208 protein-coding genes and 3 pseudogenes (1 of these 211 running past the window's edge) are annotated in these 230,686 nt (G+C 59.6%); 52 read left to right on the forward strand and 159 right to left on the reverse strand.

Annotated elements, in window-relative coordinates:
- Both HRU82_00245 and HRU82_00250 read left to right on the forward strand, forming a co-directional pair.
- Nucleotides 1-1,030 carry the 3' portion of a hypothetical protein gene (locus HRU82_00245; GenBank protein QOJ33473.1) on the forward strand. The gene continues 287 nt to the left of window position 1, outside the view, so the window shows 1,030 of its 1,317 coding nt (coding positions 288-1,317); its start codon lies off the left edge, out of view; its stop codon occupies nucleotides 1,028-1,030.
- Nucleotides 1,031-1,043: 13 nt separating this feature from the next.
- The gene (locus HRU82_00250) at nucleotides 1,044-3,206 is read left to right on the forward strand and encodes a caspase family protein (protein QOJ33474.1); all 2,163 of its coding nucleotides are present in this window, start codon (nucleotides 1,044-1,046) and stop codon (nucleotides 3,204-3,206) included.
- Nucleotides 3,207-3,221: 15 nt separating this feature from the next.
- Here HRU82_00250 and HRU82_00255 read toward each other — a convergent pair whose 3' ends face one another.
- On the reverse strand, nucleotides 3,222-4,463 hold the full coding sequence (locus HRU82_00255) for a hypothetical protein (protein ID QOJ33475.1): 1,242 nt from the start codon (nucleotides 4,461-4,463) through the stop codon (nucleotides 3,222-3,224).
- Between the two features lie 4 nt (nucleotides 4,464-4,467).
- On the reverse strand, nucleotides 4,468-5,361 hold the full coding sequence (locus tag HRU82_00260) for an OmpA family protein (protein ID QOJ33476.1): 894 nt from the start codon (nucleotides 5,359-5,361) through the stop codon (nucleotides 4,468-4,470).
- Nucleotides 5,362-5,649: 288 nt separating this feature from the next.
- Here HRU82_00260 and purH point away from each other — a divergent pair, with 288 nt between their 5' ends.
- The 4 genes from purH to HRU82_00280 all read left to right on the forward strand — a co-directional run bounded on the left by purH (nucleotide 5,650) and on the right by HRU82_00280 (nucleotide 9,738).
- Nucleotides 5,650-7,203 carry a bifunctional phosphoribosylaminoimidazolecarboxamide formyltransferase/IMP cyclohydrolase gene (gene purH, locus HRU82_00265; protein QOJ33477.1) on the forward strand — a complete coding sequence of 518 codons (1,554 nt, stop codon included), beginning with the start codon at nucleotides 5,650-5,652 and terminating at the stop codon, nucleotides 7,201-7,203.
- 73 nt (nucleotides 7,204-7,276) lie between these two features.
- Nucleotides 7,277-8,554 (forward strand): phosphoribosylamine--glycine ligase, encoded by a 1,278-nt coding sequence (gene purD, locus HRU82_00270; protein QOJ33478.1) that lies wholly within the window; start codon nucleotides 7,277-7,279, stop codon nucleotides 8,552-8,554.
- Between the two features lie 20 nt (nucleotides 8,555-8,574).
- On the forward strand, nucleotides 8,575-9,222 hold the full coding sequence (locus tag HRU82_00275; GenBank protein QOJ33479.1) for a threonylcarbamoyl-AMP synthase: 648 nt from the start codon (nucleotides 8,575-8,577) through the stop codon (nucleotides 9,220-9,222).
- A 48-nt stretch (nucleotides 9,223-9,270) separates the two neighbouring features.
- A complete protein-coding gene (locus HRU82_00280; GenBank protein QOJ33480.1) occupies nucleotides 9,271-9,738 on the forward strand; it encodes a hypothetical protein in 468 nt (155 codons plus the stop codon).
- Here the strand turns inward: HRU82_00280 and HRU82_00285 are convergent.
- From HRU82_00285 to HRU82_00305, 5 genes are all read right to left on the reverse strand, one after another.
- On the reverse strand, nucleotides 9,731-10,129 hold the full coding sequence (locus HRU82_00285) for an FmdB family transcriptional regulator (protein ID QOJ33481.1): 399 nt from the start codon (nucleotides 10,127-10,129) through the stop codon (nucleotides 9,731-9,733). The genes HRU82_00280 and HRU82_00285 overlap by 8 nt on opposite strands.
- A gap of 142 nt (nucleotides 10,130-10,271) precedes the next feature.
- Entirely contained in the window at nucleotides 10,272-11,465 is a 1,194-nt protein-coding gene (locus tag HRU82_00290; protein ID QOJ33482.1) for a pyridoxal phosphate-dependent aminotransferase, read from the reverse strand.
- Nucleotides 11,462-11,950 carry a pantetheine-phosphate adenylyltransferase gene (coaD, locus tag HRU82_00295; GenBank protein ID QOJ33483.1) on the reverse strand — a complete coding sequence of 163 codons (489 nt, stop codon included), beginning with the start codon at nucleotides 11,948-11,950 and terminating at the stop codon, nucleotides 11,462-11,464. The genes HRU82_00290 and coaD overlap by 4 nt, the downstream gene beginning before the upstream one ends.
- A 6-nt stretch (nucleotides 11,951-11,956) precedes the next feature.
- On the reverse strand, nucleotides 11,957-12,520 hold the full coding sequence (gene rsmD / locus HRU82_00300; protein QOJ33484.1) for a 16S rRNA (guanine(966)-N(2))-methyltransferase RsmD: 564 nt from the start codon (nucleotides 12,518-12,520) through the stop codon (nucleotides 11,957-11,959).
- A 318-nt stretch (nucleotides 12,521-12,838) separates the two neighbouring features.
- Entirely contained in the window at nucleotides 12,839-13,012 is a 174-nt protein-coding gene (locus tag HRU82_00305) for a hypothetical protein (protein QOJ33485.1), read from the reverse strand.
- Between the two features lie 184 nt (nucleotides 13,013-13,196).
- Between HRU82_00305 and radC the strand changes: the two genes are divergently transcribed.
- Together radC and HRU82_00315 are read left to right on the forward strand one after the other, a co-directional pair.
- Complete coding sequence (gene radC / locus HRU82_00310) at nucleotides 13,197-13,910, forward strand: DNA repair protein RadC (GenBank protein ID QOJ33486.1); 714 nt, start codon at nucleotides 13,197-13,199, stop codon at nucleotides 13,908-13,910.
- 87 nt (nucleotides 13,911-13,997) lie between these two features.
- A complete protein-coding gene (locus HRU82_00315) occupies nucleotides 13,998-16,103 on the forward strand; it encodes an elongation factor G (protein QOJ33487.1) in 2,106 nt (701 codons plus the stop codon).
- Between the two features lie 40 nt (nucleotides 16,104-16,143).
- Here HRU82_00315 and HRU82_00320 read toward each other — a convergent pair.
- The 11 genes and pseudogenes from HRU82_00320 to lepA all read right to left on the reverse strand — a co-directional run bounded on the left by HRU82_00320 (nucleotide 16,144) and on the right by lepA (nucleotide 27,451).
- A pseudogene (locus HRU82_00320) lies at nucleotides 16,144-17,430 on the reverse strand (Do family serine endopeptidase).
- A gap of 193 nt (nucleotides 17,431-17,623) precedes the next feature.
- Complete coding sequence (locus tag HRU82_00325) at nucleotides 17,624-18,241, reverse strand: TrkA C-terminal domain-containing protein (GenBank protein ID QOJ33488.1); 618 nt, start codon at nucleotides 18,239-18,241, stop codon at nucleotides 17,624-17,626.
- A 29-nt stretch (nucleotides 18,242-18,270) separates the two neighbouring features.
- Entirely contained in the window at nucleotides 18,271-18,873 is a 603-nt protein-coding gene (gene plsY / locus HRU82_00330; protein QOJ33489.1) for a glycerol-3-phosphate 1-O-acyltransferase PlsY, read from the reverse strand.
- 20 nt (nucleotides 18,874-18,893) lie between these two features.
- On the reverse strand, nucleotides 18,894-19,445 hold the full coding sequence (gene pgsA / locus HRU82_00335; GenBank protein QOJ37060.1) for a CDP-diacylglycerol--glycerol-3-phosphate 3-phosphatidyltransferase: 552 nt from the start codon (nucleotides 19,443-19,445) through the stop codon (nucleotides 18,894-18,896).
- Nucleotides 19,446-19,542: 97 nt separating this feature from the next.
- Entirely contained in the window at nucleotides 19,543-20,580 is a 1,038-nt protein-coding gene (locus tag HRU82_00340) for a KpsF/GutQ family sugar-phosphate isomerase (protein QOJ33490.1), read from the reverse strand.
- Complete coding sequence (kdsA, locus tag HRU82_00345; GenBank protein ID QOJ33491.1) at nucleotides 20,547-21,380, reverse strand: 3-deoxy-8-phosphooctulonate synthase; 834 nt, start codon at nucleotides 21,378-21,380, stop codon at nucleotides 20,547-20,549. Before kdsA ends, HRU82_00340 begins: the two co-directional genes overlap by 34 nt.
- A gap of 44 nt (nucleotides 21,381-21,424) precedes the next feature.
- On the reverse strand, nucleotides 21,425-23,026 hold the full coding sequence (locus HRU82_00350; GenBank protein ID QOJ33492.1) for a CTP synthase: 1,602 nt from the start codon (nucleotides 23,024-23,026) through the stop codon (nucleotides 21,425-21,427).
- Between the two features lie 31 nt (nucleotides 23,027-23,057).
- On the reverse strand, nucleotides 23,058-23,849 hold the full coding sequence (gene kdsB, locus HRU82_00355) for a 3-deoxy-manno-octulosonate cytidylyltransferase (protein QOJ33493.1): 792 nt from the start codon (nucleotides 23,847-23,849) through the stop codon (nucleotides 23,058-23,060).
- Nucleotides 23,830-24,882 carry a D-glycero-beta-D-manno-heptose-7-phosphate kinase gene (gene rfaE1 / locus HRU82_00360; GenBank protein QOJ37061.1) on the reverse strand — a complete coding sequence of 351 codons (1,053 nt, stop codon included), beginning with the start codon at nucleotides 24,880-24,882 and terminating at the stop codon, nucleotides 23,830-23,832. Before rfaE1 ends, kdsB begins: the two co-directional genes overlap by 20 nt.
- Entirely contained in the window at nucleotides 24,852-25,643 is a 792-nt protein-coding gene (lepB, locus tag HRU82_00365) for a signal peptidase I (protein QOJ33494.1), read from the reverse strand. The genes rfaE1 and lepB overlap by 31 nt, the downstream gene beginning before the upstream one ends.
- Entirely contained in the window at nucleotides 25,640-27,451 is a 1,812-nt protein-coding gene (lepA, locus tag HRU82_00370; GenBank protein ID QOJ33495.1) for an elongation factor 4, read from the reverse strand. The genes lepB and lepA overlap by 4 nt, the downstream gene beginning before the upstream one ends.
- A gap of 141 nt (nucleotides 27,452-27,592) precedes the next feature.
- Here lepA and bioA point away from each other — a divergent pair, with 141 nt between their 5' ends.
- Both bioA and HRU82_00380 read left to right on the forward strand, forming a co-directional pair.
- A complete protein-coding gene (gene bioA, locus HRU82_00375) occupies nucleotides 27,593-28,975 on the forward strand; it encodes an adenosylmethionine--8-amino-7-oxononanoate transaminase (protein QOJ33496.1) in 1,383 nt (460 codons plus the stop codon).
- A 190-nt stretch (nucleotides 28,976-29,165) separates the two neighbouring features.
- Nucleotides 29,166-30,392: a hypothetical protein gene (locus HRU82_00380; GenBank protein QOJ33497.1), complete on the forward strand. Its 1,227-nt coding sequence runs from the start codon at nucleotides 29,166-29,168 to the stop codon at nucleotides 30,390-30,392.
- A gap of 21 nt (nucleotides 30,393-30,413) precedes the next feature.
- On the opposite strand, the gene HRU82_00385 is transcribed toward HRU82_00380, so the two are convergent.
- The 11 genes from HRU82_00385 to pyrR form a co-directional block, all read right to left on the reverse strand.
- A complete protein-coding gene (locus tag HRU82_00385; GenBank protein ID QOJ33498.1) occupies nucleotides 30,414-31,559 on the reverse strand; it encodes an efflux RND transporter periplasmic adaptor subunit in 1,146 nt (381 codons plus the stop codon).
- Between the two features lie 123 nt (nucleotides 31,560-31,682).
- A complete protein-coding gene (locus HRU82_00390; GenBank protein QOJ33499.1) occupies nucleotides 31,683-32,483 on the reverse strand; it encodes an SAM-dependent chlorinase/fluorinase in 801 nt (266 codons plus the stop codon).
- Between the two features lie 10 nt (nucleotides 32,484-32,493).
- Entirely contained in the window at nucleotides 32,494-32,970 is a 477-nt protein-coding gene (gene greA, locus HRU82_00395; GenBank protein ID QOJ33500.1) for a transcription elongation factor GreA, read from the reverse strand.
- Nucleotides 32,971-32,993: 23 nt separating this feature from the next.
- A complete protein-coding gene (gene carB, locus HRU82_00400; protein ID QOJ33501.1) occupies nucleotides 32,994-36,263 on the reverse strand; it encodes a carbamoyl-phosphate synthase large subunit in 3,270 nt (1,089 codons plus the stop codon).
- Nucleotides 36,264-36,286: 23 nt separating this feature from the next.
- Complete coding sequence (locus HRU82_00405) at nucleotides 36,287-37,219, reverse strand: M48 family metallopeptidase (GenBank protein QOJ37062.1); 933 nt, start codon at nucleotides 37,217-37,219, stop codon at nucleotides 36,287-36,289.
- A 98-nt stretch (nucleotides 37,220-37,317) separates the two neighbouring features.
- Nucleotides 37,318-38,286, reverse strand: coding sequence for a signal peptide peptidase SppA (gene sppA, locus HRU82_00410; GenBank protein ID QOJ33502.1), 969 nt, complete (start codon nucleotides 38,284-38,286; stop codon nucleotides 37,318-37,320).
- A complete protein-coding gene (carA, locus tag HRU82_00415) occupies nucleotides 38,279-39,466 on the reverse strand; it encodes a glutamine-hydrolyzing carbamoyl-phosphate synthase small subunit (GenBank protein ID QOJ33503.1) in 1,188 nt (395 codons plus the stop codon). The genes sppA and carA overlap by 8 nt, the downstream gene beginning before the upstream one ends.
- Nucleotides 39,466-39,996, reverse strand: coding sequence for a DUF4149 domain-containing protein (locus HRU82_00420; protein ID QOJ33504.1), 531 nt, complete (start codon nucleotides 39,994-39,996; stop codon nucleotides 39,466-39,468). The genes carA and HRU82_00420 overlap by 1 nt, the downstream gene beginning before the upstream one ends.
- Nucleotides 39,997-40,060: 64 nt before the next feature.
- Nucleotides 40,061-41,353 (reverse strand): dihydroorotase, encoded by a 1,293-nt coding sequence (locus HRU82_00425; protein QOJ33505.1) that lies wholly within the window; start codon nucleotides 41,351-41,353, stop codon nucleotides 40,061-40,063.
- A gap of 40 nt (nucleotides 41,354-41,393) precedes the next feature.
- Complete coding sequence (locus tag HRU82_00430; protein QOJ33506.1) at nucleotides 41,394-42,317, reverse strand: aspartate carbamoyltransferase catalytic subunit; 924 nt, start codon at nucleotides 42,315-42,317, stop codon at nucleotides 41,394-41,396.
- 14 nt (nucleotides 42,318-42,331) lie between these two features.
- The gene (gene pyrR, locus HRU82_00435) at nucleotides 42,332-42,916 is read right to left on the reverse strand and encodes a bifunctional pyr operon transcriptional regulator/uracil phosphoribosyltransferase PyrR (GenBank protein ID QOJ33507.1); all 585 of its coding nucleotides are present in this window, start codon (nucleotides 42,914-42,916) and stop codon (nucleotides 42,332-42,334) included.
- A gap of 297 nt (nucleotides 42,917-43,213) precedes the next feature.
- Here pyrR and HRU82_00440 point away from each other — a divergent pair, with 297 nt between their 5' ends.
- The 6 genes from HRU82_00440 to HRU82_00465 all read left to right on the forward strand — a co-directional run bounded on the left by HRU82_00440 (nucleotide 43,214) and on the right by HRU82_00465 (nucleotide 49,896).
- Nucleotides 43,214-45,085: a transketolase gene (locus HRU82_00440; GenBank protein ID QOJ33508.1), complete on the forward strand. Its 1,872-nt coding sequence runs from the start codon at nucleotides 43,214-43,216 to the stop codon at nucleotides 45,083-45,085.
- Nucleotides 45,054-45,782, forward strand: a complete 729-nt coding sequence (locus HRU82_00445; GenBank protein ID QOJ33509.1) for a Crp/Fnr family transcriptional regulator — start codon at nucleotides 45,054-45,056, stop codon at nucleotides 45,780-45,782. Before HRU82_00440 ends, HRU82_00445 begins: the two co-directional genes overlap by 32 nt.
- Nucleotides 45,783-45,948: 166 nt before the next feature.
- The gene (locus HRU82_00450; protein QOJ33510.1) at nucleotides 45,949-46,950 is read left to right on the forward strand and encodes a multicopper oxidase domain-containing protein; all 1,002 of its coding nucleotides are present in this window, start codon (nucleotides 45,949-45,951) and stop codon (nucleotides 46,948-46,950) included.
- A 512-nt stretch (nucleotides 46,951-47,462) separates the two neighbouring features.
- On the forward strand, nucleotides 47,463-48,092 hold the full coding sequence (locus tag HRU82_00455) for a hypothetical protein (protein ID QOJ33511.1): 630 nt from the start codon (nucleotides 47,463-47,465) through the stop codon (nucleotides 48,090-48,092).
- Nucleotides 48,062-49,120, forward strand: coding sequence for a transporter substrate-binding domain-containing protein (locus HRU82_00460; protein QOJ33512.1), 1,059 nt, complete (start codon nucleotides 48,062-48,064; stop codon nucleotides 49,118-49,120). Before HRU82_00455 ends, HRU82_00460 begins: the two co-directional genes overlap by 31 nt.
- A gap of 20 nt (nucleotides 49,121-49,140) precedes the next feature.
- Nucleotides 49,141-49,896 carry a DUF3365 domain-containing protein gene (locus tag HRU82_00465; GenBank protein QOJ33513.1) on the forward strand — a complete coding sequence of 252 codons (756 nt, stop codon included), beginning with the start codon at nucleotides 49,141-49,143 and terminating at the stop codon, nucleotides 49,894-49,896.
- A 21-nt stretch (nucleotides 49,897-49,917) separates the two neighbouring features.
- On the opposite strand, the gene HRU82_00470 is transcribed toward HRU82_00465, so the two are convergent.
- Genes HRU82_00470 through HRU82_00480 form a run of 3 tightly spaced genes read right to left on the reverse strand, consistent with a single transcriptional unit; the run spans nucleotide 49,918 to nucleotide 51,636 of the window.
- Complete coding sequence (locus HRU82_00470; GenBank protein ID QOJ33514.1) at nucleotides 49,918-50,238, reverse strand: cupin domain-containing protein; 321 nt, start codon at nucleotides 50,236-50,238, stop codon at nucleotides 49,918-49,920.
- Complete coding sequence (locus tag HRU82_00475) at nucleotides 50,235-51,158, reverse strand: CoB--CoM heterodisulfide reductase iron-sulfur subunit B family protein (protein QOJ33515.1); 924 nt, start codon at nucleotides 51,156-51,158, stop codon at nucleotides 50,235-50,237. The genes HRU82_00470 and HRU82_00475 overlap by 4 nt, the downstream gene beginning before the upstream one ends.
- A gap of 28 nt (nucleotides 51,159-51,186) precedes the next feature.
- Complete coding sequence (locus HRU82_00480; protein ID QOJ33516.1) at nucleotides 51,187-51,636, reverse strand: hypothetical protein; 450 nt, start codon at nucleotides 51,634-51,636, stop codon at nucleotides 51,187-51,189.
- Between the two features lie 304 nt (nucleotides 51,637-51,940).
- On the opposite strand from HRU82_00480, the gene HRU82_00485 reads away from it, so the two are divergent.
- The 4 genes from HRU82_00485 (at nucleotide 51,941) to HRU82_00500 (ending at nucleotide 57,070) form a co-directional block, all read left to right on the forward strand.
- Complete coding sequence (locus HRU82_00485) at nucleotides 51,941-52,897, forward strand: IS5 family transposase (protein QOJ33517.1); 957 nt, start codon at nucleotides 51,941-51,943, stop codon at nucleotides 52,895-52,897.
- Nucleotides 52,898-53,083: 186 nt separating this feature from the next.
- Complete coding sequence (locus tag HRU82_00490) at nucleotides 53,084-53,860, forward strand: HDOD domain-containing protein (GenBank protein QOJ33518.1); 777 nt, start codon at nucleotides 53,084-53,086, stop codon at nucleotides 53,858-53,860.
- Nucleotides 53,857-55,275 (forward strand): Si-specific NAD(P)(+) transhydrogenase, encoded by a 1,419-nt coding sequence (sthA, locus tag HRU82_00495; GenBank protein ID QOJ33519.1) that lies wholly within the window; start codon nucleotides 53,857-53,859, stop codon nucleotides 55,273-55,275. The genes HRU82_00490 and sthA overlap by 4 nt, the downstream gene beginning before the upstream one ends.
- A gap of 88 nt (nucleotides 55,276-55,363) precedes the next feature.
- Entirely contained in the window at nucleotides 55,364-57,070 is a 1,707-nt protein-coding gene (locus tag HRU82_00500; protein ID QOJ33520.1) for a tetratricopeptide repeat protein, read from the forward strand.
- Here the strand turns inward: HRU82_00500 and HRU82_00505 are convergent.
- From HRU82_00505 to HRU82_00540, 8 genes are all read right to left on the reverse strand, one after another.
- Nucleotides 57,036-59,183, reverse strand: coding sequence for an EAL domain-containing protein (locus HRU82_00505; protein QOJ33521.1), 2,148 nt, complete (start codon nucleotides 59,181-59,183; stop codon nucleotides 57,036-57,038). The genes HRU82_00500 and HRU82_00505 overlap by 35 nt on opposite strands.
- A gap of 96 nt (nucleotides 59,184-59,279) precedes the next feature.
- Complete coding sequence (locus tag HRU82_00510; GenBank protein QOJ33522.1) at nucleotides 59,280-59,981, reverse strand: hypothetical protein; 702 nt, start codon at nucleotides 59,979-59,981, stop codon at nucleotides 59,280-59,282.
- Between the two features lie 28 nt (nucleotides 59,982-60,009).
- On the reverse strand, nucleotides 60,010-60,366 hold the full coding sequence (locus tag HRU82_00515; GenBank protein ID QOJ33523.1) for a PilZ domain-containing protein: 357 nt from the start codon (nucleotides 60,364-60,366) through the stop codon (nucleotides 60,010-60,012).
- 24 nt (nucleotides 60,367-60,390) lie between these two features.
- Nucleotides 60,391-61,842 carry an RtcB family protein gene (locus tag HRU82_00520; GenBank protein ID QOJ33524.1) on the reverse strand — a complete coding sequence of 484 codons (1,452 nt, stop codon included), beginning with the start codon at nucleotides 61,840-61,842 and terminating at the stop codon, nucleotides 60,391-60,393.
- 19 nt (nucleotides 61,843-61,861) lie between these two features.
- Nucleotides 61,862-62,302, reverse strand: a complete 441-nt coding sequence (locus HRU82_00525) for an archease (GenBank protein ID QOJ33525.1) — start codon at nucleotides 62,300-62,302, stop codon at nucleotides 61,862-61,864.
- Between the two features lie 5 nt (nucleotides 62,303-62,307).
- Nucleotides 62,308-63,282 (reverse strand): succinate dehydrogenase/fumarate reductase iron-sulfur subunit, encoded by a 975-nt coding sequence (locus tag HRU82_00530; protein ID QOJ33526.1) that lies wholly within the window; start codon nucleotides 63,280-63,282, stop codon nucleotides 62,308-62,310.
- Nucleotides 63,283-63,306: 24 nt separating this feature from the next.
- A complete protein-coding gene (locus HRU82_00535; protein QOJ33527.1) occupies nucleotides 63,307-64,467 on the reverse strand; it encodes an aminopeptidase P family protein in 1,161 nt (386 codons plus the stop codon).
- A 47-nt stretch (nucleotides 64,468-64,514) separates the two neighbouring features.
- On the reverse strand, nucleotides 64,515-67,928 hold the full coding sequence (locus HRU82_00540) for an AsmA-like C-terminal domain-containing protein (protein ID QOJ33528.1): 3,414 nt from the start codon (nucleotides 67,926-67,928) through the stop codon (nucleotides 64,515-64,517).
- A 153-nt stretch (nucleotides 67,929-68,081) separates the two neighbouring features.
- Here HRU82_00540 and HRU82_00545 point away from each other — a divergent pair, with 153 nt between their 5' ends.
- A complete protein-coding gene (locus tag HRU82_00545; protein ID QOJ33529.1) occupies nucleotides 68,082-69,323 on the forward strand; it encodes an MFS transporter in 1,242 nt (413 codons plus the stop codon).
- A gap of 616 nt (nucleotides 69,324-69,939) precedes the next feature.
- Here the strand turns inward: HRU82_00545 and HRU82_00550 are convergent.
- The 4 genes and pseudogenes from HRU82_00550 to HRU82_00565 all read right to left on the reverse strand — a co-directional run bounded on the left by HRU82_00550 (nucleotide 69,940) and on the right by HRU82_00565 (nucleotide 76,908).
- Nucleotides 69,940-73,122, reverse strand: a pseudogene (locus HRU82_00550) (type I restriction endonuclease subunit R).
- Entirely contained in the window at nucleotides 73,119-74,063 is a 945-nt protein-coding gene (locus tag HRU82_00555) for a DUF4268 domain-containing protein (GenBank protein ID QOJ37063.1), read from the reverse strand. Before HRU82_00555 ends, HRU82_00550 begins: the two are co-directional and overlap by 4 nt.
- A 12-nt stretch (nucleotides 74,064-74,075) precedes the next feature.
- Entirely contained in the window at nucleotides 74,076-75,311 is a 1,236-nt protein-coding gene (locus HRU82_00560) for a restriction endonuclease subunit S (protein ID QOJ33530.1), read from the reverse strand.
- Nucleotides 75,308-76,908: pseudogene (locus HRU82_00565) on the reverse strand (SAM-dependent DNA methyltransferase). The gene HRU82_00560 and the pseudogene HRU82_00565 overlap by 4 nt, the downstream one beginning before the upstream one ends.
- 126 nt (nucleotides 76,909-77,034) lie before the next feature.
- On the opposite strand from HRU82_00565, the gene HRU82_00570 reads away from it, so the two are divergent.
- Genes HRU82_00570 through HRU82_00580 form a run of 3 tightly spaced genes read left to right on the forward strand, consistent with a single transcriptional unit; the run spans nucleotide 77,035 to nucleotide 79,067 of the window.
- Nucleotides 77,035-77,556 (forward strand): peptidylprolyl isomerase, encoded by a 522-nt coding sequence (locus tag HRU82_00570; protein QOJ33531.1) that lies wholly within the window; start codon nucleotides 77,035-77,037, stop codon nucleotides 77,554-77,556.
- A 28-nt stretch (nucleotides 77,557-77,584) separates the two neighbouring features.
- Nucleotides 77,585-78,625, forward strand: a complete 1,041-nt coding sequence (locus HRU82_00575; protein QOJ33532.1) for a TonB family protein — start codon at nucleotides 77,585-77,587, stop codon at nucleotides 78,623-78,625.
- A 58-nt stretch (nucleotides 78,626-78,683) separates the two neighbouring features.
- On the forward strand, nucleotides 78,684-79,067 hold the full coding sequence (locus tag HRU82_00580; protein ID QOJ33533.1) for a hypothetical protein: 384 nt from the start codon (nucleotides 78,684-78,686) through the stop codon (nucleotides 79,065-79,067).
- A gap of 8 nt (nucleotides 79,068-79,075) precedes the next feature.
- Here the strand turns inward: HRU82_00580 and amrB are convergent, their stop codons facing one another.
- The 14 genes from amrB to HRU82_00650 form a co-directional block, all read right to left on the reverse strand.
- Nucleotides 79,076-80,323, reverse strand: coding sequence for an AmmeMemoRadiSam system protein B (gene amrB / locus HRU82_00585; GenBank protein ID QOJ33534.1), 1,248 nt, complete (start codon nucleotides 80,321-80,323; stop codon nucleotides 79,076-79,078).
- A 63-nt stretch (nucleotides 80,324-80,386) separates the two neighbouring features.
- Nucleotides 80,387-81,142, reverse strand: a complete 756-nt coding sequence (locus HRU82_00590) for a hypothetical protein (GenBank protein ID QOJ33535.1) — start codon at nucleotides 81,140-81,142, stop codon at nucleotides 80,387-80,389.
- 5 nt (nucleotides 81,143-81,147) lie between these two features.
- The gene (locus tag HRU82_00595) at nucleotides 81,148-81,993 is read right to left on the reverse strand and encodes a hypothetical protein (GenBank protein ID QOJ33536.1); all 846 of its coding nucleotides are present in this window, start codon (nucleotides 81,991-81,993) and stop codon (nucleotides 81,148-81,150) included.
- Entirely contained in the window at nucleotides 81,990-82,640 is a 651-nt protein-coding gene (locus HRU82_00600; GenBank protein ID QOJ33537.1) for a hypothetical protein, read from the reverse strand. Before HRU82_00600 ends, HRU82_00595 begins: the two co-directional genes overlap by 4 nt.
- The gene (locus tag HRU82_00605) at nucleotides 82,637-83,884 is read right to left on the reverse strand and encodes a hypothetical protein (protein ID QOJ33538.1); all 1,248 of its coding nucleotides are present in this window, start codon (nucleotides 83,882-83,884) and stop codon (nucleotides 82,637-82,639) included. Before HRU82_00605 ends, HRU82_00600 begins: the two co-directional genes overlap by 4 nt.
- 5 nt (nucleotides 83,885-83,889) lie before the next feature.
- On the reverse strand, nucleotides 83,890-85,017 hold the full coding sequence (locus HRU82_00610) for a hypothetical protein (protein ID QOJ33539.1): 1,128 nt from the start codon (nucleotides 85,015-85,017) through the stop codon (nucleotides 83,890-83,892).
- A gap of 15 nt (nucleotides 85,018-85,032) precedes the next feature.
- Nucleotides 85,033-86,883 (reverse strand): glutamate mutase L, encoded by a 1,851-nt coding sequence (locus HRU82_00615; protein QOJ33540.1) that lies wholly within the window; start codon nucleotides 86,881-86,883, stop codon nucleotides 85,033-85,035.
- The gene (locus HRU82_00620) at nucleotides 86,880-87,254 is read right to left on the reverse strand and encodes a hypothetical protein (protein ID QOJ33541.1); all 375 of its coding nucleotides are present in this window, start codon (nucleotides 87,252-87,254) and stop codon (nucleotides 86,880-86,882) included. Before HRU82_00620 ends, HRU82_00615 begins: the two co-directional genes overlap by 4 nt.
- A gap of 86 nt (nucleotides 87,255-87,340) precedes the next feature.
- Nucleotides 87,341-87,817 carry a hypothetical protein gene (locus HRU82_00625; protein QOJ33542.1) on the reverse strand — a complete coding sequence of 159 codons (477 nt, stop codon included), beginning with the start codon at nucleotides 87,815-87,817 and terminating at the stop codon, nucleotides 87,341-87,343.
- Between the two features lie 69 nt (nucleotides 87,818-87,886).
- Nucleotides 87,887-88,237 carry a hypothetical protein gene (locus HRU82_00630; protein ID QOJ33543.1) on the reverse strand — a complete coding sequence of 117 codons (351 nt, stop codon included), beginning with the start codon at nucleotides 88,235-88,237 and terminating at the stop codon, nucleotides 87,887-87,889.
- A 6-nt stretch (nucleotides 88,238-88,243) separates the two neighbouring features.
- Entirely contained in the window at nucleotides 88,244-88,612 is a 369-nt protein-coding gene (locus HRU82_00635) for a hypothetical protein (protein ID QOJ33544.1), read from the reverse strand.
- An 11-nt stretch (nucleotides 88,613-88,623) separates the two neighbouring features.
- The gene (locus tag HRU82_00640; protein QOJ33545.1) at nucleotides 88,624-88,929 is read right to left on the reverse strand and encodes a non-heme iron oxygenase ferredoxin subunit; all 306 of its coding nucleotides are present in this window, start codon (nucleotides 88,927-88,929) and stop codon (nucleotides 88,624-88,626) included.
- A gap of 43 nt (nucleotides 88,930-88,972) precedes the next feature.
- On the reverse strand, nucleotides 88,973-89,860 hold the full coding sequence (locus HRU82_00645) for an Mrp/NBP35 family ATP-binding protein (protein ID QOJ33546.1): 888 nt from the start codon (nucleotides 89,858-89,860) through the stop codon (nucleotides 88,973-88,975).
- A gap of 142 nt (nucleotides 89,861-90,002) precedes the next feature.
- Nucleotides 90,003-90,836 carry a fatty acid desaturase gene (locus HRU82_00650; protein ID QOJ33547.1) on the reverse strand — a complete coding sequence of 278 codons (834 nt, stop codon included), beginning with the start codon at nucleotides 90,834-90,836 and terminating at the stop codon, nucleotides 90,003-90,005.
- 208 nt (nucleotides 90,837-91,044) lie between these two features.
- On the opposite strand from HRU82_00650, the gene HRU82_00655 reads away from it, so the two are divergent.
- Entirely contained in the window at nucleotides 91,045-94,026 is a 2,982-nt protein-coding gene (locus HRU82_00655) for a bifunctional proline dehydrogenase/L-glutamate gamma-semialdehyde dehydrogenase (GenBank protein QOJ33548.1), read from the forward strand.
- Here HRU82_00655 and HRU82_00660 read toward each other — a convergent pair.
- On the reverse strand, nucleotides 93,919-94,803 hold the full coding sequence (locus HRU82_00660) for a hypothetical protein (protein ID QOJ33549.1): 885 nt from the start codon (nucleotides 94,801-94,803) through the stop codon (nucleotides 93,919-93,921). The genes HRU82_00655 and HRU82_00660 overlap by 108 nt on opposite strands.
- A 162-nt stretch (nucleotides 94,804-94,965) precedes the next feature.
- Between HRU82_00660 and HRU82_00665 the strand changes: the two genes are divergently transcribed.
- A complete protein-coding gene (locus tag HRU82_00665) occupies nucleotides 94,966-95,733 on the forward strand; it encodes an SDR family oxidoreductase (GenBank protein ID QOJ33550.1) in 768 nt (255 codons plus the stop codon).
- The gene (gene bioD, locus HRU82_00670) at nucleotides 95,730-96,506 is read left to right on the forward strand and encodes a dethiobiotin synthase (protein ID QOJ33551.1); all 777 of its coding nucleotides are present in this window, start codon (nucleotides 95,730-95,732) and stop codon (nucleotides 96,504-96,506) included. Before HRU82_00665 ends, bioD begins: the two co-directional genes overlap by 4 nt.
- Here the strand turns inward: bioD and thiE are convergent.
- The 14 genes from thiE to HRU82_00740 form a co-directional block, all read right to left on the reverse strand.
- Nucleotides 96,430-97,044, reverse strand: coding sequence for a thiamine phosphate synthase (thiE, locus tag HRU82_00675; GenBank protein ID QOJ37064.1), 615 nt, complete (start codon nucleotides 97,042-97,044; stop codon nucleotides 96,430-96,432). The two genes, bioD and thiE, sit on opposite strands and share 77 nt — an antisense overlap.
- A 65-nt stretch (nucleotides 97,045-97,109) precedes the next feature.
- Nucleotides 97,110-98,459, reverse strand: a complete 1,350-nt coding sequence (gene accC, locus HRU82_00680) for an acetyl-CoA carboxylase biotin carboxylase subunit (GenBank protein ID QOJ33552.1) — start codon at nucleotides 98,457-98,459, stop codon at nucleotides 97,110-97,112.
- Nucleotides 98,460-98,550: 91 nt separating this feature from the next.
- On the reverse strand, nucleotides 98,551-99,000 hold the full coding sequence (gene accB / locus HRU82_00685; protein ID QOJ37065.1) for an acetyl-CoA carboxylase biotin carboxyl carrier protein: 450 nt from the start codon (nucleotides 98,998-99,000) through the stop codon (nucleotides 98,551-98,553).
- A gap of 125 nt (nucleotides 99,001-99,125) precedes the next feature.
- Nucleotides 99,126-99,686: an elongation factor P gene (efp, locus tag HRU82_00690; GenBank protein ID QOJ33553.1), complete on the reverse strand. Its 561-nt coding sequence runs from the start codon at nucleotides 99,684-99,686 to the stop codon at nucleotides 99,126-99,128.
- A gap of 25 nt (nucleotides 99,687-99,711) precedes the next feature.
- A complete protein-coding gene (gene aroQ / locus HRU82_00695; GenBank protein ID QOJ33554.1) occupies nucleotides 99,712-100,209 on the reverse strand; it encodes a type II 3-dehydroquinate dehydratase in 498 nt (165 codons plus the stop codon).
- Between the two features lie 151 nt (nucleotides 100,210-100,360).
- Complete coding sequence (locus tag HRU82_00700; GenBank protein ID QOJ33555.1) at nucleotides 100,361-101,026, reverse strand: tetratricopeptide repeat protein; 666 nt, start codon at nucleotides 101,024-101,026, stop codon at nucleotides 100,361-100,363.
- Nucleotides 101,027-101,029: 3 nt separating this feature from the next.
- Nucleotides 101,030-102,286 carry a bifunctional phosphopantothenoylcysteine decarboxylase/phosphopantothenate--cysteine ligase CoaBC gene (gene coaBC / locus HRU82_00705; GenBank protein ID QOJ33556.1) on the reverse strand — a complete coding sequence of 419 codons (1,257 nt, stop codon included), beginning with the start codon at nucleotides 102,284-102,286 and terminating at the stop codon, nucleotides 101,030-101,032.
- Between the two features lie 9 nt (nucleotides 102,287-102,295).
- Entirely contained in the window at nucleotides 102,296-102,646 is a 351-nt protein-coding gene (locus HRU82_00710; GenBank protein ID QOJ33557.1) for a DNA-directed RNA polymerase subunit omega, read from the reverse strand.
- 1 nt (nucleotide 102,647) lies between these two features.
- Complete coding sequence (gmk, locus tag HRU82_00715) at nucleotides 102,648-103,364, reverse strand: guanylate kinase (GenBank protein ID QOJ33558.1); 717 nt, start codon at nucleotides 103,362-103,364, stop codon at nucleotides 102,648-102,650.
- A 30-nt stretch (nucleotides 103,365-103,394) separates the two neighbouring features.
- Nucleotides 103,395-104,273 (reverse strand): YicC family protein, encoded by an 879-nt coding sequence (locus HRU82_00720; protein ID QOJ33559.1) that lies wholly within the window; start codon nucleotides 104,271-104,273, stop codon nucleotides 103,395-103,397.
- Entirely contained in the window at nucleotides 104,270-104,941 is a 672-nt protein-coding gene (nth, locus tag HRU82_00725) for an endonuclease III (GenBank protein ID QOJ33560.1), read from the reverse strand. The genes HRU82_00720 and nth overlap by 4 nt, the downstream gene beginning before the upstream one ends.
- 34 nt (nucleotides 104,942-104,975) lie before the next feature.
- Nucleotides 104,976-106,592 (reverse strand): GTPase HflX, encoded by a 1,617-nt coding sequence (gene hflX, locus HRU82_00730; GenBank protein ID QOJ33561.1) that lies wholly within the window; start codon nucleotides 106,590-106,592, stop codon nucleotides 104,976-104,978.
- Nucleotides 106,593-106,693: 101 nt separating this feature from the next.
- Nucleotides 106,694-107,764 (reverse strand): tRNA (adenosine(37)-N6)-threonylcarbamoyltransferase complex transferase subunit TsaD, encoded by a 1,071-nt coding sequence (gene tsaD, locus HRU82_00735; GenBank protein QOJ33562.1) that lies wholly within the window; start codon nucleotides 107,762-107,764, stop codon nucleotides 106,694-106,696.
- A gap of 141 nt (nucleotides 107,765-107,905) precedes the next feature.
- A complete protein-coding gene (locus HRU82_00740) occupies nucleotides 107,906-110,335 on the reverse strand; it encodes an ATP-dependent Clp protease ATP-binding subunit (protein ID QOJ33563.1) in 2,430 nt (809 codons plus the stop codon).
- Between the two features lie 283 nt (nucleotides 110,336-110,618).
- Here HRU82_00740 and HRU82_00745 point away from each other — a divergent pair, with 283 nt between their 5' ends.
- Nucleotides 110,619-111,479 (forward strand): NAD(+)/NADH kinase, encoded by an 861-nt coding sequence (locus tag HRU82_00745; protein ID QOJ33564.1) that lies wholly within the window; start codon nucleotides 110,619-110,621, stop codon nucleotides 111,477-111,479.
- A gap of 16 nt (nucleotides 111,480-111,495) precedes the next feature.
- Here the strand turns inward: HRU82_00745 and HRU82_00750 are convergent, their stop codons facing one another.
- From HRU82_00750 to HRU82_00765, 4 genes are all read right to left on the reverse strand, one after another.
- Entirely contained in the window at nucleotides 111,496-112,869 is a 1,374-nt protein-coding gene (locus tag HRU82_00750; protein ID QOJ33565.1) for an FAD-dependent oxidoreductase, read from the reverse strand.
- Between the two features lie 116 nt (nucleotides 112,870-112,985).
- Complete coding sequence (locus HRU82_00755) at nucleotides 112,986-114,395, reverse strand: class II fumarate hydratase (GenBank protein QOJ37066.1); 1,410 nt, start codon at nucleotides 114,393-114,395, stop codon at nucleotides 112,986-112,988.
- A gap of 293 nt (nucleotides 114,396-114,688) precedes the next feature.
- A complete protein-coding gene (locus HRU82_00760) occupies nucleotides 114,689-115,141 on the reverse strand; it encodes an Hsp20/alpha crystallin family protein (protein QOJ33566.1) in 453 nt (150 codons plus the stop codon).
- Nucleotides 115,142-115,437: 296 nt separating this feature from the next.
- A complete protein-coding gene (locus HRU82_00765) occupies nucleotides 115,438-116,571 on the reverse strand; it encodes a citrate synthase (protein QOJ33567.1) in 1,134 nt (377 codons plus the stop codon).
- A gap of 384 nt (nucleotides 116,572-116,955) precedes the next feature.
- Here HRU82_00765 and HRU82_00770 point away from each other — a divergent pair, with 384 nt between their 5' ends.
- Nucleotides 116,956-117,339 carry a hypothetical protein gene (locus HRU82_00770; GenBank protein ID QOJ33568.1) on the forward strand — a complete coding sequence of 128 codons (384 nt, stop codon included), beginning with the start codon at nucleotides 116,956-116,958 and terminating at the stop codon, nucleotides 117,337-117,339.
- Nucleotides 117,340-117,378: 39 nt separating this feature from the next.
- Here the strand turns inward: HRU82_00770 and HRU82_00775 are convergent, their stop codons facing one another.
- Nucleotides 117,379-117,756: a hypothetical protein gene (locus HRU82_00775; GenBank protein ID QOJ33569.1), complete on the reverse strand. Its 378-nt coding sequence runs from the start codon at nucleotides 117,754-117,756 to the stop codon at nucleotides 117,379-117,381.
- Nucleotides 117,757-117,853: 97 nt separating this feature from the next.
- Here HRU82_00775 and arsC point away from each other — a divergent pair, with 97 nt between their 5' ends.
- Together arsC and HRU82_00785 are read left to right on the forward strand one after the other, a co-directional pair.
- Nucleotides 117,854-118,204, forward strand: a complete 351-nt coding sequence (gene arsC, locus HRU82_00780) for an arsenate reductase (glutaredoxin) (protein ID QOJ33570.1) — start codon at nucleotides 117,854-117,856, stop codon at nucleotides 118,202-118,204.
- Between the two features lie 16 nt (nucleotides 118,205-118,220).
- On the forward strand, nucleotides 118,221-118,430 hold the full coding sequence (locus HRU82_00785; protein ID QOJ33425.1) for a hypothetical protein: 210 nt from the start codon (nucleotides 118,221-118,223) through the stop codon (nucleotides 118,428-118,430).
- Nucleotides 118,431-118,459: 29 nt separating this feature from the next.
- On the opposite strand, the gene rnd is transcribed toward HRU82_00785, so the two are convergent.
- The 4 genes from rnd to HRU82_00805 form a co-directional block, all read right to left on the reverse strand.
- Nucleotides 118,460-119,662 (reverse strand): ribonuclease D, encoded by a 1,203-nt coding sequence (gene rnd, locus HRU82_00790; GenBank protein QOJ33571.1) that lies wholly within the window; start codon nucleotides 119,660-119,662, stop codon nucleotides 118,460-118,462.
- 4 nt (nucleotides 119,663-119,666) lie between these two features.
- Nucleotides 119,667-120,296, reverse strand: a complete 630-nt coding sequence (locus tag HRU82_00795) for a J domain-containing protein (protein QOJ33572.1) — start codon at nucleotides 120,294-120,296, stop codon at nucleotides 119,667-119,669.
- 72 nt (nucleotides 120,297-120,368) lie between these two features.
- Complete coding sequence (locus HRU82_00800) at nucleotides 120,369-121,628, reverse strand: putative Na+/H+ antiporter (GenBank protein QOJ33573.1); 1,260 nt, start codon at nucleotides 121,626-121,628, stop codon at nucleotides 120,369-120,371.
- 12 nt (nucleotides 121,629-121,640) lie between these two features.
- On the reverse strand, nucleotides 121,641-123,083 hold the full coding sequence (locus tag HRU82_00805) for an NAD-dependent malic enzyme (GenBank protein QOJ33574.1): 1,443 nt from the start codon (nucleotides 123,081-123,083) through the stop codon (nucleotides 121,641-121,643).
- Between the two features lie 104 nt (nucleotides 123,084-123,187).
- Between HRU82_00805 and HRU82_00810 the strand changes: the two genes are divergently transcribed.
- The 3 genes from HRU82_00810 to HRU82_00820 all read left to right on the forward strand — a co-directional run bounded on the left by HRU82_00810 (nucleotide 123,188) and on the right by HRU82_00820 (nucleotide 128,088).
- A complete protein-coding gene (locus HRU82_00810; protein QOJ33575.1) occupies nucleotides 123,188-126,889 on the forward strand; it encodes a DUF255 domain-containing protein in 3,702 nt (1,233 codons plus the stop codon).
- A 72-nt stretch (nucleotides 126,890-126,961) separates the two neighbouring features.
- On the forward strand, nucleotides 126,962-127,531 hold the full coding sequence (locus tag HRU82_00815; protein QOJ33576.1) for an OmpA family protein: 570 nt from the start codon (nucleotides 126,962-126,964) through the stop codon (nucleotides 127,529-127,531).
- 173 nt (nucleotides 127,532-127,704) lie between these two features.
- Complete coding sequence (locus HRU82_00820) at nucleotides 127,705-128,088, forward strand: CBS domain-containing protein (GenBank protein QOJ33577.1); 384 nt, start codon at nucleotides 127,705-127,707, stop codon at nucleotides 128,086-128,088.
- Between the two features lie 131 nt (nucleotides 128,089-128,219).
- On the opposite strand, the gene HRU82_00825 is transcribed toward HRU82_00820, so the two are convergent.
- Nucleotides 128,220-128,909, reverse strand: coding sequence for a response regulator transcription factor (locus HRU82_00825; protein QOJ33578.1), 690 nt, complete (start codon nucleotides 128,907-128,909; stop codon nucleotides 128,220-128,222).
- A gap of 241 nt (nucleotides 128,910-129,150) precedes the next feature.
- Between HRU82_00825 and HRU82_00830 the strand changes: the two genes are divergently transcribed.
- Complete coding sequence (locus tag HRU82_00830) at nucleotides 129,151-130,638, forward strand: hypothetical protein (protein ID QOJ33579.1); 1,488 nt, start codon at nucleotides 129,151-129,153, stop codon at nucleotides 130,636-130,638.
- 195 nt (nucleotides 130,639-130,833) lie between these two features.
- On the opposite strand, the gene HRU82_00835 is transcribed toward HRU82_00830, so the two are convergent.
- Nucleotides 130,834-131,529, reverse strand: a complete 696-nt coding sequence (locus tag HRU82_00835; GenBank protein QOJ33580.1) for a hypothetical protein — start codon at nucleotides 131,527-131,529, stop codon at nucleotides 130,834-130,836.
- 174 nt (nucleotides 131,530-131,703) lie between these two features.
- Entirely contained in the window at nucleotides 131,704-132,855 is a 1,152-nt protein-coding gene (locus tag HRU82_00840; GenBank protein QOJ33581.1) for a PstS family phosphate ABC transporter substrate-binding protein, read from the reverse strand.
- A gap of 478 nt (nucleotides 132,856-133,333) precedes the next feature.
- Between HRU82_00840 and HRU82_00845 the strand changes: the two genes are divergently transcribed.
- From HRU82_00845 to HRU82_00855, 3 genes are all read left to right on the forward strand, one after another.
- Nucleotides 133,334-133,843, forward strand: coding sequence for a phosphate-starvation-inducible PsiE family protein (locus HRU82_00845; protein ID QOJ33582.1), 510 nt, complete (start codon nucleotides 133,334-133,336; stop codon nucleotides 133,841-133,843).
- A gap of 148 nt (nucleotides 133,844-133,991) precedes the next feature.
- Entirely contained in the window at nucleotides 133,992-134,231 is a 240-nt protein-coding gene (locus HRU82_00850) for a hypothetical protein (protein QOJ33583.1), read from the forward strand.
- A gap of 129 nt (nucleotides 134,232-134,360) precedes the next feature.
- Nucleotides 134,361-135,143, forward strand: coding sequence for a sulfite exporter TauE/SafE family protein (locus HRU82_00855; GenBank protein ID QOJ33584.1), 783 nt, complete (start codon nucleotides 134,361-134,363; stop codon nucleotides 135,141-135,143).
- Here HRU82_00855 and HRU82_00860 read toward each other — a convergent pair.
- Nucleotides 135,127-135,375: a hypothetical protein gene (locus tag HRU82_00860; protein ID QOJ33585.1), complete on the reverse strand. Its 249-nt coding sequence runs from the start codon at nucleotides 135,373-135,375 to the stop codon at nucleotides 135,127-135,129. The two genes, HRU82_00855 and HRU82_00860, sit on opposite strands and share 17 nt — an antisense overlap.
- On the opposite strand from HRU82_00860, the gene HRU82_00865 reads away from it, so the two are divergent.
- Nucleotides 135,374-135,694: a hypothetical protein gene (locus tag HRU82_00865; GenBank protein QOJ33586.1), complete on the forward strand. Its 321-nt coding sequence runs from the start codon at nucleotides 135,374-135,376 to the stop codon at nucleotides 135,692-135,694. The genes HRU82_00860 and HRU82_00865 overlap by 2 nt on opposite strands.
- Before the next feature lie 70 nt (nucleotides 135,695-135,764).
- On the forward strand, nucleotides 135,765-136,868 hold the full coding sequence (locus HRU82_00870; GenBank protein ID QOJ33587.1) for a PstS family phosphate ABC transporter substrate-binding protein: 1,104 nt from the start codon (nucleotides 135,765-135,767) through the stop codon (nucleotides 136,866-136,868).
- An 8-nt stretch (nucleotides 136,869-136,876) separates the two neighbouring features.
- Here the strand turns inward: HRU82_00870 and HRU82_00875 are convergent, their stop codons facing one another.
- The 4 genes from HRU82_00875 to HRU82_00890 form a co-directional block, all read right to left on the reverse strand.
- Nucleotides 136,877-137,767 carry a hypothetical protein gene (locus HRU82_00875; GenBank protein QOJ33588.1) on the reverse strand — a complete coding sequence of 297 codons (891 nt, stop codon included), beginning with the start codon at nucleotides 137,765-137,767 and terminating at the stop codon, nucleotides 136,877-136,879.
- Nucleotides 137,758-138,114, reverse strand: coding sequence for a hypothetical protein (locus tag HRU82_00880; GenBank protein QOJ33589.1), 357 nt, complete (start codon nucleotides 138,112-138,114; stop codon nucleotides 137,758-137,760). Before HRU82_00880 ends, HRU82_00875 begins: the two co-directional genes overlap by 10 nt.
- Nucleotides 138,111-138,650 (reverse strand): Slp family lipoprotein, encoded by a 540-nt coding sequence (locus HRU82_00885; protein QOJ33590.1) that lies wholly within the window; start codon nucleotides 138,648-138,650, stop codon nucleotides 138,111-138,113. The genes HRU82_00880 and HRU82_00885 overlap by 4 nt, the downstream gene beginning before the upstream one ends.
- A gap of 70 nt (nucleotides 138,651-138,720) precedes the next feature.
- Nucleotides 138,721-140,250 carry a hypothetical protein gene (locus HRU82_00890; protein QOJ33591.1) on the reverse strand — a complete coding sequence of 510 codons (1,530 nt, stop codon included), beginning with the start codon at nucleotides 140,248-140,250 and terminating at the stop codon, nucleotides 138,721-138,723.
- Between the two features lie 223 nt (nucleotides 140,251-140,473).
- Between HRU82_00890 and HRU82_00895 the strand changes: the two genes are divergently transcribed.
- The 6 genes from HRU82_00895 to HRU82_00920 are packed head-to-tail and all read left to right on the forward strand — an operon-like array spanning nucleotide 140,474 to nucleotide 148,423.
- Nucleotides 140,474-141,442, forward strand: a complete 969-nt coding sequence (locus HRU82_00895) for a phosphate ABC transporter substrate-binding protein (GenBank protein ID QOJ37067.1) — start codon at nucleotides 140,474-140,476, stop codon at nucleotides 141,440-141,442.
- Between the two features lie 24 nt (nucleotides 141,443-141,466).
- A complete protein-coding gene (locus HRU82_00900; GenBank protein QOJ33592.1) occupies nucleotides 141,467-143,671 on the forward strand; it encodes an ABC transporter permease subunit in 2,205 nt (734 codons plus the stop codon).
- A gap of 12 nt (nucleotides 143,672-143,683) precedes the next feature.
- Nucleotides 143,684-145,306: a phosphate ABC transporter permease PstA gene (gene pstA / locus HRU82_00905; protein QOJ37068.1), complete on the forward strand. Its 1,623-nt coding sequence runs from the start codon at nucleotides 143,684-143,686 to the stop codon at nucleotides 145,304-145,306.
- A 24-nt stretch (nucleotides 145,307-145,330) separates the two neighbouring features.
- Nucleotides 145,331-146,182: a phosphate ABC transporter ATP-binding protein gene (locus HRU82_00910; protein ID QOJ33593.1), complete on the forward strand. Its 852-nt coding sequence runs from the start codon at nucleotides 145,331-145,333 to the stop codon at nucleotides 146,180-146,182.
- 19 nt (nucleotides 146,183-146,201) lie between these two features.
- Nucleotides 146,202-146,870, forward strand: a complete 669-nt coding sequence (phoU, locus tag HRU82_00915; protein QOJ33594.1) for a phosphate signaling complex protein PhoU — start codon at nucleotides 146,202-146,204, stop codon at nucleotides 146,868-146,870.
- Nucleotides 146,870-148,423, forward strand: a complete 1,554-nt coding sequence (locus tag HRU82_00920; protein ID QOJ33595.1) for a Ppx/GppA family phosphatase — start codon at nucleotides 146,870-146,872, stop codon at nucleotides 148,421-148,423. The genes phoU and HRU82_00920 overlap by 1 nt, the downstream gene beginning before the upstream one ends.
- Before the next feature lie 17 nt (nucleotides 148,424-148,440).
- On the opposite strand, the gene HRU82_00925 is transcribed toward HRU82_00920, so the two are convergent.
- On the reverse strand, nucleotides 148,441-148,938 hold the full coding sequence (locus tag HRU82_00925) for a histidine phosphatase family protein (GenBank protein ID QOJ33596.1): 498 nt from the start codon (nucleotides 148,936-148,938) through the stop codon (nucleotides 148,441-148,443).
- Nucleotides 148,939-148,953: 15 nt separating this feature from the next.
- On the opposite strand from HRU82_00925, the gene HRU82_00930 reads away from it, so the two are divergent.
- The gene (locus HRU82_00930; GenBank protein ID QOJ33597.1) at nucleotides 148,954-149,760 is read left to right on the forward strand and encodes a CHAD domain-containing protein; all 807 of its coding nucleotides are present in this window, start codon (nucleotides 148,954-148,956) and stop codon (nucleotides 149,758-149,760) included.
- A 39-nt stretch (nucleotides 149,761-149,799) separates the two neighbouring features.
- On the opposite strand, the gene HRU82_00935 is transcribed toward HRU82_00930, so the two are convergent.
- From HRU82_00935 to HRU82_01030, 20 genes are all read right to left on the reverse strand, one after another.
- Entirely contained in the window at nucleotides 149,800-151,950 is a 2,151-nt protein-coding gene (locus HRU82_00935; GenBank protein ID QOJ33598.1) for a Gfo/Idh/MocA family oxidoreductase, read from the reverse strand.
- Nucleotides 151,950-153,341, reverse strand: coding sequence for an AAA family ATPase (locus tag HRU82_00940; GenBank protein QOJ33599.1), 1,392 nt, complete (start codon nucleotides 153,339-153,341; stop codon nucleotides 151,950-151,952). The genes HRU82_00935 and HRU82_00940 overlap by 1 nt, the downstream gene beginning before the upstream one ends.
- Nucleotides 153,334-154,179 carry a CpsD/CapB family tyrosine-protein kinase gene (locus HRU82_00945; GenBank protein ID QOJ33600.1) on the reverse strand — a complete coding sequence of 282 codons (846 nt, stop codon included), beginning with the start codon at nucleotides 154,177-154,179 and terminating at the stop codon, nucleotides 153,334-153,336. Before HRU82_00945 ends, HRU82_00940 begins: the two co-directional genes overlap by 8 nt.
- Nucleotides 154,180-154,205: 26 nt before the next feature.
- On the reverse strand, nucleotides 154,206-155,936 hold the full coding sequence (locus HRU82_00950; GenBank protein QOJ33601.1) for a lipopolysaccharide biosynthesis protein: 1,731 nt from the start codon (nucleotides 155,934-155,936) through the stop codon (nucleotides 154,206-154,208).
- Between the two features lie 63 nt (nucleotides 155,937-155,999).
- Nucleotides 156,000-157,106, reverse strand: coding sequence for a hypothetical protein (locus tag HRU82_00955; protein ID QOJ33602.1), 1,107 nt, complete (start codon nucleotides 157,104-157,106; stop codon nucleotides 156,000-156,002).
- 108 nt (nucleotides 157,107-157,214) lie between these two features.
- On the reverse strand, nucleotides 157,215-157,802 hold the full coding sequence (locus tag HRU82_00960; protein QOJ33603.1) for a polysaccharide biosynthesis/export family protein: 588 nt from the start codon (nucleotides 157,800-157,802) through the stop codon (nucleotides 157,215-157,217).
- 12 nt (nucleotides 157,803-157,814) lie between these two features.
- On the reverse strand, nucleotides 157,815-160,193 hold the full coding sequence (locus HRU82_00965; GenBank protein ID QOJ33604.1) for a tetratricopeptide repeat protein: 2,379 nt from the start codon (nucleotides 160,191-160,193) through the stop codon (nucleotides 157,815-157,817).
- A gap of 7 nt (nucleotides 160,194-160,200) precedes the next feature.
- The gene (locus HRU82_00970; protein QOJ33605.1) at nucleotides 160,201-161,829 is read right to left on the reverse strand and encodes an undecaprenyl/decaprenyl-phosphate alpha-N-acetylglucosaminyl 1-phosphate transferase; all 1,629 of its coding nucleotides are present in this window, start codon (nucleotides 161,827-161,829) and stop codon (nucleotides 160,201-160,203) included.
- Nucleotides 161,830-161,831: 2 nt separating this feature from the next.
- A complete protein-coding gene (xrtD, locus tag HRU82_00975) occupies nucleotides 161,832-163,385 on the reverse strand; it encodes a VPLPA-CTERM-specific exosortase XrtD (GenBank protein ID QOJ33606.1) in 1,554 nt (517 codons plus the stop codon).
- 108 nt (nucleotides 163,386-163,493) lie between these two features.
- Nucleotides 163,494-164,201: a hypothetical protein gene (locus tag HRU82_00980; GenBank protein ID QOJ33607.1), complete on the reverse strand. Its 708-nt coding sequence runs from the start codon at nucleotides 164,199-164,201 to the stop codon at nucleotides 163,494-163,496.
- Nucleotides 164,202-164,512: 311 nt separating this feature from the next.
- Nucleotides 164,513-165,730, reverse strand: coding sequence for a glycosyltransferase family 4 protein (locus HRU82_00985; protein ID QOJ37069.1), 1,218 nt, complete (start codon nucleotides 165,728-165,730; stop codon nucleotides 164,513-164,515).
- A 54-nt stretch (nucleotides 165,731-165,784) separates the two neighbouring features.
- A complete protein-coding gene (locus HRU82_00990; protein ID QOJ33608.1) occupies nucleotides 165,785-167,461 on the reverse strand; it encodes an alginate lyase family protein in 1,677 nt (558 codons plus the stop codon).
- Nucleotides 167,462-167,523: 62 nt separating this feature from the next.
- Entirely contained in the window at nucleotides 167,524-168,891 is a 1,368-nt protein-coding gene (locus HRU82_00995) for a phenylacetate--CoA ligase family protein (GenBank protein QOJ33609.1), read from the reverse strand.
- 8 nt (nucleotides 168,892-168,899) lie between these two features.
- Complete coding sequence (locus tag HRU82_01000; GenBank protein QOJ33610.1) at nucleotides 168,900-169,736, reverse strand: class I SAM-dependent methyltransferase; 837 nt, start codon at nucleotides 169,734-169,736, stop codon at nucleotides 168,900-168,902.
- Nucleotides 169,737-169,744: 8 nt separating this feature from the next.
- Entirely contained in the window at nucleotides 169,745-170,941 is a 1,197-nt protein-coding gene (locus HRU82_01005) for a glycosyltransferase family 4 protein (GenBank protein ID QOJ33611.1), read from the reverse strand.
- 75 nt (nucleotides 170,942-171,016) lie between these two features.
- Nucleotides 171,017-172,255: a glycosyltransferase family 4 protein gene (locus tag HRU82_01010; GenBank protein QOJ33612.1), complete on the reverse strand. Its 1,239-nt coding sequence runs from the start codon at nucleotides 172,253-172,255 to the stop codon at nucleotides 171,017-171,019.
- A gap of 9 nt (nucleotides 172,256-172,264) precedes the next feature.
- Complete coding sequence (locus HRU82_01015) at nucleotides 172,265-173,563, reverse strand: hypothetical protein (protein QOJ33613.1); 1,299 nt, start codon at nucleotides 173,561-173,563, stop codon at nucleotides 172,265-172,267.
- A gap of 226 nt (nucleotides 173,564-173,789) precedes the next feature.
- A complete protein-coding gene (locus HRU82_01020; GenBank protein ID QOJ33614.1) occupies nucleotides 173,790-174,746 on the reverse strand; it encodes an IS5 family transposase in 957 nt (318 codons plus the stop codon).
- Between the two features lie 75 nt (nucleotides 174,747-174,821).
- A complete protein-coding gene (locus HRU82_01025) occupies nucleotides 174,822-176,147 on the reverse strand; it encodes a right-handed parallel beta-helix repeat-containing protein (GenBank protein ID QOJ33615.1) in 1,326 nt (441 codons plus the stop codon).
- Nucleotides 176,148-176,161: 14 nt separating this feature from the next.
- Entirely contained in the window at nucleotides 176,162-177,415 is a 1,254-nt protein-coding gene (locus HRU82_01030) for a lipopolysaccharide biosynthesis protein (GenBank protein ID QOJ33616.1), read from the reverse strand.
- Nucleotides 177,416-177,888: 473 nt separating this feature from the next.
- Here HRU82_01030 and HRU82_01035 point away from each other — a divergent pair, with 473 nt between their 5' ends.
- A complete protein-coding gene (locus tag HRU82_01035) occupies nucleotides 177,889-179,781 on the forward strand; it encodes a heparinase II/III-family protein (GenBank protein ID QOJ33617.1) in 1,893 nt (630 codons plus the stop codon).
- A gap of 16 nt (nucleotides 179,782-179,797) precedes the next feature.
- Here HRU82_01035 and HRU82_01040 read toward each other — a convergent pair whose 3' ends face one another.
- The 8 genes from HRU82_01040 to HRU82_01075 form a co-directional block, all read right to left on the reverse strand.
- Entirely contained in the window at nucleotides 179,798-180,037 is a 240-nt protein-coding gene (locus HRU82_01040; GenBank protein ID QOJ33618.1) for a hypothetical protein, read from the reverse strand.
- Between the two features lie 132 nt (nucleotides 180,038-180,169).
- Nucleotides 180,170-180,532 (reverse strand): Hpt domain-containing protein, encoded by a 363-nt coding sequence (locus HRU82_01045; GenBank protein QOJ33619.1) that lies wholly within the window; start codon nucleotides 180,530-180,532, stop codon nucleotides 180,170-180,172.
- Nucleotides 180,532-181,743 carry a response regulator gene (locus HRU82_01050; protein QOJ33620.1) on the reverse strand — a complete coding sequence of 404 codons (1,212 nt, stop codon included), beginning with the start codon at nucleotides 181,741-181,743 and terminating at the stop codon, nucleotides 180,532-180,534. Before HRU82_01050 ends, HRU82_01045 begins: the two co-directional genes overlap by 1 nt.
- Nucleotides 181,744-181,803: 60 nt before the next feature.
- Nucleotides 181,804-182,142, reverse strand: coding sequence for an STAS domain-containing protein (locus HRU82_01055; protein ID QOJ33621.1), 339 nt, complete (start codon nucleotides 182,140-182,142; stop codon nucleotides 181,804-181,806).
- Nucleotides 182,143-182,216: 74 nt separating this feature from the next.
- Nucleotides 182,217-183,035: a protein-glutamate O-methyltransferase gene (locus HRU82_01060; GenBank protein QOJ33622.1), complete on the reverse strand. Its 819-nt coding sequence runs from the start codon at nucleotides 183,033-183,035 to the stop codon at nucleotides 182,217-182,219.
- Between the two features lie 4 nt (nucleotides 183,036-183,039).
- Nucleotides 183,040-183,501: a DUF420 domain-containing protein gene (locus tag HRU82_01065; protein QOJ33623.1), complete on the reverse strand. Its 462-nt coding sequence runs from the start codon at nucleotides 183,499-183,501 to the stop codon at nucleotides 183,040-183,042.
- A 290-nt stretch (nucleotides 183,502-183,791) separates the two neighbouring features.
- Nucleotides 183,792-184,565, reverse strand: a complete 774-nt coding sequence (locus tag HRU82_01070; GenBank protein QOJ37070.1) for an OmpA family protein — start codon at nucleotides 184,563-184,565, stop codon at nucleotides 183,792-183,794.
- Nucleotides 184,562-185,332, reverse strand: a complete 771-nt coding sequence (locus HRU82_01075) for a flagellar motor protein (protein ID QOJ33624.1) — start codon at nucleotides 185,330-185,332, stop codon at nucleotides 184,562-184,564. Before HRU82_01075 ends, HRU82_01070 begins: the two co-directional genes overlap by 4 nt.
- Nucleotides 185,333-185,468: 136 nt before the next feature.
- Here HRU82_01075 and HRU82_01080 point away from each other — a divergent pair, with 136 nt between their 5' ends.
- Nucleotides 185,469-185,714, forward strand: coding sequence for a hypothetical protein (locus HRU82_01080; GenBank protein ID QOJ33625.1), 246 nt, complete (start codon nucleotides 185,469-185,471; stop codon nucleotides 185,712-185,714).
- A 106-nt stretch (nucleotides 185,715-185,820) separates the two neighbouring features.
- On the opposite strand, the gene HRU82_01085 is transcribed toward HRU82_01080, so the two are convergent.
- The 10 genes from HRU82_01085 to HRU82_01130 form a co-directional block, all read right to left on the reverse strand.
- A complete protein-coding gene (locus HRU82_01085; GenBank protein ID QOJ33626.1) occupies nucleotides 185,821-186,339 on the reverse strand; it encodes a chemotaxis protein CheW in 519 nt (172 codons plus the stop codon).
- A gap of 26 nt (nucleotides 186,340-186,365) precedes the next feature.
- The gene (locus HRU82_01090; GenBank protein ID QOJ33627.1) at nucleotides 186,366-188,030 is read right to left on the reverse strand and encodes a methyl-accepting chemotaxis protein; all 1,665 of its coding nucleotides are present in this window, start codon (nucleotides 188,028-188,030) and stop codon (nucleotides 186,366-186,368) included.
- Between the two features lie 70 nt (nucleotides 188,031-188,100).
- Complete coding sequence (locus HRU82_01095) at nucleotides 188,101-189,192, reverse strand: chemotaxis response regulator protein-glutamate methylesterase (protein ID QOJ33628.1); 1,092 nt, start codon at nucleotides 189,190-189,192, stop codon at nucleotides 188,101-188,103.
- Nucleotides 189,193-189,228: 36 nt separating this feature from the next.
- A complete protein-coding gene (locus HRU82_01100; protein ID QOJ33629.1) occupies nucleotides 189,229-190,200 on the reverse strand; it encodes a chemotaxis protein CheV in 972 nt (323 codons plus the stop codon).
- Nucleotides 190,201-190,244: 44 nt separating this feature from the next.
- Nucleotides 190,245-192,158 (reverse strand): chemotaxis protein CheA, encoded by a 1,914-nt coding sequence (locus HRU82_01105; protein ID QOJ33630.1) that lies wholly within the window; start codon nucleotides 192,156-192,158, stop codon nucleotides 190,245-190,247.
- A gap of 8 nt (nucleotides 192,159-192,166) precedes the next feature.
- Nucleotides 192,167-192,820: a protein phosphatase CheZ gene (locus HRU82_01110; GenBank protein QOJ33631.1), complete on the reverse strand. Its 654-nt coding sequence runs from the start codon at nucleotides 192,818-192,820 to the stop codon at nucleotides 192,167-192,169.
- Nucleotides 192,821-192,839: 19 nt separating this feature from the next.
- Complete coding sequence (gene cheY / locus HRU82_01115) at nucleotides 192,840-193,220, reverse strand: chemotaxis protein CheY (protein QOJ33632.1); 381 nt, start codon at nucleotides 193,218-193,220, stop codon at nucleotides 192,840-192,842.
- Between the two features lie 12 nt (nucleotides 193,221-193,232).
- Complete coding sequence (locus HRU82_01120) at nucleotides 193,233-193,766, reverse strand: hypothetical protein (protein QOJ33633.1); 534 nt, start codon at nucleotides 193,764-193,766, stop codon at nucleotides 193,233-193,235.
- A 3-nt stretch (nucleotides 193,767-193,769) separates the two neighbouring features.
- A complete protein-coding gene (locus tag HRU82_01125; protein ID QOJ33634.1) occupies nucleotides 193,770-194,096 on the reverse strand; it encodes a hypothetical protein in 327 nt (108 codons plus the stop codon).
- A 108-nt stretch (nucleotides 194,097-194,204) separates the two neighbouring features.
- Nucleotides 194,205-194,435: a helix-turn-helix domain-containing protein gene (locus tag HRU82_01130; GenBank protein QOJ33635.1), complete on the reverse strand. Its 231-nt coding sequence runs from the start codon at nucleotides 194,433-194,435 to the stop codon at nucleotides 194,205-194,207.
- Between the two features lie 192 nt (nucleotides 194,436-194,627).
- On the opposite strand from HRU82_01130, the gene HRU82_01135 reads away from it, so the two are divergent.
- A complete protein-coding gene (locus tag HRU82_01135; protein ID QOJ33636.1) occupies nucleotides 194,628-195,590 on the forward strand; it encodes a P-loop NTPase in 963 nt (320 codons plus the stop codon).
- On the opposite strand, the gene HRU82_01140 is transcribed toward HRU82_01135, so the two are convergent.
- The 18 genes from HRU82_01140 to HRU82_01225 all read right to left on the reverse strand — a co-directional run bounded on the left by HRU82_01140 (nucleotide 195,567) and on the right by HRU82_01225 (nucleotide 217,072).
- Complete coding sequence (locus tag HRU82_01140) at nucleotides 195,567-196,175, reverse strand: PilZ domain-containing protein (GenBank protein QOJ33637.1); 609 nt, start codon at nucleotides 196,173-196,175, stop codon at nucleotides 195,567-195,569. The genes HRU82_01135 and HRU82_01140 overlap by 24 nt on opposite strands.
- A gap of 56 nt (nucleotides 196,176-196,231) precedes the next feature.
- Nucleotides 196,232-196,576 (reverse strand): hypothetical protein, encoded by a 345-nt coding sequence (locus HRU82_01145; GenBank protein ID QOJ33638.1) that lies wholly within the window; start codon nucleotides 196,574-196,576, stop codon nucleotides 196,232-196,234.
- Entirely contained in the window at nucleotides 196,554-196,955 is a 402-nt protein-coding gene (fliS, locus tag HRU82_01150; GenBank protein ID QOJ33639.1) for a flagellar export chaperone FliS, read from the reverse strand. The genes HRU82_01145 and fliS overlap by 23 nt, the downstream gene beginning before the upstream one ends.
- 14 nt (nucleotides 196,956-196,969) lie before the next feature.
- The gene (gene fliD, locus HRU82_01155) at nucleotides 196,970-198,352 is read right to left on the reverse strand and encodes a flagellar filament capping protein FliD (GenBank protein ID QOJ33640.1); all 1,383 of its coding nucleotides are present in this window, start codon (nucleotides 198,350-198,352) and stop codon (nucleotides 196,970-196,972) included.
- 27 nt (nucleotides 198,353-198,379) lie between these two features.
- Nucleotides 198,380-198,739, reverse strand: coding sequence for a flagellar protein FlaG (locus tag HRU82_01160; protein QOJ33641.1), 360 nt, complete (start codon nucleotides 198,737-198,739; stop codon nucleotides 198,380-198,382).
- A 66-nt stretch (nucleotides 198,740-198,805) separates the two neighbouring features.
- Nucleotides 198,806-199,633 (reverse strand): flagellin FliC, encoded by an 828-nt coding sequence (locus tag HRU82_01165; protein QOJ33642.1) that lies wholly within the window; start codon nucleotides 199,631-199,633, stop codon nucleotides 198,806-198,808.
- A gap of 232 nt (nucleotides 199,634-199,865) precedes the next feature.
- The gene (locus HRU82_01170) at nucleotides 199,866-200,408 is read right to left on the reverse strand and encodes a hypothetical protein (protein QOJ33643.1); all 543 of its coding nucleotides are present in this window, start codon (nucleotides 200,406-200,408) and stop codon (nucleotides 199,866-199,868) included.
- 42 nt (nucleotides 200,409-200,450) lie between these two features.
- Nucleotides 200,451-202,130 (reverse strand): glycosyltransferase family 9 protein, encoded by a 1,680-nt coding sequence (locus HRU82_01175; protein ID QOJ33644.1) that lies wholly within the window; start codon nucleotides 202,128-202,130, stop codon nucleotides 200,451-200,453.
- Nucleotides 202,127-203,944 (reverse strand): glycosyltransferase, encoded by a 1,818-nt coding sequence (locus HRU82_01180; protein QOJ33645.1) that lies wholly within the window; start codon nucleotides 203,942-203,944, stop codon nucleotides 202,127-202,129. Before HRU82_01180 ends, HRU82_01175 begins: the two co-directional genes overlap by 4 nt.
- Nucleotides 203,941-205,131: a glycosyltransferase family 9 protein gene (locus HRU82_01185; protein ID QOJ33646.1), complete on the reverse strand. Its 1,191-nt coding sequence runs from the start codon at nucleotides 205,129-205,131 to the stop codon at nucleotides 203,941-203,943. The genes HRU82_01180 and HRU82_01185 overlap by 4 nt, the downstream gene beginning before the upstream one ends.
- A complete protein-coding gene (locus HRU82_01190) occupies nucleotides 205,121-209,443 on the reverse strand; it encodes a glycosyltransferase (protein ID QOJ33647.1) in 4,323 nt (1,440 codons plus the stop codon). Before HRU82_01190 ends, HRU82_01185 begins: the two co-directional genes overlap by 11 nt.
- Before the next feature lie 65 nt (nucleotides 209,444-209,508).
- Complete coding sequence (locus HRU82_01195; protein ID QOJ33648.1) at nucleotides 209,509-211,047, reverse strand: cobalamin B12-binding domain-containing protein; 1,539 nt, start codon at nucleotides 211,045-211,047, stop codon at nucleotides 209,509-209,511.
- A gap of 11 nt (nucleotides 211,048-211,058) precedes the next feature.
- On the reverse strand, nucleotides 211,059-212,075 hold the full coding sequence (locus HRU82_01200) for a 1-deoxy-D-xylulose-5-phosphate synthase (protein ID QOJ33649.1): 1,017 nt from the start codon (nucleotides 212,073-212,075) through the stop codon (nucleotides 211,059-211,061).
- A gap of 70 nt (nucleotides 212,076-212,145) precedes the next feature.
- Nucleotides 212,146-213,033 (reverse strand): transketolase, encoded by an 888-nt coding sequence (locus HRU82_01205; protein ID QOJ33650.1) that lies wholly within the window; start codon nucleotides 213,031-213,033, stop codon nucleotides 212,146-212,148.
- 10 nt (nucleotides 213,034-213,043) lie between these two features.
- Nucleotides 213,044-213,778, reverse strand: coding sequence for an NTP transferase domain-containing protein (locus HRU82_01210; protein ID QOJ33651.1), 735 nt, complete (start codon nucleotides 213,776-213,778; stop codon nucleotides 213,044-213,046).
- A complete protein-coding gene (locus tag HRU82_01215) occupies nucleotides 213,775-214,845 on the reverse strand; it encodes a kinase (protein ID QOJ33652.1) in 1,071 nt (356 codons plus the stop codon). Before HRU82_01215 ends, HRU82_01210 begins: the two co-directional genes overlap by 4 nt.
- A gap of 30 nt (nucleotides 214,846-214,875) precedes the next feature.
- A complete protein-coding gene (locus HRU82_01220; GenBank protein ID QOJ37071.1) occupies nucleotides 214,876-215,823 on the reverse strand; it encodes an SDR family oxidoreductase in 948 nt (315 codons plus the stop codon).
- A gap of 55 nt (nucleotides 215,824-215,878) precedes the next feature.
- A complete protein-coding gene (locus HRU82_01225) occupies nucleotides 215,879-217,072 on the reverse strand; it encodes a DegT/DnrJ/EryC1/StrS family aminotransferase (GenBank protein ID QOJ33653.1) in 1,194 nt (397 codons plus the stop codon).
- Nucleotides 217,073-217,565: 493 nt separating this feature from the next.
- Here HRU82_01225 and HRU82_01230 point away from each other — a divergent pair, with 493 nt between their 5' ends.
- Entirely contained in the window at nucleotides 217,566-218,816 is a 1,251-nt protein-coding gene (locus HRU82_01230; protein ID QOJ33654.1) for a DUF3391 domain-containing protein, read from the forward strand.
- 9 nt (nucleotides 218,817-218,825) lie between these two features.
- Nucleotides 218,826-221,621, forward strand: coding sequence for a response regulator (locus tag HRU82_01235; protein QOJ33655.1), 2,796 nt, complete (start codon nucleotides 218,826-218,828; stop codon nucleotides 221,619-221,621).
- Between the two features lie 80 nt (nucleotides 221,622-221,701).
- On the opposite strand, the gene HRU82_01240 is transcribed toward HRU82_01235, so the two are convergent.
- From HRU82_01240 to flgF, 12 genes are all read right to left on the reverse strand, one after another.
- Complete coding sequence (locus HRU82_01240) at nucleotides 221,702-222,181, reverse strand: flagellar assembly protein FliW (protein QOJ33656.1); 480 nt, start codon at nucleotides 222,179-222,181, stop codon at nucleotides 221,702-221,704.
- Nucleotides 222,178-222,435 carry a carbon storage regulator CsrA gene (gene csrA / locus HRU82_01245; protein QOJ33657.1) on the reverse strand — a complete coding sequence of 86 codons (258 nt, stop codon included), beginning with the start codon at nucleotides 222,433-222,435 and terminating at the stop codon, nucleotides 222,178-222,180. Before csrA ends, HRU82_01240 begins: the two co-directional genes overlap by 4 nt.
- Nucleotides 222,436-222,505: 70 nt before the next feature.
- Nucleotides 222,506-223,396 carry a flagellar hook-associated protein FlgL gene (gene flgL, locus HRU82_01250; protein QOJ33658.1) on the reverse strand — a complete coding sequence of 297 codons (891 nt, stop codon included), beginning with the start codon at nucleotides 223,394-223,396 and terminating at the stop codon, nucleotides 222,506-222,508.
- Between the two features lie 26 nt (nucleotides 223,397-223,422).
- Nucleotides 223,423-224,817, reverse strand: a complete 1,395-nt coding sequence (gene flgK / locus HRU82_01255; protein ID QOJ33659.1) for a flagellar hook-associated protein FlgK — start codon at nucleotides 224,815-224,817, stop codon at nucleotides 223,423-223,425.
- A gap of 10 nt (nucleotides 224,818-224,827) precedes the next feature.
- Nucleotides 224,828-225,277: a flagellar protein FlgN gene (locus tag HRU82_01260; GenBank protein QOJ33660.1), complete on the reverse strand. Its 450-nt coding sequence runs from the start codon at nucleotides 225,275-225,277 to the stop codon at nucleotides 224,828-224,830.
- 70 nt (nucleotides 225,278-225,347) lie between these two features.
- Nucleotides 225,348-225,653: a flagellar biosynthesis anti-sigma factor FlgM gene (flgM, locus tag HRU82_01265; GenBank protein ID QOJ33661.1), complete on the reverse strand. Its 306-nt coding sequence runs from the start codon at nucleotides 225,651-225,653 to the stop codon at nucleotides 225,348-225,350.
- 105 nt (nucleotides 225,654-225,758) lie between these two features.
- On the reverse strand, nucleotides 225,759-226,091 hold the full coding sequence (locus tag HRU82_01270) for a rod-binding protein (GenBank protein ID QOJ33662.1): 333 nt from the start codon (nucleotides 226,089-226,091) through the stop codon (nucleotides 225,759-225,761).
- 18 nt (nucleotides 226,092-226,109) lie between these two features.
- Nucleotides 226,110-227,222: a flagellar basal body P-ring protein FlgI gene (locus HRU82_01275; GenBank protein ID QOJ37072.1), complete on the reverse strand. Its 1,113-nt coding sequence runs from the start codon at nucleotides 227,220-227,222 to the stop codon at nucleotides 226,110-226,112.
- Between the two features lie 238 nt (nucleotides 227,223-227,460).
- On the reverse strand, nucleotides 227,461-228,045 hold the full coding sequence (locus HRU82_01280) for a flagellar basal body L-ring protein FlgH (GenBank protein QOJ33663.1): 585 nt from the start codon (nucleotides 228,043-228,045) through the stop codon (nucleotides 227,461-227,463).
- 118 nt (nucleotides 228,046-228,163) lie between these two features.
- Nucleotides 228,164-228,961 (reverse strand): flagellar basal body P-ring formation protein FlgA, encoded by a 798-nt coding sequence (flgA, locus tag HRU82_01285; protein QOJ33664.1) that lies wholly within the window; start codon nucleotides 228,959-228,961, stop codon nucleotides 228,164-228,166.
- Nucleotides 228,962-228,992: 31 nt separating this feature from the next.
- Nucleotides 228,993-229,784, reverse strand: a complete 792-nt coding sequence (flgG, locus tag HRU82_01290; protein ID QOJ33665.1) for a flagellar basal-body rod protein FlgG — start codon at nucleotides 229,782-229,784, stop codon at nucleotides 228,993-228,995.
- Nucleotides 229,785-229,792: 8 nt separating this feature from the next.
- Nucleotides 229,793-230,563, reverse strand: a complete 771-nt coding sequence (gene flgF, locus HRU82_01295; protein QOJ33666.1) for a flagellar basal-body rod protein FlgF — start codon at nucleotides 230,561-230,563, stop codon at nucleotides 229,793-229,795.
- Nucleotides 230,564-230,686: the final 123 nt, after the last annotated feature.

Raw genomic sequence — 230,686 nt, forward strand, 5'->3', positions numbered from 1 at the left:
AGAGAAGGAACTCATTCCGAGCGGCGCCGCCGGGGCCGGTTCGGTGGTCGGAATGGCCGCCATGAAAGCGAAATTGGCGGACCTCAAGGGCGTGTTCGACGCGCCGCAAGCGGATGTGACGATCGAGGAGCTGCAAAAACTCCTGCCGAAGTTGGAAGACAGCACGACGGCGCAGAGAGAATTCATCGAAAAGGTCCGTTCGCTGGTTCCGAAGCGCTCCCTCGATGCGGAAGACGGCTCGGGGCTTTTCTTTCAGGAGCCGCCCGCAGAGGTGTTGCAGAAGTTGAGCAGGCCGGTCTCCTTCACGGTGGCCCGTCCGCCGGTCAATGCGGGGGGCGCTGCGGCGATCGGCGCGGGTGGAGCGGCGGGACTGGGAGAATTTTTCAGGGGCATCTGGTCGGGTGTGCGGAACGTCCTCAACTACACAACCTACTATCAGATGAAGGAGCGAGCCGGACTGGTCGGAGCGAACGGCGTCAACCCGATCCTCAGCGCCATCAAGGCTGAACAGTCCGAACTCAAGATGCATCTGATCGGGCACAGTTTCGGCGGACGATTGGTAGCCGCGACCGTCGCCGGCGTCAGCGACGCCGCGCTCCTGCATGTGACGACTCTTTCGTTGCTCCAAGCGGCCTTTTCCCATTACGGCTTTGCGGAGAAATGGGACGGGACGAACCACGGATTCTTCTACCGCGTGGTGGGGGGGAGGGCCGTCGCCGGTCCCACGATCATCACCTGTACGGAGAATGATAAGGCTGTGGGACTCGCCTATCCCATTGCGTCATTGTTGGCCGGGCAGGTGGCGTCCGGGGTCGGAGACAAGAACGACAAGTACGGCGGGATCGGCCGCAACGGGGCGCAGAAAACACCACGGACCGTGGATCTCTCGCTGCTCGACGTGACGGGTTCCTATCAGCTGACCAACGAAGGGGTACACAACCTGTCGACCGACCGCCTGATTACCGATCACGGAGATGTGGCCAATCAGGCGGTCGTGCACGCCGTCGCCTCGGCCATCGCGGCGACGTGACGGATATCGCGCGATGGCCGAACGAGCGCTTCATCCGGAGAGGCCTGCAATGGTCGAGCGGGCTCGACATCTACGACTCGGAGAACCCGAGCCGCATCTGTTGGACCTGAATGCGGCGGTGATGGAGATCCGTCAGGCTTGCGAGGAACTGGGCATGGAGGCGCACCGATCGCCCTTCTTTTTTGTGGTCGGTGCCGGTATTTCCTTTCCGCCGGTTCCCCTCGCGTCGAACATCATCGATGACTGCAGGAGTATCGCCGAGCGCTACCTGCGCCGGGGCTCTCCTGACAGCGAGCAGACGCTGGACGCCTATTCCCATTGGTTCAGCCGCGCCTACCCGGGAGCGCGTCAACGTCAGCACTACCTGCGGAAGCTGATTGAGCGAAAGCCGTTGTCGCTTGCCAGCCTGCGCCTGGCCCATCTGCTGTCGTCCCGCAAACTGACCAATCTCGTGGTGACGACCAACTTCGATGATTTCATTGCAAGGGCCCTCCGGCTCTTCGGCGAAGAACCGTCGGTCTGTGATCACCCCCGAACCGTGGGCCGCATCGACCGCGAACGCGCGGATATCCAGATCGTGCACGTCCACGGCAGTTATCTGTTTTACGACTGCGCCAATCTGCGCGGTGAAGTGACCGACCGCGCCCGCGCCGACGAGGAGACGAGCGTGACCATGGTGGGGTTGCTTGACAACCTTTTATGGACCCGCTCGCCCCTCGTGATCGGATATTCCGGTTGGGAGGGGGACGTGATCATGAGCGCGCTGAAGCGCCGGCTGCGCGGAGGCAACCCGCTGGCGCAAAGCCTGTACTGGTTTTGTTATCGGCGAGAGGATCTGGGACGTCTGCCGAGCTGGCTGCGCGACAGCGCGGATGTCCGTTTCGTCGTGCCGACGGAGCCTCCGCCCGAGACGTTGTCGCAGGGGGCTGTGACCGTGCGCGCCGGGAGTGAAGAGGGGATCGGCGCGTCGGATGGGAGGCATCGCGGGACGGTGCTGGCGGCGTTTGCCGTTTTCGACGAGTTGAACCGCGCGTTCGATATCGGTGCGCCGGCATTGTTTGAAAATCCGATTGAATACTTCGCCGACAGCCTCCAGGCGGCCCTGCCGGATCTGGAAGAGCCCGGAGGCGATCCCTATGGGTTCAAGCGATTGGTCGAGCGGCTCCATCAAGCCGCCCAGAGTTTCGGTCGGGTCGCCGGCGCTACGAGCGCGCTGACGGCGGACCTCGATCGGCTACGAGCGCTCATGCGGGAATCTCAATATGGCCAGGCCCTCACGCTGTTGGCCAAGCTCGTGCCGAGCCGGCTTATGAAGCTGGGTCCCGATGAGCGTCGTGAAGTCCTCCAGGCGGCGAATCTCGCAGGGTCCGCGCTCTTGGCGAAACCACAGAACGGAAAATTCGATGAGGCCTTGGCGCATGTGTTGGTGTATGACCCACGGTTGGAGAAGACATTGGGGCCGCTCCCTGCAGGCATGGTCTGGGCAATCGGATCGCGCTCGGGGCAGGTGGGCTACGAGATGCTGGCAGGCGCCAAACCGCACGGCGCGTTCACGGTCCAGCTGATTGAGACCTTGCGCGATCCTGCCGCTGATGCCGATGGTGACGGACGCATCTCGTTGCTGGAAGCCACGATGGCGGCCGGTCGCCGTGTGTTGCGGGAAGGGCATCCGCAGACCCCTGTCGTTGCGGGTGATGCCGCTACCGTCGCGCTGTTTGCTTCTCGAAAACAGAAACGGAAGATCAGCGGCGGGCCGCCCGGGACCCTCCATGCCCTGCTGGTGGGGGTGGGCCACTATCGTCTTCCCGGCGCGAAGCTGTCCGGTCCGGCAAACGACATTGAGGGATTCCGCGACCTGCTTCGCACCCGCGAACGACGGCTGTTCAGGCAGGTTGAAATCCACACGCTGCTTGACCGGCAGGCTACCAGGGCAGGGTTTGATCGGGCCTTGGCTCGTCTGGCCGACGTCGCAAACCCTCAGGATCTGGCGTTGCTGTATTTCAGCGGACACGGCTCCCGACGCGACCTCTCGAAGAAGGCCGATGGAGCGCAGGAATTGGTGATCGTCTTGTACGATTTCGATAACAAAGGGCGCGGCGAAATCAGCCATGCCGGGCTTGTGAAGGCTTTCGAGGCGGTGAAGGCCGAGCAGAAAGTCATAATCCTGGACTTCTAGGGAGCCAGTGTCTCGCTATATTTCCTCCCCGTATTTCAAGAAGTGTTGTTCCTTGGCGCCGGCGATCCAGTTGTCGTGGCGAATGCGATCGGGGAAGGTGTTGAGCTGGGAGGCCATCTGTTCGACGTCTTGGTCGTTCCACTGAGCGATCTGCCGGAAGGTGAACATACCCATGCGGTTGAGGACGCGCTCCATGACCGGGCCGATGCCGTGGATCTGTTTCAAGTCGTCTTTTTGCTGCGGCTGGTTGTCGGGGTCGGAATTCAAGGCGAGTTGGGAAACCGGACCTGGATCGGGATTTTGGCGGGCTTGGGTGCTGAAGCGTTGTGCGACTCGATATTCAACCAGCCGCTTGCGCAAGGCCGCAATTTCCTCTTCCCGTTCGCTCACGTCCATGACGCGGCGTTCTTCGGCCTCACGTAGCGCGATCTCCTTCTTTTCGACCTCGCCGCGGAACCGTTCGAGTTCTTCGACGCTGCCACGGAGACGCTGAATCTCGCCGTCTCGTTCCTTGAGGATGGCTTCGAAACGACCGAGGTCTTGTTGGCTCTGCGTGCGCAACTGTGAGGACTGCGCCTGCATCTCGCTGAGGCGCGCCATGGAGTCGGCCAATTCCTGCTCCTTCTGTCGGAGCGCGCGAGTAGCCTGGGTTCGTTCCGTCTCCTGCTCGGCTTCCAGGCGGCGGCTGCGCTCGGCGAAGGGTTCCAGGGTTTCGATGCGGCTGCGCAACCGGCCGATCTCCGCATCTTTCGGTGCGAGTTGCTCGACCCAGGATTTCAGGGTGGCAATCTCTTGGTCGCGGCTGATGAGGAGATCTTCCGCATTTTCCATCTGGGTCTTCATTTCGGCGAATCCTGCCGCCTTGGCGGCGAGCGCCGCTTCGGCCTCTTCCACTTCCCGTCGCAGGTGGTCACGTTCCCGCTCCACCGCATGCAGCTGGACGCCCTTGTCGGCCACTTCCGTCTGCAGGGCGGTGAGTTGTTCCGTCCTGGCTGCGAGGTCGGCCGTCAGGTCTTTGAGCGCCGCTTCCGACGCCATCATCTTGCCTTCCAGCATTTGCACGGCCGAGGTGCGGACCTTTAGTTCGTGATTGAGAGTGTCCAGTTCATGTTCACGACCGCGAAGGCGGGTGGCGATTTCGGAGAGCTGCTGACGTTTTTCCGAGGTGGCGAAGCTCCGGAGAAACCAGCCCATCAGTAATCCGATGATCGTCGCGATCAGGAGACAACCCACCATCTGTAGAATCAGTCCGGCCATACCTTCACCGTTCCTCTTTCACCCGCAATTCGATGCGCCGATTCTTTTTAGACGCCGCGCGCGTCCGCTCCTGGCTGAGTGGCCGCGTCGAGCCGTACCCGACGGCGGTGAGCGGGTTCGTCACGGCATGGTCGAGCAGGTACTGCCGGACGGTGTCGGCCCGTCGGCGGCTCAGCTGCAGGTTGTACTCCGGGTCGCCATAAGAATCCGTATGGCCCCCAATCTCCACGGTCGCCTCCGGCGTGCGCTTGAGGACCGCAACCAGCCTGTCGACCACGGCGCGTCCTCGCGGCGTCAAGACCGCGCTGTTGCTCTCAAACCCGATTTGCTCGCTCCGCAGAATGTCGTCCAACCCGGCCTGGGTTTGCTGGCGAGAAGGATGGGGCGCATGGGGCTGAGCCGGGGCGGCGACGGCGACCGACGATCCGGTTGCCACCGTGACCTGATCTTGTACGTTGACCGCCGATCCGACCAGCGATGCGACCTCGCGCAGGAGTCTTGATTTCGCCTCGCCGCTGGACGCAGTGCCCTTGAGAAGTACCGCGTGGTCGGAGAGCGAGAGCGTGGCCTGTTGATGCTGCAGAGTGGTCAATGGCGCGATCAGAGCCGGAAGCGCCTGTTCCCACTCGGCTGCGCCGCCCTCGTGGGCCACATCGATTTCATGACTCACGCGCAGCCCGGCCGTCTTGGCCGCCTCCTGCGCACGCGTGATGGCAGCCTGTTTCGCCTCCTCGCTGCCGACTGTTCCGGTGAGGGTGAGGCGTCCATGTTCGATGCTGACGTGAAATGCAGGGCGAGGAGCATCGGAGGCGGCCACCGGCAGATGGCGTGGAATGCAGATGAGAGCCAACAGGGTCAGGGCGATCAGCCCGACGCCCAGAATCAATCCGCGCGACATGCGCTCACTCCACGTACCTTCGTGCACATCTTGAAGTCTGAATCGAGTGGTCCGCCGGGCGGCGACGGCTGCCGATACTTCGAGTATTACTTAATCCATTTGCCTGGGCGCGGCCTACTCCGCCTGCCTGGCTGTCGGGAGGGTACCACATCGGTTCAGTGCATGCTAGCCCGGATTCGCCGGAATGCGCTCGGCTTGCAGTGGCCTCGGGGCATCTGTTATTCTTCCGACGCTTTTCATCTGACAATTTTCCCACCCACATGGTACCGATCGTTGGAGGAGTTCATCATGGCCAGCATTGCGCGGGCACTGATCAGTGTTTCTGACAAGACCGGAGCCGTGGACTTGGCCAAAGGTTTGGCCGCCCTCGGCGCCGAAATCCTTTCCACCGGTGGCACCGCCAAAGCCCTGCGGGAAGCGGGGGTGCCCGTCACCGACGTGGCCGCCTACACCGGATCTCCCGAGATTCTGGACGGGCGCGTGAAGACGCTGCACCCGAAAATTCATGGCGGGCTCCTGGGCCGTCGCCGCGTCGCCGACCACGTGGCGCAGATGCAGCAACATGGCATCGGCAACATCGACGTGGTCGTCGTGAATCTCTACCCCTTCGAGGCGACCATCGCGAAGCCGAATTGCCCGTTCGAAGAGGCGATCGAAAATATCGACATCGGCGGACCCTCCATGTTGCGGTCGGCGGCCAAGAATCATGAGGACGTACTGGTCCTGGTCGATCCCGGCGACTATGGTCGCGCGTTGGAGGCCCTGAAGGCCGGAAGCGTTACGCCCGAAATGCGGCGGGAACTGGCCATGAAGGTCTTCCAGCATACGGCCCGCTACGACAGCCTCATCGCGGCCTATTTGGAAAAGCAGGTGCAGGGAAACGAGGTGAAGTTCCCGGCGATCCTTTCGCTCCAGTTTGAGCGCGTGGAAACGTTGCGCTATGGCGAGAACCCGCATCAGCAGGGGGCGTTCTACCGTGAATTGACCGGTACGGAACCGGCGGTGTCGCGGGGGAAGATCCTGCACGGCAAGGCCATGTCCTATAACAACTTTCTGGATGCGAATTCAGCCTTGGAGTTGGTGAAAGAGTTCGACCAGACTGCCGTGGCCATCATCAAGCACAACAATCCCTGCGGTTGCGCCTTGGGCGCAAACCCGGTGGAGGCCTACGTCAAGGCGCGTGAGACGGATCCCGTCTCCGCATTCGGTGGTGTGATCGCCTTCAACCGGCCGGTCGATCTCGCTGCGGCCAAGGAGATCACCTCGACCTTCGTGGAGGTCGTCATCGCGCCGTCATTCGCCGAGGATGCCTTGGCCGAACTGCGACGGAAGAAGGATATCCGTTTGCTGGAGGTGGGAGCGCTCACGAAGGCGACCGCGGAAGGCTACGACCTCAAAAAGTTGGTCGGTGGGTTGATCGTTCAGGACCGTGACTTGGGCGTGCTCAAGGACATCAAGACGCTCGCGGTGCCGACGGCACGAAAACCGACCGAGGAGGAATACGCGGCTTGCGCCTTCGCTTGGGTGGTCTGCAAACATGTGAAGTCCAATGCCATCATCTATGGGCGTCCAGGGCAGATCGTGGGAATCGGCGCCGGACAGATGAGCCGGGTGGATTCCGTGAAGTTGGCCGCCATGAAGGCCCAGTCTCCCGTGAAGGGGTGCGTGATGGCGTCCGATGCGTTCTTCCCATTCCGCGACGGGATCGACGCGGCCGCCGAGGCCGGCATTACCTGCGTCATTCAGCCGGGCGGGTCCATCCGTGATGCCGAAGTGACCAAGGCCGTCGATGAGCACGGCATGGCCATGATCCTCACCGGCATGCGCCACTTCCGCCATTGAGGGCGGGAAGCGGCGCGTGGTTGGCGTCTTGAGTCGCCTCTCGTTGTTCTGTGTGTCATCTAAAGGTTGACCTGTGAAGATTTTGGTCGTCGGCAGCGGCGGGCGTGAACATGCGATGGTGTGGAAACTTGCGCAGAGCCCGCGTCAGCCGCGTATTTTCTGCGCGCCGGGCAACGCCGGCATCGAAAAATTGGCTACCTGCCTGCCCATCAAGGCCGATGACATTGCCGAGTTGAAGGAGTTCGCGCTCCGTGAACAGATTGACCTCACGGTCGTGGGACCGGAAGCGCCCTTGGCGTTGGGTATTGCCGATGAGTTCCGCAAAGCGAAGCTGAAGATCTTCGGGCCGACGAAAGCGGCGGCGCGGCTGGAATCGAGCAAGAGTTTTTCCAAAGACATCATGGCTGCGAACCGTATCCCGACCGCTGAGGCGCGCAGCTTCGATCGTATGGACCAGGCCTTGGCCTACTTGGAGACACGGCCCTTGCCGATCGTGGTGAAGGCCGACGGGCTGGCGCAGGGTAAGGGCGTGGTCGTGGCAATGACCCTGGCCGAGGCGCAGCAGGCTGTGCGGGATGCCATGGAAAAGTCGGTGTTCGGGCAGGCCGGGCATCGGGTCCTGATCGAGGCGTTTCTAGATGGGGAAGAAGTGACCATCATGGCCTTCACCGACGGGAAGACCGTCGTGCCGATGGTCCCGGCGCAGGATCATAAGCGCGTGGGTGATCAGGATACGGGGCCGAATACCGGAGGAATGGGGGCCTATGCTCCGGCGCCCATCGGGACGGCGGCATTGCGTGAGCAGGTGTTGCGCGAGGTGCTTCAACCGACGGTTGATGCCTTGACGCGACTTGGGTGTCCGTTCCAAGGCGTACTCTATGCCGGGCTGATGGTCGTCAAAGACACGCCCTATGTGCTGGAATTCAACGCGCGGATGGGAGATCCCGAGGCCGAAGTCGTGTTGCCTCTGTTGAAGACTGATTTGATCGACGTGATGGAGGCCGTCGTCGAGCACCGTCTCGATCAACTTGCGATCGAGTGGCACCAGGAGAACGCGGTCTGCGTGGTCATGACTTCATCCGGATATCCTGGTCCTTACCGGACCGGTGTACCGATCCAGGGACTGGGCACTCAGCCTCCAGACTGGCGTGGAGGAATCTTTCATGCTGGAACCAACCGCACGGCAGATGGCATCGTGACGGCAGGGGGACGAGTCCTGGCGGTCACCGCCTGCGCACCGACCTTGCGGGAAGCGGCGGATCGGGCCTATCAGATCGTGGATTCCATCTCCTTCGAGGGACGTCATTTTCGACGTGACATCGCGCATCGCGCGTTACCTCCGAATTCCTGATCCCCATTCACCTCGCAAGCATGGCCCTCATCCTTCCGTTCACTGCAGCAGGCTCAGGCGAGGGACTGTCGACCGTGCGGCGTGTGTTGGCGGCCCACGGTATCATCGCCGTGCCCACTGAAACCCACTACGGGTTGGCGGTCTCTCCAATGGACGATGAGGCGCTGTCCCGCCTGTTTGCGGTGAAGGGCCGGCCTTCGGGGAAACCCATTTTGCTCCTCATCGGAAACCGCTCACAGCTGACACCCCTCGTGGCATCAATCCCTTCGGCGGCGGCGCTGTTGATGGAGTGCTGCTGGCCCGGCCCCTTGACCCTTGTGTTTCCTGCCGCGGCGAGCCTGCCACCCATGCTGACCGGCGGGACTGGTACGATCGGCATTCGCCTTCCCCCTGTGCCAGACCTCTGTGCCTTGCTGGAATTTATCGGCCCACTGACCGGGACCAGCGCCAATCGATCGGCTGAACCGCCGCTGGATCGAGCGGAGGACGTGCAGCGCCTGCTGGGTGATGCCATTGATCTCATCCTCGACGGCGGCCATACGCCAGGCGGCTTATCTTCAACGGTTGTCGACGTGTGCGGGCAGCCGCGGTTGCTGCGCGCGGGCGTGCTCCCGACTGAGGAGATTCGTGCTGCATTGGCTCGGCAAGGCATCGAACTTTCATCATGATTTGACAAACGGTTGCCGTTATAATCCGCCCTCAGAGGAGGACTCGGTATGGTCATTCGTTCGCATGGTGTGTTGTTTGGACGGGCCCTGCTGTGGGGCGGAGCGCTGTTGCTCTTAGCCGGGTGTGATTTTTGGCCGCCGGCATTACAGGCTCAGATCGAACAGTTGCGTTCGGAGGCTCAACAGGCGGCTGCGGATAAGGCGCTGCTGCAGAATCAGTTGAATGCGGCGAACAAGGCGAAGGAAGAGCTGCAGATTCGAGTGGAAGACCTCACCCGTGTGAACAAAGAGAAATCGGCGATGATCGCCAGCCTGGAACATAATCTTGCGGCGGCCCGTGAGCGCGCGGCCAAGGCCGCCAAACCGGTTGCAACGAAGCCGACGGGGAAGACAGTGGCCAAGAAGCCGCTCAAGGCGGCTTCCAAAGCTACGCCCAAAACGTCGCATAAGGCGGCACCGGCCAAGAAGACGAAGCCGGTTCCCGCCAAGAAGACGATGTCGGAGCCGATCAGGTAGTGGATGCGGCAGAACTGCTGGAACTCGATGTCCCGGTGCTCGATGGTCCCGTGCTGCCGGTGGACGTAGATCCCGTCGATGCCGGCGCGTTCGTGGCGGTATTGGGTGATGCCGCAGGGCTTGCGGCGGTTTCCGTGGAGGCGGCTTTCTGTTTGTCGGTCTCGGATGAGGCAGGCTTCTCCGCCGAGTCGGTGCCGGACCCAGGCTTGAGCTTGTCGGAATAATCCGTGATGTACCAGCCGCTGCCTTTGAACATGATGGCGGGTGGGGAGATGAGCTTGTTGACAGCCTTCCCGCAACGCGCGCATTCCTTGATCGGGTCGTCTTTGATGCCCTGCTTCACTTCAAAACGGTAACCGCACTCCGTACATTGGTACTCATAAATCGGCACTGCTGATTCCTCCTCTTCTCACAGGCCCGGCATCCTTCTCGTTTCAGACCTTCCTCAGACCAACTGGCCGGCCTCGCGATTCCTTCTTGTTAGCCTCGATTTCGACAAAATCAAGCGGGGTGCGGCCTGAGTTTTTTAGTCGTTAGCCCAACCGTCCGATCGCCTCCTGAATCCGTGAAAGCCCTCGTTCGATGGCGTCCATGGCGGTGGCGTAGGAGAGGCGAATGTGGACATCGCTGCCGAAGGGTTCCCCCGGCACGACCGCGACTTGTGCTTCGTTCAGCAAGTAGGTCGCCAGCCCGGCGGCCGAACCGATCGGTTGTCCCTTCCACTGTTTCGACAAGAGTCCGCTGACGTTCGGAAAGGCATAGAAGGCTCCGGTCGGCATGCGACAGGTCACCCCCGGCATGGCATTCAAGCGTTCGACCATGACGCGCCTCCGTCGATCGAATTCCATGACCATGGTCTTCGTGAATGGCTCCCCATAACGCAAGGCAGCCACGGCGGCTTTTTGTGAAATGGAACAGGGATTCGACGTGCTCTGGCTCTGAATGTTGGCCATGGCCGTCAACAGGGGTTTTGGACCCGCGGCGTAGCCGATTCGCCAACCGGTCATGGCGTAGGCCTTCGAGACGCCGTTGATGACGACCGTCTTGGCGGCGACCTCAGGACTGATGGTGGCGATGCTGACGTGTCGGGCATCGCCGTACAGCACCTTTTCATAGATCTCGTCGGAAATGATGACCAGGTCGTGCCGCAAGGCGACGTCAGCGATGCCCTCTAGGGTCTTGCGATCATAGGTCGCGCCCGTTGGATTGCAGGGGCTGTTGACGATGATGGCCTTTGTGCGGGGGGTGACTACGGTTTCCAGGGCCTCGGGGCTGATCGTATAGCCGTCCTCTTCTCGCGTGCGGAGGAGGACCGGTGTGGCGTCGTTCAGCAGCGTTTGGTCCTGGTAGGACACCCAGAAGGGGACGGGGATGATCAATTCGTCTCCCGCTTCGAGCAACGCTTCCGCCAAGTTGTAGAGCGAGTGTTTTGCTCCGCACGACACCAGGATCTGCGATTTGTCATACCGCAGCCCCTGTTCGGTCTGGAGTTTGTCCGCAATGGCTCCGCGCAATTCGTCGATGCCGGACGAAGGCGTGTATTTGGTGAAGCCGGCGCGGATGGCCGCCTCTGCCGCCGCCTTGACCGGCTCGGGAGTATCGAAATCCGGCTCGCCGGAGGCGAAGTCGATCACGTCGATGCCTTGGGCGGCCATCGACTTTGCGGTCGCCGTAATGCTCAAGGTGGGGGAAGGGACGATTCTTCCGACACGGGCTGCAAGTTTCATCCTTTTAAACTCCGAATTCGTTCCTGGAGGCGCCGGGCCACTTCGGGGTGGACGAAATCACGAAGGGGCCCCCCATGGCTGGCGACATCCTTGATGATGGTGGAGGATAAGTACGAATATTCTTCACTGGGCATCAAAAATACCGTCTCGACCGTCTCGGCCAGTTTGCGATTGATCAGGGCCATCTGAAATTCATGCTCGAAATCCGAAATGGCCCGCAAGCCTCGTAAGACCGCATGGGCGCCGCTGCGACGTACGAAATCCACCAGCAATCCCTCAAACGTGGTGACTTCCAGATTCGGCAGGTCCTGCGTGACCAACCGAACCATCTCCAGCCGTTCCTTGAGATTGAAGAGGGGGTGTTTGCTCGGATTGGGCGCCACCGCCACGATCAGTTTTTCAAACATCCGGAATCCACGACGGATGATATCACTATGGCCATGCGTGATGGGGTCGAAGGTTCCTGGGTATACGGCGATTTTCACGGCAGATTACCGGCCTTTCTCCGCGAGTTGAAAGCGTGAGAGAGCCGTATCGCCGTAGTCGTAGCGTTTCACGAGACTTAGAGGGCCGAGCGTCGAGGGGAGGTCCGTGTGCTTTCCATGTTCGATCACCACGAGGGCGTCGTCTGTCAACCAATCGGCGCGCCAGCGTTGAATGATGGTGACGAGGTCCGGTACCGAAGCATAGGGCGGGTCGCAAAACACGATGTCATAGGGAATGAGCCGATCGGTCTCTCGGCGGAAAAAGTTTTGAACGGGAAATCCATACACGGTGGCTTGCTGTTGAAACCCGCACCGTTCCAGGTTGGCCTGCACCAGGCGGAGCGCAGCGCCATCGGATTCGACGAACGTTACGTGGGTGGCCCCCCGGCTGAGGGCTTCGATGCCGATCGACCCGGTTCCGGCAAACAGATCGAGTACGCGGGCCATGGTGACCCGAGTGCCGAGAATTGAAAAAAGGGCTTCCTTCACTCGGTCCGATGTCGGCCGAATGGCATTCCCCCTGGGGCCGAACAATCGGCGCCCCCGATGAACCCCTGCGATGACACGCATGATCGTAGCTGGGTGAGAGCCATTCGTTTGAGGCTAAGGAGCAAGAAACTCTAACACAGCGTTTTTGAAGGGGTCAAGGTGAGACGAGGGCGAACATTGATTGGAGGAGTTCGTGGAGGGAAAAGTATCTACTCCCCGCCCTAGGGCGGGGAGTGCCGTGAGCGTCGAACCGGAGGTGGAGTTTTGACGGGTCTGAGAGGGCTCGTTATAATGCGGAACGCATCGCTGTGCGGTTCACGCGGGCTGAAGAGGCGGCCGATGCTGCAGGGCCTTCATATCCTCCCGTTCCTCACGCAACCAAACAACGAAATTGTGTCCTTAACGAGTCGCGACAGGCTGCGCCTCGCGGGCGGCCAGGCTTTTCCGGCGGTTGGCCGAAATGGTTCGGTCGATGATGGCGCCGCAATTGATGCATTTCCATGCGTAAAAAATCAGAAAGAAATCGGAGAACCGCTCTAACATCATCATGCCTTTGCACTTCGGACATTCCATGTGTTCCTCCTGGGTGGTGACGTTCACAGCTGTGACCGCTTCCAAGCAAGAGCTGCACCAAAATGTCAAATTGTGATTTTTCAAATGGTTGCAATGGCTCCTCCGCATACACAGGATCGGAAACCCGTCAAGTGACCGGCACAAAAAGGTGCGAGACGACAGTTTTTTGTCGAGTGACCTGCCCATGACTAGGTCTCACTCGGAGCAAGGCATCAGAAAGTGGCCGGAAATGGAGCGCCCGCGTGAACGGTTGCTACGCGAAGGGGCAGAGACCCTGTCGGACGCGCAGCTCCTGGCGATCCTCTTACGGGTCGGACGCCAAGATGCCTCGGCGTTGAATGTGGGGATGGAAGTGCTGGAACGGGTCGGAGGTATCTATGGCTTGATTCACTGTGGGACGGAAGAATTGTGTGCGATTCCCGGCGTGGGGCCGGCGAAAGCGGCTCAATTGAAAGCGGCTGTGGAAGTAGGAAAACGCGCGTTGTCCTCACCCTTGACGACAGGAACCAGGATTCACTCCAGCGCCGACCTGTTCAAGCATTACCATGCGCGTCTGCGTGACCTCCGGCACGAAATCTTCGCGGTGGTGCTGTTGGATGCGAAACATCAGGTCATTCGGGATGTCACCATTTCCGAAGGTAGCCTGACCCTAAGTATTGTCCACCCTCGGGAAGTGTTCATTCCGGCCGTGCGGGCCTCCGCGGCGGCGGTCATTTTTCTACACAACCACCCCAGCGGAGACCCGACGCCCAGTCAGGAAGATCGAGTCCTGACGACCAGGCTGGCCTCGGCCGGGGCGCTCCTGGGAATCCAGGTTTTAGATCACCTCATTGTGGGGGACGGAACCTATGTCAGTTTCGCAGACCAAGGGTGGTTGAAGCGGGATGGTACGACGTGAGCATGCGGATGCAGAAAGGATGGTGTCGCGGGCAGCGATCTTTCTAACCAGGCCTACATGGCCGCCGACGTGGCGAAGGAGGTTACTATGCAAGGTCCCTCCCCTGAGTCCATTAGGAATGTAGCTGTGGTATCGAATGTGGGTACGGGCAAGACCACGCTCGTGGAAGCCCTAGCTTTCTGTACAGGAACCGTCTCCGTCCCCGGCTCAATCACAGCCGGCACGACCGTGTCGGATTTCGAGCCCGAAGAGCTTCACCGGCACAGCTCGCTCAGTACGAGCATCCTGCATTGCCCCTACCATGATCACCATCTCAATATTCTGGATACTCCAGGGGCGCCGAGTTTGGCGGGGGAAATGCAGTCGGCACTACGTGTGGCGGACGGGGTAGTGCTCGTCATCAATGCTGCCACGGGGCTGCGAAGCGAGATCCAGCGGTTATGGGGAATGATTCAGGAGGCGGCGCTTCCCTGTCTGGTCTTCGTGAACGGTCTGGACAAAGACGGAACGGTCTTCGAGCAGATTGTGGAAACGATTGCAAAGGACTTGGACGTCTTGGCCGTGCCCCTGATCGTGCCGAATGCCAGGGGGGCCCAATTGAGCGGTGTGATCGAACTCTTACAGGATCGTCTGATGACGGCACAGGCCGGTCGGCCTCACGCAACAGCTGGACCGGTGCCGCAGGACTATCAGGATGCGCTCGAGCGCGCCCGGCGAAGCCTGGTCGAACGGGTGGCCGAAGGCGACGATCAATTGCTGGAGCGTTATGTCACCGATGGGGATCTGGGGCGTGAGGCCCTGCTGGAGGGGGTACGGAGCCAAACCCACCAATGCCGCCTGCTTCCCGTCGTCGGTGGATCCGCGCTGAAGCAGATCGGGGTTTCGACTTTGCTGGACGCTATGGTGACACTGTTGCCCTCGCCGATCATGCGTGCTCGGTTCCATCCCATTCACGGTTTCGATCTTCAGCCTGAATCTGCCGCCATCAGCCGTGAGCCCCTGCCGACGGAACCGTTCTCTGCGCTGGTCTTTAAAACCCTCATCGATCCCTTTGTCGGTCGACTGTCGTATATCCGCCTCTATTCGGGGACGCTTCAGGCCGATAGCGGCTTCTACAACTCGACCCGCCAGGTGAAAGAGCGGGGCGGACATCTCTTCTCGATTTTGGGGAAGAAATACACTGTGATCCCTGCCGCTATTGCGGGTGACATCGTCGCAGTCGGCAAACTGAAGGACAGTTTGACCGGCGATACCCTCTGCGATGAGCACGCGCCCATTCGGTATCCCGGGATCTCCTTTGCGAAGCCGGTGGTGTCCTTTGCGATCACGCCGAAACAACAGGCGGAGATTGAAAAGGTGAGTTTGGGTCTGCATCGGTTGATTGAGGAGGACCCCAGCTTGGAGTTTCATCGCAACGGGGAAACGAAGGAGATGGTTCTGGGCGGAAGGGGGCAACTCCACATCGATGTGGCGCTGGAAAAACTCCACCGCAAGTACGGCGCCGAAGTGTCGTTGCACGCGCCCAGAATCTCCTACCGAGAAACCATTCGGAGTGTTGCGCAGGCGCAGGGAAAATATAAGAAGCAGACGGGGGGACATGGTCAGTACGGAGATTGCTGGCTGGAAGTCGGACCGGTTCCGCGCGGCCAAGGGTTCGAGTTCGAGAATAAGATCGTCGGTGGAGCTATTCCCAGAAACTTCATTCCGGCGGTGGAAAAAGGTGTGGTTGAATCCTTGCGGGAGGGGCCGTTGGCCGGCTGTCCCGTCGTCGATGTGCGAGTCACCGTGTATGACGGGTCCTATCATGTCGTGGATTCGTCCGAGCTGGCCTTCAAAATTGCCGCATCACTGGGTGTGAAAAAGGCTCTTGAGGCCGCCCATCCCGTATTGTTGGAGCCGCTGATGGCGGTGGAGGTGGATGTGCCGGCGGATTGTATCGGGGCGGTCATAGGAGATTTGAATGCCCGGCGTGGGAGAATCGTCACGGTAGCGGCGAACGGACATCTGGAAACCATCAAGGCGTTGGTACCGCAGGCCGAAATGCTGACCTACGCAACGGCGCTCAACTCTCTGACCGGGGGGCAGGGGAGTTACGTCATGGAACACGCACACTACGAGGAGGTTCCGCGAGAAGTGGCCGTCCGGATCGTGGAGGACCATAAAGCCGCTCACCACGCGGGCGTCGGGTCGTGATCGCGAGCGATCCACTCACGTCTGAGTCGCATGAGCGGGCTCAGTGATCGGCCGGCTTGAGAACGACGTAAAACGCACGCCCTTCGCGCAAGACGCGCAGCAGGACCGTATCGCCTCGTCTGACTTTGGAGACGGCCACGGTGAACTCGCCGACGGTGCCGACGTCGACTCGGTTGACTTCCTTCACCAGGTCGCCCTCGCGCAGGCCCTCTGCTTGGGCGAGGCTCCCGGGCTCCACCTTCGAGATCAGCACTCCTCTGCTTTCATTCAAATGAAACTTGTCGGCGAGTCCTGCGGTCAAGTCCTGGACGTCGATGCCGAGTTTCACTTCTGACCGGGATTGCGGCAGGGAGGCCGTCACGACCGAGTCTCGTCGCTCGCTCAATGCGACATTCAGGGTCAGGCGCTTACCGTCCCGTACGACCTGCACGTTCGTCGTCGAGCCAGGTTCCAATCCTGCGACCAAGCGCGAGAGTTTGTTCGGCGTATCCACCAGCGCGCCGTCGACTTTGGTGATGACATCGCCGGGCTTGATTCCGGCGATGGCGGCAGGATCGCGTTCGAACACCTCGTTGACCAGGACGCCTTCGTTTTCCTCCACGCCGAATTTCTTGGCTAAATCCGGAGTCAAGGGTTGCAGCCCGACGCCTAACCAGGCTCGGGTGACCCTGCCTTTCGTGATCAGTTGGTGCATGACCTGTTTGGCCATATTGGATGGAATGGCGAAGCCAATGCCCTGTGCGAAATTGATGATGGCGGTGTTGATCCCGATGATTTCGCCGCGCAGGTTGAAGAGGGGGCCGCCGGAGTTGCCTGGGTTGATGGAGGCGTCGGTCTGAATAAAGTTCTCGTAGCGGGACAAGTTGATGTTTTCTCGGCCGATCCCGCTCACCACGCCGAGCGTCACGGTTCGATCCAAGCCGAAGGGATTTCCGACGGCCAGTACCCATTGCCCCACCTTCACACCGCTGGAGTCGCCGAAGCGGGCGGAGGGGAGGGGGTGGTCGGCAGTCACTTTCAGAACCGCCAGATCAGTATCGGGGTCCTTTCCGATGACCTGGGCGAACAATTTGCTTTTGTCGGACAGGCGGACCTCGACCTCCGTCGCATCACCGACGACATGGTTGTTGGTGATAATGTGGCCGTTTGGGTCGACGATCACACCGGAGCCGGATCCGGTCGAATTGCGTTCACCGGCCACCTCGCGGGAGCGCCCTGGGACTTGCACCGGGAAAATGCTTACGACTGAGGGTTTCGCTTCCTCGGCCAGGTCCGTGATGACCGTCTGGAGGTCTTCCAGGAGTCGCAAACCAGGGGAGTCCTTACGGGCAGCGAGGCCCGGCTCAGGCCCGGCAAGAACGGTCGTTGCACTGCCGAGCCATCCGCACAGCAGAATCAGACTGAAAAAGAGCGTTGAGACAGTGGGACGAGGTCTGGTCATGGGGAGCATCTCCTGCAACGGTACCGGTACCAGTGCCGTTACAGAATACCAGATTCCTGTTTTACGACGGAAGCGTGGGTCAAGCGGACTTGGAGGCAGCGGCGGTCTGGAATAGGGGGAGGCATCGTGCGAGGTCTTGACGAAGCCCGACCAGGACGACGATGTCGTCGGCACGAAGCGTGAGGCTGTCTGACAGAAGGAGGAGGAAGGGCCCGCGAAAGACCGCTACCGGCCTCGTGGTGGGACCAAACTCGAATTCGCCCAGCGGGTGCCCAACGATGGGCGCGCCTTTTGCGACGGTCACTCGTTCAAAGGCTGCATCGCGGAGACCCAGGTCACGTTGGATCGCCAGCAGTTCTTCTTGGGCCAATTCAACCTTCAGCTCTCGAATGTGGTTCTCGATCTGCGTGAGAGCGGCTCGCTGTGCCGAGATGCGCTCGGCCGCGACCCGAAGGGTTTCGTTCGATGGAGAAGTTTCGGATCGGTTCGCCGGATCAACCGGCTCGGCGATGGACCGACCGACATCCCGGTGAATCAGGTGGATGTGATGCAGGATATTCGTGGCCTGGCCGTGGAGGCGCAGAACCTGGACCTTCCGATTCACACGCTCGGCGATGGCAACGACGATTTCATAGAACGCGGTACCGGTCAGCGAGAGTTCTTTTCGAAGGCGGGCAAGAAGCTCAAAGGCAGGCATGGGATAAATGTCTGATAAGATGTATTATGTTAACTTGTCTGTCCGATTCGGGATTCGGTTCCGCTCCACAAGCGGATCAGGTTGTCCCTGTGTCTGATCCAAATCAGGAGGCTTACCAAGCCCGCAAAGCCGATAAACAACCAGGATCGATGGGCAATCAACGCCACCAACGGAAACGCCGCGAACGCAAGCAGGGCTCCTCCTGAGGAGTACTTCCACAAAAACACGGCACCGATCCAGAGCAGCATAAGCGTGAGCCCGATCCACGGCGCCACGCCCAACACGGCTCCCAAGGCCGTGGCCACCCCCTTGCCTCCTTTGAAGCGCAAGAAAACCGAATGCAGATGACCGAGGATCGAAGCCAGCGCAACGAGCAGAATAGAGCTTTCCTCCGCAAGCCAGAGGGTGGCCGCCCAACCGGCCAACCAGCCCTTGCCGATATCCCCGATGAGAGTCAGGATGCCGGCCGTTTTGCCGCTGACGCGAAGGACGTTTGTGAAGCCGACATTGTGGCTCCCGGCCGTCCGTGGATCGGCCATGCCAAGCAGCCGCGACACCACCACACCGAACGGAACGGATCCCAAGGTATAGGCAAGTAGGACGAGGAACCAGACGAACCAGGAACTATCCATGATCGCCGATCGCTAAGCTCCTACAATCCCTTCGTCCCGATCTGCCGCCAAAAGCTCCACACATATTGAGCCCCTGAGACATAGCCGAGCATGAGGGAAAGGTAGAGGGTGACGATGCCGGCCAGATGGAGATTGCCGATCGCTTCGACGACGGTGCCTTCCAGGATGAGTAAGACGAGGGCAATGACCTGTAACGCCATCTTATACTTCCCAGTAGTTTCGGCGGAGATGATGACCCCTTCGGTCGCCGCGATGGCGCGAATCCCTGTCACCGCGACCTCTCGGGCGATGATCAAGATGGCCACCAATGCGCTGACTCGGTCGACCTGAACGAGCAGGATCAAGGCCGAGAGGACCAGCAGCTTATCTGCGATGGGATCCATCAAGCGTCCAAGTTTGGTGATTTGACCAGTCTTCCGCGCCACATATCCGTCAAGGAGGTCCGTTACAGCGGCCACTACGAAGATGAGGGCTGCTGAGAGCGCGCGATCCGGGGTCGGGTCCATCAGGAGGAGGACGAAGACAGGGATAAGCAGAATTCGAACAAAGGTGAGGACATTGGGCAGGTTGATGTTGCTTTCCTGGCCCGCAGCCCGCATCAGCAGGAGTCCGGCTTGTTTCCAGTTCTCGCCCATGGTCGTGTCTGGGTAAGTTTCTCGGGTGATACCGCTACACAATGCCGTTTTTTAGCAGGTCATGCAAGTGGATGACACCGGCCAACCGGTTGGGCGGCTCCATGACGACCAAGGACGTGATGGAGAACCGTTCCATCAATGCGACAGCCGCGGTCGCCAGTTCATCCGGACCGATGGTCTTGGGATTGCGGCTGGCCAGATCGCCGGCTGTCACCTTGCTGAAGTCTCCGCCCCGCTGAATGAATCGACGCAGGTCTCCGTCGGTGACGATGCCATAGAGTGCGCCCTCTCCGTCCAGCACCGTGGTCATCCCGAGCTTTTTGGACGTCATCTCCAGAATGGTGTCGGCGCCCGACACGTCGAAACGGACTCGAGGGAGGTGCGTTCCTTGCTGCATCAGGTCGCGGACCTTGACCAGCAGGCGCCGGCCGAGAGTCCCGCCCGGGTGGAATTGCGCGAAATCGTCTTGTTTGAATCCGCGTTTCTGGAGGAGGGCCACCGCCAGGGCATCTCCCATGGCCAGGGTGGCCGTCGTGCTGGCGGTCGGTGCCAAGCCCAATGGGCAAGCCTCCTCGTGGACGGAAATATCCAGGGTCACATCGCTGGTCTTGGCGAGCGAGGAGTTCATATTGCCCGTCATCGCCACCACCGGGACGTTCATCCGTTTGACGAACGGCAGGAGTTGCAGCACTTCCTGTGTTTCGCCGCTGTTTGAAATGGCGATCAAGGCATCTCGCTTGGCCAGCATGCCCAGATCCCCATGCACACCCTCCGCGGGATGCAGAAAGAACGAAGGCGTGCCGGTGCTGGCGAGCGTCGCGGCGATTTTCTGGCCGATGAGTCCCGACTTGCCCATGCCGGAGATGACGACCTTCCCTTGGCAGTCATACAGATATGTCACTGCCTGGGCGAATCGGCCGTCCAAGCGAGCCGTCAAATCCAGCACTGCCCGCGCCTCGATTTCCAAGACACGTCTCCCCTCCTTCACGCTGGGGTCGACCGTGGCGTCCTGGGCGGGCTGAGCGCCGACTGAAGCGGTTACCGGATCGGTTGTGCTGCGGCTGCGTCCCATATGCGCACCACCCGTTCGAGCAAGGCTTGAAGAGAACCAAGCGGCACCATGTTCGGTCCGTCCGAAAGGGCAGAATCCGGATCAGGGTGCACCTCCATGAAAAATCCGTCGCATCCGGCCCCGGCCGCGGCGCAGGCCAACGGTTCGACGAATTCGCGCTGTCCGCTGGACGTCGTGCCTCCACCGCCGGGGAGTTGCACGCTGTGGGTCGCATCGAACACCACCGGATAGCCGAACCGGCGCATGATCGGAAAGGAGCGCATGTCCACGACCAGGTTGTTATACCCGAACGATGAACCCCGTTCGGTGAGGATGATCCGACGATTGCCGCTGTCTTCCACTTTCTTGACGGCGTTGCCCATTTCCGCGGGCGAAAGGAATTGCCCTTTCTTGATGTTAACGACTTTGCCGGTTTGGGCCGCGGCGATCAGTAGATCCGTCTGGCGGCAGAGAAACGCGGGAATTTGGAGGACGTCAACCACCTCACCAGCGACGGCAGCCTGTTCTTCCGTGTGGACATCCGTCAAGACCGGCAGACCGAGCTCGTCTTTCACCTTCTTGAGCACGGCCAAGCCCTTCTCGATGCCTGGTCCGCGAAAAGACGTGATGGACGTTCGGTTGGCCTTGTCGAACGACGACTTGAACAGGTACGGCATCCCGATCGCTCTCGCGATGCCGGCAATCCGTGCCGCCGTCTCCATGACGAGTCGTTCGTCTTCGATCACACAGGGACCTGCGATCAAAAACGGCCGATTCCCCGCCCCGATTTTAAACGTTCCAAGTTCGACTTCGTACGCCATAGTCTCCGGCTTCACAGGGATCGCAGGATGTTCAGCACCTCAGCTCAGTGGCCGCACTTGCGGCGCAACGCCGCCCCTACGAATCCACTGAACAAGGGGTGCGGGTGATGCGGCCGTGATTTGTATTCCGGATGGAATTGTGTCGCCAGGAACCAGGGGTGGTTCTGCAACTCCACGATTTCCACCAGTCGACCGTCCGGCGATAAGCCGCTCAGGACGAGCCCCTTGGCAGTCAGCTGCTCCCGATAGGCGTTGTTGAATTCGTATCGATGCCGGTGCCGTTCGCGCACTTCGCTCACGCCGTACATCTTCTGGGCGAGCGTACCTTCCCCGAGCTGACAAGTGTAGGCGCCCAGCCGCATCGTGCCGCCCTTCTCGTTGACGGACTGTTGGTCCGACATCAGGTGGATGACGGGGTGCGGCGATCGCTCGTCGAACTCTGCGCTGTTGGCGCCGGCCAAACCGGCGACATGTCGCGCAAATTCGATGGTGGCGCACTGCATGCCCAAACAGAGGCCGAGGAAGGGAATCTGATGTTCGCGCGCATATCGGATCGTGATGATTTTCCCCTCGATCCCGCGCGCGCCGAAGCCGCCGGGAATGAGAATGCCGTCGCACTCCCGCAAAATGCGCTCGGTGCCCTGCCGTTCGACGTCTTCAGATTCGATCCAGGCGATATTCACACGCGTCTCATGATCGATGCCGCCATGGACGAGCGCTTCGGCCAGGCTCTTGTAACACTCCTTCAGTCCCGCATACTTGCCGACCAGCGCGATCGACACCTCGTGTTTGGGGTGCTTGATCTTCTGGACCATGGCATCCCACTCGCGCAGGTTCGGGGGCCCGGTTTCGAGCTTCAGCTGGCGCACGATCAACTCGTCCAGCCCTTCTTTCCGGAACACGATCGGAACTTCGTAGATCGTCTCGACATCCTTCGCCGTGATGACCGCATCTTTCTCGACGTTGCAGAACATGGCGATTTTGGCCTTGAGTTCCGGCGGCAGATACCGGTCGGTCCGGCACAGGAGGATGTTCGGCTGGATACCGATCTCGCGCAATTTGTTGACGGAATGTTGCGTCGGCTTGGTCTTCAGTTCTCCGGCTGCGCCGATGTAGGGCACCAATGTCAAGTGTACGTAGAGCACGTTGTCCCGCCCGACATCGTATGGAATCTGTCGAATCGCTTCGAGAAAGGGCAAACTTTCAATGTCGCCGACGGTGCCGCCGATCTCGACGATCGTGACGTCCATGCCCTGCGAAGTCCGCATGATGCATTGCTTGATTTCATCGGTGACGTGCGGCACCACTTGCACGGTGCCGCCCAGATAGTCGCCGCGCCGCTCCTTGGTAATGACGGAGTGGTAAATGCGGCCAGTCGTGTAATTGTTTTCGCGGGAGAGAGTCAGCGAAGTGTAACGCTCATAATGACCGAGGTCCAGGTCGGTCTCCGCCCCGTCTTCCGTGACATAGACCTCGCCGTGCTGGTAGGGGTTCATCGTGCCCGGATCGACATTGATGTAAGGGTCAAGCTTCAAGAACGTGATTTTCAGCCCGCGGCTTTCCAATAAATTACCGATGGAAGCCGAGGCCAAGCCCTTTCCGAGCGACGACACGACTCCTCCGGTAACAAAGATCAACTTGCTCATCGTGACACCTTCTTGTAAGTGCGTACCGTCTTCATTGCGGAACGACTCCCGCAACGCCGGCACGACTGCGAAGTTGTTCCAGCGCACCCGGGACATCGGACGGGCTGTCGATGCGCAGAGATGCGTGGCTGGTTTCCCACACGCGAATGCGAATCCCGTGCTCCAGCGCGCGCAATTGCTCAAGTTTCTCCGCGTCTTCCAGCACGCCGGTCGGGAGCGAAGCCAGGCGCAGCAACGTGTCTCTCGTATAGATGTAGAGGCCGAGGTGGATGAAGTGCAGCCCCGGCGCCGCCGCGTGCCGCGGATCATCCCGCACGAGCGGGATCGGGGCACGAGAAAAATACAGCGCATAGCCTTCCTGATCGGTGGTCACCTTGACCACACCGGGGTTGTGCAGGTCTTCGTCGGAGTCGATCCGCCGTTTCAGCGTACCCATCAAGGCCTCACTCGCCAGGAAGGGCTCGACCAAGTCGGTAATCAGATCGGGGTGGAGGAGAATCTCGTCGCCCTGTAGGTCGATGAAACAGTCGCCTCCCCTGGCGGCGGCGACCGCGGCGACGCGATCGGTCCCGGTACGGTAGGGTTCCGTCATCATGATGACACGACCGCCAAACCCCTCGACCGCTGTTTTGATCCGTTCGTCATCCGTGGCGACCAGGACGTCCGACACAGCCCGGCAGGCCTGAGCCTGCTCATAGACATGTTGAATCATCGGCTTGCCGAGCAAATCCACCAGGGGTTTGCCGGGAAAGCGGGAAGAGCCGTATCGTGCCGGGATTACCAGCGTGACGGAGCGGCCCATGTCAGGCCTGTCCCAAGGCATCGATCAATTGCGGGGCGGTCACTGTGGCGGTCCCGACCATGCCCACGACGACGCCAGCGGCTTGGTTGGCCAAGATGGCGGCATCGCGTATGGGGGCTCCCGTCGAGAGGGCGAGCGCCAGGGTCCCCACCACGGTGTCCCCCGCGCCGGTGACGTCAAACACCTGTCGCGCACGCGTCGGGATGTGCCACTGGTCGCCGTGCCCTTGGTAAAGACTCATGCCGCGCTCCCCGCGCGTCACCAGCACGGCGTCGCAGCCCAGCCGCTGATGCAGGATCGTCCCGGCTTGATTGATCGCCTGGTCGTCTTCGCCGTGCACGCCTGTGGCTTGGGTGGCTTCCAGATGATTCGGGGTGACCACCGTCACCCCCTTGTAAAAGCTGAAATGCTCGACCTTGGGGTCCACGACGATGGGAATTTTGCGCTGACGGGCCAACCGAGTCAACTCCGCCATCAGCGATGTGGTGACCACACCCTTGGCGTAGTCGGACACCACCAGGCAGGAGAGCTCTTTGAGTCGGGACTCGACATACCGAAGGATGCGTCGCTGAAGCGTCTTCGACAGTTCGTTGCGACGTTCGATATCATAGCGGACGATCTGTTGGTTGTGGGCCACGACGCGGGTTTTGCGGGTCGTCGGGCGATCCTGATCGATCACGACCCCGCCGCGATGTTGCCGGCGCCCGCCCAACTCCTTCAGCAGGAGCCGTCCGCTCTCATCAGCTCCGATCACTCCGCAGAGGTCAGCCTGTCCGCCGAGCGCGAGAATGTTGTTGAAGACATTGGCCGCTCCACCCAATTTGAGCGACTCGGATTCCACATGCACGACAGGAACCGGTGCTTCGGGAGAAATCCGGCTTACCCGGCCCCACACATAATGGTCGAGGATCAAGTCCCCGATTACGAGCACGCTGGCTCCTGGAAAGCGACGCACGCAGGCCGCCAACGCGTCCTGGTCGAACCCAGGCCTGCTCGGCTGGGCCGGACTCGGTGTCGCGCGCCCTACCGAATGGCTTTTCCGAATCGTTCCCATCGTACCCATTCGGTCCACGATCCCTGGCCGCTCCACGACCAATAGATGCGAAACGCCTTTCCCCGTACCTTTTCCGTCCGTACGTAGCCCCAGAATCTGCTGTCGAGGCTTTGGTCTCGATTGTCTCCCATCACGAAGTAGGCATCCTCCGGGACCGTCACGGGGCCGAAATTGTCGCGCGGATTGATGTGGCCGTCGATGACGCCCGGATCGATGCGCTGGGTGAAGCCGCGATCCTCGTAGGGTATGCCGTTGACGTGCACGACTTTGTTGCGGATCTGGATGGTGTCGCCGGGCAGTCCGATGACGCGTTTGATGAAGTCTTTATCCTCATCTTCGGGAAACCGAAACACGATGATGTCCCCGCGTTGGATCGAGCCGAAGGGAATCACCGTCCGCGACGAGTAACAGGTGATCGGAGGGAAGCCCGGTTGAAATTTGCAGTCCGTCGGCCACTGGAGTCCGTAGGAGAGTTTGCTGACCAAGATGTGGTCCCCGACCAGCAGGGTGGGGATCATCGAGCCGGACGGAATCTTGAACGCCTGCACGACGAACACGCGGATGGCAAAAGCCAACAACATGGCGATGATGATCGCTTCCGCATACTCCCGGACGACGGATTTGTGGGAGGAATGGGCCATGGAGGCGGCGCTTCCGATCGGCGCCTCGGGTACGGTCCGCTCTGCCGGAGCTGGTGGTGCGACCGGACCGCTCGTAGCGGGAGCATCATCGGGACGCGGCTGATTGGGCTCCACGTTCATTCTTCCGATACCTTGAGAATCGCGAGGAATGCCTCCTGCGGGACCTCGACCCTGCCTACCGCCTTCATGCGTTTTTTGCCTTCCTTCTGCTTCTCCCACAGCTTGCGTTTGCGGGAAATGTCGCCGCCGTAGCACTTGGCCGTCACGTTCTTCTTGATGGCGCCGATGGTTTCCCGCGCGATGATCTTGTTGCCGATGGCTGCCTGGATGGCGATTTCGAACATCTGCTTGGGAATCAGCTCTTTCATTTTTTCGGCCAGTTGGCGACCGCGTTGGTAGGCGCGATCCTTATGTGTGATGAATGACAGGGCATCGACCGGTTCCCCGTTCAGCAAGATATCGAGTCGTACGAGGTCCGATTCTCGATAACCCAGCAGTTCATAGTCGAGGGACGCATACCCTTGGGTCTTGGATTTGAGTTTGTCGTAGAAATCCAGGATGACTTCGTTGAGCGGAAGTTCATAGGTGATCATCACCCTGGTCGGATCCAAAAAATGGATGCTGCGCTGGATGCCGCGGCGTTCTTGGCACAATTGTAAGAGCGTGCCGACATACCGTTCCGGCGAGATCAGCGTGGCTACGATAAAAGGCTCTTCGAACGAGGCAATCGAACCGGGATCCGGCAACTCGGCGGGATTGTCGATCTCCAATACATCGCCCTTCGTCGTCAGGACCCGGTAAATGACCGTCGGTGCCGTCGTGATCAGGGTGAGCCCGTATTCCCGCTCCAGCCGCTCCTGAATAATTTCCATATGCAGGAGCCCGAGGAATCCGCAACGGAATCCGAACCCGAGGGCGAGCGAGGTCTCCGGTTCGTAGATGAAGGACGAATCGTTCAGGCGCAATTTCAGCAGGGCGTCGCGGAGGTCCTCGTACTTGGCCGTGTCGGTTGAATAGAGTCCGCAGAACACCAGGGGTTTGACTTCCTTGTACCCGGGAAACGGCTGGTCTGTCGGTCGCGCGGCATCGGTCAGGGTATCGCCGATCTTCACGTCGGCCACTTCCTTCATGTTGGCGCAGAGGTATCCGACCTCTCCGGTCAGGAGTTGCGTCCCCTTGGTGCGCTTCGGGGTGAACTGCCCGACCTCCGTCACCTCGAACAACCGGTCGTTCGACATCACTTTGATTTTCATGCCAGGCCTGACCGATCCATCGACGATCCGGGTCAATACGATCACACCCTGGTAGTTGTCGAACCAGGAATCGAAGATCAAGGCCTTCAGCGGCGCATTGGGATTGCCCGAGGGCGGAGGAATTCGTGTGACGATGGCCTCGAGGACCTCGGGCACCCCGCGTCCTTCCTTGGCGCTGACCAGCATGGCGTCGCTGGCATCCAGGGTGAGCACTTCGGAAATCTGGTGCTTCGTGCCTTCGACGTCCGCGCTGGCCAAATCGATCTTGTTGATGACCGGAATGATGGTGTGATGATTGCCCATGGCCAGATTGACGTTGGCGATGGTCTGGGCTTGCACGCCTTGGGTCGCATCGACGAGCAACAGCGAACCTTCGCACGCGGCGAGGCTCCGCGAGACTTCATAGGTGAAGTCGACGTGGCCGGGCGTATCGATCAGGTGCAACAGGTACGTCTTGCCGTCGCGCGCCTTGTACCGGATGGCCACGGCATGGGCCTTGATCGTGATGCCGCGCTCACGCTCGAGGTCCATCGCGTCGAGGATCTGTTCTTTGAACTCTCGGGCAGTGATGGCGCCCGTGGCTTCTAGGAACCGGTCAGCGAGGGTCGATTTGCCGTGATCGATATGGGCGATGATCGAGAAATTTCGGATGAGACTTTGCAAATCCTGGCTCATGTCCCCAAAAATCGGTTCATTATAGTGGCCGCTTCCGAGGTTGTCAAAGCAATCGCCCACCGATATAATCCGCGCGCCGCGCGGGATCTGGCCTCAACGGGCGCGGATGGACGCCGACCGGTCGATCTCTACGATTACCCCATGACACTTTCACGCAGGACGGCTCAACTCGCTGCCTGGGACCATACGTATCTCTGGCATCCCTTCACGCAGATGCAGGAATGGGAACGGGACCTGCCGGTCATCATCGAACGGGGACGCGGCTCCTACCTGATCGACACGGAGGGGCGAAAATATTTGGACGGCACGTCGTCGATTTGGGTCAATCTTCATGGTCATCGGCATCCCCGCCTCGATCGAGCGTTGACCGCGCAGCTGCGACAGATCGCCCATTCGACCCTGCTCGGTCTTTCCAACCCCCCCGCCATTCGACTTGCACGGGAGCTCATCCGCGTTGCGCCGAAGGGCCTTACGCGCGTCTTCTATTCCGACAACGGCTCCACGGCGGTCGAGGTGGCTCTCAAGATGGCGGTGCAATATTGGCAGCAACGAGACTCGCAGGCCGGCCCGAAGACGACCTTCCTCCATCTGAAGCTGGCCTACCACGGCGATACGGTGGGCGCCGTCAGCGTGGGCAACATCGAACTCTTCCATGCGCGATTCAAACCGCTGCTGTTCCCTACGTTGGAGGTCGATCCCCCCTACTGCTACCGTTGCCCGCTCGGCTTGACCCATCCCTCCTGCGGTATGGCCTGCGTCGATCCTTTGGAACAGATCCTCCAAACCAGACATCGCGAGATCGCCGCCGTGATCATCGAGCCGCTCGTGCAAGCGGCGGCGGGAATGATGACCGCACCTCGAGGGTACCTGAAGCGCGTGCGTGAACTCTGCACGCAATACGACGTACTCCTGATCGCCGATGAAGTCGCGACCGGATTCGGACGGACAGGGAAACTCTTCGCCTGTGAGCACGAACGCGTCACGCCGGACCTGATGGCCATCAGTAAGGGGCTGACGGGCGGCTATATGCCCTTGGCGGCCACCTTGGCGACGGAAGACATCTATCGCGCGTTTCTCGGTCGCTATGACGAATGGAAGACGTTTTTCCACGGCCACAGTTATACGGGCAATCCCCTGGGATGCGCGGTGGCGCTTGCGAATCTCGAAATCTTCCGCGAGGGGAAGACCCTCATGGGCGTGCGACGGAAGGCTGCGCTCCTCCGGCGGTTGCTGCGACCGTTTACTCACCTGAAGGCCGTGGGCGACATTCGCCAATGCGGACTGATGGTCGGCATCGAGCTGGTGGAGGATCGAGAGACTCGCAGGCCCTACCCGATTGAACTGCGCATCGGGCACCGCGTTGCCCTGGCTTGTCGCGCGCACGGATTACTGCTGCGGCCGCTCGGCAACGTCCTCGTTCTCCTGCCGCCGCTCTCTGTCAGCGAGCACGAACTCAGCCGGATGGTGTCAATTTTGAACAGGGCCATCGTCGACACGACAGAGGCCCAGGCCTCCCTCTCCTAAGCATTCCTTCATAAGCCCTCTTTCTTCACGGCGTTCAATGAGCGTTCCCTGTGCGGGTGTGACGATGTTCACTTCCGGACGCGCGCTGCGCGGTTTGTGTCCGGCCTGCCTGACGACCTGACGAAATAAAATCGAGTGCTAGACTTCAGGTCATGTTGCGTGACGCTGTTGTCTGTTGTGGTTGCGCCTCATGAATCGGTGCCGGGCGCTGTGGCTCCTGGGCGTCTCGCTCCTGCTTCCTCTTGAAGCCTCCGCGGACCAGACTCCACCATCCAATCTCTTACTCGAGCGGATCCAACTGAGCGATGCCGCACGGGTGTCCGGGTCCGGGGCCATTCCCTATTCCATTGCCACGCCGGTGCTCCATACCTCATTTCGTGCTACCTCCTTCGTTCCTCCGACGACTTCGACCAGGCTCAAGGACCTGGTTCCGGATTCCGAGCGGCCGCAGACCAAAGGGATTGCCGCGGCCTCCACGTTTTTGAAGGGACAGTTTTCCTTGGAAGGCGAGGTTGCCAACAATGCCACCAACGATGCCGGCATGCCGGCCCGTATCGACCAGCGCGACGACGGGACGAGGCGCATGGTGCGTATGGCCATGACGGGGATGACGGGGGCGTTCCGCTACGGCGTCACTTACCGTTCGGCGGGGCGAGCCTTCTTCAATTCGCCCGATCAAACGGTGCGCGAAATGTGGGGGGAATATGCCCTCGGGTTTGCGAAGGTACGGAGCTCGGCCGGACAGACCTGGAATAATGTGGACTTGGATCCCAGCCGGGCGCGGATCCAACAGACGTTTCACCGCATCGGTCTGGCAGTCACCAAACCGGCCTGGCCGGAACTGAGCGTCACCTACGCCCGCAGCTCGCTGGCCAGCACGTTCGACCCGATGGGGACCGTGCCGCAGCGCAGCCAGAGCAACAGCATGGAAGCGGCGCTCGCCTACAGCGGTCTGACGTGGAACGCCAAACTATCCTCCAGTTATATCCTGACGAGCGATGCGGCTCGTGGGGGTGCCCACACGACTGCGTTGGCTCAAACCTTCACAGCCGTGTATCGGCCGATCAATACCCTGACCCTGACGCCGACCCTCAGTTACAGAACGGAGACGCAAAGTTGGTCGGGAGCGAAGATTCAGACGCCGATGGCCTCCTTGTCCGTGCTGTATAAACAGAGTCAGCGGTTGTTGGTAAGTGCGATGGGAGGATACACGAGCAGCAGGTCGAGTGATCGGCTGACGACTCTGGAGAGTGTCGTTGGAAAAGGCATGTTCGCTTTCTCGCTCGAGCCAATCTACGGCCACCCGACCACGATCTCCCTCGAAGCCTCCTACAGCAATACGACCAATCGTGCGGTCTCGGGGCTCGATAGCGAAGACCTGTCAGGCCTCCTGCGGATCCTGGTCGCCTCACTCTGACCGATCGGAATCCTGATCCGCCTAAGCTCCTTCGGTAGAGGCTCCCGTCGCCGTCAATCGTTTGATCTGTGACGGCGTGAGCACGATTCGCTCACCTGCCGACAGCCCTTCCAGAACCGTTACCTGGCTGCCCACGACCCCTTCGATGACCACCGCCCGCTCTTCATACCGGTCCTGATCGTGTCGGACGATGACCCACTGTTTTCCGGATCGTTCGACGACGGCCTGTCTGGGAATCATGAATGTCGGGCCGCCGCCCCGGCCCGCAAGCATCAGGCGAGCGAACATTTCCGGCTTGAGCCGACCGCTGTCGTTGGAGACCGATGCCCGGATTTTGATGGTGCGGGTGGCCGGATCGACCACGTCCCCGATGACGGCAATGGCGGCGGGGAAGGTCAGGCCCGGGTAGGCTTCGACCGTCATGTCGGCGATGGAACCGACGCGGATGCCGGAAAGATCGCGTTCATACACGTCGGCGATGACTTGAAGGCGCCTGAGATCGGCAACCGTGAACAGCGGGCTGGCCGTGTCTGGTCCCACCATCTGTCCCGGCGTGACGTTCCGCTCGACCACCGTGCCTGTTAAGGGACTGCGCAGGGCGAAGCGTGAGGTGATTTGTTGTTGGTCGAGCGGCTTGCTGAGTTCCTCCGCCGGCACGCGAAGGGATAATAACCGCTCCTTGGCCTGCTTGAACTCGGCGCGTTCGCGGTTCAGGTCGTTCTCCGCATGCTCCAGATCTTTCCGGGACATGGCCTGCGCATCGTAGAGATCCTTCGTCAGCTCATAATTGCGTTCGGCGAGACCGAGTTCCGAGATTTCCTCGACGTAGGCCGCATAGGCCTTGGCGATATCGGCGGCATCGATGACCATAAGGATGTCACCCGCCTTCACCGTCTGGCCCAGTTTCACCCGCACATCCAGCACCGGCCCCTCCAGGGGGGACGAGATTCGGGAGAACCCGTCTTCCGCATAGGTGACGCGGGCGGAGAGGGTCAGGTTCGGATGGTCTGCGGCGGCTTGGACCAGCAGTGTTGGAATCTCGGCCGTCGGCGTAGGGTGCGCGTCGGCGCCGGTCGGGGCCGTGGGAGATGAATCGGGCTGTGTACAGGCCGCAAGGGCACAACCGAAGACGATTGGGCCGAGATGCCGGAGGAGAGCGTGATTCATGGTGAAGCCAACCAACCGTAGAGGTGTTGTGTTCATTACAGCACCGTGCTCTTTGGGCTGTCAACGAGGTCGGACTGGAGAAGGTGGAGAGTGCGGTTGGGGACGAGGCGATTCACGCTCCGCTCAGCAGAGTTCGATCCTGGCTCCACGGTCCACGTGAAGTCGGTCTGCGGCGCGGCCCTCTTTCAGAAACACTTCCAGGTACCCATTGCTGTTGATCAAGGCCTGCGGGTGGTCCGCAGACCCGTCACTGTAAGTCCTCACGAGACCGTCGATGGTCAAGCCTCCGATGCGGATGTAGGGCTCCGATCGCTTCGTCACACCCCGCACCTCTTTCACATGATAGGGCGTGAGGTTCGTAATGAGGTTGCCGAAGCGATCGATGTACATGATCTGGCCGGCCATCACATGTTTGTCCCAAGCCGGTTCGGATGAGGCGAGCCGTTCGTAGCTGGGGGTCAGGCGGCCGAACGAACCGAGCGGTTGGTTCTTCGTCAGCCAGGCTGCGGCTGGGGCGAACAGGTCACGGCCGTCAAAGGTGGCGCCTTCGGAGTCCAAACGGTACTGCCGATTCTCGATCTGCCTGACTTCGACGGCGCTTTCCTCTTGGTAAATGTGGGTGAAGATACCGTTGTCGGGGCCGATAAAAAAATAGCGCGATGACGACAGCAGCAGCGGTCGCCTGGTCCCGCCGACGCCAGGATCGACTACGGCGATGTGGATGGTGCCGTCCGGGAAATATCGGTAACAGGACTTCAAGAGGTAGGCGGCGTCCGCGACATCATGCGGGGTGACCTGGTGGGACAGGTCGACGATGTGTGCCTGCGGGTTGATGTTCAAGATGACGCCCTTCATGCTGGCCACGAAGTAATCGCGGTCGCCGAAGTCCGTCAAGAGGGTGATGAGGGGAATCGCCGCGGGCATGGATCACACCCTACAACTCATCGAAGCGGATTTCGATGACTTCATACTCCACCACACGAGCAGGTGTGATCACTTCCACCAGATCCCCGACCCGTTTACCGATGAGGGCTCGACCGACCGGCGACTGCACCGAAATACGTGCCTGTTTCAAATCGGCTTCGTCTTGTCCGACCAGCGTGTACTGTTTCCGTTCCTGGGCTTCCTGCTCGATCAGGACGACGGTAGCCCCGAAGACCACGGTCTCACTCGTGCGGCCGGCCGTGTCGATGATGCGGGCGTCGGCCAGTTTGCCCTTCAATTCGGCCAATCTGGCTTCGATGAAGCCCTGGCGTTCTTTGGCCGCGTCGTATTCCGCGTTCTCGCTGAGGTCGCCGTGTGCGCGGGCTTCCGCGATCGCCTCGATTACCCGCGGCCGCTCGACCTTGTGCAGACGATCCAATTCAGCCTTCAGCGCTTCGTATCCTTTTCTCGTGATCGGTGTCGGCATGCCTCCCTCCCGATGACCATCCTTCACTGCACCCGGTGATACTCCTGCAAGGCGCGAATGGCAAGCCCCTTTTTGAGCAGGGCTTCAATGCCCATCACCGCGGCCAGTGCTCCCCGCATGGTGGTGTAGTAGGGCACGCCCTTGTGCAAGGCTTCCCGTCGAATGGAGAGGGAGTCGGTCTGCGCCGACGCCGTACGCACGGTATTGACCACCAGGGCCACCTCCCCGTTCTTGATGTGATCGACCACGTGCGGTCGACCTTCCTGAACTTTGTTGACCACGTCGACCGTGAGCCCCTGCTCGCTCAAGTAGAGCGCCGTCCCCGAGGTGGCCGTGATGCGGAATCCCAAGGCGGCCAACCGTCGCGCAACATCATGGGCTCCCGCACGATCATCGCTTTTCACGCTGATGAAGGCCGTCCCCGCCGTGGGCAGGATGGCACCCGCGCCGGCCTGGGATTTCACAAAGGCCCAGCCGAAGTCGCTGTCGATGCCCATCACCTCCCCGGTCGATTTCATCTCGGGGCCCAGCAGCACATCGACCCCCGCGAATTTCGTGAAGGGAAAAACCGCCTCCTTCACCGAAAGGTGGGTCGGGGTCGGCGCCTGCACGAAGTTCAACTGCTGCAGCGATTTCCCGACCATCACCTTCATGGCGAGCTTGGCCAACGGGACGCCGATGGCTTTGCTGACGAAGGGCACGGTGCGTGAGCCGCGCGGGTTCACCTCCAGTACGTAGATCGTGCGATCCTTCACGGCAAATTGCGCATTCATCAGTCCGATGACGCCGAGTTCCAGCGCCAACGCCGTCATCTGCCGGCGAATCTCTTCGATCAGGGCGGCATCGAGCGTATAGGGCGGCAGCGAGCAGGCCGAGTCTCCCGAATGGACCCCTGCTTCTTCGATATGCTCCATGATTCCGGCGACCACGACGTTCTTGCCGTCGGAGATGGCATCGGCGTCGATCTCAATGGCGTCCCGCAGATACTTGTCGATCAGGACCGGATGTTTATCCGACGCCTTGACGGCCGTGCCCATATAGGCCAGCAATCCGGCCTCGTCATAGACGATCTGCATGGCGCGCCCGCCGAGTACGTAGGAAGGCCGCACCATGACGGGGTAGGTGATGGCGTCGGCGATGCGGACGGCCTCTTCGACCGAACGCGCCATGCCGCTTTCAGCCTGGCGCAGGCCGAGTTTGTCGAGCAGTTCGCGGAATCGCTCGCGATCCTCGGCGCGGTCGATGGCATCCGGGCTGGTCCCGAGAATGGTCACCCCTGCTCGGGAGAGTGAAAGGGCCAACTTCAACGGTGTTTGTCCGCCGAACTGCAGGACTACACCGATGGGGCGCTCGCGCTCCACGATGTTCAGCACGTCTTCTTCCGTGAGCGGTTCGAAGTACAGGCGGTCGGAAGTGTCGTAGTCGGTGCTGACCGTTTCGGGGTTGCAGTTGACCATGATGGTCTCGATGCCCTCTTCCCGCAAGGCCATGGCGGCGTGCACGCAGCAGTAATCGAATTCGATCCCCTGTCCGATGCGGTTGGGCCCGCCCCCCAGAATCACGACTTTTTTCCGGGCGGTCGGGCGCGCTTCGCATTCCTGTTCGTAGGTGGAGTAGAGGTACGGCGTATGGGCCTCGAATTCCGCGGCGCAGGTATCGACGCGTTTGTAGGTCACGGACCGAGGTTGTGGCGCCTGTCCCAAGGCCAGTCGCCAGTTCCGAACCGTCCCCTGTTCGACCCCGAGGAGTTGAGCCAAACGGACGTCCGAAAACCCCCGTTCCTTGGCCTCGGCGAGCAGCACCTGGTTCAGCCCCGTCCCGCCGATCCGTCCCCGTTCGGCAACGATGCGCTGTTCGAAGGTCACGATGTCGCGGATCTGGTCGAGGAACCAGGGATCGATCTTGGTGAGGGCGAAGAGTTCCTCATTGCCCATGCCGAGCCGCATGCCGTCGGCCAGTCGCCACAAGCGATCCGGCAGCGGCGTGCGCACGGCCTTACGCACCTGTTCCATCGCCTCTTCGCGATTCAGGCTCGACGGCACCTCCAGATCCAGCCCCATCTTCGATGCGAATCCGAATTGGTCGACCTCCATGGACCGGATGGCCTTTTGGAGCGATTCCTTGAAGGTGCGTCCGATGGCCATGACCTCGCCCACCGATTTCATCTGCGTCGTCAGCGTGGGATCGGCACCGGGGAATTTCTGGAAGGCGAAGCGGGGGATCTTGACCACCACGTAATCGATGGTCGGTTCGAACGAGGCTTTCGTGACACCGGTGATGTCATTGGTGATTTCGTCGAGGGTATAACCGACGGCCAATTTCGCCGCGATCTTGGCGATGGGAAATCCTGTCGCTTTGGAGGCCAGCGCCGAGCTGCGGGACACTCGCGGATTCATTTCGATGACGACCATCTCGCCGTTGGCGGGGTTCATGCCGAACTGGATGTTGGCGCCGCCGGTGTCCACGCCGATCTCTCGGATGATACGGACGGCCGCATCCCGCAGCATTTGGTATTCCTTGTCGGTCAACGTGAGGGCCGGGGCCACGGTGATGCTGTCGCCCGTATGGATGCCCATGGGGTCCAGGTTCTCGATGGGACAGACGATGACGACGTTGTCCTTGAGATCGCGCATGACCTCGAGCTCGAACTCTTTCCAGCCGATGACCGACTGTTCGATGAGCACCTGGCGCACGGGGCTCATCGCCAACCCCCACTCCACTTGCGTCCTGAACTCTTCGATGTTGTACGCGATGTTGCCGCCGGTGCCGCCCATGGTGAAGGAGGGCCGGACGATCGCAGGAAACTGGATGCGTTTCACCTGTTCTTCCGCCTCGAACAAGGACGTGGCCACACCGCTGTCGGGGACCCGTAGGCCGATTTTCCACATGGCTTGCCGGAACGCGTCGCGATCCTCGGCCTTGTGGATGGCCTCGATGGAAGCGCCGATCAGTTTGACGCCGTATTTGTTGAGCACGCTGCGCTTGGCCAGGCCGATCGCCGTGTTGAGCGCCGTCTGGCCGCCCATCGTCGGCAAGAGCGCATCCGGCCGCTCGCACTCGATGACCTTCTCCACCACGTCCAAGGTGATCGGCTCGATATAGGTGCGGTCGGCAAAATCCGGATCCGTCATGATCGTCGCCGGATTGCTGTTGATCAGGATGACGCGGTAGCCCTCTTCTTTGAGGGCCTTGCAGGCCTGGGTGCCCGAATAGTCAAATTCGCAGGCTTGGCCGATGACGATGGGGCCGGAGCCGATCAAGAGTATGGAACGGATGTCAGTCCTTCGTGGCACGATTGACCTCGAGCAAATGGATGTTAGCCGGTCGGCAGGGGCGCCTCGGGCATGGGGCCCACCGGGGGGCGGTAGGGTTGGATCGGACCGATCGGTTGCACCGGACTCTGCCCCGGCGGATGGTAGTGCTTCAAGGCCTCCGGAATCCAGGCTTCGATCTGTTTGATTCGGGTGACGTCCGAGGGGTGCGTCGAGAGAAATTCCGGGATCGCCTGCTGCGAGCGAAAGCAGAGTTTGTTGATCATCGCGCGCGGGCAGCCGCTCATCCGTTCCCAGAAGGCCACGGCTTCACGCGGGTCGTAGCCGGCTTCGGCCATCAGGCGCAGGCCGATGTAATCCGCCTCCGATTCCTGGCGGCGGTCGAACGGCAGCGATACGCCGACTCCATAGACGGTCATGGCGGCCATGGCCGCATCCGGCCGTCCTGCGGCGGCCCCCGCGCCCAGGGCGGCCAGTTGCCCGATCTGCTCCAGAATCCCGCGACTCATCCGTTCCGCTCCATGGCGTTGTAACGCGTGCGCCACCTCATGCCCCATGACGGTGGCGAGGCCGTCCTCGTTCTTGGTAACTTTGAGAATGCCTGTAAACACCGCCACTTTCCCTCCCGGCAGGGCGAAGGCGTTGACGGTGCGGTCGTCCTGAATGACGGCGAACTCCCATTGGTACTCCGGCTTGTTGGCTGCCTTTGCGATGCGGTTGCCGACGCGGTGCACCATCTCGTTGAGTTCCACATTGTTGGTCAAGGGCGCCTGGCGCAACACCTCCCGAAAGGCCGAGAGGCCCATCGCCATTTCCTTTTCCTCGGAAATGTATATGAACTGGTCGCGAGCAGTCCCCGGAGCCCGCTGGCAGCCGGCGAGCGACTGCAGGAGGCCCGTCACCGCGCCCAAGCCGGTCAGGGTCGGCAGGGCGGCGGCTGCGCGAGCACCCAAGGCCAGCAGCGCGCGGCGACCCATGCGGCTGTTCAGCCACGTGTCGATGGAGGAAGTCGGTGATGAGGGCGTCATCATCCTTCCATTCAATCAGTCTCAGGCCCATGATGCAACTCACGCCGTCACGGCATCCAGAGATACATGAACTGGGGCGATCCTCCGCGTACCAGCGTGAGGAGGTCCAGGTTGGCGAGCGAGCCGATCGTGGCTCCCGGTCCGGCCAAGCGGGAGTACACGTTGTTCTGGTATTCTCCAGGCCGCCTATAGGTGACGACTCGTGCTTCAGCGAGGCCCGCTTTCTGCTTGGCCAGTTCGATCGCATCATCCAAGTACCCGATCTCATCGACGAGCCCCGCGGCCTTCGCCTGCTCACCGGAGTAGATCCGCCCGTCCGCCAGCTTTCTGACCTGGTCGGCGGACAGGCCCGGCCGTCCCTCCTGCACGACCTGCAGGAACCGCTGATAAAAGGCATCGATCACGCTTTGAAAGATGGTACGCTCCTCCGGCAACATGGCGCGAAACGGCGAGCCCATGTCCTTGCGCGGACCTGACGTGACGGCGTTCGTTTCGACCCCCACCTTCTCCAACAGACCTTTGGCGTTGACCGTCATCATAATGACTCCGATACTGCCCGTGACGGAGGATGGATGGGCGAAGACGGCATCTGCCACGGAGGCGATGTAGTAGCCTCCCGACGCGCCCACGTCCATGATCGACGCCACCACAGGGACTTTTCGCGCGGCCTTGAAGGTCTTCACCTCGTGGTACAGGATGTCGGACGCCGTTACGGTGCCGCCGGGGCTGTTGATGCGCAACACGACCGCTTTCACGCGCTCATCCTTGGCGGCCCGCTCCAGTTCCTCTTTCACGGTCGCCAACATCCCTGGCGAGGAGTAGAAGCCATCCTTGTTCTCGGAACTGATCACGCCCGACAAATCGATTAAGAGGACCTTATCCTTGCCCGTTCCGCTCACCTTATGTTCTTCGAGGGCGCCGGGTCCGGGCGGGAGGTTGATCGTCACGCAGGCGGTCTGCAGCAAGGCTGCCAGCAAAACAGCGCCCGCGGTTGAGAAGTGCCAAGTGCTACGCATGCTGGGTCTCCATTAAGGTGACGAATTGCTCGAACAGATAGGCGGAGTCGTGTGGGCCGGGTGAAGCCTCGGGATGATACTGGACGGAAAAGACCGGTTGATCGAGGCAGACTAAGCCCTCGACCGATTCGTCGTTGAGACTGGTGTGGCTGAGTTGCACACGGCCGAATGGTGTATCTGTCAAGGCCAGGTCGCCCGCCCCACCCGCTCGTGATGCGGGGAACCGCACGGCGAAATTATGGTTCTGCGAGGTGATCTCGACCTTTCTCGTCCGGAGGTCGATCACGGGGTGGTTCGCTCCGTGATGGCCGAACTTCAGCTTGTAGGTGGAAAAGCCCAGCGCCAACCCCAGCAATTGATGGCCCAAGCAAATGCCGAAGATCGGCAGCCGACCGATGAGTTCCCGCAACGCGGCCATCGCATAGGGCACCCCTTCGGGATCACCCGGACCGTTCGAGAGAAAGAGGCCGTCGGGTTTGAGGGCCAGCACCGCCTTGGCCGGTGTGGAGGCCGGCACCACCGTGACGTCGCAGCCGACATCCACCAAACGCCGCAAAATATTCTGTTTCACCCCGAAATCGTAGGCCACGACTCGCCAGCGCTTCCGCGGCTCCTGTGCGGCACCGACTTTCGGCAGGTCCAGCTTGGGGGCCCAGTCGCCTGTGCCGTGGGTCCATTGATAGGGGGTCTCGCAGGTGACCGTTGCGGCAAGGTCTCGCCCGATGATGCTCGGGGCCTGGCGGGCCTTCTCGGCCACGCGACGAGGGTCCAGGTCGAGATGGGAGATCACGCCCTGTTGGGCACCTTTCTCGCGTAGGTGTCTGGTGAGCGCCCTCGTGTCGATGCCCTCGATCGCGACGATGTTGGCCTGCTGTAAATATTCCTGTAACGTGGCCTTACTGCGCCAATTGCTCGCGAGCCGGCTGGATTCCTTGACGATAAACCCCTCGGCCCACACGCGCCGGGATTCCACGTCTTCGGGCGTGACGCCGTAGTTGCCGATGTGGGGGCAGGTCATCGTGACGATCTGGCCGCGGTAAGAGGGGTCGGTCAAGACTTCCTGGTAGCCGGTCATGGCCGTGTTGAACACGACCTCCCCGCCGGTTTCTCCTTCCGCCCCCAAGGCCCGCCCTTCGAACCAGGTTCCATCGGCGAGCGCGAGAATCGCTTTCTTCACCATTACTCCTTCACAGGGATCCAGGATCGTACCCGCACGGTCAGTAGCGCGATACCGAGTCCCACATTCAAGATATACAGAATCCGCATCGGTTTATGCAGCTGGAAGAACGCTTCGAATGCGGCCTTCCTCGCTTCTTCCCCCTTGGAGGCAAACGCCTGCGCCTGCAAAGCGGCCGCCTGGGGGTGCAGGACGAAGGTAATGATTCCGGCAATGACCAACATCGCTCCCAATAGGAGCCATTCAGTCCGGGGCACGTCGTTCGATATCTGCCCTTGGCGCACCAACCAAGCCCGCCAGAGAAGGCCTGCGGTCAAGGCGGCGGCTGTTCCCAGGATCAGGCGGTTGTAGCCTTCGAAGGCGCGGGTCAGGAAAAACCCGCCGGTATCCTGTCCACCGAAGGTATTGAACACGGCGGGGATCACGGCCGCTACCAATACCACGAGGCCGCCGATCCAGATCCCCAAGGCCAATAATTCGAGCGTGACACAGGCGATCAACCCTTGCCGCACGCTCGCCGCCCCTTCACGCAAGCTGTGGCTCCCTGCCGCCGATTCTGTTCTCGTATCACATTCGTCTCGCCAGAAAGCGTCAGGGCTACGCGCGGGGCGCCGGGCGCTCCAGATCGAAGACTACTCGTCCGCCTACAATCGTGGTGGTCACCTGCCCCTTCACCTTCCAGCCGGCGAAGGGCGTATTGCGGCTCTTCGAACGGAAGCGTGCGGGATCCACCTCCCACTGCGTCTTGGGATCGACGATCGCGACGTCCGCGGGCGCACCGACCGCCAGGGTGCCGGCCGGGAGGCTGAAGGCCTTGGCCGGCGCGGTCGCTAGTTTCTCCACCGCCCCTTCCAGCGACAGGACTCCCTCCTCCACGAGGGCCAGGGTCAAGGGCAGCGCCGTTTCCAAGCCGACGATTCCGAACGGCGCCTCGGTAAACTGCTGCTGCTTTTCTTGGGACGCATGGGGGGCGTGGTCCGTCGCGATGACGTCGATCGTCCCGTCGCGAAGCCCATCCTTGATGGCCTGCACATCCTGCCAGGTGCGCAGGGGGGGATTCATCTTGGCGAGCGTATTGTATCCACGGGTGACCTCCTCGGTCAGGGTGAAGTGGTGCGGACAGGCTTCCGCCGTCACCCGCAGCCCGCGCGATTTGGCTTCCCGGACCATGCGAACCGACCCCGCCGTGCTGATGTGGGCTAGGTGGAGGCGGGCGCCGGTCAGCTCGGTCAGCGAGACGTTGCGCGCGACCATCACATCCTCCGCCGCGGATGGAATGCCGGGCAGCCCCAATTCGGTCGAAATCAGCCCCTCATTCATGCAGCCCCCTTCTGAGAGGTGCAGATCCTCGCAATGATCGACCACGGGGATATCAAAGGCTCGCGCATATTCCATGGCACGGCGCATGACCAGACTGTTCATCACCGGCCGGCCGTCGTCCGAAATGGCGATACAGCCCGCCCGACGCAGGTCGCCGATTTCCGCCAGCTCTTTCCCTTCGGAGCCCTTGGTGATGGCCCCGATCGGGTACAGTCTGGCCGTTCCCGCCGCTTTGGCCCGTTCGAGCATGAATTCGGTAATCGATTGGTTGTCGTTCACCGGGTTGGTGTTCGGCATGGCGCAAACGGACGTAAAGCCGCCGGCGACGGCGGCCGCGGTGCCGGATTGAATCGTTTCCTTGTACTCGAAGCCCGGCTCGCGGAAATGGACATGGAGGTCCACAAAGCCGGGAAGGACCAATCGACCGGCGGCCTGAATGACCGTCGCTCCGGCCGGCGTGGGAAGCGTCGGCGCCACGGCCGAAATTTTGCCGTTCTCGATCAGGACATCACCGATGCCGTTGAACCGTCCCGGATCGATCACCTGCCCGCCTTTGATCAACAGTGCCATTGCCTACCTATCGTGCGTAAGAGGTGAATGAAGCGCCCGATCAGTTGCCCGCTCCGGACATGAGGTACAGGATACCCATGCGGACGGCGACGCCGTTGGCGACTTGATCGAGAATGACGGATGACAGGCTGTCCGCCACGTCCGGGGCGATTTCGACGCCGCGGTTGATCGGCCCGGGGTGCATGACGATGGCTCCCGGTTCCGCCAGCTTGACCCGCTCGCCGGTCAATCCGTACTGCGTCGCATATTCGCGAATCGTCGGGAAGAGGGCTCGCCCCTGCCGTTCCAACTGCAGTCTTAACATCATGATCACGTGGACGCCGCGCAAGGCTTCGTCCAGGTTCGAATAGACCCGGACACCGAGCTGATCGATGTGCAGCGGAATCATCGTGGGCGGTCCCACGACTCGCACTTCGGCGCCGAGCTTTGTGAGGGCAAAGATGTTCGATCGAGCGACGCGGCTGTGGGCGACATCCCCCACGATGGCTACACGAAGGGCTGCGAAGTCCATCCCCCGGGTCCGAATGGTATAGAGGTCCAGCAGGGCTTGCGTGGGGTGTTCGTGCCAGCCGTCTCCGGCGTTGATGACGGATGATTTGACGCCCCGGGCCAGCGTTTCCGCCGCGCCGGCGGAGGAATGTCGGAGTACGATGATGTCCGCCTGCATGGCCTCGATGTTGCGGGCGGTATCCAGCAGGGTTTCGCCCTTGACCACGCTGCTGGACGAAGGAGAAAAATTGATGACATCGGCGCTGAGGCGTTTGGCTGCCAGCTCAAACGAGGTTCTTGTTCTCGTGCTCGGCTCGAAAAACAAATTCACCACCGTCTTGCCCCGCAGGGCCGGCACCTTCTTGATTTCCCGGCCGGTGACTTCCTTGAAGGAGTCCGCGGTCTCGAGAATGAGGTTGATGTCTTCCGGCGACAGGAGGGTGAGGCTGAGGAGATCTTTTCGTTTAAGGCCCACAGTGCTGTCCTCGATTATCCCCTGACGATGACCACGCGATCTTCTTCTCCGCTCTCTTCGAGTGAGACATGAATCGCCTCATCCCGCGAGGTGGGAATGTTCTTTCCGATGTAATTGGCCTTGATCGGGAGCTGCCGGTGGCCGCGGTCGACCAACACCGCCAGCTGGATTTCGGCCGGTCGTCCCAGATCGATCAGTCCATCCATGGCGGCGCGGATGGTCCGGCCGGTAAAGAGTACGTCATCGACCAACACGACCTTCAGGTCTGAGATTTTGAACGGGACCGACGTCTTGCGCAGCACCGGCTGATCCTTCCGGAGCGCCAGATCATCCCGGTATAGCGTGATGTCCAGTTCGCCGATCGGAATCTGGGTGCCTTCTATGTCATGAATGCGGCGGACCAGCCGGTGTGCCAAATGGACGCCGCCGGTCCGAATGCCGACGAGAGCCAAATCTTTGGTGCCCTTGTTGCGTTCCAAGATTTCATGGGCGATGCGCGTGACGGCGCGGGCGATGTCGCCGGCGTCCATCACGATGCGTTCTTGGGGTTTGCCCTGTGTTGTGTCAGTCGTCATCGTTCCCTGCCTGGCGCGAGGCATAAAAAAACCTCCCCACCCCACCGGATGAGAAGGTCGTGACTGTCGGGCGGCTCGCTGCCGTGCATCATCATGAGCTCCTTACCCACCTCACAGGATGAGCATTAAAGGCTGCGGGATCTTAGCGAGTTGAAACGACCCTGTCAAGAATCCGACAGGGCGTCCAATCTTGAAACGGGGTTGAGCCCTTCATTCATTGACTCCCTGCATGCCTTTTGTTAGCTTCTGGCCGAGAGAACCGGCTCATCCAACTCAACTGTCCACCTCATCCGTTTTTCGTGAATCGTGAAAGGATCGCGCATGACTTCCCCGACGAGTCCGGCGACGCCGGAATTGCTGACCGCCCTGGCCGATAAGGCCGCTCAACTCCGCATCGACAGTGTCAAAGCAACCAGTGAAGCCGGCAGCGGCCATCCGTCCAGTTGCTGTTCGTCTGCCGACATCGCGGCGGCCTTGTTTTTCTCGGTGATGCGGTACGACCCCCACAACCCGAAGTTGCCGAACAGCGATCGCTTCGTTCTCTCCAAGGGCCATGCGGCTCCCCTGCTTTATGCCGCCTGGGCGGAAGCCGGGTTGTTTCCGGCGTCCGACCTGCTGAAACTGCGCACACTCGGATCCGATCTCGAAGGCCATCCTACCCCGCGTTTGCCCTTCGTGGATATGGCCACCGGTTCGCTGGGCCAAGGGTTGCCCGCCGGAGTCGGCCTTGCATTCAACGCCAAGTCCATCGATAAGACCGATTACCGCACCTATGTGTTGATGGGAGACGGCGAGTCCGTCGAGGGCTCGGTGTGGGAGGCGGCTGAAGTGGCCCGACATGCCGGTCTCGACAATCTCTGCGCCATCGTGGATGTGAACCGCTTGGGGCAAAGCGATCCCACCATGCTGCAGCACGACATGGAAGCCTACCGTGCCCGCTGGTCCGGATTCGGCTGGCATGCCATCGTTGTCGACGGGCATGACATCGCCGCCCTGCTTTCTGCCTTCGATGAAGCGTCGCGGACCAAGGGGCGCCCGACCGTGCTCCTCGCCAAGACCTTCAAGGGGCGCGGGATCTCCTTCATGGAAAACCATCCGGAATGGCACGGCAAACCCATCAAGAAGGGCGAGGACGAACAGAAAGCACTGGACGAGTTGGCGAAGCAACGAAAGCCCGGAGCGGTCGCGCTGCAGGTCGCCAAACCGACGTCCGTGAAGGCCGCAGCTCCGTCCGCCGGAACGATGGCACCTCCTCCCTACAAGGTTGGGGAATCGGTTGCGACCCGCGAAGCCTTTGGCGCGGCACTCCTGGCGCTGGGCGAGGCGAATCCTTCCGTCGTGGCCCTCGACGCCGACGTGAAGAACTCGACGTACAGCGACAAATTCGGCAAGCGCTTTCCTGATCGGTTTTTGGAGAACTTCATCGCCGAACAAAATATGTTGGGCGCAGCCGCCGGAATCGCGGCTTGCGGGAAGATTCCATTCGTGGCCACCTTTGCCGCCTTTTTCACACGCGCCTATGACTTCATCCGCATGGCCGCCATCAGCCAGTCGAACGTGAAGCTGGTCGGCACACACGTGGGGGTCAGTATCGGCGAAGACGGTCCCTCGCAGATGGGGCTCGAAGATTTGGCGATGATGTCGGCTCAGCCTGGCATGACGGTGTTGTATCCGTCCGACGGTGTGTCGATGTACAAGCTGGTTGAGATCGCCGCAGCCCACAAGGGGATGGTCTATCTGCGGGCCGGACGCCCGAAGACGCCGGTCCTGTATAATGGTGATGAGCCTTTCCGAGTCGGCGGCTCCAAGGTCCTGCGGCAAAGCGCCTCCGATCGGTTGACGATCGTTGCCGCCGGGGTCACGTTGTTTGAGGCGTTGAAGGCGCATGATCAATTGAAAGCGGCCGGTTTCGCGACGCGCGTCGTGGACCTCTATAGCATCGTGCCCGTCGATCGCGCGACGCTGCTCGAATGCGCACGAGCGACCGACGGCCGGTTCCTGACCGTGGAGGACCATTATGCTCACGGTGGCCTCGGCGACACGGTGCTGAGCGCGCTGGCCTCGGAAGGCGTGCGAGTTCGAAAGCTGGCCGTGCGCGAGATTCCCCGCAGCGGAAAGCCCGAGGAACTCATCGATCATTTTGGAATCGGAGTGCGCTCGATTGTCGAAGCAGCCAAAGAAATTCTCCGCTGAACAGCCCGATCAGGCCCTTCCGAGCGGGCTGAACCAGATTCCCCTGTTGAAGATTCTCAGTGCCCAGGATCGCCACAAGATCCTGGGCGAGCTGATCGAAACCCGCTATGGAAAGGGGCAGTATATTTTCCGGGAGGGGGATCCTACGGAGTATTTCCATATCCTCAAAGAGGGCACGGTCAAGTGCGTGAAGTCCTCTCCCGGCGGGAAGGAGTGCACGCTCAAGGTGCTGATGCCTGGGGATCTGTTTTGTTGTGATGCCGCGACGTTCGACGGGGCCTACCATCCGGGCACGGCTCGGCCCATGGGCGACGTCAGCGTGCTGCGGATGAGGAAAGAGGCCTATTTCGAGATCTTGCGGCAGAACCCAGCCGCCGCGATGGAGGTGATACGACATCTCGGCAACCGCTTGAATGAGGCACAGGAAAAGGCCAAGGTTCTCGCGTTGGATCGGGCGGATCAACGACTGGCTTCGTTGCTGGTTGATCTGGCCGAGCGGACGGGCGTGAAGGAGCCGAATGGCATTAAACTGGCTGTTCGACTCACCCGAGAGGACATGGCCGATATGGTGGGGATTACGACCGAGACCGCCATCCGCATCATGGCGCGATTCAAAAAAGATCGTCTAGTGTCCGGAACCGCTGCCCAGCTTATTGTTCGCGACCTTCCCAGGCTTAAGCTACTCGCTTCCACGTAGTTGTTCCCACGAGAGGCCGGTATTTTTTTAAAATATGATATTTGTCATATTTTATTGGTCATGCTCTGCCGTAAAGTGCGACAGTCGATCATCCTTCGAGCGCTCCGAGGGATGCCGATCGAAAGAGTAGTTTCAGCGGCGCTGATTCAACCATTAGGAGGCAGGCATGCAAGAGCAAACATGGCAGCACAATCACAGACGCCGTCGGTGCAAGACGGCGTCGCTATTGGGAGTGACGCTCGGGCTGGTGGCCGGAATGGCCTTCTCCGCCCAAGCCAAAACTCATGACGTCCAGATGACGGCGGTGGAAACGGATATCGTCATCGACGGTGGAGGGGAAAAGTATGCTGCCTGGACGTTCAACGGGCAGTTCCCTGGCCCGGTCGTGCGGGTGACGGAAGGCGACACCATCAATTTCACCTTGACCAACCCGGCCACCAACAAGAACCCGCACGCGATGGATTTCCATGCGGCGGAAATCGACTTCCTCAAGAACTATCGGGCGGTCAATGCCGGAGAATCGATCAGCTTCACCTTCGTCGCTAAGAAGCCGGGCGTCTTCTTTTACCATTGCGGGGCGCCCCCGATGATCCAACACGTCGCGCGCGGCATGTTCGGCGCGATCATCGTGGATCCGAAGGATGCCAAGGTTTGGCCAAAGGCGGATCGTGAGTATGTGCTGGTGCAGTCCGAGTATTATAAGAATCCGAACGATGTGCAGGCCATGTTCGACCGCAAGTATGACGGCATCATGTTCAACGGCGGCATCTTCAAGTACCATCCGTTTGTTACGGGCGGAGGGAAGCTCGATGCCAAGCCGGGTGAACGCGTCCGCATCTACTTCGTCAATGCAGGTCCCAACGAATTTTCCTCGTTCCACCCCATCGGGGAGATTTGGGACAATGTATATGAGAGTGGTAATCCCGCCAATAACTTGAAGGGTGTCCAGACCTATGTGGTCGGCCCAGGTAGCGCCGCGACGTTCGACGTCGTGGTGGAATCTGCCGGCGCCTACCCACTGGTCACTCATTCGCTGACGGGTGCCCTGCGAGGAGCCATTGCGGTTCTGTTGGCAGGACCGGATGCGAAGCCGGCTCCGTTGATGCCGATGGTGCCCTGGGAGTTGCCGACCTCGAAGACTGAGACCACACCCCCGCCAGGTCACTGACCGGCATGCGGGCCGGCCGCCCATGAGGACGGCCGGCCCCCTTTGGAGAAACCTCACTGTGATCCACACCCACGTGCAACGTTCATGGTTTCTGGGAGATGCCGATGCGGAATCTTGGGACGATATGGTGCTTCCTCCTTCTGCTGACCGGATGCCTCGTGGTTCCGGCCGCTGCCGAACCACGGTACGAGCGCACGGCACTGTCCTTGTCCGGACAAGACTGTGTTTCTCAACGCCCGTCTATCGGCGAGGCTTTGGCACGCATGCCCGGCGTGGTACGAGTCGATTTGGAAAGCGTATCCGACCACGCACTCATTGATGTGAAACCAGGGGAGGTGACGGCGGAACAACTTCGATCCGTTGTGGCCGAACGCCTGGTCCCTGACGCGAGTTGTCGGGTCGAAATCATGCGATCCTGTATCTCCACGGGCGGAGCCCCACCGACTCCCTGATAGGCACTTGCGCCCGTCCAGCGATTCGGACAGACTGAGACGTGTTCGCGCAATCTCGTCATGCAAACGACTGGCGTCATGGAATGGCAATGGGGCATCTTTGGGCCGTGCCTGCTCATGGCCGGCTGGGTGTCGCTCCTCGCTGTCCCGTCGGGTTCGGCCCAAGAAGCGGTCCTGGAATATCCCATCCGTCCGTTTAATGTCGATGTCATGTTGCGTCAGCAAACCTTCGCGCCGGATGACCGAGAGATCGGTGTGCAAGTCGGCGTGACGGCTGCGCGGTATGGTCACGTCGAAGTCCGGGCCATCTATCAATTCTTCAGCGTCCACACCCAGGAGTTTCGAACCGACCAGCACTCCTTGTTTCTGAACCCTCGCTGGAATAACTTCATCGACATCCTGGATTTCCCGAAGCATAGGCCCTTGAACCGGATGATCAGGCATCTGCTGTTCGGTCCGTTGGAGGACCGGGCCGTGCCCTATCTTGGGCTGCTAGGCGGGGGCGTCATGCCGGGGCCAGGGCATCGTGCTCCGGGACATTTGGTCGGCGGCCAGGTCGGCGTGCGTTTCCCGGTGGCCCGCAGTCTCTCGGTCGATATCGGCGTTCAGTTCACGCAGTACGGGGTGGATTTTCGCGGCGAGGCAGGGCAGGCGCAACAATGGGTCTTCTTGACCGGCGTTCGATTTTAAGGCGCGTTTCCAACCGGTGGCTTACCGGTCTGGCGGTGGTTCCGCTCTTGACCGGGTGCGGGTTACTCATCGACGCCGCCGAGCAGGTCTGGCCCGTGTCAGACAATGAAGTCGAAGCTATTTGTGTCCGAGAACGGGTGCAGGTCGGCTTGGCCATGGAGCCCTTTCGTCCCTTTGTGTTCCCCGCCATCTGGACGGATGAAGGGGCTCGGGTCACCGGCCTGGACGTCGAACTGGTCGGCGCCATGACCGACGAATTGTCCCGCCGTTGCGGCCGTTCGGTCACCCCTGTCCTTCATCTGGTGCGGTTTAGAGATCTGTTCCGGCTCCTGAACGAAGGGCATCTGGATTGGTTCGTTTCCGCCGTGGCGGCCAATGTTCCTTCGCCGCAGCGGGCCGGTGTGGCCTATTCGCTCCCCTATCTGTACGGCGGCGGCACCAGTGGGATCGCGAGAAATCGCGAGGTCCTCGATCGAGTGCGAGCGAATCTGATGCAACCGACTTTGCGGTCCGCTCCTGCGGAGGCGGCTTTTCCCACCCATGCATTGGATGGATTGACGGTGGCCGTGCAGGATGAAACCAGCGCGCACCACTATGCCGAGGCCAACCTGCGTTCCGCCCGCTTGGTCGTCTGCGATTCGCTTCCGGCGGCCTTCGAGTATGCCGACGCCGGATTGGAGCCACCCATTGATGTCATTCTCGGCGCGCAGCCGGTCTTGGAGTACATGGTGCATCGGGTTCGCAAGGACTGGATGCTCCTGACTCGTGATCAGGGCGCCCCCCTGTTGCTGACGAAGGCGAACTATGCGGTCGTGTTGGCCGAGGAGAGTTACCGATTGCGTTGGTTGGTGAACGATCTGTTGTTGAAGTTGGAGGAGTCAGGGCGGCTGCAAGACATGCGTATTCGCTGGCTGGAAGAGGAATACGCCTTTCCGCGACGGGCCTCGCTGGAGGGACTCCCGTTCGACGTGGAGAACATGGCGGCGCACTATACGCAGGGAGGCTGTCGAGTCAAATTCGGATCATGATGGCACAGGGGAGGATCAGCATGAAAAGGCCATGGGGAGTGATCCTGCTGGCGGTGGTGCTCGGTGTGGCGGCACAGCCGTCCCTGGGGATGGCGGTCGAACGGGCGGAGGCGGAAGAAACGTCCAGGCTCTTGGCGAAACTCCTGCAGTCCGGCCGCATCGTGATAGAGCGCAACCAGGCGCTGATCGACGATCCGCACAAGGGCGACAAAGGGCTGACGGCTGAGGTGTTCGAACAACAATTGGTCCAGGAGTTTCGAGCCAGGACCGGCATTGATCTCACGGCTTTGCGGACGGCTTCACCATCCATCGTGATTCCCCCCTTGGCGATGGAACTCTTGCCGGTGCTCGTCCAGGCCGGCAAAGAGGTCGTCCGTGAAGCCCAAGTGGTCATCAACCAGCGCGGGATCGGGTATAAGAATTTCATCCCCGCCACCTATGGCAGCCGAACCTCGGCCCGGTTCTCCAAGGCCTCGCATGTCCGGCTGAAACAGACGGCTCTCCAGCCGCGCAATCCCAAGAATGAGCCGGACGAGTACGAAGCATCTGTGTTGCAGTGGTTGTCGGCCAGGCCGCGCGCGGAGGCCTATGTCAGTGAATTGACCGAGGGGGGACAAACCTTGCGGGTCGTCATGCCGATCTATTATGCAAAGGACTGTTTATCCTGCCATGGGGAGCCGAAGGGGGATCTCGACATTTCCGGTTATCCCAAGGAAGGGCATAAGGAGGGCGATCTCGCCGGGGCGATCACCGTCACGACCCCGCTCACGCGCTAGGTCGGAAAGAGTCTTCCGTTCTCAGCCATGATTCGGCGCCACGAAGACCAGCACCTTCAATCGTTGAGCCGTGTGGTTCTTCACGCCATGTTCCTCGCCGGCCGGCGCCAGGGTACCTTGTCCCGTTGTTAAGGTCTGCCTCTGCTTGCCGACCTGGAACGTTCCCTCGCCTTCCAGCACGATGTAGACCTTGTCCTGCTCGCCGTGGATATGGCCCTTCTGCTCCTGACCGGGCTCGAAACAATAGATGTCGCAAAAGAACCTCGGGGTCTGGAAGAGGTTATTCTTTTTCATCTTCTCGCTAGTGAACTGCTGAAAATCAGAGAGGGAAATCACCTTCATGTCGCATGCTCCGCCGCTGTGGATGGATGGGATTCCTGTGGTGTCTGCAATCGTCGCACGATGCTGTCCGTTGAAATCAGGTGGCGTGACAGGCCCAAGTCCTGCGCCGGGATGCCCATGGCCAAGCCGAGCAATTGCGGCAGGTGGAGAATCGGCAGGTTCAGGGCCGTCCGGACCGCCTGCCCGGCCCGCTCCTGGTAAATGTCCAGGCTCATATGGCAGAGGGGGCAAGGCGTCACCATGAAGTCGGCGCCATGGTCACGGGCGTCTTTCATGTTGGTACCGGCCATGGCCACGGCGATGGCTTCCTTCTCCAAAATGATCGGGAACCCGCAACACTTCGTGCGCCCCGCATAGGCTACCGGCTCTCCACCGACCGCGCGGATGACCTTCTCCAACGAGCTGGGATTTTCGGGATCGTCGAATCCCAATTCCCAGGAGGGGCGAAGCATGTAGCACCCATAAAAGGGCGCGATTCGAAAGTCGCGAAACGAGGTCTGGACGTGGGTGCCGAGGCGGGTGAGCCCGATATCGCGGACCGCGATCCAGAGCAGGTGTTTGACCTGTATACCGCCGTGATACCGGATGCCGTCCTGTGCGAGGATGCGGTTGATTCGCTCGAGCGTCGCCGGTTCGGATTTCAGCCGCCGGTTGGCGGCACTCATGACCCCTTGACAGGTGCCGCAGATCGTCATCACGTCCAGTCCCAGCCGTTCGGCTTGGGCAAAGGTCCTGGCGTTCAGCGCCAGCGCCACGTCCGGATCCGCTTCGCCGATGACGCCGGCCCCGCAGCAGGAGGAGGCGGCCAATTCGACGACCTCAAGGCCCAATCGGCCGATGATGGCCATGGTGGATTGGTACAGCTCCGGCGTCGCGCCTTTGGCGGCGCAACCGGGATAAAGGGCAAACTTCAGCGGCATCGGCGTCACCTTACCTGGTCTGGTGTGGTCAAGGAAGCTTGGACAGCGCGTCGCGATAACTTTTCTTCAGATCTTCGACCGCTAGCGTCATGCCGTCCTTGAGTGTTGCCCAGGCTGCGCTTGTCGAGTCGTTCACTTGGTCGAGTTTCTTACGGGCTTCATCTTTCTTTTTTTCCAGGTCCTGGACGGCCTTCTGAAGCTCGACCCGAGCCGCAGCCGAGGCCGCCTCGGTTTTCTTTCGCAACTCGGCGATCTTGGCGTGCATCTCGTTGAGTTCCGAGCGGACGGCCTTTTCGAAAGCCTCCTTCTGTTGGACGCTGTATTGTTTGGTGGCTTCGACGGCTTCTTTGGTCTCCCGAATGACCTTGTCTGCCCCGGCGGGCGACTGTGATTCGGCAGCGATCCCTCCGCCAGGCAGAAGCACGAGGCTTCCAGCCAGCAATCCTACAATTAGCCACAACTGTCGGATGGTTCTCACCTGTTCCCTCCCTGGCTGAACGCCAATCCGCGACTCGGCGGCACAGTATACCATTCAGACGGCAGTTTCCACCTCCGAGAGGCCTGCCATCCGGTTAAGGTTTTCGACCTGAGACGCCGACAAGGAACTGCCAAGCGGATCATCCACCCCTTCCTGATGGTGATGTGAACTCTATGAGCGAAGAACCCACGTCGGCAGAAGGTTCGGTCACGACCGAAGCCTTGGAAGAACTATGGAAGGTCTGATTTATTCTCTTTGCATGATGTGCTAAGGGTAGCGCAGCACTGAACTGGAGGCGTGCCCCATGCAGCAACAGACGTTTGCCGAAGTCTCGTTTGAACAGTATCGCAAGCCCACCCGCCGGGAGCAGTTTCTCAACGAGATGAACCAGGTTGTTCCATGGGCGGAATTGGTAGCGGCGATCGAGCCGGTCTACCCCAAGGCCGAGGGCCCAGGGCGTCCGCCCGTGGGTGTCGAACGCATGTTGCGCCTCCATTGTCTGCAACAGTGGTTTAACCTGTCGGACCCGGCGGTGGAGGAAGCGCTGTACGACTCACACGCCATGCGGCAGTTCGTGGGGATTGATCTGGGCCGCGAGCCCGTACCGGATGAAACCACCATCTGTAAGTTTCGGCATCTGCTGGAAGCCCACCACTTGGGCGCACAGCTCTTTGCGCGGATCGGCGCGTATCTGGCTGCCCACGGGCTGAAGGTCAGCCGGGGCACGATCGTGGATGCCACGATCATCAATGCGCCCAGTTCGACGAAGAATCGCCAGAAAGAGCGAGATCCGGAGATGCATCAGACCAAGAAGGGGAACCAGTGGTATTTCGGCATGAAGGCGCATATTGGAGTGGACAGCCGGACGAAGCTGGTTCACTCAGTGGCGGCCACGGCGGCGAATGTCCATGACAGCCAGGTGTTGCCGGAGTTGCTGCATGGACAGGAGACACGAGTATGGGGCGATGCCGCCTATAGCGGGCAACGCGACATGATTCAGCACCATGCTCCCCATGCCAAGAGCTTCGTCCAGACGAAAGCCCATCGCCATCGGCCCTTGAGCGAGACGGAGCGGGCCCGCAATCGGACGAAGTCGAAGGTTCGTGCCAAAGTCGAGCATGTGTTCTTGGTGATCAAGCGGATCTTCGGGTGGGCCAAAGTGCGGTACCGGGGGCTCGCGAAGAATGCGCACTGGTTGTCTATCAGTTGCGGCTTGGCGAATCTGTATGTAGCACGCCGGCACTTGCTGGCGGCAGCCTAGCGGACGGGGGTGCGAACGGGGCGCGGGCCGCCTGACGGCGGAGGAATCCGAGAAAGGCGCTCTCGGACCAGCGGGTTCCCAGCTGATGGCCCGTCTTGATCCACCGAGAAACAGATTGCTTCGTGGAAACGCGAATTAATCAGACGTTCCCTATTAGTCAAGCGGATTCATGAGGGAAAGGTCGAGTTGCCGCTGCTTCCCCAGGTGGCCTCCCAAATCCTGGGCATGGTGTATGACCCGAATGCAGAGGCGGCGAAACTGGCCGCGTTGATCCATCAGGATCAGGCCCTGGCCGCCCATGTCATCCGGATCGCCAACTCCCCCGCCTACATGACGCGGAATCCCGTGGTCTCGCTCCAGCACGCCGTGTCCATGCTGGGCATGAATCTCATGTCGGAAATCGCCTTCTCCGCCTCCATCAAGGGTAGTGCCTTCAAGGTGCCGGGATGGGACGACGAGGTCAAACGACTCTGGCAACATTCCTTAGCCAGCGGGGCCTACGCGAAGGAAATTGCCAGGATGCGCCGCTTCAACGTCGAAAGCGCCTATCTCTGTGGACTGCTCCACGGAATCGGCAAACCGGTCGTATTGCGGACCTTGGTGGTAGTGGCGACGGAGCAGGGAGCGACCTTGACGAAAGAACAGGTCCATCAATTGTTGGACGGGTACCATACGCAGGTGGGTCTCCTCGTCGCTCAAGAATGGGGACTTCCCCTGCCGGTGACCGAATCGATTACCTTCCATAGCGACTATGACCATGCCAAGACGGCCAAGCAGGAATGTATGACGACCTGTCTCGCCGAGCGGTTGGCCCGGCATTTCCTCGACCCGGAGGGCTTCAACGAAGAGGCGGTCCGCGACCATGCGGTGTTCACCGACCTGAATTTATACCCCAAGGACATTGACACCCTCTTGGCCTTGAAGGACACGGTGGCCAAGACCGTGGAGGCGATGCCGCTGTGAAGTCCGCCTCCACCTACGATATCGTCGTGATCGGGAGCGGACCCGCCGGCCAAAAAGCGGCCATTCAAGGCGCCAAGGCGGGGAAACGCGTCGCATTGGTCGAACAGGAGCAAGGAATCGGGGGCAATTGCGTCTACCGCGGCACGATCCCGAGCAAAACCCTGCGGGAAAGCGCCGTTCAATACGATCGCATCAAACGATCCAGTGAAGTGTTCGAAGGGCGGCTGCGCCTCGACGTGCCTATCGTGTCCCTGCTCCATCGGCTGGAAGAGGTGGTCAAGGCGCACGAGTCGTACATGAGCGATCAGTTGACCAGGAACAGCGTCACCTATCGGCACGGTCGTGCGCGCTTCCTCTCCCCGCATGAAGTGCAGGTGGAGGCGGTGGATGGCGCCTGCCAGACTCTGTGGGCCGACACGATCGTGCTGGCCACCGGCTCCCGTCCCCGCATGATTCCGGAAATTCCCATCGACCACGAACATATTCTGGACAGCGATTCCATCCTGTCGATGATCTACCTGCCCCGTTCCTTGACGGTCTTGGGAAGCGGGGTCATCGCCTGCGAATATGCCGCCACCTTTGCCTTGCTCGGCGTGGAGGTGACGGTGATCGACAAGGATGAACGACCTCTTTCCTTCCTGGACAAGGACCTCGTCGAGATTTTTCAGCGCAGCCTGGAGTCGCGTGGCGGGCGGTTCTACGTCCGCCGCATGGTGAAGGAAGTGGCCTGGGACGGTGTATCCTCCGTGGTCGCCACCCTCGAGAACGGGCTGGCCGTGAAAAGCGAGAAGATGCTTGTCGCGCTAGGGCGTCAGCCGAACGTCGAAGAGCTGAACCTCCCCGCCGCGGGCCTGTCCCTCGATCCTCAAGGCTGGCTTCGGGTGAACGACTATGGGCAGACCGAGGTGGCGCACATCTATGCGGTGGGTGATATGTTGGGTTCGTCGTCGTTGGCCTCTCGCGCCATGGAGCAGGGGCGACGGGCCGTGAGCCATGCTTTGGGCCTGCCGGTCGGCGAAGCCGTGAACCAGATTCCCATCGGCATCTACACGATTCCGGAAATCGCCTCGATCGGGCTCGATGAGGAGCAGGCGAAACTCCGGTACCGTGGCCCGCTCGTGGGCCGGGCGCGTTTTACCGAAATCGCCAAGGGGCAGATCCGCGATGCCTGTGACGGCCTGTTGAAGTTGATCGCCGACCCGTCCGGTGAACATCTGCTGGGTGTGCAGATCGTCGGTGAGGATGCCACCGAGTTGATCCACCTGGGGCAAATGGTGCTGCAAAACGGCGCTTCCATCGATCAATTCATCGACAGTATCTTCAGCTTTCCGTCCTTCGCCGAAGCCTATCGCGTCGCGGCCCTCGACATCCTCGGTCAGCGCCGCCAACAGCAGGACGGCCAGAAGGCTGCCTGATCGGCCCTCCCACCTCACTTTGACCCTCCCTCTCCGTTTGCGATAGTCTCTCTGTCGGCCGGTCCCTTCGTCTACCAGGGAGCGCTCCATGAATCGAGAGGAACGTCGCCGCCAGGAGAAAGCGCTGGCCAAGCGCGCCGGGGGGGCAGCAGCCGCTGCTACGGCGAGCCTGCTGCGCGAAGCGCAAATACTGCATCAATCGGGCCGGCTGGATGATGCGGAGCAACGATACCGTCTGGTCCTGGAACGAGAGGGCACGCAGCCGGATGCGCTGCATGGCCTGGGGTTGCTGCTCTACCGTCGCGGGAATCCCCGTGAGGCCGTCGCCTGGCTGGAGCGGGCCTGCGTGGCCGCCCCACGCAATCCCCTGTACCGGTTCAACCAGGGTGTGGTCCTGCAGCGTGCCGGCGCCCTGGCCGAAGCCGTCGATGCCTACCGGCAGGCGATCCTGCTCAATCCTCGCCACCTAGATGCTCGCACGAATCTCGGCAATGCCTACAAGGAACTCGGCCGACTCAGAGAGGCGCAGACGGCCTATGAGGGTGCCCTGGCCATCGACTCCACCCACGTCGAAGCCCAGAACAATCTCGGGGTCGTTCTCAAAGACCTGGGAGAGCTGGAGGCTGCAGCCCAGGCCTATCGTCGCGCCATTGCGCTGAAGCCCTCGCATGCGGAGGCCCACAACAATCTCGGCCTGGTGTTGATGGAACAGGGACGGCTGGATGAAGCCGTTCGTTGTTTTGAGGAGGCGCTACGGGTGCTGCCGGGATACGGCACGGCGCTCTATAACCTCGGCATTGCATGGATCTGGCGGGGAGAGCCGTTGCGGGCGCTGCATTGCTTCGACGAGACGGCGCGGACGAAACATGATCACGGCCGCCCGGTGGCCGGAACGACGCTGTTCCGGTCGCGTCTCAAACACGATGCGGAGCAGCTGGAGTATCTCGCGGATTCCGCTCTGTCCGGTGACGTACCACGCGCCTATGTCGAAGCGTTGATGCGCCTGCGCACTCAAGCGGATGGACAGCCGGCTGATCAGGCTGCGTCCAACCGCATGGTCCTCTCGCCGGTCGACCTCCAGGCGTTAGCACCCTCCTTCAACCGGCTCCTGTATATAGCTCCCTGCGAGCGGATTCCGGAAGGCGCGCTCAGCCTGGAGCTCGATGTTCCCGCCATCGAAGCGCGCTACCATGCGGCACAACCCGAGGTCACCTATATCGATGGACTTTTGTCCGAGGAGGCGCTGCAGCGATTGCGCCGCTTTTGTTGGAGTTCCACGATTTGGAAGAAAGACTATGAGAACGGCTATATCGGCGCCTTTCTGGGCGACGGATTTGCCACGCCTCTCTTGCTTCAGATTGCCGAGGAACTCCGACAGCGGTTCCCGCGCATTTTTAGAGACCATCGGCTCACGCAAGCCTGGGCCTTCAAACATGACAGCGCCAGGCGCGGCTTGAACATCCATGCGGATGCCGCGGCGGTCAACGTCAATTTTTGGATCACGCCGGACGAGGCCAACCTCGATCCGTCCTCCGGAGGCTTGGTCGTCTGGGATCGGGAGGCACCGAAAGACTGGGATTTCCGAGCCTATAACAGCGACAAGAACCGCGGGAAGATCTACGAGTGGTTGACGTCGCAGGGGGCGAAGGAAATCACGATCCCCTACCGAGCGAATCGTGCGGTGGTGTTCAACTCAGACTTGTTTCACGAAACCGATACGATTGCGTTCAAGGAAGGATATACGAATCGCCGCATCAACATCACGCTGCTGTACGGACATCGGCACCGCCCCTGAGCAGCAGTTCGAAGTCCTCCGCGCAGACCGGCCGGCTGAACAGATACCCCTGGACCTCGTCGCAGCCCTCCTCGCGCAATCGCGCCAGTTGTTCCTCCGTCTCCACGCCTTCCGCGAGGACCGACAGGTTCAAGCTATGCGCCATCGCGATGATGGCTTTCGTGATCTTGACGTTATTATCGTTCGTTTGCAGGTCCTTGACGAAGGATTGGTCGATCTTGAGCCGGCTCAACGGAAACCGCTGGAGGTAGCTGAGGGATGAATACCCGGTGCCGAAGTCGTCGATCGACAGGCGCACGCCCATTGTCCGTAATCCTTCCAGCATGGTAATCGACGCCTCCACATCGCGCATGGCGATGGATTCCGTCAATTCCAGTTCAAGCTGATTCGGGTTGAGCCCGGATTCGCGCAAGGCGTCCCCCACCGTCGTCGGCAAGGTGCGGCCATGAAAGAGAGAGTTGGACACATTCACCGACACGGTGATCGGCGAGAGTCCCGCCTGTTCCCAAGCCTTCACCTGGCTACAAGCCTTCCTCAATACCCATTCGTCCATCGGGCGAATCAGGCCCGTATCGATGGCGGCATTGAGGAACACGCCCGGCGTGACCAACCCGCGTTTGGGATGTTTCCATCGTATCAACGCCTCCGCGCCCAGGATCTTGCGTGAATGGATGTTCAGCTTGGGCTGATAGTAGACGATGAACTCCTCACGCTCCAGCGCGCGGCGAATGTCGTTCTCGAGATCCAGCCGTTCGGCGGCGGCGGCGTTCAGCCCCGACGAATAGAATTGGCAGTTGTTTCGCCCCTGCTCCTTGGCGTGATACATGGCCGTATCGGCGTTCTTGAGCAGCGCTTCGACCGTGGCGCCGTCGGAGGGATAGATGGAAATGCCGATGCTGGCCGCGATGAACACCTCGTGGCCTTCGATATTGAAGGGATGGGCGAGGGCTTCAAGGATGCGCCTGGCGACGCGGCCCGCATCTTCAGGGTTCGGGAGCGCGGTCAAGAGGATGGTGAACTCGTCCCCGCCCAAGCGGGCCAGTGCGTGCGAGGGTTCCTGGTCGGCATGTCGGGCGACCGAATCGCTCTGCCGCACCGATTCGCTCAGCCGTTCGGCGACTTGGGTCAGGAGTAGGTCCCCGACCGTATGGCCCAAGGTGTCGTTGATGACCTTGAAGCGGTCCAGGTCGATGAACAGCGTGGCGAGCGTCTGTCCATGGCGCTCGGCGTGCGAAATAGCATGGGAGAGACGGTCTTTGAACAGGACTCGATTGGCCAGACCGGTCAAACTGTCGTAATAGGCCAAGCGGTGAATCGCCCGTTCGGCTTGTTTGCGTTCGGTGATGTCCTGTGCCGTGCCGATGACCGTCAACTCGTCGGTTTCTTCTTCCCGTACTCCTTCGGCCTGCAAATGAATCGTGAAATCGGTGCCGTTCGGGAGGACGATCCGATGGTCGATGTCGCACAGCGCGCGATGATGAACCAGGTTGTCGAGCGCCCGCCGGACCGCCGAGCGATCGTCGGGGTGGACCAACTGGAGGAATCCTTCGAAGGTGCCTCCGAAGTCCTGGGGTCTGATCCCGGCCAGACGACAGAGCTCATTCGACATCGAAAAGCGATTCGTTCGCGGGTTCCAATCCCAGTTGCCGATCCGGGCGATCCGTTGGGCGAGTTCCAAGCGGGCTTCGCTGCGCACCAAGGCCTGGAGCACATTGCTGGTTCTGAGCATGTACCGAATATGGTGGCACAGGATCGTCGCGTGGACCGGTTTGTTGATGAAGTCGGTGGCCCCATGTTCGTAAGCCAGCGCGATGGAGTTCGGATCGTCCAGGCCGGTCATGATCAAGATGGGAATGCGTTTGCCGCGCGGCAACGACCGGATGCGAGAGCAGGTGAGATACCCGTCCATCTCCGGCATCACGATGTCAAGCACGACGAGATCAGGAGTCAGTTTCTCGAAGACGGTCAGCGACTCCTGACCGCCGGAGGCTTCGGTCACGATCATGCCGGCCGGTTCGAGGGCTCCACGGACGAACAGGCGTGCAGTGGGGTCGTCGTCGATGACGAGAATGACAGGACGGCCTTGACTCATAGCAGGATGTGCGACCGACATTTGTGGTGGCGCTGCAGCGGATACCTGTGAGGGCGTTGCCCCTGTCGTGTGTTCGGGGTCAGGGTATCAGACTTCGGACGAACTACCAGAGAATTGTCAGTTGGTGCGGGCGACCGGGGGGATTCCCTTCGCCGCGTCGAGAAGAATGCGACGGAGGAGTCTGCGGGTCTTGTTGATGACCGAGCGGATGGTGACGGCAGCGAGCATGGTTGTCACGAAAAATAACGGCGCGATCACGAGCATCACGTCGCGCCCAAGGTCCTCGGGCGTTCTGTGTGCCGCGCTGCTGAGGGGCGCAGCGGCGACTACGTTGACCCAGGCCACGACGTGGCCGTTCTGTCGGATTGGGACGACGATGGTGAACGCGGGCCTCCCTTGATGGAGGCTCGACGCGACGCCACCGGCGGCATTTGTGACGGCGGGCCGAGTTGCATCCCGGACCGGCTCCCCGACGGCAGCGGGATTGTCCGCCGCAATGATCACGTTATCGGTGCCGATCACGGCCGCTTCCAACAGGCCCGCTTGTCGCGCATGCCGCACGAGTGTCTCTTGCAGCGCCGCCACGTTGTCCTGGAGCAGGGCTTCGCCCATCCAGGCAAGGGTCTGGGCGATGGCGCGTGCGCTCTGCCCGGCCGCCGTGACCGCCGCCGCATTTCGTTCCTGGACCAAGGCGCGGTCATGTTGGGCGAGGAGCAGATAGAGGGCCGCGGCACAAGGGAGCGTCAGGACAAGACCGAGAGCCAGGGCCGGCATCCACGCAAGCGGCAAACGAGACGGCGTAGCGGATCCATGACCCATGCTGGTACTCCTTCGGAAATGGAAGATCTTAGATAGCGGCACGATCTTGCGAGGACTGGTTCTGTTCGTATGGGTGCCGTTCGAGGGCGGTTACAATCGATTGGAGACGGGCCCATTCACCGGGTTGTAACGAGACGAATTCCAGGCCGAAACGACCATGATGGCACCAGCGCACGACCGCCTGAGCCACGGTCAGAGGGGACGCTTGTGCAGACTCATGAATCTGTAGCTCGAGCGTCGTGCCGGGAAGGACTACGGTGGCGCTCACGATGCCGCCCCCGCGGATGGAGAGGTCAATCACCTCCCCCTCCCCGCTCACCAGGTTCGCCGACCTGAACGAACTGCGGAATCGGACGCGAAGGCGTGGCTGCTGACGTTGTTCCATGAAAAGCGGCACAGGGTGAATCGGCTAGCCCTTTATATTGCCGATCGGTTTCAGTTCCGCCACTTTTTTTGTGATTCCGGCTCGATGGACCGTATCGACTACCTCGACGATGTTTTTGTAGGCGAACCCCGCTTCTTCCGCGAGACCGGACATGGAGACGGCTTTCACCAGAATTCCGTGCGCCTTCATGTCGCGAAGCAACTGCTCTCCTCGCACGGTGCGTTTCGCTTGGGCGCGGGACATGGTTCTGCCCGACCCGTGCATGGTGGATCCGAATGTCTCGTGCATGGCGCGGTCCGTGCCCACCAACAGAAAGGAGCCGGTCTCCATCGACCCACCGCAAATGACCGGCTGTCCGATGGCGCGATAACAATCCGGCAGCTCAGGGCTGCCGGGACCGAACGCACGGGTCGCGCCCTTGCGGTGGACCAGCCATTCCCCATCGTCATAGCGTTCAACCTTGGCGATGTTGTGTGCTACGTCGTAGATGAGATGCATACCGAGCGCCTGCGACGTCGTCTCGAAGACCGCGGCGAATGCTTCCCGAACGTGATGGGTGATGACCTGCCGGTTGGCAAAGGCGGTGTTGGCCGCACAGTTCATGGCGGCGAAGTAGTCCTGCCCCTCCGGTGAACGGAAGGGCGCGCAGGCGAGTTGCTGATCCCGGACGGCGATGTGGTAACGTCCCATCGCTTTTTCGAAGACCTTGAGATAGTCGCTGGCGACCTGATGACCGAAACCGCGCGAACCGCAATGCACCATGATCACGATTTGGTTGCCGCCTCGCAGTCCCATCGCCGCGGCCGTCTCGGGATCGTGCAGGCCCCTATCCGAGAGGACCTGTACTTCCAAATAATGGTTGCCGGAGCCGAGCGTGCCCAGCTGGTTGATGCCCCGTTCAAACGCATGGTCACTGACCTTCGCAGGGTCCGCTCCCTGCAGGCAGCCGCGCTCTTCGATGCGTTCGAGGTCGCCTTCCCATCCGTATCCCTGCGCGATGCACCAGGCGGCGCCTTGGCGCATCACCTCGCGAAACTCGCGCTTGCTCGGGCTGAGGAATCCTTTCGAGCCGACGCCGGCGGGGATGCGGCGGAACAATTCGGTCATTAGGCGATCGAGTTTCGGCTGCACCTCGTCCAGCGTGAGGTCGGTGCGGATCAACCGCATGCCGCAATTCACGTCGTAACCGACACCGCCGGGTGAAATGACCCCATCCTCAGGATCGAAGGCCGCCACCCCTCCGATGGGAAACCCATAACCCCAGTGGCCATCCGGCATGCAGAGCGCGTAACGGTGGATGCCGGGCAGGCACGCGACGTTGGTCACCTGCTCGAACACGCCTTGGTCCATCGCGCTCAGCAGCGGCGCGCTGGCATAGAGTCTGGCCGGGACGAGCATCCCGGCTTTCTCCGACGGCGGAATTTCCCAGAGGTAGTCGTTGATACGGACGACTTTCATAGCGGTATTGAGTTTCATACTGTGCCTGTCAATCGACTCACACGTCCAAGACGACGCGGGCAGTCCAAGTGGTGCCGTCCTGTGTGACTGCGTATAGATGTTTCGTCACACCCTTGACGTCCGAACGAAGGTCCTGAGTCGTCGGATCCACCGGCGCTCCGATCACCTCGGCATGCAGCGACCAGGACGAACGAGCAGGCTGTTCTCGGAGCGACAAGGCGACGCGCCGAAAAACCACGGCCTCTGCATCCTTCAGGTAGGCCAGCCGCTCCAGCCATTCGAACAAGAGTGTCGGAATGTCGGCTTCCTCCAGATCTACTGTCGAGTGCCATGTCGCATCGACGGTGGCGGGATCGGCCAGGCTTTCCAGCAAGGCCTGCGTGGCCGCTTCGAACAGTGCCTGCAGGGAGTCCCCTTCGGCTTCGAACGCCATGTCGGCCAAGGCGATGTCGTCGAGGAATCGAAACCGGCCGGACATGGCTGTCAGGTGCGTCGCGCCAAACGCCGTGCGGCGGAGAAGATGGCGCGGACCTGTTGGATTCCGGGAATCGTCTGGCCGAACGGAGCCGGGACTTTCCCCTTGAGAGCCATACGAATGCCGAGCGGCATGATATGGAACAGGCGCCGAAGGTTTAGCCCGACCACCTTCAACGGCATAAGGGCCTCGTTCAACCGACCTTCGTGGTGCACGAGGTCCACAAAGCCGGTAATGTGCCGCGCGCCTTCCTTGTGGGTCAGGCCATGGCGCAGGGACGAGCGGCGCAGACGGATGATCGCCTCCATCGGTTGCACGTCCTTGGGGCACACCTGGACGCACATGTTGCAGCGCGTACAGTCCCAGATGCCGTGGTCTTCCTGGAGGGCGGTCAAGCGAGACTGTTTTGCCGTCGCCGGCTCGCGGGGGTCGGCCACGAACCGCGCCGCCTTCGCGAGCGCCGCCGGGCCCAGGAAGCCGCGTGAAACCTCGTGGGAGGTACAGGCGGCCACGCAGGCTCCACACATGATGCAGGCATCGACATTGTGGAATTGATAGGTCTCAGGCAGCAGGCGGAGTTGTCCCGTCGGGCCGTAGCGCTTCGTGGGATGTGTCTCGGGCGTCAGCCAGGGGGTCACGGCCCGGATCTTCTCCCAGAAGGGCGCCATGTCGACCACGAGATCCTTAATGACGGGAAGGTTCGGCAGCGGTTCGACGGCGATCTTGCCGTGGCGCTCGAATTCCTTCCGGATAGAGGTGCGGCAGGCAAGCTTTTCAGTCCCGTTGATGCGCATGGCGCAGGAGCCGCAGATGGCGGAGCGGCAGGAGTAACGCAGCGACAGGCTGCCGTCGAGTTCGTTCTTGATGCGGATGAGAGCCTCCAGGACCGTCATACCGCGACCGATGTCGAGACGATAGTCTTCCTGGTGGGAATGCTGATCGGTTTCCGGATTGAAACGTGTAACGGTGAAGGTCAGGCGCATGGGATGGCCCTTGAACCGAGACGGTCATTCGCCAAGTTCGAAGACCTTTGGATAGTTGGTCAGGTTTCGGCACCCGTCCTTGGTGACGAGGACCATGTCTTCGATCCGGACGGCGCCCAGCCCAGGATAATAGAGGCCCGGCTCCACGGTGACCACATGCCCTTCCTGCAGGAGCGAGCCGGTTCGGCTGATGCGCGGAGCCTCGTGGATGTCGAGGCCGACACCGTGGCCCGTGCCGTGGAAGTACCCCTGCATGCGTCCGTTGACCAAGCCGGTGGTATAGCCGGCCTTCTCAAACCGGTCGCAGATGCCCTGATGAATAGCAGCCCCGTCCGCCCCGTCGCGGATCTTCGTGATGGCTTCTTCCTGAGCATCCTTCACGGTCTGATAGAGACGCTTCAGTTCGGGAGAGGCCACGCCCCTGATGACCGTGCGCGACATATCGGCAAAGTATCGTGATGACGCCGAGCGCGGGAATACGTCGAAGATGATGCTGCGATGGGCCGGCAGCGGTCCGCTGCCTTCGTTGTGCGGGTCGCAGGCCTGCTCACCCCCCGCCACGATCGTATGCTGCGCGACGCAGTCGCATTCCATCAACGTGACGTTGATCAGTTTCTTGATGCGTTCGGAGGTCAGCATCTCCCCGTCCAGCCACAACTGGTTGTTGCGGATGTCGGCTCGGCGCAGCGTGTCGTGGGCGGCGGCCACGGCGGTCTCTGTCGCCCGTTGGGCCGTTTCGATGTGCCGGACTTCCTCCGCCGACTTCACCACCCGCTGCTCGTAAAAGGGTTCCCGTTTGGTGCGCAGGCGGTACCCCAGCTCCTGGAGCCGATTGGCATGGATGAAGGGAAAGGTCGAGGGCACCAGGATTTCGCGTACCTCGCGATCCTGCAGCACCTGATGCACCACATCGACCATGCCGGGCTCGTTGATGCCCTGGGCCTTCACGCGCCGTTCCACCTCGGAGTAGGACAAGACACGATCGACCGACGCCTGGTGGCGCGCGCGGTCCATTTCCAGGTCGCTCATCAGCAGGAGCCGTTCGCCTTTCACTTCGAGGTAGACGAAGGGGTCCGGGGCGATGAACTTGGTGGCGTAATAGAGGTTCGAATCGGTTTCGCTGGCGGCGATGAAGAGCGTGGCGGCTTGGTCGGGCTGACGTGGTTGCACGGTGATGGGACTCATGAACAGTGATGATGACGCTCGGATGCTATCACGCGATTCGGAGGTAATCAAGGCGCGGCCGCCGGCGGCGCCGGCAACGCTTCAGGCGGCGGAGGCGGCGCATGCGGCGTCTGCAGCTCCATCGCCGGGTCGTAGAGCGGTTCCTTTTCTTCCTGCGGGGTGAGGATGTCGATGGGCAGCATGACCGTGTTCTTGAGCAGATCGAAGGCCAACTGCGCGACGCCGGTCAAGCCGGTCGTGAAGGACTTCATCGGCATGTAGGTCACGTCCGGATCGTCGATCGAGCCCTTCACCTGGAACAGGGCGGTGGCCAGCCCCTTGCGGTCGCCCGCGACCAAGCGTCCGAAGAGCGGTATGGACTTCAAGAACTGCGAGTACGACCCGAAGGGACTGACCGCCCAGACCATGTCGAGCTGATCGGTGGGCAGGTCGTAACTGCCCACGGCCGAAATCTTCAGCACGGGGCTGTCGAGGATGATGTTCTGCGTTTTGATGAGCCCGTTTTGAATCGTCAAGGTGGCGCTCGCGCGATTGTACTGGAGCCCTTCTTTTTCCAGATCCACCTTGCCTTGCAGTACCGCCGGAAGGTTGAGGATCGAAAGGATCTTCCAGATGGCGCGTTTCTCCGTCTTGAGGATGCGGCCCTCCTGCAGCACCATCTCCACCTTGCCGTTCAAGGTCGGCAGCACGCCGTGGGGATTCCGTCCATGGCCGCGCAGCATACCGGTGAACTTCAGATCGCCCGTGACCGGTTGGTCCTGCGACCCCAGCAGCGGCAGGAGGCTCTCGAAAGGAACGCCGGTCATGCGGATGGAGGTTTCGGTTTCGGCTGGTTCGCCCTTCGGCAGGCGGACCACGAGGCGTCCCGCGACTTGACCGGTGCCGGACTGGCCGACGACGCGATCCAGATCCAGCATGCCGTCTTGAATCGTCAAGCGGCCGGACAGGCCGCCGAACCGCAGGTGTTTGTAGATACCCCGCTCGATGGTCGCGGTGGCGCTCACTTGGCTGGTGGCGGCCAGACTTTCCAAGAACTCACGGATGGGCGACCGGTGCCCTTTTGGGATGAGCAGGTCCAGATCCAGCTGTGTCGACTCCATCTTCAAGGCCACGATCGGCTTGGTCGTCCAATTCTTCAGGGCGCCCGACATGCTGGCGTCGCTGTCCTTGATGCGAAACGAGAGCTGTTTGATGTCGGCGATGTTGCGTGAAAATTTCAGGCGCAGGTAGATGTCTTCGACATGGCCGTCGACGCCCTTCACCGTCATCAGCCCGTTGGTGAGCGCCAGCCATCCGCCGGCCCGCCAATTCTTCCAGTCGGCGTCGGCGCCCTTCACGTCCATCGACACTTCGAGATTGCCCGCCTCCAGCCCGCTCTTGTAAATCCATTCCGGCAAGCTGGAGAGCGAGATCGTGCCGGTGGCCAGGGCGGCATCAATGGTGAACTGGTCGCCCAGCGTGATGGTTCCTTTCAGCGGCAGCCGGAGCGGCGGCACGACCAATTCGAGCCGCGAAATGATTAACCCAATGCCGCGCTCGACGTCGGCGTCCAGCTCCAACGACGCGGCCGAGCCGGGCGGCTTTTCTCCCACCGTGGGGAGCACCAGTCTGGCGTCGTTCAAGCCGATCTCGCCGCGCAGATGCGGCGTCCCAGACGGGCCGGAGAACTGCACCTTCGCGTTGACCATGCCGGAGAGCAGATCGTCTGGGAAGGCACCCTTCGACATCATCTGGCGCAATTGCGCCGCCGAGCCCTTCGCGCGAATGACGAAGTCCTGGAAGAGGCTGGGGACGCCGCCTGTGATCTGGCCGTTGAACTGCAATTGCGCTTCGCCGAGGTTGGCGGTGACCTGGTCGAACTGCGCCCCGCCGGTCTGCGAGAAGACGATGCGGCCCTGCATGGCGGTGAGCCGTTGCGGCAGCGACGGATTCGTGAGGCTGACGTTGTCCGCTTGGACCTCGCCGCCCGCGAAGGTGATCCCGTCTGGTTTGTCGAGCGGGCCGACCAAGCGGAAGGTCGGGTGCGTCATCCCCTCGATCTCCCGCGACTGGGCCAGCAGCGAGGTGAGACGATCCGCGCGGATCGTCGAGGTGAGGAACTTCACGAGTTCGACCGCTGTCATGTTGCCGCCGACGTCCATCTCCATCCAAGGCCCCGCCTCCAGGAACGAAATCACGGCCTTGCCGTCGGTGACTTGGAGGGCTCCGTAAGCCCCGGTGACGTTGTTCACGCGAATACGGCCAGGCTCCACGGACACCATGCCCGCCAGGTTCTGCGTGGGCACCAGGTCGTTGCCGATCAAGGCCGTGCCCTTCTCGACCCGGAAGTCTCCCGTCAGCGACAGCCGGGGGATGGGCGCCGTCGCGCCGCTCAAGGTGGCCGAGAGGATTTCCACCCTGCCGCCGAGTTTCCGTTGCTCCACGATGTTGGGCAGCTGCGGGTGAATCCACTGCGCAGGCACACGGGCAAAGAGCTGCTGCAGGTCGATGGAGGGTGAGGCGAAGGTGATGGAAAAGGTCGGTTGCGAGGTTAGGAGGCCGGCGAGGTTCGCCTTCCCAGAAACCGCCAGTTGGTCGACGCTGGCCGTGATCTCCGTGAGCACGACGTCATATCCCGCCACACCCGGCGCGACCCGGATGCGGCTCTTGAGGTTGGCCCCACCCTGCAACTGTTCGGGCACAGGCCTGGGACCGAAGAAGTCCGCCGTATCACGCAGACGAAGGTTCACGGTCTCGATGTCTCCCTCGAACTGGAAGGCGGGCCGCGCCGAATAGGGTTCCTCCGCCGAGAACGACGTCGAGGTGTCGCTCAAGCTGATCGTGCCGGTGAGCGACACCGAGGAGGGGGTGGCATCGGCGGGGAGTGACGCGGAGAGGTGTAAATCGCCCTCGGCTTTGCCCGGATAGACCTTCAAGGCCATTTCCACGGCTTCGAGGGTCAGCTTCCGGACGCCGTCCGGCCTGGCCTCGTCGGTGATCGTCACGTGCCCATTTTGAATGGTGGCTTCGCGGATCTGCAGCAGCCGCATGAACATCTGGGAGGCGGACTCCTCCTTCGGGACTGAGGGCAACCCCGTCATCACGTTCCAATGGCCGGAGCGGTTGCGGATGATGCTGACCGTCGGCTCGTCGAAGAACAGCCGCTTGGCCACCACCTGTTTTTTCAACAGGGGCCAGAGCCGCAGGACGATGTCGATTTCCTTGGCCTTGAAGACGATGTGGGTCGGGTCATTGTGGCCGTAGACGCTCACATTGCCCAGTTCCAGACGCAGGCCCGGCAGCAGCACCAGTTTGACGCGGTCGACTTCGATCTTGCGTTGAAGGCTCGTTTCGAGTTGTTGGAGGAAGAAATTCTTGAGGAGGTCGACCCCGAACAGTTCGCGGGAATAGAGGAGCAGTAGCAGGCCCAGCATCAGCAGGCCGAACAGAGACAACACTACCGCGCGCGGACGAACCCTCACCCCACCTCCCTCATGTCGGACGAAAAAACAGTGTACCGGATGGGCTGAAGTGAAATCCACACGAAGCCGCACAGTTCGGCACAGGTCGGCTGGTGGGCGGCGCAGGGGCGGTCTATAATGCCGCGCCCGTTCATCGTCACTGGGAGGAGTTGGGTGGAACATACTGCAGCCGAACGTCCACGCTGGGGGATCCTGAGTCTCCTGTTTGCCATCAGCGTGGTGACCTATATGGACCGCGTGAACATCTCCGTGACCGCGCGGCAGATGATGCCCGCCTACGGCCTCACCGACCAGGACATGGGCTACGTGTTTTCCGCCTTCGTGTTCGGCTACGCGCTTTGCCAGATTCCCGGTGGGTGGTTGGGAGATCGCTGGGGGGCCAGGTTAGTGCTGACGGCGGCCCTGCTCTGGTGGTCGCTCTTCACCGCCTTGACGGCCTTGGCCGCCACCCTGCCCTTGGCTTCACTGGTAGGCGTCGTGGGGGCGCTGGTTGTCGTCCGGTTCTTCCTCGGCGTGGGGGAATCGGTGGCCCTGCCCAATTTCAACCGGGCCGTGGCGGATTGGATTCCCCCGTCACGTCGCGGGCTCGGCATCGGCATCGCCATCGGCGGTATCGGTGTCGGCGCGGCCATGACCCCTCCCCTTGCCTCCTGGGTCATGGTCAATTACCATTGGCAGACCGTGTTCTACCTCTCGGCCTTGGTGGGACTGGTCGTGGCGGCTCTGTGGGTACTCGGGTCGCGGGACGGAGCGGCAGGCGCGGAGCAGAAGACCGTGGCCGCTCGCCCCGTCGTGCCTTGGAGACAGCTCTTCCGCTCACCGGTGCTGCGCTGGCTGGTGCTGAGTTATGCCTGTCTGGGCTACGTGGCCTACATCTATATGTCGTGGTTTTATCTGTATCTGGTCAACGTGCGCGGGATCGATCTCTTACGTGGCGGATGGCTGGCGGCTGCGCCGTTTCTAGCCATCTTGGTGTTTTGCCCGCTCGGTGGATGGACCACCGACCGGCTCGTGTCGAGCGTGGGCCTAGCCAAGGCCAGGAGGCTCGTCGGGATGATCGGGATGGTGCTAGCCGGAGCCATGATCGCGTTCGGCGCCTGGGCGGAGTCCCATGTGGTGGCCATCGGCTGCCTGTCGCTCGGCGCGGGCTGGTTGTACTTTACCGTGGGCGCCTATTGGAGCGTGCCGACCGACCTCTCGAAGACACATGCCGGAACCCTCTCGGGCGTCATGAACATGGGGGCCAACGTGGGCGGCGCCATCTCACCCAGCCTGACGCCCTGGCTGGCCGACCATTGGGGCTGGACCGCTTCGTTGCTCGTCGCCGCGCTCATCGCCCTCTGCGGCGGAGTGATGTGGATGAAGATCGATGCGACGGAGGGACTCAGTGAGTGAAAAAAGCGTTGGTCTGTGATCGCATTATGTTTGCTCCTTGCGCGTACCCATGAGCGTCTTTTTGAGGGCGACGGCATGAAGCAACACAAAGTAGAGTGACAATCCAAGAATGAGCCCTAGCAAGCATCTATCGACAGTTTCGTTGGTCTTGTGTTGTGTCCAGAATACGATCCGCACCAAGATGAGCACTCTGATCAGCACGATGGTGATGTCGCCAAGACTCACCCACATAATTCTCTGAGTAATTTCCTGCACTTTTTTGTTTTCTGGTCTGGCAATTTAAATTTATGGGGATCCTCCTCAATCGCCATCCGTTGATTCTTAAAATGGAGCACTACTCCGCTGGTATATGCGGCGAGAGCCAACATGATAGTGAGAAGATCCACCTGATTGGTGTCGAAAAGGGCAGTCAGATTGTAGCGCTGGGGAGAGCACGCCTCGCCAGGACCTCTGTTTTCGTAAGGGAAAGACCTGCTCAGGCAGAAGATGAAAAGACAACCCGCGACAAGGCATATGATCAGCCGAAGGAATGCTTCTCCAAGATGTTTTGGTTCGAAACCAGGTTTTTGTGACATTTATTTTGCCTCTTGTTTTTCGTTGTGCCGGTCATAGTGCTCTATTCTCCGCCCATGTAAAGTCGTCCGCTTCGGTCCCCGTAGACTTCGTAGACATGTTCGAACACTGCGGAGCATTTCTGTTTGTAGATGTCCGGCGTGTAGGCACGAGGCAGGCCTTGGTCGAGAACATCTTCGATGGCGAGCTTCACCCGTGACCGAGCCGCGACGGTGTGACGCCAGTTCAGAACGAGTAACTGCTTCAGTTTTGTTAACAGATTCTTGGCCACCTTCTTCAGCTCCGCACGCTCCTCTCCACTCAGCGCTGGAGCCGGCCTGGTGAGGATGTCGAAAATGACCAATTCTTCCTCGGACAGGTGTTCACGAACATGCCGCTCTTGCTCCTCATTCAGGCTGCGGCTCAGCGCCAGCAGCTCCTTGAACAGCTCGTCGATGTTGCAGCTCCCTGCGTTGTAGGACTCAATCAATTCCTCAAACTTCGCCAGATAATCGGCCCTGATCCGGTTCAGACGAATCAGCGTATCCAGCTTCGAGCGGATGGCCGCTTTGAGCTGCTCCAGGTCGATGTTTTTGGTCTTGGACTCGCTTAACCGCTTGGCCAAGGCGTCAAAGTCGATCTTCGTCAGATCGATGACTCCATGACCGTCTGTGCGTTGAGGAATGTGGAAACCGTCCGCCGCCACTGACGCATCCAGAATCTTGTTCAAGTCTGCTATCACCGCTGAGATATCCGCTGGTCCTTCGCCGGTTCATTTACGGATCGAGTCAGCGATGGTCGTGAGACAAGCCACACGTGAGGCGAATTCCAACACCGAAGGATCGGGCTTCGCGGCTTGAAAGAGGGTCCGCACCCAACGTTCCTGCGCCAGAAAATCCTTGCGCAGCGGGTCCGGCGAGATGAGGGCCTCGACGGCCTCTGCGATCTTGGTGAGGCGGTCCAAACTTCCGACAGACATGTTTTCAAGTTCCTCCAAGCTCACCCCATGGGCCTGGCAGAAGGACGTCGCTTCGGTGATCGCCTGACGGAGACTTTCGACAAGGTTCCGTTTGTCGCGGATCGGACGCTCACCGCCTTTTCCTTTGGCATAGAGGGCGAGCGCCTTCTCCAATGACTCGAAGACATTGGCATAGTCGACGATCAGGCCGCTGTGTTTGCCAGGGAATACGCGGTTCGCCCTGGCAATGGTCTGCATCAGGGTGTGGTTCCGCATCGGCTTGTCGAGATAGATCGTCGAACAGCTCGGCGCATCGAAACCGGTCAGCCACATGGCACAGACAAAGGCCAGGCGCAGCGGGTCTTTCGCTTCTTTGAACTTCTCGTCCAGCTCATCATCGTTCATGCGCTTGCGGTGCGGCGCGATGTCCAGACCCAGTTTCTTCATGTCCGAAATCTCGTTCTGGGCGGAGGAGACGATGACCGCCATGTCGGTCGTATGGATCACATCGAGGCGCGCCTTGAGTTCCCGGATACGATCGGGATCGGCGGCCTTAGCCCCGTACGTCCTGAGCCTGGCCAACTCCTGCGCGACACGCGTCCCTTCTGCGTTCCAGTGCACCCTGACCTTGTCGTACATCCGTAAGGCTGTCGCCTTATCGATGGAAATGACCATCGCCTTGCCCTGAAAGCCACGCCCGAGGAAGTGCTGGACGATATCCTTGGCGATCGTCTCCAAGCGGTCGTCGCGCGTCAGGAGTTGATACTGCCGGCCGAGTTCCCGTTCCAGTCGCTTCTCCTGCTCGTCGTCGAGTCCTGCTGCCTCAATCAGGTTGTAGATGTCGTCGTTGAGGTTCGGATTCTCCAAACGCAGTTCCGGGGTGCGGTTCTCATAGAAGAGCGGCACCGTCGCGCCGTCTTCCACCGACTGCTGGAAGTCATAGACCGAGACGTAGTCGCCGAACACCTCGCGCGTCCGCTCCTCCCCTGCGATCAAAGGCGTGCCGGTGAAGGCGAGGAAAAGGGCGTTGGGCAAGGCGGCACGCATATTGAGGGCCAACTGGTCGTATTGGCTCCGGTGGGCTTCGTCCGTCAGAACGATGACATCCGAGCGGTCGCACAGTAGTTCAGGAGTTTGGAATTTGTGGATGAGCGTGAAGACATAGCGATGGTTTTCGCCAAGCAACTGCCGCAACTGCCTCCCGCTTTGGGCGTGGCATTGGTCACTCTCTGTCTCACTGACCGCACCACAAGCCTTGAACGTCTTGGCAATCTGGTCGTCCAGTTCAACCCGATCGGTCACGACGACAAAGGTCCAATTGCCGGGCACCTTGCGGAGAATCTTCTGGGCGAAGAACACCATCGAGAAGCTCTTGCCGGAACCCTGTGTCTGCCAAAAGACACCGCCTCGTCCGTGGCCCTCCTTCCACGCGGTCAACGTGGCGGCAATGGCATTGTTCACCCCGAGGAACTGGTGATTCTGTCCCAGCACCTTGACCAATCCGGCCTTGCGCTCGGAGAACAAAGTGAAGTTTTCAAGCAGATCCAGCAGGCGCGACGGCTCACAGGTGCCGCGGAGCATCACTTCCAGCGACACCCGGCGGGGTTCGTCTTCGTGTTCGATCCGCTTCCACTCAAAAAAACGCTCCCAGTCTGCCGTGAGCGAGCCGACATGGCTTTCCGTTCCGTTGGAGGCGATCATCAGGCCGTTGAACCAGAAGAGCTGGGGGATATCCGATTTGTAACAGGTGAGATTGTCGTCGAACGCCTGCTGCGCCGGGACACCGGGCTTCTTCAACTCGATCACGACGATGGGCAGGCCGTTCACGAACCCGACAAGGTCAGGCCGGCGGGTATAGAGCGAACCTGTCACGCTGAGCTGGCTTACCAACAGAAAATCGTTGGCGGCAGGATTCTCCCAATCGATCACGCGGATCCGCTTTGGCTCCTGGCCGCCGCTCGCGGCATCCGCAACAGTCACCTCAATGCCGTCTTTGAGCAGCCCGTACACTTCCCGATTCGCCGCCGCCAGGCTCATGGCAGAGCGGTCTCGGGCGAGTTGGTCGATGGCTTGCGAGAGCGCTTCGGGTGGGAGAGAGGGGTTGAGGCGTTCGAGGGAGGTACGGAGACGAGGAAGAAGCAGCGCTTCGCTTTTCGTCTCACGCCCCAGCGTGCCACCGACACCGAAGACTTCTTCCAAAGCCGAGACCGTCTGCCAACCCAGCTTAGAGAAAAGCTGGATGGCCGGTTGTTCGACGAGAGAGTCTTCGGTGTACGTGTGAGGACTCACGGCAACGCTTTCACAATCGGCCGGAGCACCTGATCCATTTTCACCAGTCGCTCCGTGAGCCAGTTCAAATATTCATCCCAGCGACTCTCATCCTCGATGGATGCGTGTGAGTACCAGGTGGCTATCCGGCAAGCCTTGGCATCCGGGAGTTCCTGCCAGTCCAGCTCAAATCCCAACTTCCCTTCAATGACCTGCTTCTGTACTAGCAGATCAGCGAAATGCTTTTTGGCCTCCGCTCCCGGAATCCACAATTCTACCCCGAGGCGCTCGTCGCGGGTGTTCGCCGTGATGGTCAGACCGAAACCGGAACGTCCAATGGAATTGTTCAGCCAGTGCTGAGGGCGAGGCTTCTGGGGTCGAATATGTGGTGCGTTCTTCGCAAGTCTTTCAACGAGAGCCGTCCAGAACTTCTGCTGCAACTGTTTGGTCGGTGAGGCAGAGGATACGGCACGCGCCTGCTCACGACCGATCTTCGCCCAATCGTTGGGTTTTACGACGACCTCGAATTTCGGCGCAAGCGGCGATTCACCGATGCGCCATAACTCGATCTGCACACCGAAGAAACTCAGGTTCTCGGTCGTGTTCTCGTTGAGGAACTGAAGCGCAGCGATGTGCTCGGGGCGGAACGATTCCGCCAACCACACCACCTTGTTGGCGCCCACCCCGGCCGCGTAGGAGAGGATCTGGCCCAGGTGCTTGTGGTCCGTTTCATCAAGCTGATTTTCGATGATGACCTGCTGATCGCCATCCGAACAAAGAATGTCCAATTTGAAATCGCCAACCCAATGTTCTGTGGCAACAAGGACCAGTTCACTTACTCCGAGGGCGTCCGCAAGGGTGTTCAAGTTGTCAGCCTCAGCAAGCCATGGCGTGAGCTCGCCGGCCTCGTGCTTCCATGCCTCGCGTAGCGGCACGCGCATCAACTTGCTGAGGTTTCGGATCCCAGCCATGATTCAGTTCTCCTTCACTGCTATCTGCCCTGACAGCAGCCGCGGGAGTAGCAGGTCTCGGGTGCGGCGGAGATTCTGAGTTTTCCCTCGAAGCTGTTGGCTGAGTAGCAACATTGGGGCGACAACTGAGGAAAACCGTTCGATTATCGATCGATCGGATACGGTGCCTGGGATCGTAAGGAGGTTTTCGGGCTTGACGCGTTGATGACTAGTTGACGTGCCTATTGCGAGACTGGCGAACTGACCCGCGAACTCTTCAGAACAACATTTGGCATAAATAAATTCACGAGTGGTTCCTGGCCGTGGTTTCAGGACGAGGAATTCAGTCGAAGTGATGGCGCGACGCTGGTCACTTGTTGCTGGGAGCCAAATTCGTGGGATTCGTGGGTTGAGCTTGGAGAGTAAGACACATGAACTATTGATGCAGTATTTCCCGCTCAAAATCGTCTCACCCAGTTCGGTTGCTGGTTGTCGGCCATTGTCGAATGCAGGAATGCTGAAGTGTTCGAACAGTTCTTGGGGAAACTCAAATGGGTTGATGCCATCACGCTCGATAGTGACAAGATCACCAAATCGACCTCCCCACCCTTGTGGGATAGAGCCGAGGGGAGAAGAAACCATTTTGACTTTATCGTGGCCGGGGAAGCGGAAGTGCACGAACCACTCGCGGTAGAGGGATTGGGCCATCTCTTCCAGAATCTTGATGCGCCGCTGGTTGTTCTCGATTAGGTCGTCATAGGCCGACAGGATGCCTGCGATTCGGCGTTGGAGCGGCAGCACGGGAATTTTTACCTTAATGTCGCAGAAAGCGGACTTGTTCAAGATCGGCGTTCTGACTCCAGTAGCGGCGCCGAGCGAAAGCAGCTCGCTCTTTCGGGGGAGCAGCGAATAGAACAGAAATGATGGGTCGACCTTCCCATTGGGAACGATAGTGTTGATTTGTTGGTTGGTGAACGATGGGCGATCGGTCATGATCACCTCGCCCATCTGCCAGCCAATGCAGGAGACGCAAATGCTGTTTGGCGGGATTTGAATCCGTTTCAGTAGCTCTGCACCCTCATTCGAAATAGTCCGTTGTGTAGATCTGGCGAACTTTCCTTGATGCATATCTGTGGGCGTTATGAACGGAAATTCTCCCCCAAAGTAGGATTGTCGCTCGGTCGGCGGAGTCCGACCTGTGAAGACCTCTCCAATATCTCCAATTCTCGTTTCAGGCCAGCTGTGTGCGTGCAACGTCACGCCTCCAGAATCTCCGCTACATTCCGAGCGATGGTTCCTTCAAGGTCGCGTGCCTGCGCGTTGAGCATTTCCAGTTCTTCGTTTAGCGTTTCGAGCTGTTCCTTGAAGTCCTCGTCGCTGACTTCCCCGCCGGGTGCCACGCCAACGTATCGACCGGGATTCAGGCTCCAGCCCTGCGCTTTGATCTCCTTGATCGTGGCGGCTTTGCATAGTCCTGGCACATCAGCGAACTTCAGCTTTTTGCCGAACACTTCCTTCAGCTTGGCTCCGGCCTCAGGCCCGCCCAGGGTGAAGTCCGGCTCTTCCCCCCGATAGAGCCGGACGACGTTCGCCATGAATCCGATTTGGCCTTCGGTCCAGTCGCGGTGCGCCCGATCCACATGACGGTAAATGTGCCGTGCATCGAGAAAGAGGACCTTGTCGGCCCTCGGCGTCTTCTGCTTTGATCGATCCAGAAACCACAAGGTACAGGGCAGCGTGACCGTGTAGAACATGTTCGGCCCGACGGCGACCATCACGTCCACCGCACGGGCTTCGATGAGCTGTTTGCGAAGTTCTTGTTCGGACGAGCGGGCATCGGAGGCGCTGTTGGCCATGACGAATCCGGCTCGCCCGGTCTGGTTCAATGTCGAATAGAAGAGTTGAATCCAGAGATAGTTGGCGTTGTCCGTGCGCGGCAGGCCGAAGGGGTAGCGGCGGCCCTTGCCGACCTCGGCTTCCAGCCGTTCCTTATCGACGGCGTTCACGTTGAACGGCGGATTGGCGAGGACGAAGTCGAATCTGCCCGTGCTGTTGTGCAGGTCGTCGTAGTAGGTAATGGCCTCTTTGATATCCCCTTCCAGGCCGTGCATGGCCAGGTTCATCCGGCAGAGGGCGACGGTGGCGGAGACTTTCTCCTGTCCGTGAATAGCCAATTCTGACGAAGGGTTCTTCTTATGCTCGGCTACGAAACGGGCGCTTTGGACGAACATGCCGCCGGAGCCGCAGGCCGGGTCCAGAATGCGGCCATGGTAGGGCTCCAGCACTTCGACCAGCAAACGCACGATGCCGGAAGGCGTGTAGAACTCGCCGCCCTTCTGGCCTTCCGTCCTGGCAAACTCGCCGAGGAAGTATTCGTAGATGCGGCCGAAGGCGTCGTAATCCATGGTGGCCGGGATTTCGGACACGCGCTTGAGCAGATCCTTCAACAACGTGCCTACAAAGACTTCATAGCTCTTAGGAAGCACCCCGGCAAGCTGGGGATTGTGCTTTTCAATGTCGCGCATGGCTTCATTGATCGCCTTGCCGGCATTGCTGCCCTCCGGCAGATGGAGGAGCTGTTCGAAGCGGGCGTTCGGCGTGAGATAGAGCACCCCTTCGGCATGGTAGGCTGATGGTTCGTCCACGCGTGAGCCGCGCCGTGACGAGGATGCCATCTTCTCCAGGTCGGCCCGGATCTTGGCAAAGCGCACATCGGCGAAGCGGAGGAAGATGAGGCCCAGGAATATTGGGCCGAGGTGAGGCCGCTATTGGCCCGCAGCTGATCGGCTGCGTCCCACAGACGCTTTTCCAGCGCGTCCGTCGCCCTGTCTTTTTCCGATGGGGCAATCCATTGCATCTGGGGCTTCGTGAAACATGTGTCCGCTGCAAGCCGCAGCAGGATACCCTTTCTCCGGTGGCGAGACAATCTGGCCGTTGCCCCTCCCCTTGCCGTTGGAATATCGGGCCTGCTAGATTTGGGCCCATGACGATCCAATTCCAGAAGAAAGATCCGCGGGCCACGATCACCACGAAGTTCGGCGAGATCAAGATCCGGTTCTATCCGGACGACGCGCCGCGCCATGTCGAAAACTTCATCAACCTGGCCAAGATGGGCTTCTACGACGACACGACGTTCCATCGCGTGATCCCGGGCTTTCTCATCCAGGGCGGCGACCCCTTGAGCAAACAGCCCGAGCGTCACCTGCACGGGACCGGCGGCCCCGGCTATTTCCTCAACCCCGAACCCAACGATCGCCCGCACAAACGCGGCGCGCTCTCCATGGCCAAGATGCCTCGCGACGGGACGAGCACCAGGGACTTCAACGACAACGGCTCGCAGTTCTTCATCTGCCTCGATGACAACAGCGGGCTCGATCGTCGCTATTCGGTCTTCGGCGAAATCTTTCGCGGCATCGAGGTGATCGACCTGATCGCCAAGGTGGCGCGCGATGAACGCGACAACCCGCTGGAGCCGATCCGCATGAAGGTGACGGTGAAGGAGTAAACTCGGCACCGCCCGGATCACTCAGCGGATGAACCGTCACTTTCTTCATGTCACTTTCTGCCTCTCGCGCTCGATTATTCTCCTGCTTCTAGCGGGTTGTATCACTCCAGAGAGAGTCTCGTTCGAGCCGCGAATCTCCGATCGCAGCGAACTCGCCCATGTCATCAGCCACAAAGTACAGTCCGGCTTCAGATATCCTGATCGGGCGAAGACGGAGGGTTGGGAGGGATGGGTCCTCGTCGAGGCGTTGATTAAGTCGGACGGCAGTCTGGCCGGCTTGGAGGTATATCGTCACTCAGGCTGCACGGACCTGATAGTGGATGCAATCGAGACGGTTGAGCGAAGTTTTCCTATTTCAGCCCATATCCCGTTAGAGCGAAACGAGCTGTTATCCGTTGCTGTCCCGATCCATTACGAACTTGACCAGGCATCCAGGAGTCATCCTTTCGGTGTTCTGCAGCGGTTGATTGCGGATTCACTCACAAGAACGGTCCGCGCCATTCAGCAATATCCCGAAGAGGCAAAACACGCTGCGCGGGAAGGGATCGTCATGACCAAGGTTCTCGTGGAAGCGGACGGCACCATCATCGATGCGCAGATTCAGGAAAGCTCCGGCCACCCAGACCTCGACGCGCATGCGCTTGCAACCATTCAGAGCGTGGGGTCGGTCTACGATCGACGCTGCTCGCCCGATCCCCGGAGGGTTGAAGTCCAGTTTCCCATCCAATATGCATTACCTGCTCCGGATCGAGCGGCTCTCCAGGGAGGCCGCCATGATTACACCTGGCTCGCAAGAGATGTGTTTGCTAAATTTACGGACATCGGGTTTTATCCTGCGCAGGCTGTTGAGAGCGGATGGGAGGGCACGGTGGTAGTGTCCACCATCATCAGATCGGACGGCACCATTCCGTATAGCTGGATCGACAGAAGTTCGGGCATCCCCCTGCTGGACCAGGCCGCCATGCAGAGCGTACGCGGCCTTTCTCCATTGAAGCTGAGACATCCGCTTGGTCAAGCCAAAGTCATTGTGACCCTTCCCATAACCTATTCGACCACGTCGAGGCCGTGAGCCGGTCAGCGTGGGCGCGCGTGCCGCCACGATGTGTGTCGGTCGGGACCTTTGCCCTATGATCACCATGCACTCCCTGCTCTACGGTAGCCTCATCCTCGTTGCGACGGCTGTCTCGGGCTGCGATGGGGACCGTCACCGCCTGATGACGGACCTCTATCCGTCTTACCCGGAGGGCGTGCGCTGGGCCATCGATCACGGGAAGATTCTGCGCGGCATGACGCAGGATCAGGTATACCTGGCGATGGGGGCTCCGGTCTGTAAGAAGGAGCAGGAGAGGGCTGGGAAGCTGCTTCAGGTCTGGCTCTATCCGCCGATCGGACGGGATGCCTGTGTGACCAGCGCGTTTCGTGTGTACTTCGAAGAGGGCCTGGTCACCACCTGGGACCGTTTCACGACCCCGACCAGATATACCGACCCGGCCGGCGGCGTGCCGGAATAGGGAGCGGCCTAGAAGAAGGTCATGCTGGCGTAGGTGACCGTGGAATTGTATTGATCGGTGATGCCGCGGTCGTAGCGCAGCACCTGCCCCGTTTCCGCCTGGATCAAACGCAGCAGCAGGTAGATGGGCGAGAAGCCCGAGATGCGGCGCTGGTCGTTTTCCTTCTGGATGAACCTGGCGAATTCTTCTGGCTCGCGATTCTCCACGTGTTTGAGCATCTCCAAATCGGTCTGCATACAGCGGTGGAAGGAGAAATCAGTCGGCGGCGCCGAGTCGCCGTAGCGCATGCCGATGTGGGCGAGTTCCGCCCCGGCCACCACGCAGTAGGGCTTGCCGTAGGCCGACAGGGCTTCCTTCAAGACCCGCAGGAACGTCTCCACCTTCTCGCGTACCTGGGCGTCGCGGAGGCTGTCCGCCGAGAACGACGTGAGGATGGGGACGATGCGGAAGGGCCGGTCCTTCCCGAGGCTTGCTTGCAAAAATGGCAATTGGAATTCCAAGGCATGTTCGTTTTGATGGACCAACTCCTCGTTGAAGACCATGGGTAGCTGCGCGCGTAGCACGTCGGTCACGCTCCGTTCGACCGGCACGACGCCCAGCGGCGTTTCAAAATCCTTATCCGTCACCGCGACCAGTTGCTCCAGACCGGAGAAGGCCGTGCCGAGCAACACGTAGAGTTCCGGTTGCTGGGCCTCCTGCAGTTCCTTGTAGGCCCAGGCATAGACCGGCCCGGCATGTTTGGGTTCGTAGGTCGGAGCCACCAGCCCCTTGATGGGCTTCCCCGCATGTTCCGAGGCCTTGATCTCCGGCCCTTCCTTCGACGTGAAGAAGCCCTTGATCTGGGCGCGCAGCTTGGCCCCATCGGCTTCGTAACTGCGGCCTGCAAAGGCGGCTATCCGGTGGGGCGCTTGCCGGTAGGCGTCCAGTGCCTGCCGTTTAGCCTGTTCCGCCCGTTCCCCTTCCAGAAAGAGTTTCTCGTCCAGGTCGGCGATGAGTTGCTCGACCTTGTTGGGCATGAGAAATTCGCCGAAGCGCTTCAGGTAAATCGTCCCGATCTCGGGCAGACTGTGTTCGCCGTCCAGGTGCTGCACGATGAAGAAATAGTTCAGCGGCAGGACCAGCTTCTCCTTGCTCAATCCGGTCGGGTCCCAGAGCACGACGTACTGCTCTTCACCCTGCTTGATGGGCGTGAACTGCAGATTGCGGAGCAGCGGACAGAGCGCAGGATCTTTTGGTGCGGCGGTGGTGGCGTCCATGGTGAAGCGCATTCTAACGGAGCGGTCTTCTCAGGCGCAACTGGAAGGTAGGTGTTCGGTGGCTTAACGTTCCGGCGGATGGGCGCTGCCGCGTTGACTCAGGATGATGAGCGTGGCGACGGTCAGCAACAGGAGCCAGAGGGTCGGACGGCCGTAGGAGGCGTCGGAAAATTCGATCAAGTCCGTCAGCCGGCCGATCAGAAGCGACATGCGGGCCATGACCGTATAGCCGAAGGCGGCGCCGAAGGAGATCATCAGGAACATGATGCCGGCGCGCGCGACCATCTTGCCCGGCCCCGAATGCTCCACCGAGAAGAAAAAGTAGAACAGGACCGAGACCACTCCGATGAGGATGATGATACCGTTGAGGTTGCTGGCCGGATTCAAAAGCGACCAGGTGAAGGTGACGCCCTCACCGGGGGCCACCGACAGCAACGGCCTCACCGTGTCCTCGATCTGTTTCAGGATGAACGATGAGATCGTCCGCGGAATCGCCAGGCCCGCGCCCACGCCCACGATGAAGGCAAAGGCGTAGCGTGAGAGCCAGGCGGCCTTGGGCACGTACCGCGTGAGCATCAGCATCCCGATGGCGACCGGGATGAGCAGCGACCATTCCCCCTTGTCGATGATCGGCCGGATGATGAGCGTCATCACCACCGTGTCGTAAGCCTTGACGATGGTGTAACCCAACGAGACGCCGACATAGAGGTGCTCGGCAAGTTTGAAGAGCGGGTTGTCCTCATAGAGGAACGACAGGATGAACAGCGTCAGTCCCGTGGCGACCCAGGCGCCCAACATGGTGGCGAAGGAGAGTTCCATCCTGTCTAGGCCCCCATGCCAGGCTGGCGGCGTTGTTGCCGCCGCAGCGAGAAGTAGAAGAGGTTGCAGATCATCACGAGCACGATGATGGCCATGTGGGTAGCCGACTGCGCGTCCATGCCGGCCACTGCCTTGCCTTTCGCCCCCACCAGCGTTTCATATTCCGCCGCGCCGCGCAGACCGCCGATCAGCCCGTTGATCTGGCCGCTCCGGAGCAAGGGATAGAGGCCTGGCGCCATCACGCCGGTGCAGCCGCCGCCCAGTTCGAACTTGTATTTGTCCTTGCCGAACACGTACCAGGCCTCGACGCCGGGATTGCCCGCCCCCAGGCTCATGGCATAGGTCACGTCGCGCAGGTTCTGCACGCCGGCCAGGACCGGCAGCCCCTTGGTGGCCTTGCCGCCATAATCGGCGGGGAAGGCGTTATAGAGGTCCTGCCCCATGTTCAAGATCACCGCGCTGCCGCCGGGACTCCAGCCCAGGAACACGTAATCCGTCCCGTTCACCTTCCCCGCTTCCTTCGCAGCCTGGGTAATGATTTGATCGGCCAAGCCCGTGCCCGACACCCAAAGCGTCATCGCCACCACGCGCAGGTTTTTCTTGAAGGCGTGGCGGAGAATCGCCACGGCCTGCGGGTAGAGTTCCGGCTTGGAGGCCGGGTCGAAATCCAGCGACAGCAGAAACACCGACTGCTCGGGCAGGTTCTCGATGTAGTCGTAGACGGCCCGCACTTCGGGGGAAATCTTGATCGGCAGCCCGACCGGGTACAGCAGCGGGAACAGCGTACAGAGGCCGATCACCAGGAAGATGACCCGCCGGTCGATCCGCAACATACGTTCGGCGAGGCTCATTCCTTTCCTCCGCCCAGGTAGGACCGTTCCACGCCGAAGATGATCTTGAAGGAAAGGGCCACGGCGCCCAGACTCACGCCGATGAGGATGGCGCGGCGGACGGAGGCGTTCAACACGTTCAAGATCCAGCTCGACAGGTCTCCGCTCAGCGGCAAGATGTATTCGCCCAAGGGCACGCGGCCCATCATAACGATGACGGCGGCGACCAGCAACACGGCGGCTTCGCGGCTGCGGGCGCGGAACGACCGGTAGGCTGCGGAGGCGATGAAGAAGGCCAGGATCGCGAACATGGTGCCCTGCAGCGGCACGAGCATATACGAGTAGACCCAGCCGAAGGAGGTCATCGCCCCATCGATGCTTTCCTTGCCGTGGTTCCAGAGGCCGACGGCGATAGTGCCCAGCATGCCGGCGTAGAGCACGAGGCTGTAGCCCCATCCCGCTTCCTTCCGGCGTATCTTCGCCGCATGCAGGTGAAACAGGCTCGTGACACCCAACACCAGCGCGAAGCCGCCGATGATCTGCAGCCACTTGGTGACCGTGGTCAATAGTTGTTCGGACGAGGGATGCGGCACGTAGTACTGGGCCGCCATGACCAGGCCGGTGATTAGCGTGATGAGCAGCGGCAGCTGCCGGCGAAGAAAGATCATTTCAGGTCCTTGAAGAGGTCCAGAATCAGCTGCGGCCACGTCGCGCCGGTCACTACCGCCAGGGTCGCCAGGATGGTCCCGAGTCCGATCACGCCGAGGATGAAGGCCTTGCCCAAATCTTGCCCGCGTAAGGTGCCGATCTGAATCGGTTCCTTGGACAGGTAGGCGCTCGCGGCGTAGAGTTCCTCGCCGATCAACGTGTAGTCGCAGGTCGTGACGAAGAACGGGAGCTGGTGATCGGAATCGGTGCCGGCGATCTGAATCGCGCCGGTGCTTGCGCCCGTTTCGGTGAGCAACAGCGACTCCGCAAAATAGGAGCCCATGAAGAAATTCGCCGCCGGTTTCCGCCGCAGCATGATGCCGTCTACCGCCGCCGTGTAGCTGAACTGGTCGCTGGTGATGAAGAAATTCGCGTCTTCCTTGAACAGGTCCGGTTTGCCCGCTTCTAAATAGGCCTGCTTGGTGATCTCCTGACAGACCGCCATGGTGATGGGCTCACGGTGCGGAACGAGTAACTCCGTTTCATAGGCCGCGGCCTTCTTGGCCACGCGACCGAGGATGACGGCGGCGGCGATGGTCGAGGGATCGTTCATGTCGTGGGCGCCCGTCATGTAGAGCACCGGTTTGCCCAATTCGGTGGCGCGTCCGATGGCCTCGTCGACCGCATCCAGGCCGGGGATGCGGCGGAGAAAGATCTCCTTCCGCTTGGCCAGGTTGATCGCGTAAAACACCACCGCCCCGAAGAGCAGCGCGAGCAGCAGGTTGTTGAGCTGGTTCCAGTTCATCCAATTCGGTTCCGGCGAGGCCAGTTGCGAATCCGCCAAGACGCGTTCCTGATCGGCCACCACCGCTACGGTCACGGCATAGGCCTGGCCTGCCTTGAGTTCGACACCCTTCCCGTTCTTGATGAAATAGACATGGTCGTCCAGCGCGCCGGGCCTGGTCCACCAACTGGCCTTGGCCTCGCGCACGTAGTGGCTGTTCGCAGGAAATTCAGCGAGTACCTTCCAGTCCGCCTGGTTTCGCGGTGCCACGCCCTCATGGAAGAGGACTTGGTACTTGGCGGTGGCGCTGTCGGCAGCCGAGGGTGCCCACAAGACGGTCAAGCTGCCGCCCCCGTCGCTGGGCGTGTCGAAGACCTGCAGGTGTTGCGGTGGAGCCGGCGAAGCCTGGGCCGGTGCGAAGGTCGCGGTCCAGAGCGCGCAGAGCAGGATGAACAAGAGAAGGCGGACGAGGGGCTGCACGTCGCTCAGGCTCCTTCGATCACTTCGATGTTGGCGCGTGGCACCACGGTTGTCGTCCCGTCGGGAAATTTCACTTCGAGCACCCGCACTTCACTCTCCGTCGGGATCAGCCGCAATTCAGACGGGAGGCCGCACACGGTCCCGATGCGCCCGAAAAGCGGATCGCGGATGATGCGCACCGGGTCGCCGATCTGGATGCCCTCGCGCTCGGCCTGCTGAGGAGATGCCTGGACCTTGGGCGTCTCGTGCGGAATGATGATTTCCGGCCGGATCACCCCGGCCCGGATCTGCGTGGCGCCTGAGATGGAGGCCCGCTGTCCGGCGTGGGCCGACAGGAGCGCGAAGGTCTTCGGGGCCATCGGGATGGTGCCGAACCCTTCGGTGAGGATCAACGTGAAGCCCACCTGCTCCGTGCCGGTGATGGCCACGCCCAAGTCGTAACCCAGCAGCGTCCGCAGGTCCTTGTCGTGAATGCCGCCGACGACGATCCCGACCACGCCGATATCCTTGGCCTTGGCCATGGCGACGGCGGACAGGAAGGAGCCGCCGACGACGATCTTGCCCTTCATCGAGGGGGTGAGTTGTTCGGGATGGAGCGGTTGGTCCGGCGAGGTCACGCCCATCACCAGGTCGCCGCCGGTCTCTCCGCCGATGCCGAAGATGCCCTGTACCAGGCTGCAGGTGGTTTCGACGGTCACACCCTGTGCCGGATGTACCTCGGCGATCGTTCCGTCGATGTAGCCGCGCAATTCGAGCACCCGGGGCGGCTCGCGGAGCAGCACCTGCCCGGTGATGGTGGAGACGGACTCCACCGTGCCGGTGACTGGCGAACGGATCTCCGTTTTGAACCACTTGATGAAGGGTTTGTTTTCCGCCAGGACTTCGTCCTTGGCGACGGCGTCTTTCTCTTTCTTCACGAGATATTCGTGGATCTCGTCCGGCGCGATGCCCAGCTGATTGGCCAGGTTGAGGGGAATGACCTTGCCGGGCAGTTCTGCGCGGGCGACGGCCGTTTCGGCATGCACCTCTTCGCCGGCCTGGACCAGCACCGTGCCCGGCAGCGGGAGGATGCGTCGGCGGTGGACGGTGGTCCGTTCGGTGACGGTCAAACCCGGTGTGTAACTATGCGCCATCCTGTCGCCTTGTCCCTAGAAGCCGCTTTGTGGATAGAGATCGACGGCCTGATACCACCGCTTCAAGGCGGCCACACGAGCCTGTTGGTCGCTCGGCAACTGTAACGGCCTGCCGCGTCCATCGAGCATGAGCCCGACGACTCCGCCCTGTACCGTGCGTGTCAGACTCTGTCCCGGCCCGTTGCCGAGGTCGACCTGTTTGGTCGGCTGCATCGTAACCGTGGCCTGTTGGTCGTGCGTCAGCGGGATTAGTTTCAGATCGCCGAACGCCAGCGTCCCCTTCTCGATCCGTCCGTCCGGCATGGCAATTTCATAGTCCGCGCAACGGTCACCGTCCTTGCCCTTGCCGATCGGCGCGATGCAGGTGCCGAGATAGACCATGCAATCCCGTATGAAGACGTCGGTCGCCGCCTGCTCGTTGATGGTGGAGAGCACGCCCAAGTGGGGCATCATGAAGATGCTGTCCACCGAGAGGGTCGTGACGCCGAGCGGCTCGTAGGCGTCCACCATCATCAGCATGGATTGCACGCGGCGCGGCGCATGCGAGAGGATGCCGCCGCTGCCCACGATCAGGTCCAGCTTCAGGAGATCGATCAAGGTCTTGCCGGAGGTCTGCTGCTCGAACACGTCGGAGATCGTCCGTTCTTGCTGCACGCCCTTGAGGCCCGCCGCGAGCGACTTGTGGTGAATGAGGGCGAGCCGCAGGGCTTCCCGGGCGATGGCATGTTCGATCTGGAGTTCGTCGAGTGTTTGCGGAATCGTCGTGGGCCGCACCATCTTGTTCTTGATACGGTTGCGCAGACTCTGCTCGTCGATGGTGAACGGCACCCAGCGCATGATGTTGTCGAGTCCTGCCTCGGCCAACACGTTCGAAATGCTGTAGGACATGCCGAGGTTCGCGCTCACGGTGCGGTTGAAGGTGCCGCCGAAGACCGAAAACACGTCGGTGGTGGCGCCGCCGATGTCTACGCCGATCAAATTGATGCCCTCGCGCTTGGCGATGGTCTCCATGATGACGCCGACGGCGGCCGGCGTCGGCATGATGGGCGCGCCGGCCATCTCGATGAGCTTTTTGTACCCCGGTGCCTGCTGCATGACATGTTCGAGAAAGAGGTCGTGAATCTTGTTGCGCGCGGGCGCGAGGTTTTCCCGTTCGAGGACGGGCCTGAGGTTGTCGGCCAACTCCAGCGCCGTCTTCTCGCCGAGAATCTTCTGGATCTGCGGCTGTGCATCCTTGTTGCCCGCATAGACCAGCGGCAGTCGGTAGGTGCTGCCGAAGCGCGGGCGCGGTTCCGCCGCCGCGATGTATTCCGCCATTTCCACGACATGTGTCACGGCGCCCCCGTCGGTGCCGCCGGACATCAGGATCATGTCCGGGCGCATGCTGCGGATCCGCTCGATCTTTTCGTAAGGCATCCGCCCGTCGTTGGAGGCCAGCACGTCGATCACGATGGCGCCTGCGCCGAGGGCCGCCCGTTGGGCGCTTTCCCCGGTCATGTTCTGCACCACGCCGGTCACCATCATCTGCAAGCCGCCGCCAGCGCTGCTCGTCGAGACGTAGATATCCACGCCCCGCTTCGGATCGCCCTGCCCCGCCTGGTTGGGCGTGATGATGTGATCGCCGTCGAGGATCGTGCGCCCGGAGAGTTCTTCGATCTCCGCGATGGCATTCAACACCCCGCGGGTGACATCTTCATAAGGCGCCTCGACGGTGGTGGGCGCTTCGCCGCGATAGGTCTGGCGATATTCGTCGCCGATGCGTTCGATCAGGATGGCTTTGGTGGTAGTGCTGCCGCAGTCGGTAGCGACGATGACGTGCAAGGGCCGATCGCTGGCTGGCTGTGGAGACGCCTGCGGAGCGGTCATCGAGACGAGGCTCCTTGGGAAGGAGCAGCCTTGGCTTCAATCAAGGCGATCAGACGGATGAGGGTGTCTCGGCGTTCGAGGAGCCGCGCGATTTGAGCCAAGTCCGTGCCGTTCACGGCACATTCAATGATGGGCGCGAGAAAGAGCAAGGCCTGGCTCCCAAGGAAGCTCATCGGTCCCATTGATTCCAGAAACAGGACTGCAGGGCCGGCCATGTGCCGTGCAACGACGGCCTCCGCCACTCGGTCGAGCAAGGCCAGGTCGTCAGCCGTCAGGTCGTCGCCGGCGGGCCGGACGGCAAACGCATGCCGGAGGCCTGCGCGAAGATCTTGGATGCGACGGGATGAACGCGCGGTGGAGAACAGAGCCATAAGTGCTTGTCAGAACACAGTAAACGGTAATTTTTCGCATTATAGGAAGGGGCAAGGGGAGAGTCAATCAAAGGGTCTGCGCAGCCTTACGGCTTCTTGGTCTCGCCGGACTGCGGTGGGCAATTCATGCCGGCAAAGGGGTTCAACGGATTGACGCGCGGCGAGCAATGTTGCGCTTCCGGCGCGGCTTGTGCTTGGGGTTCGGTCTGAGGCGGAGGGGTGAAGTTGGACTCGCCCGGCATCGATGGTCGTGGCGCCGTCAGTTGCGCCGCCGGCGGCACTGCGTCCGGTGGAAGTTGCGGGGGTGGAAACGAGGAGGCCTCTCTCGGCGGCGTGAACCCACCGGGGAGCGACGGGGTCGCCGTGTTGATCACCACACAGTTTTGCTTGCCCTTCGGCTGGTCCGTAAGCAGTGTCGATCCGTTGGGCCCTTCGCAGCGGTAGATCTTGGCATCGGCGGGGAGTGAAGTGAGCAGCGTGACGGCAAAAACGACCGCGCTGCTTGCCCGGACGATCGTGGGTGAAATAGAACGTTGCCGACCGGCGAATGGATTCCTGCGCATAGGCCTGTCCAATTGTGGGACATAGGCACTATAGGCTTGGAACGCCGATCCGTCAATGAGTAGGAAGTTTTAGCCTGGTCGCCCGAACCACTTTTTGATGAGACCCAGTAAGCCCACCTCTGCCGGCGGCGGAAGGTCCGGATACTCGATCCAGGGCTCCTGTGATCCCAGATAAACCCCGCCGCGGTAACATTGCTGACTCCGCAGTTGCGTGAAACCCTCTCGCTGCAGGTGGTTGATCAGGTGTTGGAGCGCTTCTGCCGGCGTCGTGGCTTCGGCGCTTTCGATCCTTGTGGCCTCGTACCGCCACAACGCCTGGTAGCCGGCGGCGGTGCGGAGGAATTCTACCGGACGGTTGAAGCCACGCGCCCTGTCATCGAAACCGGCGAGTTGGTGTTTCTCTCCCGCCTGATCGACCATAACGACCTAGAGCGCGCGATACACCGCCAGGAGATCGCTCAAAGCAATCGTCTTATTTTTCAACACGACCCGCTCTGCGCCCAGCACGTCGAGCGCGGCTACCTTGTCCGTGCCGCCTTTGAGGCTCTTGGCTCCCAACGTGAGGACCCGCTCGCACTCCTTCTCCACCTTGCCCTTGACGACCGGGTTGACCTTGAGGATGTCCATCATCTTGGCGCGGGTCTCGGAAAGGTGTTTCTGCAGTTCCTCCTCCGGGTATTCCTTGCGCTGTGCCTCGTCTTCACAGCGGTCGATGTATTGGGTCAGGAACACGTAGAGCCGCACGAACGTTTCGGCGATCTCGATATGCTGCGGGGTCAATCCACTCTCAGCCATGGGCACCTCCCTTACAAACGAACCTTGATGTCGTTGCCTTCCACGGTCACTTCGTAGGTCGTGACTTTCGCCGACGGGTTGTTGACGCAGGCGCCGGTCTTTACGTTGAATTGCCAATTGTGCCAGGGACAGGAGACCACGTCGCCCTCGACATCGCCTTCCCCCAACGGGCCGCCTCGATGGACGCACGTGTTGTCGATGGCATAGAACGTGCCCTCGACGTTGAACAGTGCGATGGCTTTGCCGTTCACTTCCGCCACCATCCCGCTGCCCGGTTTGACATCCCCTGTTCCTGCGACGCGAATCAACTCACCCATAGGTCCTCCTGTCGGTCGGGACCGGTTCTGAGCCGGTGCCCGCTCAGTTGCCGGTAGCCGGTCGTTTGATTTTCTGCAAGAGACTCTCGATGCGGCTCTTCGCCGCCCCCGCCCCGCCCTTCTGCAGGGCCGCGGCGATCTTGTCGGCGATCTCACGGAAGGCCTTCGCTTGCGGCGAATCGGGCTTCGCGACGACGATCGGATTGCCGGAGTCTCCTCCCGCCCGAATGGCGGGATCGATGGGCACCCGCCCGAGGAACGGAATGCCGAGTTTTTCCGCCGCGCGCTCGCCCCCCCCGTGGGAGAAGATTTCGGTCCGTTCGCCGCAATGCCCGCAGACGAAGAAGCTCATGTTTTCGATGATCCCGAGCAGCGGCACGTTCACCTTTTGGAACATCATCATGCCTTTGCGCACGTCGTGCAGCGCGACTTCCTGCGGCGTCGTCACCGTGATCGCGCCGGCCAGCGGCACGAGTTGCGTGAGGGTCAGTTGCGCGTCGCCCGTGCCGGGCGGCAGGTCGATCAGCAGGTAATCCAACTCGCCCCACAATACATCGCGGAAGAGCTGTTGGATGGCCGTATGCACCATCGGTCCGCGCCAGACCACCGCCGTGTCTTCCGGTACGAAAAAGCCCATCGAGATCAATTTGACGCCGTGACTTTCGGCCGGGGTGATCTTGCCGTCCTGTTGCTCGGGCGTCTTTTCGACGCCCATCATCATGGGGATATTCGGACCATAGATATCCGCATCGAGCAGGCCGACTTTGGCGCCGCTCAGTGCCAGAGCGACCGCCAGGTTGACGGAGACCGTGGACTTGCCGACTCCGCCCTTACCGCTGCTGACGGCGATCACATGTTTCACGCCGGGAATGATATTGGGTCGGGTGGACGCATCCCCCTGTTGGGGCGCGCCGCCTTGTTGTTCCGCCATGCTGAATCCTCCTCCGTGACCGACCTCCCCCACGAGAGCGTCGCGTCGTCGCCATCTTAAGCCATCGCACCGAACAAAAGAAATGGGTCAGTGGACGCAGCCGGCTCTAGGCAGAAGAGGGTTGAGGCCGACAGGAACAGGGCTACGTACGTTCCCGGTGGAGGTTGTAGGTCCAGCCGAACAGGGATAGGGAATAGATCAGCCACTTGGAGGGGTCGAAGTTATACCATTTCGATCCGTTACGGTAGTCGCGCGAATAGGTGTGGTGGTAGTTGTGGTAGCCCTCGCCGAAGCTGATGAACGAGATCAACCAGCTATCGCGGCTGCTGTCCTGCGTGCCGTGCGGCTGGCTTCCGACCATGTGGCAGAGGGAGTTGATGGTGAAGGTCGAATTCAGCACCAGCACGACGCGGAGCAGCCCGGCCAACAGGAAACAGCCCAGCCCGCCGGAAACCCCGTTGTTGAGGTATCCGGCCGTGAACGGCAGGAGCAAACCAGACACCGCAATGGGCCAGTAGTATCGGTGTTGCCACATGACCATCGGGTCGGTGCGGAGTTTCGCGCCGAACCGGTCCTCTCGGTAGGGCGTGTTCTTGAACAACCAGCCCACATGGCTATGCCAGAAGCCCTTGCGGGCGTTGTACGGATCGATTTCCTCGTCGGTGTGGGCATGGTGACGGATGTGGTCCGAGCACCAGAGCAGCGCGGAATTCTGCATCGCCCACCCCCCCGCAATGAGCAGGCAGGCCTTGACCCAGGGATGGCTCTCGAAACTGCGATGGGTGAACAGACGATGATACCCCACGGTGATACCCAGACCCGTCACGATATAGAGGACGCCGAGCAGCACCCAATCGAGAGCCGTATAGTCATAGAAATAGGCGAAGAGCGGCACTCCGATGAGGGTCAGGAGGGTGATCGCGGTGAACAGGGACACGGTGCCCCAGCAGGTGGATTGTGCGGACGAGTCGCCCATCGTACTCCTTCGGGTCCTGTGCGCAACTCGTGTTCACAGTGCACCGCCATGGAAAGAATTGAGCCGGACAAACGGGGCGCATGCTAACGGAGGCGCCGTCGAATTTTCAAGAGGGGCATGCAGCCGCGGCGCCATGTCAGGGCCGGAGCCTCGGTGTATACTGCTGGTGAGATTAGTGTGTATCCAGAACCCGCTCCAGGAGGACGCCATGCCCCTCGATCCCGCCCTGCTCGAACCCCGCATTCGCGCCATCGGCGAAGACCTGGCCCACCGTTCCAGCGGATTGGCGCCGGGCCTGTTCGACTCCCGCTGGTGGTCCCAGGCAGCAATCAATTTGGCGATGAAGGATCCTGCCTTCAAGGCGCAATTGTTTCGCTTCATCGACGTGCTGCCGTCGCTGCGCGAAGATGGACAGGTCGTCCGGCTGGCCGAGGAATATTTCGGCGAGATGGGCGCGAACCTCTTCGGCGCCCAGTGGGGCCTCAGGGCGCTCGGTTCCACCAAGCTCGGCGCGACGCTGAGCGGTAAGGCCCTCCGCCATCAGGTGGAGCAGATAGCGACCAGCTTTATCGCCGGCGCCTCCATCGACGAGGCGCTTCCCCGGCTGCGCGCGCTGTGGCAGGAGGGACGGGCCTTTTCCGTCGATCTTCTGGGTGAGGCCAGCGTGAGCGAGCGCGAAGCCGATGCCTACCGAGATCGATGTCTGGCGACGCTGCAGGTGTTGGGAGAGGTCTGCTCGACGTGGCCTTCCTTGCCCTTGCTGGAACGGGATCATTTGGGGAGCCTCCCGCGCATCCAACTTTCCATCAAAATCTCCGCGCTCTATTCTCAACTCGACCCGATCGATCCCGACGGTAGCTACCGCGTCATCGCGGCCCGTTTGCGGCCCCTGCTGAATGTCGCGGTCACGCTCCCCGCTTCGGTGATCTTCGACATGGAGCAGGCCGAGACCAAGGAGGTGATCCTGCTCACCTTCATGCGGCTGTTGTCCGAAGAGCCCTACCGGACCTATCCCCACGCCGGGGTTGCGCTGCAGGCGTACCGAACCGATACGGAAGCGGACGTGCGGCGGCTGCTGGATTGGACTGCCGAACGAGGTGTGCCCATCACGATTCGCCTCGTGAAAGGCGCCTACTGGGATTCCGACGCGATCCGCTATCGGCAACGGGGCTGGCCGCTGCCGCTGTTCGTACACAAGGCCGAGACCGACGTGAACTACGAAGCGCTGATCCGACTGTTGCTGGAGCAGCATCCCCTGGTGCGACCGGCATTCGGTACCCACAATCTCCGGAGTCTGGCGGTAGTGGAAGCGGTGGCAGAGTCGCTCAAGCTGCCGCCGGAGGCCTGGGAATATCAAATGATCTATGGCATGGCGGAACCGTTTCAACATGCCATGACCGATCGCGGACGACGCCTGCGGCTCTACACGCCGGTAGGGGCCCTGCTGCCCGGCATGGCCTATCTGGTTCGGCGATTGCTGGAGAACACCTCCAACGAATCGTTCCTACGGAAAGAATATGTGGAGTCGCAGCCACTCTCCCTGTTGCTCTCTCCACCCCTCCCTGGCCCTCACCCACCCTCGGCTTCTCCGGAAGCCGCTCATCCTGATCCTGCTGGCGGTTGCGACCAGGAGTTCGTCAACGAACCGCTCTCGGATTTTTCCCACCAGTCGGTGAGGGATGCCATGGCGCGCAGTCTCGACCTCGTCCGGGTAAAACTGGGAAGCCGCCTGGACGAGGCGAAGTGTGCCCTCGTTCCACCAGCCGGGCCGGAGCTGCGTTCGCTCAATCCCAGCCGTCCGGAACAGGTGGTGGCGATCGTGCAGGGCTATGCTCCGAGTAATGTGCCCGCGCTCATGGCTGCGGCCGAGGCCCATGCTGCTGCCTGGCGCGATCGGTCTGTTGCCGAACGAGTGGCGATTCTTCGGAAGGCGGCTGCGCTCATGCGCCGGCAACGGTGGGACCTGGCGGCTTGGGAGGTGTTTGAAGAGGGCAAGCCTTGGCGGGAGGCCGATGCCGATGTGGCGGAGGCGATCGATTTCCTGGAATACTATGCGACGGGGATGGAGCGGCTGGGCGCGCCCCTTCGTCTGGGCCGGTATCCCGGTGAGTTGAATGAATTGTCTTGGCGACCTCGCGGCATCACCGTCGTGATTGCGCCGTGGAATTTTCCCCTGGCCATTCCAACGGGGATGGTCTCGGCTGCGTTGGTCTGCGGGAATCCGGTGTTGTTCAAACCCTCCGAGCGGTCATTCGCCGTGGGGTATCAGCTGACACGTGTGCTCACGGAAGCAGGAGTGCCGGCGGGAGCGTTGCAGTACGTGCCAGGCGGTCCCGATGTGGGACGTGAACTGGTGCAGGCGGCGGGAGTGGCGACCATCGCCTTCACGGGCTCCAAGGACGTCGGCCTCGGCATCATTCAGGCGGCCGCGGCTCGCGATCCAAAGCAACGGGCAGTGAAACGGGTCATCGCGGAGATGGGTGGCAAGAATGCGATCATCGTGGATGACACTGCTGACCTCGATGAAGCCGTGACCGGTGTCGTCACCTCCTTCACGGGGTATGCCGGCCAGAAATGCTCCGCCTGTTCGCGGGTGATTGTCACCGATGGCGTGCACGACGAATTTTTGCAACGGTTGGCCGACGCGGTCCGGAGCCTTCGTCTCGGCGCGGCCGACGATCCGGCCACGCAGGTCGGGCCGGTGATCGATGGGCGAGCGCAACAGCGCATCGCAGACTATGTGGCGATTGGTCGGCGCGAAGGGCGCGTGGTGGTCGATCGTTCCGCCGAAGGGGTCGGGACTGCGGTCGGGCCGGTGGTGGTTGCGGACATCGACCCCTCGGATAGGCTGGCGAAGGAAGAGATCTTCGGACCGGTGTTGGCCGTGATGCGTGCCTCGTCCTTCGAGCAGGCGTTGCAACTGGCGAACGGCACGGACTATGCGCTGACCGGCGGGCTCTATTCGCGGAGCCCGCGACACATCGATCAGGCGCGGCAGGCGTTCGACGTGGGGAATCTCTACATCAACCGCGCGATCACGGGGGCCTTGGTCGGACGTCAACCCTTCGGCGGGCACCGCCTCTCAGGGGTTGGCGCGAAGGCCGGCGGCGAGGACTACCTGAAGCAGTTCATGACGGCCCATGTCGTCAGCGAGCAGACCCTGCGGCGTGGATTCGCCCCGACCCCCTAGTGCGGCGGATTTCACCTCGACCTGTTCCAGCTCTTCCATGATTTCGGTGACATTACCGCGGTCATCCTTCAGGGCCGCAAGTTCCTGCCGCTCGACGTACTTCACCAATCCCACCCCTCTGGCGAACCAGGCCGTCATCACGTCGGTGCCCACGGCCATTTTCTCAGACGACGAGAGCTTGATGCGGAGGCTCATGCGCGCTTCGACCTTCACGGCATCGCTGTAGGTCCCGGCCGGCACGGTGATGGCCTCGCGGCTGAGGACGGTGGAGTGGCCCTCCACGTCGACCCGTTCGTTCGTGCCGTCGCCGTCGATGTCGCTGCCGAAGTCGATGTCCGTGCGGTTGAACTGCTGGAACGACTGGGACACCCTCATGGGAAATCGCATGATCTGGTAGGGAGTCAGCTGCTTTTCCAAAGGGGTGCCCGGTTCGGACCCGTAGTAGACGATGCCAGCCGCGTCCCGCCGATAAAAACTGTCGGAAGGGCCGTGGTTCCCTGGATTGGTATCGTGAAAGACCGTGACGACCAGGCCGCCCTTGAGGGTCTTGGTACCGGTGACAGAGGACACGTTGGTGAAATACTTATTCTCGATGGTCTGCAAGGGACCTTCGGAGATCTGGCCGCGATACTGCCAGCGGGTTCCGACTGCGTCAGGAAAAAACTCGGCGGAGTGAGAGATTGACTCGCTTGCGTCGGCGGCATGCGCCGGTTGCGCGGTGCCACCGAGTGCGAGACTACCGACCAGGCCGAATACGAACAGAAGCGCACGCGTCACGTGTTGGACCATCGCGGGTTGCCTCCAGTGAAAAGTGAACGACCGTACCATACTCGCCAGAGAGCGGCAAGGTCGCGCCGGAGGCGTGGCTTGCCTTCTCCTCTGTCGCCTCGCATAATCGACCGCCGGTCGGCATGCACGACCGCGGGGTGACGACCGTCGATGGAGATGGAAATCGATCAACCGCTGCAACCCCGGACGAAATCTCCGGGCAAGACGGTGCTGGTGACCGGAGGATCGGGCGGCATCGGGCGCGGCCTGTGCGTGGCCTTTGCACGCGCCGGTCATTGGGTTGGAGTGCACTATGGACGGCATGCCTCGGCGGCGCAGGAAACGTTGGACCTGCTGAGGGCCGCAGGTGGCGCCGGCGCGCTCTACCAAGCCGACATCAGACGAGCCGACGAGGTGCAGACGATGGTTGCGGCCATCGAAACCGCGCGTGGCAAGCTCGATATCCTGATTTGTAATGCGGGGACGGCCGGTTCACATCTGGTGGTGACCTGTCCAGAAACGGAGTGGCAGCGCGTGGTAGACACCAACCTCACCGGTACCTTCCATTGCCTTCAGGCCGCGGGCGCGGCCATGAGTGCGGGAGGGGGCGGCTCTATCGTGCTCATCGGGTCCTATGCAGGCCTGCAGGGCGCGACCGGTCAGGCGGCCTACGCGGCGTCGAAGGCGGGGTTGATCGGCCTGATGAAGAGTGTCGCGCGTGAATGGGGCCCGCACAATATTCGCGTGAACCTGGTCTGCCCCGGGTGGCAGGCGACCCCCTTGGCTGGTGACCGGTTTCCGGCGCAGGCGCTGAACACCGATCATGTGCTGGGGCGGACGTCAAATCTCGATGAGGTGACAAAAATGGTGTGCATGCTCGCCGAAGTGTCCGACATTTCGGGTCAGGTCTGGAACCTGGATAGCCGAGTCCTGCCATGACGCGCAGGCGACAACCGGGACTGTTCGTGACCGGCACGGATACCGGCGTGGGGAAGACGTTCGTGGCCGCTGCGATCGCGCGGCGGTTGCGCTCGATGGGGTGCGCCGTCGGCGTGATGAAACCGGTCGAGACCGGCCTTCCTGCCGGGTCCGACGATAACAGCGATGCCGAGCGGTTGAAGGCCGCGGCCGGCATTCACAATGAGCCGGATCTGATTTCGCCCTATCGCTTTGCGCTACCGATCGCTCCCTTGGCTGCGGCGCGAGCAGCCCGGCAGACGATCGAACAGGCGCGTGTCTTGGATTGCTACCGGCAACTCGCAGAGCGGCATGACGTGATGGTCGTCGAAGGCGCAGGCGGACTCCTGGTGCCCACCGGTCCCACCTGGGATATGCGTGATCTGATCTTGTGGCTGGGATTGCCGGTGGTACTGGTCGGGCGAGCCGGGCTCGGCGGGATCAACCACGCCTTGTTGTCGCTGGAGGCCCTCTCAGCGAGGAAGGCGCCGGTTCTGGCCTTGCTGTTGAACGAAACGGAAGCGGCCGAGAACCCTCTGCAGCGGGAGCAGGTCGCGACGACGGTTCAACTGTTGCGGGAACGCACGTCAGCGCCCGTGTTGGGGCCGCTCCCCTATCAGAGCGACGGAGGTGGTGATTGGCTGGAGAGGGTGGATCGTTTGGCGTTGGACCAGGCGATTACTGAGATTGCCGCTTCTGTGTGGCCAGAGCACGCTGAAAGGCCTGAACCGCCGCACCCACGTCAGGCGCCTTGAGCACCGCAGAGATCACCGCCAGACCGTCCGCTCCCGCGGCCACAATGTCGGGTGCCGACGCGACCGTGATGCCGCCGATGGCGAAGATGGGCAGCTCCGTGAGACTTCGCACGCTCCGCAAGCCTTCGATGCCGACCACAGGATCATGGTCTAATTTGGTCGCGGTACCGAAGATCGGTCCGAACCCGATGTAATCCGGCCCCGTCCCTGCCGCATCGCGCACCTGTTGGATCGAGTGCGTAGAGAGCCCGATCAGCCGCTCCGGCCCCATCAATCTCCGCGCATAGGCAATCGGAAGATCGTCCTGTCCCAGGTGGACGCCGTCTGCTTCCACCGCCAAGGCCAAGTCACAACGGTCGTTGACGATCAGCAGCGCGCCGCATTGCGTCGCAGCTTGCCGAAGGGCCGTAGCCTTCCGATAGGCTTCCTGCATGGTGGCCCCTTTATCTCGGTACTGAAAGAGTCGCACGCCCTGCGCCGCCGCCTCACATAACAGCTCAGTCAGCGGGCGGTCCGGACGGACGGAGGGGTCAAGGATGAGATAGAGCCCCTTCAGCAAGGTCTGTCGGTCGCAGTGAATCGTGGCCGGCTCCTGCAATGCGGTCAGGACGACTGGTTGGCCAGGAAACGTTCCAAGAACGTGGTGGAGACGTGGCCCTTTTGGAAATCCGGGTCGTTGAAGATGCGACGATGGAGAGGGATGGTGGTCTTGATGCCTTCGATGACGAACTCGTCCAACGCGCGCCGCATGCGGGCCATGGCCTCCTGGCGATCGCGCCCATGGGTGATGAGTTTGGCGATCAAGGAGTCGTAATAGGGGACGACGACGGCCTGCGGCTCCATGGCCGAATCGACCCGCACGCCGAATCCCCCCGGAGCGGAGTATTTCGTGATCTGGCCGGGACAGGGTGTGAACTTGTCGGGGTCCTCGGCGTTGATGCGACATTCGAAGCTGTGGCCGTTCAGCTTGATGTCCGGTTGTTTGAATGAGAGCGGCAATCCCGACGCAATGCGGATCTGCTCCTTGATCAAGTCGATGCCGGTGACCATCTCCGTGATCGGATGTTCGACCTGAATTCGCGTGTTCACTTCCATGAAGAAGAAGTTGCGATCCTTATCGAGGAGGAATTCGACCGTGCCGACGCTGTTGTAATGGATGGCCTTGACCGCCTCGACGGCCGTACGGCCGATCTCGCGGCGTAACCGTTCGTCGATGGCGGGCGACGGTGTTTCTTCCACCAGTTTTTGATGCCGGCGTTGGATCGAGCAGTCACGCTCGCCCAAATGCACCACATGGCCTCGATGGTCGGCCACGATTTGGACTTCGATGTGGCGCGGTTCGAGAAAATAGCGCTCGAGATAGACGCCGTCATGGCCGAACGTGGATTTGGCTTCCGCCTGCGCCGCCTGGAATGCCCGCGCCAGTTCCTCCGGTTTGTTCACGACACGCATGCCGCGCCCGCCGCCGCCCGCCGAGGCCTTGATGATGACCGGAAATCCGATGGCCTTGGCGGCTTCCTGGGCATCTTGCTCGCTACGGAGTTCGCCCGGGCTCCCGGGCGTGACGGGCAAGCCTCGTTTGGCGACCACTTCACGCGCCTTGGACTTGTCGCCCATCAAGGCGATGTTTTCCGACGTGGGCCCGATGAATTTCACGCCGATGGATTCGCAGACCTCCGCAAAATGCGCGTTCTCCGAAAGGAATCCGTAGCCGGGGTGGATGGCATCGGCGCCGGTAATTTCGGCGGCACTCAGCACATTGGGGATGTTGCGATAGCTCAGCGCCGCTTCAGGAGGGCCGACACAGACGTGTTCATCCGCTGCGCGCACGTGCAGGCCGGCGGCATCCGCCTCCGAATGGATAGCGACCGTTTTGATGCCCAATTCCTTGCAGGCGCGGATGACCCGCAGGGCGATTTCTCCGCGATTGGCGACCAGGACTTTCTTAAACACGACCGGCTCCGGCGTGGATCACAATCTGCATCGTTTTTATCATGACGGTGGCGGCTGCGTGTACCGACTGGGCGCCCAGGCTCCGTCGGCGTTAGGGCGTGGCGTTGGGATCGATCAGGAAGAGCGGTTGTCCGTATTCGACCGGCTTGGTGCTTTCCGCCAAGATCTTGGTGATCCGCCCATCGGCCTCGGACTCGATTTCATTCATGAGCTTCATGGCCTCGACGATGCACAAGACCTGCCCACGTCTGACATAGTCTCCTTCTTCGACATAGGGATCGGCATCCGGCGAGGGCGAACGGTAAAAGGTGCCGACGATCGGGGACGTAATGGTGACCTGCCCTTCCGTGCCCGCTGCCTGGTGAGGTTGAGCGATTGCGGTGGCGGCAGGCACCGTCACCTGCGCATGCGCGGATTCCGCGACATGGACCGGTGTGGTGCGCACCGCTGGCTCATGACGGATACGGATACGGACGCCGCTCCGCTCGATTTCCAGTTCCGTCAGGTGATTCCGCTTGAGCAAATCCGCCAGTTGTTGGATCTGTGCCGCCTGGTCCGGATACAACAGGCTCTGCTCGGCAGCCGCGGAGCGGGGGGCAAATTCACGAGGCAACACGATCGGTTTGCCTGCGCCCCGTCCTTTTCCACCCTTCTTGCGTGCTGGGCTCAACGAACGCGCTCCACGAATTCGCGGGTTCGGGTGTCGATCCGGATGGTTTCGCCGATCTCCAGGTACAGCGGGACCTTGATCGTCGCGCCGGTTTCCACCGTGACGGGCTTGCTGCCGCCTGAAGCCGTGTCCCCGCGGACGCCAGGCTCGCCGTCAACGACCTTCAATTCGATGAACGTCGGAAGCACGACGGCGATCGGCTTGTGCTCATAGACGAGGATTTTGGCGATCATATTTTCTTTGAGCAGGTCGGCGTTCGTGCCCAACTGGCTCTTCTCGTACGTGAATTGCTCATAGGTCGAGGTGTCCATGAAGGTATAGGCGTCGCCGGTGGCATAGAGGAACTGCATGTCGCATTCTTCCAGGTCCGGCTCGTCAAACCGTTCACCGGAGCGAAAGGTGCGTTCCAACAAGTTGCCGGTCAGATAACTCTTCAACTTCGTACGTACGAAGGCCCCCCCCTTGCCGGGTTTCACATGCTGGAATTCCACGATGTAGAAAGGTTGGCCTTCCACCATCAGGCGGCTGCCGTTTCGAAATTCTGCGGTCGAAATCACAACAAGACTCCTTGGTACGAAAAAATCAGCGGCGTGCGGCCGCAGGCTTAGTGCTCGATCCGGATCGCGCGCGCGACGGGCGACGATCGGCGTCGAGATGAGCCGCAAGCGCTTCAAGCGCCAGGAGGTAGCTGGTCGAACCGAATCCGGAGATCTGGCCCACTGCCACGCCGGCGATGAAGGATTGGTGACGAAACGCTTCGCGCTGGTGAATGTTCGACAGATGCACTTCCACCGTAGGCAATGCGACGGCCGCGATCGCATCGCGAAGCGCGATGCTGGTATGCGTGTAGGCCGCCGGATTGATCACGATGCCGTCGAAGCGACCGCGGGCTTCCTGAATCCAGGTGACCAACTCCCCTTCCATATTCGACTGCCTTGTTTGCACGGCAATGCCTAACTCTCCGGCTCGCCGGGCGATGGCCTGATCGATGTCAGCCAGGGACTGGCGGCCGTAGACGGATGGTTCCCGCGTCCCCAGGAGATTCAAATTGGGACCATGAAGCACGAGCAGCCGCAGCATTAGTCAGTTAACGCGTTTCGGTTTTCCGTAGGCTGCAATGGAAAGGAACACCAGCAGCGGCGGCATTGTAACAGGGTGTCCTGGGTGGGTCAAACGTTGTTCGGAGCGGGATCGCACGCGGCTCACCAGCCATCGCGAGGCCGGAGAACCACTACGGCGTTTCGGAGGCTGCTCGGCGGTTCGCCTGAACAGTATGGAGCCAGGCTTCAAGCTGGGCGATGATGGCGGCATGGCGTGGGACGGTCGGTGTCAGAATCGGAGATTCGGTGGGAGCCAGTTCGGAACAGTCGACGTTCGGCGCCGAAACCACTGGGATCGGTGCGGTACCAGTCGACTCGGGTTGTAGCCGGTCCGCTATGGGTTCAGATGTGGGAATCGGATGATCGGCAGCTGGACCGGTGAGGCGTCGCTGGATCGAGAGAGCTTCTTCATCGTTGGGATTGGCGCTCAGAATGGCTCGGCAGGAGCGTAGGGCCGCTTCGCCTTGGTGTTCGGCGGTGAACAATTTCGCCAGGATACGGTGCGCGCGGAGGTTGTCGGGGCTGTGGGCGATGACCTGCTCGAGAATGGCTTTGGCCTTCTCCGGTTGTCCCAGCTGATCGTACACGCGTCCCAATGCGGCCATTGCCGTGATGAACGTTGGATGGATCGCGAGGCCGTCTTCGAGGACCGCGGCGGCCTCTTGCCACATTCCGGCCTTGATGTACTCATCAGCCAACGGCAGAAACGCCTTGGAGCGAGGGTCTTTGGCGAACGCAGTTGCGAGTCGATCAATGGCCGCAGCCACTGCGGGATCAATACGAGGGGAAGAGGACACCGGTTACTCCTTGGGTCTGTGCGGGCGCGAGGGCGAGGGGGCCGGCGCGGGTCGGGCCGACACAGCCAGAATATGGTCTAGAATCCGATCCGCAAGCGCCCGTTTGGACATGAGCGGCACTTCTTCACAGGATCCCTGTCGATCTAGGAGCGTCACGCGATTGGTGTCGGATCCGAACCCGGCGTCGGGGGCGGAGACATCGTTCGCCACCAATACATCAACGTCCTTAGCTTGCAGTTTTTCCTGTGCATGGGCAAGGAGATCCTGGGTTTCCGCGGCGAACCCCACGAGGATTTGTGTCGTTCGGCGCTCGGCCACTTCCTTGAGGATGTCCGTCGTCGGTTCCAGTTCGAGACTGGTGAGCGTCACACGCTGCTTCTTGAGCTTGTGCGCCATAGGCTTCGCAGGGCGAAAGTCTGCGACGGCGGCTGCCATGATGACCGTATCGCTCCAGGGCAAACGACTCAGGATGGCGTGCCGCATCTCCTCTGCGGTGATCACCTGCTGGACTTCGATCCCCTGAGGAGGCGTGAGCGCAGTCGGTCCGGAGATCAACATCACCGCCGCACCACGGACCTTCGCGGCTTCCGCCAGCGCATACCCCATCTTTCCGGAAGAGCGATTGGAGAGGTAGCGCACCGGATCGATGGATTCCTGCGTCGGGCCGGCGGAGATCAGGACGCGCCGACCGCTCCAATCCCTCCGAGGGTGAAACGCCGTCCTGAGCGCAGCCACAATTCGCTGTTCATCCGCGAGTCGTCCCTTCCCGCTGCGGCCTGAGGCCAACGGGCCGTCTTCGGGGTCCACCACCACGATGCCACGGCGACGCAAGGTTGCGACATGGTCGACCACGGTCGGATGTTGCCACATATCGCCGTCCATTGCCGGCGCGATGATGACGGGGCAACGGGTGGTCAGCAGCATGGTGGAGAGGAGGTCGTCGGCCAGGCCGAGCGCGGCCTTGGCCAGGCAATGGGCCGTGGCCGGCGCGATCAGGATCGCGTCCGCCTCCTCAGACAGCGATAGATGAAGCATCTCCTGATGGGCTTCGAACAGATCGGTCGCCACATGGGCACCGGACAGGACTTCAAAAGTCAGGGGAGTGATGAAACGCCTGGCTCCGGCCGTCATGACCACACGAACCGTCGCCGATTCGGCGGTCAGCAGCCGGAGCAGGCCCACGGCTTTATACGCGGCGATACTTCCGGTCACGCCGAGGACGATTCGGAGACCGGAGAGTGAAGGGCCGGCAGGTTGCACGGAAACGGACTACTCCTCGCCCTCCGCGGCAGCGGGCTTCGCGGTGTCGTCCACGTAGTTACTGAGCTCCTTTTTGATTTCCTTGGCGTCTTCGCCGGTCATCATGGCCATGCGTTCGGTCTCGCCTTCCTTGACGCGCTTTGATTCCTTGATGGCGTCGCGGGCTTCCTTGCCGCAGAGAAACGACACCTTGTGCTGCATCACTTCATCGAGAGCGATACTGGTCTCTTTGGCGAATTTCGACGGGCCGCTCGATCGCGCACCCTGGACAAGATGCTTCGCCCGCTGCGCGGCGATAATGACGAGGCGGTGGCGTGAATCAAATTCACCGGGGGTGTATTCCGGCAACAGCGACAACATGTCAACCATGGTTCGTGTGCTCCTTTGATACGGAGGGTACGGAGGAATTCCCCGGCTTCCCCTCCTTGTCGAGAATAAATTTTTCCTCCAACCACGCCATGTTGAGGCGCTTGGTCTTGGTGCGCTCGGCGAGAAAAATGCTTTCGAGTTCCTTGAGCGACTGTTTCAAATCGTCGTTGCGGACGATGTAATAGTATTCCCGATAGCTCCAGACCTCTTCTTTCGCCTTTTGAAGCCGCCGCTGAATCTCCTCGGGCGCGTCCCCTGCCCTGGTCTGCAACCTGGTCCGCAGCGCGTCAAAGGACGGAGGAAGAATAAAGATGTAGACGGCATCTTCGAATTTCTTCTTGACCGAGCGGGCTCCCTGCACGTCGATCTCAAGAAGGACATCGATCCCCTGCTCCATCTTGTCGGCCAGCATCTTGCGCGGAGTACCGTACAGGTTGCCATAGACATGCGCCCACTCGATGAATTCGTTCCGGTCGATCATCTGACGGAAAGATGCTTCATCGAGAAAATAATAGTCTTGTCCGTCCACCTCTCCGGGCCTCGGTTTGCGCGTCGTGTAGGATACCGAATGCCAGAGGCCGGGAACCTTGGTAGCCAGTTGTTTGCAGAGCGTCGTCTTCCCTGCGCCGGAGGGAGCCGAGATGACGAACAAGATACCGCGTCGCGCCGGTGCCGGTTTGTCGTGAGAGGGAGAGGCAACGTTGGTCATCGCGCGATCATTCCAGGCGAACCGGCCCAATCATTCGACATTTTGCACTTGTTCCCGCAGTTTTTCCAGTTCGGCCTTCATGTGGACGACCAAGGCGGCGATCTCCGCGTCATTCGCCTTAGAGCCGATCGTATTCACTTCTCGACCCATTTCCTGCAGCAAAAACTCGAGGGTCTTTCCCACAGATTCCTTGCTGTGCAAGGTGTGGCCGAACTGTAGCATATGTGACTCAAGTCTGACTAATTCTTCCGAGATGTCCGATCGGTCGGCATAGAGCGCCAACTCTTGATGGAGACGAGCTTGGTCCGGCAGGTCGCCTTGCAAGAGGGCTTGCAGTCGGGCCTTCATGCGCTCAAAAGCTGCTTGAGCCAGGCGCGGGGCCTTTTCCGCCACGGCTGCTTTGGCCGTACGGATGGCCTCCAGGTGAGACCTCAGATCGTCGGCCAAGGCCTCGCCTTCGCGTCGACGCATGCGATCCAATTCAAGCAGCGCTCCGCCGACGGCTTTCACGACAGCCTTACTCACCTGTGCCGTATCGACCGCCTCTTCCGATATGGAGAGAATGTCCCGAAACCCGGCCAACGTCGACACATCCACCTTCCCGCGAAGCCCCAACCCCTTTTGCAATTTCTTCAGCGCGGTATGGTACTGGTTGGCGAGCGTTTGATCGACCTCGACCGTCTTGAGACTGCCGCCACTGGTGTGCAGCGAGACGGATACGTCGACCCTGCCGCGGAGGCAGTGCTGCTGCACGGTCTTGCGCACCTGTTCTTCCAGCGAGGTGAGGGATCGAGGCAGGCGCACGGCGACTTCGAGAAACCGGTGGTTGACGGAACGGATTTCAGCGGTGACCGCAATGCGCTGCGCGGTGCTCTCCTTTTTGCCGTACCCGGTCATGCTGCGTATCATCGCGTGAGTTTCCCTTTCCACCCGCAGTCTGCATAGATCGGACAGGTACCGCATTTCGGCGCGCGCGCCAGACAGACGTACCGACCATGGAGCAGCAGGCGCTGCGACCCTTCCGTCCAGTGTTCTTCCGGTAACAATCGTCTCAGGTCCATTTCGATCTTGTCCGGATCGGTCTGGCGCGACAGGCCGAGCCGCCCGCTGACCCGTTTGACATGGGTATCGACGACGACCGCCGGTTTGCCGAACGCGTTGCCGAGAATGACGTTCGCCGTTTTCCGGCCTACTCCAGGCAACGTCGTCAGGGCCTCCATACTGTCCGGAACTTGCTCATGAAACGTGTCGGTCACGACTTTCGCACAGCGGATCAGACTACGGGCTTTCGCTTTATAGAACCCCGTGGAGCGAATGAGCGCTTCCAATTCAACCGGATCGGCTTGCGCAAAGTCGCGCGGCCGTCGGTAACGCCGGAATAACTGTGGCGTCACCTGATTGACCCGCTGATCCGTGCATTGCGCCGATAAGATGGTGGCGACCAGGAGTTCCCATGGCGTGTGGTGATCCAGTTCGACCTTATACACGGGCATGGACGCTCGCAGGGTTTCGAGCAAGTGGGCGACACGGGTACGGTTCCGTCTCTCGGCCGGTTGTGGCGACAAGGGTTTGTTCATGGTGCGCTGCAGGCGGCGGCCAATTGTGCAGGGCTTAATCGTGAGATGCAAGGGCCAGCTTGAGGGAATTCGGTTCGTGCTCTCCCAGTCGGTCCTGCGAAGTCGATGGAGCCGGAAGCAAGCTAGCCAGGTGGGCGATCAAGGGCCGCAACGTCTCGCGTTGAAGGGCCGAGATACCGATCGCGCGGTACCGCTGACAAAGGACAAGGCGTTCGTGCGGTGACAATCGGTCGCATTTGTTGAGCACCAACACCTTCGGAAGGTGCTCTAAGTCAAGCGACCGCAGCACGCTTTCCACGGCGGAAATCTGGAGGTCAATGTCCTGTGCCGAGGCATCCACCACATGAAGCAGCAGGTCGGCGTCGCGCAGTTCTTCAAGTGTCGTACGAAAAGCACCTACTAAGTCCTTGGGCAAATCACGGATAAATCCCACCGTATCGGTCACGATCAGCTCACGATCTTCGGGGAAGCGGAGCCGACGGCTGGTCGTATCCAACGTATCGAAGAGTCGATCCTGCGCTGCGACCCGGCTGTGGGTCAAGGCGTTCAGCAAGGTCGACTTACCGGCATTGGTATAGCCCACGATCGAAAGAATCGGAAGTGCCTGACGCACACGGCGGGCCCGCCGCTGATCCTGATGCCGGGCGAATCGCTCGAGTTCCCGCTCCAGATGCGCGATGCGATCGCGAATGCGCCGCCGATCGGTTTCTAATTTGGTTTCGCCTGGCCCTCTGGTCCCGATACCGCCGCCGAGCCGCGATAGGGAGGTGCCGTGACCGGATAAGCGTGGCAGCAGATACCGGAGTTGCGCCAATTCCACTTGAACCTTGCCCTCACGCGTGTGCGCCCGCCGAGCGAAGATATCCAGAATCAGTTGCGTGCGATCGATGACTTTCAGATCGGTGACCTCCGCGATGGCCCTGGCCTGTGCCGGAGCCAGGTCCTGATCGAAAATCAAGAGATCCGCGCCTTGCTGGAGCGCACGGACCACGACTTCTTTCAACTTGCCCTTCCCGAGCAGAAATCGCTGGTAGTCCTCATGGGTGCGCTGCACCATCCGGTCAAGCACTCGAACGCCCGCCGATTCGGCCAGTTCCTGTAGTTCCTCCAGATGCTCCTCCTGCTCTCCCCGGCTCTTCGGTGAGGCGCTGATGAGTATGGCGGCTTCCGCTTGGCCTCCTACCGTGTGCGTGGTTTCAGCGCGAAGGAGTTCGCTATCGAGCGACTGGATGAAGACATCAAACGGAAAATTCAGCTGATGAAACGGCACCGGCTTCATGATTTGACAGACCTGCCCCTGCGGATTGAGGGGAAGGAGGTGCGCGAGATGGAGCAGAGTCGGCTCTCCATCTTCATTCGTCCCTAGACTCCCGATCAGGTCCAATCGAAGTAGCGCCAGTTGGGTAAGGTCTTCCTGGGTCAGTGGCTCCTCATGCAAGTCTGTGCGGATCAGTCGCAGCCCTCGCAACGAATGGGGCCCGACTCGAAACCTGGCCAACGACTCGAACGTGGGGACGCACGCAGCGCCGATCAACACCTGATCGACTATGCCGCGTCGGGTGATGAGAAGACCAATGGGACGTCGAATCTCTCGGCTGAGCTGGCAGGTGGTTCGGGCCAACTCCGATGTGAGGACGACCGAGGCAGGCACCCGACGCCGATACAACCGTTCCAGCGCTGCGAGGTGACTCGGTTTTAGGCCGCCAACTTGTCCATGTAGAGTCGGGATCGTCGTCCTCCTACTCTGCCGTGTTATCCGGGCAGGTATTCATGTGGATTCTGGGGAGTTATTGGCAGTGCCATGTTCGGTATCGCTTCGCTCTCGATGGAAGCGCGTCGCCCCTCTGCGAGAGCCCGAAGACCTGCCGCGGCGATCATGGCCGCATTGTCGGTGCAATACGCAAGGGAAGGCAATGCCAGTTCTATCCCTTCTATGGTTGCACGAGCCGTCAAGCGAGCGCGCAAGCGGGAATTGGCAGAGACTCCCCCGACCACGGCAAGGGCAGACACCTTTGCTTGGCGAACGGCTGCAAAGGCCTGGCGCTCCAGCACGTCGACGATCGCCTCTTGATATCCGGCAGCCAAGTCATTCCGTTGTGCCTCGATAGCAGACGAGGACATATCTCGAAGGTGGTACAAGAGGGCGGTTTTTAATCCGCTGAAGCTGAAGTTGAGCTGTGGTCCCCTGACGCGCGAACGCGGAAACCTGACCGCGTCGGGTCGACCGCACTGCGCGGCTTTGTCGATTCGTGGCCCCCCAGGATACCCTAGGCCGAGCAACTGCGCTCCCTTGTCAAAGGCCTCTCCTGCGGCGTCGTCGATGGTGCGCCCCATGAGGCGCAACCCATCGGCGGATGCATGGAAGAGGTGCGTATGGCCACCCGACGCAATCAATACGACACAGTCTCTTGGAAATGACGGACGGTCAATCCAAGCCGAGGCAATATGGCCCTCCAGATGGCTGACTCCCACCAGCGGAATTTCGAGGGCATAGCCCAGTGCTTTTGCGTAACTGAGACCGACGAGTAGTGCTCCGGCTAAACCCGGCCCCTGAGTAACGGCAATGGCCCGCAGGTCGCAAAAAGAAAGACCGGCTTCCTTCAGGGCCTGCGCGGTCACGTGCTCGACATTCTGAATATGAGCACGCGAGGCCAGCTCAGGCACCACGCCGCCGAAGCGTTCGTGCAGGGCCTGTTGCGAAGAGATGATATTGGCAAGCGCTCGTTCGTGTTCGTCCAGAACGGCCGCTGCGGTTTCGTCGCAGGACGTTTCTATCGCCAAAATGGGAGCGAAGCAGCCTCTGGCTCGTTGATGCCCATTCATAATTGGGAGGCGAGTCTCGCAAGACTCACTGTGGGAGGAAACACGACAACCCCCGGATCCGGTTGAGGATCTCGGGGGTTGTCAGGTTGTAAGCAAAGAATCAAAGGATTTGTCTTCTCCGAACGATGCGCGAAAGCAGGGTTACACGCCTGCCATGGCTTCCTGCTCGATGAACGCAGGGGCGCCGTCGCGCAGAACGACCTTGATCTTGCGGTTGTCCTTGAATCGGCCCTTGATGAGTTCTTCGGACAGCGGGTCGCCGATGGCGCGCTGAATGATTCGACGCATCGGTCTGGCGCCGTACAGCGGCTCGTACCCCTCCTTGATCAACCACTGTTTGACCTCGTCGTCCACCTCGATGCTCACGTTCTTTTCGAGCAAACGTAGATTCAATTCGCGCAAAAGAATATCCAGGATGTTGATCAAGTGCTCCTTCTCAAGCGAATGGAAGACCACGATTTCGTCGATGCGGTTGAGGAATTCCGGACTGAAGGAGCGCCGTAACTCGCCCATCACTTCATCCTTGCGCCGCAGATTTTGGCCGTCTTTTTCCTCGCTCTGGAAACCCAGGGAGACCCCCTTCTGGATCAACTTGGTGCCGATGTTCGAGGTCATGATGACGACGGTATTCTTAAAATCGACCTTACGACCGAGGCTGTCGGTCAACACACCATCGTCGAGTACCTGCAACAACACATTGAACACATCGGGATGTGCCTTTTCGATTTCGTCGAACAGCACCACGGAGTAAGGCCGGCGGCGGACCTTTTCGGTCAATTGCCCGCCCTCTTCATAACCGACATACCCAGGAGGGGCTCCGAAAAGACGGGAACTCGTAAACTTTTCCTGATATTCCGACATGTCGATGCGGATGAGCGCATCCTCGCTGTTGAAGAGGAATTCCGCAAGTGTTCGGGCCAACTCGGTTTTCCCTACACCTGTCGGACCCAGGAAGATAAAGGACCCGATGGGTTTCTTGGCTTCCTTGAGACCGGCCCTGGATCGACGGATCGCTCGAGCCACGGCCGAGATCGCTTCATTCTGGCCGATCACGCGCTTATGGAGGAATTCCTCCATCCGCAGCAGCTTATTGGACTCCTCCTCCTCGAGCTTGAAGAGCGGAATGCCCGTCATCTTGGAGACGACGTACGCGACCTCTTCCTTTCCGATCGTCGGCTTGTGCTTCTCCTGATTCTTCTTCCATTCCCGCTTGGACTCATCAAGCAGCTTCCGCAGGCGTTCCTCTTCCTCGCGATGGCGGACGGCTTCCTCGAAGTTTTGCATCGAGATCGCCAACTCTTTTTCGCGCGAGATTTTCTTGAGTTCCTGTTCCAGCGCCTTGAGTTCGGACGGCAAGGCATAGGTCTGCAACTTGGCGCGAGACCCCGTTTCATCGATCAGATCGATTGCCTTGTCCGGCAGGAAGCGATCGGTAATGTAGCGGTCAGACAGTTTGACTGCCTCGACGATCGCGTCTTCGGTGATTTCCACACCATGGTGTTCTTCGTACCGATCGCGCAATCCTTGGATGATCCGGACGGTTTCATCCGTGCTGGGCGGTTGCACGTAAATGGGCTGAAAGCGGCGTTTGAGCGCCCCGTCCTTTTCGATATGCTTACGGTATTCATCCAACGTGGTCGCCCCGATGCATTGAATCTCGCCACGCGAGAGTGCCGGCTTGAGCATGTTGGAGGCATCGATTGACCCCTCCGCAGCGCCCGCACCCACCAAGGTATGTAGCTCGTCGATGAAGATGATGATGTTGCCCGCCTGAACGATCTCTTTCATGACTACTTTCAGGCGCTCTTCAAACTGCCCGCGATACTTCGTGCCAGCCACCAACGAACCGAGGTCCAGGGCAATGACCCGCCGGGACAGCAGGTTATCCGGGACTTCCGATGCCACGATCCGTTGGGCCAGTCCCTCCACAATTGCGGTCTTGCCGACACCCGATTCCCCGATCAGCACGGGATTGTTCTTGGAGCGGCGGCTGAGAATCTGCAGGACGCGCTCGATTTCATCGGCTCTCCCGATGACCGGGTCCAGCTGCCCTTCCTGCGCCAACTGCGTGAGGTCCCGTCCGAATTCATCCAAGGCCGGCGTATTGCTCTTGCGATCCCGCTCGCGCGGCGCTGACTTCCTCAGGAAGGTGACGGTCAGTTGTCGTGCGGTGAGCAGGTTGGCACCGAGACTCCGAAGGATTTTGCCCCCGATCCCTTCCTCTTCGCGCAGAAGACCCAGGAGGAGGTGTTCGCTTCCGATATGGTTATGGCCCAGCAACCGCGCTTCCTCGACCCCGTACTCGATGACTTTCTTGACGCGTGGGCTGAAGGGAATTTCCCCGAACGTCATCGTGGTGCCTCCGCCGGGAAGATTCCGCTCGATCTCGAGCCGAATCTGTTCGGTCGAGAGCCCCATTTTTTTGAGGATCATTAGCGCGATCCCATCCGTTTCCCGAAGGATGGCCAACACCAGATGTTCGGTCCCCAGGTAGTCGTTCTGATGGCGCTCGGCTTCTTCACGTGCCAGGATGATGATCTTGCGACCCTTGTCCGTGAACCGTTCGAACATCCCGCCTCCTTATGGTGATGGGGCTTGTAAGAGAAGCCTTGGCTGAGTGCTAAATGCAGGTCAAAGGCTCGAAAAAACTGATGTTCAGATTCTAACTAGAGCGATATGGGGTGTCAAGGTATTGGGCGAAACGACAGGGTGATCCGCACTTCTTCGACGGTGCGCTCGGCCGGGACAAAGGCCGATGTCGTTCGGCTCGTGGTTTGACAGTATGAAACTCATCTCGATACAATCCCGCACCTTTCACGAAGCGCCTCACCCTGTCGTTCGGCGGCCCCTCTATATGAAGAGCAAAAGCATCGGCATCCTGACGAAACCCAAGTTTCCGGAAGTAAAGAGCACCGTACAAGCCGTCGTTACTTGGTTGCGATCGCGCAGCATCGACGTGTTGTTGGATACGACGGCCACGGCCCTCCTCGAAGAACCTGGTGGATATCAGAAGACGCAGTTGGCCGGCAAAGCCGATGTCTTGCTCGTTCTGGGCGGAGACGGCACGATGCTGAATGCGGCGCGCCTGGCCGGTGAGCGGGGTATTCCCATTCTAGGCGTGAACATGGGCGGTCTTGGATTTTTGACGGAGGTCATGCTCGAGAATCTGTATCCGTCATTGGAGCGGGTATTCGCCAACGACTACGTCCTGGATGAGCGATTGATGTTGAAAACCCATGTGCATCGGCATGGAGAAACCGTAGCACGCGGGGTGGTGTTGAACGATGTAGTGATCAGCAAGGGAACCCTCGCCCGCATGATTGAACTGCGTATCGCTATTCAAGGGCAGTTCGTGACCAATCTACGTGGAGATGGGTTGATCGTCAGCACCCCGACCGGTTCCACGGCCTATTCTCTGTCGGCGGGAGGCCCCATCATCAATCCGGCGGTGCAGGCGCTGATCCTGACGCCCATCTGCCCACACACCTTGACGCATCGTCCATTGATCGTTCCCGCCGATGCCCAAATCGAAGTGGTGCTGACGAGCAAAGACGATGGTGCGATGGCGACGCTCGATGGGCAAGTGGGAGTCGCGATGACCCAAGGGGACACGGTTGAAATCAAGGCGTCGGAGTACCTGACCAGATTGATCCGCTTTCCCGAAAGCAGTTACTACGAAGTGCTGCGGGAAAAACTGAAATGGGGGGACGGGTAAGTGGAAGGGAGCGCGGTTATCCGCGCCCCCGCTCGATATGGGCCAGCATTTCGGCGTTCGACGAGAATTTGAACTCCCCGATGGCATCAGGCGATGCGGCATTGGCCTTCTCTGCCGCCTCCAGAATCTTGAGCCCTTCCAGATCCACCGGCTGACTTTTTCGCTCTCTCAAAATCGTGTGCAACCTGCCGATGACGGCATCGATGGCAGAGTCGGACATCGGAGCTTTGCCGGCGAGATAACGGCTGATGATCTCCGCGCACCAATCTCCATCCCGTTTGGCAATGCCCACCAACCCTTCGCTTGCCTTCCGTGCCCAGCCGGCCAGGAAGACGCCGTCGACGATCTGCCCGGTTTTTTCGTCATAGGCTTGGAAGAATGCATCATCGGGGTCATTGCCGGTCTTGTTCGGATTCGTCACGAAGACCCCGTTCTTATAGGGAAGGCCGACCGTTTCATCGACCTTGTCGCCCACGGCAAACACGACGCTATCGACGGGGAACTCATACAACTGCTTCAACCCAACCGCCGCCGTATCATCACCTTTCGGCTCCAGCTTGTTTTCTTCCATTTCCAAGGCGCGCACTCGATTATCGGCGTCGACCAAGACCCGCTTCGGGGAGGCCAGAAATCGGAACCCCATTTTGGAAGGGCTCCCCGTCGCCTCACACTTCGTAAACTCGGCGGTCATCGAGGCCAAGACTTCATCCGCATTTTGTCCCACTGCGGCCAGACGATCCTTGATCCGGGCAAACTCCTTCGCGATGCCTTCCATGTCCATGTTGGCACAGACGGCACGGATTTCCTTCGGGTTGTATTTTCGCTCCACCGGTCCACGACGGGCGATGGCCGTGACGCGTTCGACCTTCTTGTACCGGATCAGCCAATGCGCGATATCGACCATGACGTCGCCGACACCGATGACCGCCACATGTTTGCCCATGTCGAACGGACGGTCGCCAAAACCCGGCAGTCGGTTAAAGTGGTACACTACATCCTTCGCGTGGAACACGCCTTTCGCGGAATCTCCCTCGACGCCGATGGCTTTTGTGCCCTGCGCCCCGATCGAGAAGGCGATGGCGCTCGCCCCGAGCCCGCGCAGGTCTTCCACCGACAGGTCTTTCCCCTGCCCGACCGAGACATTGCCGAGATACCGCACGTTGGGTTGCTCGAGCATTTCCCAATATTGCTTCTTCAAGCCGCCGCGGAGTTTGAGCTTGCTGGGGAAAATGCCATACTCGGCCAACCCGCCGAATTTGATATCGCGATTGAGAATGATGACTTCATGGCCGGCGTCGGCCATGTTCTTCGCCAATGCCATTCCCGCGGGGCCTGCCCCGACCACGATGACGACATGTCGATTTGTTCCGGAACCCGTTGCGCTCATCATGTACCCTTTATCTGAATAATAAGCGTAAGCCGTCAGACGGCGGAATTGTCAAAATTTTGCGCACGTTAGCATAGGGGTCATCAGACTGTCAAAAGCCGAGGTGGTCTTCAACGCCCTCAGCCTCCGGCGCTGCCCACAGGTCCGCCCGCTTCGGTCATCCGCCAAGGATCCAGCAGCTGACTAAGTCGCTTCTCCGGCAGCACGTTCTGTTCGCGCGCGACTTCCCGGACGGTCTTCCCGGTCTTATAGGCATCCTTGGCCAATTTCGCCGCGGCCTCATATCCAATGACAGGGGCGAGGGCGGTACACATGGCGAGGCTCTGTTCGATCAAACTCCGACAGCGCTCCTCGTTCGCCTTGATTCCTTCGATACATTTGGCGGCAAAGTTGGTCGACGCGGTCGCGAGCAGCTCGATCGATTGCAGGAGGTTGTAAGCCATGACCGGCAGCATCACGATCAATTCGAAATTCGCCGCCTGGCCGCCGACCGTGATCGTGACATCGTTGCCGATCACTTGGGCGCAGACCATGGTGACAGATTCCGCGATGACCGGGTTGACCTTCCCGGGCATAATGGACGATCCCGGCTGCGTTTCCGGCAGGTTGATCTCGCCGAGCCCGCACCGTGGGCCTGAACCCAGCCAGCGGATGTCGTTCGCAATCTTCATCAGACTTACGGCGACGGTGCGCAGGGCTCCGCTGGCCTCGACCAGGGAATCTTGCGCAGACTGTCCCTCGAAATGGTTGACCGCTTCCCGGAAACGGCAGCCGGTTTCCTTCGAGATGATGGCCATGACCTTGCCGGCGAATTTCGGATGGCAATTGAGCCCGGTGCCGACGGCCGTTCCGCCGAGCGCCACCTCGCTAAGAGCTTCCTGCGCCCGCTTCACCCGCTCGACGCCCAACTCAATCTGTCGGGCGTAGCCACTGAACTCCTGTCCCAAACGAACCGGGGTCGCATCCTGCAAGTGGGTGCGGCCGATTTTCACCACCTTGTCGAACTCGCGCGCTTTCGCCTTGAGCGCCTTGTGGAGCCGCGCCAAAGCCGGCAACAGTTCCTTCTGCATGGTTTCGGAAGCTGCAACGTGGATTGCCGTGGGAATGACGTCGTTGCTGGATTGTCCCAGATTGACGTGGTCGTTAGGGTGAACCAACTTGCTCCCCCTCGCCCCACCCAGAAGCTCCGTCGCACGGTTGGAAATGACCTCGTTGGTGTTCATGTTCGTGGAGGTGCCGGAGCCGGTTTGAAAAATATCCACAGGAAACTCGGCGTCCAACGTCCCCTCCACCACTTCGGCCGCGGCACGGATGATGGCCTCCGCCGGCTTTTTGTCGAGAAGTTTGAGCGAATGGTTGACCGACGCCGCGGCGCGCTTGATCAAGCCCATGGCTCGGATCATAGACCGTGGGATGCGGAGCGGACTGATAGGGAAATTTTCAATGGCGCGAGCCGTCTGCACTCCATAGTAGGCGTTAGCTGGAACCGGCAACTCCCCCATCGTGTCGCGTTCCATGCGAGTGTGCATCGTCAAGGGCGGAGGGGGAGCGAAGGTGGTACCGGAGTTGCGCGAAGTCTTCTTCATCGTCGGATCTCCTCGAAAGGTATCAGTTGACGTCCTGGAGCCGCGCATCTTAAACGGTCGCCCTGCGCGAGTACAAGCAACAGGATGTGAGAACGAAGGAGGCCGGGGGCTCGGCGAAGCCGAGGTGTTCGTGGATGGGGATATTCTAAAGGGGGCTGAGGTGGGGATGAGATGCAAAGGCCCGCCGGAGGCGGGCCTTTGGTCGCATCCATTCGCTGACCGCCGACGTGAGCTGCTTATGCGATCTTCACGTCGATCTGTTTCGGCTTGGCTTTCTCCGACTTTGGAAGGTGGAGATGCAACACACCGTCTGCATACTCCGCCCGCACCTTGGCTTCATCGACGGTGTCGGGAAGGGTGAAACTCCGTACGAAGCGGCCGTACGACCGTTCGATCCGATGATACTTCTTGCCCTTCTCTTCCTTCTCCTGCTTCCGCTCGCCCTGAATCGTCAGCACCCCGTCCTCGACGGTCACCTTGACGTCTTCCTTCTTGACCTCGGGAAGCTCGGCCTTGATGGCGTATTCGGATTCGGTTTCACTGATATCGACCGTCGGCGTCCAATCGGCCACCGTCATGACTTCCTTGCCTACGCCACCTCCGGCGGCCGTGGGACGGGCAATCATACGATTGAGCCGATCGGACATCTCTTCCAGTTCCCGGAACGGATCCCATTTCACGATAGCCATGGTTGAACCTCCTTGTGATGGCTCTGTGCCCTGTTCTATTGCAGGCGCCACATTCACTATGTGGGAGGTAATCTCCGGTGGTTTGAAGTCAAGTGCCGAGGATTGGAGAACAATGATGCGGAGGAAGGGCGCCGGGGGCTTGACATTCGCGCCCCCGGCATTATTTAGTAACGCCTTTCATTGATCACGAGGATGCCATGTTGGAATTCATCTCATACGCCTTGCTCGGGGCCATCATGTTTGCCGCATCGTTGGCCGTGTGGGTGTTCATCGGTCGCACCGAATAGCCACCGGCGTCAGCGACGTTCGATCGGCACATAGGGTCGGTTGTGTTCTCCCGAATAAATTTGGTCCGGGCGATACAGCTTATTTTCCCGTAGTTGTTCCAGCCAGTGCGCCAGCCACCCGCTCACTCTTGCCATCGCGAAGAGTGGAGTAAACAAATCCACCGCGATACCCATCTTGTCGTAAATGATGCCGGAGTAGAAGTCGACGTTCGGGTGGATCCCTTTCCCCTGCAACCGTTCCGCGGCCACCTGTTCGACTGCGATCGCTACCTCATACAGCGGCGAGGTTCCGCAGACATTGAAGAGCCGGATACAGAGTTCCTGGAGCACTGTCGCGCGGGGATCCTTGACCTTGTAGACGCGGTGGCCGAATCCCATCAATTTTTGTTTTCCCTCGAGTCGTGATTCCACCGCCGCCTTGGCCTGAGCGGCGCTGCCGATCTCGCGGAGCATCATGACGACTTCTTCGTTCGCGCCGCCGTGCAACGGCCCCTTCAAGGCACCGATCGATGAAGCCACGACGGTATAGGGGTCGGCGAGGGTTGAAGCCGTCACCATGCCGGCGAAGGTCGAGGCGTTCATGGTGTGTTCGGCATGGAGAATCAGACAATCGTCGAAGACTTCGCTCCAGAGGGGATGCGGCACGGTTTCGGTCAACATGTACAGGAAGTTGTCTGCGAAGGGGAGATCATCGCGGGGGGGGATGTATTCGTCCCCGCGCCGGAGCCGAGACCAGGCCGCGACGATGGTCGGCAGTTTGGCGATGAGGCGCACCGCCGACCAGTAGTTATTCTCGACATCCTTGACGTTGCGCCCCGGATAGAACATGCCCAGTGCCGCCACGGCAGCCTGGAGAGCATCCATGGGGTGGCCATGTTCTGGCAGGCATTTCAGAAGGTCTACAATGCGGAACTTGATCCGCCGGTGATGGGTCACATCCTCCACCCACCGGGCCAGTTCGGCCTTGGTGGGCAGTCGACCGAACAGCAGCAGGTAGCTGGTTTCGAGAAACGAGGATTGTTGGCAGAGTTCCTCGACACGGATTCCTCGATATTCGAGCACCCCGCGTGCGCCGTCGACATCGCTGATGGCCGATTTTGCGGCGGGAACTCCGGCAAGGCCCGGCATGAAATCATGCGGCATAGGTTGGATCTCCTCTGTGCGTAGGTCCGCGGTTCGACGCACGACGCGCATGGCGTCATGCGAGCAGTTGCGGACAGCTTATCATGATCGGGACCATCGGCTCAGCCTTCCCTTGAATTGAATTCCTTCGGTTGGCATACTGAGCCACACGGGAGCGGTGAGCGGCCTCGAGGGTATGATGAATGGATTGGTGCGGGCCATCCTGATCGGCGGATTAATTGTCTTGGGCGTCGGGTTGGCGATCCTATGGCGCGAGGACCGGCCCCCTCCCCCGTCGGAATCGGCTTTCGCTCCGATTCCTGGAGCCGTGCCGGCAGGACGGAGCACACTGAGCCATGGAGGGTCGGATGCACAGCCTCCATCCGGAGCGTATCGAGGTACCCAGTGAAACTCTTCTCATGGTTGATGTTGACCCTCTCGATCGCTTGTGTGTGGGGAGCAGTCGCGGCGGCCGAGGAAGAATTGACGGTGTTCGCTGTCGTGAGCGAGGCTCCCAAAGACAGACAACGGGTGGCGGCAAAGGGGCTCGTGGATGGAGTCGTGTCCGATATCAAGCTATTGCCGGTCGATACGGTTGCCGGGAATCCCGTCTGGCGCATGCTCGAAATTTGTCACGCACTCAAGCTGGAAGGGTTTCGATCGGGAGAGGGCTTCAGAGTGACCTCGGCCCGTGTGCTCGATGCCAGCATGTTGCCGATGGCTCTCCAGGGGTATGCGGGAGACTGCTTGATTAAAAAGGCGGTCGAGGTCGCTCCGCTGGTGGATTGATCGAGGCTTGTGCGGCAGAGTAGCTTTGTGGAGGCAGGGTTATGGGCGACAGGCCGGGCAGACCATCGGTTCTTCCTCGGCCTCACATTCATCCGCCGTCAACGGAAAGTATTGTTCACAGTCCCGGCAGGTGCGGATCTCAAAATAGGCGACGCCTTGTGCGTCGATGTCGGTGGGGAGCAGCAGTTCGATCGGATCATAACCGAGCCGGACCTCGTCTTTAAAACGGATGATCGCCAGCCGGTCATTAAACACTTCGAACGTCGCCTCCTTCCCTTTTCGGTCCAAGCGATGCCCGACGACAAACACCGGCTGCCCCTTGCGTTTCGTGCGCAAATCCTTCAACGTGCGCTGGTTGTCCGTTGCGCAGGAGAATTTGCCGATCTGGTCGCTGGTGTCGGTACCGAATAGGGGCATAGCCGTGATCGTTGTGAAGATGTTCAGACGTGTGGTGTAGCACAGGTCAAAAAATTGCGTCAAGAGAACGATGGGGAAAGGACGAGAAGGTGATGAGATGGCCGAGATGACGATTTACCAGAAGCCGACCTGTTCGACCTGCCGGGAAGCCGTCCGGCTGGCGCGGGAGAGCGGGCAGCCGTTCAAGGCGGTCAATTATTACGAAGAGCGGTTCACGAAGACTCGTCTCAAGGCGTTGCTCAAGAAAGCCGGTCTGACGCCGCGCGACGTGCTGCGGGCGAAGGAGGATCTCTACAAATCGCTCAAGTTGGCCGATCCCACACTGTCGGACGACAGACTGCTCGATGTGATGGTCGAACACCCCGATCTGATTCAACGGCCCCTGGTCGAGAAAGGCGACCGCGCCATACTGGCGCGACCTGCCGACACGATCACCGAATTGCTCTGAAGGGAGGGTGCGGTCGATGAATGCCTTTAGTGCGGCGGATCGTGTGTCGCTCCTGGGGCGGATCCTGGAGCGGCTCAATTTGCGGTTTCCGTCCCTGTTCCTGCTGTTTGCGCTCTTGACCTTGGCGGATCTGATCGTGCCCGATGTGATTCCCCTCGCGGATGAAATCGGCCTGGCGCTGCTCACGCTCTTGTTGGGCTTGTGGAAAGACCGTACCCGCCGCTAGCGGTAGGATGAGGGGAGAGAAGGGCTCGATTATTGGTCGAGGTGCCCGAAGCGCAGTTTGCCAGCAGTCGGATCGATCCAGACCTTCAGGCATCCAGAGAGGACGCTGAGTAGCGTTTCCCCCACCAACTGTCGCCGCCACCCTCGCAAGACCGGAATATCCAGTCCATCGGGCGAGGCTCCACGCTCGATCAGTTCCTGCAGGTCACCGGTAGTCGCGATCAAGGTGGGCGCGATGTTCTCAATCGATGCGCGCGACTTGAGCACGGCCTGCAGCAATTCCAGCATGCCGGTCGATTCCGGATCGGGTTTGCGGTCGCGCGGCACCTGCGGCCATTCCGACGGGGGTTTCGAAAGGGCCTGCTGGATGGTCGAGAGCACGGCCTGACCGTTGCGTTCGATGTCCGACGAATACATGCCCCGCATGCTGCGGAGTTGGTCCACCGTACAGGGTGTTTGTCGAGCCAACTGAATCAAGACTTCGTCCCGGAGCACCCGGCCGCGAGGAACATTCCGTCGCCGCGCCTCCCCTTCCCGCCACGCCGCCAGGTCTCGAAGCACGCCGGCGGCGCGAGGCTTCAGACTATCCCATCCACGAATTCGCTGGTAGCGCTCTTGAGGGTCTCTGGCTTGCGCGCCGAGCGACAGCTCCAGACGGCAAAACTCTTCACCCACCCAGTCTGCACGGCCCATGGATGACAATCTCTGCAGCAGGTGGCGATGGATCGGAAGCAAGAACGTCACATCGTCCAATGCATACGTCAGTTGGTCGCGCGTCAAGGGCCGCTGACTCCAATTGGTGAAGGTGTGGGCCTTGTCGAGCTTCACACCCTGCACGCGCTGCACCAAATTGGCGTAGGCCGTCTGGGCACCGTAGCCGACCAAGGCAGCCGCAATCTGCGTATCGAAGAACGGCTTGGGTAAGCGCCCGGCGTGGTGCGCGAACAGCTCCAGGTCCTGTCTCCCCGCGTGCAGGACTTTTTCGATACTCTCATCGCACAGAATATCCCACAATCGTCCGATCAGGCTGCTCTCGCGCACAGCGGGAAAGTCGATGACGGCAGCCACGCCGTCGGCCGCTACCTGAATCAGCTCCAGCTGCGGGACGAAGTGGTCCTCACCCATGAATTCGGTGTCGATCGCGATGATCGAACTGCCGGCCAGCCGATCACAGAGCGTATCGAGGGTCTCCTCGGACGTGATGAATGTCTGTTCCGGCGGGAAGGTCGACATAGGCCTATTCAGTGGGGTTGTACTCGGCGCCCCGCGAGATCGGGGGTTCGGTATTGCTGAGGCTCAGATATTCCTTCAAAAACTGATAGGCAGCCAGAATCCGGCGTAACTCCGGCTCCGAACTGCGGTCGCCATTGCGCGCATCAGGATGAAGTTCCTTAGCGCGTTGCCGGAAGGCCGTCGTGACATCGACGAGCGTGGTGCCGAATTCGAGGCCCAGGACCTGATAGGCGTCGTAGGCGTTGGTCACTTCGCTGGCCGAGCCGGTCGGTCCGCTCTCCCCCCCCGCTGCCTTGAGGAAGTCGGCCAAGTTGATCTTACGCCGCCGCCGCCTGGGACGTTCTCGCACTTCGCTGTCGAGCTCGTCCCACCGATCTTCCACAAACTCCAGCCGCGATTCCAGGCGAATCGCGCCGGAGAGATCTCGAATCGTCTCCAACTCCTCCTCGATTTGCTGCAGCGACCGATCGATCTCCTCCAACCCCGGTTCAATGCGGAAGTAACTGTCCACTCGCTCCTGCATCATGAAATCGATGGCGAAATCCAGGCTGTCCGCGTTCTTGGCGCGCAACATCCCGATCCGTCGCCTCATACCCCGTTGGTACTTGAACAGTCGGTTGGTTGAGAAGGCCATGAGTCCTCACCCTGCGCGACGCATCTTAGCACAACCCTCCCGGCCCGGATAAGTGTCGAAGGAGTGAGCATCTCACAGGAGTAGAAACGCCGCGGCCGCGATGATGGTGGGTGGCAGCGCCGCCAGCGCCAATTTCGCCGGACTCACGCTTTCTTCCTCGAAGTAATTCCGCAGCAGTGCCAGGCCAGCCGGATTGGGGGCGTTGGCAATGACCGTCAACCCTCCGCCGGTCACCGCGCCGGCGACCAGGGCATATTTAAAGGGGTCCGACAAGCCATTCACCAAAGAGCCCAGATAGGTGAGCGCGGCATTGTCGGTAAAAGCGGTCAGCAGCGTCGTACCGAAAAACACAGCGCGATCGCTCAACTGCGAGAGGACCGGTTGCAACCACCATTGTTGTTGTCCCCCTAACACCTCCAGCCCCGCCAGGAAGAAGGCTACGAGGAGTCCTTCGCGAAGGATCAACCGGTTCTGATACCGCTCATACGCATGGGCGACGCCCAGGAAAAACAGGAAGAGCCCCATGAAGATGGCCGGATGGTGGGCGAAGACCACGACTCCGGCGAGGAAGAACAGATGAATGGCCACTAAGGGAAACGGAGTGTGGGCGCCCTCACCCGGACGCTCCTCACTCGGAAGTGCGGCAAGCTCTCGGCGAAACAGCACCGTCAGCAGGATGGCGTTGACGAATACTGCAATGGCCGCTTTCCACCCGAAGGTGGACGCCATGAAGGTCATGTCCCACTGCCAAGTCCCTGCCACCATGAGGATGGGAGGCGCCGCGAAGGGGGTCAGAGTGCCGCCGATCGAGACGTTCACGAACAAGACGCCCAACGTGGCGTACTGCAGGTTCGGCGAAAGGCCATTTCGAAAAAACCGATCGCGCAGGATCAGGGCCGCCAAGGTCATGGCGGCGGCTTCGGTGAGAAACGACCCCATGAGGGGAACGAGCGCCATGATCGTCACATAAAACGCCACGTTCGACGGAAGGGGCAACAGGCGGCTGAGCAAACGCGCCGACTGCAGCGCAACCTGGAGAATCGGGCGTGATCCAGCAATGACCATGATGGCGAACACGAACATCGGCTCCACAAAGGGATAGGCGTCGATATAGTGTAGGGCGGCCTCCGCGCCGTCGGTGGCGAACATAATCGCCATGAGCACGGCGGCCCAAAAGCCAAAGACGACCTCGACCTCGCCCAGCAGGTGCCACAGTCCCGCGTGGGCCGGACGCCGATGGGCCAGGTGTTGGAAGAAGGAGGTCGCAAAGGTATGCAGAATGGCAATGGCGAAGAGCGCTGTGCCGATGACTTGAATGGTGGTGGGTGTCACGCGGAGGTCTCGTCAGGTGAGGTCTTCCTCGATTCGAACCCGGCGTCTGGCGACTCCGCTCGCGCGCGCGGCCGCAGCGACCGCTTTCGACACGCGCGGAACGACCTCACGATCGAACACACTAGGGATGATGTAATCCTCCGACAACGCCTCAACCGGGACACAGTCCGCGATGGCTTGGGCCGCAGCAAGTTTCATCGCTTCGTTGATCTCGCTTGCCTGCACGTCGAGGGCCCCGCGAAAGATGCCTGGAAACGACAGCGCATTGTTGATCTGGTTGGGGAAGTCAGAACGGCCGGTGGCAAAGATCCGCGAAGCCTCATCGCCGACTTTGGGGTCGATTTCCGGATCGGGATTGGCCATCGCAAACACGATGCGGTCTGCCGGCATGCGCTCCAAATCGTCGCGGGTCAAGACATTCCCGACCGAGAGGCCGATGAACACGTCGGCGCCCTCTAGGGCCTGTCGCAGGGTGCCCCGCGGCCGTCCCTGTGTCATGCAAGTCCGGAGGTCGGTCCGACAGGCCCGCAGCTCTTCGGCCTCACCCATCAAGATGATCCCCTCCTTATCGCAGCCGATGAGATGACGAACCCCGGCGGCGAGGAGGATTCGGCAACAGGCGGTGCCGGCTGCCCCCAAGCCGTTGACCACGACCCGGATGCCCTCCATCCGCTTGCCCACGACCTTCAGCGCATTCGCGAGGGCCGCTAAGAGGACCACGGCCGTGCCATGCTGGTCGTCGTGCATGACGGGAATATCGAGCGTGCGCTTCAACTCTCGCTCCACCTCGAAACAACGCGGGGCGCTGATGTCTTCCAAATTGATCGCGCCGAAACCCGGCGCAATGCCCCGCACGATGCGCACGATCTCAGCAGGATCCTGCGTGCTCAGACAGATGGGCCAGGCATCTATGCCGGCCAGTTCTTTGAGCAACATCACTTTGCCTTCCATGACCGGCATGGCGGCAGCTGCGCCCAAATTCCCCAACCCCAGCACGGCCGAGCCATCAGTCACCACCGCCACGCTGTTGCTCTTGATGGTGAAAGCATATGCCTTGGCCGGATCCTTGGCGATGGCTTGGCAGACCCGGCCCACGCCGGGCGTGTATACCATAGAGAGCACGTTTCTCGTCGTGATCGGTACCTTGCTCTGAACTCGAATCTTGCCGCCTAGATGCAGAAGGAAGATGCGATCCGAGGCGGACAGGACGTTCACCTCCGGCAGCGTCTGCAACCTTGCCAGCACACGTTCGCCGTGGGATTCGTTCTGCACGTCGAAGGTAATGTCGCGAATCATGCGCTCCGCATTGGCCGAGACAATGTCGACCGCGCCTAAGTTGGCTCCTTCCTCCGCCAGGAGCGCGGCGACCTTGGCAAAGATCCCTGGTTTGTTCAAGAGGGCAAGGCGGACCGTCAGGCGGTAGTTCGAATAGGGGCCGATATCGTCGGTGGTCATGTCCCCGTCGGTGGTCAGGTGGTGAAAACGTTCCAGTTGCTCCGTAGTCTACCATGCTTCGCCCTTCGTTGACCGCTTCGATCCACGCGTGATACGGTTCGCGCATGACTACGCCACATACCGATCGCGCGCCGAATCGACTCATTCACGAAACCAGCCCTTATCTTCTCCAGCATGCCTACAACCCCGTGGATTGGTATCCCTGGGGACCGGAAGCCCTTGCGGCGGCACAACGGCTCGATCGCCCGATCCTCCTGTCGATCGGGTATTCCTCCTGCCATTGGTGTCACGTCATGGAACGCGAGTCGTTCGAGAACGAGGCCATCGCCACCCTCATGAATGAGCACTTCCTGTGCATCAAAGTCGATCGAGAGGAGCGACCGGACCTCGACGAAATCTACATGCAGGCCACCTTGGCGCTGAACCGCAACCAAGGCGGCTGGCCCATGACGGTGTTTCTCACCCCAGACCAGAAGCCGTTCTTTGCAGGCACCTATTTCCCGCCGACAGACCGATGGGGACGGCCCGGGTTCCCCACCCTGTTGAAGAAGATCGCCGAATACTGGATCAAGGATCGCGCAGGGGTGACGACCCAGGCGGCGACGCTCACGGCACGTTTACAGGAGAGCGGGCATGCCCCCTCCCCGACCACGGTCGGCGAGGCGGAATTGGACCTGGCTGTCACCCAATTCGCCGAGGAGTTCGACGCGAAACATGGCGGCTTCGGCGGCGCCCCGAAGTTTCCTCCTGCGACCGGGTTATCGTTGTTGCTCCACTGTTACCAGCGGACGAAGGATCGCCATGCCTTGACCATGGTCCAGACCACGCTGAGCGCCATGGCCGCAGGCGGCATCTACGATCAGATCGGCGGCGGGTTTGCCCGATACTCCACCGACGAACGGTGGTTGGTCCCCCATTTCGAGAAGATGCTCTACGACAATGCGCTGCTCGCCCACGTGTATGTCGAGGCCTACCAGGTCACCGGCGACGAGACCTATCGCCGCGTCGCCTGTGAAACCCTGGACTACGTCCTGCGCGAGATGACCTCGCCGGACGGCGGCTATTACTCGGCGACCGACGCGGACTCCGAGAGCGTGGAAGGCAAGTTCTTCGTGTGGACGCCGGAGGAGATTCGAGCGGCGGTCTCCACCGAGGAAGACGCGCGACGATTCTGCGCCTATTACGACGTCACGTCCGACGGCAACTGGGAACACAAGAACGTCCTGCACCGGCCAAAGCCGCTGGAGGCCGTGGCGAACGAATTGGGCATTACTGCTCAGGAACTGCACGATACCCTCGCACGGGTGACCCCGCTGCTGTACGCTGCGCGGGCGACCCGCGTGCCGCCAGGCTTGGACGACAAGATCATCACGGCATGGAACGGCATGATGATTCGGGCCATGGCGGAAGCAGCACGGGTGTTCGGCATGCCTCGTTACCGCGAAGCCGCGCAGCGGGCGGCGGACTTTCTCTTGAGCACGCTGTCGACCGCCGACGGAAGGCTGCTGCGCACCTATCGAGCTGGGAAGGCCCACCTGAACGCCTATTTGGAAGATTATGCCTATCTGGCGGAGGGATTGATCGATGTTTACGAGGCCGGCGGCGATGAGCGGTATCTGAAGGAAGCGGTGCGTCTGGCGGAACGGGTGCTGGCCGATTTTGTCGATGTCGAGATGGGCGGATTCTTTACCACTGCCCTGGGACATGAGACGTTGATCCTGCGGAGCCGCGAGGGTCCCGACGGAGCGACTCCGAGTGGCAATGCCGTGGCCGCGTCGGCCTTGGCCCGTTTGGCGGCCCACTACGGGCGGGAAGACTTCCGTGAGGCTGCTGCGGCAGCGGTACGCGCCTACGGTCGCCACATCGGGCGATATCCACGAGCCTTCGCCAAGAGCCTGTTGGTCGTCGATTTCCTGACAGCCGGTCCGGTGGAAATTGCGCTGATCGGTCCTATCGACCATCTCAGCACCGAAGCCCTGTGCGCTGCCGTCAGCCGGACCTATCTGCCGAATCGCGTGCTGGCCCATCACGATCCGGCCCGCGGCGAGACGGAGCATCCGTTGCTCAAGGGCAAGACGCTGATCGACGGCAAGCCGGCCCTCTACGTCTGCCGCAATTTTGCCTGCCGCCGTCCCATTACCGATCCTGCCGATCTGCCGACCCTCTTGGCCGAACCATCGGCAGCGGCACACTCCGATTCTTCCGAAGGGCGTCAGCGGATCTTGAGCGGAACGTTGTTCCCCGGCGCGGCGACAGCCCAGGGAACGGCGGCCTATGCGGCGCGCCTGATCCATCAGGCCGCGGAGGGTGAGTCGTCGGCGAACGGTTTCGGTCCTTTTGGATCCACCGGCCTGACCGTGAGCCGTTTAGGTTTCGGCACCTATCGGACGGGACAACGGGAGGCCGAGCACCGCGACGCGTTGATCAAGGCGCTTCGCAGCGGCTGCAATCTCATCGACAGCTCCACCAATTATATGGATGGGGAAAGTGAACGGTTGGTGGGATCGGTGCTCAAGGAATTGATCCGAGCCGGCGAGGTGATGCGAGAAGAAATCATCGTGGTGTCGAAGATCGGCTATGTGCAAGGCCAGAACCTCGTGCAGGCCAAGACACGCGAGAAGGCGGGCGCCCCGTACCCGGAGATGGTCAAGGTCGGCGACGACATCTGGCATTGCATCCATCCGGAGTTCCTGGCCGATCAATTGACTCACTCACTGGACCGGTTAGGGCTGGCGACCCTGGACGTCTGCCTGCTCCACAACCCCGAATACTTTCTGTCGAATGCCACCCGTCTCGGCGCAACGGGTTCCCAGGATCTGCCCTCATTGCGCGATCAATTTTATGACCGCTTGGAGCGTGCCTTCGAATACTTCGAGCAGGAGGTTCAGGCCGGCCGGCTTCGTGCTTACGGCGTATCATCGAACACCTCCACCGCTCCTCCCACAGATGCCGAATCGACGTCCTTGACGCGGATGCTGGAGGCCGCACAGGCTGCAGCCGAACGGATAGGCGCAACGTCCCACCACTTCGCCGTGGTGCAATGTCCGATGAATCTCTATGAATCCGGCGCCGCCTTGGTGCGGAACACCGGTACCGAGGGCTTTCGCACCCTCTTGGAAGAGGCGATGCGACAGGGAACGGCGGTCCTAGTCAACCGCCCGCTCAACGCCATGCCGTCGCCCCGTGCTGGAGTCGTGCGTTTAGCCGACGTGCCGACACCGCCCTCGCAGATCCCCTTCGAGGAACAGCAACGGAGGGTGGCAGAGTTGGAGGAAGCATACCGGAAAGCCCTGGTGCCGGCCGTGGAACACAGCGGCCAAGGCATGCTGCCCGGCGATTTCTTCCGTTGGGCAGACGAACTGGGGCGCATCCGAAAGCAGGTGCAAGGGGTGGAACATTGGGAACAGATCGAGCACCAGATGGTGGCCCCTCATGTCAATCAGGTTCTCCGGGCGCTGTCGGAAGCCTTCTCTGGGCCGGTGGCCGAACAATGGGAGTCGTGGCGTGATCGCTACATCCCTGAGCTCCTGACCCTCCTCCGTTCGCTCCACGCGGAAGCGTCCGAGCGCAGTCGCCGACGAGCCGAAGTGTTGCACCATCAGCTGAACCCCCTGTTCCCCGTGCCCCGCCGGCGCGCGTCCTTGTCGCAGAAGGCGCTGTGGGTCCTCACCAGCACGCCCGGCGTGACGTCTGTGCTCAACGGCATGCGCACATCGGCCTACGTCGACGATGCGCTGGCGGTGCTGCGCTGGAGCCCCTTGCCTGATCCGCTTCGCGTCTACGAGGTCTGCGCGGCGAAGAAGTAACTTGCCCTGTTCGCGTGATTTGATTATTCTGTCGCGCAACAGGCCTATACGTACCCTTGGTCGGAGGTGTTCATGAATTCTGTGCGGCCCTTGATCCTGCTCGGACTCCTGGCGTTCGTCGGCGCCGGCGCTGAAGGCTGTGCCAGCAAATCCGTGACCAGTGGAGGCAACAGCACGAAGGTGGCGAAACCACGCGTGGAAGAGCGGATCGACCCGGCGCCGGTACAAGAAGCCGCGCCGCCGCCGGAAGCTCCGCCGGTTCCGCTCCGGTCCGTGGAAATGGCCGCGCGGAACGCCACGGGAGAGCAAAATATTCCCTTCCCCGACGTGCTATTCGATTTCGACCAGTATGTCCTCCGAGATGACGCGCTCACTGCCGTCGAGGACAATGCCAAGCGATTGAAGGAGCACGGCATCACTCGTGTCTTGCTCGAGGGCCGCTGCGACGAAATCGGCACCACGGAATACAACATGGTACTGGGAGAACGACGCGCGCTGAGCGTCAAACACTACCTGGAATCGCTGGGAGTGGGGCAATTGCAGGTGGACGTCACGAGTTTCGGCAAGGACCGGCCGCTGTGTTTGCAACACAACCCGGTGTGCTGGCAGAAGAACCGCAGCGTCCACTTCGTCGTGAAGTAGGCGCATCATCGCCGCGCCGACGGCCAATCCCATCGACCCGCTCTCTGTTTTGTAACAGAAAATTGACTCACCGCTAACTCGGCCGGAATGGACGGCCGGTATCCTCCTTGATCAACGCTCTGGCGGGTGTAGCCCTTGGCCGACCCGCTTCAACACCCACCCAGGAGGAATGAATGGTCAGAATCGGACAGTTGATGACGCAAGACCTGGTCACCGTACCAGCGGGCACGACGGTGGCGGATGCGGCGCGCGTGATGAGCGAGCGCAAGGTCGGGAGCGTGTTCGTGCAACAGCACAACCGTGTCGTCGGCATCGTGACGGAGCCGGACATTGTTCGGAAGGTCGTGGGTGACAGGAAGCCGGCCTGGGGTATTTCAGTTGAAACCATCATGAGTACGCCGGTCATCAGCATCGACGAACGACGGTCGATTCCCGAGGCAGCCGAACTCATGCAACAACATCACACGCGTCACTTGGGGGTGCTGAAAGGCGACGCCATCGTGGGCGTGTTATCGGTTCGCGATCTATTGCAGCCGGTCTCGGACGACGAGTTCTAACCCCCTCTCATCATTCCAAGACTGCGGAGCAGGAGGGGCCGGCTCACACCGGAGCCATCCTCCGACTCTTCACTCTCCTTACCGTTGCCGTCACGACCGGAAACGAGGCTTGGCAGCAAGCCGCGTGGGCATTACGATGTCTGGAGCTTGAACCCGATTCCACGAATGGTCAGGATGCTGGAGGGTTTTGAGGGATCGGCCTCAATCTTCTGGCGAAGCGAATGGATGTGCACATCCAAGGCGTGTTCTTCCAGCGCATAGTCCTCTCCCCACACCCGATTGAGAAGTTCCTGGCGGGGCAAGACCATGCCGGGATGCAGAAGTAGCTGGCGGAGGATCTGAAATTCCTTCGGGGTCAGATCCACAAGTTTGTCCTCAACCCGAACTTCATACCGGGCGACATCCATCGCAATTTTGTTTACCTGCAGCAATGACGTCTGAGCAGTCGCCATCTGTTGCCGGCGCAGAATGGCGCGGATGTGCGCAACCAGTTCGCGAGAACTGGGCGAGCAAAAGACCAGGTCGAAACCTGCCTCAAGATCGGCAATACAGTCATCTTCGCAGCAAGACTGCTCGAAGGGTTGGATCGCAATCACGGCAACGCCGGTCGGAAAGTGATGCCGTTGCAGGACTTCTTCCACAAGCAGGCGTCGATCCACGATGACCAGGGCAGGAGTTTTGCACCGCACCTCTTGGACGGCTGCTGAGACCATCCCGACGACTCGTACCTGACACCCGCTTGCCTCAAGCAGCTTCACCGCGTGGCCACCCAACAGAGGATCTGTCGTCACCACCAATACCGAGTCCTGGACCAGTGTCATGCTCGTGCCCCTCCCGACACCCAGCCTAGAGGGTCGGCGTTGTTTCAGTGTCATCGCCCTGTTACAGACGCGTAAACACTTCCCCTCGGTTGGTTCGCAAAAGGCACTGTTTACAGAAACTTAAGAGAGCAGTGATGGTTGTGTCACCGACGACCCCGATACTCACTGGCGTGAAATGAATGGAGCCGTTCGGTTTTCAAACAGGGTCAACCGATTAGGAGGAATGATGGATTACTGCGGTATGCATGGTTTGAAATGGTCGGCGGCAGCCCTCTGTCTCGGAGGCGTGCTCGTGACGCTGCCTGACTATGTGTCGGCTGGGTCGGGACCGACGCTGATCGCGCAAGGGTCCGCGCAATCGAGTCAGGCGGTGTCGCCCTTCGAGACAGCTCCTCACGCAACCCCGGTTGCGACCGGCGGCGAGCGTGAAACGTCGGGGCAGCGACTCTCGATTGAGAGCACGTCGTTGGAGAGCCTCTTGCTGGAGAAGGGGATTATCACTCAAGAAGACTGGATTCGGCTCAAGGCCGAGGAAGAGCGCCGTATTTTCGAGCAGTCGGCAGAACTGCAAATGGCCGGCAATCCGCGCTGGTATGAGCGGATCCGTATCACCGGCTACATGCAGTTCAAATACAACATGGGCGCCACCGACCGACGGTTTGATTTGCCCTTAAACGATAGCTTCGGTGATCAACAGGGAAACGAATTCTATGCCCGACGGCTTCGCCTGGTCTTTCAAGGTCAGGTGTCTGAACGCGTGGCGTTTTTCACCCAGTTCGCCCTGGAGGGCGGGCAGCAGACACTGGCGAACAATGAAATGATCGACGCCTATTCGGACTTCTACATCACCAAGGACAAGGAGCATCGGATTCGGTGGGGGCTCCACCGTGTCCCCAACTCCTTCGATACCTACCGATCGAGCACCAACCGGCAGGAGATGGACCGGCATGAGTCGATCCAAAGCGGCGCGCCGGGCGAACGGGACCTGGGCGTGGCCTACTACTGGAGTCCTAAGATCGCACAGGAGCGGTTTGCTCAGCTCGCGGCCTACCACAATGGACCGGGCGACTATGGCGTCTTCGGTATCATGGTCTACAACGGGCAATCCCGGAGCCGCCTGGAACTGAACAAGGACAAGCATATCGGAGCCAAATTAGCCTATCCGTTTCAGTTTCCGAACGGACGACTGCTGGAAGCCGGCGTCCTCGGCTATCACGGAGTGTTTGCCGTGCAGGGAGCGAGTCAGCCGACTGTCGCGAGTGCGGCCAGATGTATCAGCCCTCTGACTTCGGAGGGCGGCTGCGATATCAAGGATCAACGTGTCACTGCCTACGTGTGGACTCCGCCACAACCCTGGGGACTCCTGGCGGAATTCACCGTCGGTCGCGGCCCTAAACGGAACGCTCAGACCAACTTCATCGAGGAAAGTAATGTGGTTGGTGGCTACGTACAGGGTTATTACACCTGGCGCTACTCCGATGTCGGTATGTTGACCCCTTACGTTCGTTACGGCGAATACTATGGAGGTTTCAAATCCTTGAACGGAGCTCCGGATGGACAATCACGGACGTGGAATATTGGTTTGGTGTGGGAGCCTGACACCCATTTCCGGTTTGTGACGGACTGGGTGTTTAAGGATGGTTTGAACAGTACCCTCGTCGCGAACCGTGCTCAAAGTGACTTTGACGCATCGCAACTGCGCTTCCAGGCGCAGTGGTTCTGGAATTAAAAGACCTGTCCTTCAGGGTGTCCGGAATCGCAGTTCCGGGCACCCTCCTTCTCAGGACCGAGTCCGACCAATCTCACCTCTCCGCCGCCACTGTACCGAGGTTGACCCTGCGTGCGAGCGAGGCCTCAGCGATCCTCGATTACCAAGACCGAGGCGGGTACGACCAACGGTTTGTGGACTGCGGCCCGAGTCGCGTCATGGGGCTGGAGGGACAGGCGATGGTTTAGGCTCAGAGGCTAGACGTTGGAGGTCGATGGTCAGGATACGGCCCTCATCGATGTAAGGCCAGGACGGCCGCTTCTCAGCCGGTACGACAGCCGAGGGTGAGGCAAACTCTACTCGAAAACTCGTCCGAGAAATGGGAACGAGCGGACTATCGATGGGATCAAAATCCGTCACCATGTTTTGATTCATCCCGTCGGTCGGGAGTGTCCGATCGTTAGCGAGGATGACGATCAGATAGTCGCCCTGCGCGAACAGTCCCCCGGAGGTAATCGCCAACCCGACGCCGGCGTCGGAAAAGCGACGATAAAACGTTACCAGCTCATCGGGCTTGGCTTCCGTCAACGCGCGACTGAGTTTCGGGGCCAATGCCTGGATCTCAGCGGATGAAAAGGCTGGGTTGGCTTGAGCCTGTCCCGTGATCAAGGACCCGATAAATCCCGTCCGGGGTACGACCCGCAGGCCGCCAAGAACACGGGTCATCTGCTCGGGTGATACATGAGCCGGGTGGTCATGCCCGGTGTTGGAGTGATCATCCTTATAGAGCCGGATGGCGGTGATGGGATCTTGATACAGGGTTCGCGGCGGTAGAGGTGCCGCGCAACCGAATTGCGACACGATAACAAGGAGAAACGTGAGCACGAGTGATCGACACAGTGTGGGGTCCATTGATTCGATCTCCATTGTATGGCTTGTCAGGTACAGGCGGTCGGGAGGTCCTGTGATGTCCACGTCGGAATCGATCTCGCATCGTATCAGAGAAATGCAAAAAAGGGAGCGTCCGACATGTCGAACGCTCCCGATTCCTTCAGTAGACGAGAGATTCGTTGCTCTCTAACGCGTTTACCGTTCGGCCACTTGCAAATCAGGATCGGGGACCGTGACCACAGCCTTATTGGCCAATCCCAGGCCCTGAAGATTCGTTGCTACCTGGGTGGCGCTGAGTGGATAGAGGCTCGCACGTGCGACCGTCTCCTGCCCCTGGCGACTGTTGACGAAGGCCAGAAATTCTTCAACGATCGGATCCAGTTTCTCTTTCGGGCTCTTCTTCACATAAAGATACAAGGAACGGCTCAGCGGATAGGCACCGGAGGTGACGGTGTCCACCGACGGCAACAGGGCCGGTCCTTCGGGTTGGGCGGCGATGGGAACCTGGCGCACGGCCGAGATGTTGAAGCCAGCGCCGGCATAGCCGACGGCCAGAGGGTCCTGAGCGATCGCCAGGACCTCTGACGCCGAGCCGGGCTGTTCAATGACGCCGTCCACCAGATCCCCGTCCTTCAGGGCGACATGCTTGAAAAATTCCCTAGTGCCGGATCGTTTGTCTCGCCCGTACAGATGCACCGGCTGCTTCGCCAGCGCCGAATTGCCCACCCCCAGTTGGCTCCAATTGGTAATGGAATCGAGTCCTCGCTTATGTTCCTTGCCGAAAATGGCGTCCACCTCCGCCAAGGTCAGTCGCTGAATTGGATTGTCCTTGTTCACATAGACGGCGACGGCGTCCATGGCAATGGGCACCTCCAGGGGACGATAGCCATAATTGGATTCAAATCCCTTGGACTCTGCCTCCGTCAACTGCCGGGAAGAAGCGAGCAACTCAACCGTGTTGGAGCCGGCAGTTCCACGGCTTTGAGCCTTGTCCCCGCGTCGTTGATAGGAGAGACCCAGCAAAAACTCGCGAATGGCTGCGCTCGAGCCGGTCCCCTCGACCGCAATTTGTGCACCGGGATGGAGACTCGAGAACTGCGCCGCAAGCTTTGAAATCAGCGGCCTCATGGTGTCCGACCCAGCAATGCTCAGTTTCCCCTGGAGGCCGTTCTGGGTGGCATAGGGTGCGATGCCAGGGGCGACGATTGGTCCACCGTCGACACTGAGCCCTGCATGTTCCGCCGCTGCCTGGCCCGCGAACAGCGTCAGCAGGGTGCCGGCTGTGATTGCCATGAGCAGCGAAACTCTACTCCCCTCGTAGCCAGAACGTGTCTGCTCTTCACTCATGTCGTTCCTCCGTATGAAAGTGATATCAGTCCTTGCACAGCCGCGTGAGCCAACGTGCGCCTCAATGTCCCTATGGCTCACCATGATAGGAGACCCCGATTGCCACCCCATTAGGGCATGGTTAACTCTGTGTTAACTTTCCCGATCCAAGTGATTCTTCGCTCGTTTGCCCCGCCGAGCCTTCCTCGGCCTGAGGTCGGCCCACGAAGTAACGTCGCCGTAACGCTGTCTTGAGTTGCTCGGAACAACAGTCTTCTACACTGCAAAGCGACGATTGATCTTCCCGCTCATAGAGGAGGCGTTCCGATGTCGACAGAATTATTGATGACTCCAATTTCAACCGACGCAACGTTCTTTATCACCATGTCGCTCCTGGTAGGACTGTTCATGGGTCTATGGTCCGTCATGATCAAGAATGGATGGTGAGCTCGAATCGTGACGGCCTTCAGGCCCCTTATCATGAAAGGAACCAGCACGGATGACGTCGCTTAATCTTCAACCTCGTCTCCCTCGAATCAATGTGTTCCTGGATCGGCTCTTAGATACCGATCTCACCGATGTCTGGGTAAAGGGCATCAAGACGGTGTTGAGCCTACTCATCGTGACGATCTTGGCAGCGTTGGCCGGCGGTGTCATCAAGACCTTCCTGGATATCCGCTTCATCATCGAAGGGCCGGTGGAAGTGGGGCTCCGCCACATCATCGTGGATACCCTCATTCTGCTGGCAGTGGTCGAGGTGTTCAAAACCACGTTGACGTACTTTTCAGAAGGCCGCGTGAAGGTCACCTTCATCGTCGATACCATCCTGGTGGTGATGTTGACGGAGATCATTTCGCTCTGGTTCAAGGACGCCGACCACGGCAAATTGCTTTCCCTGGGAGCCATTCTGCTGGCGCTCGGCGCGATCCGGGTGGTCGCGGTCCGCTGTTCCCCCGTCCATGGAGACGGCAGCGGCAAGGGATGTTTCGGTGGGCGCGGTGAGAACTAGACACGTCCGATCCGGACAATTTACCCCACGTTAACGTCTCCCTGAGACGGCAGTGATTCAATGGGCGTACACCGTACCCATACGTTGAACGGCTTCCGTGACCGCCGCTCGATCGTCTGCCCACCAACCCCCAACCAGGAGGACCACCATGGTGCCTTCACCCGTCTCTTTGGAGAGTGCCACATTAGTCCGCGATCTCTTGAGCGTTCGTCGGTCCGTCACGTTGGAGCAACTCGTGGCCTTGCTGCCCGAGCTCACCTGGAACCAGGTGTTCACCACCGTGGATGAGCTAAGCCGACGCGGTGAGATCCTGCTCTTCCGGCGCGGATTCACGTACGAAGTCGAGTGGTCGGCTGCCAGGCCCAAGACGTTTTTCTGTGTCGGGTGAGCGTGCTTGACTGCTCAACCGTCGGCGTGTAATCCCAATGTTCATGGACCAGCACGCTTCCCACACAGAACAAGATCTCGACATGGCTGCAGCGGAAACACCCAAGTATGGCGTGAGGGCTGTCGGAATATGGAAGTCGTGCTGATCGGCGTAGCGGCCTTGCTGGCCTCCGGCCTGACCTTCTTCTCCGGGTTCGGCGTGGGGACGATCCTGATGCCGGTGTTCGCGCTGTTTTTTCCAGTCCCGCTGGCCATCGCGGCCACGGCAGTGGTGCACTTCGCCAACAATCTCTTCAAATTCGGATTAATGGCCAAGCAGGCCGACTGGCGAGTGGTGGCTCGATTCGGTGTTCCGGCGGCCTTCGCCGCGATGGGTGGAGCGGTTCTCCTGACGCTGTTTGATCGGCTGCCGGTCGTGGCCAATTACAGTCTGGGCGATTCGACGTTCACGGTCACAACCGTCAAGGCGGTGATCGGTGTCCTCATCATGGTGTTTGCCTTGTTGGAATTCTGGCCACGCTTTCAATCCTTGACGTTCCCGCCGCGTTGGCTCCCACTGGGAGGAGCGCTGTCGGGATTCTTCGGCGGCCTGTCCGGCAACCAAGGCGCATTCCGTTCGGCCTTCCTGTTGAAAGCCGGCCTGTCGAAAGAGGCCTTTGTCGCAACCGGCATTGTCTCAGCGGTCATCGTGGATGCCTCACGGCTCTTGGGGTACGGCATCGGGTTCATGACCGGTCAGTTCACGCAATTCGGCGAACTGGCGGCGCCGGTCTTCGTGGGCACGGTCTGCGCGTGTATGGGTTCGTATGCGGGGATGCGGCTGTTGCAGAAGGTCACGTTCGTCGCTGTGCGGATTGTAGTCGCTGCAGGGATGTTGTTGATCGGCCTCGGGCTCATCACTGGATTGCTCTAGCCGGACGGCATGCGCCCAGCCCCGCCGCGTGGAATCGATAGCGGAATCTCGGCAAGATTTCGATCGAACCCGCATCGCTGTTCTCGAGCGTACGGCGAAGGGTGCGAACGTATTGCTCCGCGTCCTCCGGCGGCATGCCCCGGTGGTCTCCCCCCAAAGCAGCAAGAAAACCCGCGGCCGATACCAGTTCACCTGCTCGCGCCAACATGAATCGGAGGATGGACCGTTCCATGTCCGAGACCGTGAGCTGGCGCTGTTGCAGGGAGACGACAAAACATGACTCCTGCCCCCTGAGCGACCCATTGGAGAGCATGGGCGCCGGCGAAATGGATGGCCGACTTCGACGTAGGACCGCCTGGACGCGTGATACGACCTTGCGTGGCCTGTTTCAGCGCGCGCTCAAGCAGCTGGGCATGAAGCGGTTCGTCTTCGATGATCTGGATCAGCGGAGCGATCATACGGAAATATGGTATGGCCGACAGGTTCCCCTGGCTCAGCATTCGGTTGCGGGACGGTTAACTCAGAAGGCGGGAAAGTTAACAATTCTGTAACATTCCGTTGTTCTCGTCGCAATCAGGCTTTTCTAGGCTCGTGGTCACGATTCAGAACAGGAGACCACCCATGACGCAGTCAGACCTCGCCTTCCGCCGCCCCTTGCGATGGATTCATACGCTCCGCCTCGTCGGCGTCTTGCTCATCCTCCTGTGCGCCTTCCCAGCCCAGGCGGAACAGAGCGGGCCGTTCGCGAGCTTGATGGTTGACCCCAGCCTCGATCGATATGTCGCAAAGTCGCAGATCATCGGGGGATTCCGTGTCCAGGGGTCCGACACCATGCATGCGTTGATGCGGCGATTGGTCTCGGACTTCCAAAGCCGCCAGCCCAAGGTGGCTGTGGAACTGCGATCCGGCGGTTCGACGAAGGCCATCGCCGAGTTTGTCGAGCCGCCTCAACCAGGACGCATCGTGGTGAAGGAGGAACGCGCGAAACAGGCGCTGCTGGTGAGTAGTTCGCGGGAATTGACGGATACCGAGGTGAAGCAGTTCGAGGCGCAACGAGGGTACGAGCCCCTTCGTGTTCCCATTGCCGTGGACGCGGTCGCGCTCTATGTCCACAAGGACAATCCACTGCAGGGCCTGACGTTGGATCAGGTCGATGCAATCTTCTCAACGTCCCGACAGCGTGGGTTCTACAAAGACATTACCCTCTGGGGCGATTTAGGCTTGCCCGACGGATGGGCGAAGGCGCCGATCCAACTGTATGGGCGGGATCGGAAGTCCGGAACCAGGGCCTTCTTCCAGGAGCACGTGCTCGCGGGAGGGGAATTCAAACCGAGTCTCCACGAAGAACCAGGCGCCGCGTCGGTGATCCTGGCACTCAGCCGCGACCAGGTAGGGATTGGGTTCAGTGGTATTGGACTCCAGGCCTCCAGCGTGCGTATCCTGCCGATTGCAGAAGCGGACGGCATGCCGCTGGTGACGCCCTCACCGACTACCGTGGCCGACCAGAGCTACCCGCTCCGCCGCCTCCTCTATTTGTATTTCGACAAGGAGCCCGCCGCCGCCTTACCGCCGGCGATCCAGGAATTCTTGGAGTTTGTGAAAAGCCGTGAGGGACAGGAAGCCGTGGTGCGAGCGGGCTTTTACCCCTTGCCGATGGATCAAGTCGAAAAACTCTCAGTGGCGCTGAAGTCACCGCCTTCCAGCGAAGGCCCAACCAAACAATAGGCGCAGAATCAGCGGGTGGTCGATTTCTTGGAGGGTGCAGGCCGTGGCGCCTGGCCCTTCAAGCCCTTCCGAATCCTCGCCAGTTCTTCCTTCAGATCTTGAAGCTCTCGGCTCTGCTGACTCAGCCGATCTCGAAGATCGAGGTTCGACTGGGTCAACTCGCGGATTTGCGTCCGCAGCTCCTGGGCGGGCTCCGTCGATGGTGAGGACGGCTTGACCTGGCTTTGCACCGTGGCGGGTTGCCTGTTGACGGATAGGTGGACGGTTTCAAAGGGCGCCCACGCAGGCTCCTCCAAGGGCGGCAACCTGACGGCCTCATGCGGTGCCGAGGCCACCAGTGCCATGCCCTTCGTGTCTCGGACATCCCGCTCCTCTCCTCCCGCCGTATCCGCCCTCAGGAAGGCCTTGTGGTCCGTGAGCACGAGATGTACATGCGGTCCTCTCAGAAACAGGGCTCCGGCAGTGGCATCGCCATAGGGTGAAGCAGGATTCGGCAGCCTGAAGAAGACCCGCTGCTCCGGTGTGGCCTGCCGTAAGGCTTCGGCAATCGGGGTGACCACGAGCCGGAGGTCGGCGTCGTCGAACAGACGGATGGCACGCGGGCTGTCGAAGAGTCCTACGATCGTGCCACTCCAGCCGCTGACGCGAAAGGACGCCAAGAGCGGAAGGAGGTCTTGTGGCGACAGCGCGGCAGGGTGCGCGTTGAACGCGGGCGGGGACGATCGCCGGATGGAAGGGTCAGGTTCGACCCCGACCTGAACCCCTTCTCGATCATAGACCAGCCGTCCCGTTCCAAAGGCTTGGCAACCGGTCATCAGCAGCAGACAGAGCCCCACGCACCACCAGAACCGTGACGCGAAGCGACGAGCATGTCGCGGAGCCGACTTTCCTAGCGACATTCGAACTGGACTCCCCACAGGCGGTCCATCCCCATCTGCCCTCGCCACGCGCGGTCGGCGGCTTTACTCACCTTGGGAATTTCACCCTCTCGCAGAATGTGAGATCCCCCGGGGCATTTTGCGGCGATGAGACGAAAGGCGTCACGTCGTCCCGAAGACGCTAAGACCTCCGCATCGGTTTCGTAGTGATAGGACACGAGCCCGCCCCGTTCGCTTTCGCGCACCATTGTCGCATCACCGACACAACCTGCCGTGATCAGAAGAAGCAGCAGCAGACCGATGCCCCACTGGGAACCGGCTGCTCCGGCTCCTGACCGATCGGGACAGGAATGCGCATTCCAGCTCACGGTTGCACGGTGCAGAGCGTCTCTTCCTCCAACGGTTCGTAGCCGCCGCCCGCGTTATAGGGGAATTCGGCAATTTCCTTCCCGCCCGTGTTCCACACATGCAGGCAGCGGCCGGCCAAGGAGGGCAGGTTGCGCTGGACGTCGTCGACGACCACGACCCTCGCCTGCTCGGTCGTCCCGATCACGATCAGGCGATTCCCGGCCCTCAGCCATTTCGCATTGAGCGTCCCGTTATAACGGATTGCAAATTCCCCCGATCGCCGTCCGCCGTCTTTCGGCCCGTAGGCGGGCTGCTGCACGATAGGCAACTGCGTCACGATGATGACCACCCCGTCGGCGGTGCTGTTCACCTGGACGATCCGGCCGCCCAGTTCGACTTTTTGGCCGGTCTTGGCATTGGGAATGGTCCGCCAAGCCGTGAAATCGAAATTCCGGTCCGTGTCGGCCGCCACATCGACCGGAAAGAGTTGCGTGTGGCCGCATCCGACCAGGGTGAGCCCGGCACAGAGAGCCATGGTGGTTAGCACGCGAGTCATGATGTTTCTCCTTACGCTTTCCAGGGTGACTTTGCAACCGGACCCGGAGTCATCGGGACACTTCGCCGGGCTACATGAATCGAATTTGGAACTGAACCAGAAAGGCGTTCTGCGCAAACGCATCGAAGGTCGCATCATAAGGCACCCCGGGGCCGTTCCCTTGGTGATGCCGGAACTCGTAGTTGAACTGGATCTTGGACTGCACCTTCGGCGGGAAATTCTCAAAGTAATAGGTGAGGCCCAGAATAGTGCGGGTGTAGAGGTCGTTGGAGACGCTCGTGCTGGGGTCGAACTGCTCGTACATGACCGTCGGCTCCCAGTTCTGCAGAGGACCGCTCGAGATCAGATACTTCGCGAGGACGTACCAGGTTCGCCGATGGGCGCCCGGCGCACCGGAGCCGCCGCAGACGGTCTGGTCGAGGCAGGCGCCGTTGGCGGGTCTGCCGACCGTGGTTTGGTTGGACCCATCGTGTCCCTGCCACCATTCACCCTGCACCATGAAGCCCGGGATGACCTTTGAGGTGTACCGGAAATCGAGGCCATATCGATCGAAAGCGCCTTTCCCCCGACCGTTGATGTTGGTGTTGGCGTTGTTGGACTCCCCTTGAATGGTGGTGAAACTGATCCAGGACACGTCGCTGCCGAACAGGCGCACGCGGGTATAGAAACTCTTGGGGGCGTTCGCCCCGGTGGCATTCGCGTGAAAGTTGTTGTTGTTCATGATGCCGGCGACATACTCAAGTCGGTTGAAGAGTTTGCCTCGCACATCGACGAAGAAATCTCGCTCCTGCAGGAAGTCGATCGTTCCCGCCGACCCCGTGCGGTTGCCGTTGCCGCTGCCCACAGAAGTCAAGTATGGCGAACTGATGATGTCGCGCAGGCCGCCGGAGGTTTCCGTGAAGATGCCGAACGGCATCCGGAAGATACCCATGCGGATGAAGTTCATGTAGGGCGCCCAGGACTGAACGGGGCGGAAGTCGATGTACGACTCACGGAAAAACGTCGCGGCGATCGGCTGACCCGTGGCGGCCCCGCTGCCTCCCGTCGGCGTTTCCCGACCGAAGTTGATGCTTTGAAACTCCATCAAGGCATGCCACCGCGGCAGCGTGTCGCTGATACGGCCCCAGAATAAAATTTCCGAACGGCGGATGGAGAAATTGTCTTGGCTCTTTCCCTCCGGGACGTGGGCGTCCTGGTGACTATACAGAAACTGCAATGCATTCAACCCGAAGTTCACCTTATCCCGTAGCATCGGCAACAGTTCGGTCCTGGTTTTCCAGTCCTCGATCGCATCGATGCGCCTGGCGTTCTCCGCTCCGCGATATTCCTGTTCGGCGCGAATTTGAATCCATTCGTCCATCGTGATGGAGCCCTTTTGAAGCAGCAGGTCTTCCAGGGAGGTGCCGCCGGGCGGGAGGACGGTCGACGTCCGCTCGGAGGCATCCGAACTTCCCGTTGGCTCAGCCTGAGCAACGAGCCGCGGCCGCCCGTCACGTGACTCTAAGCCGCCGCGCTCCCCTGCTTGAGCTAACGAGGCGAAGCTCCACAAGGCGGTTCCGACCAAACCAATCGTGGCCAGTAGATTCAGCAGGGATTTCATGGACGCTCCTCTCTCATCAGAAGACATGCATGCTCATCCAGACTGTCAGGCGCAGAGCTAAGCGCGAGAGGTCACGGGGAAATTGCCGCAATGTTACAGGAGCGTTAATTAGAATTAACCGCCTCTTAACACGGGTGCCATGTTCACGAAATACAGTCGCAGTACCGTGAGGCAACGAAAGGACGCCATTATGCCTGATCTTGTGGTTCGTGTGCGGACAACAATGAGCGTGGTCACGATCCTGGCTCTTTATGTACTGATCATCCTTCCGCCGGCTTGCGCCGGCCAATCCGATGGGAAAGAGGCTTCGCTGCGGCCTTATCAAAAGGTCAGCGGCGTCTCCGGCACCATCAACAGCATCGGCTCCGATACCCTGAACAATCTGATCACCCTCTGGGCCGAGGGGTTCCGGAAGCAATATCCCAACGTCAAGATCCAGGTCGAAGGGAAGGGCTCCAGCACCGCTCCGCCAGCCCTCATCGAGGGCACCGCGCAACTGGGCCCTATGTCGCGCACCATGAAGTCCAGCGAGATTGATGCATTTGAATCCAAGTTCGGGTATCCGCCCACCGCCTATCCGGTGGCGGTGGATGCCTTAGCCCTCTTCGTCAACAAGGACAATCCCATCAAGGGGTTCACGATTCCCGAAGTCGATGCGTTGTTCTCCAAGTCCCGGCGGCAAGGCCACACGGCCGACATTACTCGCTGGGGGGAAATGGGCTTGAACGGTGATTGGGCTACCGCCCCGATCAGCCTGTACGGCAGAAATTCCGCGTCAGGCACCTATGGGTTTTTCAAAGAACATGCGCTCAAGAATGGAGACTTCAAGGATCACGTGAAGGAGCAGCCAGGCTCCGCCTCGGTCGTGCAGGGCATCAGCGAAGACCGCAACGGCATCGGGTACAGCGGAATCGGGTACACCACGTCGGGGGTCCGGATGGTGCCGTTGGCAGCGAAGGCCGGGCAGCCCTTCGTGGAGCCGACCCAGGCCAACACGAGAAACGGGAGTTATCCGCTCTGGCGGTATCTCTACATTTACGTGAATCAAGCACCGGGCAAGCCCCTTCCTCCGATCGTCACGCAGTTCTTGACCTATGTCTACAGCAAGGAAGGCCAAGCCGATGTGCTCCGAGATGGGTACTTCCCTGTCGAGGGGAGCGTGGCCGAGCAGCAGCTGGCGAAAATCCGGTAACGGGAAAAGGAGTCGTTGGGGGAGATGGCCGGATCGTTTCGCATTCGTTCTTGGCTCGATCGGTCCTCCGCCATCGTGATTACGGCGGGGGGCTTGGCCACCATCGTCAGCATTTTGGGCATCTTCTTTTTTCTCTTCCGCGAAGTGACGCCCCTCTTCACGACCCCGACGGCGAAGTTGACCCAGCGCCTGACTTTGCCGTCCTTTCTCACGACGCAAAGCCCTGTGCAACTGGTGGTGGACGAGCATCGGGAAATCGCGCAAGTCCTCACGGCAGGTGGAGTGCATTTCGTAGAGCTGGCCTCAGGCAACCCGATCCCGATGGAATCGCCGGCGATGCTCAAGGGGCGGCACATCACTGCAGCGGCCCACGGCGGCGGAGTCAGCCCACGGTATGCATTGGGAACGGCCGAGGGCGAGGTTCTATTGCTGAAAATGGGAACGACCACCGACTTCACGGACCATGGCGAGCGCCGAAAGCGGCCAACCATCCGAGTTGGGCAATCGATTCGCCTGACAGAGGAGCCCATCACAGAGCTCACCTATCGCTTTAATGATCGAGAGCAGGTGGTGGCGCTCCTCACGCAGACGGGGGAATTGTTGGTCGCGCGCTGGCCCTCTGACGACTCGGCTGCCGCAGAGCGTCGCATCACCCCTGTCGTCCTCCCTTCCGGGCGCGCCACCGCGTTGGCGCTGGACGCGGCGCTTGAGCATCTGTATGTGGGCACATCGGACGGGGTCGTTTGGCACGTCACCCTGTTGGACACAGGCGAGCCTGACAGTCAGAGCATCGACGCGGTCCCGGCTGCGTCAGCCGCAATTACCGAACTGGGGTTCCTGAACGGCGATCGTAGTCTGGTCGTGATGACCGGAGACGGCGCGGTCTCGACCTGGGGCCTGGTTCGAGTGCGCGACGCTGCGTCTGGTTGGCGCCTGACGCAAATGCATGACTTCCGCTCGCACGGCGCCCCGATCACGGCCTTTGCGCCCTCTCAGCGAGTCAAGGGGTTCGTCACAGCCGATGCCACGGGCCACATCTTTCTCCATCATGCGACATCGAGCGAGACACTCATTCGGCTCGCAAACGGCGAGTCCCCGATTCGCGCCCTGGCCTATGCCCCCAAGGGAGACGGACTGGCGGTCTTCGACGCGGTCGGACGGCTGAGCCTCTATCAGGTGCGGAATCCCTATCCCGAAGTGACGTTCGGCACATTGTTCGGCAAGGTGTGGTACGAGGGCTACGATGCCCCCGCCCATGTCTGGCAATCGTCGTCCGGCTCGGATGATTTCGAGCCGAAGTTCGGCTTGATGCCGCTTGCATTCGGCACCCTCAAGGGAACGATCTATGCCCTGTTCCTCGCGGTGCCGATCGCCATTTTCGCAGCCATCTGCACCTCACAGTTCATGCACCCCGACCTCAGGGCGAACATTAAACCGATCATTGAGGTCATGGCAGCCCTACCGACCGTCGTCTTGGGCTTCCTCGCGGGCCTGTGGTTGGCCCCTCTGTTGGAGCGACAGTTGCCAGCCGTGGCCGCCATGGCCGTGGTGTTGCCGCTGCTCGTGCTCCTCTGTGCTTTTGCATGGCAACTCATGCCCATCTCCGTGCGGCAACGCCTCCGTCCCGGGTACGAAGCCTTATTGCTCATCCCGATATTGGCCCTGGGGATCGCGGCCTGTTGGTGGGCCAACCCGCTCATCGAGGCCTGGTTGTTCGACGGAAACATCAAAACGTGGCTCACCGACCATCTGGGCATTCAGTACGACCAGCGCAATGCATTGGTGGTGGGCATCGTCATGGGATTCGCCATTGTCCCCATCATCTACAGCATCGCGGAAGAGGCCCTTTCCAATGTACCCAAGAGCCAGATCGCGGGCTCACTCGCATTGGGCGCAACCCGATGGCAGACCGTTCGGCATCTGGTGCTGCTTTCAGCGAGCCCCGGCATCTTCTCCGCCGTCATGATCGGCTTCGGGCGGGCCATCGGCGAGACGATGATCGTGCTCATGGCGACGGGCAATACGCCCATCCTGGATTGGAATTGGGCCAACGGCTTCCGCACCCTGTCGGCCAACATTGCTGTGGAAATTCCCGAGGCGCCCCAAGGAGGGACGCTGTATCGGGTCCTCTTCCTGGCCGCCCTGCTGCTCTTCATCGTAACCTTCGTCATCAACTCGATCGCCGAAGTCGTTCGACAGCGATTGCGCAACAAATACAGCCATGGGTGAGGACCGGTGAGACTGACAACGTTCTGGCGTAGTGGCGAACCGTTCATCTGGATGACGGCCGCCGGTGTGGCGCTTAGCCTCCTCATGGTCGGCGGAATGCTCCTCCTCATCATGGTCAACGGACTCGGCCAGTTCTGGCCTGCGGCTCTGACCGAGCATGTACTGACAACCGGAGAATTGGTGCTGGGACAGGTCGTCGGGAAAGAAGTCATTCCTTCCACCGTGACGCCTGACCGGCCGGAAGGCCGGCTACGCTTCCGCCTTCGAGTCGGCAATCGCGACGTGCTCGGATCCGACTATCGCTGGGTGAATGCCGACGACATCGCCTCGACCACTCAACCAAAAGAGGCGGCCTTCATCGAGCGGCGTGAATGGGGCCCGGCCTATGGCCGGATCACCGCCGTGGTGGAAGGCGAGGTGGAACGGCCCGTCGCGTCCTGGCAAGAGATCACGACACTCGTGGGCGAAGCGAATGAACTGCGTGAGAAGATCGCGCAGCTGGAGCGAGACGAGATCGGCGCGATCAACCACCGCATCGAAGCCGCGCGCCTGGCCCGGCAAGCCCTGCTCGCCGATGGGACGGTCAGCCACGAGGAAGCGGCCGAAGACCGGCTGATCACCGAGCGGTTGTCCCACCTCGAGCGACAATATCAGGAGAAAACGGCTGTGCTGGAGCAATGGCATCGCGAAGCGGGACGGAAAGCGCTGATCCTGACGCTCGCCAACGGCAAGACGACCCGCATCTCCCTGGATCGGGCCTTAGCCGTGAGCCGTCCCAATGCTATGGGCCCTGTCGAAAAGCTGGGCTTCTACCTGCGGAACCTGTGGAACTTCGTTTCGACCGAGCCGCGCGAGGCCAATACCGAAGGCGGCATCTTCCCGGCCATTTTCGGGACCGTGCTCATGGTGTTCGTGATGACGGCGGCGGTCATGCCTTTTGGGGTCATGGCGGCCGTCTATCTGCGCGAGTATGCCACCCAGGGTCTGGTGGTCCGGCTCGTGCGCATCGCCGTCAACAACCTGGCAGGGGTCCCCTCGATCGTGTTCGGCGTGTTCGGCCTGGCCTTCTTCGTCTACGCATTGGGCGGCACGATCGACCAGTGGTTCTTTCCCGAAGCCTTGCCCAATCCGACCTATGGCACCGGCGGCATCCTGTGGGCATCGCTGACGTTGGCCCTGCTGACTGTCCCGGTGGTCATCGTGGCGACGGAGGAAGGCCTCTCCGCGGTGCCGAAAGATTTTCGTGAAGGCTCGGTCGGGCTGGGCGCCACCAAGTTTGAAACGATCCGGCATGTCATCCTCCCCTGCGCCCTGCCCGGCATCCTCACGGGCCTGATCCTGGCCATGGCCCGCGCGGCTGGCGAGGTGGCACCCTTGATGCTCACAGGCGTGGTCAAACTGGCCCCGGCCTTGCCCCTGGACCAATATCTCCCCTTCCTCCATCTGGATCGGAAGTTCATGCATCTGGGATTTCATATTTACGACGTCGGGTTTCAATCGCCCAACGTAGAGGCGGCCAAACCGATGGTGTACATGACGACGCTCATCCTGATCCTGGTCGTCGTGTTGTTGAATTGGGTGGCGGTGAGCCTGCGCAACCGTTTGCGCCGTCGTTACGCCACCTCGGCGGTGTAACCCTTGAGAGGAGTGTCCATGGACATGCAGTCTGAACGTTTGGCGATACCGGCGCCGGCCACCTTCCCCTCCCCTTCCGCCAAGATCAGACCGGCCCGTGAACCGCAACCGGCCTCCCCCCTGGATGCCAAGGTCCTGGTGCGGGGGTTGGACTTTTTCTACGGGGAGCGGCAGACTCTGTTTCGCGTCTCGTTGACGGTCCGCAGCCATTCCGTCACGGCGTTCATCGGCCCATCCGGCTGCGGCAAGTCCACTCTGCTCCGCTGCCTGAACCGAATGAACGACCTGGTCGAAGGCGCCAGGATCGCCGGTCGAGTGGAATTGGACGGCGTCGACATCTACAGCCTGGGCATCGACGTCACCGACCTCAGGAAACGCGTGGGCATGGTCTTCCAGAAATCCAATCCGTTTCCCAAATCCATCTACGACAACGTGGCCTACGGGCCGCGTCTGCATGGAACCCGAGACAAACGCCGGCTGGACGAACTGGTGGAACAGAGCCTGAAGGGTGCAGGCCTCTGGGACGAGGTCAAGGACCGGCTGGCACAGAGCGCCCTGGGACTGTCAGGAGGGCAACAACAGCGTCTCTGCATCGCGCGCGCCCTCGCGGTCCAGCCGGAGGTCATCCTGATGGACGAGCCCTGTTCGGCCCTCGACCCGATTGCGACCGCCAAGATCGAAGAGCTCATTTATACCTTGAAGGATACCTACACCGTCGTGATCGTGACGCACAACATGCAACAGGCCGCACGCGTCTCGGATCAATGCGGCTTTTTCCTGATGGGCGAGCTGGTCGAGTTCGGGGATACCAAACACATCTTCACCACGCCGCGCGATAAGCGGACCGAAGACTACATTACCGGTCGCTTCGGATAGAGACGGAGGGAGGCGCAGGATGCAACGACATTTCGATCAAGACTTGGCCCATTTGAAGCGCCAGCTGCTCCGCATGGGAGGACTCGTGGAATCGCAGATCCAGCAGGCGCTCACCGCGCTCGTGGACCGCAACTCCGATCTCGCGGTCACCGTCATTCAACAGGATCATGACGTCAACGCCCTCGATGTCGAAATCGACGACCTCTGCATCCAATTGCTCGCCCTGCAACAGCCCACCGCCCGGGACCTGCGTTTCATCACTACGGCCATGAAGATCTCGTCGGAACTGGAGCGGATGGGCGACCTCGCCGACAACATCGCGCGGCGTGCGCTCGAATTGAACGTCGAGCCGCAGTTGAAACCCTATATCGACATTCCGCGCATGGCCAACTGGACCATGCGGATGGTCAAGGAGTGCCTGGATGCCTTCGTGAATTCCGATCCGGTCTTGGCACGCAAGGTCTGCATGGACGACGATTTCGTCGACGATGTGAATGAACAGCTCTTTCGCGAACTCCTCTCCTTCATGCTGGAAAACACCCAGACGATCACGCGCGCCCTCCGGCTGACCTTCGTCGCCAAATCGCTCGAACGGATCGCCGACCACGCCACCAACATTGCGGAGCTTGTCGTCTATATGGTAGAAGGCAAGAACATTCGGCACACCCTCCCCTCCGCGAGTGTCTAATGCCCAAACTTGCCGTTCTCGATATCGGCACCAACTCCATCCACATGGTGTTGGCCGAAGTCCAACCCGACTACTCGTATAAAATTCTCGATCGGTTCAAGGACATGACCAGGTTGGGCGACGGCGTATTTACCTCACGCCGCCTGTCCGACCAGGCCATGACGCGCGGTCTTGATGTGATCCGTAACCTCGTGACCCTCGCCCGGAACAAGGGGTATGAGCGTATCGAGGGTGTCGCCACCAGCGCCGTCCGCGAGGCGCGGAACGGCGGCGAGTTTCTCGACCATGTGGCCCAGCAGACAGGGCTGGTCGTTCGCGTCATCACCGGAACGGAAGAAGCGCGGCTGATCTTCCTGGGCGTGCAAAACAGCGTCGCACTGCCGGAGCAACCCAGCCTGGTCATCGACATCGGCGGCGGCTCCGTGGAACTGATCGTGGGCAACCGCGACTCCATTCTCCATGCCCGCAGCCTCAAACTCGGCGCGATCCGTCTCAAGGATCTCTATCTCACGAAGACCCCTCCCTCCAAGTCGATGCTGGAGGCGCTGGATGAGGCCGTCACCGCGCAGCTCAAGAGCGCACTCGGTCCCTACAAGACCAAACGGGTTCAGCAGGTCATCGCCACGTCCGGCATGGCCGCCAACCTGGCCGAGGTGATTCATCTGCAACGGACGGGGCGTCCGCTGCCTCAGTTGAACCTGGCCAAGGTCTCCGCCAAGGAAATCGGTGGCATAGAAAAACGGTTGGCCGAGTCGTCGCTGAAAGCGCGCTTGGAAATTCCCGGGCTCGACCCTAAACGCGTCGATACGCTCCTGCCCGCGGCGACGGTCTTTCGCGTCTTACTGGATCTCCTGGATAAGAAGGAGTTGACGCTCTGCGACAAAGCCATTCGCGAAGGGATCATTTACGACTTCGTCCAACGGCATCGCGAAGGGATTCAGGCCGAGCGCGATATTCCCGACGTCCGTCGGCGCAATATCCTCTCCCTGGCTCGGCGTTGTCATGTTCCCGAGGCCCATGCGCTTCACGTGGCAGCGTTGGCCCTGCAACTCTTCGATCAAACGACATCGCTGCATGGGTACGGCGCACGGGAGCGTGAATGGTTGGAGTTCGCCGCGGTCCTGCATGACATCGGCTACATGATCAATTCGCGGCAACATCACAAACATGCCTATTACTTGATCAAACACAGCGACCTCTCGGGGTTCACCGCCGACGAAATCGACCTGATCGCCAATATCGCGCGGTATCACAGACGTTCGGTTCCTGGCCGGAAACATGAGGAGTACACCGCCCTGCCGAACGCCATGCAGCGCATCGTCACGCGGTTGTCCGCCTTCCTGCGCATCGCCGACGGTCTGGACCGGAGTCAGTTCGGTGTCGTGCAACAACTTTCGGTCGCGTTGGACAAAACGGTGCTGATCAGCGTGCGGGTGTCGGGGGATGCGGAGCTCGAACTGTGGGCCGCCCGTTCACGGAGCGACCTCTTCGAAAAGGTCTTCAAACGGCCGGTGGAGTTCGTCGTCGCGCCGCAAACGGAAGAGGCATCCTGAACCGTGGTGATCGGTGGTCACCCGAGAGCGCGCAACTGTGCAGCGGTCAACCACCATACCAATGTGCCGCTCCCTGGCCGTACAGTTCCATCGATCTCAATCGAACAAGCTCCGGCCTTCTTGAGCGACAGCCCCGCGCCGGAGCGTCCGAAAAGCAGGAGGCCCGCCAGGCGGCTCAAATGGGGTTCGTGGCCGACGCAGAGCACGAGGCTCGTGGCAGACAGTGGTCGGAGCAGGCCGAGCAATTCCTTCGGGGGCGCAGCCGGTTGCAAGGCCTCACAGAGCTGCAGTGTCGGTTTCGGTCGGAAGAGTCGCTGTAATAGATCGGCGGTCTCCTGAGCCCGTCGCAGGGGGCTGGAAAACAGATGGGTCGGCAACGCGTCCATGGCCAGCAACCCCTTACCGGCCTGGCGCACGCGCGTCACACCCTTGTTCGTCAACGGACGGTCGCGCTCGTTGCCTTTCCACTCCTCGCGTTCCCAGGCGAGGCCATGTCGAAATAAGATGAGCTGCATGGATGGTCATTCCCGATGACATCACCTCAATTTACTGATACAGGAGCGACCGGGGCAACACAAGCCCTGCTCGAACGAGCACGCAGCTATCAGGCCACCGTCCTCACACTATTGCGCCAAGTCACGCAGAAGGGCTGCCCCGCGAAAACGGTCCATGCGATTCGAACCCATTGCCGCCGACTGCAAGCCCTGCTGGAACTGTCCGGAGAAGAGGAACGCGCGGCGGTGATGGCCAAGAGCGTCCGTCGCCTGAGCAAGCTCAGAGCGTTGCAGGTGTTTCGGCAATACTTAGAGAAGATCGACGCCCCTCGAGCGGATCTGGTCCAGATCGACGCGCGGATCGAACGACGGCACCGGCGTCTTGTGCAGGTCGACGCGTACCGAAAAATCACACAGGCCCTGCAACAACAGGGGCTGCCGCAAGAGCATCGCTCCGAAGCGTGGTTGCGACAACGGGCCAAGGATCTCCGGCACACGCAAGCGGATGCGCTGCAGGTGCTCTTCGTCCATATTGCGGAGAAGCCGCGCCGTAAGCGACTCCATGCCTTGCGACTCCTGCTCAAAACCATTCGGTACCAGGCCGAAGCGCTGCCGGACCAGTCCGCCGAGATCCAGGAGATGGTGACGAAGCTGAGACAGGCGCAAACCAGCTTGGGCCGCTACGAGGAATTGGCGGACTTCGCCCGTTGGGGTAAGAGGTGGGAATTGAAGCGCTCTCTGCGGATTAAGCGGGATTGGAAGCGGGCGAGGACGAAAGCGCGAGCTGCCGCAACGGAGCTGACATGGCTGGTGGACATATTACGTGGCGGCGCTGCCGATTGAGGGGTAGGTCGGTCCGTACCATCCCAACGAGGCGCAGGGCTACAGCTGATAGGCGGAGCCGGACTGCAGGCTCCTGACGGCCAGGAGGCAGGCTCGGGTCACCGCCTCGACCTGCTCGAACGGAATTACAGGCGGCAACCCCCGTTCGACGGCTTGCACGAAACGGGTCATCTCCTCCGTAAATCCCTTGTCCCGTTTCGGCGTCTTGAAGACACGGGTCTTCCCTGCCGCATAGCAATGCGTCTCGGTGAAATCATCCATCGTGAGGGATTTCCCGTCTGTATGGGCCTCGAAACGTTCCTTCGGCAGCCCGGAATTGCCTTCGGCCGTATAGACGATCGTGCCGAGGGAGCCATCGCCGAACGTGAGGGTCAGGCTGCATTGGTCCTCGGTGATGCCGGAGCTGTGACGCCCGACTCGGGACGCGAAGACGGAGACCGGCGGCGACCCGCAGAGGGCCTGCATGTAATCCACGAAGTGGCAGACTTCTCCGAGAATACGCCCACCGCCGACAACGGGGTCTTGCACCCAATGGTCCGGGGGGATGCGGCCGGCATTGACGCGATAGAGCATCGCGAGCGGATTGCTGCGGGACGCGAAGAAGGCCTGCGCTTCCTTCGCATGGGGCGAAAATCGCCGATTGAACCCTACCATCAGCTGCAGCCCGTCGGCGGCCTTCTTCTCATAGGTCGATCGAATCTCCGCCAACTCCTCTTCCGTCAGGCAGAGCGGTTTTTCGACGAACACATGTTTGTCGGCGAGCAGCGACTTGACGACCATCGAGGCGTGGCTGTCGTGGCGGGTCCCGATCAGCACGCTGTTGATCGCGCTATCCTCCAAGATCGACTGGTGGTCGCTCGTGCAGTAGGCGGCGGTGATCTTTCCGGCCAGGGTTTTGGCGGTGATGCCCGAAGCGGTACAGATGCCACGAATGGCCACGTTCCCCATGCTCTGGAGCGGCGGCAACAGCATATCTTTCACATGGTTGCCCGCGCCGATGATGCCTACGGTCACCGCCTTCGCAGCCTGCCCCGCTCCGACCTCGACCCTGCGCGGCAAATTTCTGGTGCGATCAGACGGATAGGTGATCACCATCGCGATGTAGGGGGTGGCGCCTTCCATCATCAGGGCATAGGCCGATTCGGCTTGCTCGATCGGAAACCGATGGGTGATGAGCGGCTTGAGCAGGACCTTCCGTTCGGCAACCAACTCCAGAAACGCCTGCATGTTCCGTTGCTCGGTCCAGCGGACATAGCCGAAGGGATAATCGCGCCCATGTTCTTCGTACTGGTGGTCGTAGCGACCGGGGCCATAGGACATGGAGAGGCGCAGTTCCAGTTCCTTTTTGTAATAGGGTTCTCGCGGCAGGTTCATGCCGACGGCGCCGACGACCACCACTCTCCCCTTCTTGCGGGCAATGTCCCCGGCGACTTCGACCGGACCGTTGTCTTTGGTGCTGGCCGTAATGATCACGGCGTCCACGCCATGGCCTTCGGAGAAGGTCGCCGAGGCCTCCAGGATCTCAGCTGGAGTCGTGGTCAGATCCGCGCCGAATTGTCGGGCCAGCTGCAGTTTCGAAGGATCGAGGTCCGAGCCGAGCACTCGGCAGCCCGAGGCCTTCAACAACTGCACGGTGAGTTGCCCCAGGAGGCCGAGCCCGATGACGGCGATGCGGTCGCCGAGCCGAGGCTCAGCCTGACGGACGCCCTGCAGGGCGATGGCGCCGAGCGTGACAAACGACGCGTCCTCAAAATCGACGGCCTCCGGGATCTTCACACAGAGATTTTTCGGGACATAGACCATCTCTGCGTGTGAGGCATAGTTCTGCCCGGCACAGGCCACCCGATCGCCGACGGAAAAGCGATCCGCGTCGCGGCTGGCCTCCACCACGGTTCCCGCGCAGCTGTAGCCGAGCGCCACCGGGGTGTCCAAACGTTGAAAGACTCGCTTGACCGTATCCCTCAGCCCATCCTTCTGAACCGCGGCGAGGACTTTTCTCACCATATCCGGTCGGTCCATGGCCTTCCCCACGAGATTCTTCTGAGCAACCTGAACGGTCGACTTTTCGGTCCCTGGGCTGATCAGTGACGCCTCGTTAAGGACGAGCAACCCGTTTCCGCGTAGGGAAGGCGGAGGAACCTCATCCACCTTCAATGTCCCAGAACGGAAATTTTGAATGATTTGCTTCATTAACTATTTCCTTTCAACAGCTGCCGCACCTGTTTCCAGGCCTGCCCAATTCCCCAGGATGGGCTGCGGCCTCGCCCCGTATCGAGCGTCAGGTCACCTTCCAGATTCGAAAGCCTCTCGGCCGTATCCTTGAAGGTGCGGTCGGCACGAAAGATCAGCCGATATTGCTCCAGCGCTCCCGGCGCCTCTCCCAACTGTTCCAGCGTACGGCCAAGGAGATACCGCACACTCAGGCTCTGTTGGCGAGGCGCGTTGTAATCGGCACAGGCCTTTCGGAAGGCCGCCACGGCTTGAGGAACCTGGCCGAGCGCGCGGTGACAGAGTCCGATCTGGCCGTAAGCCCTGAGGTGGTAGGCGGGATCTTGAGCGGCCAGTTCGAACTGAGCGATGGCCGCAGCGAAATCTTGGGTCTTTCGAAGCGCCATCCCGCGTTGATACCAGGTCTCGGCCTCGACGGCGGCCTGCGCTTTTTTTTGAGCCGGCGTCGATTCTTTCGAGCTGGGATGAGGCTCGGGCATGTCCGGCTCGTCAGCCCCTTCCGCCGCCGCCACCAGCGCCAGGTCCTCCTGCTCGGAGAGCGGCAGGATCCGATTCTTCCGCCGATCCAGCGCCGCCTGCGCCAGCAGTTTTGCCGTGATGCGTGGGGCCTGCTGGGCATACCCATAGGTCAGCGCCATCTCACAGACCTGATTGATCAGCCTTGGATTCCCTTGGCTCAGGCGATAGGCCAGGGCACAGGCTGGGGCGCTGAACAGCGGCTTAGTCGCGCCCGCCAGGTGGATACGATGACTGATGTACTCCGCCACCTCCTCTTCAGTGAAGGGCTGGAGGTGGTAGTCCACCACGACCCGCTGCGCGAACTGGGTCATGTCCACCCGCCGCAACAGGGCCTGCAGGTCCGGCTGACCGGAGAGGATGATTTGCAGATGCAGTGTCTTTTCCTGGTTGAGATTCGACAGGAGCCGCAACTCCTCCAGCAATTTCACACCCAGATTCTGCGCCTCGTCCATGATCAGGACGACCCGCCGATGACGCGCCGCCTCCTGCGCCAGAAACTTGGCGAAGAGGTGTTGGGCCTCGACGGGATCGAGTTGTTTGTTATTCAAGCCGAGGGCCAGCAGGATCCAGGGCAGCAGGTAATCCACATCGTAGCGGGCATTGGCCAGAAAGCCGATGGCGTAGGAGTCCCGGTTCTCGGCGATGAGCTTTTGCAGCAAGGACGTCTTGCCCATGCCGGGATCGCCGGTCAGCACCATGAAGGGCGCCTCCGTCAGGAGCCCATACTCCAACAGGCTGTAGGCTGTTCGATGGGTGGCGCCGAGGTAGAGAAAGTCGCTGTCGGGAAGGAGGGAGAAGGGTTTGCTATGGAGGTGGTAGAAATCTTTATACATCGCCGACCTTCATCATGGCCTTCATGCCGGCCGGGGTGGCCGCCCCATATCCGACCTTATTGACGACGGTCCCCAACACCGGGGTGGCCTGTTTCACAAGCGCCAACGACCGTTCCACGTCTTCGGCCTTGGTATGGCCTTCCTGCACGACCAGCAACAGGGCATCTAGATAGGGCGCGAAGGCCAACACATCCGAAGTCTGCAACAACGGCGGCAAGTCGAACAGAATCATCCGTGATTGGTAACGATGCTTGAATTCTTCGACTAACGCAACCATTTTCGGCGAGGTCAGGGCTTCCGCCGAATGCGACACGGCGTGCCCGCCTGGCAAGAACACGAATCGCCCGATGCCGGGGTGAACCAGCAGCTCTTCGATCGGCACGTCATCGAGCAGATAGTCGGCCAATCCTCGGCAGGATCCCAGGTCGAACATCTCATGGACCGTCGGGTGCCGAAGGTTTGCATCGACCAGCAAGACGGATTGGGTCACGTCCATGGCCAGGCTCGCGGCCAGGTTGACGGCTGTAAAGGTCTTGCCCTCCCCTTGACCGGGGCTGGTGATGCCGATGACATTCCATCCCCTTTCCTTCACTCGGTGCATGACCTGCGTGCGCAAGATCTTAAACGCATCCACGAAGGGGCCGGCGTCGAAGCCGGCCAGGATGCGCTGCTCTCGCAAGACCGACTCGGGAATCTGCACCGAGCGGGTGCGCGAGTACACGATCGGCGCGGGCACGGAGCGCATGGGGTGGCTACGCAGCACGCGAGAGCCGTGGTGAGTTTGGGGTTGGTGCTGCTGCTGTTTATATCGGTCGAGCGCCGCTTGAAACCATTCCATGGTGATCCCTTTCAGCCTTCCGCTCCTTATTCGATGCCGAATTTTCTGAGGGTCGCGTACCACACGACATCCAATGGCGTCCAAAACAGATGGCAGAGCAGCAGGAGTATTGCCACAGCGCCCAGGCCGGCGCGCCTGATTCTGCTGCGCCGCGCCACCGCCCTGGCCAACTCAGCCTGGTTCGGCATGTAGGGAATCACCGCCAAGGGAAAGGCCTGGGCCACACGCATCAGCTGCTCGGGTGTCCGGATCGAGTGGTCGAGGTGCTCCGCCAAGGCAGCGGCCCCGGCACCCCCTGCCATCGCCAGAATGAATCCCAATAGGACGATGGCCTTGCGATTCGGCTTCTCGGGGCTCTCCGGCAAACCAGGCGGATCAATGAGGGAGAAACGCTCGCCCTTGCGCTGCACTTCCAATCCCTCCGACACCTTGGCTTCCAAGAGGCGGGACCTGATGTCTTGGTATTTCTGCGCCGAGGTATCGCGATCACGGGTCAACACCAGATAATCCGGCTCGAGTTCCGGCGTCCGTTCGATGCGGCTTGCATAGTCTTGGAGACGCCGTTTCACAATGGCTCGGCTGGCCCGCAACGCTTCGAGTGAGGAAGTTGCCGAATTAAGCTGCGCCTGGATGTTGATGTAGGCCGGGTTTTCCGGCCGCAACAGCGGCTTGTTGGACCCGCCGGTCCCAATCCGGACCAGGTCCCGCTGCAGGGCTGCAATGGTCCGTTTCGTCTGCAACACATCGGGATGGTCCGCGCCTAACCGATCAGTCAGGGTCGCCAGCCTGGCCTTAGCATCGATCAGCTGTTTGGCGATTTCTTCCTGTTCCGGTTTGGCTCCGGTGTCTTTTTCCAGCGCCGCAATCTCCTGTTTCATCTTGATGAGGTCAGGGTGGTCCGGTGAGAAATTGGCTGCAGCGGCAGTGTACTCGGCCCGTAACGCTCGTAAGCGCTCAAGACTGTCGAGAATGCGCTCGCCGGTCACCGAGAGGATCGGCGTATTGGGCTTGATGGTTGCCAGTTCACCTTCGAGGTAAGTCTTCCGTTCCTCCAGGCTCCGAATCTGCTGATCGAGATCCATCAGTTCGCGGTCGGCCTGGTTCATCATCTGCAGGTTCAGCGGCATCAGTTCCGGCAAGGCCCCGCTGGCCCGCTGCTTGAACTTGGATAGTTTGGCTTCCACCTCTTCGATGTGTTGCGCCAGACTCTCGGCCTCCTGTTTGAGAAAGGACGTGGTCTCCTGAGCTTGTCGTTCGCGGCTCTTCAGATTTTCTCCCAGAAACAGACTCGTTAATTCGTTGGCTACACGCTGCGCAATTTCAGGCGTCCTGCTGTTATACGAAACCGTGAAGGCAATCGTCGCCTTGGTGGCGTGCTGGGTCCGTTTGTCGATCACATCGGCGCTGATCACCTCGACTTCAATATCCTTGATGAAACGTTTGATGACCTCCTCGGTCGGACTTTCGCTGCGCATGTCTGGGTAGAGACCGTATTGCTCGACTACTTTCCACAGGCTGGCGCGGCTCATGACCTGCTGTTTGATCATCTCGATGCGCTGATCGGCATAACTGGTGATCGTGCTGTGGACCAACTCGGCAGGTACTTCCTGTTCTTCAATTAAGATCGTGGCCGTGGACTTAAACGTGGGTGGCCAGAGAATGGCCGCTGTAACCGCCAGGCACAGGAGCAAGCCGGCCGCAAGAAAGATGAGGGTGCGTCGGCGCTGGAAGACAGTGAGATACTCACGAAGATTCATAACGGGTTCCGATTCTTGTGGCCGCCATCGATCTGTCATTCCCACTCCCTTTTCATGCCGAGCTCAGTTCGCAATTGCCAATTTGGGTGGGTAGTAGGTCAACATGAACATGAGCATGTTTGACATAGCAGGCTCAGCAAAGGTTTCTACATCACGCAACCGGTAACTGTAGGAAGCCTCCAACCTCCACCACTCTGCAACGTGCCATGCAAGCTTTGGGGTGACATACATCAGCTGTTGTTCCTGGAGCGTCCCGCCTCGGGCTATATTGGTCGCACCGGAGACCAAATACCCGGCAACATCCAGCGAGGCTGTCACAGTCTCGGTAAAATCGTAGGAGGCCATGGCTCCAATGCGGTCAGTTTGGATAAGCAATCCGAACCCGCTGGGGAAAATGTCTCTTGTGAGACTCACTTGCAGACTCGCCCTTTCGAGCTGCTGTGTCACAGTTGCCCCATATACCCACACTGTGTCGCTCGACTCCTGGCCCGATCCACCAATTTTGGTAGTGGAACTGATGAACCTCGGCCCACCATAGACCGTGGCTTTTAGTCCTTCTGTAAAGGCATGCACGTAGGACAACATCGCCCCAGGGTAATAAGCCCTCAATCCAAAGGGAGCATTCGTCGTATGAAAATTGGTATAGGTAGCTGCTAACTGGACATCGTCACGTTCCGTCAGGTGGTACAGAAACCCGGCTGAACCGCCGAACACCTGATAGTCGACCAATCCGAGGCGAAGGCCATCCTGGTAAGTGGCGTCGCTGAATTGGAAGCTACTCTGGAAGGCCAGTTTTTCCGTCAGCATCCTGGTCCAAGTCGGGTTGAGGTTCCAGAGGTTCCGCTGGGTAAATCGCAAGACCACCCCGGTCGTCAACAGTTCACCCATCAAGGTGTTATCCCGGGTAAAACCTCCCGTGAAGCCCCACTCGTCTTTCTCCGTGCGATAACGCAACGTGAGGGGCAGGAAGATATTTGTGAACCGGTTTGGTTCCCCCCCATAGTAATCGACAAAGTCCAACGCCGCCTTGCCGCTCGCCTCCAGCCGCTCGGTCTTCCCCGCAAACTCCACTCCCGGGGAGATCCAATATCCATAGGTCGGATCATGGGGCAGCGGGGTCAGCAAGAGGTTGTCGTTGTAGTAGGCCTTCGTACTCAACGACGGCGCCATCGACCACTCCGCAGCGAAGCTTGAAACGGTCACCAAGCAGACCCACAAGACAACGGAAAGGCGAAAAAGGCTTCCACCGGGGCAACTGTTCAGTACAAGCTTCACGAACTACGGCACCATCACGACGTCGCCGCGTTGCAACAGGATATTCTGGTCCAGGTCCCTCCCCTTGCGCAGGTCACCGTATCGCACCTGAAACACCTGCTGCTCCCCCATCACCCGCCGGATGACCTTGATGTCGTTTTCTGCTGCAAAGGGGGTCAGCCCTCCGGCGAGACTCAAGGCCTGCAGCACGTCGGTATAGTGGCCGACTAAATATTCCCCTGGCTTGTTGACACGCCCCACCACATAGATCTTGTAACTGAGCACCTTGATCACCGCGACCGTCACATTCACATTGGGAATGTACTTCACCAGTCGCCTCACCAGATCGGAACGCAACTCGTCGACGGTTTTGTTTTCCGCGACAAGGTCCCCCACCAGTGGAAACGAAATCATCCCGTCCGGTCGAACCACCACCTCTCTGGTGAGTTGTTCATCCTTCCACACCGAAATGAGCAAGACATCTTCCGGGCCCAATTGGTAGCCTGGATCGGTGACGGCCGTTTCCGGCGCTGCACGCACAATGCCGACAAAGCCGAGACACAGCATGCTCAACACAAATAGTTTGCAGAGACGACGAACCGTACCGTGCATGCGACACAACTCCTATCCGCTCACCTGGGCGAGCAACTGTTCCGCCTCTCGGCGGCCTTGAAAGGCTTCTGAACTTCTCAGCGCCTTGGTCAGATATACCTTCGCTTCCTGCTTCTTGCCTGATTGGTAGAGCGCCAACCCGAAATGGTAGTTGAGGGCAGGAAGATCCGGGGCCTTGGCCACAGCCTGCTTGATCAAACGTAGCGCATCTTCCATGTGCCCCATTTTTAGACGAACCCACCCCACCGTGTCGAGGAACAGCGGATGGGGCGCCTCTTTTTCGAACTCACGACTCAAGAGAAAGGCCCGCTCCAAATGAGGCCCATCCTGCTTATAGTCGGCCAGGAGCGTTGCCAGGTTGTTAGCCGAGAGGATGTTGCGCGGGTTCATACGCAACACCGTTTCATAGGAGGCAATGGCTTCGTCGACCAACCCTTGATCAGCCTGCACCGACGCAAGCAACATGTGCAGCTCCTCACTGGACGGATTGGCTCCCAAGCCTTGCTTCACGATCTTGATCGCTTGATCGGGCTGCCGTTGTGCCTGCATCAAGTTCGCCCAGTTGAGCCATGGAGTCAGCCAGGTAGGATTGAGTGCGGTGGCCTCTCGATACTGTGCTGCCGCCGCGTCCCGGCGACCAAGGATCGACCACACTTCAGCCAACAGACCGTGGGCGTAGGGATGGGACGGCTGGGCCGTCACGATGGCTTCCAGCCGCCGGCGGGCGCGCTCTATCTGCTTCTGGGAAAGGTCGAGTCGAACGAGGGCCACAAGCGGATCTGCGACGGTAGGCGCCATGCTCGCCGCCCGCTCGAATGCGGCAGCTGCCTTGGCGTAATCCTTCTGGGTCTCATGTAGTCGGCCTTCAGCCATAGATAGCGAGGCATTGTCGCCGGTGGTTTGGCGTAGACGCTCGAGCATTGACCTGGCGTGGCCATATTCACCGGCTGCCAGGTCCAAGACGAACAGTCTTTCCAGCGCAGGCACATACTCAGGATTCACTTTCAACAATCCCAGCAGACGGGCGCGAGCCTTTGCTCCTTGTCCAAATTGACTCTCCAATGTAGCCAAGGCCAAGACCGATTCCACAGCATCGGGATGGAGCGCCACGGCCCGCTCGAAACTCTCACGCGCAAGCTGCGCCTCTCCCGTTTGGAGGTAGGCTTGGCCAAGGAGGTACTGAACATGGGCCAATTCCGGCTGGTCCCGCAGCACGGTCCGAAAGGCCTGCACCGCTTCCTTCCCGTGTTTTCCGACTAGAGCCATCTTTCCTTGGAGGATCAGCCCTTCGGCTGCGCGTGGATTTTCCCGTAATACCTCGGCCAGCCGTCGCTCCGCCTCGTCCTGACGTCCGGCATTGAAGTCGAGTTGCGCAATCTTGACCTGGGCATCCAAGCCCGCAGGTTTCTTCTCCTGCTCCTTGAACACTGCCTCGTAGACTTGGCGTGCCCGGGTGACATCCTTGTGACGCTCGTACAGGGCCCCAAGGGCGAAGGGAATTTTCGTGGAATAGGGCAACCGCTCCATGGCCTGGCGGAATGCCACCTCTGCCGCCTCTTTCCCCCTGCGCAGGTTCAAAAAATCAGCCAGGGCCAACCAGGCCTGTTCGTGATCGGGAAATATCTGGAGCGCTTCCCGCAACGAGACCTCCGCCTGGTCAAACGCATGGCGCTGATCGTAGAAGCGCGCCAGTCTCAGCCGGTGGTCGTAAAAGGTCGGCTCTTCCTGGATCATTTGCCGCAACACCTGTTCGGTGGCCTTGTCATCTTTCGCCTGATCCAGAATGGTCTTCAGATTGTTCAGCAGGTCCAGGTTATGTGGGTGCGCTTGGAGCGCCCGCTGCAGCGTCGATTTGGCTTCCTGGAATCGATGTTGATGGCCATAGAGTGTCGCCAAGAGAATGGCGACATCCGGCTCCGTGGGGTGACGGCGGCTGAGGGCTTCTGCCCGGTCTAATGCCTCTGGAATCTTGTCCTGCTGGGCCCGCACGGCGATTTTCAGCGCCTCGGCCCGTGGATCCTGCGGAACCTTCGCCAATACCTTGTCCGCGGCTCGCATGACATCATCGGTCAGCCTGGCTTCAAGGTAATATTTTGCCAAGGTGAGCAGCGCATCGCGGTGATCGGGAACGAGTTCGACCACCTGCTGGTAGTTGGCGACGGCATTGCGCCAGTTCTTTTCTTTCTCTTCCACTTGGGCCACGAGGAAGTAGGCCTCGGCATCCTTGGGATCGATCTTCAGGACATTACGGAGGGCGACACGGGCTTTGGGATAGTTCCCTGCCTGGATATAGTCCTGTGCCTTGGCGCGGTACTGGGCCTTGCGTTCCTGCGGGCCGCCGCAAGCCAGCAATCCCATCGTCACCAGGAGGATGAAGAGCCACTGTTTCATTTCGTTCCTACAACCAGGCCCGGACTCCTAGACCAAACAATATCCACAAGGACACCAGCCCGAATTGTTTCACGCGATCGGCGAACGTATGCAGCAACAGCTCAAACGAGAAATACAACACGATGAGTTTTGCCGCAAGGATGCTGAGCGTGGGCATGTCCGCCCGCATTTCCGGCAACAGCGGGACGATCAAGGCAAAAAACACCATGAGATAATCCAACGGCGTGGTCTGAAACCGATTGCCCCGGCTGAACCGCATACTCAACAACACCAGGATGGCGATCACGGCCAGCAGGGTATTTTGCGTCACGTAAATCGGCCAGATGTCCAGGATACCCGATTGTTCTCCCATATACATAAGGAAGGCGCTGCCCACGTACAAGCCCCCTCGCACGAAATGGGAGCGATATTCCGGCATGAGCCAGAGGCCTCCCAAAACCACGGCGAAGAGGCCCAGCGCCGCATACCCCACATCCATCGGGACATGGCCCGGCACAAACACATTGGCGATCAAAAACAGCGGCACCACGACCGCGAGAAACCGCGGCGCCATGTCGCTGAGCCATAACCCGATACGAGCCATCTTGGTATCGGAGAGGACCCGTCCGTCCGTCGATTCAGACAACAGAATGCCCCCGCGTTCAGTGGCGACGAACAGGGCAAACATGGCGAAGGCGAATGTGCCATACATGGTCAGGATCAAGGCGTCGGATTGCCAGCGCAGGAGATAGGCCAAGCCGACCATCACTGCTTGAATGCCATAGATGACGATGACGGCTTCGTAATGGGAGAGGCCCAGCGCCAGCAATTTATGATGCACATGGTTCCGGTCCCCAATGAAGGGCGATCGGCCCTTCGCCAGCCGCTGTCCCATCACTGCAATCGTGTCCAGAAACGGCAACCCCAGCACCAGCAGCCCGATCGTCACAGGGAAGGGATTGCGCGATGGGTCGCTCAACAGCAGGACGAGCACACCCATCGAGAATCCGAGCAGCTGGCTCCCGGCGTCACCCATGAAGATCCTGGCCGGATAGGTGTTGTACCGCAGGAACCCCAGGAGGCCGCCCAAGAATCCCGCCGCAAACACCAGAACCGTGGTGTCATGGGAGAGATAGGCCAGATAGGCGATGCCGGCAAAACTCAAGAAGGCCAAGCCGCCGGCCAGACCGTCAAGGCCGTCGGACAGATTGACTGCATTGGCCGCCCCCACGAGAAAGACCACGGTCAGCGGCAGGGCCAGCCAGAGCGGAGCGTTCTCATCGTAGAGAAACGGAACCTGCTCGAGCCGAATGTCGCCGACGATCACCACGGCGAACACCGCGACAAGCTGACCGATCAGCTTGACCTTGTAGTTCAGGTTCGCTCGATCGTCCCAAATCCCAAATGCCAGGATGACCAACGCGCTGAGCAACACGGGCCCCACGGCAGGATCTTGTGGTCCCCAGAAGAAGATGGAGAGGAGCGCGGCAGACCCGAAAGCGATGCCACCGATGCGTGGAATCGGGTTGGCGTGGACCTTGCGCCCACCAGGCAGATCCATGAAACTCCAACGCCCCGCGTTCAACTGCAGCGGCGGGATCAAGGCCATGCAGATGAACAGTGAGGTGATGAAGCTGAAGAAGACGGCGCTGGTCATGGTCAATCCGGAATGTACCGGCTCAACTGAGGTTCGATCGTCCTGGCGAACCGCAACACCCGTTGCTCTACGTCCGCTTCATTCTCCCCGGGCCCAATCGCGGCAGAGAGGCGAATGAGGGCACCGTCACTCCGTTGGCTGGTCAGCGCATCCCAGAAGAGATAGAACTTGACGAGGTATTCGCTGGCCAGCCACCGATGGCGCTGCTTGAACCAGTAGACGACGAGCTGCTTTTCTCGATCTTTCTGGATCAACACCACATTGACCGGCGCAGCGAGGCCCTCCCTCCCATCCATCACGACATCAACCGTGCGGTGGGAGGAAATCTCCCACCCTCCCCCAGGAATACAGCTTTGGGGAGAATGGGCGGATTGTCCCTTTCGCTGAGACTGGTAGTAGGCCATGTAGAGCGTAATGGGACTCGAGTGGGGCGTGGCATAGTCAGCCAACAGGTAATCGTCGAAACGCAACGCCGTAATAAACTGCGGTTCTACCGGCAAGGGAGTTCCCTGCCACTCTCCGATACGCATGGCAAAATCGACGAAGGGGGCACGTTCGTGGGTGGCCTCCTGCCGATCGCCCATTGACCAGGAAAACAGGGCCGCAGGGAGGATGAGGGCCAGGCTTCCGATATAAGCCGGAACCCTGAGGACCGTGGCAGTCGAAGGAGATGCGACCCCGGACCGCGAGCCGGACCGATTCTCCTGGTCGTACAGCCGAAATCGGTCAAGGAGCCCGTGAGCGCCGGGCAGAGGCTGAATTCGGGAGAGCCCCAACATTTCAAGCACAATGAGCCCCAGGGTCGCCATAAACAGCACCCATCCTTCGAATAGATGCAGAAATCCATCCGCCGCCTGGGGCCCATACCACTCCACCAGAACCCCGACGATCCCGATCCGCAAGCCGTTGACCAACACCGAGATCGGCAAGGCCGAGAGCACCAGCACGATGCGTTTCCACATGCGATCGCGGAAACAGTACGCACACAACAGGGCCAGAGCCGTCAGCGGGAACAGATATCGAATGCCGCTGCAGGCTTCCGCCACCTGTAACTGAACCGGTCCGAGGTCGATGACGTTTCCTTCCCGAAACGCGGTGACTCCGATGAACTGGAGAACCCCCACCCCCAGCGCGGAAGACCAGAGCTGCAGCCGGCTCGAAAGGGCGTTATAGAGAAAGACGGGAAGCGGGATGGCAGTCAGGAGATAGGCCACGGGAAATGCTAGCTCCCGCAAGGCTTTGACCCCGAGGAATGAGAGCACCAGCCCGACGATCACGATCCAGAGGGACAGGTGTGAGACCACATATAGGGTGGCCAAATTTCCGATGAAATAGAGCAGCAGGCCTGCAAATACGATGAAAGGCCCAGACCATGAGGGATTCAGCCCCGCTTCCGTCAACCGCTGCCGCCGCTGCCACACGAGAAAGAGGCTGATGAGAGGCACAACACTCCCGTGGCTATAGTCGTCGCTGCCCCATTGTCTTACTAGAAAAACCAGGCTGTCCGCATACATGTAGCCCAAGAGGGCAACCATGATCAGTGCGATGACAGCCACGAAACACCTAGGTGAAAAGCTCATCCTCTCCCCCGGTCGTGGGAGAGGATGAGAAAGGGCGAGTTGGAAGGACGGTACAGGCGCTGAAGCGGAAGAGATGACGTGAGCCTACGATTCCTTACGCGTAGCCAAGCCGCGCGACCCAAGCCCGACCAACGCAATCAACCCAGCACCAAACAACCACACGGCTGCCGGCAAAGGAACGAGGGACGTCAATGCACCCTGCACTCTATGCCCAACTCCAGTGAAAATCAGTCGCCATTGATTGGAAGCAAAGGAGGACAGGCTCGGAGGAGCTGTTGGAAGATGGTCGCTACTGAACACATTGCCGCTAGGATCGTTCAATTCCAATTCAAATCCACTGGGGAGGCGTCCGTTTATTTCAGGGCCTGTCAGGCCAGTCACGGAGATGCGGTAAGAATCACCGAACGCTGGGTGATTGTTGATCACTTCTATCGAGCTGGATCCCGGCACAAACGTCGCCGTGTAGTTGCCAACCGTTACGGTCAGATTTTGAATGGGACTGTTACTTCCGTTGCCGACAAAATCCCCAAATATATTGCTCCCCGTGTTCTGATCGCTGGCCCCGGAGTTGAAAGTCATACTACCGGACATGGGAAGGGAGGAACTAAAACCGTTTGAGCCTGTTCCGCCTGGAGTGAAAACCCGTCCAAACACATCCCCAACCGATCCGCTGAAGTTGAACTGGATGTTGGCAGCATTGCTCTGAGATACGCCGAGAGCGAGCACCGCACACACGCCACTCACTGCGAGCCCGAAAGCTCTCACAACTTGTTTCGCTCTTATCGTGTTCATTGCGTCTCCTTTACCGGGATAGCCAAAACCCTGCGGGATTTATGCTCATCCTCTTTCTAAGACGTATGAGACGTCCATAAGCCTACTGGGTTGATCGAATATTTTTGGGAGAATACTTAAAAGTAAAAACCAGCGCAAGAGTTTTTTTATTAAGAAATGGAATATTGATACGTATTTGTTGCAGATGAGGGAAATTGCCCTCTATTCGATGTTTCGCGACACGCAACATGTTTCCAAATGAGACACAATTGCCCCCGAATAGCCCTGTCCATTCGGCCCTCCATGTCACAATAGGCTCCGCACCGTATTTTTTATGACAAAGATTGCAGGAGCTGTTGATAACGTTTGGCTAGCTGGGATCGATCGTAATTCTCCAGGACATGCCTCCTGCCGTTTAAACCGTACGTCTGGCACAGGGCACGATTGGACCAGAGTTCGAGCATACGTGCGGCTAGCTCTTCGTCGTTTTCGGGTTCAATACAGAAACCAGCCTTAGCAGCTTGAAGAATCTCCGCACTTTCCCCTTCAACACCAAGGATGATGGGTTTCTCCATCGCCATGCTTTCGAACAACTTTGACGGGATCACTGTTTTGAAGAGTTCCGACTTCTTCAACAGGATCAGACTGACATGGCAGAGCGCCCACAACCACGGCATTCGCTCCTTCGGCTGTTGTTCAAGCATGACAACATTCGTCAGCGCTAGTTGGTCTCGTAAACTCAGCAGACGCTCGCGTTCCGCTCCGTCGCCGGCGAGCAAGAAAACGATGTCCCGATACCGGCGGAGCCGTTCAGCGGCATGGAGAATTGTTTCCAACTGATGTGCCATTCCGTGGGTACCGAAATACGCCGCGATGAATTTGCCATTGAGTCCCAGTTCCTGAATGAGCGGGTTTTGTCCTGCAACAGGCTTATACAGACTGAGATCCGCCCCATTTTTAAGCACTGTGATTTTTGATGCGGCGATTCCTTTCCTCTCCATGTGTCGCTGAAACGCATTCGTCACAGGAACAATTCGATCGGCTTTTCGATAGGCCAACAATTCCAACCATTCGAGCGCTCTGATGATGGTACGGTTTGAAATCGCCCCTACCGCAAGGATCGATTCCGGCCAGAGATCGCGGATCTCCAGCACCCAAGGTGCACGTTTCTGCCGACTCACCACATACCCTGCAAGACCATTGAAGAACTGTGGCGATGTTGAAATGACGACGTCCACCTTTGGGAGGAAGGGAGCAATCACTATGGACGCTGCCATGTAGGACAGATAATTCAGAGTCCGTTTAAGGAAACCTTCATTGGCTGTCACGTACGTCCACACTCGCCACACATCAATGCCATCGCGCTCCTCACGTTCCCACAGCCCGTTGCGGTACCCGTCATAAACTTTTCCTCTCGGGTGATTAGGCGCGCAGGTGACGACCGTCACCCGGTGACCGTTCCGTACCCACTCCCTGCAATGTTCATAGGTACGAGACGCCGGAGCATTTACTTCGGGTGGAAAATAGTGAGACAAAAAGAGAATATGCAATGGTTTATCCATGGCAAGCATGAACACCTAAAACGAGAGTAGGTTATCGGTAATTCACTGAGGTGTGACCGTCTTTAGCATTCGATAGGTCAATGTGACCGGTACGCGGCCGCGATAAGCCATGACAATGATGCTGTTTTCGATTTCTTTACCGAATTCTGGGAAGTAGAAACCAGATTGAATAGAGACGGTTGCGTTGGCTGGCGGCTCGACCATCATATGTACCCTTCCCGTTCGATCTCTCACCTCCACACCCCCTGCCACAATATGGGGCTCGTACTCGGGGTGGAGGTGCAGATAGCTCTCGAGGCTGTGCTCTCCCTTCCCCGAAAGAGTGTCTCGAACTGTCCACATCCCCGGAGAAGCATACTCGATCATCCGCTCGTGAGTAACACGACCCGGCAGTCGATGGTACCCATCGTGTGCACCCAGAAAAAGGGCGTGTCCTGGCCGATCAGATGTCAGGCTGGCATATAGCGGATAGGCGCGGCGTGCCACGCGAAACACTCCCCATACCTCGGACTGGTCTTGGCCATCCACACAGACCGTGTTATGGGCCCGCGTACTTCTGGCATAGGCGCGCCGCGAGCCAGGTTCGTAGTCGTAAACTCCCGTATCCACGACGACACGCCGGCCATCCAGGGCCAATTCAAAACTCAGCGTATCGGCATGGGCATGGCCCGGCTGATAGTCTGGCCCCACGGGTCCGCAGTCGATCACTATGATGTCTGTGTCGTGCCGAATCACGTAGTAGCCACATGGCTCCTTACACACAATGTGAGGTTGATTGTCGGGGCCACTGCGCACATAGCCCAGGATGGCGGTTGCGTATGTGAGAATGTCCCGAGTGGAGGGGGCAATACCTGCTGCCGCGTCATTAAATAGAGGGATCTCCCCGTCGGACAGGCAGATGTCCTCCAAGAATTGAACACCTTTGATGGCCGCTTTCCTGAGAGAGGATGCCTCGGCGAGTGGCATCGAATGACTCCCCAGCTGCAGAATATTCAGCATATCAAGGCAATCTACTACCCAGATCGCGTGGTACATGGGGCTACGTTCAAAGTGTCCGCCATCTTGCAGTATCTGCTCCGACAACTCCTCGCGAATCATGCCACGCCCCTTTGCAAGCCACCGCTCTGCATCATTTCCTTCGAAGTACAGCCCCGCAATACACAGCGCAACGCCATTCTTGAAGAGATGGTTCGCCATCAAGTGATACTCCAGATTGCGCTCCAACCAGAACACCTGATGGTAGAGGCTTCGCTTCCACTCATCGGGGGGATCGTGGCGTGATTGGCGAAAATATTTGATCCAGTTCACGATTCTCAGAGACAGCGTGTAGGGTTCCCAAGCATCCCCCGCGCCGGGTGGATTATGGGTAATCCAGCTAGAAATAAGTTGTTCTTTGTTGGCGGACGAGCGTTTTTCCTGGAACAGGTAATCAAAGTAATGGAGGTTGTAGCGCCACAGTTTAGGCATGTCCGAACTGGCCCAATCTATCGACCCGGGCACAAATCGTTTGGATCTGTTGAGAAAGGAAAATACCCACTCATCCGGCACTGGCGAACGGTCCACAATGAATGCATGCGTACAGTCGACTGATCGAATGGCCACGGTGCCTTCGAACGACATGGCTACTGACTGGGGGAAAAGCCTGTTTCGAATTAAGGCATAAATTTGGCGAGCACGCAGATACCGTACCGTGTTGAAATAGAGCCCGATCCTCTTCATGCGATAGATCCACTCCGATTGCGTGGAGGCGCTGGCTTTCGCGGGATTACCCAAGGTAGGTGCTAACGTACCGCACTGATTACGAAACGGAGTTTGCCTGACGGACTCTTCTCAAGCGCGTGCACATAGTCCAGCCGGAGCGCAATGTCGCTCCCCAGGCGTTTACGGGCTTCCTCCAGCAACCTCTGTTCGGACTGATCGGTGTAATTGCCGCCTCGTACGATTCGAATCACCAGCGACTGCCGGTCTGGCTGATAAATCTGTGCCTCCCTGATTTCCGTGAGGTCTTTAAAAATATGATCCAACCTCCCAAGGCGGACTCCGTTCGGAAGCAGCACATAATCTTCTTGACGACCATCAATAGAGTCAATAACCCTTCCCCTCATTTCACAGATCGGCGCGCCACGGCCTCCTATTTCTACGACATCTCCCGTGTCGTAGCGAAACAGCGGAAAGGCCGGATTGCTCCAATTCGTGCCGATCACCCGAAAGTGCGTCTCATTCTGATCGAGAGGCACAAACTCGACCAGAGAAAAGTCCTCATCGACGTGTAAGTGGCCGGAACGGCATTCGGATATGTTGGCGACCGATTCTGCCTGGCCATAGTGTTGGCGAACGCGACACCCGAAAGCCATTTCGATCATATGTTTTTGTTGAGGAAGAAGGTTTTCAGCCCCGATGGTAATGATGCGTGGAGGTGTTCGTAGCGGGCGGCCGCGTTCAAGAACGTATCCTGCTACCAATGCGAGAACCGATGGGTACCCGTGTAACCATGGAGCCGCATATCGCTCGAGCGCATCGAGGTAGGCTTCTGCAGTCGATCCGGAAAGGTGGTAAGCACTGAACAGGATCTGCCGTCCTGGTTGATTCACTCGCCAAAATGGCGGAGAGGTCTGCCGAAGGGGAACGACAGAGCGGCCACCAAAGTACCCACACCACGTTTCCGGTTTGATGCCGTGAACCCCACGATAGCGCCACCAGACGGCCCACCGCTCCTTCTCCGCATCATACGTTTCCCAAAAATGAAGGCCAGCACCGGTTGTGCCACTCGTGTGGCAGGATAAGAGGCCATTCAGATCAAATTGTCGATTCAGAATGTTCGAGGCGTTATCCTGCACATCACTTTTGGTAAGAATTGGGAGCTTCCCAATCTCATTCAGAGGATCGCTGCTGGTGCAGTCAACCTCATACGCCTTGAACTGGTGTTGCCAGAAGGGGGTTTGCAAAGCTGCCGTAAAGTGTGAACGGAGGCGACAACGTCTGATTTCTTGAATACGGTCTGCAGCTACCGATGCGCGCTCCACCAACTCACGATTCAACTCTCGATAGCCTGCACCATATCGTCGCCTGGCCAGTCGCCACCCCTCGATGGAGCATGCCAAGTTTTGCAGCCCAATAGGCAAGCAACTGTATAGGCGTTCGCGGTTCATGTGCGTGATCATTTACCGACCAAGGCACAGAGCCAGACACTGTCCTGACTCACGGGATTGACGAACGTGAAATCCCGATGATCATATCGAAGCCCACCCCCACACCATCTGCGAAGGGGCTCGAGCCGTAGCGTTTTCCAAATCCGGCGCACTGAGTTCTGCCAGTACCATTCACCCAAAAGACGATAATCGGCGATGTTGCGCAAGACTATCCCCTGCTGCATTGCAAAGTGTTGTGCATTGGAGAAACGTTGCCCCCAGATCTCAACTTTGGAAAACTTCGCCTGCAGCATGTCGTGGAACTCACTCAACGTGTATTCTTTTATGTGTGTGTGATTTACCGGAGAAGGCTCATAATCCAACGAGAACACCGGACGGTTTGGAGTGGATATGAACGCGATTCCGGCGCCATCGAGATGACGATGAACCGTATCCAGCAACGCCTCGGGGTGGGGTACATGCTCGATAACCTCGCAACACAGGATCACATCCCACGCCGCTGTTCCGCAGTCTAGAAGCGGGCTTGAAATGTCTCCTTCAAGAAAGTGTCCAAAGGGATACGTTCTGCGTGCAAACTCGACTGCAGTTGTAGAGATATCCACTCCCAAAACCCGACTGGCGTTTAACTTGCTCATTAGATAGGCAGTATTAAATCCCGCGCCACATCCCAGATCTAGAATTCCCTTTCCGGCTATCACGGTCTTACCCGCCAGGAATTTAATTCTGGCGATCTGCTCTTGGACCATCATGGCAGGATCATCATCTAAGTCTTGATCTGGCTTCTTCGGAAGCGCCCGTCCCATTCCCAGTCGCTGATCGTAGCCGGTTCGCTTCATTGTCTCCATACAGCCCCCTAGGAAAACTCCACGCGGGTAGGTGCTTCCTGTAGAAAGGAGAGGTCCGCTTCTCCTCTAAATCGAAATACCTGCCAAATACATTTGCGATACATCTCGTAACGTTCCACCGCCGATGGAATTTGAGCAAGAACCGCTCTGCCTTTGTTGACAAGGTTGTTCCGCAAAGCAGGATCTATGCACAGTTTTGCAATCTCAGCGGCAGCGGACCTGGGGTTCATAGGTTCAAAATACAAGGCCGCCTGTTGACAAATCGAACGAGCGAAATCGAGATCAACGGTCACAATGGGGAGACCCATCGCCATGGCCTCAGGATAGTTCGCTGAAAAGGTTTCAAGTACGGAGGGGAGAAACAAGAGGTGGCAAGACTTATAGAGACCAGGTCCGTCATTGACAGGCACGTATCCCACATTAATCAGGTGATGTGCCACGCCTAGCTTCTGCGCATGGTGCAGTATTCTCTGGGTAGCCTCAATATCTGCCGGCAGAGTGAGAACGAATTCAAATTCGCGGCCAGGCATACAAGCTTCGAGTGCCTTTGCCACAGCCGGAATAATCTCTAAGTTTTTATGCCTGTAATAGGCGGCCATACACAGGATCCGGAGTTTGCATTTTGGGTCGGTATGCTGGGGGGAGGATGAGGCCTGCAAATAATGCTCGCCGCAATTGTTGGGAACTATTCCAATCCGGCGTTCCGCTATGCATAACCGGCGAGCCAATCCCTTCTTGGCAATCATTGCTTCTGTCACCCACGCATCAGCCTTACGATACATGTAGGCCTTATAGGCAACGAGGCAGATTGATCGGCTTATATCCTTGAGGCCTCGCATAGTCTTCCATGCCCAATAACCCCCGTGCGTGACCCAGCCATCAGCTACGCCGCATAGATGCGGCTTCGAGAAGGCAACATAGGCAGGACCAAAGAATGTGAATACGACATCTGGATTAACTTCTTCCTCCAGGCGTTTCATAGCATCACGACTTTGAGAGCTCCTAGCAGGGGAGACCTCGACAATCGAAACTTTCGATAACCCCCTTGCCAGATCAAAACCATGTAGCTCATCGAACACACGCCTGGAAAGGACAAAATGCCATTTGATATCGTCCTTTTGTTCCAGCACTGTTCTAATAAAAGACACTGCAGCTTGGACACCGCCGCCCTTGAAAAGAGTGGAACAATTAAGAAATACGAGCATGGGTTAACGCTTAACTATTAAGCGTAAAATGTGTTTGTCTAAATTCGGCCGGGCACAGAATGCACAGAAAGGTTTCTAACTACTTACCGTTGGTTCCTGACATTGCTGCCGAGCCAGAGAATACATCGCTTCCAGCTTTGGAAGGCGATCCTGCCAGGAGTAAAACTTTCGAGCCAATGAATGGGCGTTCCTTTGAATAGCAGAGCGCATCGTGCCATTCTGCACTACATCGACAAGACAACACCCCATCGCATCATAGTCACTGGCTGCCAAAAAGTGCACCTTATCTTGTGCCTCCGGAATTCCTGCAAATGAGCTTTTGAAGCCCACTGCCACCAAACCAGCAGCCATCGCTTCGATTGCCTTGTTCAGAATCCCACACGACTTTAGAATCGGAATGACAGCTATTCCGCACTCTGCATATACCTCACCGAGGTCGCTCACATATCCCCTCAGTACAAGCCCCCCATCGGAATCAGCCAATTGTTTTACTACCTGTCCTTCTCTTCCTATTGCCCCTACTATATGCAATTTGGCCTGGGGAAGACGGGTTTTTACTATCGGCCAACTTTTTTTCAAGAACTGCAAAAGGCAATGCAGGTTATCTCCAGCCAGCTTTCCTAAAAACAGCATATTAACCTGTCCTAGGGTTGCGCCTGCGATTCCAAAGAGAGCTGGGTTAACACCGTTAGAAATAACGGTTGCACGAATATTAGTATTCAGTCGCATTAAGTATTGCTTGTCCGATTCACTCACGACGTGGGTAATGCCGAATTTGGGATAGGTTATTCGTTCGTAGTTTCTAACCCGGTAAAACTCGTACATCCTATAAACTCGCTCCGCCCCTCTGTACTTTGAAGACCTTAGCCCATCTTCGAGTGCAAGTGTCCAGCTGTCGTTAATTGATGCGACTGTCCCAATTGTTGGTGGCACTAAATCTATGTACTGAGTCATAGGGATCAAATCGAAATGTATGACATCTGGATTGAACTCCTTGATGAAATGACTAAGTCGCAGCCGAAACTGGTCCGAGTAGTACCGCTCAATGAACACAAGCTTGTTCTTGAGGGCTGCCATTACTAACAGCTCATGCCTTTTGCGGTACCTGAGCGGCACCCACCAGGCAAGGTCTTTCCCGCAAAACCGAGCAGCCTGCGAGAAATGCCTTTCGGCATGTACGAGATCATCTGTAAGTACCGCCAGCCCAAGTTGATGGCCAGCCTCATGCATTAACCGCATAAAGTTGTGAGAAACGATCCGGACGCCATTGTTTGGAGGGTATGGCACATCATTTGTAACGAACAGTATCTTCATCAGAAGAATTTAGGCTTTCCGGGTTTGCGTAAGAAAAAGCTTGAAAAGGTAGAGCTGAGCAAGGACTGCAAAGTACATTTTTAAAGAATTAATCCCAAAGTTTTCATTCAGAATTTCAAAGAGCATCAAGATAAGAAATGCATACCACACGACAGCAAGCACACTTATCTTCGAAGTGCTGAGATCGAGCATTGCCTGGTAACTTTCTTTGTAGAGAAACCCGATGAATCCGTAGGTAGTTAATACTCCCAAAAGTCCCGCTGCGGTATAGGGGCCACCCGGCCCAGAACTGCCCACGCTGTGAGACTGCGTCGGTTCTATACCGTACACATTCCTATCTATGTAAACGGTTACGGAGCTGTTCTTTGCCATCAACTCCTGAATAAGAAAATTGTTCGTGAATGACAAGGGTCCAAAATAATGGGCAACCTCGGCCAATCGCGTGGTTCCTTGCGATCTCAAGAATACGTTCCTTAGAAGTTCTTCGGTGCCTTTAGTAAATCCTGACTCTCCTCCAAGCCTCTCAGTTCTGACCATGCCGCCTAAATGAATCACCGAACTGCTGGAGACCAACAAGATAATCAGCCACCCCATCGAAAAATGCTTGCGCTTTTCCCTTGAAATAAATTGGTACCAAAACGGGACTATGGCAATAATTATTACGTACAGAATCCCTCCTCGCCATCCCATCAAAGCTTGCGTAATCGCCATCCCAAGTAGAAGAAATAGCCCTAGAATCGCATGCATTCTTCTTTTATCGGTAAGTGCCTGGGCTAAGTACCAGACGCAAAGTATGAGCACACCGTGATAAAGGAGGAATTGGAGCACGCCTGCATAACCAACAGATGGTTGAGTACCAGCCTCGCCAAGATGTAACCACTTCCGTGTAGCACCTGCAGCCACCTGCAATACTGTGAGACCAGCAAAGCTCAAGATGGATGTACGTTTCATCTGCAAAGACGTGCTTAAAATTCTGCGCAGTGGACTCTTAGCATGGCTAGAAATCATAGCTCCACACATAAACCCCAATTGCGCCGACAAAACTATCACTAAGACCTTAGTGAGGGTCGCATTATCGATATGAATATATGGCACATATCCCGCTGCAATCAGCGGGATATTAAAGCCGAATCCTGAGAATGCCACTAGGGTGAAAGCTCCAACGGGAGCTAGAAGATCATGACGGGCTCGCCAGAGCGAGAAGGAGCTCACAACAAGATATGAAATGTAGGCAATGATTAGATTGTCGTTAGATCCTGCTTCGATAAGGACAAGGATGCTCATGAGGGCCCAGATGGCCCACAGCATGAGGGCAAATCGGGCTGTATTTAATCGACGGAGCAGGTATATAGAGGTAGACATCTACTGCGTGCTTTAGCTCTAGGGAACGTCTGATTAATTCGCGTTTCCACGAAGCAATCTGTTTCTCGGTGGATCAAGACGGGCCATCAGCTGGGAACCCGCTGGTCCGAGAGCGCCTTTCTCGGATTCCTCCGCCGTCAGGCGGCCCGCGCCCCGTTCGCACCCCCGTCCGCTAGGCTGCCGCCAGCAAGTGCCGGCGTGCTACATACAGATTCGCCAAGCCGCAACTGATAGACAACCAGTGCGCATTCTTCGCGAGCCCCCGGTACCGCACTTTGGCCCACCCGAAGATCCGCTTGATCACCAAGAACACATGCTCGACTTTGGCACGAACCTTCGACTTCGTCCGATTGCGGGCCCGCTCCGTCTCGCTCAAGGGCCGATGGCGATGGGCTTTCGTCTGGACGAAGCTCTTGGCATGGGGAGCATGGTGCTGAATCATGTCGCGTTGCCCGCTATAGGCGGCATCGCCCCATACTCGTGTCTCCTGTCCATGCAGCAACTCCGGCAACACCTGGCTGTCATGGACATTCGCCGCCGTGGCCGCCACTGAGTGAACCAGCTTCGTCCGGCTGTCCACTCCAATATGCGCCTTCATGCCGAAATACCACTGGTTCCCCTTCTTGGTCTGATGCATCTCCGGATCTCGCTCTTTCTGGCGATTCTTCGTCGAACTGGGCGCATTGATGATCGTGGCATCCACGATCGTGCCCCGGCTGACCTTCAGCCCGTGGGCAGCCAGATACGCGCCGATCCGCGCAAAGAGCTGTGCGCCCAAGTGGTGGGCTTCCAGCAGATGCCGAAACTTACAGATGGTGGTTTCATCCGGTACGGGCTCGCGGCCCAGATCAATCCCCACGAACTGCCGCATGGCGTGTGAGTCGTACAGCGCTTCCTCCACCGCCGGGTCCGACAGGTTAAACCACTGTTGCAGACAATGGAGGCGCAACATGCGTTCGACACCCACGGGCGGACGCCCTGGGCCCTCGGCCTTGGGGTAGACCGGCTCGATCGCCGCTACCAATTCCGCCCATGGAACAACCTGGTTCATCTCGTTGAGAAACTGCTCCCGGCGGGTGGGCTTGCGATACTGTTCAAACGAGACTTCGGCAAACGTCTGTTGCTGCATGGGGCACGCCTCCAGTTCAGTGCTGCGCTACCCTTAGCACATCATGCAAAGAGAATAAATCAGACCTTCCCTAGCTTAACGCCCCCTCTGTGTGCTCTTGTTTCCGCTTAGAGAGATATTGTTGCAGTAAAAACTGTAGGTGGGAGCAACATTGCCTTGTACCACTACATGACCAGCATAGGCATCGCAATTGCCCGTCATACCAATTCCTAGAGGATATGCACCCTCACTACGATTTTCGACGATTGCAGTATCATGCACTCTTGCAACGGATGCTGGATCTTTAGAATCAGGATCGTTCCATCGTTTCGAAAATACGGCAGGGAGAACCCGCACAGCAGCGGCGTGCACATCAGAAGAGTCATTCGTAATTTTGTTTTTTTCCACAGAAACATCCCGCGGCCCATATAGATAGATGGCTGCTCCCTTATCAATTGCTCCCGGCGGGTAATATAAAGTATTTTGCTCCACCAGAATATCTGTTGGGGCAGCATAGCTGTTCGCCTCTAGCGTCTCAAACCCGATATACAGAAGCGAAATCCCTTCATAAAAGCGACCGTCCTTTGGGCTTCTAACCCTCTCATGTCTATTGTTTGCGATAGTGACGTGTTGCGAGTTAACCACAAAAATTCTGCCATCAACACTGCTCAAGTCGTTATCAAGGATTCGTATATTCTTTGAAAAATGAATACCGATCGGGTCATCACCAACGCCATAAACCTTATTAGCCAGAATCAAAGCTCCATCAAAGTGGCCCAAGCCAATTCCCTCGCTACCATCGTAATCAGCCGCTGCAACAATTGTATTGTGGGCAATCGTGATATTTTTTCTAATGCAATTGGTAAACCCATTTTTGACCACATCGTTATCATTTCCTGACGATGTAGCCGAATATCTAAAAGGGCCGAAATCGAAATGGTTATCCCCTATCAATGCGCCATCCGTGCGCCAAAGGAAAAACAATCGCCCTCCCTCTCCACCTATAACCTTGAAGGAAATACCGGTGATTGTTCCGGAAAATGCTCGCTCAAGTTTTTGCCGACCACTCAGACCCACATTAATCAAATATGGTGATTCGTGAACATCAAATATAAGGGCGCCCTGTAGCTTATCACCTACTAGATGAGCCTTACCCCAGATATAGAGAGGGCCCCTTATGAGAAACTGCTTCCCTGTAGTGACCACGCAGGATAAACCTTGGCTGGAGCATAGGCTGAGCGCCCGCTGAACGGGTGCCGTATCATCAGAAACACCATCCCCTACTGCTCCAAAATCCATGAGATCCACTATGCCCACACCCTCTCCTTGCGCATTCTCGTGCAGACCACCACCATGAGTCGGATCGATACAAACAACTAGCGCCGCAAGTGCAAGGCAAGCATTAACTCCAAAGTTCTTCATACACAAATCTCAGATTATGTTTGCTTTGTGCGGGATATCTTGACGCAGACGAACACTGCCAGTGCAATGGTCCGAATGCCATATACAACTACACACGATACCGCGGCACCTTGGAGCCCTTGAGTGGCGATCAGGATTGGACTAATAGTCAGAGCAAGCAATGCACCTAATAAATCAAAAGCTAGAATGTGTCTCGTGTATTTGTAAGCATATAGATACCCATTCAAACCGTACCCGATTATCAAGAGCAGGTGCCCAATTGCCAGATAAGGTATTAACGAAACGCTTTGCGCGTACGCTGGACCCAGCAAATATTGAACTAGTAGATCACTGCTAAGAATGCAGAAAATAACGAGCAGTGCTCCAACTGCAGAATTAAAGAGGACCCATCTATAAAGATAAAACTTCGTCTTGTCCGATTGTTCTGTAGCTACAGCTTGGAAATATAAGGGACGGATAGTTAGCTCAGTAAGGCTTTGTGCCATCAGGAAAGGGCGACTAATCAAACCATGAACCGCCGAATAAATTCCTGCCTCATACAGGCCAACAAGATTCGCTAGGATATAGCGGTCCGCTAACGCACTTAACCAGCCCACTATTCCCTGTGGCATAAGCGGATGAGCGTAAGCCCAAAAATGTTTCTGAATGTCTTGAGCTTTCTCTGAACTGAATTCACTTCGTAAATACCTGGTTTGGGAACCCCGTTTCTTTAGAATAGCGAAGGTTGCAGCAGATCCCACAGCATACGCACCCAAAACAACTTCAGTTCGAGGTCCTAAAAACGTAACTGCAAAAACAGCGCTGAGAGGTCTTATCCAGGCTTCTGAAATGTTCCAGATGGCGTATCGCCGCTGTTCCCTCTGCGCATTGAGGAATGCCATCTCTATGCTTCTTGCTGTATCTATCGTAAGCAAAAAGACAAGCATAAAGATCGCTAACTGTGAATCTCCTGCCATACTAGCGTAGAAAACACCGGCTAGGAGTACGACAGTGGCGGCAATCTTAAGGTGTCGTGTAACCAACCGCCTTACAAATAATGAGAAATGCTCTTCAAGCCCTTGAGATACAGCTTCCCCCCAGAATAAGGAGGCACCTCTCCAGTAAGGCACACATGTTACCGATAGAATCAGGGTTGAGACTCCTGAATATAGGGCCACTTGACCGTACACATCAGGTGGAATAACCTCTGTTTGCAAACGTACACCTACCAGGACACCAAGAGCAGCTACGAGTTGCCCCGCAGCTACCCAAACCCCATCACGCCACACGTTTTATCCATATGCTGTTTAAAAGCCAAACCAACTTTTATCTAGCTATTTGCGGACATCATTGATTGATACCTACGAACCACGCACTCACGCTGTATAAGTAGTCGCACGTTCGTGCTTCGAACCAATTGCGACTGCGGCTAAGGGCCCTATGACAAGGTTCTAATCCGTGTCACCAAGTGATAGTGATTCGAATCACTCATTGAATTGATTGCAACCGCATAGGATTTTCTTCCATACCATATTTCTTCCACCAGGTGTGAGGGCCAAATGGCGCGTGGAGCCTCCTGCCACCCGTTTTTGTCGCAGCCTGGAACATTGTTCACTTGCCGCCTACGTAGTTCCTGCTTTTCTTGGCGATACGTGGTATTTCGTCATTGACCTCGGCTGTAGACGAAGGTACTGTGCCTTCACACATTGGGAACCTCCACAGAGCCGAACGGACAGGGTCTCTGCATGATTGTTCAACCGAGATGGCGCTCAGAGGTCACGCCTTGCGTGTGACGCTTTCGTTCAACCCCGACGGCTTGCCGCAGAGACTCGCGGCTCCCGCCAAGGCGCTGGCCGCCGGCCGTCCGGCCGATTGGTGGCATGGGGCACGGGAACGGGGCCTTTTCTCCCTCTTCCGCCTCCAACAACAACTGGGCAGCCGCTGGTTGAGCCGAGCCTTTACCCTACAAGACGTGTCAGCTTCCGCGTTCTGCCGCAGCCCCTATCCGCTGCTGCCCTCGCTGCCTTGGCAGTTCACCATGGACCGGGCGTCGAGTGAGGCGCTCTTGAACGGGACGCTCTCCGTGTTTGGATGCCCCTGGCAATGGACGGCTGATGGTTCCTGCTGGCATCAAGCTCCCGACACAGGGCAGACCTGGCCACGGCAGTTTTTCCATCACATTCCGGTTCACACAGGCAATCCCTACGGCGATGTGCGGGTGGCGTGGGAACCGTCGCGGCTGCAACACCTCGTGACGCTCGCGCTGATGGCCCAAAAGGCGGAGCCGACCGTCCGAACCCGCGCCGTCGATGCAATGGAGGGGCACCTGTTGTCCTGGGTTCAGGCCAACCCGCTGTTGATCGGTATCCATTACATCTCGCCGATGGAATGCGGGCTGCGCGTCTTGGCCGCCTGTTATGCGCTGGATCTGGTTCGCTCTTGGCTCCAGCGGCCACAGCCGGTGTGGACCGCCTTGCTCACATTGGTCGCGGGACATGCGGAATTGATCCGCCGGCGTCTGTCGCTTCCATCGCCGCCTCCCCATGATACCCTCGCAGGCGCTGTGGCCTTGATCCATGCCGGCCTGCTGTTTCCCGAACTGGAGGGCGCGGAACGTTGGGTAGCCTTCGGCCGATACCTCTTGGAAGAGGAAACGCCTCGCCATATCAGTCACGATGGTGGAGGGCAGGAGCAGGGGTTTGGTTTTCTGCGCTTCAGCACGGACCTCTACGGACTGGTGCTCTCCCTGCTCGATCAGCGTCAACTGTCGGTGCCGGAACGCATCCGCCATGTGTTCGATCGCAGCCGGGCCTTCCTGAACGAGTTTTGCCCTGTCACCGACGATCGGTTACCACCTATCGGTGACGGAGAGCACGAAACCGCCCTCTCCCCTTATCTCTGTTTCCCGGCCCCCAGCACCGCGCGCGCGGCGGGTCTGACCACGTTTCACCTGTCCGGTTACTCGATCATTCGTGGGCGAGACCTGCAACGGGCCGTGTTCGACCACGGGCCGCTCGGTATGCCGCCTCGATTCGCGCATGGTCACGCCGACGCGCTCTCCCTGCTCCTTCATGTGGGGCTTCAGGATGTGTTGATCGATCCCGGCACGTTCACCTACCACGGCGATGCCCAGTGGCGGGCCTATTTTCGCGGCACGCGGGCTCACAACACGGTGACGGTGGACGGCCTGGACCAAGCCGTGCCGGAGGGGCCGCTGGCGTGGTCGCAGCCGTTTGACACGCACCTCATTTATAAGGACGAAACGCCGGAGGGCACAATCACTGTGATTGCTCGGCACTACGGGTACCGGGACCGGTTAGGGGTGACGCATCTGCGCGGCGTGTCATACGATCCGGCGGGAGTGTGGATGATTTGGGACTGGCTCACGGGCGACGGGACGCACCACCTTGAGTTGAATTGGCATGTGGGTTGCCGACCGGTGGCGGTCGAGGGAGGCTATCGGCTGGAGGGCTTGGATCACCCGCTTCTGATGACGATCGAAGGCGGGACGAGCCGGCTCTATGAAGGGTCGCTCCAGCCGATCGCGGGCTGGCGCTCAACCGGCTATGGCACGAAGGAAGCGATCACGACGATCTGCGTCGAGCGCCAGGGGCCGCTCCCCCATGAGTTCATGACCCGCATTCGGTTCCTGTAGACATCTGAACCCGACCCTATTCCGGCTCGACCAACTGCCAGCCCTGCTTTCTTACACAGCGTTCCGTCGCTTCGAGAATCAGCAACTGAATCCCCTGCTGCAATTTGGGGTCACGCAAGGCGTCGGCCTGGCACTTGTTATAGTCCTGAGCGAACATGTCTTTGGGCTTGGTGGGGTGAACCCACTGGGCGCCGCTGCAGCCGGCGAACCAGACGACGAACAGCACAGCGGAGACCAGGCGTGTGAGGACGGTCATGGAAACCTCGTGGGTGTGCGTAGGGTGAACCGCCGAGTTGGCGCCCGAAGATAAACTGCCTGGACGAGGCTCGTCAAGCGGTGAGGCGGCGAGGGGCTATGACGAGGAGCGTCCTGGACGGCCTGCTCGAAGTCATTCGGGGAAGCCTGTATGGATGATGGCTTCCAGGGCGGTGGTCAGTCGATCGAGTTCTTGCTGCATGGTCCCATAGAGGACGGACATGTCGTTTGCGACGCCGCTTCGTGCGGAATGTTCCAGCTGCTTGGCCGCCTCCACCATGGGAGCCGCGCAAAATTCCATGGCCGATCCCTTGAGCCGATGGGCTTCTTTGGCCAATCGTGGGAGATCGTGGGCGTCGAGCGCTGCGCGAATGGACAGGATGTCCTGGCCGGTGCGCTCCAAGAACATGCCTGCCAGAGTCAGAAAGAGTTCTTTGTCGCCGTCAAGCCAGTTGAGAGCGGCGGGCAGGTCCAAGATCGCGGCATGCTCCGACATCACCGGTGACTCCTCTGTGCCGCAGGCTGTTCCACCATTTCGAGGCCCACGAGTGCGACATCGTCAGGAAACAGGTCGCTGCCCATCCACTGACGCGCGGCGGCAATCGTCTCCACCAATCCCTCGCCGAGTTTGCAGGTCCGATGTGCTTCAAGGGTGGCTTGCAGCCGTTCTCGCCCCCACAACTCGCCCTCCTTGGAGGGAGCCTCATAAATCCCGTCACTGAACACATAGAGGCGATCCTGCTTGTGGAGTTGCGTGGTGGCGGTGTGAAAGACGGACTGGGGATCGAATCCCAACGGCAAACTGGCAGAGGACAACCACCGGGAGCCACCCTGGGGTGACTGGAGAAACGCGCCGCCATGCCCAGCCGCCGCATAACACAACGTGAAGGACGTGAGTTCGAGGCGGCCGACCCACAGGGTGAAGTATTCGCCGTCCAGAGTGAGGGGAAACCGGCGGTTCGCCTCGTTCAGGATTAGGCCGGGATCATAATCGCCGGCCACCTTCACCAGGTTGTCTTCGCTGAGGAAGGTCATCAGGCTGATCGCCCTGAGTGCCGCGGCCACTCCATGGCCCGAGGCATCGAGCATGTAGATTCCCATGTAGTCCTTTCCCCAACGGCTGATTTGAAACAGGTCCCCCCCGAGAGTCAACGACGGTTGATAGGCCCACTGCATCGTACACCCCGGTGCCGGTGTGCCGGGCTGCGGGAGGCGGGAGCGGACGAATGCGGCGGCCGACTGCAATTCCCTTTCGAGTTCGGCTTGCTTCGTGGTTAATGCACGATGGGACCGATCGAGATCATCCCGCGTCTGTTCGATTTCCCGCACCAGGGCACGGGCACGCAGGTTCGCCTGAACCCGTGCCATGATCTCCTGTTTGCTGGCCGCCTTGCTCATGAAATCATCGGCGCCGCGCGAGAGGCCTTCGGCGATTTGTTCAGGCCGATCGTTGGCGGTCATGAGCACGACTTGGCTGGATTTCAGGTCGGCGTCGGCGCGAATGGCTTCGCACAGGGTGGGTCCGTCAAGGCCGGGCATCATCCAATCGAGAATGATCAAGTCCGGTTTGTGGCGGCGGATGGCGGCCAGGCCCCCGGTGCCGTCACCGGCTTCGATGACATGGTAACCCACCCGCTTGAGACGGTTGGCCATGCTGGTGCGGGCGATCACGTCATCGTCGACGACAAGAATCATGGCGGTGGGCACGTTCGACGTCCTTCTGTCCCTCGACAAACCACGCGGGCCCTTCGAGGTTCACTCGCTTCCCTAGGCGGACTTTTTGGCGAGTCCGGGGGCGGGAGCTTCGATGAAGGGAATATTCTTGTGCAGATTGGCCAACTCGATGATCTGCCGGACGGTCGGCTGCGGATAGGCCAGCGAGAGCTGTCGTTTGTCTGCCTGCAGTTGACGATGGGTGATCATGAGCAGTCCCAAAGCCGCGCTATCTACGAAGCCGACTTGCGACAGATCCACGATGATGTGGTCGACCTTCTGGGCACAGACCGCCTGAATGACTTCTTGGAAGGGTTTCCGTTGGGTGTAGGTAAAATTGCCCTCCAGCCTCAATGTCGCCGTCTTGTCTCTCAGTTCCTTGATTATCTTCATGGTTACTCCTTTATCTATTGCGAACAGTTCCTGTCGCCCATGAGATGGGCTTGATGCATCCCCGATCATGTCGTCTAGACATCCCTCCGATAGATCGTGGGGACGGCGGTCTTAAACGGATGAGATACCCACTGCAAACTGTCCGAGTGGCCGATCACAAGGTACCCCCCCGGCTTGAGATGGTGAAAGAGTTTGTTGACCAGGCGTTCTTGAGCCGAACGATCGAAGTACATCATGACGTTCCGGCAAAACACCACGTCCAACGGGACACAGATGGGAAACCGCTCGTCCATGAGATTTATGCGCTGGAACTTGATACAGGCTGCGAGATGTGGTTTGACCTTGACGAGTCCGGCGCAGTCCCCGCGCCCCCGCATAAAATGCCGCTTGACGATCGCCGCCGGCATCGCTCTCACGCGGTCATCTGTATACAGCCCACTCGCTGCATGAGCGAGCACACGGGTCGAAAGGTCCGACGCCAGAATCTCAAAGGACCACTGCGTCGGGTTCGGAACGGCTTCGAACAGGGTCATCGCAATCGTGTACGGCTCCTCCCCGGTCGAGCAGGCGGAAGACCAGATGCGAATACGCTTCTCCCGCTCAAGCCCCGGGAGAATGCGCTCGCGCAGAAAATCAAAATGCTTCGGTTCACGAAAGAAATCCGTTTTGTTTGTGCAGAGCAGATCCAACATGCGGGTGAATTCTTCACCGCTGCCGTCCTGCATCACGTAGTTGTAGTAGGCCGTGAAGTTATCCAGTTGCAGCTCGCGCAAGCGTTTCGTGAGACGGGACACCACGAGGGATTGTTTACTTTCTCCCAGGGAAATCCCGCTCTCGTCATACAAGAGCGTGCGAATGCGATCATATTCCTGCTTGGTGATCGAGTGCTCCATCGCGTCAGCTCGCATACCAGACAAACAGCATGAGATACACCAAATAGGCTGTGATCATCGTGCCGCTGAAGGTCCACACGAGTACCTTTCCCATACGCCGGTGCGTGGTCATCCCGGCGGCCATAGCGCCTACGCTCCCGTAGCGCAGACGATGCAGTCCCATGTGGAGGTTGTAGGCGCCCAAGCCAATCGTCGTTACGGCCAGCAGCATATGGGTGACGAACACCGGCAGATAGAAGGCCCAATACTCCATATCCGTCCCGCGAAACGCTTCCCGGCCGAAGATCACCTGCTTCAACAGATAGGCGACCAACCAGATTCCGACGATGGTGCACCCTGCGATCATCCGATGGGAATGGTGCGAGACGTCATGCGACTTGGCTGCCCGCACACCGGACAGCACGATGAGATAGGCAATGGTCAGACTGGAGAGGACGAGATACCACAGGATGGTCTTGAGATCCATGTTACTCCCCCGCAAGATGTGTCAAGGCACCCACCGTGGTCTCACGGCATGCGGAGCGCGCAGGCAAGCTCACCGATGATATCGGCCCGGTGGTGTTCATTCTTGAGCGTGCGATTTGTGTGGACGGCGGTCGGAGTAAGGCAGGTAGTCGAGTCGGCGTGAGTTCGGGGCGAGGACCGCGACGGTGGAGGTCATTTTCTCCAGTCATGGAATGCAGATGAGAGAGCCTGCAATCGACACAGGCCAACCCCGATGAACGGCCACCGAAGGTCGGTAGAAATCAACGATCGTCAGGCGGGAGGACCCTCCGTGCTTTGCCCACGTTCTCCCGGATTGTCATGGTCTGTCGTTTCCAGAACGACGATTTCGACCCGCCTGTTCTTGGAGCGCCCTTCAGGGGTATCGTTCGTCGCGATAGGCTTGGCATCGGCAAAACCCGTGGCTGACAAGTGGGTGATCGGCACACCGTACAACTCGGAGAAGATCCGGACCACCATGACAGCTCGCTCGGCAGACAACTCCCAATTGGAAGGAAATTGCGCCGTACGGATCGGCACATTGTCGGTATGGCCCAGAATACGGATATGTCGATCCATTTCTAGTAGGACTTCAGCGAGTGCTTTCAAGAACGGCAGGGCATCCGGCTTGACCCTGGCCTCGCCGCTACTGAAGAGAATAGATTCCGGCAGAGAAATGATGATGGCGCCGTTTCCCGTTTCAATGACCTTGATGTCCGGCATTTCCAGCTTCGTCACCGGATGCATGCGCTTCATGATTTCACGCATCCGGCGGATGACCGGCTCGTTGGCACTTGTAATTTCCGGGGTCACCATTTTCGGCTTCGCATCACCGATCGTGAACGGCAGGCGGCTGGTCGGCGTGCTATTGACAGGATTCAAGGCCGCCTTGATCGAGTCACTCACTGTGCGGTACTTGCCTTCATTAACCGAGGACACAGAATACATGACCACGAAGAAGGCGAACAGCAGCGTGATGAAGTCGGCATACGACACCAACCATCGCTCATGGTTCTCGTGTTCCTCGTGTTTCTTCTTAGCCATTATTTCTTCTCGTCTTTGGTCCGTTCGTTCTGAGGCAGATAACTTTCCAATTTCTCCTGCAACAACCTAGGATTTTCGCCCTGGGCCAAGCCGACGAGACCGAGAATCACCATGGTTCTGAGCCCGGCCTCTTCCTTCAACTTCAACTTGATCTTATTGGCGATCGGGAGAAAAAACAGGTTGGCGGCACCGACTCCATAGACCGTCGCCACAAAGGCCACGGCAATACCGCCACCCAGTTTGGAGGGATCGGCCAGATTTTCCATGACGTGAATCAAGCCCAACACAGCACCGAGGATGCCCACCGTCGGTGCGTACCCGCCCGCGGCTTCCCAGACTTTGGCCGCGAGCACACCTTCCTCTTCGTGGTGCTCGACTTCAATCTCAAGTATTTCTTGAAGTGCCTTGGGGTCTGTCCCATCGACGATCAATTGCAGGCCTTTCTTGAAGAAAGGATCGTGCAGATCCTTTATTTTTCCTTCAAGGGCCAACAGGCCCTGTTTACGCGAGACATTGGCCAGGTCCAAGATCTGCGTAATGGTTCCCTTCACGTCATGATGCGGGTTACTGATCGCGAGCGAGAGGGAGCCCATGGCCTTAATGACCACGGGAAGGGGATTTTGGACACAACAGGCCCCGATGGTTCCTCCGATCACGATGATGAATGCCGTCAACTGCAGGATCGAGCCGATGTGGCCCCCTTCCAGTGCCTGTCCGCCCAGAATGGACCCGATCGCAATGACGACGCCTAATATCGTGGCTATGTCCACAGTGTCTGCACCTTACCCCTCATGTCCCATGACCCTCGAAAGTAGCTGTCCCAAGCTCGGATGACGGGCTTGCGCGCATCCGAACGACTTTGATACCGTCCCTGCCACCACTTCTGCCTGTCGTATTGGAGGTACCATGGTTGGTCCGGTTGATAGCCTGATGCTTGATGCCAAGCAAGCCATTCTTGACGAGCAGCACCGTAAGTTTCAGGCTCTGCAGCAAGAGGGGCGCTGGCAGGAAGCCATGCAACAATTCCAGGTTACGCTCTGTTGTGCCTCTGAGGTGTTAACGGAATCCTTGCAGTTGCTTGAGCGGGTCCTTGAGAACCAGAAGAAGCGCCAAAGCCCACCGCCAAGCTCCAACAATCCGGCCAACCACTGAATGCTCTCGCGGGGAGGGCGCTAACGCCACCCTCCCCAGCTCCCCCACACCCCGCCTCACACCGCAACCGCTTCCTGTCCCAGTCCCGTCTCTTGAATTGGAGACCTCAGGCAGCTTCGCGGGCCAACAGTAAACGATTCAAGTCGACCAGGATCAGGAGGCGATCCTCGATCCGTCCGACTCCTTGCGTGAACTCCGATCCAGCCATCGTCCCCACTGAGGGTGGAGGCTCGATCGCACTCTTGGGTACGCGCAACACTTCCTCCACAGAATCCACCACCAGCCCGACTAATCGTGACTGAACCGACACCACGACAATGCGCGTCTGCGTCGTCTGTTTGGCGCCGGTCAAACCAAACAGCTTACGTAAGTCGAGCACCGGAATAATCCGGCCGCGCAGGTTGATGACTCCCTCCACATAAGGAGGCGTTTTGGGTACACGGGTTACTTCGGCTATTCGGTTGATTTCCTGTACGCTCAAGACATCAACCGCAAACTCCTCACTCCCGATGCGGCAGATCACGAATTGACAGAGGTCCTCCCCTGTCCGCTCCCCCGGATGGGCCGCAGACTGTTCTGCGGCCACCGGCGGAGCGGCATGGACCTGTTGTTCGATCGCGCTCATACAGGCTCCTTCTCGACAGTGAGGGGTCAGATCTTGAACCCGCCCACGATTCCCTGGAGTTCGACTGCCAGCTGGCTCAGGTCTTGGCTAGCCTTGGCCGACTCATGCGCTCCAGACGAGGATTCTTTCGTAACCTTCGCGACCTGCTCGATGTCGCTGGCGATCTGTTGCGTCGCCACGGACTGTTCTTCCGAGGCCACCGCAATCTGTCGGATCATGTCCGCACTCTCAGAGACCATTCGGACGATCTGTGACAGCGCATCGCCGGTCTTATTGACCAGGTCCACGCCAGCCGTGACCTTCTGGGTCCCCTGCTGCATGGAGTCAACGGCTCCACGCGTGTCTTGCTGGATTTGCCGGATCATGTCCCCGATTTCCTTGGTGGCTTTGGTCGTTCGCTCGGCGAGCTTCCGAACCTCGTCGGCCACAACGGCGAAGCCACGGCCCTGTTCTCCGGCTCGCGCTGCTTCAATCGCGGCGTTCAATGCCAACAAGTTGGTTTGGTCGGCGATGTCTTCGATCGTCCGGACGATTTCGCCAATTTGATCGGAAGACTTCCCCAGTTCGGCAATGATGGTGGCCGAGTGGGAAACCGCCTCGGAAAGTTGCTGCATGCCGGCGATCGTGCTGGAGACCACCGTCCCGCCGTCCTGAGCAGTCTTCACGGTGTCCTGCGCCAGACTGGCCGCCTTTCCGGAGTTCTGCGCCACCTGACCGACCGTCGCGTTCATCTCTTCCACCGCCGCTGCGGTCTGGGAAGCCCGCGAGGTCAAGGTATCGGTGCCCTTCGATATTTCCTCCGCCGTCGCGGACAACTCAACGGAAGCCGAGGCCACCTTGTCCGTCACATGAGCCACTTTCTTGATCATGTGCTGCAGCTTCTCGATGAACTCGTTGAAGTATCCGCCCATGCGAGCGATTTCATCGTTCCCTTCGCAGGGCACTCGCTTGGTGAGGTCACCTTCGCCCTTGGCAATATCCTTCGAAATGTCGCTCATGCGCTCCAGCGGCTTGAGGACGATATTGCGGAGCAAGAGATAGGTCACGAACATGATGACCACGACCACCCCCGTCATCAGGCTGCCGGTCTGCCACATGGAGCGACTAGACAGCGCGACCGCCTCAGCCATGGGTACCGAAACACTCAACATACCCAAGGTATCGCCGACCTGATTGTTCGTATGGCAGCTCAAGCAGGCGGCGGATGTGGCCTTGTCTGGGATGGCTCGTCGGAATGTCATCACTCCGTTGACCTCATCACGGCGCGCATAACTCTCCGCGCCGGCCATGATGGCCCGGACCGCTTCGTTTTCGAAGTTGTCTTTTGGACTATTGGCCGAATTCATCGGGTTCTGGCTCACGAGGCGGACGCTGTAGGTGCCGGTCCGTGTGGCCTCTTCGCCCATTTCCCTGACCGCCGTCGCCGGGAAGGGAATGGCGTCCGGAAGATTGGCATGATCCTTGACCACCTGGATGTCAGCACCGGCCTTCGACTTCTTGACCTTGGCGACATAGTTCTGCGTGATATAGGCCCGCGTGATCACAATTTGGGTGCTGATCGCATTCACGCGACCGGTAAGCAAGGTCTCGATCTTCGACTCTTCTTGCTGATAGAGGACGAACAGACCTGCGAGAATCACCAGAAGTGACACCGCGCAGATCGAGGTAATAAACTTGGGTCCAATCGTCATATTCTTCATCATTCCCCCCATAAGGCCTCCTACCCTTCTCCCTTGTGAACGGTTGAAACGCTGATCCCTGTCACACCATGTTCATGATTTCGCCAACAACTTTGACCAGCGAAACCACCTTGTCCGCACAGCCTGATTCGATGACGGCTTTCGGCATCCCATAGACCACACTTGATGCCTCATCCTGCGCAATGGTCCGCCCATTGACTGCCTTGATTGCCTTCATGCCCTCCAACCCATCGTGTCCCATGCCAGTCAGGATGACCCCGATACTGCGTTCCTCATACACGGTCGCGACCGACTGCAGCATGATGTCGACTGAGGGTGCATGGGCATGGTGTTCAATATTCGGCGCGAGCGACACCACCGTCGTGGTGATGGATTTCTTGGCGACACGAAATTGCATGCCCCCCGGGGCCACGAGGATACGGCCTGGTTTCACTTCGTCTCCATGGACCGCCTCGCGGACTTCTAATTGGCACAAACCGTTGAGGCGATCGGCGAAGGGCTTGGTGAACGATCTCGGCATGTGTTGGACGATGACGATCGCGGCCGGGCAGTCCTCGGGGATCGTCGGCATGATCTCAAACAGGGCCTGGGGGCCTCCGGTGGAACAACCAATCGCAATGAGTTTAGCCCCGCGCGTGACACTGACCGCATGACTACTCAAGGCTTTAACTGGAACGATCCGGTTCTTGGGCGTCTCCGCGTAGACAGGCCGGCGTAGCTTCGTGCCAGCATGTTTGGCCATCAGAACCTTAGAGACGAGTTGCTTCTGAATCTCCGCAATTCGAGGCGCGACGCCGTCCAGTTGTTTCGGGATGAAGTCAACGGCTCCCCATTCAAGAGCCTGCAGGGTTTCTTGCGCTCCCTCGGTCGTCAGCGAGCTCACCATCAAGACAGGGACCGGGTGCTTGGCCATGATCTGTTGCAAGGCCTGCAGTCCGGTCATGCCGGGCATTTCCACATCCATGGTCACCACGTCAGGCTTCAACTGCAGCACCTGCTGGATCGCCTCTTCCCCATTGCGTGCGACCCCCACCACCTTTATTTGCTTGCCCTCTTCCAGCATGGTGGTAAGACTCTTCCGCATGAACGCAGAATCGTCGACCACCAAAACCCGCACGGGTTGGTTTGAAGTGGTCGTGTCTGGGAGTGCCATGGCCATCACCGCGTTACTGCCCTGTCGAACCTGTAGCTATGCAGCCTGAGTGGTTTCCTGAGATCCAGTGTTCAAATGGAACGACAGCTTTTCTCCCAACAACTTCGCGTCGAACTTTGTAATGTAATCAGAGGCGCCGACTGTCTTCCCCTTTTCCATGTTGCAGGTGCCCGTCAGGGAAGAATGCAGAATGACCGGCAAGTGCCCCAGGCGCGGATCGGCGCGGATGTGTTTCGTCAAGGTAAAGCCGTCCATATCCGGCATCTCGATGTCGCTCAGCACGCACTGAATCTGATCTACGCGCAGTTTCCCCTCGGCAGTCGCCTGTTCCGCCAGTGCTTGCAGCTTGCTCCACGCTTCTCCGCCGGTCGTCGCCATGATGTAGGACATTTCCAGACGATCGAGTGCTTTCCGAATCTGCATCCTCGCCACCGACGAATCGTCAGCAAACATCACACATTTCGACTTGAGATCCGGTGAGAGCACCATCCCGGAAAACACTTCGTCGTCAGATCGGGGACAGATGTCGTGTAAGACCTTCTCCACATCGAGGATCAGCACCATTCGGCCGTCGTCCAGCATTGTAACGGCCGTCACTGCGCCCTTATTGTTTTCGCGTACAATGGCCGGTGGCGTCTTAATGGCCGACCACGAAAACCGAATGATGCGATCAACACCCGAAACGAGAAAACCCTGAAGGCTCGCGTTGTATTCGGACACGATCAGGTAGGGATGAGAGGTCCCCGCCCCATCGGTTTCTGTTCCCAGCCCCAGACTGCGGCGGAGCCCTACGACCGGCACCATGATGCCGCGAATGTTCGCCATGCCCACAATACGACTGTCGGCTTCAGGAATCTGAGTCAGCGCCGGCAGCTTCATGACCTCACGAACTTTGAACACATTGATACCGTAGATCTCGTTGGTTCCGAGCTTGAACAGCAACAGCTCCATCTGGTTGGCGCCGGCCAAACGAGTTCTCGCATCAATTTCGTTGATGAGATTCGACATACTTCCTCCGATTTCCTACTCGCTTCAGGCCCCAGGCTTGTCGCCTAGGCGGCCATTCCGGCGTTGTGCCACGCCTGCGCATTTTGAACCAACTCAGCCGTATCCAAGATCAAGACCACCTTGCCTTCTCCGGTAATGGTGGCCCCAGAAACACCCTTTACTGTCTCCAGGTAGTCCCAGATGGACTTGATGACAACTTCTTCCTGAGAGCGGAGTTCATCGACTACGACTCCCACTCGACGGTCACCCAACGCCGCCACAACGACGTAAAACCGTTCGCGATCGGAATCCGTCGGAATCTCGAACTCCTGCGCCAGTCGGATAAGGGGAAGCACACGATCGCGCAAATGCAGCACTTCGCGACCGTTGATGGTCTTGATATCCGATTTCGTGATACGCACCGCTTCGATGACAGAACCCAGTGGAATGGCAAAGATCGACCGTTCGACTTCCACCATCAAGGCCTGAATGATGGCAATGGTCAAGGGCAGCTTGATGACGATTTGGCTACCTTTTCCGGGCTCTGATTCGAGTTCCACGCTGCCGTTGATCTTCCGAATATTTGTCCGGACGACGTCCATCCCCACCCCACGCCCGGATACATCCGTGACTTGCTCCGCTGTGCTGAACCCCGGCAGAAAAATAAGGTTGAGAATCTCACGGTGCTCCATCGTGGCCAACTCGGCTTCGCTGACCAACCCCTTCGCCAAAGCTTTGGCCTTCACCTTTTCAACCTGGATACCACGACCGTCGTCCTTGATGCGGATGACAATACTGTTGCCCTCCTGACTGGCGACGATGGCCAATTGTCCCTCACTCGGTTTCCCCCTGGCCTGCCGTTCAGCCGGCATCTCGATACCGTGATCGATGGCATTGCGCACCAGGTGCACTAAGGGGTCGCCGATTTCGTCGGCCACTGACTTATCGAGTTCCGTCTCCTCGCCGTCCATTTCCAGCCGCACCTGTTTGGCCAATTTTTGAGAGAGATCCCGTACCATTCGAGGCAGCTTGGCGAACACCTTCTTGATCGGTAACATGCGCGTTTTCATCACCGCGAGCTGCAGGTCGGTCGTCACCAGATTCAGCTGCGCCAAGGTTTCACTGAGAGCCCGCACCTGGGGATCCGACTCGTGATCCTGTTCGAGTTGTGTACCGATCTTGATCAAACGGTTCCGCCCTAATACTAATTCGCCGACAAGATTCATCACACTATCGAGTCGCTTCGTCTCGACCCGAATCGTGGCGTCTTCTTCCGCCGGCTTGGCCTGCTTCTCCTGTTTTTGCAGCGCCTGATCCAACGCCCGTTCAGTAATGGCCTTGGCTTGGAGGAGAATCTCTCCCAAGGGTGTTTTGGGTTCCGGCTGATGCTGTTGCGCATTCAAGGCATCCAGCACTTGATCTTTCGATGCCAGTCCCTCGTTGACTAAGATTTCCCCGAGCGTGGGGGGCGCCGGCTCCGAAGGCGCTACGGTCGAGCCCCTCGCTGAGACCGGAATCGAAGATGCCGAAGACGAGGCTTGAGCCTGAACGGGGACTGATGCAACCTCCGGCGATGCCGATTCTCCGACCTGACCGTTGATGATGGCGTCCAGCTTGGCAGCAATACTGTCCGTCGCCACATGCAGGTCCGTGCCGGACTCGCGAATGTCGGCCATTAACGCCTTGATTACATCGATAGCTTCAAGAATGACGCTGATAACAGTCGGCACGACGGCCATTTCACCCTGCCGAAGCTTGTTGAGGATGTTTTCGCCACGGTGCGCGACATCCACGAGACGATTAAACCCCAAGAATCCAGCAGATCCTTTCATGCTGTGCATGGCACGAAAGATCTCATTCAACAGGTCCTTATTGCCAGGATCGGCCTCCAGCGTGATGAAACGCTGATCGAGCATCTCCAACATCTCGTTGGATTCGGTCAGGAAGTCATTCAGAATCTCTTGCATTTCGTCGTTCATGACCTACCTCAGTTAAAACCGAATTGCTTCAGGATCTCGTCGGCAAGATCCTGGTCCATCGACGTGTTTTTTTTTGCCTCCAGTTGCCTCAGCATTTCATTCGCTTTGCCTTGGTCCTTCTGCACCACCTGTTTCTGGTAGGGACCAAACACGACGACTAGCTGAAGCAACTTGTGTTCAACCTCATCGAGGATCGTCACCAACTTGTTCACGCTTTGAGCCACGAGATCCTGGAACGACAGTGCCGTCATGATCTCGATTAAACGTCTATCATCGTCTGCCAGCATGTGAGTGATAGTCTTCAGTTGCTCAGTCAGAGACGGTGAGGCCTGAGCCAGCCTGAGAGCGTGCGTCAAGTCTTTCAGAGTTTGGGCGAGGCGCACATGGTTGTTCTGAATGCCCTCGACTTGTCGCATCACCTCATGCGTCCCACGCTCCGTCATGGCCTTGAGGTCGGTCAGATGGCTCATGGCCTGCGGCAGCTGCTGCGTGGAATTGTTGACCGGTGTGCTGAATTCAGATAGCGTTTTCATCGTGGTGTCGATGAAACGCGCCAACTCCCCAAGTTCCTCATAAAGCTTGGCGTTGGGGTCTGCAGGCTCTTCGGCGCCGTTTTCATTCGCCCGAACAGCCGGCTTTGCGGTTCCTCGTGTTCCAGTCATCGTCTCCCCGCCTTTCACCTTACTTAAAGATCTTGTTGATCTTGTCTTGCATTGTTTCTGCCGTGAACGGCTTGACAATGTAGTTGCTCACGCCGGCTTGGACCGCTTCGATGAGATTCTCCTTCTGGGCCTCTGCCGTGACCATCAGAACCGGAATGGTCTTGAGTTTTTCGTCTTTCCGGATGGCACGCAGCATATCGATGCCCATCATCACGGGCATGTTCCAATCCGATACGACGAACCCGTAATTATCGGCATTCAGCTTATGGAGGGCTTCCTGTCCGTTTTCCGCTTCCTCAACATTGTTGAAACCCAATTGTTTGAGGATATTCTTGACGATGCGACGCATCGTGGACATATCATCCACGACCAAAATCTTCATGTTGGGATCAGCTGGCATGAATCACCCTCCTTACTGTTTCTCGTAAATCACCGAACGACCTGCATGGACCGCTTTGAACATCCCATTCTTATCGGACAGACTTTCAGAAAACCCGATTACCAGATAGCCCTTCGGGCGGAGCGCGTCCCGCAGATCCGAGACAATCTGTGCTTTCGCCCGCTCATCGAAGTAGATCAGACAATTTCGACAGAAGACCATGTCCATCCCACGAATCAATTTCAGTCGCGGGCGGTCGTACAGGTTCACGTTCATGAACCGTACGAGATGTTTCACGGACGGATTTAGAGTCTTCTCCTCGCGCGGGCCAGTAAAATACTTCTCCAGGATCAGAGGAGGCACTTTTCTTAGTGAATGCGAGCTGTAGGATGCCTTGCGGCCCACCTCCAGGACATTCTCACTGATATCCGTTGCCAAGATATCGATGGTCCACCCGGTCAAGAGCGGGTAGTCACGCAACAACAGAGCCAGGGTATAGGGCTCATCTCCCGTGGAACAGGCGGCACTCCAGATCCGGATTTGCTTGCTGGCCGCATTCGTTTTCATGACCTACGGGATCATGGCTTTCATAAATGTTTCGAGTTGCGCTTCATCTCGGTAGAAGTACGTTTCGTTGGTCGTGATCACGGTGTACAACTCCGTAAACTCATGATCCCGATAGGCGTCAAATCTGAGAAAATTGAGGTAGTCTTCGAAGCTATGACAGCGGCACGCCTTCAGGCGCGGTAGCAGGCGGTTTTCCAATAAGTAGGTCTTGTTGTCCTGAAAGTGAATTCCTGTCTGTTCGTAGATCAGGTCTCGAAGCTGTCGGAACGTATCCAGGCATAGTTTGGGTAACACGGCATCGACTTTTCTCAGTGCATTCGAATCGCTCATGGCATCCTCATCTGAGTCTTGAGTGATCAGCTGGCAGTAGGGAAGGTCTGACGAGGAGCAGCCCCATCACGATCCTGCATCATCGCCCCAAGGGGCTGCGCCGAACCATCAGTTCTGTTGAGCTCGATGGTGCATCCACTCGTGGATATCCTGCCGAAGGAATCGCCAATGCTTTCCGATTTTCGAAGCCGGCAATTGCCCGAGACGCGCGAGCTTATAAACCGTCGATTTCGGGACACGGAGAAACCGTGCCACCTCGGCGACCGTCAAAATTTCCCCCTCTGCGGATGAGGTGCGGTCGCCGCTAAACGCAGTTGTTGTTGCGATTGCATCGTTCATGACGGATGCCGTATCGGTGAGCCCTGTCTCAAACTTTAATTGACCGTTCCTGCCAACCATGGCAGGTTGAATGCGGTATTCGCACCGATGGCGAGAAAAAGTGAGGGTGCCGCGTCCAAGGTCTAATGTTCTGATGAGTTACAACCGACAACAAGAACACCGAACGACTGCAACCGGGAGAGACTACCCCCAATGAGCACAATTATTTCGATCGCTTCAGGGAAAGGCGGTGTGGGTAAGAGCGTCATCGCTGCGAATCTGGCCATGTTATTGGCTCGTCGCGGTAAGCGAGTGGTGCTGGCCGACCTTGACGTGGGTGGCGCCGATGCGCACATCCTCTTCGGAATCCTCCATCCCGCGCGCACGCTGACGGATTTCATCGAACGACGGGTTCAACGACTCGATGACGTATTACAACCCATCTCGGCCCATCCATTTTTACAACTTCTCCCTGGCACGGGAGAAACATTGATCACTGCCAATCTTCCCTATGCGAAAAAGAAGCGGCTGATTCGCCACTTCCGGCAACTCCAGGCAGACATCATCATCGTCGATATCGGTGCAGGAACCAGCTATCACGCGTTGGACTTTTTTCTCATGGCCGATCACTATCTTACCGTGGCGACGCCGGATCCGACGTCCGTGCTCGATCTGTACCGGTTCATTAAACTTGCGGCAATTCGGCGGGTTCTCTCGTCATTCCTCTCGCGCGATGCCGTCAGCGAGGCGCTTTCCGATCGGGACTACTCCAGCATTGAGGACGTGATCCGCGCGGTTGAGACGGTGAATCCTGATGCCCGTGAAACAGCGAGTGCGACCCTGGCGACCTTCAGACCACATTTGATTGTGAACAGGGTGTCCGGGAAATCCAGAATCAATGTCCTGCAGCTCAAGAAACTGTTGAACGAATATGTGGGGGGAGAACTGACGATGCTTGGTGAGATTCCGGACGACCAATCGATGATTCAGGCCATCCGTAGTTACTTACCTGTCGTGGAATGTGAACCTGCGGCGCCCTCTGCCCAGGCGCTGGAAGTGGTCGCCAAACATCTTCTTCAGTCGCTCCTCGACCCGACCACTGAGCCGGCCGATACTCAACCGGTCGCGGCCGTCGGTCCTCACGGCCCTTCGCTACAAGCCCTTTCTCGCTCGTAGTCGTTCCGCCTGTAGCTGCAGGATATGTCGGATAATCTGTTCCTGGTGATCGCTCGCTAAATCCACGAACTGCGTCGCCGTATGGTAGGACATCGGAGCGGCGCCTGAATTCGTCACACGAATCACCCTTGCCGTCGTATTCACCATGGAAAACGGCGGCAGGATGATCTTCAGCGTCAGCAGGTCTCCGGATTGAAATTCTCTCGGAGCATGAAATCCAAGTCCTCCCGCACTGATATCGACCTCCGTCAGGCGTGCGATATTCACGCTGCCGGGATCGCTCTTGGCCATAGCCTTGAGCATGGTCTCGAGTATCCAATCGATTTTCGATACCCACGGAAGCAAGGGGGAACTCGCAAACGCCTCACCGGCACGCGCAAGAAGGTCGTGGGTCGGCTTCGAAACCGCAGTCGCTATCGTATCGTCCGTGACTGGCGGCAAATAGCGATTCATCGCTTCAGGAGGTTCATCGAGCAGTCGATACTCAAGCAATAAGCGATCGTCGATCCTGAGCCACTCGCGTCGTTCGTCGCTCTTGACCTCCGCCAGAACAGTGTTGGTATTCAGCTTCGGAGATGTCTTCATATCTTGTATCCGCGCTCTATCCTTATCGGGCTAGGCGCAACTCCTCTAGGAGCTTCTCACCCCTCAACATGCAACCGTCCATCCAATGACTGCGACGGCATGTCTATCTGTGTAAACTTTCGCAATTGCCGTCGAAGCTGTACGGAATCTTCCAGCAAACTCAGAATTCCTGCCTGCGCGACGAGCAATGCCGCGCGGACCTGCTGGTCCATTTCGCAGAGACGCCGAGCGAGCTCTGGATCCACCCGAAAATCCGCCAACAGAATCCCCCGTTTCGCATAACAGGCTTCCACGCGGTCCCAGGTGCCGGCTCGTGCCGCCTCCACTGCATCCTGCGTCAGACGTTCGAGAGATATGGGGTTGGTTTGCGTTGGAAGGTCAGAAAGGTTGTCCGCCGGCATGTGTCACCGCTTCCTGGCGGGCCACTACGTGCCATCCTTCGCGTAGTGTCGTCAGACATTTGATTGGGCCATCCAGATGCTTACCATTATGCCGAAGATTTGCCTGGATGCACTGATGAATCATGTAGTCGTAGAGTCGGTGCAACGAAATAGCAATCTCACCGCCTCGTTCGAAATCCAGAACGCTCGCCAGTTCGCCCACGATCGCCATACTGCGATCCAAGAACCGAGCTTTATCTTTATAATTGTTCGTTAGGATGGCTTCTCGTGCCAGTTCAAGGGATTGGATAGCCGAATCATAAAGCAAGACGATCAGTTGAACCTGGTTGGCAGTCATTACTTGAGTCTGCTGATATGCGTTAGCGGCATTTGCGAGCATGATGTGTCCGTTGGTTACCTCAGCGCCTGAAGTGAGCTGGTCTGGCCTTGAAGTTTCTGAAGCAAGCTGTCCAGTGAAGCGAATTGCAGTCGAAGGCGTTCCTCATACCGGCTTGCAATGTCTTCTTTGCGAGCGATTTCTGTGGTTAACTTGGTCATTTGCTGCGTGATGGCGTTCTTTCGGATCGTAAACGACCCTGTGTCGACACTGTCGAGGAGATCGACCGCTTGGGTGAGCTGTTGCGCAATCCCGACCGAGGTACTCTGGCTTACAAATAAAGCTTTCACCGACACATAGTCGTCGGCGAGGGCGGAGTCCAGTTTGGCCGACTCGATCGTAATCGTGCCATCCCGCTCCGTCTTGAAGCCCACTTGCGCTAAAGACCGAAAAGACGATGCACCACTCACTGAACTGGAAATGGCGGTACGCAGCTGCGTGAGAACGTTTTTGGCAGTGCTCTCGTTAAAGAACTTGCCCCCTGTTTTCGTCGTAATGTCGTATGTCGTGCGTTCATTGACAAACTTCACGATATCGTTGTACGCGGTCGCCAACGCCGTGATCTTTTCTTGAACAGCCTGTGGATCCGCATTCACATTGACCGTGACGGGATCCCCGGCGGTTTTGGATTTCAAGGTTAACGTGACGTCCGGAATGGCATCCGAAACGACATTGCTTTCTCGTTCGATGGTGATCGTTGTCTCGCCGGGATCTCCGACCACCAGAATGGCATTTTGCCCGGCCTGAAGCGTATCGACGCCGCCCGTGCCGGACGTATTGGCAAAATCAAGATCCGTTGTGTCGGCAAGAATCGTGATCGTATTGCTCGCTCCAGAAGACGACGCCGTCAGCGTCAGCCGATAGGCGGGTGCCGACTCGGTGCCGGTATTGATGACGGAGGCGGTCGCTCCGGCCCCTAAATCATTGATGGCCGAACGAAGATCGTCGAGCGTGGCGCCGGTGGAAAGTGTAATCGTCTGATCCGCACCCGTCCCAACTTTGAAGGAAAACGTCGCGCTCCCTCCGGAGACGACCGAGCTCGTGACCCCCGCAACCGCTTTGGCCGCTTTAGTAGTAATTTGATGCGCCCTGGCCAGCTGAGAGACTTGAAGTGTGTAGCTGCCCGTTCCCGTGCCGGCAGAGGCCTGGGCGGACAACACGGTCTCATCGCTGACGCTGGTGGACGACTCATCAAAACTAGTGGGGAAACGCAATGAGTCGGCGGCGCTCTGGAGGGCTAGGAGCTTGGTGCCGAGTAGGCCATAGTCGGTCAGTTTGCTCTGGAGATCCTGTTTTTGGGTATTGAGCTTGTCGAGCGGGAGGCGTTGGACCTTGACCAACTCGGTGACGACTTGGCCAAAGTCCACGCCATTGCCCAATCCACCAAAGGTAATCGCCATGACATCCCTTTCATGCCGTGAACGGATCTACACCTTGTGGTGCAGCAGCAAACCCGTCGGGCTTTCGAGTCGCTTCGCGAGCTCGATGATCTCCTGCTGTGGAATCTGACGGATCACCTCGCCGGACTCCCCGTTCATCACTTTGACGACCACTCGATCCAAATCCGGATCGATCGAAAACTCTAATCGCGGATCTGCCTTATGGAACACCTCGCGGACCCGCGAGAGCGCATGTTGCAGATCCTTCTGCTGTACCCCTTCCTCGGCCGGCTGAGGTTCGGAGCCCTTTTCTTCGACGTTCCGTTCCGGCGAACGCGAGGATCCTTGGGCACTCGGATGAGTGGTTGCAGCGAGGAGGTCCTTACGATTCGGTACCTCGTGAACCATGGTAGCCTCCTTAGGCTAGGTCCATGGATAGCCCTCTCAGAAAGAGGGCTATCCACCGGATGAGCCTTAGCCTCGCAGCAGCGCCAGGGCTTGCTGGGGCAGCGCGTTGGCCTGCGCCAAGATCGCAATGCCCGATTGAGTGAGGATCTGGTTCTTCGTGAACACAGATGTTTCCTGAGCGATATCCGCATCGCGAATTCGGGATTCGGCAGCCGTGAAGTTCTCAGCCGTGATCGTCAAGTTCTGAATCGCGACTTCGAAGCGGCTTTGAATGGAACCGTAATTGGCGCGTGCGGTCGCTACCGAGGAAATGGCTCCGTCAATCGCCGCAAGCACCGATTGTGCGGTGGCGGCCGTCGAAACACTCGCTGTGCTCAACCCCATCGTCGATGTATCGAGGTCGTCCAAAGCCACGGTCAAGGAGCTATTGGACCCGCTCTTGAACCCAATGAACACCGAGAAGCTGTTGTTGCTTCCGCTCAACAGCGGCTGACCGTTGAACTCCGCGGAGGCTGAAATTCGATCGATTTCGGAACGCAAGGCCACGAACTCTTGGTCCAGGTAAGACCGTTCGGTCGATCCGAGGGTGCCGCTCGCCGACTGTGTCGCCAGCTCACGCATACGAGCCAACAGGCTACCGATCGACGCCGCGGCGCCGTCTGCCACCTGCGTCAGGCTGATGCCGTCTCCCGCGTTTCGGTTGGCTTGGTTGATACTCCGAATCTGGGCACGCAAGGTCTCAGATACACCCAAACCCGCCGCATCGTCGGCGGCCCGGGTAATCCGCAAACCCGAGGACAGCCGCTCGACCGAGCGAGCGAGTTGAGCTTGATTCACCGCAAGGTTCCGCTGTGCGGAGAGAGAAGCAAGGTTGGTATTGACTACTAATGGCATGACGCACTTCCTCCTGAAGGTTCGGCACTACTCGGAACGTTTCGCCAGCATCCGTGCCGGCGAGCCGGGTACCGGGCTGCGGAGATGTGCGCACATCATCCCGCCCATTTCCCTACTGCTGTGGCCCTTATCGGTGCCTCTCCAGGAAGACTTAAATGCTGCATTCGCTGAACAAATCGCCCATAATGCGCGCCATACTTCCGAACTGCACACCATCCTGCACCAACGAGCATCAGACCGCTGCGCCGTCGGTTTGGAGGCGCGGCAACAATTCGTACTCCAGGAGGTCGGCCATGCGAATTGAATCTGCGCAGCCCCTGGCGTCAAGGATCTCTTGCACCCAAGGCAGCAGCGGCGCCGATGACAACCCCTCAACCCTTCGAGCTTGTCCGGCGTCCAGCATTTCCATATAGTCGGCCAATCGCCCCAGCCAGAGATCGACGACGCCCACTTGCCCCAGCCCAGACCGTAACGGCGGAAGTAATACCAATCCTTCGTCACGAAGTTGATTCCCGAAGAGGGCAATGGCTCGCCTTGCGTCGGAGATAATGGACTGAAGGGATTGGGAAGTCGCCCGTATGGCTCCAAACCCCTCAACCCGTTGATTCAGAAACACCGGTGTCAAATCTCGATCCGAAATCGGCCGTCCACCGATCGTCAGGGTCGTCACGAGCCGGTGCTTTGCGTGCGCCCTATCGCTGATGGAAGCTAAGACATCCGCGATGGGCACGGCATCAGACAATTGCCACGTCTCATCGTCAAGCGTGATTTCCATAACTCAACTCCTCCACCTACTGGCGCTGTCGACCGCCGCCTCTCACGAGGCCTCGGCCAGCAACGATATGGACTGCACTCGTTCAGTGTTCGCTGCTCCGCCTCGATGTTCAAGCAAGGACAAGTGATCGCTGACAGCTTGAACGCGAGCCCGCCATCGCCGATACGTGACCAGTCGAGACCGCGCCATGGCCGTGAGGTCCTGGCCATCGTCACTGTGCACGTCGCGGACAAGGGCCACAGCCAGGGATGCAGCGGCTGGAGATTGCATGCTGAGCGCCAGCACCTCTTTGCGCTCGATGTTTTCGCGCGCATGGATCTGCCAGAGAACATGCACCGGCAATGGCTGTTGTGTCGTGAGACGCGCCATCTCCTCAGCTTGCGCGACCAGGTTTGCTCCGAGGGATTGAAGCTTCGTCAACACCCGACACGCTTGTGATAGATCCGGTGGAACACCCGTAGGCATCGGCACTCGGCTCTGTTTCCCCGTGAACTGTTCGAACCAAAATCGCCGCCAAAATACGCCGTACCATTGGAGTTCCGGAGGCTCGACGCCGGCCATGAGGCGGTATGAGCCCAGCGCATCTTCATCCATGTGGGAGCGATACACTCGGACTCCACCCATAAAGGAAGGAAACGCGGCTTGTCCAAGGACATGTAGACAGAGTTCGGCGATCTGCTCGGGAATGAGTCGGTCTTTGCAGGCATGGTGGAAGCACACCTGGTCGAACCCGCAAGGAGCGCAGGGAATGTCCGGTTGCACGACCCAATGTCCGGGACCATAGGGACCCGTTTCGTGGAAATCCACGTGGCCCACCGAGAGATCAAGCACCGGTGTCCCCACGCCCACAGCCAAGTGCATAGGCCCGGTGTCGTTCGTTACAAGAAGTCGGCATTCGGCGAGCAAGGCGGCCAATTCGGATAGAGTGGTTCGACCGACCGCATCGCAGACCGGGCCGATTCCGCCCGCTTGCCGATAGGTACGTTGTGCGTCCAGGATGGCCGTCCGCTCCTCTTCGGTTCCGATGAACACGAATCCGACCGGCAGACGCCGGCTGAGGGAAGCGAGTGTGTGCCCAAACGATTCAGGCCGCCAGGCCTTGATGGGATCGCTGGCCCCGACCTGCACCGCGACCCACGTCACAGATTCATCTCCTTGGGAGGAGAAAAACCTCCGCGCCCATTCCCTCGCGACGTTCAGAATCTTGAGGGAGAGAGGAGCAAAGGAACCGGGACCGCTTCCTCCAAGGGCATAGATGTCCACCAGGTTAAATCGATTGAATCGCCGTTGGTTGTGCACGTCGGTCAAATACGCCATCCAGGGGTTACAGATCGCCACGTCTCCGTCCTTCGGAGCCGCGACCCCTCGCACTTCCTTGGCACCGACGTAAGACGCGAGGAATCCGCTTCGACGATTGAACGTCAGGTTGATCACACGATCATACCGAGCCTCGACCAACGGAGCGGCCCACCGAGTCATCTCGCGGAACAGGCTCACGACATCGTGAACGGCGACCCGACTCTCATCGACCAAGCCATGAAAGTCGTACGTGATGATTCGTCGCAAATGCGGTAACAGCGTGGCGACCTCCGCGAATCGTCGATCCACCACCAGATCTACCGCTACCCCCGGCCACTCCTCTTGTAAACGCTGCAGCAACGTGCCCATCTGCACCAAGTCGCCCATCCGCGTAATGTTGATCAGGAGCACCTGGCGGCTCATAGCAGATCTCTCGTCTCGCTCCGGTACTCGTCCAACATCAGGATCATGAGTTCTTCTTTTGAAAGGAGAACAGAAGGTCCTCTCGCTCGAATGGTGGCGGCCACATCCTTGAGTTCCACCCGTTGTCCGTTCGGGAATGAGTTCAACAACGAGGCCAGCGGCCGATCGTCGCGACAGCGTGCCAACAGGGTTTCCCGCTGACGATCTCCACGCAAGACAGCGCCCAGACGGTCCGGGTAGGCAAGACCGATCGTAGCCAAAAGATCCTTCATTCGATGCTCATAGGTATGGGCTCTGAGCACGCGGTCACGAGCGGCCGTCGCCATCGCCCGCCGCGCTGAAGCATCACCCAACCACGCGCTGACCAATCGCGGCACCTCGTCGAAGGAGGCAAACGACACGATCTCGTGCTCCTCGAACAACTCACGCAACAACGACCGATGGTCGAGCAATTGAAAGGCTCCACAGGCCGCGAGTTCGAAGGTTCGGGGATTTACGAAATCAGCCTCTGGATCCACTCCCGACCCTAGTGCGGAGTGCAGATTCAAGTTGATGGTCGAGGCATTAAACACCTTCACGCAAGTCTCGGTGTCGATTCGAGCACCCTGCAACTGCAACGCAGGGCGCACCTCGTCGGCACCATCCCACTCATTCCCCCAAATTTTGAACGTCCAGGGCTGTCTCAGCAGTTGCGGGAAGAGGTGCCGCCGGTTGGCGTAGCCGGCCCCGACGAAGGAGAGATCCGACCCATAGGTCCGGCGTTCTTCATCGGAAAGGGTGACAGGCCGGTGGACCACAGGATCCGCCGCCACCGGAAGGTAGTGGACCGACCGCGCGCCGGCGTGTTTGAATGCATCCAGGGAAGAGCCTCGTTGGATGATGAACCAGAACTCATATCCCGGCGCCAGCTGTTGCCAATAGGTCAGGTGGCGGGAGTTCTCGACAAACCACATGGCTGTCACAAATTTCTTCTTACGGAGATGTTCGAGCACCGGCAGGGTCAGCGGGGCTTGTGCCAGAGAGAGCACGAGGTCCGGTGGCGATTCGGCGAGCGTGGCCAGAGTCCATTGGCTCAACACTTCAGCCAGCCGCCCCTGCATCAATTGGCGATTGCGAGAGTCCTTCAGTCGACCCATCGCCCCATAACTTGCGGCGTGGAGACTGTGATCGATGAATACGACCCGATGCCCAAGCGCCTCCAGCGCCCGTCTAACATACCCGGCGATCGGAAGCGATCCCCCATAAATCGGCGCCACCACCGCGACCGTCAGTTGGCCGCCGACCCGGCCCGCCAAATTCTGCCGGAGAGCCGCTTCGAAGGCGTCGTAACTCCGAACCTGAGCCTGTGCTGCGGGGGCATAGGTGAGGCAGCGCAGCGGACGCCCTGCCTTCGCCAGCCCCTCCGCGAGTTCCACTGGGGCTCCGAACAACCATTGCACCTGATCGCACCACGAACCCAACGGCCTGGCGACGAGAGCATCGCGGAGTTCATTTACATCAAAGACGAGGAGCGCGATCTCCGTGTCGGGAGAAAGAACACGTCGTAACGCCTCAACGTGATACAGCAATCCGATGCCGGCCAGGATAACGGTTTCGCCGCTTCGGCAAACCTTCGCGTGGCCCGTTGCCCAGGTGTCGGCTTCCCGGACCGGATCGTAGGCGCTATGGACCCAGCGCCCCTCCCGCTGTGCGGTGGGAACGCCGCTCCGCGCGGGCGTCACGCTCAGCACCCCTCCCCGCATGTTGTTCAACGCGGCGGCAAGTTCGGCATTCTGCGCTTTGATTCGGGCGACATTCGCTTCAAGCATGTTCATGCTGCAACGGCTCCGCATAGGGTGGGAGAGAGACTCCGCCAGACCTCCGCGCGTTGAGCGGCATGCCCCGCATCTGCCCCACTCTCATAAAAGGCTCCCCACCGATCAAGACGGCTTTTCCAGAGCTGCCAGGCCGGGGCGGAGAACAACCTCCCCGCACACAACAGATCGATACTTTCCCGAACAGGCCATGTGGTCGGCGGCTGGCTAGTGGCATGTTGAAACACCCAATGGCCTTCTCCATACGGTCCCGTTTCATGCACCCTCGCGCGAGCGAAATAGAGCCCCAACACTCGAACACCCAGAGCCGCTGCCAAATGGACCGGTCCCGTGTCACCGCCGACGACCCAGCGACAGGTCCCCAGCAAAGCCATCAGCTGCGGCAACGAGGTCCGTCCGGTTGCATCCCAGAGGCGCCCCTGAAGCAAGGGCGGAACATCGTCGGAGATGGCCCTCGCAACCTCCTTTTCCTGCCCGCTGCCGACCAACACGACACGCCCATCGTCTTTTGATTCCAGGAAGCAGCGAATCCATGCCGCCCACACCTGAGGCGGCACGCAGCGAGCCGGATCCCCCGCTCCTGTGACCAGGGCAACCGCGAAGGCTCCTTCCTGCCCGACAGACGCAAAATCTCCCGGCAGTTCGATGTCCGGTACAGTGAGTTGCGGCGCCCTTCCCAATGGCCTAACCTGGCAGAATCCGCACCAGGCATCGGCCAGATGGACTCGGTTCGCACCACGCTCCGTGGCAACTTGACGCAAGTAGGCCGCCCATGGGGTCATGAGCGTTTGTCCGTCAGCCGCACCGCACGTCTCGCTGGTCACATCGGTGAATAGTCGTGCGATGAGCTCTCCGCGCGTATGTTGATTCAGCAGATATACAGAATCGTATTCGGCGCTCACCAGGGAACGGAGATATCCCATCGCCGAATCCAATGCGGCACTGGGAGAGGTCTCCCATCCGGCAACCAGCCTGCGCCACTGCTCGCCGTCCCACGGAATCACGCGCCGAATCCCTCGCGCGCCGGAGAGCACTGTCGCCAGGGGAGCCGCACACAGAACATCCAGCGGCTTTGACGGAGCAGAGGAGCAGAGCGCCTCCAGGGCGGGAAGCGACTGTACCAGATCGCCCAGCCTCGCCAGTTGAATCATGAGCGCGCTTCGGTCGGTGGCGGAATCAGGCTGCATGGTGCCGGACCAATTGGTGCTCCGAATCGGCCAAGGTTTTCGATAGATCCCCCAGACCGTCGAACGACGGATTCAACATGCGAAGGGTTTCATATTCACGCCGTGCATCCGCAGGGCGACCGGCGCGCAACCAGATACCAGCCAAGGCGAACCGCATGGACAGATTGCCCGGATTTCGCGCGATGAAGGCGGACAGCAACGCCCCCATCCGATCCCACCGTTCCAGCACCGTGCCGCACCGCAAGAGCCAATGCATGCACTCTTCATCGTCCGGATACTGTTCACACAGCGGAAGCACTTCCAGCCACGCCGCCTCGTGATGCACGGCACCGATCGCAGCCATGACGATCCCCAACGAGGCCTTGCGCTGATCGCCGGCGTTGAGGCGTGCCCGGACGAAGGCCTCCTCCGCCTCCTGAAACGCTCCCCGCTGCATCGCGACGATCCCGCGTAACAGCCAGCCTTCCCCATGTCCTGGCTGGTCCGCCAACAAAGCCGCCAGATGGAATTCGGCTTCGTCGACCGATCCGCTTCCCAATGCCTGTTTCGCCAGACCCAGCCGTGCGAATGGATCCTCTTCCAAGGCCAAGATCCGCTGCCAGAAAGGAATCGCCAGATGGCGCTGCCCGAGGGCGGTACAGAGCAACACGGCCCAGCGCAGGATCCATGCATCGGCCGGCCATTCGGCTGCCTCGGCCAACAACGTGGCAACGGTCGTGACATCCCGGCATTGTGCGGCTCGTTGCGCATCTGCCACCAGCATCCGCTGTGCTTTCATGACCGGATCGGCGATCACTTCTGTGCGATAGCCCAGTTTGCCATCGGTGATATACGTATGGATGGCATAGCCGTCCTCATAATGAATCAAGTCTTCATCGGCCAACCACCAGGAGGCTCCCCACCGTTCGCGAAGACGTCGTCCATTGTCCTCCTCGTGCGCCTTGCGCCCCGGCGTGCGGCTTTCCAAGTGGTAGAGGACGCTCTGCGGCTGGTAGACGATCTTCCACTGCCGCTCGCGGATCTTGAGACAGAGATCGACGTCTTCGAATCCATTACGATACCCTTCGTCGAACCCGCTGACCTGGTCGAACGCGTCGCGTCGCACCAACATGCAGGCAGCCGTCACACACTGGAACTCGCGCCGCCGGGACACGCTGGAAGCCTGCGGGTGGAAACCTCGATAAATGTGATACGGCAGGAACCATTCCCGGGAAAAAGCCACGCCGGCATGCTGAATGGTCCCGTCCTCATACAGCAGCTTGCTCCCCACCACCGCCACTTCCGGATGGGTCCGCGCCTCTTCCACCAGAGCCGATAACCAGCCCTGGAGGGGAACCGTATCGTTGTTGAGAAATACGAGGAATTCTCCCCGTGCCGCCCGTGCGCCTTGATTACAAGCCTTGGCAAAGCCGAGGTTGTCCTGATTGCAGATCACCTGCACGTCGCCGCCCAAGGTTTTCAGAAAGTCTTGAATTCCGTCCGTCGAGCCGTTGTCGACCACGACGACTTCATAGGTGACGCCGTCGGTGACCTGTGCTAGAGCGGTCAAACACTGCTGTGTCAGTGCCGCGTTGTTCCATACCGGAATGATGATCGAGCAGTCGTAGGCTTTCTTGGAGGCTCTGGATTTCAGGGTCGCCAGCGTATGTTGTTGCGCCGCGAGCAGTTGGTGATGACCAATGAGATGAGCGGCATACTTCCGATAGATGAGATCCGCAGTCCGAGCGAAGGCGTCCTGGTCACGACTCGTCATCGAAGAGCCGTCGATGCGCCAGGTGAATTCAGCGGTCGCACGAGCAATGCGGGCGAAGGGGTAGCGCATGGACAGCCTGATCCACAAATCCCAATCCTCGTGCACGAACAGACTTTCATCGAATCGTCCCACCTCGTCCAGACAGCCTCGGTGGTGCATCAGGCATAACACTGGAATGTAGTTGGCGACGAACAGGCGCGCCCGATCGAAATCGACCCCATAGGGCTGATCGCGGCCCACCTCCGCCAGCACTCCGTTCACCTCCCGCTCGGCGATTCTCCAGGCATCCGTGTAGGCCACGCGGTGGGTGCCTCGTTCGAGGAACGCGACCAACGTACTCAAATGATCCGGTAGAAACCGGTCGTCGTCATCGAGGTAGGCGATGTACGTCCCACGCGCCATCCGCAGGCCGGTATTTCTCGCGGCGGCCAAGCCGCGGTTGTGATCGTGGTTGACCACCGTCATGCGTCCGATCGCATCCGATTCCGCAACCACCGCCTCGACGGAAGCCGTGCCGTCATTGACCACGATGACTTCGAAGTCCTGAAACTTCTGGCGGTTCAGGCTGTCTAACGCCTGGCGAAGCCGATCCGGCCGGTTGTAAGTCGGGACGATCACCGACACCGTCGGCGAACGCGTGAACGCGGTTCCGGCAGCATTGGACCGGCGACAGGCCCAGACTTGATAAATCGGCATCAGCTCCATGTCACGCTGTTCGTCGGGAGTGGCATGGGGGTAATACCGCAGGGACCGACCGTCGATATGAATCCGTTCCAGTCCCAGGTGTCTGAACCCGCCGTCCTGGAGCAGTTGATCCAATTGCTTCTCTGTCACCCAGTCCTCAATCGGTTGGTTCGGCGGGGCGATCCGTCGCCACTCCTCCCACACTTCTCCCCTCGGGGTCGTCAGAATCAGATACCCATCGGCAGCCAGGAGTTGTGCAAGCTGGGCGACAAATGCCGGTTTCTGGGGATGAGGCACATGCTCGATCACCTCCGAACAGAGCACCACGTCGTACGGTACGAAATCCGGCCTGGAGAGGACCGACTCGGGCGTTCCAACCTCGAAGCGGAGGTGAGGAAACAACCGCCGTGCATGGTCTACCACCCCGGCAACGGGTTCGACCCCTTCAGCGGTTCCATAACCGGCGGCAAGATTGGTCAGCCAGCCACGCCCACAGCCCACGTCGAGAATGCGCAAGATCCGACCGGGCTGCTCCCGTCTGCTCTGTCGAAGGACATGTTCAAGACATGAGGCAATCTTGGTCCATCGCGCCGATTCGTCCGCATTGGGCTCGGGCGTCGACCAGGCCGGCTGATTCACGAACAGATCGACATAGAAACGGTTCTGATCCGTCTTTCCTCCCGCCCCTTCGAACCGAGGCGTCGCAGGTTTACTCGGCTCCGTGATCCCATAGGTCGGCATGACACCCTGACTCACCCACTCCAGGGCCTCCCGGACTCGCCGTTCTGCCGTGTGGCAACGCCGTACCCGATCCTGCGCCTGACGCGCCAGCGATTGCGCATAGGAGGGATCGCGGAGGACACGATCGATCTGGGCGGCCAGGTCATCGGGGCGGTCGGCATCAAACAGCAGACATTCCCGCCCCGGCTCCAACAGGGCCATATTCTTGGGGTGTGATGGCATGTTCCAGGAAATGACGGGCCGCCCGGCGGCCACGCCTTCGAACACGCGCCCGCCATAAAATTTCGCCAGGCTGGGCAGGTTGACGATCGCCGGCCATTCGGCCAAGTGCCCCATCCAATCACGGAACTCCGCCAACCGGATCGTGCGGAGCGCTTGGGCATATTCCTCCACCGCCGCGGCCGTGACGGCTTCTCCGCTTGCCAGGAACCGCGCAGCGCTCTGCTGCAGTTCGTCAAATCGTCGCTGGTTAGGGCTCGGCAGATCGGCCGGAGATGCACAATGGAGGCGGCTTCGTAACGCAGGATGGCCGACCCATGCCTGCCGTCGACCATAGGGGGTGCCGTGGAAAACCGCCTGGGCACGGATGGGGGCCGCGGGCGGAAGGGTGATGAACCGCTCCAACACCATCTGGGGCCACCAGAGGACTCCGGGGCCTCCGAGCGCACCCAGCTCGGCTGCATCCCGCTCATCCGGCGTCAGCACATGGGTCAAGTACGGCAGCTGCCGCTGCAATTCGGGAAAACGCGCCCGCAGTTTCGGCGCCCATTGGTAATCCTGTTCGTCATACCGAAGGGATTCCATCAAGATTCCGATCCGCACGGGGGCGAGTTCCCCGACCCACTCCAGCGTCGCCTGATCCAGCGGGGTATGGATCAGCCACAACCACACGTGATCGAACCGCTGCCCCTTCAGCGCCTCTCGCGCGTGGTAGACCCAGGAGGCGGGTGTCGCGCAGCCCTGTTCCGCAATGGCTGGAACGGTCACACACTCCACGCCGTTCGCCACGAGCCCTTCTTGAACGGCGAAACTGGCGGAATAGGTCCATGGTCGTGCGGTCGCCCAGGTCTGAAAGTCGAGCAAAATGAGAAGCGCCCTGGTTCCCTGCGAGGCTCCGTCACGTCGTCCCAGCATCGTCTCTCCTCACTCTCGGCGGTTGAATCTTGCGAATTCGATCCTGCCTGCCGACCTCAGACGGCTCACAGGGTGCGAGCCGCATAGGCTGCGGCGGCAGGGGGCCGGCGGACCAACTTGCGCGATGTCATCTCTTGGACGTGGCGCACGGCCTGCTCGTCGAACCGCTCCGCCAACATCGCCCGGTAGGCCGGCCGATCGAAATAGGCCTGGAACGCCTTGTCACGGAAGGCGAGCACCTCCGTGGCCGGCAAATGGCGCGTGGGGAGCGGAAGCGAATCGACGGCATGTTGGGAGTAGGCGGTCCAGGAGTCCGGCAGGGGCCAGCCTTCCTCTACGGCTCGCCGGTAGAGGGCCGAGCCGGGATAGGCCATGGTGCAATAGAAGTTGGCAAACTCACAGTTCAGTTCGATGGCTAAATCGAGTGTGGCCTGCATCGTCTCGTGGTCGTCCTCCGGCAAACCAAAAATGTAATTGGCGATCACATTGATGCCGGCTGCTCGAACCCTGCCGATGGTCCTCCCGATTTGGTCCTGCTCGAAGGTCTTCAGCACATCGTTACGCACCTTCGCGCTGCCCGACTCGATCCCGAAACAGAGCCACCGCACCCCTGCGCGGACAAGCAGCTGCTCCATGCCGTCCTTCACCGAATCGACCCGAGCATAAGCCCAGATGTTCAGGTCGTATTGTCGCGCGATCAGCAATTGGCAGAGTTCGATGACATGCCGTCGATTGAGCACGAACATTTCATCGGCGAACTTGATGTGGCGCACACCGTACTGCAGCACTAGGCGATCGATGTCAGCCATGATGGTGTTGGGCGACCAGAAGCGGTAACTGTTGACCTCATTCCGATAACCTAAAGCCGCCTCCCCGCTCTTGAACGGAGCTTGGATACAGCAATACGAACAGTGATAGGGGCAACCCAAGGTGGTGTAGAGCGAGGCATAGGGACTGCGTCGGTCGAGAAAGCCGAAACAGTGCCAGTTGTGGGCGCGATAACGATCCATCGGGAGGAGATCCCAGGCCAGTCCCGGCATCTCCTCGTCCAACCGTTCGAGGTTCGGCGCGGCATTGGATTTTCGGATCGTTCCGTCGCTCCAGTAATACATCCCCCTGACGCGGCTCCAATCGACGGAGTCTTCCTTCAGGGCCGCCACCAAGTCCATAATGGTGTAGAGTCCTTCCCCATCACAGACGAAATCGGCGGCCTCTTCGCGCAAGGTGCGTTCCGGCAGCGCCGCGACATGGCCGCCCAACAACAGCACTTTGCTTGGAAGGCCCTGCTCCTTGATGGCTCGACAGATCGCTCCAGCCGATGGCATCGCCTGCGTGGAAGCAGAGGGATTGTGCCCGTAGACCAGCACCACGACGAGGCGAGGAGCACATTCCTCCACACGCGCGGCCACCTCCGCAGGAAGCAGGTCCTCGGCATTGGCATCGAGGATGTCGACTCCTATCCCACGACGACGCAGGAACGTGGCGATGAGCCCGCCCCAGACGGGAGGCTCAATAGCGCTCAGGGTGCCTCCCAAGGCTTGATAGATCTGGGTCCGGCTCCCGGGATTCACCAGGAGCACATCGAGTGCGGCCTGTCGTGCCATGGTAGCTCCCATTAGTATGCCGTCCCCTGCGGGACCCCGTGTGCCTCAGGGCGAGGCACTTTGACGGCCTTTCCAGACTCCCCACGCATCCAGCCGGCGATCCTCGCGACCACCGCCCCGACATCCAAGCCGTACTTCTCCCAGATCGCCTTGCGGCCGCCGTAATCGAATACAAACCGATCGTCCTGGCCGATTCTCATCGTCGGCATGCGAAGATCTTCATCGATCATCCATTCGGCAACGAGACTACCCAGGCCGCCGGCCAAAAGATGTTCCTCCAGCGTGACGACCCGCGCCACCTTGTGCAGATATTGTTTGAGCGCGTCGCCATTGAGCGGCTTGAGCCGAAACACATCGACCACCCCCACATTCAACCCCGCGCTCTGACGCAGGAGATCAGCCGCAGCCAGCGCCTGGTGCACCATCACTCCCGACGTCACGATGCACAGGTCGCTGCCGGATCGCAGCTGAGTCAGCCCCTCTCCGATATCGATTTCCCGCCCGGCATACACCTCCGGCAACCCGGCGCGATCGAACCGGATATATTGCGGCGATCGATCTTGATGCACCAAGGCCGCCAGTTCGCCTGCGCTGGTCCCGTCCGCCATACTGTAAATCTTCAGGTTCGGCAGCGCGCGCATGATGGACACATCTTCCACCGTGTGGTGGCTCGGCCCCATGATGTCGTAGGCATACCCTGCCCCCACGCCGATCAGAACGATCGGAAGATTCATGGCGCATACATCCAACTTGACCTGCTCATAACAACGCAGGCTCACGAACGGGGCGATGGCATAGACGTAGACCTTCTTTCCCTCGAAGGCCATGCCGCACGCCATCCCGATCAATTGCTGTTCCGCAATCCCGACGTTGAAAAACCGATCGGGAAAGTCGCGGGCAAACTGATCAAGGGTCGGCGCGCCGTTATCCGCCGTGATGAAGACCGCCTGGGGATCTTCTTGGAACAACTTGTACAGTGCGTTGAAGAACTGATCCCGCATGCCCAGAATGAACTTGGTCGATCCCATGAATGGTTCCTTTCAGCAATCGACGAGGCCGTAAGGGCCGAGCGTCTCTTCTGCCCGGATGGTCAGGCGTTCACATGTTGTTGATATCGTGTCTGGTCAATGCGAGATCCGCCCCTTCCGGCACACGGTAATGCCACAAGCGTTGGCCCTCCATGAGCGACGCCCCATGACCCTTGCGGGTATTGGCAATGATCATGAGCGGCTTCTTTCGTTTCGGCGAGCGGACATCGCGGAACGCCTCGAAGATCTCCGCGAAGGAATGGCCGTCGATCACGCGGGTCTCAAATCCGAAGGCCTTAAATTTCTTATCCAGCGGATTGAGGCGCGGGTTGTCGGAGGCCAGCCGCCGGTCGGTGGGATCTGTCGGGCCGAGAACGCCCTGCCCGTTGCGGTCGACGATGCAGACCAGATTTCGATAGCCGCGATGGCCGGCATAGATGGCCGCCTCCCAATTGGACCCCTCGAACAATTCGGCATCCCCGAGGAAACAGACGATCAAGTGTTCATCCCGATTCATCAAGGCCGCTTCGGCCATGCCGGTGGCGATCGGAAGGCCGTGGCCCAGGGAGCCGGTGATGACTTCGATCCCCGGAATGTTCCATTCGGCATGGACCCCCAGCAGATTCCCGATGCCGGCGAAATTTTCCAACTCGGACAAGGGGAAGTAGCCCAAATCCGCCAGAATCGGATAGAGGCCGATTCCACCCTGTCCCTTGCTGAGAATAAACCGGTCTCGCCCGTTCCACTTCGGGTTCCGGGCATCGAATCGCAGGAGGCCTCCGTAGTACAACGCCACCAGCAGTTCGGTCTGTGAATAGGCCGTGCTGATATGACCGCTGTGCGCCTTGACCGCCATCTCCAGGACCGTCGAGCGCACCCATTGCGCCTTGCGCCGCAACCGGCTTTCCATCTCCAAAGCTTTGCCCTGTAAACCGGCGGTGAGTTGTGCCGTTTTCATTCGTCTCCTCCTAAGGTGTCTGCAACGTCCGACATGCGTCCATCCTGTCTGTAAAAGCCGCCAGCCGTTCCGGGGTCCCGATATCGAACAGGGGGCTGGCGGTCACGAATCCGTACAGAGACTCCAAAACCAACCGCGGAATGAACTCTCGCTCAAGCGACCAGGCCTGGGCCGCTGGAAACAGTTTCTCAACGGACCGCTCGAACACATACACGCCCGCATTGAAGTAACCTCGCGGTCCACGCCCCGGTTTCTCCACCATCGACAGCACACGATCGTCATGCCCCAACACCACGTCTCCCGCATCGGTCCGGTCATCGGGACTGGCGAGGACCAGTGTGCCCTGCGCGCGTTTCATCAGGTGAAATCGCAACAGTCGTACGGGGTCGACGTCGCAGAATGAATCACCGTTGACGACGAACACCCGTTGGCTGCGCGCCACACCGAACGCCTGGGCCAAGGCGCCTCCCGTACCCAGGGGATGCGGGTCTCGAACGAAGGAGGCCTGATAGGAGCCTCCTTCTGCACGCACCCACGCTTCGATCATGTCGCCCATGTAGCCGGTACTGAAAATGAACCGACGCGCGCCATGCCTGACCCAATGGTCGAGCAAAAACGACAGAAACGGCTTGCCGTGGACGTCGGCCATCGGTTTGGGCCGGTCATGGACGACGGGCTGCAACCTCGTTCCCAATCCTCCGCAGAGGACAATCACATCGCAATTGCCGACCGTCCCCGTGCTCACGCCGCCCTTCCCATCAGCGATGCCGCCAACTTGGCCGCGGCCTGCGCGGAGTTCTGGGCCCACACGTCGTCCAAGATGAGCTGGTCTTCCTGATAGAAGACGATCTGGCTCCCGAGCCCCTCGAAACGGAACGGCACCTGGAGCAGGCCCGGAAGCGCCAGGCGAATCCGCTCGTGGTCTTCCGGTCGCGCGAAGAGGAGCATGAATCCCCCGCCCCCGGCTCCGAGCAGCTTTCCCCCCAACGCCCCGGCCGAGCAGGCCGTCGTATAGATCTCATCGATCGCCGGCGTCGTGATGCGCGAGGTGAGGCGTCGTTTCAACATCCAGGCCTCATGTAACAGGGCGCCGAAATCACTCAGGTCTCGGTCGCCGCTCAGAATTGCCATCCCCTCCTGCACCATCTGCAACATCGTGAACAATTCGGCTTGACGCTGCTGAGTGCAGCTGATCTGCTCCCTCGCCACCTCTGAGGCGATGCGGGAGAATCCGGTAAAGTAGAGTTGCAGGTGACTCTGAAAGGCCGCGAGCCGCTCGGGCCGCATCACGATGGGTGTGTAGCCGATCTCTCCATTCGAGAAGAAGTCCAACTTGCAGAAGCCGCCATGAGCCGCTAACACCTGATCCTGACAGCCGACGGATTCCTGCAAAATGTCTTGCTCGACATGGATGGCCGCCTGGGCCAACTGCGCCTTGCTCGGCATGGTGTGCTGCAGCGCATAGAGTGTATGGAGCAGCCCCACCGTGAACGAGGAACTCGACCCTAGCCCGGTACGTGCCGGCAAGTCGCCATCATGATGAATCTCCAGTCCTGCGTGGACATTGAGATACTTGAGGACCCCCCGGACCGCCGGATGCTCGATCTCCTCATTGCTATTGACGTGCTCGATCCGCGAATAGGCAATCCTGGTCCTGTGGTCGAAAAAGGGAGGCAAATGACGGCAACTGATATAGCAGTACTTGTCGATGGTCGTCGCAAGCACGGCACCGCCATGCTCCCGAAACCACACCGGATAGTCGGTGCCGCCTCCCAAGAACGAGATCCGAAAGGGGGTCCGGCTGATGATCATGTCCTGGCTCTCCGGTGAGGAGCTTGCCCGTCAGACGTTGGCATACTGCCCCGTCCTAATGATGGTGTAGCACTTGACCAATTCACGAATGCCCCGTTCTAACGACCATTCCGGTCTGAAGCCGGTCGCCAGCAGACGTTCGTTGGACACGATATAGTCCCGCTTGTCCGGATCTTCTCCGATCGGCGCTTCCGAGTAGACGAATTGGGGTACCTGCCGTTTGATCTCCGCACACAGTTCGAGCTTCGAGAGGTTGGCATCGTCCAGACCGACGTTGTACGGACGATCTTTCATCTCGTCGAAGTGGTCGATGGCATGGAGGAATGCCCGCACTACATCCCGGACATGGATATAATTGCGCATGCAATGACCTTCGAAGACCGTAACTGCGCGATCGTGGACCGCTCGCCAGACGAAATCGTTCACCAGGAGATCCATGCGCATCCGGGGCGAGACGCCGAACACGGTCGCCAGCCGAAAGGTGATGGCATTCCCGCGGTCGAGCACGGCCCGTTCGGCTTTCACTTTGGTTTCTCCGTAGAGGCTGATCGGGCGTAGCGGTGATTCCTCCGTGCAGGGCACACCGGGCCGGCCGATGCCATATCCGCTGTTGGTGACGGGAAAAATGATTCGTTGGCGCGGCGAGGACAACTTGCAGAGCAACTGCACGGCTTCGAAATTCACGCTGGTGGCTCCGACACGGTCCCGATCGCAGAGGGGGGCGCCGACCAATGCCGCCAGCGGGATGATGATGTCCGCCCGGCGCAGAAGATCCGTCACCAGCCGCTCATCCCGGCAATCACCGCGGACCACCTGGAACCCCTCCTCGCCACAGCAATCCAGCAAGCTGTTTTGCCGAAAGAGGAAATTGTCGAGCACCGTCACTCGATATCCGCGCTCCAGCAATCGTGTTGTCAGCACGGACCCGATATAGCCCGCTCCGCCTGTCACCAGAACCTGCGCTCCGCCTATGGTCATCACGAACCAGCTCCCTTGCCACAATCGAGTGCGCGATAGATGGTGCGGTGCGTCGTCATGCCGCCTCCAAGACCACACGGGCAATGTGCTCGACGTCCGGCTCTTCCATGGACGCATGGTTGGGCAGGAAGAAGCCGCAATGGTGGATTCGGTCTGCCACGGGGAAACTCGCGGCGCCGTAGCGATCCATCCAAAACGGGTGCAGCCCCAGATTACCGGCCGAGAAGATGCGGGTTTCGACACCCTCCGCCACCAGAGCGCGCACGATACGACGCCTCGATTCCGGAGAATCAGCCAGCAGGCCGAACGAGATGCTGGCGGCCCGACTGCCCTCCGGCGGGCGCTGGGTGTAAAACCGCTTGCCCAGCAGCCGGAAATACCGATCATGATGTTCTTGCCTTCTGGTCGTCATGCGATCGAGTTTGCGGAGCTGTTCGAGCCCGATAAAGGCATTCAAATCCGTCGAACGGAGGTTGAACCCCGGCTCGTAGAAGACGAAGGGCGAGTGAAAATCATCGACGTGATATCGAGTGATTAAGTCCTGGTGGCTCCCACGATCCAGGTCCTTGCTCCACCCGTGGCTGCGCAACATAAGCAAGAGATCCGCGAACCGCTTGTCGGCCGTCGAGACCATCCCGCCTTCGATCGTGGACATCTGGTGCCCGAAGTAGAAGGAGAAACTGGCCATGTCGCCGAAGGAGCCGACCTTGCGCCCCTTGTAATCGGCCCCGATGGCGGCACAGGCATCCTCCAACAGATAGAACCCATACCGGTCCTTGAGGCGCTGCAGATCCTCCATTTTATGGGGCACACCTAACACCTGGACCAACAGGACCGTCTGCGCCCCATGGCACTTCAACAGATCTTCGAGATGGTTCAAATCCAACCCGAAGGTGTCCGGGTCGGCTTCGCACATAATCGGCGTCATGCCGAGTTGAATCGCCGGGGCGATGGAGGTCACCCACCCCACGCTGGGAACGATGACCTTGTTGTTTCGAAGCCGTCCTGATCGCAGCAAGGCATAGTACATGAGGAGGTTGGCCGATGAGCCGGAATTGCAATGCACCGAGTGGGGGCGCCCCAGCCACTCGGACCACTGCCGTTCGAATTCCACCGTGACGGTGCCCTTGGTCAACCTCGGATAGGTGCGCAGCCAATCGATCAGTCGGTCGATATCTTGCCGATCGATCGTGTCCTGGGCGAGGCACCACCGTGGATTGAGGCCGGCGCTGCTGGTATGAGGCGTCATAACATCATCCCTCTCGATTCGCGTTGCCGTCCGCCGATCACATGGCAGGAGGCAGCGCAGGAGGGATAATCAAGATGCATGCCATCGGCAGGAGGTCGCGTAGTGCTGGAAATGGCGGACTTCCGGTGAACTCAGCGGGAACCGCCGCGCCTGACTCGGTAAGAATTTCCTAGCGGCTGGCAACCGCTGCAGTCTAGGCGGATTCGATCACAGGCTTCCGCAAGGCGAAGGGTTCGAGGGGCCTTCCGCACCATCGGGCGGCGCCATCGCACAAGGAAACACCTAGGACGATGACCGCCAAATTACTGACAGGTTCGATTTTCAACCCCCACAGCCACGTCCCCGATGAGTAGCCTTGTCTCACGACCATGAGCGAGTGTCGGCAGACAGCCGGCTTAAGGCTACCTGCCCATGAACCGATATACAGTCTGCCGAACAGGCAACTGGATCGTTGTCGGGCCCCTCACCATCGACGACCAGGCAGTTCGCACCTATGGCCTCCACCAAACAAATCCCGATCGACCAGGTCAAGCTCGGCATGTTTGTCGTGGGCATGGACCAACCTTGGTATCGCACCCCTTTTCTGTTCCACAAACGGCTGATTTCAGACCCGAACGACATCGTCCAGATGAAGCGGCATGGGATCAAGGAGGTCACGATCGACACCGAACGCGGCACCGATGTCGGCCAAGACCCAGCTCCCACGCAGGAAGCGGCTCCCGAAACGCCGTCGGAGGCACCACCGGACGAGAAGAGTCCCGGCCCTTCGAACCGAGAGGACAGCCCGGCACAGCATGTGGCTGCCGCGAAAGCTGCCTATCGTGAAGCGACAGCGGCTATGGAACGGGTGTTCAGCGACTTGGAGGCAGGCACCTCACCGAAACTGGTGACCTTGAAAAACATCGTCGGCGGGTTGTTGAACCGCATCCTCACCCATCCCGATTCTATGATGATCCAACTCTGTTTGGAGCAGATGAGGCGATTCGACCGTACCTTGGCATCCCATGGAATGGAAGTCTGCATCCTGGCACTCATCGTCGCCGTGGAGAACGGCTGCGTAGAAACTGATCGTGAGACACTCGGCGTCGGGGCGCTGCTCCATGATGTCGGGTATATCCGACTGCCCCGTAATCTGTATCGAAAATCATCGCGCCTGACCGAGCAGGAAAAATCCCTCATGCACCAGCATCCCCAGTTGGCGGCAACCGTCCTGGCTCAGGGGGATCAATTTCCCGAGTCCGTGAGCAAAATTATTGCCCAGCACCATGAACATGCCGACGGCAGCGGCTACCCGAACGCGTTGAAAAACGACGCCCTCTCTTCCCTCTCGCAGATCGTCGGATTGGTCGACACCTACGGCGGCATGATCACCCCGCGCCACGGCAGACCGGCGCTGCTCCCTCACGATGCCATCAGACAATTGTTCATCCTTGGCGAGAAGGGCCGATTCGACAAGGCCCTCGTGGAGGTGGCCATCAAAGCGTTGGGCGTCTACCCGATCGGCAGTCTGATTAAACTCAATACCAACGAGTATGCCGTGGTGGTGGGCCTCAATCGCGAACATCGCCTCAAACCACGGATTCGGATCATCAAGAGCCCGGAAGGAACCCTGTATAATGCTCCACTCGAAATCGATCTGACCGACACCGACTCTACCGGACCGACTCGATCCATTCAGCGCGCCCTGGACCCGAATCAGGAACATATCGATGTTGCCGCCTATGTCGAGACGAAGGGACAGTAACCCGATCCCATGACCCCGACACCTGAGCCACGACCCAAACCAGCCCAAACGCCTGCAGGATTCCCTTGGGCTTCCGAACTGACAGCACTCTTGTGGGACGCACTGCCGCTCGGGATCTGTCTCCTCTCTTCCGACCAGACGGTGGTCCTCGCCAACCGCACTGCCGCCCGTCTTTTCCAGCGCCACCCTGAGGAATGCAGCGGACAATCGCTGGCGGCATTGACCGGCCATTCGCTGGACCTGAGCGAAACCATTGCCTCAGCAGGAATCTGGTCTCTCTCGCAAGGATCCGGTGATGACACCGATCGCACACCTGTCGAATGGCAACAGCTCCGCCTTTCCGGGCTGACCGGGATTACCGCGCTCTTGACCCTCCGCGACGTGTCTCGCCAAACCGAATTGGAACAGGAGCGAAACCGATTGGCGGCCGTGGCGGAAGAAAGCCCCTATCCGATCGTCGAACTGGATCAAGACGGCGCGCTGCTCTATGCGAATCCGTCGATGATCGAGCTCCTCTTCCGATTCGGCTACGACGATGAGGGGAAGCCGGACATCCTCCCGGGCAATCTGCGGTCGCTCCTTGCTGCTTGCGTACACTCCGCGAGCGCACTGCCGCCGCAGCAGGTGGTGCGCGGCGACGCCTGCTATAGCTGGACGTTCTGCCCCGTCCCCGGCCATCACCTCGTGCGTGCCTACGCCATCGACCTCAGCGCGGTCCATGGGACCCATCGCGCGCTGAACGAGACGGCTGACCGTCTCCGTGAGAGTAACCTTCAGCTCCACGCGGCGCTCGAGCAAGCGCAAGCCGCGACGCGCGCCAAAGCGACGTTCCTGGCGACGATCACCCACGAATTACGGACCCCCATGAACGGGGTGATCGGCATGGCAAGTCTTCTCCTCGACACTACCCTGACGGATGAACAACGGTCGTTCGTTCAGACCATTCAACAATGCGGGGAGACCCAGCTCTGCCTCATCAACGACGTGCTCGAATGCAGCAAGATTGAAGCCGGTAAGCTGGAGCTTGAAAATCTGGACTTCCAGCTTCGAACGATCGTGGAAGACATTCTGCTCCAATTCGCCGAACGTGCGGAGAGCAAGGGACTGGAGTTGACCGGCTTGGTGCAGGCGCCGGTGCCGAATGCACTACGGGGAGACCCCGCCCGCCTTCGTCAAGTCCTGACCAATTTCGTGGGCAATGCCATCAAATTCACCGACCGCGGGGAAATCACGCTGCAAGCCTGCCTGGAAACAGAGTCCCCTACCACCGTCACGATTAAGTTCGAGGTCACCGACTCCGGCATCGGGATCAGCGAGGACGTCCAGGCGCGACTCTTCCAACCGTTCACACAGGCGGATAGCTCCACCACCAGGAAATACGGTGGCACCGGGCTCGGCCTCTCCATCTCCAAACAGCTAGTCGAACTCATGGGCGGGACCGTGGGACTCCGAAGTCGGCCCGACAAGGGAACTACCTTTTGGTGCACGGCAACTTTTCAGAAACAGCCGGAGGCTCAACCTGCCATTCTCCCATCGCCGGAACTGAGCGGACGTCGGGTCCTCATCGTCGATGACAACCCAGCGAGCCTCACTGTCCTGCATCACTTGCTTTCCGGCTGGGGCATGCACGACGGTCAGGCGCGGAACGGTGAAGAAGCGCTCGGAATGGTTTCCCAGGCCGCGGCGCAGGGCGCTCCGTACGATCTGGCCATCGTCGACCTCATGATGCCGGAATTGAACGGCCTTCAACTCGCTCAAGCTCTAAAGGCAAGGCCTGAGGGGCAATCGATGCGACTGGTCATCCTGACCTCTCTCACGAGACCCAGCCATGCGGAGCAGGTTCGACGGGCGAACTGCGACGCCCATCTTGCCAAACCGGTTCGTCATGACCCCTTGCAGAATTGCCTGCGACGAGTATTGGGAACCATGCCGAGTCCTGAGCCGGGTCTGAACCGGACGACAGCTGCCCCCGTATCTCCTTCTCAGGCCCCCACCCTCGCAACACCGCCTGTTTCCACGACACGGCCGCGCGTGCTGGTTGCGGAAGACAATGCCGTCAACCAGAAACTGGCTGTACGGATGCTGGAGCGGCTTGGTTATCAGCCTGACGTGGTCTCCAACGGCCAGGAGGCGCTGACGGCATTGGATAGAGGCGGTTATACCGCCGTGATCATGGATTGCCAAATGCCGGTCATGGACGGATATGAGGCGACGAGGCGGATTCGAAAAAGAGAACAGGAAGGTGGCATTCCCGGGGCGTCGGCGCGGGTACCCATCATCGCATTGACCGCCAATGCCATGCAGGGTGACGCGGAACGCTGCAAGGCGGCCGGTATGGACGACTACCTGACGAAACCCGTGAAAACCCAAGACCTGGGACGAGTGTTGCAGCGCTGGATTCCCAGTTCCTCCCCTGAGCCCCACGCCTCCACGGCCTCTCCCCCATCTCCGAGCAAGCTCACTACGGGAATTTTCGAGGCTGAAAAGATGCTAGAGAATATCGGCGGAGATCTCGACCTGTTCCATCAACTGATCCGCCTATTTTTGGACCGCTATCGCATGATGCTGCAGGATATCGCGGCGGCGATCGAAAGCAATGACAGCACCACACTCGAACGGGCGGCCCACAGCATGAAAGGCACGGCTGGAAATCTCTGTGCCCCGACCGTCGTCTCTGTGGCCGGTCAATTGGAAGGACAGGCCCGTCAAGGCTCATTGGATCAGGCCCCTGCGCTATTTCCAAAACTCGAAGGCGCCGTGCAGGAGCTGATCGTCGTATTGCAGGCGCAGATCCCCCGCACCTAGCCTCGACGACGAGACCCGCGCGCAGAAACAGGCAAGCGCATGCTTGTCTGCACGATGCACCTGTATAAGCTATTGGACCGTTAGCAAGCAGACGTTTGGAGGGGGCGATCGGTTTGCCGACGTTGTGGAGCAGAATAATCGGCGAACAGCGGGTACCGCGTGGGCAAGTCTTCCGATAACACCAGTTGTTTACAGAGCCTGGTCCGATGATTCATGACCAAGGGGCCGCGCAAGTTCGCGGTCACGGACTGCGGATCGTGCGAGGGAATGGTTAAAATCGTGACGACGGAAAGCTCGTCCTCGCCCTGCCTTTGAATTTCGATCAAGGCTTCCGTCGGAATGTGAATTTCATAGTCGGGTTTGAAGAAGGCGGGATCCAGCACGACAAAGGCCAATTCAGGCGCTTCGACACACTGCAGCCACTTAAACGGAGCATCCGTGTCATGGTCCAGCAGGACATATCGAGTCCACTCCGGAAATCCTAAGATGCCGGAGGGAAAAACCAAGAGCACATCATCCTTCACTTCAAATGCGCCGAACCTGCTTGACTGACACTTCATACAGCCCCTTGAGCACCACGCCGCCCCCCCCTATTCGACAACTGTCGAAAGGCTTCCAGAGGAATCACCCCCGGACCGGCTGCGATTCGATTCTCTTCCTGAATCCGTGCATGGACCTCCTCACGATGGACTTCCACATTGGGAGGCGCCTCGATGCCGAGCCTGACTTGGCCACCCTTGATGCCCAAAACCACGATGCGGACATCCAGCCCGATGGTGACGCCTTCTCCCCGGCGTCGTGTAAGTACCAGCATACCAGCCTTCCTTGGCTTGGAAACGAGTCTATCGTCTTATCGGCTCCGCACGGCGGGACTTGAGAATCGCCTACCGAAGATAGTTGAGGAGCGACGTATCGAAGATTCTGGCAAATGCCTGACTCGCAGCATTGACCGCCACCTCCTGCAGGCGAAGGCGACTGATGGCCGCTGCCAGGTCTGCATCCTGGTTGTCGGAAATCGACTTCGATATCGTCAGGGTTGCCGTATCCAAGGCATCTCTTGTGACCTGGAGCCGATTGGCCAACGCGCCGACGGTACCCTGCGTTTCGCTGATCTGGGCCGTCGCGAGATCCAAATTCCCCAGACCATCCTGGATTCCGTTACGATCGTTACTCTCCAGCGCCGTCAACAGATCACGCAGTGAGTTGAAAATATTCGTGGCAGATCCCGTGAAGATACTGCTACCCGGAAGGAGAATTTGAACGGTTTGATTCGGACTGACGGCAATGGACTGCGTCTCGGCATTGCCCTGGTAGGCCACGGTATCGCCGGAGGTGATCACAAAGGGGCTTACGTCGCTCTCCGTCCCCCCGAAGATGGCCTGTCCGGCAACTTCCGTATTTCCCAGCTGAACCAATTGGCGCTGAAGCTGCCGTACTTCCTTCGCGATTGTCTCCCGGCCTTCCGGAGACGTCGTATCGCTGCCGGCTTGAATGGTCAGTTCGCGAATCCTGGTGATCAGATTCTGAACCTGCCCCAGCGCCTGATCGGCCGCATCGACGCGCGCACGGCCGAAATCGATGTTGCGGATCCATTGAGTCGTCTGGGACAGCGCTGATTTATCCAGCACGATCTGACCGAACGCACTCGGGTCGTCGGAGGGATGAGACACCCGGCGTTGACTGGAAATCTGTTCCTGCGCGTTCAGACTTTGAAGACGGGCTCGCTGGAGATTGCCGAGCAGGTTGCTATAGATCTGTTGGTCCGCGACCCTCATGGTAAGTATGCCTCGTTTCGATTCGGTTAACGCTTGAGCGTCAGAATGGCTTGTAACATTTCGTCGCTTGTCGTGATCAATTTAGACGCGGCTTCGAAAGCGCGTTGATACTTCAGCAGGCTGATCAACTCCTCATCCATTGACACACCCGACACCTGTGCTCGATGCGCGAGCAACTGATCGTTCAAGATCTCCTGGCCTTCCAAATCACGTTTGGTTCCTTGAAGGGTGGCACCAAAACTCCCTGCCAGGGCGCTGTAATATTCTTGGAACGTGGCATTACCCAATCCCGCTAAGGTGCTGTCTTGCAAGCCTGCGACCGCGAGGGCGTTGACATTGTTTCCTGGAACGCCGGCGGCCGTAGACGAGGCGGCGACCTGCCGCCGATCTGTGAGCGCCACGCCGATGGTTGCAGCCGTAGTGCCTGTCGCGGTGAAGAAGTCCTGTGTGGTGGATCCATCTAATCCGTAGCCTGCACGGTGCTGGGTATTCACCTGGCTCACGAGTTGTGATGCGAGCGTATCGAGCGAGCTTTGGAGCGAGGCCGCCGTCGTGTCCCGGGCATCAATCCACCCCTTCAGTCGGCCGCCGCTGATGACACCTGTGAGGTCGGTATTTGCACCGCTGCCGTTGTCGTACTGAACATCCGAAAGACCGCTGTTGGTGATGTCGGCGACGCCCGCCAATCGAAAGGCGGTTTGCTGCGTCACCAACACTTGACCGACTCCCACAAACACGCTGACTTGACCGTCCGACTCTTCCAGCGTGGAAATGTCCACCAATTCCGCCAAGTCGTTGAGGTATCGGCCGCGCTGGTCGCGCAAATCGTTCGCCTGTTGGCCGCTGACCTCTGCCAGTTTGATTTTTCCGTTGAGATCGGCAATCTGACCGGCCAATGTATTGATATCCGCAATGCCTCGCAGGATTTGGCCGTCAAGCGAATTTCGATGCGCCGATAATTGCGTGGCGGCCTGGTTGAGCCGCTTGGCGACCACATCCGCCTTCGACAGCAGCACCGTCCGACTCGTCAGGTCGGCGGGATTCGTCGCCACATCCTGCCACGCTTGAAAGAAGTCGTTCAGGCTGGCAGCGATGCCTTGATCGTTGGAATCGGCAAAGACCGTCTGAATTTGGGTGAGGGCATTCTGAGACGCGCTGAACTGCCCGAGACGTTCCCGGGAGGTCAAGAGTTGCGCTTCGACGAAGGTATCGATCGAACGGCGAATCTGCGTCGCCACGACCCCTGTTCCCAACTGGCCGGGGATTGCATCTTCCGGTATGCCCTCTGCCAAAACGATCTCCTGACGAGAGTAGCCGGGGGTATTGACGTTCGAGAGGTTCTGGCCTGTGACGGCCAAAGCCCGTTGAAAGGTCGCCAATGCATTCGCGCCCATTCCGAGCAACCCATTCAAGCCTGGCATACGCCCTCTCCTACCCTCTCATTCCTATGCGACCGCCCATCGCCGGCACCGCGACACCAGAGGACGAATACAACTCCGCGGAGCCGGAACTACGTTGCCACGCGCGTAACGCCCCTTGAAGAAACTCCAGCGACTGCTCGACCAGGCCGGCATTCAGGCGATTCAAGCGATCGGTCTCCTCGACGGCAGCCAGCAGCTTTGCCAATAGGGCTTCGGTCACCGCCGAGGAGCCCTTCCCATCCTGTTCGGATTGCTGCACGCGGCGGCCCCCTTCCAGTTCCCGTAACTCTTCCAGGAGTTGCGCCTTCTTCATCGTGACCTGGGTGAACTCGCTGAAGGACAACGTCCGAATCGCTTGCTGCTCCCGGCGCAGCAGCGTTTGAAAGGCAATCACCTTGTCGTAGAGGCGAGAGAGGAGGGACTGGGTTTCCAATCGTCGGCTGGACTCTGTGGTCGACACCTTTCGCCTCCTCGGAGGTAGGCCTGGAGCGTGAGCGCCACCAAGAGCCGGCGACGGTATGAAGCAACACCTACAAGACGAAGTCCGTCAACACGTTGCGGATCATCGCATCGGCAACTTTTTTCCCGTCGACGTTGTAGGTTCCGCCTTCCACGGACTCTTGAATATGCTTGACCCTGGCGTCACGATCCGCATCCGGCTGCTCGGCTACAGCCCGCAGGCGTTGCAGTTCCTTGGCTTCTTCAGAAATCTGTACCCGGTCTTGCTTTTCGGTATTCTGAGACACCGTCTTCTTCTGCTGTGTCCGTTCAGTCTCCTGAACGCCCAACAAGACCTTCGCGAGATCCGCCGCCCGGCCGTTTCCTGAGATCTCCATGGCGTACTCCCCTCCCAGATTCCTAATGGCACCCTATAGGAGCCTGTCCCCTGGTCGACTCCTTTATCGGTACCGGAGGGCGAAACTTGAGAATCAGGCGGCAATTTAGAAGTTTTTTTCTGCGTAGGCATCGATGTAGGCCGTCAAGCCGATCCCTCCCGCCTCCGAGGCCAAACGGGATAACTCCTGGTCATAAAAGGAGTACCAGACTTCCTCACCCTTGCGATCCAATAACCCCTTCGGCACCGTCGCCCTCATCTCCTTCATCAAGTGCCCGATAAAGTAGGCCTCAAACTCCTGGCCGGCCTTATGGAGTTCCGCACGGGCGGCCTCGCCGGCCCCTGCCATTCCGCTGAGGAGGTTGTGGCGGTTCAACGTTTGCAGGGCTACCGCATCAAAAGCTTCCAACTGTCGTGAGACGACGTTCTTGATGTCCATCCCGATCAACCGCCTCTGTTAGACAATTTCCAGGTTCGCTTGAAGTGCCCCGGCGGCCCGCAAGGCCGACAGGATTGCCACGAGGTCACGAGGGGTCACCCCGACGGCATTCAGAGCTCGGACGACGTCACCCAGCGTCACGGTCTGATCCACGACTACCAGCCGGGACTCTTGTTCTTTCACCTCGGTTTGAACATCCGGAGTCACGGTCGTTTGCCCCATGGTCGATCCAATAATTGGCGCAGGAGGCTGCGAGACGTTGAGGGTGTTCTTAACCGAAATCGTTAGGTTTCCGTGAGATATCGCACAAGTCGAGAGCCGGACATGTTCTCCGAGGACGACCGTGCCGGTGCGTTCGTTCACGACAACTTTGGCTGCCACATCAACAGTGACGTCCAACCCTTCCATGGTCGCGATGTATTCCACGACACGTCCTTGAAAGGTAGTCGGCAAGGCTGCCTTGACGAGCCCGGCGTTCACTGGCACCGCCGTTCCCTTCCCGAAAGTGCCGTCGATCGCTTCGGCTGTACGGATGGCAGTCGTAAAGTCCGGGTGACGCAAGAGCACAGACACCGAATCCCACGAATCAATGTCCACAACCAGTTCTTTTTCCACGATTGCGCCGGCGGGAACCACACCGGCGGCCTGGTGATTTTTCGTGACGGTCGCTCCACCTGCTCCACCGACGCCGCCTAAGAATCCACCGATCGAAACCGGCCCCTGGGCGACGGCGAACACCTGCTGGTTCGGCGCCTTGAGAGGCGTCAGCAGCAAGGTCCCGCCTTGGAGACTCTTCGCATTCGCCATGGAGGAGACGACCGCATCGAGCGTCATCCCGGGCTTCACGAACGGCGGCAGTTTGGCCGTGACCATGACTGAGGCGATATTGCGCGTCAGCAACTGGATGGGGTCGATGACCAGATTGATCCCCATTTTGTTCAACATGGACATCATGGCCTGAATGGTGAACTGACCACCGATGACCTGGTCACCGGTCCGATCCAGACCCACCACCAAGCCGTAGCCGATCAGCTGGTTTTCACGGACCCCCTCGATGGTCGCCACATCCTTCACGCGCACGGCTTCCGCCCAGGAAGCCGTCAGCAGCGACAGCATGAGGAAGGCCGCCATCCCGACGAAGGCGCGACGAAACCAGGTGCCGGCTTGTTGCCGTTCCGGCTGCTTGCGCTGTGGCGTCGGGAGCGGGGACGACCAATGGCGAGGCAATGATTCCGGATCCAGATCGGCCGTGCGCACCACACCGCTGGCCAGCATCAAGCGAAAACATTGTATGATCAGCTGTTGCTGCTCTTTTCGTTGTGTCGACATCTCGCGCCGTCCTCCCGCCGATTCGCCGATTCCCGACTGTTCAAAAGGGATAGATCCAGTCCAAGACCCTGACCAGCCAGCCGGGCCGCTGCACATCATCCACTACGCCCAACCCGGAATATTCAATCTTGGCATCGGCAATCGCGCTGGACTGAACCGTGTTCTTCGTATTCACGTCCACCCGGCGGACAATGCCGCCGATCGTCATAATCTGCCGTTCCGAGTTCACCGTGACCTCGCGGCGCCCTTCGATCCGCAGGTCTCCATTCGGCAAGACTTCCGTGACGATGGCCGAGATGGTACCGGTCAACGTATCCTCTCGACTTGTCGCCCCCTTGCCGCCGAACTTGTTGGTCGCGCTCGCATCAATGCCCAATCCGCGACGTGCTTCGCCTCCGAGCCTGATCCCAGGCAAGCCGATGTACCCCACGCCGCTCCCACTCAAACTATTGGTGATGCTGGAATCGCGCTCCGCATTCGTATCGGCGCTCTTGGAGCCCTTGTGTTTTTCCACGATCGAAATCGTGATCACGTCCCCCACCCGCATAGCACGAAGGTCTTCGTACAGATAGGCACGCCCGTTCTCCTCTTGCCACAGCGACCCTACGGTTTTCGGTGGAGGCATTTTGGGTACCTCCACCTTTTGTTGCTTCGCACTCGGTGACGAAGAGCAGGCGGCCACCGCACCGATCATCAGACAGCAGACGGCGGCGGCGAAGCGTCGAGACCTAGAATGCTTGCCGTCAGAAATTGACACGCACCACCCCCGCTCCGACCACGATTGCCTGAAGGTCCTTGCCCGAGTCCACGTTGGACACCGTGATCGTTTGGCCGACTTCGCCATGGGATTTCGTCACGCCGACCGTTTGGATCGAGAGCCCTCCCTGCCGGGCTTCGATCGTGACCCGGTCCCCCTTACGCACGACAAAGGGGCGGCGAACAGCCGTGATTCGGATAGGGCTTTGGGGGGACAACGGCCTCGCAGCGGCCTTTCCAATCACATCGGTGGGGTTCGTCACGAATGCCTGCTTCAGGTCGAACAACACCATTTGATCCGTGCCGACATCTTCCGCCTCGATCACCTCATCCGTCTTGATCAGCCGATTCGTGACCACCACTTCCACTACCGCCGCAATGTCCGCCGTCGCTTCGACGGTCTTCGCCAACCGCCCATTGACCAGCAACTGAATCTGAAACAGCCGCCTCCCCAGGGGCTCCTCAGACCGGCCGGCGCCGACCTTCACTTCAACCATGCCGGGCGGCAGGACTACCGGCTGTTGGGGCTCCCCCAGCGTGACCTGGCAGTCGACCACTCGTCCGGCAAGCTCCCGCATCACGTGGCGATGGATGGCAGCCTGGATCTGCTCGGGCGCGACGATTCGTTTGCCGCGCGCCGACGGAACCGTGTGAATGGTCTGAGCCAAGGCAGTCTGGACCATCCCGGTGGGCGGCTCCGCCCTCCGTTCTCCCGCCGACACCGGCGCGATTCCACCGGCCAGCAGCCCAACCGTCATCGCGATCATTGTTGCGAGTCGAATCACGGTGTCGTCCTTTACGTCCTATGCCCTCGCCTTACCGCCGCAGATTGTTGGCGATCTGCATCATTTCGTCGGAGGCTTGGATGGTCTTGGAGTTAATTTCGTAGCTCCGTTGAGCGATGATCATATTGACCATCTCCTCAGCGAGATTGACGTTGGAGCTTTCCAAAAACCCTTGCTGCAACGTCCCGAACCCTGTCGAGAATCCGCCCGTTCCCTGTAGAGGAGGACCGGATGCGAAACTGTCGAGAAAGAGGTTATTCCCCATCGACACCAGCCCCGAGGGGTTGTCGAAGCGCACCAACTGGATCTGCCCCACCTGCGAAGCCTGCGTGACCCCGGGGAGGAGCACCGACACCGTGCCGTCCTGGCCGATGTCGAGCTTCAACGCGCCCGATGGAATGGTGATGACCGGCGTCAATTGATCACCGTCGCCCGTGACCAAGTTTCCCACGTTATCGCGCTTGAACGAGCCGCTGCGGGTATACATGATGGTCCCGTCCGGTCTCGCCACCTGGAAAAATCCGGGTCCATCGATGGCGAGGTCGAGCTCGTTGTTGGTCTGGCGCATATTGCCTTGCAGCCATTCCTTGGCCACCGTGATGGGCCGTACACCGGCTCCGATCTGCACACCCACGGGAAAGACCCCGACGTTCGACGCGTTGGTACCGGGCAACCGCTGAATCTGATACAGCAGGTCGGCAAATTCGGCGCGACTGCGTTTGAACGCATTCGTGTTGACGTTCGCCAAGTTGTGGGCGATCGTGTCCACATTCAGTTGTTGCGCGGTCATGCCCGTCGCCGCAGTCCACATGGCACGAATCATACGTCCTCCTACTGCACCCGACCCAGATCCTGGATCGCCGTTTCGGTCATGCGATCGAGCGTCTGAATCAATTTCTGCGCCGATTCATAGCTGCGCATGCCTTCGATCATCTTCACCATTTCACTGAGTGAATTGACGTTCGACTCTTCGATGTGTCCGGACTGCACCTGTGTCGTGGTGGCCACCTTCGGCCGGCCGCCGGCAAACAATCCGTTCGCGGACTTTTGGGGCATCTGGTTTTCGGGGAACTCCACCAACTTGATCGTACCGATCGAGTTCCCGTCCACCTGGATCGTGCCTTGAGCGTTGATCTGCACCGTGCCCGGCGGCACTTTCAGTTCGCCCTTCGTTCCCATCACGACCTGTCCTTGGTTGGTGACCAGCCGGCGCTGGTTGTCCAGCGAGAACATGCCGTTGCGAGTGTAGCGAGTGCCCTCGGCCGTCTTCACCTCAAAGAATCCGTTGCCCTGAATGGCCAGATCCAAGGGATTCCCCGTAATGCGGGTTCTTCCCGGCTCAAAGGCCGTGCGCACGCCATGCGGTTCGGCGAAGACCCGTTCTGTTGGACCGGAAGGACGGGACAGGATCGCGGAGGCCAGTCCTCCATTCGAAGACGGACCGACGGCACCGGCGCTGACTTGCGCGAAGAGTCCGCGGAAGCCCTGTTGATCCTGTTTGAACCCGGTGGTATTGACGTTCGCCAAATTATTGGCGAACACCTGCATCTGTTTTTCCTGCGCCACGGCACCGGAGAGTATGGGATAGATGGCTCTGTTCATGGGTTGGCTTCTTTCCTCTCGTGCTCGCAGTAGAGATAGCAATGCACATGCCATGAGCGTCCACTGCATCATCGCCACTGGTCTCGCTCCGTCAGCGAGCACAAGGCCTTGTGATTATTGCGC

The sequence above is a fragment of the Nitrospira sp. genome (genome assembly GCA_015709715.1).
Classification (GTDB): Bacteria; Nitrospirota; Nitrospiria; order Nitrospirales; family Nitrospiraceae; genus Nitrospira_A.

Coding starts and splice junctions, on each gene's coding strand:
- HRU82_01220 (QOJ37071.1), bottom strand. CDS start 215,823: ATGACCATAGGCGGAGCGCAGGTTCTGGTGACAGGCGGAGCGGGCTAT.
- HRU82_00900 (QOJ33592.1), top strand. CDS start 141,467: ATGGCCGGATCGTTTCGCATTCGTTCTTGGCTCGATCGGTCCTCCGCC.
- nth (QOJ33560.1), bottom strand. CDS start 104,941: ATGAACAAACCCTTGTCGCCACAACCGGCCGAGAGACGGAACCGTACC.
- HRU82_00385 (QOJ33498.1), bottom strand. CDS start 31,559: ATGAATCACGCTCTCCTCCGGCATCTCGGCCCAATCGTCTTCGGTTGT.
- HRU82_01040 (QOJ33618.1), bottom strand. CDS start 180,037: ATGACCGTCCTCACACGCCTGGTCTCCGCTGTGCTGTTCGTCGTCTGG.
- flgG (QOJ33665.1), bottom strand. CDS start 229,784: ATGATTCGTGCCATGTGGACTGCGGCGACGGGCATGACCGCGCAACAA.
- phoU (QOJ33594.1), top strand. CDS start 146,202: ATGCAACGACATTTCGATCAAGACTTGGCCCATTTGAAGCGCCAGCTG.
- HRU82_00615 (QOJ33540.1), bottom strand. CDS start 86,883: ATGACCGCTCCGCAGGCGTCTCCACAGCCAGCCAGCGATCGGCCCTTG.
- HRU82_00340 (QOJ33490.1), bottom strand. CDS start 20,580: ATGGGACGCAGCCGCAGCACAACCGATCCGGTAACCGCTTCAGTCGGC.
- HRU82_00645 (QOJ33546.1), bottom strand. CDS start 89,860: ATGGCGGAACAACAAGGCGGCGCGCCCCAACAGGGGGATGCGTCCACC.
- HRU82_00860 (QOJ33585.1), bottom strand. CDS start 135,375: ATGGAACGGTCCATCCTCCGATTCATGTTGGCGCGAGCAGGTGAACTG.
- HRU82_00960 (QOJ33603.1), bottom strand. CDS start 157,802: ATGCACGGTACGGTTCGTCGTCTCTGCAAACTATTTGTGTTGAGCATG.
- HRU82_00305 (QOJ33485.1), bottom strand. CDS start 13,012: ATGGAATGTCCGAAGTGCAAAGGCATGATGATGTTAGAGCGGTTCTCC.
- HRU82_00500 (QOJ33520.1), top strand. CDS start 55,364: ATGAATCGAGAGGAACGTCGCCGCCAGGAGAAAGCGCTGGCCAAGCGC.
- HRU82_00745 (QOJ33564.1), top strand. CDS start 110,619: ATGAAGAGCAAAAGCATCGGCATCCTGACGAAACCCAAGTTTCCGGAA.
- HRU82_00580 (QOJ33533.1), top strand. CDS start 78,684: ATGATCACCATGCACTCCCTGCTCTACGGTAGCCTCATCCTCGTTGCG.
- amrB (QOJ33534.1), bottom strand. CDS start 80,323: ATGGACGCCACCACCGCCGCACCAAAAGATCCTGCGCTCTGTCCGCTG.
- HRU82_00810 (QOJ33575.1), top strand. CDS start 123,188: ATGACTACGCCACATACCGATCGCGCGCCGAATCGACTCATTCACGAA.
- HRU82_01280 (QOJ33663.1), bottom strand. CDS start 228,045: ATGCCTCCACCGAAAACCGTAGGGTCGCTGTGGCAAGAGGAGAACGGG.
- HRU82_00485 (QOJ33517.1), top strand. CDS start 51,941: ATGCAGCAACAGACGTTTGCCGAAGTCTCGTTTGAACAGTATCGCAAG.
- HRU82_00510 (QOJ33522.1), bottom strand. CDS start 59,981: ATGGGTCATGGATCCGCTACGCCGTCTCGTTTGCCGCTTGCGTGGATG.
- HRU82_00530 (QOJ33526.1), bottom strand. CDS start 63,282: ATGCGCCTGACCTTCACCGTTACACGTTTCAATCCGGAAACCGATCAG.
- pyrR (QOJ33507.1), bottom strand. CDS start 42,916: ATGCCTCGCGCCAGGCAGGGAACGATGACGACTGACACAACACAGGGC.
- HRU82_00910 (QOJ33593.1), top strand. CDS start 145,331: ATGCAGTCTGAACGTTTGGCGATACCGGCGCCGGCCACCTTCCCCTCC.
- HRU82_00815 (QOJ33576.1), top strand. CDS start 126,962: ATGAATTCTGTGCGGCCCTTGATCCTGCTCGGACTCCTGGCGTTCGTC.
- HRU82_00455 (QOJ33511.1), top strand. CDS start 47,463: ATGCAAACGACTGGCGTCATGGAATGGCAATGGGGCATCTTTGGGCCG.
- HRU82_00835 (QOJ33580.1), bottom strand. CDS start 131,529: ATGGACCCCACACTGTGTCGATCACTCGTGCTCACGTTTCTCCTTGTT.
- rnd (QOJ33571.1), bottom strand. CDS start 119,662: ATGTCGACCTTCCCGCCGGAACAGACATTCATCACGTCCGAGGAGACC.
- HRU82_00820 (QOJ33577.1), top strand. CDS start 127,705: ATGGTCAGAATCGGACAGTTGATGACGCAAGACCTGGTCACCGTACCA.
- HRU82_01100 (QOJ33629.1), bottom strand. CDS start 190,200: ATGTCGAATCTCATCAACGAAATTGATGCGAGAACTCGTTTGGCCGGC.
- HRU82_00505 (QOJ33521.1), bottom strand. CDS start 59,183: ATGTCGGTCGCACATCCTGCTATGAGTCAAGGCCGTCCTGTCATTCTC.
- HRU82_00995 (QOJ33609.1), bottom strand. CDS start 168,891: ATGAACCGCGAACGCCTATACAGTTGCTTGCCTATTGGGCTGCAAAAC.
- HRU82_00945 (QOJ33600.1), bottom strand. CDS start 154,179: ATGGAATGGTTTCAAGCGGCGCTCGACCGATATAAACAGCAGCAGCAC.
- HRU82_00870 (QOJ33587.1), top strand. CDS start 135,765: ATGACGCAGTCAGACCTCGCCTTCCGCCGCCCCTTGCGATGGATTCAT.
- HRU82_00460 (QOJ33512.1), top strand. CDS start 48,062: ATGGGTCTTCTTGACCGGCGTTCGATTTTAAGGCGCGTTTCCAACCGG.
- HRU82_01025 (QOJ33615.1), bottom strand. CDS start 176,147: ATGAAGAACTTTGGAGTTAATGCTTGCCTTGCACTTGCGGCGCTAGTT.
- HRU82_01160 (QOJ33641.1), bottom strand. CDS start 198,739: ATGGTTCACGAGGTACCGAATCGTAAGGACCTCCTCGCTGCAACCACT.
- HRU82_00350 (QOJ33492.1), bottom strand. CDS start 23,026: ATGAGCAAGTTGATCTTTGTTACCGGAGGAGTCGTGTCGTCGCTCGGA.
- HRU82_00255 (QOJ33475.1), bottom strand. CDS start 4,463: ATGGCCGGACTGATTCTACAGATGGTGGGTTGTCTCCTGATCGCGACG.
- rsmD (QOJ33484.1), bottom strand. CDS start 12,520: ATGCGTGTCATCGCAGGGGTTCATCGGGGGCGCCGATTGTTCGGCCCC.
- HRU82_00275 (QOJ33479.1), top strand. CDS start 8,575: ATGGCCCTCATCCTTCCGTTCACTGCAGCAGGCTCAGGCGAGGGACTG.
- HRU82_01225 (QOJ33653.1), bottom strand. CDS start 217,072: ATGACGCCTCATACCAGCAGCGCCGGCCTCAATCCACGGTGGTGCCTC.
- HRU82_01055 (QOJ33621.1), bottom strand. CDS start 182,142: ATGAAGATAATCAAGGAACTGAGAGACAAGACGGCGACATTGAGGCTG.
- HRU82_01135 (QOJ33636.1), top strand. CDS start 194,628: ATGAGCACAATTATTTCGATCGCTTCAGGGAAAGGCGGTGTGGGTAAG.
- sppA (QOJ33502.1), bottom strand. CDS start 38,286: ATGCGTAGCACTTGGCACTTCTCAACCGCGGGCGCTGTTTTGCTGGCA.
- HRU82_01270 (QOJ33662.1), bottom strand. CDS start 226,091: ATGGACATCAAGAACGTCGTCTCACGACAGTTGGAAGCTTTTGATGCG.
- HRU82_00250 (QOJ33474.1), top strand. CDS start 1,044: ATGGCCGAACGAGCGCTTCATCCGGAGAGGCCTGCAATGGTCGAGCGG.
- HRU82_00575 (QOJ33532.1), top strand. CDS start 77,585: ATGAACCGTCACTTTCTTCATGTCACTTTCTGCCTCTCGCGCTCGATT.
- HRU82_01120 (QOJ33633.1), bottom strand. CDS start 193,766: ATGAAAACGAATGCGGCCAGCAAGCAAATCCGGATCTGGAGTGCCGCC.
- HRU82_01190 (QOJ33647.1), bottom strand. CDS start 209,443: ATGCTGGGACGACGTGACGGAGCCTCGCAGGGAACCAGGGCGCTTCTC.
- HRU82_01195 (QOJ33648.1), bottom strand. CDS start 211,047: ATGGCACGACAGGCCGCACTCGATGTGCTCCTGGTGAATCCCGGGAGC.
- bioD (QOJ33551.1), top strand. CDS start 95,730: ATGACGCGCAGGCGACAACCGGGACTGTTCGTGACCGGCACGGATACC.
- HRU82_00930 (QOJ33597.1), top strand. CDS start 148,954: ATGACATCACCTCAATTTACTGATACAGGAGCGACCGGGGCAACACAA.
- HRU82_00600 (QOJ33537.1), bottom strand. CDS start 82,640: ATGATCTTTCTTCGCCGGCAGCTGCCGCTGCTCATCACGCTAATCACC.
- csrA (QOJ33657.1), bottom strand. CDS start 222,435: ATGCTGGTACTTACACGACGCCGGGGAGAAGGCGTCACCATCGGGCTG.
- HRU82_00765 (QOJ33567.1), bottom strand. CDS start 116,571: ATGCCGCATGATTTCATGCCGGGCCTTGCCGGAGTTCCCGCCGCAAAA.
- flgF (QOJ33666.1), bottom strand. CDS start 230,563: ATGAACAGAGCCATCTATCCCATACTCTCCGGTGCCGTGGCGCAGGAA.
- lepB (QOJ33494.1), bottom strand. CDS start 25,643: ATGAACGTGGAGCCCAATCAGCCGCGTCCCGATGATGCTCCCGCTACG.
- HRU82_01110 (QOJ33631.1), bottom strand. CDS start 192,820: ATGACTGGAACACGAGGAACCGCAAAGCCGGCTGTTCGGGCGAATGAA.
- HRU82_00625 (QOJ33542.1), bottom strand. CDS start 87,817: ATGCGCAGGAATCCATTCGCCGGTCGGCAACGTTCTATTTCACCCACG.
- flgL (QOJ33658.1), bottom strand. CDS start 223,396: ATGAGGGTCGCGGACCAACAGATCTATAGCAACCTGCTCGGCAATCTC.
- cheY (QOJ33632.1), bottom strand. CDS start 193,220: ATGCCAGCTGATCCCAACATGAAGATTTTGGTCGTGGATGATATGTCC.
- HRU82_00840 (QOJ33581.1), bottom strand. CDS start 132,855: ATGAGTGAAGAGCAGACACGTTCTGGCTACGAGGGGAGTAGAGTTTCG.
- HRU82_00940 (QOJ33599.1), bottom strand. CDS start 153,341: ATGTATAAAGATTTCTACCACCTCCATAGCAAACCCTTCTCCCTCCTT.
- HRU82_01000 (QOJ33610.1), bottom strand. CDS start 169,736: ATGGAGACAATGAAGCGAACCGGCTACGATCAGCGACTGGGAATGGGA.
- HRU82_00830 (QOJ33579.1), top strand. CDS start 129,151: ATGCATGGTTTGAAATGGTCGGCGGCAGCCCTCTGTCTCGGAGGCGTG.
- HRU82_00595 (QOJ33536.1), bottom strand. CDS start 81,993: ATGAGCCTCGCCGAACGTATGTTGCGGATCGACCGGCGGGTCATCTTC.
- HRU82_00520 (QOJ33524.1), bottom strand. CDS start 61,842: ATGAAACTCAATACCGCTATGAAAGTCGTCCGTATCAACGACTACCTC.
- arsC (QOJ33570.1), top strand. CDS start 117,854: ATGGCCGAGATGACGATTTACCAGAAGCCGACCTGTTCGACCTGCCGG.
- HRU82_01125 (QOJ33634.1), bottom strand. CDS start 194,096: ATGAGCGATTCGAATGCACTGAGAAAAGTCGATGCCGTGTTACCCAAA.
- HRU82_01080 (QOJ33625.1), top strand. CDS start 185,469: ATGGTTGGTCCGGTTGATAGCCTGATGCTTGATGCCAAGCAAGCCATT.
- HRU82_00515 (QOJ33523.1), bottom strand. CDS start 60,366: ATGGAACAACGTCAGCAGCCACGCCTTCGCGTCCGATTCCGCAGTTCG.
- HRU82_00525 (QOJ33525.1), bottom strand. CDS start 62,302: ATGTCCGGCCGGTTTCGATTCCTCGACGACATCGCCTTGGCCGACATG.
- HRU82_01205 (QOJ33650.1), bottom strand. CDS start 213,033: ATGAAAACGGCACAACTCACCGCCGGTTTACAGGGCAAAGCTTTGGAG.
- fliS (QOJ33639.1), bottom strand. CDS start 196,955: ATGCTCGCAAATGCCGCTAACGCATATCAGCAGACTCAAGTAATGACT.
- kdsB (QOJ33493.1), bottom strand. CDS start 23,849: ATGCCTTGGGACAGGCCTGACATGGGCCGCTCCGTCACGCTGGTAATC.
- flgM (QOJ33661.1), bottom strand. CDS start 225,653: ATGGAGATCTCAGGAAACGGCCGGGCGGCGGATCTCGCGAAGGTCTTG.
- plsY (QOJ33489.1), bottom strand. CDS start 18,873: ATGGATAGTTCCTGGTTCGTCTGGTTCCTCGTCCTACTTGCCTATACC.
- HRU82_00450 (QOJ33510.1), top strand. CDS start 45,949: ATGCAAGAGCAAACATGGCAGCACAATCACAGACGCCGTCGGTGCAAG.
- HRU82_00760 (QOJ33566.1), bottom strand. CDS start 115,141: ATGGCTATCGTGAAATGGGATCCGTTCCGGGAACTGGAAGAGATGTCC.
- HRU82_01175 (QOJ33644.1), bottom strand. CDS start 202,130: ATGAGCCGCCAGGTGCTCCTGATCAACATTACGCGGATGGGCGACTTG.
- HRU82_01200 (QOJ33649.1), bottom strand. CDS start 212,075: ATGGGATCGACCAAGTTCATTCTGGGCATGCGGGATCAGTTCTTCAAC.
- HRU82_00720 (QOJ33559.1), bottom strand. CDS start 104,273: ATGATACGCAGCATGACCGGGTACGGCAAAAAGGAGAGCACCGCGCAG.
- flgK (QOJ33659.1), bottom strand. CDS start 224,817: ATGCCAGGCTTGAATGGGTTGCTCGGAATGGGCGCGAATGCATTGGCG.
- HRU82_00470 (QOJ33514.1), bottom strand. CDS start 50,238: ATGAAGGTGATTTCCCTCTCTGATTTTCAGCAGTTCACTAGCGAGAAG.
- HRU82_00315 (QOJ33487.1), top strand. CDS start 13,998: ATGCAAGGTCCCTCCCCTGAGTCCATTAGGAATGTAGCTGTGGTATCG.
- HRU82_00965 (QOJ33604.1), bottom strand. CDS start 160,193: ATGAAACAGTGGCTCTTCATCCTCCTGGTGACGATGGGATTGCTGGCT.
- HRU82_01060 (QOJ33622.1), bottom strand. CDS start 183,035: ATGGAGCACTCGATCACCAAGCAGGAATATGATCGCATTCGCACGCTC.
- HRU82_00925 (QOJ33596.1), bottom strand. CDS start 148,938: ATGCAGCTCATCTTATTTCGACATGGCCTCGCCTGGGAACGCGAGGAG.
- HRU82_01145 (QOJ33638.1), bottom strand. CDS start 196,576: ATGCCGGCGGACAACCTTTCTGACCTTCCAACGCAAACCAACCCCATA.
- HRU82_01275 (QOJ37072.1), bottom strand. CDS start 227,222: ATGGCGGCCTTCCTCATGCTGTCGCTGCTGACGGCTTCCTGGGCGGAA.
- HRU82_00535 (QOJ33527.1), bottom strand. CDS start 64,467: ATGAGTCCCATCACCGTGCAACCACGTCAGCCCGACCAAGCCGCCACG.
- HRU82_00635 (QOJ33544.1), bottom strand. CDS start 88,612: ATGGCTGAGAGTGGATTGACCCCGCAGCATATCGAGATCGCCGAAACG.
- HRU82_00750 (QOJ33565.1), bottom strand. CDS start 112,869: ATGATGAGCGCAACGGGTTCCGGAACAAATCGACATGTCGTCATCGTG.
- HRU82_01165 (QOJ33642.1), bottom strand. CDS start 199,633: ATGCCATTAGTAGTCAATACCAACCTTGCTTCTCTCTCCGCACAGCGG.
- HRU82_00795 (QOJ33572.1), bottom strand. CDS start 120,296: ATGGCCTTCTCAACCAACCGACTGTTCAAGTACCAACGGGGTATGAGG.
- HRU82_00785 (QOJ33425.1), top strand. CDS start 118,221: ATGAATGCCTTTAGTGCGGCGGATCGTGTGTCGCTCCTGGGGCGGATC.
- HRU82_00325 (QOJ33488.1), bottom strand. CDS start 18,241: ATGCCTGCCTTTGAGCTTCTTGCCCGCCTTCGAAAAGAACTCTCGCTG.
- HRU82_00260 (QOJ33476.1), bottom strand. CDS start 5,361: ATGTCGCGCGGATTGATTCTGGGCGTCGGGCTGATCGCCCTGACCCTG.
- HRU82_00885 (QOJ33590.1), bottom strand. CDS start 138,650: ATGACTCGCGTGCTAACCACCATGGCTCTCTGTGCCGGGCTCACCCTG.
- HRU82_00850 (QOJ33583.1), top strand. CDS start 133,992: ATGGTGCCTTCACCCGTCTCTTTGGAGAGTGCCACATTAGTCCGCGAT.
- HRU82_00425 (QOJ33505.1), bottom strand. CDS start 41,353: ATGGCACTGTTGATCAAAGGCGGGCAGGTGATCGATCCGGGACGGTTC.
- HRU82_00855 (QOJ33584.1), top strand. CDS start 134,361: ATGGAAGTCGTGCTGATCGGCGTAGCGGCCTTGCTGGCCTCCGGCCTG.
- HRU82_00380 (QOJ33497.1), top strand. CDS start 29,166: ATGAATCGGTGCCGGGCGCTGTGGCTCCTGGGCGTCTCGCTCCTGCTT.
- HRU82_01095 (QOJ33628.1), bottom strand. CDS start 189,192: ATGGCACTCCCAGACACGACCACTTCAAACCAACCCGTGCGGGTTTTG.
- aroQ (QOJ33554.1), bottom strand. CDS start 100,209: ATGCTGCGGCTGCTCGTGCTTCATGGTCCCAATTTGAATCTCCTGGGG.
- HRU82_01170 (QOJ33643.1), bottom strand. CDS start 200,408: ATGGAAATCACGCTTGACGATGAGACGTGGCAATTGTCTGATGCCGTG.
- HRU82_01240 (QOJ33656.1), bottom strand. CDS start 222,181: ATGAAGTGTCAGTCAAGCAGGTTCGGCGCATTTGAAGTGAAGGATGAT.
- HRU82_00955 (QOJ33602.1), bottom strand. CDS start 157,106: ATGGCGCCGTCGTTGAGTACGAAGGCCTACTACAACGACAACCTCTTG.
- HRU82_01085 (QOJ33626.1), bottom strand. CDS start 186,339: ATGAGCGCGATCGAACAACAGGTCCATGCCGCTCCGCCGGTGGCCGCA.
- HRU82_00755 (QOJ37066.1), bottom strand. CDS start 114,395: ATGCACACTCGCATGGAACGCGACACGATGGGGGAGTTGCCGGTTCCA.
- HRU82_00630 (QOJ33543.1), bottom strand. CDS start 88,237: ATGGTCGATCAGGCGGGAGAGAAACACCAACTCGCCGGTTTCGATGAC.
- HRU82_00570 (QOJ33531.1), top strand. CDS start 77,035: ATGACGATCCAATTCCAGAAGAAAGATCCGCGGGCCACGATCACCACG.
- HRU82_00390 (QOJ33499.1), bottom strand. CDS start 32,483: ATGCCCGCGGCGATTCCCCTCATCACCCTCTTGACGGACTTCGGCGAC.
- HRU82_01230 (QOJ33654.1), top strand. CDS start 217,566: ATGGCCTCCACCAAACAAATCCCGATCGACCAGGTCAAGCTCGGCATG.
- HRU82_00710 (QOJ33557.1), bottom strand. CDS start 102,646: ATGTTGTCGCTGTTGCCGGAATACACCCCCGGTGAATTTGATTCACGC.
- HRU82_00280 (QOJ33480.1), top strand. CDS start 9,271: ATGGTCATTCGTTCGCATGGTGTGTTGTTTGGACGGGCCCTGCTGTGG.
- HRU82_00440 (QOJ33508.1), top strand. CDS start 43,214: ATGACTTCCCCGACGAGTCCGGCGACGCCGGAATTGCTGACCGCCCTG.
- HRU82_01020 (QOJ33614.1), bottom strand. CDS start 174,746: ATGCAGCAACAGACGTTTGCCGAAGTCTCGTTTGAACAGTATCGCAAG.
- carA (QOJ33503.1), bottom strand. CDS start 39,466: ATGGTGAAGAAAGCGATTCTCGCGCTCGCCGATGGAACCTGGTTCGAA.
- HRU82_00875 (QOJ33588.1), bottom strand. CDS start 137,767: ATGTCGCTAGGAAAGTCGGCTCCGCGACATGCTCGTCGCTTCGCGTCA.
- HRU82_00740 (QOJ33563.1), bottom strand. CDS start 110,335: ATGTTCGAACGGTTCACGGACAAGGGTCGCAAGATCATCATCCTGGCA.
- purH (QOJ33477.1), top strand. CDS start 5,650: ATGGCCAGCATTGCGCGGGCACTGATCAGTGTTTCTGACAAGACCGGA.
- HRU82_00475 (QOJ33515.1), bottom strand. CDS start 51,158: ATGCCGCTGAAGTTTGCCCTTTATCCCGGTTGCGCCGCCAAAGGCGCG.
- HRU82_01065 (QOJ33623.1), bottom strand. CDS start 183,501: ATGGATCTCAAGACCATCCTGTGGTATCTCGTCCTCTCCAGTCTGACC.
- tsaD (QOJ33562.1), bottom strand. CDS start 107,764: ATGAATGGGCATCAACGAGCCAGAGGCTGCTTCGCTCCCATTTTGGCG.
- HRU82_01105 (QOJ33630.1), bottom strand. CDS start 192,158: ATGAACGACGAAATGCAAGAGATTCTGAATGACTTCCTGACCGAATCC.
- HRU82_00590 (QOJ33535.1), bottom strand. CDS start 81,142: ATGGAACTCTCCTTCGCCACCATGTTGGGCGCCTGGGTCGCCACGGGA.
- HRU82_00980 (QOJ33607.1), bottom strand. CDS start 164,201: ATGAACACGATAAGAGCGAAACAAGTTGTGAGAGCTTTCGGGCTCGCA.
- HRU82_00805 (QOJ33574.1), bottom strand. CDS start 123,083: ATGACCACCGACGATATCGGCCCCTATTCGAACTACCGCCTGACGGTC.
- HRU82_00990 (QOJ33608.1), bottom strand. CDS start 167,461: ATGAAGAGGATCGGGCTCTATTTCAACACGGTACGGTATCTGCGTGCT.
- HRU82_00405 (QOJ37062.1), bottom strand. CDS start 37,219: ATGGGTCGCCGCGCGCTGCTGGCCTTGGGTGCTCGCGCAGCCGCCGCC.
- HRU82_00620 (QOJ33541.1), bottom strand. CDS start 87,254: ATGGCTCTGTTCTCCACCGCGCGTTCATCCCGTCGCATCCAAGATCTT.
- HRU82_01180 (QOJ33645.1), bottom strand. CDS start 203,944: ATGAACATGCTTGAAGCGAATGTCGCCCGAATCAAAGCGCAGAATGCC.
- lepA (QOJ33495.1), bottom strand. CDS start 27,451: ATGAGCCAGGATTTGCAAAGTCTCATCCGAAATTTCTCGATCATCGCC.
- HRU82_00290 (QOJ33482.1), bottom strand. CDS start 11,465: ATGAAACTTGCAGCCCGTGTCGGAAGAATCGTCCCTTCCCCCACCTTG.
- HRU82_01010 (QOJ33612.1), bottom strand. CDS start 172,255: ATGAAGATACTGTTCGTTACAAATGATGTGCCATACCCTCCAAACAAT.
- kdsA (QOJ33491.1), bottom strand. CDS start 21,380: ATGGCGTACGAAGTCGAACTTGGAACGTTTAAAATCGGGGCGGGGAAT.
- HRU82_01185 (QOJ33646.1), bottom strand. CDS start 205,131: ATGCAGCCTGATTCCGCCACCGACCGAAGCGCGCTCATGATTCAACTG.
- fliD (QOJ33640.1), bottom strand. CDS start 198,352: ATGGCGATTACCTTTGGTGGATTGGGCAATGGCGTGGACTTTGGCCAA.
- HRU82_00465 (QOJ33513.1), top strand. CDS start 49,141: ATGAAAAGGCCATGGGGAGTGATCCTGCTGGCGGTGGTGCTCGGTGTG.
- HRU82_01235 (QOJ33655.1), top strand. CDS start 218,826: ATGACCCCGACACCTGAGCCACGACCCAAACCAGCCCAAACGCCTGCA.
- HRU82_01035 (QOJ33617.1), top strand. CDS start 177,889: ATGGCGCTCAGAGGTCACGCCTTGCGTGTGACGCTTTCGTTCAACCCC.
- HRU82_01215 (QOJ33652.1), bottom strand. CDS start 214,845: ATGATCATCAGCCGGACCCCCTTTCGGATCTCGTTCTTGGGAGGCGGC.
- HRU82_01140 (QOJ33637.1), bottom strand. CDS start 196,175: ATGAAGACATCTCCGAAGCTGAATACCAACACTGTTCTGGCGGAGGTC.
- HRU82_00665 (QOJ33550.1), top strand. CDS start 94,966: ATGGAGATGGAAATCGATCAACCGCTGCAACCCCGGACGAAATCTCCG.
- HRU82_00920 (QOJ33595.1), top strand. CDS start 146,870: ATGCCCAAACTTGCCGTTCTCGATATCGGCACCAACTCCATCCACATG.
- radC (QOJ33486.1), top strand. CDS start 13,197: ATGACTAGGTCTCACTCGGAGCAAGGCATCAGAAAGTGGCCGGAAATG.
- gmk (QOJ33558.1), bottom strand. CDS start 103,364: ATGACCAACGTTGCCTCTCCCTCTCACGACAAACCGGCACCGGCGCGA.
- HRU82_01130 (QOJ33635.1), bottom strand. CDS start 194,435: ATGAACGATGCAATCGCAACAACAACTGCGTTTAGCGGCGACCGCACC.
- HRU82_00655 (QOJ33548.1), top strand. CDS start 91,045: ATGCCCCTCGATCCCGCCCTGCTCGAACCCCGCATTCGCGCCATCGGC.
- HRU82_01045 (QOJ33619.1), bottom strand. CDS start 180,532: ATGTCGGAGCATGCCGCGATCTTGGACCTGCCCGCCGCTCTCAACTGG.
- HRU82_00845 (QOJ33582.1), top strand. CDS start 133,334: ATGACGTCGCTTAATCTTCAACCTCGTCTCCCTCGAATCAATGTGTTC.
- HRU82_00890 (QOJ33591.1), bottom strand. CDS start 140,250: ATGAAATCCCTGCTGAATCTACTGGCCACGATTGGTTTGGTCGGAACC.
- HRU82_00650 (QOJ33547.1), bottom strand. CDS start 90,836: ATGGGCGACTCGTCCGCACAATCCACCTGCTGGGGCACCGTGTCCCTG.
- HRU82_00970 (QOJ33605.1), bottom strand. CDS start 161,829: ATGACCAGCGCCGTCTTCTTCAGCTTCATCACCTCACTGTTCATCTGC.
- HRU82_00825 (QOJ33578.1), bottom strand. CDS start 128,909: ATGACACTGGTCCAGGACTCGGTATTGGTGGTGACGACAGATCCTCTG.
- HRU82_01015 (QOJ33613.1), bottom strand. CDS start 173,563: ATGCTGTGGGCCATCTGGGCCCTCATGAGCATCCTTGTCCTTATCGAA.
- rfaE1 (QOJ37061.1), bottom strand. CDS start 24,882: ATGGGAACGATTCGGAAAAGCCATTCGGTAGGGCGCGCGACACCGAGT.
- HRU82_00935 (QOJ33598.1), bottom strand. CDS start 151,950: ATGAAGCAAATCATTCAAAATTTCCGTTCTGGGACATTGAAGGTGGAT.
- HRU82_01090 (QOJ33627.1), bottom strand. CDS start 188,030: ATGACGATTGGACCCAAGTTTATTACCTCGATCTGCGCGGTGTCACTT.
- HRU82_00865 (QOJ33586.1), top strand. CDS start 135,374: ATGTCCGAGACCGTGAGCTGGCGCTGTTGCAGGGAGACGACAAAACAT.
- HRU82_00640 (QOJ33545.1), bottom strand. CDS start 88,929: ATGGGTGAGTTGATTCGCGTCGCAGGAACAGGGGATGTCAAACCGGGC.
- HRU82_00950 (QOJ33601.1), bottom strand. CDS start 155,936: ATGAATCTTCGTGAGTATCTCACTGTCTTCCAGCGCCGACGCACCCTC.
- greA (QOJ33500.1), bottom strand. CDS start 32,970: ATGCCGACACCGATCACGAGAAAAGGATACGAAGCGCTGAAGGCTGAA.
- HRU82_00895 (QOJ37067.1), top strand. CDS start 140,474: ATGAGCGTGGTCACGATCCTGGCTCTTTATGTACTGATCATCCTTCCG.
- HRU82_00775 (QOJ33569.1), bottom strand. CDS start 117,756: ATGCCCCTATTCGGTACCGACACCAGCGACCAGATCGGCAAATTCTCC.
- HRU82_00610 (QOJ33539.1), bottom strand. CDS start 85,017: ATGGCGCATAGTTACACACCGGGTTTGACCGTCACCGAACGGACCACC.
- bioA (QOJ33496.1), top strand. CDS start 27,593: ATGACACTTTCACGCAGGACGGCTCAACTCGCTGCCTGGGACCATACG.
- HRU82_01005 (QOJ33611.1), bottom strand. CDS start 170,941: ATGCTCGTATTTCTTAATTGTTCCACTCTTTTCAAGGGCGGCGGTGTC.